At 65.6% G+C, this 226,515-nt stretch carries 199 protein-coding genes, 3 tRNA genes and 4 pseudogenes (2 of these 206 cut by a window edge); 127 read left to right on the forward strand and 79 right to left on the reverse strand.

Annotation, left to right across the window (positions count from 1 at the left end):
- Positions 1 to 1,032, reverse strand: partial view of a DNA mismatch repair protein MutS gene (gene mutS, locus ACZLIF_RS06055; protein WP_478462414.1) — the beginning only. The gene continues 1,524 nt to the left of window position 1, outside the view; only the first 1,032 of its 2,556 coding nucleotides appear in the window; its start codon is at positions 1,030 to 1,032; its stop codon lies beyond the left edge, outside the window.
- A 294-nt stretch (positions 1,033 to 1,326) separates the two neighbouring features.
- Between mutS and ACZLIF_RS06060 the strand changes: the two genes are divergently transcribed.
- The 25 genes from ACZLIF_RS06060 (at position 1,327) to ACZLIF_RS06180 (ending at position 23,563) form a co-directional block, all read left to right on the forward strand.
- Positions 1,327 to 3,183: an integrase arm-type DNA-binding domain-containing protein gene (locus ACZLIF_RS06060; protein ID WP_224119354.1), complete on the forward strand. Its 1,857-nt coding sequence runs from the start codon at positions 1,327 to 1,329 to the stop codon at positions 3,181 to 3,183.
- A 91-nt stretch (positions 3,184 to 3,274) separates the two neighbouring features.
- Positions 3,275 to 3,931, forward strand: a complete 657-nt coding sequence (locus ACZLIF_RS06065; protein ID WP_478462416.1) for a nucleotide-binding protein — start codon at positions 3,275 to 3,277, stop codon at positions 3,929 to 3,931.
- Positions 3,932 to 3,969: 38 nt separating this feature from the next.
- Positions 3,970 to 4,941, forward strand: a complete 972-nt coding sequence (locus ACZLIF_RS06070) for a hypothetical protein (RefSeq protein WP_478462418.1) — start codon at positions 3,970 to 3,972, stop codon at positions 4,939 to 4,941.
- A 210-nt stretch (positions 4,942 to 5,151) separates the two neighbouring features.
- Positions 5,152 to 5,400, forward strand: coding sequence for a hypothetical protein (locus ACZLIF_RS06075; RefSeq protein ID WP_464048679.1), 249 nt, complete (start codon positions 5,152 to 5,154; stop codon positions 5,398 to 5,400).
- Between the two features lie 114 nt (positions 5,401 to 5,514).
- Positions 5,515 to 6,051, forward strand: a complete 537-nt coding sequence (locus ACZLIF_RS06080; RefSeq protein WP_464048680.1) for a hypothetical protein — start codon at positions 5,515 to 5,517, stop codon at positions 6,049 to 6,051.
- 101 nt (positions 6,052 to 6,152) lie between these two features.
- Positions 6,153 to 6,842, forward strand: coding sequence for a DNA N-6-adenine-methyltransferase (locus tag ACZLIF_RS06085; protein ID WP_464048681.1), 690 nt, complete (start codon positions 6,153 to 6,155; stop codon positions 6,840 to 6,842).
- Entirely contained in the window at positions 6,835 to 7,497 is a 663-nt protein-coding gene (locus ACZLIF_RS06090; protein WP_464048682.1) for an N-6 DNA methylase, read from the forward strand. Before ACZLIF_RS06085 ends, ACZLIF_RS06090 begins: the two co-directional genes overlap by 8 nt.
- Before the next feature lie 499 nt (positions 7,498 to 7,996).
- Complete coding sequence (locus ACZLIF_RS06095; protein ID WP_140222693.1) at positions 7,997 to 8,167, forward strand: ribbon-helix-helix protein, CopG family; 171 nt, start codon at positions 7,997 to 7,999, stop codon at positions 8,165 to 8,167.
- A gap of 46 nt (positions 8,168 to 8,213) precedes the next feature.
- Positions 8,214 to 9,863, forward strand: coding sequence for a DNA primase family protein (locus ACZLIF_RS06100; protein ID WP_197581596.1), 1,650 nt, complete (start codon positions 8,214 to 8,216; stop codon positions 9,861 to 9,863).
- Between the two features lie 64 nt (positions 9,864 to 9,927).
- A complete protein-coding gene (locus tag ACZLIF_RS06105) occupies positions 9,928 to 10,173 on the forward strand; it encodes a hypothetical protein (RefSeq protein WP_032960353.1) in 246 nt (81 codons plus the stop codon).
- A gap of 66 nt (positions 10,174 to 10,239) precedes the next feature.
- Positions 10,240 to 11,253, forward strand: a complete 1,014-nt coding sequence (locus tag ACZLIF_RS06110) for an ArdC family protein (protein ID WP_464048683.1) — start codon at positions 10,240 to 10,242, stop codon at positions 11,251 to 11,253.
- 256 nt (positions 11,254 to 11,509) lie between these two features.
- Complete coding sequence (locus ACZLIF_RS06115) at positions 11,510 to 12,046, forward strand: NYN domain-containing protein (RefSeq protein ID WP_464048684.1); 537 nt, start codon at positions 11,510 to 11,512, stop codon at positions 12,044 to 12,046.
- 407 nt (positions 12,047 to 12,453) lie between these two features.
- Positions 12,454 to 13,980 (forward strand): ankyrin repeat domain-containing protein, encoded by a 1,527-nt coding sequence (locus tag ACZLIF_RS06120; RefSeq protein WP_464048685.1) that lies wholly within the window; start codon positions 12,454 to 12,456, stop codon positions 13,978 to 13,980.
- Between the two features lie 106 nt (positions 13,981 to 14,086).
- Positions 14,087 to 14,671, forward strand: coding sequence for a hypothetical protein (locus tag ACZLIF_RS06125; RefSeq protein ID WP_024957517.1), 585 nt, complete (start codon positions 14,087 to 14,089; stop codon positions 14,669 to 14,671).
- A complete protein-coding gene (locus ACZLIF_RS06130) occupies positions 14,671 to 14,880 on the forward strand; it encodes a hypothetical protein (RefSeq protein WP_008266166.1) in 210 nt (69 codons plus the stop codon). Before ACZLIF_RS06125 ends, ACZLIF_RS06130 begins: the two co-directional genes overlap by 1 nt.
- Positions 14,881 to 15,067: 187 nt before the next feature.
- Complete coding sequence (locus tag ACZLIF_RS06135) at positions 15,068 to 15,388, forward strand: hypothetical protein (RefSeq protein WP_040008455.1); 321 nt, start codon at positions 15,068 to 15,070, stop codon at positions 15,386 to 15,388.
- Positions 15,385 to 15,699: a hypothetical protein gene (locus tag ACZLIF_RS06140; protein ID WP_139042370.1), complete on the forward strand. Its 315-nt coding sequence runs from the start codon at positions 15,385 to 15,387 to the stop codon at positions 15,697 to 15,699. The genes ACZLIF_RS06135 and ACZLIF_RS06140 overlap by 4 nt, the downstream gene beginning before the upstream one ends.
- A 68-nt stretch (positions 15,700 to 15,767) precedes the next feature.
- Positions 15,768 to 16,811: a hypothetical protein gene (locus tag ACZLIF_RS06145; RefSeq protein ID WP_139042369.1), complete on the forward strand. Its 1,044-nt coding sequence runs from the start codon at positions 15,768 to 15,770 to the stop codon at positions 16,809 to 16,811.
- Positions 16,808 to 17,287, forward strand: a complete 480-nt coding sequence (locus ACZLIF_RS06150; protein ID WP_057502473.1) for a hypothetical protein — start codon at positions 16,808 to 16,810, stop codon at positions 17,285 to 17,287. The genes ACZLIF_RS06145 and ACZLIF_RS06150 overlap by 4 nt, the downstream gene beginning before the upstream one ends.
- 179 nt (positions 17,288 to 17,466) lie before the next feature.
- Positions 17,467 to 19,074 carry a site-specific DNA-methyltransferase gene (locus ACZLIF_RS06155; RefSeq protein WP_064239629.1) on the forward strand — a complete coding sequence of 536 codons (1,608 nt, stop codon included), beginning with the start codon at positions 17,467 to 17,469 and terminating at the stop codon, positions 19,072 to 19,074.
- A gap of 2 nt (positions 19,075 to 19,076) precedes the next feature.
- Positions 19,077 to 21,722, forward strand: coding sequence for a DEAD/DEAH box helicase (locus tag ACZLIF_RS06160; RefSeq protein WP_033833386.1), 2,646 nt, complete (start codon positions 19,077 to 19,079; stop codon positions 21,720 to 21,722).
- A gap of 75 nt (positions 21,723 to 21,797) precedes the next feature.
- Positions 21,798 to 22,055 carry a hypothetical protein gene (locus tag ACZLIF_RS06165; protein ID WP_032960334.1) on the forward strand — a complete coding sequence of 86 codons (258 nt, stop codon included), beginning with the start codon at positions 21,798 to 21,800 and terminating at the stop codon, positions 22,053 to 22,055.
- A gap of 211 nt (positions 22,056 to 22,266) precedes the next feature.
- A complete protein-coding gene (locus tag ACZLIF_RS06170; RefSeq protein WP_033833387.1) occupies positions 22,267 to 22,647 on the forward strand; it encodes a hypothetical protein in 381 nt (126 codons plus the stop codon).
- 2 nt (positions 22,648 to 22,649) lie between these two features.
- Complete coding sequence (locus ACZLIF_RS06175) at positions 22,650 to 23,108, forward strand: hypothetical protein (protein WP_032960331.1); 459 nt, start codon at positions 22,650 to 22,652, stop codon at positions 23,106 to 23,108.
- Entirely contained in the window at positions 23,105 to 23,563 is a 459-nt protein-coding gene (locus tag ACZLIF_RS06180; RefSeq protein WP_033833388.1) for a hypothetical protein, read from the forward strand. The genes ACZLIF_RS06175 and ACZLIF_RS06180 overlap by 4 nt, the downstream gene beginning before the upstream one ends.
- Before the next feature lie 129 nt (positions 23,564 to 23,692).
- On the opposite strand, the gene ACZLIF_RS06185 is transcribed toward ACZLIF_RS06180, so the two are convergent.
- On the reverse strand, positions 23,693 to 24,670 hold the full coding sequence (locus ACZLIF_RS06185) for a hypothetical protein (protein ID WP_033833389.1): 978 nt from the start codon (positions 24,668 to 24,670) through the stop codon (positions 23,693 to 23,695).
- Positions 24,671 to 25,330: 660 nt separating this feature from the next.
- On the opposite strand from ACZLIF_RS06185, the gene ACZLIF_RS06190 reads away from it, so the two are divergent.
- The 3 genes from ACZLIF_RS06190 to ACZLIF_RS06200 all read left to right on the forward strand — a co-directional run bounded on the left by ACZLIF_RS06190 (position 25,331) and on the right by ACZLIF_RS06200 (position 28,812).
- Complete coding sequence (locus ACZLIF_RS06190) at positions 25,331 to 25,828, forward strand: Csu type fimbrial protein (protein ID WP_197639576.1); 498 nt, start codon at positions 25,331 to 25,333, stop codon at positions 25,826 to 25,828.
- A 116-nt stretch (positions 25,829 to 25,944) separates the two neighbouring features.
- The gene (locus tag ACZLIF_RS06195) at positions 25,945 to 26,601 is read left to right on the forward strand and encodes a fimbrial biogenesis chaperone (protein ID WP_464048686.1); all 657 of its coding nucleotides are present in this window, start codon (positions 25,945 to 25,947) and stop codon (positions 26,599 to 26,601) included.
- A 27-nt stretch (positions 26,602 to 26,628) separates the two neighbouring features.
- On the forward strand, positions 26,629 to 28,812 hold the full coding sequence (locus ACZLIF_RS06200; RefSeq protein WP_464048687.1) for a fimbria/pilus outer membrane usher protein: 2,184 nt from the start codon (positions 26,629 to 26,631) through the stop codon (positions 28,810 to 28,812).
- Here ACZLIF_RS06200 and ACZLIF_RS06205 read toward each other — a convergent pair.
- A complete protein-coding gene (locus tag ACZLIF_RS06205) occupies positions 28,809 to 29,642 on the reverse strand; it encodes a hypothetical protein (protein ID WP_024957532.1) in 834 nt (277 codons plus the stop codon). The genes ACZLIF_RS06200 and ACZLIF_RS06205 overlap by 4 nt on opposite strands.
- Positions 29,643 to 29,786: 144 nt before the next feature.
- On the opposite strand from ACZLIF_RS06205, the gene ACZLIF_RS06210 reads away from it, so the two are divergent.
- Positions 29,787 to 30,239 carry a BLUF domain-containing protein gene (locus ACZLIF_RS06210; RefSeq protein WP_024957533.1) on the forward strand — a complete coding sequence of 151 codons (453 nt, stop codon included), beginning with the start codon at positions 29,787 to 29,789 and terminating at the stop codon, positions 30,237 to 30,239.
- Positions 30,240 to 30,279: 40 nt separating this feature from the next.
- Here the strand turns inward: ACZLIF_RS06210 and ACZLIF_RS06215 are convergent, their stop codons facing one another.
- Positions 30,280 to 30,642: a response regulator gene (locus ACZLIF_RS06215; RefSeq protein ID WP_024957534.1), complete on the reverse strand. Its 363-nt coding sequence runs from the start codon at positions 30,640 to 30,642 to the stop codon at positions 30,280 to 30,282.
- Between the two features lies 1 nt (position 30,643).
- Positions 30,644 to 31,786 (reverse strand): annotated as a pseudogene (locus ACZLIF_RS06220) (two-component system sensor histidine kinase NtrB).
- 161 nt (positions 31,787 to 31,947) lie between these two features.
- Here ACZLIF_RS06220 and ACZLIF_RS06225 point away from each other — a divergent pair.
- Positions 31,948 to 32,325 carry a response regulator gene (locus ACZLIF_RS06225; protein ID WP_464048688.1) on the forward strand — a complete coding sequence of 126 codons (378 nt, stop codon included), beginning with the start codon at positions 31,948 to 31,950 and terminating at the stop codon, positions 32,323 to 32,325.
- A gap of 45 nt (positions 32,326 to 32,370) precedes the next feature.
- Here ACZLIF_RS06225 and ACZLIF_RS06230 read toward each other — a convergent pair whose 3' ends face one another.
- Entirely contained in the window at positions 32,371 to 34,236 is a 1,866-nt protein-coding gene (locus ACZLIF_RS06230; RefSeq protein ID WP_197585899.1) for a YbhB/YbcL family Raf kinase inhibitor-like protein, read from the reverse strand.
- Between the two features lie 130 nt (positions 34,237 to 34,366).
- Between ACZLIF_RS06230 and ACZLIF_RS06235 the strand changes: the two genes are divergently transcribed.
- The 5 genes from ACZLIF_RS06235 (at position 34,367) to ACZLIF_RS06255 (ending at position 39,335) form a co-directional block, all read left to right on the forward strand.
- Positions 34,367 to 34,876 carry a ferritin-like domain-containing protein gene (locus ACZLIF_RS06235; protein WP_024957537.1) on the forward strand — a complete coding sequence of 170 codons (510 nt, stop codon included), beginning with the start codon at positions 34,367 to 34,369 and terminating at the stop codon, positions 34,874 to 34,876.
- Between the two features lie 84 nt (positions 34,877 to 34,960).
- Positions 34,961 to 35,905 carry a non-homologous end joining protein Ku gene (ku, locus tag ACZLIF_RS06240; protein ID WP_024957538.1) on the forward strand — a complete coding sequence of 315 codons (945 nt, stop codon included), beginning with the start codon at positions 34,961 to 34,963 and terminating at the stop codon, positions 35,903 to 35,905.
- A gap of 18 nt (positions 35,906 to 35,923) precedes the next feature.
- Positions 35,924 to 36,100 carry a DUF3606 domain-containing protein gene (locus tag ACZLIF_RS06245; protein ID WP_064485349.1) on the forward strand — a complete coding sequence of 59 codons (177 nt, stop codon included), beginning with the start codon at positions 35,924 to 35,926 and terminating at the stop codon, positions 36,098 to 36,100.
- Between the two features lie 12 nt (positions 36,101 to 36,112).
- Positions 36,113 to 38,659 (forward strand): DNA ligase D, encoded by a 2,547-nt coding sequence (gene ligD / locus ACZLIF_RS06250; RefSeq protein ID WP_024957539.1) that lies wholly within the window; start codon positions 36,113 to 36,115, stop codon positions 38,657 to 38,659.
- Between the two features lie 106 nt (positions 38,660 to 38,765).
- Positions 38,766 to 39,335 carry a DUF488 domain-containing protein gene (locus tag ACZLIF_RS06255; RefSeq protein WP_024957540.1) on the forward strand — a complete coding sequence of 190 codons (570 nt, stop codon included), beginning with the start codon at positions 38,766 to 38,768 and terminating at the stop codon, positions 39,333 to 39,335.
- Between the two features lie 654 nt (positions 39,336 to 39,989).
- Here the strand turns inward: ACZLIF_RS06255 and ACZLIF_RS06260 are convergent.
- Together ACZLIF_RS06260 and ACZLIF_RS06265 are read right to left on the reverse strand one after the other, a co-directional pair.
- Positions 39,990 to 40,268: a membrane protein gene (locus ACZLIF_RS06260; protein WP_024957542.1), complete on the reverse strand. Its 279-nt coding sequence runs from the start codon at positions 40,266 to 40,268 to the stop codon at positions 39,990 to 39,992.
- 6 nt (positions 40,269 to 40,274) lie between these two features.
- On the reverse strand, positions 40,275 to 40,529 hold the full coding sequence (locus tag ACZLIF_RS06265; RefSeq protein ID WP_024957543.1) for a hypothetical protein: 255 nt from the start codon (positions 40,527 to 40,529) through the stop codon (positions 40,275 to 40,277).
- Between the two features lie 313 nt (positions 40,530 to 40,842).
- Between ACZLIF_RS06265 and ACZLIF_RS06270 the strand changes: the two genes are divergently transcribed.
- The 7 genes from ACZLIF_RS06270 to ACZLIF_RS06300 all read left to right on the forward strand — a co-directional run bounded on the left by ACZLIF_RS06270 (position 40,843) and on the right by ACZLIF_RS06300 (position 44,768).
- A complete protein-coding gene (locus tag ACZLIF_RS06270; RefSeq protein ID WP_136191686.1) occupies positions 40,843 to 41,406 on the forward strand; it encodes a hypothetical protein in 564 nt (187 codons plus the stop codon).
- Between the two features lie 360 nt (positions 41,407 to 41,766).
- Positions 41,767 to 42,153 carry an H-NS family nucleoid-associated regulatory protein gene (locus ACZLIF_RS06275; RefSeq protein WP_024957545.1) on the forward strand — a complete coding sequence of 129 codons (387 nt, stop codon included), beginning with the start codon at positions 41,767 to 41,769 and terminating at the stop codon, positions 42,151 to 42,153.
- A 778-nt stretch (positions 42,154 to 42,931) separates the two neighbouring features.
- Positions 42,932 to 43,156 carry a hypothetical protein gene (locus ACZLIF_RS06280; protein WP_024957547.1) on the forward strand — a complete coding sequence of 75 codons (225 nt, stop codon included), beginning with the start codon at positions 42,932 to 42,934 and terminating at the stop codon, positions 43,154 to 43,156.
- Positions 43,153 to 43,521 carry a hypothetical protein gene (locus ACZLIF_RS06285; RefSeq protein ID WP_024957548.1) on the forward strand — a complete coding sequence of 123 codons (369 nt, stop codon included), beginning with the start codon at positions 43,153 to 43,155 and terminating at the stop codon, positions 43,519 to 43,521. Before ACZLIF_RS06280 ends, ACZLIF_RS06285 begins: the two co-directional genes overlap by 4 nt.
- 471 nt (positions 43,522 to 43,992) lie before the next feature.
- The gene (locus tag ACZLIF_RS06290) at positions 43,993 to 44,238 is read left to right on the forward strand and encodes a hypothetical protein (RefSeq protein WP_024958712.1); all 246 of its coding nucleotides are present in this window, start codon (positions 43,993 to 43,995) and stop codon (positions 44,236 to 44,238) included.
- 36 nt (positions 44,239 to 44,274) lie between these two features.
- Positions 44,275 to 44,460 carry a hypothetical protein gene (locus ACZLIF_RS06295; protein ID WP_008268538.1) on the forward strand — a complete coding sequence of 62 codons (186 nt, stop codon included), beginning with the start codon at positions 44,275 to 44,277 and terminating at the stop codon, positions 44,458 to 44,460.
- Positions 44,460 to 44,768: a hypothetical protein gene (locus ACZLIF_RS06300; protein WP_024958711.1), complete on the forward strand. Its 309-nt coding sequence runs from the start codon at positions 44,460 to 44,462 to the stop codon at positions 44,766 to 44,768. Before ACZLIF_RS06295 ends, ACZLIF_RS06300 begins: the two co-directional genes overlap by 1 nt.
- Positions 44,769 to 44,801: 33 nt before the next feature.
- Here the strand turns inward: ACZLIF_RS06300 and ACZLIF_RS06305 are convergent, their stop codons facing one another.
- The 3 genes from ACZLIF_RS06305 to ACZLIF_RS06315 form a co-directional block, all read right to left on the reverse strand.
- The gene (locus ACZLIF_RS06305; protein ID WP_478462428.1) at positions 44,802 to 47,408 is read right to left on the reverse strand and encodes an AAA family ATPase; all 2,607 of its coding nucleotides are present in this window, start codon (positions 47,406 to 47,408) and stop codon (positions 44,802 to 44,804) included.
- 135 nt (positions 47,409 to 47,543) lie between these two features.
- Positions 47,544 to 47,855: a hypothetical protein gene (locus ACZLIF_RS06310; protein ID WP_136191685.1), complete on the reverse strand. Its 312-nt coding sequence runs from the start codon at positions 47,853 to 47,855 to the stop codon at positions 47,544 to 47,546.
- Entirely contained in the window at positions 47,849 to 48,235 is a 387-nt protein-coding gene (locus ACZLIF_RS06315) for a helix-turn-helix domain-containing protein (RefSeq protein ID WP_024958708.1), read from the reverse strand. Before ACZLIF_RS06315 ends, ACZLIF_RS06310 begins: the two co-directional genes overlap by 7 nt.
- Positions 48,236 to 48,341: 106 nt before the next feature.
- Here ACZLIF_RS06315 and ACZLIF_RS06320 point away from each other — a divergent pair, with 106 nt between their 5' ends.
- From ACZLIF_RS06320 to ACZLIF_RS06330, 3 genes are all read left to right on the forward strand, one after another.
- Positions 48,342 to 49,160, forward strand: a complete 819-nt coding sequence (locus ACZLIF_RS06320; RefSeq protein ID WP_478462430.1) for a hypothetical protein — start codon at positions 48,342 to 48,344, stop codon at positions 49,158 to 49,160.
- A 1-nt stretch (position 49,161) separates the two neighbouring features.
- The gene (locus tag ACZLIF_RS06325; protein ID WP_478462431.1) at positions 49,162 to 49,545 is read left to right on the forward strand and encodes a hypothetical protein; all 384 of its coding nucleotides are present in this window, start codon (positions 49,162 to 49,164) and stop codon (positions 49,543 to 49,545) included.
- 74 nt (positions 49,546 to 49,619) lie between these two features.
- Positions 49,620 to 50,117: a hypothetical protein gene (locus ACZLIF_RS06330; protein WP_478462433.1), complete on the forward strand. Its 498-nt coding sequence runs from the start codon at positions 49,620 to 49,622 to the stop codon at positions 50,115 to 50,117.
- 2 nt (positions 50,118 to 50,119) lie between these two features.
- Here the strand turns inward: ACZLIF_RS06330 and ACZLIF_RS06335 are convergent, their stop codons facing one another.
- From ACZLIF_RS06335 to ACZLIF_RS06345, 3 genes are all read right to left on the reverse strand, one after another.
- Positions 50,120 to 50,476, reverse strand: a complete 357-nt coding sequence (locus ACZLIF_RS06335) for a hypothetical protein (protein ID WP_478462434.1) — start codon at positions 50,474 to 50,476, stop codon at positions 50,120 to 50,122.
- A gap of 392 nt (positions 50,477 to 50,868) precedes the next feature.
- Positions 50,869 to 51,486, reverse strand: a complete 618-nt coding sequence (locus ACZLIF_RS06340) for a hypothetical protein (RefSeq protein WP_478462436.1) — start codon at positions 51,484 to 51,486, stop codon at positions 50,869 to 50,871.
- A 92-nt stretch (positions 51,487 to 51,578) separates the two neighbouring features.
- The gene (locus tag ACZLIF_RS06345) at positions 51,579 to 53,507 is read right to left on the reverse strand and encodes a type 4 pilus major pilin (RefSeq protein ID WP_478462438.1); all 1,929 of its coding nucleotides are present in this window, start codon (positions 53,505 to 53,507) and stop codon (positions 51,579 to 51,581) included.
- Positions 53,508 to 53,666: 159 nt separating this feature from the next.
- Here ACZLIF_RS06345 and ACZLIF_RS06350 point away from each other — a divergent pair, with 159 nt between their 5' ends.
- The 12 genes from ACZLIF_RS06350 (at position 53,667) to ACZLIF_RS06405 (ending at position 59,830) form a co-directional block, all read left to right on the forward strand.
- Positions 53,667 to 53,855, forward strand: coding sequence for a hypothetical protein (locus ACZLIF_RS06350; protein ID WP_031421735.1), 189 nt, complete (start codon positions 53,667 to 53,669; stop codon positions 53,853 to 53,855).
- On the forward strand, positions 53,852 to 54,097 hold the full coding sequence (locus ACZLIF_RS06355) for a hypothetical protein (protein WP_478462440.1): 246 nt from the start codon (positions 53,852 to 53,854) through the stop codon (positions 54,095 to 54,097). The genes ACZLIF_RS06350 and ACZLIF_RS06355 overlap by 4 nt, the downstream gene beginning before the upstream one ends.
- Complete coding sequence (locus ACZLIF_RS06360; RefSeq protein ID WP_478462442.1) at positions 54,094 to 54,564, forward strand: hypothetical protein; 471 nt, start codon at positions 54,094 to 54,096, stop codon at positions 54,562 to 54,564. The genes ACZLIF_RS06355 and ACZLIF_RS06360 overlap by 4 nt, the downstream gene beginning before the upstream one ends.
- A 197-nt stretch (positions 54,565 to 54,761) precedes the next feature.
- Positions 54,762 to 55,349: a ParA family protein gene (locus ACZLIF_RS06365; RefSeq protein ID WP_139726875.1), complete on the forward strand. Its 588-nt coding sequence runs from the start codon at positions 54,762 to 54,764 to the stop codon at positions 55,347 to 55,349.
- Positions 55,350 to 55,360: 11 nt separating this feature from the next.
- Complete coding sequence (locus ACZLIF_RS06370; RefSeq protein ID WP_478462444.1) at positions 55,361 to 55,915, forward strand: hypothetical protein; 555 nt, start codon at positions 55,361 to 55,363, stop codon at positions 55,913 to 55,915.
- Between the two features lie 322 nt (positions 55,916 to 56,237).
- Positions 56,238 to 56,462 (forward strand): hypothetical protein, encoded by a 225-nt coding sequence (locus ACZLIF_RS06375; RefSeq protein WP_046433416.1) that lies wholly within the window; start codon positions 56,238 to 56,240, stop codon positions 56,460 to 56,462.
- Between the two features lie 337 nt (positions 56,463 to 56,799).
- Positions 56,800 to 57,018, forward strand: a complete 219-nt coding sequence (locus ACZLIF_RS06380; protein ID WP_478462446.1) for a hypothetical protein — start codon at positions 56,800 to 56,802, stop codon at positions 57,016 to 57,018.
- Positions 57,005 to 57,220, forward strand: a complete 216-nt coding sequence (locus ACZLIF_RS06385; protein WP_024957697.1) for a hypothetical protein — start codon at positions 57,005 to 57,007, stop codon at positions 57,218 to 57,220. Before ACZLIF_RS06380 ends, ACZLIF_RS06385 begins: the two co-directional genes overlap by 14 nt.
- Entirely contained in the window at positions 57,210 to 57,569 is a 360-nt protein-coding gene (locus ACZLIF_RS06390; RefSeq protein WP_478462447.1) for a hypothetical protein, read from the forward strand. Before ACZLIF_RS06385 ends, ACZLIF_RS06390 begins: the two co-directional genes overlap by 11 nt.
- A gap of 498 nt (positions 57,570 to 58,067) precedes the next feature.
- Entirely contained in the window at positions 58,068 to 58,487 is a 420-nt protein-coding gene (locus tag ACZLIF_RS06395; protein WP_049452734.1) for a hypothetical protein, read from the forward strand.
- Positions 58,488 to 58,649: 162 nt separating this feature from the next.
- Positions 58,650 to 58,991 (forward strand): hypothetical protein, encoded by a 342-nt coding sequence (locus ACZLIF_RS06400; protein WP_478462449.1) that lies wholly within the window; start codon positions 58,650 to 58,652, stop codon positions 58,989 to 58,991.
- Positions 58,992 to 59,041: 50 nt separating this feature from the next.
- Positions 59,042 to 59,830 (forward strand): hypothetical protein, encoded by a 789-nt coding sequence (locus tag ACZLIF_RS06405; protein WP_478462451.1) that lies wholly within the window; start codon positions 59,042 to 59,044, stop codon positions 59,828 to 59,830.
- A 22-nt stretch (positions 59,831 to 59,852) separates the two neighbouring features.
- Here ACZLIF_RS06405 and ACZLIF_RS06410 read toward each other — a convergent pair whose 3' ends face one another.
- Positions 59,853 to 60,881, reverse strand: a complete 1,029-nt coding sequence (locus ACZLIF_RS06410; RefSeq protein WP_478462452.1) for a hypothetical protein — start codon at positions 60,879 to 60,881, stop codon at positions 59,853 to 59,855.
- 1,014 nt (positions 60,882 to 61,895) lie between these two features.
- Here ACZLIF_RS06410 and ACZLIF_RS06415 point away from each other — a divergent pair.
- The 10 genes from ACZLIF_RS06415 (at position 61,896) to mobF (ending at position 74,934) form a co-directional block, all read left to right on the forward strand.
- Complete coding sequence (locus ACZLIF_RS06415) at positions 61,896 to 62,321, forward strand: hypothetical protein (RefSeq protein ID WP_464048708.1); 426 nt, start codon at positions 61,896 to 61,898, stop codon at positions 62,319 to 62,321.
- A 34-nt stretch (positions 62,322 to 62,355) separates the two neighbouring features.
- Positions 62,356 to 62,964, forward strand: coding sequence for a hypothetical protein (locus ACZLIF_RS06420; protein ID WP_180862707.1), 609 nt, complete (start codon positions 62,356 to 62,358; stop codon positions 62,962 to 62,964).
- A gap of 66 nt (positions 62,965 to 63,030) precedes the next feature.
- Positions 63,031 to 64,200, forward strand: coding sequence for a hypothetical protein (locus ACZLIF_RS06425; RefSeq protein ID WP_464048709.1), 1,170 nt, complete (start codon positions 63,031 to 63,033; stop codon positions 64,198 to 64,200).
- Between the two features lie 64 nt (positions 64,201 to 64,264).
- A complete protein-coding gene (locus tag ACZLIF_RS06430) occupies positions 64,265 to 64,756 on the forward strand; it encodes a hypothetical protein (protein ID WP_464048710.1) in 492 nt (163 codons plus the stop codon).
- A gap of 2 nt (positions 64,757 to 64,758) precedes the next feature.
- A complete protein-coding gene (locus tag ACZLIF_RS06435) occupies positions 64,759 to 67,773 on the forward strand; it encodes a TraM recognition domain-containing protein (protein WP_464048711.1) in 3,015 nt (1,004 codons plus the stop codon).
- Positions 67,774 to 67,858: 85 nt separating this feature from the next.
- The gene (locus ACZLIF_RS06440) at positions 67,859 to 68,389 is read left to right on the forward strand and encodes a hypothetical protein (RefSeq protein WP_024957452.1); all 531 of its coding nucleotides are present in this window, start codon (positions 67,859 to 67,861) and stop codon (positions 68,387 to 68,389) included.
- 260 nt (positions 68,390 to 68,649) lie between these two features.
- The gene (locus ACZLIF_RS06445) at positions 68,650 to 68,772 is read left to right on the forward strand and encodes a hypothetical protein (RefSeq protein WP_254918208.1); all 123 of its coding nucleotides are present in this window, start codon (positions 68,650 to 68,652) and stop codon (positions 68,770 to 68,772) included.
- 144 nt (positions 68,773 to 68,916) lie between these two features.
- Positions 68,917 to 69,993 carry an ankyrin repeat domain-containing protein gene (locus ACZLIF_RS06450; RefSeq protein WP_464048712.1) on the forward strand — a complete coding sequence of 359 codons (1,077 nt, stop codon included), beginning with the start codon at positions 68,917 to 68,919 and terminating at the stop codon, positions 69,991 to 69,993.
- Positions 69,971 to 71,881 carry a type IV secretion system DNA-binding domain-containing protein gene (locus ACZLIF_RS06455; protein ID WP_464048713.1) on the forward strand — a complete coding sequence of 637 codons (1,911 nt, stop codon included), beginning with the start codon at positions 69,971 to 69,973 and terminating at the stop codon, positions 71,879 to 71,881. The genes ACZLIF_RS06450 and ACZLIF_RS06455 overlap by 23 nt, the downstream gene beginning before the upstream one ends.
- A gap of 62 nt (positions 71,882 to 71,943) precedes the next feature.
- Positions 71,944 to 74,934, forward strand: coding sequence for a MobF family relaxase (gene mobF, locus ACZLIF_RS06460; protein WP_478462455.1), 2,991 nt, complete (start codon positions 71,944 to 71,946; stop codon positions 74,932 to 74,934).
- A 161-nt stretch (positions 74,935 to 75,095) separates the two neighbouring features.
- On the opposite strand, the gene ACZLIF_RS06465 is transcribed toward mobF, so the two are convergent.
- The 3 genes from ACZLIF_RS06465 to ACZLIF_RS06475 all read right to left on the reverse strand — a co-directional run bounded on the left by ACZLIF_RS06465 (position 75,096) and on the right by ACZLIF_RS06475 (position 78,228).
- Positions 75,096 to 75,578: a GIY-YIG nuclease family protein gene (locus ACZLIF_RS06465; protein ID WP_042773838.1), complete on the reverse strand. Its 483-nt coding sequence runs from the start codon at positions 75,576 to 75,578 to the stop codon at positions 75,096 to 75,098.
- A 131-nt stretch (positions 75,579 to 75,709) separates the two neighbouring features.
- Positions 75,710 to 77,401 (reverse strand): YadA-like family protein, encoded by a 1,692-nt coding sequence (locus ACZLIF_RS06470; RefSeq protein WP_464048715.1) that lies wholly within the window; start codon positions 77,399 to 77,401, stop codon positions 75,710 to 75,712.
- Between the two features lie 65 nt (positions 77,402 to 77,466).
- The gene (locus tag ACZLIF_RS06475; RefSeq protein WP_464048716.1) at positions 77,467 to 78,228 is read right to left on the reverse strand and encodes a M15 family metallopeptidase; all 762 of its coding nucleotides are present in this window, start codon (positions 78,226 to 78,228) and stop codon (positions 77,467 to 77,469) included.
- A gap of 627 nt (positions 78,229 to 78,855) precedes the next feature.
- Between ACZLIF_RS06475 and ACZLIF_RS06480 the strand changes: the two are divergent.
- The 4 genes and pseudogenes from ACZLIF_RS06480 (at position 78,856) to ACZLIF_RS06495 (ending at position 84,622) form a co-directional block, all read left to right on the forward strand.
- A pseudogene (locus ACZLIF_RS06480) lies at positions 78,856 to 79,224 on the forward strand (glycine zipper 2TM domain-containing protein).
- A gap of 429 nt (positions 79,225 to 79,653) precedes the next feature.
- The gene (locus ACZLIF_RS06485; protein WP_128990095.1) at positions 79,654 to 80,310 is read left to right on the forward strand and encodes a hypothetical protein; all 657 of its coding nucleotides are present in this window, start codon (positions 79,654 to 79,656) and stop codon (positions 80,308 to 80,310) included.
- Positions 80,311 to 80,319: 9 nt separating this feature from the next.
- The gene (locus ACZLIF_RS06490; protein ID WP_128990093.1) at positions 80,320 to 83,847 is read left to right on the forward strand and encodes a peptidoglycan DD-metalloendopeptidase family protein; all 3,528 of its coding nucleotides are present in this window, start codon (positions 80,320 to 80,322) and stop codon (positions 83,845 to 83,847) included.
- The gene (locus tag ACZLIF_RS06495) at positions 83,840 to 84,622 is read left to right on the forward strand and encodes an FG-GAP repeat protein (RefSeq protein ID WP_128990091.1); all 783 of its coding nucleotides are present in this window, start codon (positions 83,840 to 83,842) and stop codon (positions 84,620 to 84,622) included. Before ACZLIF_RS06490 ends, ACZLIF_RS06495 begins: the two co-directional genes overlap by 8 nt.
- Positions 84,623 to 84,639: 17 nt before the next feature.
- On the opposite strand, the gene ACZLIF_RS06500 is transcribed toward ACZLIF_RS06495, so the two are convergent.
- The 6 genes from ACZLIF_RS06500 to ACZLIF_RS06525 form a co-directional block, all read right to left on the reverse strand.
- Complete coding sequence (locus ACZLIF_RS06500) at positions 84,640 to 85,764, reverse strand: metallophosphoesterase (protein WP_128990089.1); 1,125 nt, start codon at positions 85,762 to 85,764, stop codon at positions 84,640 to 84,642.
- A 136-nt stretch (positions 85,765 to 85,900) separates the two neighbouring features.
- Positions 85,901 to 88,069, reverse strand: coding sequence for a TonB-dependent siderophore receptor (locus tag ACZLIF_RS06505; RefSeq protein ID WP_241686003.1), 2,169 nt, complete (start codon positions 88,067 to 88,069; stop codon positions 85,901 to 85,903).
- Positions 88,070 to 88,130: 61 nt separating this feature from the next.
- The gene (locus tag ACZLIF_RS06510) at positions 88,131 to 88,430 is read right to left on the reverse strand and encodes a DUF3325 domain-containing protein (protein WP_128990085.1); all 300 of its coding nucleotides are present in this window, start codon (positions 88,428 to 88,430) and stop codon (positions 88,131 to 88,133) included.
- Entirely contained in the window at positions 88,427 to 89,998 is a 1,572-nt protein-coding gene (locus ACZLIF_RS06515; protein ID WP_128990083.1) for a PepSY-associated TM helix domain-containing protein, read from the reverse strand. Before ACZLIF_RS06515 ends, ACZLIF_RS06510 begins: the two co-directional genes overlap by 4 nt.
- A complete protein-coding gene (locus ACZLIF_RS06520) occupies positions 89,995 to 90,330 on the reverse strand; it encodes a hypothetical protein (protein ID WP_206733992.1) in 336 nt (111 codons plus the stop codon). The genes ACZLIF_RS06515 and ACZLIF_RS06520 overlap by 4 nt, the downstream gene beginning before the upstream one ends.
- Before the next feature lie 101 nt (positions 90,331 to 90,431).
- Entirely contained in the window at positions 90,432 to 90,860 is a 429-nt protein-coding gene (locus tag ACZLIF_RS06525) for a winged helix-turn-helix transcriptional regulator (protein ID WP_128990081.1), read from the reverse strand.
- A gap of 81 nt (positions 90,861 to 90,941) precedes the next feature.
- On the opposite strand from ACZLIF_RS06525, the gene ACZLIF_RS06530 reads away from it, so the two are divergent.
- The 3 genes from ACZLIF_RS06530 to ACZLIF_RS06540 all read left to right on the forward strand — a co-directional run bounded on the left by ACZLIF_RS06530 (position 90,942) and on the right by ACZLIF_RS06540 (position 95,756).
- The gene (locus tag ACZLIF_RS06530; protein WP_128990079.1) at positions 90,942 to 92,150 is read left to right on the forward strand and encodes an MFS transporter; all 1,209 of its coding nucleotides are present in this window, start codon (positions 90,942 to 90,944) and stop codon (positions 92,148 to 92,150) included.
- Positions 92,151 to 92,368: 218 nt separating this feature from the next.
- Positions 92,369 to 94,618, forward strand: a complete 2,250-nt coding sequence (locus ACZLIF_RS06535) for a TonB-dependent siderophore receptor (RefSeq protein WP_128990077.1) — start codon at positions 92,369 to 92,371, stop codon at positions 94,616 to 94,618.
- Positions 94,619 to 94,775: 157 nt separating this feature from the next.
- The gene (locus ACZLIF_RS06540) at positions 94,776 to 95,756 is read left to right on the forward strand and encodes a cation diffusion facilitator family transporter (protein WP_053517376.1); all 981 of its coding nucleotides are present in this window, start codon (positions 94,776 to 94,778) and stop codon (positions 95,754 to 95,756) included.
- Positions 95,757 to 95,763: 7 nt separating this feature from the next.
- Here ACZLIF_RS06540 and nfi read toward each other — a convergent pair whose 3' ends face one another.
- Positions 95,764 to 96,438, reverse strand: coding sequence for a deoxyribonuclease V (gene nfi, locus ACZLIF_RS06545; RefSeq protein WP_065174657.1), 675 nt, complete (start codon positions 96,436 to 96,438; stop codon positions 95,764 to 95,766).
- A gap of 93 nt (positions 96,439 to 96,531) precedes the next feature.
- Between nfi and gpmA the strand changes: the two genes are divergently transcribed.
- Positions 96,532 to 97,281: a 2,3-diphosphoglycerate-dependent phosphoglycerate mutase gene (gene gpmA / locus ACZLIF_RS06550; protein WP_128990075.1), complete on the forward strand. Its 750-nt coding sequence runs from the start codon at positions 96,532 to 96,534 to the stop codon at positions 97,279 to 97,281.
- A 146-nt stretch (positions 97,282 to 97,427) separates the two neighbouring features.
- Positions 97,428 to 99,521, forward strand: coding sequence for a M13 family metallopeptidase (locus ACZLIF_RS06555; RefSeq protein WP_128990073.1), 2,094 nt, complete (start codon positions 97,428 to 97,430; stop codon positions 99,519 to 99,521).
- Positions 99,522 to 99,599: 78 nt separating this feature from the next.
- Here the strand turns inward: ACZLIF_RS06555 and ACZLIF_RS06560 are convergent, their stop codons facing one another.
- The 4 genes from ACZLIF_RS06560 to ACZLIF_RS06575 all read right to left on the reverse strand — a co-directional run bounded on the left by ACZLIF_RS06560 (position 99,600) and on the right by ACZLIF_RS06575 (position 105,352).
- Positions 99,600 to 100,211: an HD-GYP domain-containing protein gene (locus ACZLIF_RS06560; protein ID WP_128990071.1), complete on the reverse strand. Its 612-nt coding sequence runs from the start codon at positions 100,209 to 100,211 to the stop codon at positions 99,600 to 99,602.
- A 52-nt stretch (positions 100,212 to 100,263) separates the two neighbouring features.
- The gene (gene mfd, locus ACZLIF_RS06565) at positions 100,264 to 103,728 is read right to left on the reverse strand and encodes a transcription-repair coupling factor (protein WP_128990069.1); all 3,465 of its coding nucleotides are present in this window, start codon (positions 103,726 to 103,728) and stop codon (positions 100,264 to 100,266) included.
- 125 nt (positions 103,729 to 103,853) lie between these two features.
- Positions 103,854 to 104,399 carry a GNAT family N-acetyltransferase gene (locus ACZLIF_RS06570; RefSeq protein WP_053517384.1) on the reverse strand — a complete coding sequence of 182 codons (546 nt, stop codon included), beginning with the start codon at positions 104,397 to 104,399 and terminating at the stop codon, positions 103,854 to 103,856.
- A gap of 95 nt (positions 104,400 to 104,494) precedes the next feature.
- Positions 104,495 to 105,352 carry a 23S rRNA (adenine(2030)-N(6))-methyltransferase RlmJ gene (locus tag ACZLIF_RS06575; RefSeq protein WP_128990187.1) on the reverse strand — a complete coding sequence of 286 codons (858 nt, stop codon included), beginning with the start codon at positions 105,350 to 105,352 and terminating at the stop codon, positions 104,495 to 104,497.
- Between the two features lie 34 nt (positions 105,353 to 105,386).
- Here ACZLIF_RS06575 and creB point away from each other — a divergent pair, with 34 nt between their 5' ends.
- The 7 genes from creB (at position 105,387) to ACZLIF_RS06610 (ending at position 113,108) form a co-directional block, all read left to right on the forward strand.
- Entirely contained in the window at positions 105,387 to 106,106 is a 720-nt protein-coding gene (gene creB, locus ACZLIF_RS06580) for a two-component system response regulator CreB (RefSeq protein WP_111185841.1), read from the forward strand.
- 3 nt (positions 106,107 to 106,109) lie between these two features.
- Positions 106,110 to 107,570 carry a two-component system sensor histidine kinase CreC gene (gene creC / locus ACZLIF_RS06585; RefSeq protein WP_128990067.1) on the forward strand — a complete coding sequence of 487 codons (1,461 nt, stop codon included), beginning with the start codon at positions 106,110 to 106,112 and terminating at the stop codon, positions 107,568 to 107,570.
- An 81-nt stretch (positions 107,571 to 107,651) separates the two neighbouring features.
- A complete protein-coding gene (creD, locus tag ACZLIF_RS06590; RefSeq protein WP_128990065.1) occupies positions 107,652 to 108,971 on the forward strand; it encodes a cell envelope integrity protein CreD in 1,320 nt (439 codons plus the stop codon).
- Positions 108,972 to 108,981: 10 nt separating this feature from the next.
- Positions 108,982 to 109,392 carry a hypothetical protein gene (locus ACZLIF_RS06595; protein WP_128990063.1) on the forward strand — a complete coding sequence of 137 codons (411 nt, stop codon included), beginning with the start codon at positions 108,982 to 108,984 and terminating at the stop codon, positions 109,390 to 109,392.
- Positions 109,393 to 109,490: 98 nt separating this feature from the next.
- Positions 109,491 to 111,089 (forward strand): M20/M25/M40 family metallo-hydrolase, encoded by a 1,599-nt coding sequence (locus tag ACZLIF_RS06600; RefSeq protein ID WP_128990061.1) that lies wholly within the window; start codon positions 109,491 to 109,493, stop codon positions 111,087 to 111,089.
- A 90-nt stretch (positions 111,090 to 111,179) separates the two neighbouring features.
- A complete protein-coding gene (gltX, locus tag ACZLIF_RS06605; protein WP_128990059.1) occupies positions 111,180 to 112,583 on the forward strand; it encodes a glutamate--tRNA ligase in 1,404 nt (467 codons plus the stop codon).
- Positions 112,584 to 112,616: 33 nt separating this feature from the next.
- A complete protein-coding gene (locus ACZLIF_RS06610; RefSeq protein ID WP_053517393.1) occupies positions 112,617 to 113,108 on the forward strand; it encodes a Fur family transcriptional regulator in 492 nt (163 codons plus the stop codon).
- A gap of 74 nt (positions 113,109 to 113,182) precedes the next feature.
- Here ACZLIF_RS06610 and ACZLIF_RS06615 read toward each other — a convergent pair whose 3' ends face one another.
- From ACZLIF_RS06615 to ACZLIF_RS06630, 4 genes are all read right to left on the reverse strand, one after another.
- Positions 113,183 to 114,343, reverse strand: coding sequence for an HlyD family secretion protein (locus ACZLIF_RS06615; protein ID WP_074900901.1), 1,161 nt, complete (start codon positions 114,341 to 114,343; stop codon positions 113,183 to 113,185).
- Positions 114,344 to 114,353: 10 nt separating this feature from the next.
- Positions 114,354 to 116,027: an MFS transporter gene (locus tag ACZLIF_RS06620; RefSeq protein WP_128990057.1), complete on the reverse strand. Its 1,674-nt coding sequence runs from the start codon at positions 116,025 to 116,027 to the stop codon at positions 114,354 to 114,356.
- The gene (locus ACZLIF_RS06625; RefSeq protein WP_053518751.1) at positions 116,027 to 116,593 is read right to left on the reverse strand and encodes a TetR/AcrR family transcriptional regulator; all 567 of its coding nucleotides are present in this window, start codon (positions 116,591 to 116,593) and stop codon (positions 116,027 to 116,029) included. The genes ACZLIF_RS06620 and ACZLIF_RS06625 overlap by 1 nt, the downstream gene beginning before the upstream one ends.
- A 274-nt stretch (positions 116,594 to 116,867) precedes the next feature.
- Positions 116,868 to 119,075: a TonB-dependent receptor gene (locus ACZLIF_RS06630; RefSeq protein WP_128990055.1), complete on the reverse strand. Its 2,208-nt coding sequence runs from the start codon at positions 119,073 to 119,075 to the stop codon at positions 116,868 to 116,870.
- 134 nt (positions 119,076 to 119,209) lie between these two features.
- On the opposite strand from ACZLIF_RS06630, the gene ACZLIF_RS06635 reads away from it, so the two are divergent.
- Both ACZLIF_RS06635 and ACZLIF_RS06640 read left to right on the forward strand, forming a co-directional pair.
- Positions 119,210 to 119,623 carry a MerC domain-containing protein gene (locus tag ACZLIF_RS06635; protein WP_053518754.1) on the forward strand — a complete coding sequence of 138 codons (414 nt, stop codon included), beginning with the start codon at positions 119,210 to 119,212 and terminating at the stop codon, positions 119,621 to 119,623.
- A 110-nt stretch (positions 119,624 to 119,733) separates the two neighbouring features.
- A complete protein-coding gene (locus ACZLIF_RS06640; protein WP_004150462.1) occupies positions 119,734 to 119,913 on the forward strand; it encodes a 30S ribosomal protein THX in 180 nt (59 codons plus the stop codon).
- A 207-nt stretch (positions 119,914 to 120,120) separates the two neighbouring features.
- Here the strand turns inward: ACZLIF_RS06640 and ACZLIF_RS06645 are convergent, their stop codons facing one another.
- The 3 genes from ACZLIF_RS06645 to ACZLIF_RS06655 form a co-directional block, all read right to left on the reverse strand.
- Positions 120,121 to 121,371: an alkaline phosphatase family protein gene (locus ACZLIF_RS06645; RefSeq protein ID WP_128990053.1), complete on the reverse strand. Its 1,251-nt coding sequence runs from the start codon at positions 121,369 to 121,371 to the stop codon at positions 120,121 to 120,123.
- Positions 121,372 to 121,478: 107 nt separating this feature from the next.
- On the reverse strand, positions 121,479 to 121,970 hold the full coding sequence (locus ACZLIF_RS06650) for a methylated-DNA--[protein]-cysteine S-methyltransferase (RefSeq protein WP_065181155.1): 492 nt from the start codon (positions 121,968 to 121,970) through the stop codon (positions 121,479 to 121,481).
- The gene (locus ACZLIF_RS06655; protein WP_111185821.1) at positions 121,967 to 123,445 is read right to left on the reverse strand and encodes a DNA-3-methyladenine glycosylase 2 family protein; all 1,479 of its coding nucleotides are present in this window, start codon (positions 123,443 to 123,445) and stop codon (positions 121,967 to 121,969) included. Before ACZLIF_RS06655 ends, ACZLIF_RS06650 begins: the two co-directional genes overlap by 4 nt.
- A gap of 160 nt (positions 123,446 to 123,605) precedes the next feature.
- Between ACZLIF_RS06655 and ACZLIF_RS06660 the strand changes: the two genes are divergently transcribed.
- From ACZLIF_RS06660 to ubiM, 4 genes are all read left to right on the forward strand, one after another.
- Positions 123,606 to 124,769 (forward strand): COG3904 family protein, encoded by a 1,164-nt coding sequence (locus tag ACZLIF_RS06660; protein ID WP_128990051.1) that lies wholly within the window; start codon positions 123,606 to 123,608, stop codon positions 124,767 to 124,769.
- 58 nt (positions 124,770 to 124,827) lie between these two features.
- On the forward strand, positions 124,828 to 125,382 hold the full coding sequence (locus ACZLIF_RS06665) for a DUF4019 domain-containing protein (RefSeq protein ID WP_128990049.1): 555 nt from the start codon (positions 124,828 to 124,830) through the stop codon (positions 125,380 to 125,382).
- Between the two features lie 11 nt (positions 125,383 to 125,393).
- Positions 125,394 to 125,783 (forward strand): MAPEG family protein, encoded by a 390-nt coding sequence (locus tag ACZLIF_RS06670; RefSeq protein WP_128990047.1) that lies wholly within the window; start codon positions 125,394 to 125,396, stop codon positions 125,781 to 125,783.
- An 80-nt stretch (positions 125,784 to 125,863) separates the two neighbouring features.
- Positions 125,864 to 127,042 carry a 5-demethoxyubiquinol-8 5-hydroxylase UbiM gene (gene ubiM / locus ACZLIF_RS06675; RefSeq protein ID WP_128990045.1) on the forward strand — a complete coding sequence of 393 codons (1,179 nt, stop codon included), beginning with the start codon at positions 125,864 to 125,866 and terminating at the stop codon, positions 127,040 to 127,042.
- Positions 127,043 to 127,053: 11 nt separating this feature from the next.
- On the opposite strand, the gene ACZLIF_RS06680 is transcribed toward ubiM, so the two are convergent.
- On the reverse strand, positions 127,054 to 127,275 hold the full coding sequence (locus ACZLIF_RS06680; RefSeq protein WP_128990043.1) for an RNA-binding S4 domain-containing protein: 222 nt from the start codon (positions 127,273 to 127,275) through the stop codon (positions 127,054 to 127,056).
- Between the two features lie 267 nt (positions 127,276 to 127,542).
- On the opposite strand from ACZLIF_RS06680, the gene ACZLIF_RS06685 reads away from it, so the two are divergent.
- The 6 genes and pseudogenes from ACZLIF_RS06685 (at position 127,543) to ACZLIF_RS06710 (ending at position 136,980) form a co-directional block, all read left to right on the forward strand.
- The gene (locus tag ACZLIF_RS06685; protein ID WP_065174676.1) at positions 127,543 to 129,468 is read left to right on the forward strand and encodes a DEAD/DEAH box helicase; all 1,926 of its coding nucleotides are present in this window, start codon (positions 127,543 to 127,545) and stop codon (positions 129,466 to 129,468) included.
- 149 nt (positions 129,469 to 129,617) lie between these two features.
- Positions 129,618 to 132,041, forward strand: a complete 2,424-nt coding sequence (locus ACZLIF_RS06690; RefSeq protein WP_478462462.1) for a putative bifunctional diguanylate cyclase/phosphodiesterase — start codon at positions 129,618 to 129,620, stop codon at positions 132,039 to 132,041.
- A 174-nt stretch (positions 132,042 to 132,215) separates the two neighbouring features.
- Positions 132,216 to 133,812: pseudogene (locus ACZLIF_RS06695) on the forward strand (sensor domain-containing diguanylate cyclase).
- A gap of 34 nt (positions 133,813 to 133,846) precedes the next feature.
- Positions 133,847 to 134,569, forward strand: coding sequence for a pseudouridine synthase (locus tag ACZLIF_RS06700; protein ID WP_053518769.1), 723 nt, complete (start codon positions 133,847 to 133,849; stop codon positions 134,567 to 134,569).
- A gap of 74 nt (positions 134,570 to 134,643) precedes the next feature.
- On the forward strand, positions 134,644 to 135,714 hold the full coding sequence (locus ACZLIF_RS06705) for a sensor domain-containing diguanylate cyclase (protein WP_065174678.1): 1,071 nt from the start codon (positions 134,644 to 134,646) through the stop codon (positions 135,712 to 135,714).
- Between the two features lie 105 nt (positions 135,715 to 135,819).
- Positions 135,820 to 136,980 carry an AAA family ATPase gene (locus ACZLIF_RS06710; protein ID WP_128990185.1) on the forward strand — a complete coding sequence of 387 codons (1,161 nt, stop codon included), beginning with the start codon at positions 135,820 to 135,822 and terminating at the stop codon, positions 136,978 to 136,980.
- Between the two features lie 9 nt (positions 136,981 to 136,989).
- Here ACZLIF_RS06710 and ACZLIF_RS06715 read toward each other — a convergent pair whose 3' ends face one another.
- The 3 genes from ACZLIF_RS06715 to ACZLIF_RS06725 form a co-directional block, all read right to left on the reverse strand.
- A complete protein-coding gene (locus ACZLIF_RS06715) occupies positions 136,990 to 137,937 on the reverse strand; it encodes a DMT family transporter (RefSeq protein WP_128990041.1) in 948 nt (315 codons plus the stop codon).
- Positions 137,938 to 137,997: 60 nt separating this feature from the next.
- Positions 137,998 to 138,753: a DUF72 domain-containing protein gene (locus ACZLIF_RS06720; RefSeq protein WP_241686000.1), complete on the reverse strand. Its 756-nt coding sequence runs from the start codon at positions 138,751 to 138,753 to the stop codon at positions 137,998 to 138,000.
- A gap of 68 nt (positions 138,754 to 138,821) precedes the next feature.
- Positions 138,822 to 139,265 carry a VOC family protein gene (locus ACZLIF_RS06725; RefSeq protein ID WP_128990037.1) on the reverse strand — a complete coding sequence of 148 codons (444 nt, stop codon included), beginning with the start codon at positions 139,263 to 139,265 and terminating at the stop codon, positions 138,822 to 138,824.
- Between the two features lie 110 nt (positions 139,266 to 139,375).
- On the opposite strand from ACZLIF_RS06725, the gene ACZLIF_RS06730 reads away from it, so the two are divergent.
- A complete protein-coding gene (locus ACZLIF_RS06730) occupies positions 139,376 to 140,935 on the forward strand; it encodes a serine hydrolase (RefSeq protein WP_128990035.1) in 1,560 nt (519 codons plus the stop codon).
- Positions 140,936 to 141,065: 130 nt separating this feature from the next.
- A complete protein-coding gene (smrA, locus tag ACZLIF_RS06735; RefSeq protein WP_128990033.1) occupies positions 141,066 to 142,898 on the forward strand; it encodes a multidrug efflux ABC transporter SmrA in 1,833 nt (610 codons plus the stop codon).
- Positions 142,899 to 142,998: 100 nt separating this feature from the next.
- Here smrA and ACZLIF_RS06740 read toward each other — a convergent pair whose 3' ends face one another.
- Positions 142,999 to 144,807 (reverse strand): DUF885 domain-containing protein, encoded by a 1,809-nt coding sequence (locus tag ACZLIF_RS06740; protein ID WP_128990031.1) that lies wholly within the window; start codon positions 144,805 to 144,807, stop codon positions 142,999 to 143,001.
- A 112-nt stretch (positions 144,808 to 144,919) separates the two neighbouring features.
- On the opposite strand from ACZLIF_RS06740, the gene ACZLIF_RS06745 reads away from it, so the two are divergent.
- Positions 144,920 to 145,276 (forward strand): GFA family protein, encoded by a 357-nt coding sequence (locus ACZLIF_RS06745; RefSeq protein ID WP_053518787.1) that lies wholly within the window; start codon positions 144,920 to 144,922, stop codon positions 145,274 to 145,276.
- A gap of 17 nt (positions 145,277 to 145,293) precedes the next feature.
- Positions 145,294 to 146,070, forward strand: coding sequence for a DUF4349 domain-containing protein (locus tag ACZLIF_RS06750; protein WP_241685999.1), 777 nt, complete (start codon positions 145,294 to 145,296; stop codon positions 146,068 to 146,070).
- A gap of 33 nt (positions 146,071 to 146,103) precedes the next feature.
- Here ACZLIF_RS06750 and ACZLIF_RS06755 read toward each other — a convergent pair whose 3' ends face one another.
- Positions 146,104 to 146,397 carry a hypothetical protein gene (locus tag ACZLIF_RS06755; RefSeq protein WP_053518791.1) on the reverse strand — a complete coding sequence of 98 codons (294 nt, stop codon included), beginning with the start codon at positions 146,395 to 146,397 and terminating at the stop codon, positions 146,104 to 146,106.
- Between the two features lie 71 nt (positions 146,398 to 146,468).
- The gene (locus tag ACZLIF_RS06760; RefSeq protein WP_053518793.1) at positions 146,469 to 147,413 is read right to left on the reverse strand and encodes a LysR substrate-binding domain-containing protein; all 945 of its coding nucleotides are present in this window, start codon (positions 147,411 to 147,413) and stop codon (positions 146,469 to 146,471) included.
- A 115-nt stretch (positions 147,414 to 147,528) separates the two neighbouring features.
- Between ACZLIF_RS06760 and ACZLIF_RS06765 the strand changes: the two genes are divergently transcribed.
- A complete protein-coding gene (locus ACZLIF_RS06765; protein ID WP_065174688.1) occupies positions 147,529 to 148,401 on the forward strand; it encodes a DMT family transporter in 873 nt (290 codons plus the stop codon).
- A 574-nt stretch (positions 148,402 to 148,975) separates the two neighbouring features.
- On the opposite strand, the gene ACZLIF_RS06770 is transcribed toward ACZLIF_RS06765, so the two are convergent.
- Positions 148,976 to 149,878, reverse strand: a complete 903-nt coding sequence (locus ACZLIF_RS06770; protein WP_128990029.1) for a peptidylprolyl isomerase — start codon at positions 149,876 to 149,878, stop codon at positions 148,976 to 148,978.
- Between the two features lie 136 nt (positions 149,879 to 150,014).
- Here ACZLIF_RS06770 and ACZLIF_RS06775 point away from each other — a divergent pair, with 136 nt between their 5' ends.
- A complete protein-coding gene (locus ACZLIF_RS06775; RefSeq protein WP_053519902.1) occupies positions 150,015 to 150,380 on the forward strand; it encodes a PadR family transcriptional regulator in 366 nt (121 codons plus the stop codon).
- Positions 150,377 to 151,366, forward strand: a complete 990-nt coding sequence (locus ACZLIF_RS06780) for a sensor domain-containing protein (RefSeq protein ID WP_128990027.1) — start codon at positions 150,377 to 150,379, stop codon at positions 151,364 to 151,366. The genes ACZLIF_RS06775 and ACZLIF_RS06780 overlap by 4 nt, the downstream gene beginning before the upstream one ends.
- A gap of 56 nt (positions 151,367 to 151,422) precedes the next feature.
- On the opposite strand, the gene ACZLIF_RS06785 is transcribed toward ACZLIF_RS06780, so the two are convergent.
- Together ACZLIF_RS06785 and ACZLIF_RS06790 are read right to left on the reverse strand one after the other, a co-directional pair.
- Entirely contained in the window at positions 151,423 to 152,727 is a 1,305-nt protein-coding gene (locus ACZLIF_RS06785; protein WP_053519900.1) for a polyhydroxyalkanoate depolymerase, read from the reverse strand.
- Between the two features lie 93 nt (positions 152,728 to 152,820).
- Positions 152,821 to 153,357: a class I SAM-dependent DNA methyltransferase gene (locus tag ACZLIF_RS06790; RefSeq protein WP_241686007.1), complete on the reverse strand. Its 537-nt coding sequence runs from the start codon at positions 153,355 to 153,357 to the stop codon at positions 152,821 to 152,823.
- A 198-nt stretch (positions 153,358 to 153,555) separates the two neighbouring features.
- Between ACZLIF_RS06790 and ACZLIF_RS06795 the strand changes: the two genes are divergently transcribed.
- Both ACZLIF_RS06795 and ACZLIF_RS06800 read left to right on the forward strand, forming a co-directional pair.
- Positions 153,556 to 154,011 carry a CopD family protein gene (locus ACZLIF_RS06795; RefSeq protein ID WP_065181382.1) on the forward strand — a complete coding sequence of 152 codons (456 nt, stop codon included), beginning with the start codon at positions 153,556 to 153,558 and terminating at the stop codon, positions 154,009 to 154,011.
- A gap of 231 nt (positions 154,012 to 154,242) precedes the next feature.
- Complete coding sequence (locus ACZLIF_RS06800; protein ID WP_128990025.1) at positions 154,243 to 156,639, forward strand: autotransporter family protein; 2,397 nt, start codon at positions 154,243 to 154,245, stop codon at positions 156,637 to 156,639.
- A 121-nt stretch (positions 156,640 to 156,760) separates the two neighbouring features.
- On the opposite strand, the gene ACZLIF_RS06805 is transcribed toward ACZLIF_RS06800, so the two are convergent.
- The 23 genes from ACZLIF_RS06805 to ACZLIF_RS06915 form a co-directional block, all read right to left on the reverse strand.
- Positions 156,761 to 157,720, reverse strand: coding sequence for an acetyl-CoA carboxylase carboxyltransferase subunit alpha (locus tag ACZLIF_RS06805; RefSeq protein WP_053519898.1), 960 nt, complete (start codon positions 157,718 to 157,720; stop codon positions 156,761 to 156,763).
- A gap of 150 nt (positions 157,721 to 157,870) precedes the next feature.
- On the reverse strand, positions 157,871 to 161,464 hold the full coding sequence (dnaE, locus tag ACZLIF_RS06810) for a DNA polymerase III subunit alpha (RefSeq protein ID WP_128990023.1): 3,594 nt from the start codon (positions 161,462 to 161,464) through the stop codon (positions 157,871 to 157,873).
- A 359-nt stretch (positions 161,465 to 161,823) separates the two neighbouring features.
- The gene (locus tag ACZLIF_RS06815) at positions 161,824 to 162,483 is read right to left on the reverse strand and encodes a ribonuclease HII (protein ID WP_478462467.1); all 660 of its coding nucleotides are present in this window, start codon (positions 162,481 to 162,483) and stop codon (positions 161,824 to 161,826) included.
- Positions 162,480 to 163,739 carry a lipid-A-disaccharide synthase gene (gene lpxB, locus ACZLIF_RS06820; RefSeq protein WP_128989607.1) on the reverse strand — a complete coding sequence of 420 codons (1,260 nt, stop codon included), beginning with the start codon at positions 163,737 to 163,739 and terminating at the stop codon, positions 162,480 to 162,482. Before lpxB ends, ACZLIF_RS06815 begins: the two co-directional genes overlap by 4 nt.
- A complete protein-coding gene (gene lpxA, locus ACZLIF_RS06825) occupies positions 163,736 to 164,527 on the reverse strand; it encodes an acyl-ACP--UDP-N-acetylglucosamine O-acyltransferase (protein WP_053519894.1) in 792 nt (263 codons plus the stop codon). Before lpxA ends, lpxB begins: the two co-directional genes overlap by 4 nt.
- A gap of 18 nt (positions 164,528 to 164,545) precedes the next feature.
- Complete coding sequence (fabZ, locus tag ACZLIF_RS06830; RefSeq protein WP_053519893.1) at positions 164,546 to 165,004, reverse strand: 3-hydroxyacyl-ACP dehydratase FabZ; 459 nt, start codon at positions 165,002 to 165,004, stop codon at positions 164,546 to 164,548.
- Positions 165,001 to 166,023 (reverse strand): UDP-3-O-(3-hydroxymyristoyl)glucosamine N-acyltransferase, encoded by a 1,023-nt coding sequence (gene lpxD / locus ACZLIF_RS06835; RefSeq protein ID WP_053519892.1) that lies wholly within the window; start codon positions 166,021 to 166,023, stop codon positions 165,001 to 165,003. Before lpxD ends, fabZ begins: the two co-directional genes overlap by 4 nt.
- Before the next feature lie 440 nt (positions 166,024 to 166,463).
- Complete coding sequence (gene bamA, locus ACZLIF_RS06840) at positions 166,464 to 168,884, reverse strand: outer membrane protein assembly factor BamA (protein WP_065174695.1); 2,421 nt, start codon at positions 168,882 to 168,884, stop codon at positions 166,464 to 166,466.
- 74 nt (positions 168,885 to 168,958) lie between these two features.
- Entirely contained in the window at positions 168,959 to 170,317 is a 1,359-nt protein-coding gene (gene rseP / locus ACZLIF_RS06845) for an RIP metalloprotease RseP (RefSeq protein WP_128989605.1), read from the reverse strand.
- Positions 170,318 to 170,377: 60 nt separating this feature from the next.
- A complete protein-coding gene (gene dxr / locus ACZLIF_RS06850; RefSeq protein ID WP_128989603.1) occupies positions 170,378 to 171,568 on the reverse strand; it encodes a 1-deoxy-D-xylulose-5-phosphate reductoisomerase in 1,191 nt (396 codons plus the stop codon).
- 2 nt (positions 171,569 to 171,570) lie between these two features.
- Entirely contained in the window at positions 171,571 to 172,407 is an 837-nt protein-coding gene (locus ACZLIF_RS06855) for a phosphatidate cytidylyltransferase (RefSeq protein ID WP_053518308.1), read from the reverse strand.
- A complete protein-coding gene (gene uppS / locus ACZLIF_RS06860; RefSeq protein WP_128989601.1) occupies positions 172,404 to 173,171 on the reverse strand; it encodes a polyprenyl diphosphate synthase in 768 nt (255 codons plus the stop codon). The genes ACZLIF_RS06855 and uppS overlap by 4 nt, the downstream gene beginning before the upstream one ends.
- A gap of 5 nt (positions 173,172 to 173,176) precedes the next feature.
- Positions 173,177 to 173,731, reverse strand: a complete 555-nt coding sequence (gene frr / locus ACZLIF_RS06865) for a ribosome recycling factor (RefSeq protein ID WP_053518312.1) — start codon at positions 173,729 to 173,731, stop codon at positions 173,177 to 173,179.
- A 97-nt stretch (positions 173,732 to 173,828) separates the two neighbouring features.
- A complete protein-coding gene (gene pyrH / locus ACZLIF_RS06870; protein ID WP_053518314.1) occupies positions 173,829 to 174,557 on the reverse strand; it encodes a UMP kinase in 729 nt (242 codons plus the stop codon).
- A gap of 120 nt (positions 174,558 to 174,677) precedes the next feature.
- The gene (locus ACZLIF_RS06875) at positions 174,678 to 176,213 is read right to left on the reverse strand and encodes a sensor domain-containing diguanylate cyclase (RefSeq protein WP_074900966.1); all 1,536 of its coding nucleotides are present in this window, start codon (positions 176,211 to 176,213) and stop codon (positions 174,678 to 174,680) included.
- 202 nt (positions 176,214 to 176,415) lie between these two features.
- Entirely contained in the window at positions 176,416 to 177,294 is an 879-nt protein-coding gene (gene tsf / locus ACZLIF_RS06880; protein WP_053518318.1) for a translation elongation factor Ts, read from the reverse strand.
- A gap of 125 nt (positions 177,295 to 177,419) precedes the next feature.
- Positions 177,420 to 178,226, reverse strand: coding sequence for a 30S ribosomal protein S2 (rpsB, locus tag ACZLIF_RS06885; RefSeq protein ID WP_128989599.1), 807 nt, complete (start codon positions 178,224 to 178,226; stop codon positions 177,420 to 177,422).
- Positions 178,227 to 178,446: 220 nt separating this feature from the next.
- Positions 178,447 to 179,145 carry a fimbrial biogenesis chaperone gene (locus tag ACZLIF_RS06890; RefSeq protein ID WP_128989597.1) on the reverse strand — a complete coding sequence of 233 codons (699 nt, stop codon included), beginning with the start codon at positions 179,143 to 179,145 and terminating at the stop codon, positions 178,447 to 178,449.
- Between the two features lie 5 nt (positions 179,146 to 179,150).
- The gene (locus ACZLIF_RS06895; RefSeq protein ID WP_241685985.1) at positions 179,151 to 179,399 is read right to left on the reverse strand and encodes a hypothetical protein; all 249 of its coding nucleotides are present in this window, start codon (positions 179,397 to 179,399) and stop codon (positions 179,151 to 179,153) included.
- Positions 179,400 to 179,485: 86 nt separating this feature from the next.
- Positions 179,486 to 180,532, reverse strand: coding sequence for a Csu type fimbrial protein (locus ACZLIF_RS06900; RefSeq protein ID WP_128989595.1), 1,047 nt, complete (start codon positions 180,530 to 180,532; stop codon positions 179,486 to 179,488).
- Positions 180,529 to 182,883 (reverse strand): fimbria/pilus outer membrane usher protein, encoded by a 2,355-nt coding sequence (locus tag ACZLIF_RS06905; protein ID WP_128989611.1) that lies wholly within the window; start codon positions 182,881 to 182,883, stop codon positions 180,529 to 180,531. Before ACZLIF_RS06905 ends, ACZLIF_RS06900 begins: the two co-directional genes overlap by 4 nt.
- 7 nt (positions 182,884 to 182,890) lie before the next feature.
- Complete coding sequence (locus tag ACZLIF_RS06910) at positions 182,891 to 183,643, reverse strand: fimbrial biogenesis chaperone (RefSeq protein WP_128989593.1); 753 nt, start codon at positions 183,641 to 183,643, stop codon at positions 182,891 to 182,893.
- A complete protein-coding gene (locus tag ACZLIF_RS06915; RefSeq protein WP_478462471.1) occupies positions 183,643 to 184,173 on the reverse strand; it encodes a Csu type fimbrial protein in 531 nt (176 codons plus the stop codon). The genes ACZLIF_RS06910 and ACZLIF_RS06915 overlap by 1 nt, the downstream gene beginning before the upstream one ends.
- Before the next feature lie 240 nt (positions 184,174 to 184,413).
- Between ACZLIF_RS06915 and map the strand changes: the two genes are divergently transcribed.
- The 8 genes from map (at position 184,414) to ACZLIF_RS06955 (ending at position 194,796) form a co-directional block, all read left to right on the forward strand.
- Complete coding sequence (gene map / locus ACZLIF_RS06920) at positions 184,414 to 185,190, forward strand: type I methionyl aminopeptidase (protein ID WP_111185881.1); 777 nt, start codon at positions 184,414 to 184,416, stop codon at positions 185,188 to 185,190.
- A gap of 20 nt (positions 185,191 to 185,210) precedes the next feature.
- Complete coding sequence (locus ACZLIF_RS06925) at positions 185,211 to 187,823, forward strand: [protein-PII] uridylyltransferase (protein ID WP_478462619.1); 2,613 nt, start codon at positions 185,211 to 185,213, stop codon at positions 187,821 to 187,823.
- Positions 187,823 to 188,872 (forward strand): 2,3,4,5-tetrahydropyridine-2,6-dicarboxylate N-succinyltransferase, encoded by a 1,050-nt coding sequence (dapD, locus tag ACZLIF_RS06930; RefSeq protein ID WP_053518332.1) that lies wholly within the window; start codon positions 187,823 to 187,825, stop codon positions 188,870 to 188,872. The genes ACZLIF_RS06925 and dapD overlap by 1 nt, the downstream gene beginning before the upstream one ends.
- 2 nt (positions 188,873 to 188,874) lie before the next feature.
- On the forward strand, positions 188,875 to 189,741 hold the full coding sequence (locus ACZLIF_RS06935; protein WP_128989587.1) for a hypothetical protein: 867 nt from the start codon (positions 188,875 to 188,877) through the stop codon (positions 189,739 to 189,741).
- A gap of 31 nt (positions 189,742 to 189,772) precedes the next feature.
- The gene (locus ACZLIF_RS06940; protein WP_180875666.1) at positions 189,773 to 190,144 is read left to right on the forward strand and encodes an arsenate reductase; all 372 of its coding nucleotides are present in this window, start codon (positions 189,773 to 189,775) and stop codon (positions 190,142 to 190,144) included.
- The gene (gene dapE / locus ACZLIF_RS06945) at positions 190,141 to 191,268 is read left to right on the forward strand and encodes a succinyl-diaminopimelate desuccinylase (RefSeq protein WP_128989585.1); all 1,128 of its coding nucleotides are present in this window, start codon (positions 190,141 to 190,143) and stop codon (positions 191,266 to 191,268) included. Before ACZLIF_RS06940 ends, dapE begins: the two co-directional genes overlap by 4 nt.
- A gap of 366 nt (positions 191,269 to 191,634) precedes the next feature.
- Positions 191,635 to 193,326 carry an asparagine synthase B gene (asnB, locus tag ACZLIF_RS06950; protein WP_128989583.1) on the forward strand — a complete coding sequence of 564 codons (1,692 nt, stop codon included), beginning with the start codon at positions 191,635 to 191,637 and terminating at the stop codon, positions 193,324 to 193,326.
- A gap of 81 nt (positions 193,327 to 193,407) precedes the next feature.
- The gene (locus ACZLIF_RS06955) at positions 193,408 to 194,796 is read left to right on the forward strand and encodes a cation:proton antiporter domain-containing protein (protein ID WP_128989581.1); all 1,389 of its coding nucleotides are present in this window, start codon (positions 193,408 to 193,410) and stop codon (positions 194,794 to 194,796) included.
- Positions 194,797 to 194,878: 82 nt separating this feature from the next.
- Here ACZLIF_RS06955 and ACZLIF_RS06960 read toward each other — a convergent pair whose 3' ends face one another.
- Positions 194,879 to 197,206, reverse strand: coding sequence for a penicillin acylase family protein (locus ACZLIF_RS06960; RefSeq protein WP_128989579.1), 2,328 nt, complete (start codon positions 197,204 to 197,206; stop codon positions 194,879 to 194,881).
- 124 nt (positions 197,207 to 197,330) lie between these two features.
- Between ACZLIF_RS06960 and bfr the strand changes: the two genes are divergently transcribed.
- Positions 197,331 to 197,819, forward strand: a complete 489-nt coding sequence (bfr, locus tag ACZLIF_RS06965; RefSeq protein ID WP_053518345.1) for a bacterioferritin — start codon at positions 197,331 to 197,333, stop codon at positions 197,817 to 197,819.
- Between the two features lie 210 nt (positions 197,820 to 198,029).
- On the opposite strand, the gene parC is transcribed toward bfr, so the two are convergent.
- Both parC and ACZLIF_RS06975 read right to left on the reverse strand, forming a co-directional pair.
- Entirely contained in the window at positions 198,030 to 200,273 is a 2,244-nt protein-coding gene (parC, locus tag ACZLIF_RS06970) for a DNA topoisomerase IV subunit A (protein ID WP_053518348.1), read from the reverse strand.
- A gap of 59 nt (positions 200,274 to 200,332) precedes the next feature.
- On the reverse strand, positions 200,333 to 201,241 hold the full coding sequence (locus ACZLIF_RS06975) for a helix-turn-helix domain-containing protein (RefSeq protein WP_128989577.1): 909 nt from the start codon (positions 201,239 to 201,241) through the stop codon (positions 200,333 to 200,335).
- Between the two features lie 145 nt (positions 201,242 to 201,386).
- Between ACZLIF_RS06975 and emrR the strand changes: the two genes are divergently transcribed.
- The 4 genes from emrR to emrB are packed head-to-tail and all read left to right on the forward strand — an operon-like array spanning position 201,387 to position 206,104.
- Entirely contained in the window at positions 201,387 to 201,830 is a 444-nt protein-coding gene (emrR, locus tag ACZLIF_RS06980; protein ID WP_053518351.1) for a multidrug efflux system transcriptional regulator EmrR, read from the forward strand.
- A complete protein-coding gene (emrC, locus tag ACZLIF_RS06985) occupies positions 201,827 to 203,320 on the forward strand; it encodes a multidrug efflux transporter outer membrane subunit EmrC (RefSeq protein ID WP_065174708.1) in 1,494 nt (497 codons plus the stop codon). Before emrR ends, emrC begins: the two co-directional genes overlap by 4 nt.
- Before the next feature lie 11 nt (positions 203,321 to 203,331).
- Positions 203,332 to 204,510 (forward strand): multidrug efflux MFS transporter periplasmic adaptor subunit EmrA, encoded by a 1,179-nt coding sequence (emrA, locus tag ACZLIF_RS06990; RefSeq protein WP_053518354.1) that lies wholly within the window; start codon positions 203,332 to 203,334, stop codon positions 204,508 to 204,510.
- 7 nt (positions 204,511 to 204,517) lie between these two features.
- Positions 204,518 to 206,104, forward strand: coding sequence for a multidrug efflux MFS transporter permease subunit EmrB (gene emrB, locus ACZLIF_RS06995; RefSeq protein WP_053518356.1), 1,587 nt, complete (start codon positions 204,518 to 204,520; stop codon positions 206,102 to 206,104).
- A 176-nt stretch (positions 206,105 to 206,280) separates the two neighbouring features.
- On the opposite strand, the gene ACZLIF_RS07000 is transcribed toward emrB, so the two are convergent.
- Together ACZLIF_RS07000 and ACZLIF_RS07005 are read right to left on the reverse strand one after the other, a co-directional pair.
- A tRNA-Leu gene (locus ACZLIF_RS07000) sits at positions 206,281 to 206,365 on the reverse strand.
- 50 nt (positions 206,366 to 206,415) lie between these two features.
- The gene (locus tag ACZLIF_RS07005) at positions 206,416 to 207,315 is read right to left on the reverse strand and encodes a LysR family transcriptional regulator (protein WP_053520458.1); all 900 of its coding nucleotides are present in this window, start codon (positions 207,313 to 207,315) and stop codon (positions 206,416 to 206,418) included.
- Positions 207,316 to 207,415: 100 nt separating this feature from the next.
- On the opposite strand from ACZLIF_RS07005, the gene ACZLIF_RS07010 reads away from it, so the two are divergent.
- Entirely contained in the window at positions 207,416 to 208,162 is a 747-nt protein-coding gene (locus ACZLIF_RS07010) for a sulfite exporter TauE/SafE family protein (RefSeq protein WP_065174710.1), read from the forward strand.
- Positions 208,163 to 208,225: 63 nt separating this feature from the next.
- Here the strand turns inward: ACZLIF_RS07010 and ACZLIF_RS07015 are convergent.
- A tRNA-Leu gene (locus tag ACZLIF_RS07015) sits at positions 208,226 to 208,310 on the reverse strand.
- A gap of 130 nt (positions 208,311 to 208,440) precedes the next feature.
- Positions 208,441 to 208,525 (reverse strand) — tRNA-Leu (locus ACZLIF_RS07020).
- A gap of 359 nt (positions 208,526 to 208,884) precedes the next feature.
- On the opposite strand from ACZLIF_RS07020, the pseudogene rnr reads away from it, so the two are divergent.
- The 3 genes and pseudogenes from rnr to rlmB all read left to right on the forward strand — a co-directional run.
- A pseudogene (gene rnr / locus ACZLIF_RS07025) lies at positions 208,885 to 211,113 on the forward strand (ribonuclease R); the annotation flags it as partial.
- A 30-nt stretch (positions 211,114 to 211,143) separates the two neighbouring features.
- Positions 211,144 to 211,638, forward strand: a complete 495-nt coding sequence (locus ACZLIF_RS07030) for a GFA family protein (RefSeq protein WP_128987820.1) — start codon at positions 211,144 to 211,146, stop codon at positions 211,636 to 211,638.
- 93 nt (positions 211,639 to 211,731) lie between these two features.
- Entirely contained in the window at positions 211,732 to 212,475 is a 744-nt protein-coding gene (gene rlmB / locus ACZLIF_RS07035) for a 23S rRNA (guanosine(2251)-2'-O)-methyltransferase RlmB (protein ID WP_053518184.1), read from the forward strand.
- A gap of 93 nt (positions 212,476 to 212,568) precedes the next feature.
- On the opposite strand, the gene ACZLIF_RS07040 is transcribed toward rlmB, so the two are convergent.
- Genes ACZLIF_RS07040 through ACZLIF_RS07050 form a run of 3 tightly spaced genes read right to left on the reverse strand, consistent with a single transcriptional unit; the run spans position 212,569 to position 217,204 of the window.
- Positions 212,569 to 214,008 (reverse strand): efflux transporter outer membrane subunit, encoded by a 1,440-nt coding sequence (locus ACZLIF_RS07040; RefSeq protein ID WP_128987821.1) that lies wholly within the window; start codon positions 214,006 to 214,008, stop codon positions 212,569 to 212,571.
- Positions 214,005 to 215,963, reverse strand: a complete 1,959-nt coding sequence (locus ACZLIF_RS07045) for a MacB family efflux pump subunit (RefSeq protein ID WP_111185759.1) — start codon at positions 215,961 to 215,963, stop codon at positions 214,005 to 214,007. The genes ACZLIF_RS07040 and ACZLIF_RS07045 overlap by 4 nt, the downstream gene beginning before the upstream one ends.
- The gene (locus ACZLIF_RS07050; RefSeq protein ID WP_128987822.1) at positions 215,960 to 217,204 is read right to left on the reverse strand and encodes an efflux RND transporter periplasmic adaptor subunit; all 1,245 of its coding nucleotides are present in this window, start codon (positions 217,202 to 217,204) and stop codon (positions 215,960 to 215,962) included. The genes ACZLIF_RS07045 and ACZLIF_RS07050 overlap by 4 nt, the downstream gene beginning before the upstream one ends.
- A gap of 205 nt (positions 217,205 to 217,409) precedes the next feature.
- Here ACZLIF_RS07050 and ACZLIF_RS07055 point away from each other — a divergent pair, with 205 nt between their 5' ends.
- The 6 genes from ACZLIF_RS07055 to ACZLIF_RS07080 form a co-directional block, all read left to right on the forward strand.
- Positions 217,410 to 218,138 (forward strand): response regulator, encoded by a 729-nt coding sequence (locus ACZLIF_RS07055; RefSeq protein WP_053518224.1) that lies wholly within the window; start codon positions 217,410 to 217,412, stop codon positions 218,136 to 218,138.
- 6 nt (positions 218,139 to 218,144) lie between these two features.
- A complete protein-coding gene (locus tag ACZLIF_RS07060; protein ID WP_053518188.1) occupies positions 218,145 to 219,554 on the forward strand; it encodes an ATP-binding protein in 1,410 nt (469 codons plus the stop codon).
- A gap of 213 nt (positions 219,555 to 219,767) precedes the next feature.
- On the forward strand, positions 219,768 to 221,498 hold the full coding sequence (locus ACZLIF_RS07065) for a PAAR domain-containing protein (RefSeq protein WP_206733957.1): 1,731 nt from the start codon (positions 219,768 to 219,770) through the stop codon (positions 221,496 to 221,498).
- Between the two features lie 9 nt (positions 221,499 to 221,507).
- The gene (locus tag ACZLIF_RS07070) at positions 221,508 to 222,275 is read left to right on the forward strand and encodes a PoNe immunity protein domain-containing protein (protein WP_128987823.1); all 768 of its coding nucleotides are present in this window, start codon (positions 221,508 to 221,510) and stop codon (positions 222,273 to 222,275) included.
- Positions 222,276 to 222,454: 179 nt separating this feature from the next.
- The gene (locus ACZLIF_RS07075) at positions 222,455 to 223,225 is read left to right on the forward strand and encodes a PoNe immunity protein domain-containing protein (protein WP_128987824.1); all 771 of its coding nucleotides are present in this window, start codon (positions 222,455 to 222,457) and stop codon (positions 223,223 to 223,225) included.
- 329 nt (positions 223,226 to 223,554) lie between these two features.
- A protein-coding gene (locus ACZLIF_RS07080) for a ligand-binding sensor domain-containing diguanylate cyclase (protein ID WP_128987825.1) crosses the window boundary here: on the forward strand, positions 223,555 to 226,515 show its 5' portion. The gene runs 66 nt beyond the window's last position; only the first 2,961 of its 3,027 coding nucleotides appear in the window; the start codon lies at positions 223,555 to 223,557; its stop codon lies off the right edge, out of view.

Genomic DNA, 226,515 nt, shown 5'->3' on the forward strand with positions numbered 1-226,515 from the left:
GACGCGGGTGAGGATGCGCTCGAGGTCACCCAGGCGACGGAACTGTTCGCGGATGTCGCCATCGCTGCCGGGATCGATCAGCGTCGCTACCGCATGGTGGCGCTGTACCAGCACCTCGCGCAGGCGCAACGGGCGATGCAGCCAGCGACGCAGCAGGCGGCCGCCCATCGGCGTGACGGTGCTGTCGAGCACGCCCAGCAGGGTGTTGCGGGTATCGCCGTCGACCCGCGTATCCAGCTCCAGGTGGCGGCGGGTCGCAGCGTTCATGGCGATCGCCTCGCCGGCGGTTTCCATCGCGATCGAGGTCAGGTGCGGCAGGCGCTGCTTCTGGGTTTCTTCGACATAGCCGAGCAGGGCGCCTGCGGCGGCCGTGGCGCGTGGCTTGTCGTCGATGCCGAAGCCGCTCAGGTCATGCAGCTTGAAGAAGGCCAGCAGCTGCCGACGACCGCTGTCCGCATCGAACAGCCATGGCGCGCGGCGACGCACACCGCTGCGCTGGCGCAGGAAGTCCGGCCAGTTCTCCTCGTCCGGCACCAGCAGCTCGGCCGGCTCCAGGCGCGCCAGCTCGGCTTCCAGCGCGTCGTCGGTGTCGACTTCGTTGACCAGGAAGCGGCCACCGGCGAGGTCGGCCCAGGCCAGGCCGTAGCCCTGCCGGGTGCGCGACAGGGCCATCAGCAGGGTGTCGCGGCGTTCGTCGAGCAGTGCTTCGTCGGTGACCGTACCGGGGGTGACGATGCGGACCACCTTGCGCTCGACCAGCCCCTTGGCCAGGGCCGGGTCGCCGATCTGCTCGCAGATCGCCACGGATTCGCCCAGCGCCACCAGGCGTGCCAGGTAGCCCTCGTAGGCATGCACGGGCACACCGGCCATCGGAATCGGGGCGCCGCCGGAACTGCCGCGCTGGGTCAGGGTGATGTCGAGCAGGCGTGCAGCCTTGCGTGCATCGTCGTAGAACAGCTCGTAGAAGTCGCCCATGCGGAAGAACAGCAGCAGATCCGGGTACTCGGACTTCGCTGCGAAGAACTGCTTCATCGCAGGCGTGTGTTCCTTCGAGCCCTTGCTGGCGCTGTTGTTTTCTTTAATATCAATCACTTGAGTTGAAGGGCTTTGAGTGGAGTGACGGTGATTCGAGGCGAATGAGGGCGAGTGACGGTGTTTTCTGTAGTGACGATGTAGCGACGGGCGCGGGATGGGGTGGGGTGGGGTGTAGCAACGCCGTGTAGCAATGGCCGCGGGCGTGCGTTACTGTAGCAACACCGGCACCCGGAGGGGCATGCGATGAAGAGTCCAGCGTCAAGCAGTAGGGCGGGTTCGCTCAAGTTTAGTTTGACCTACGCCCAGGTGCTGGCGCTGTCGGTCCACAAAGGCCCGGCCTTGGATGCGCAAGGAAAGGTTCGGCTGGTCCCGCGCCCGGACGGGAAGGCTTACGTGGTGCTGGACGGCGGGCCGGGGGCTCCCACGGGGTTTGGCTTCCGGGTCGGCTCCACGATGACCACCTACGTTGGCCAGAAACGAGGGCCCACAGGCACGCCGATCCGCTTCACCTTGGGCAACGTGAGCGACATGGGGCTGGACGAGGCCAGGGAGGCGTGCAGGGAGCACCTGGCGCTGTTGAAGGAAACGGGGAAGAACCCCGTCCACGTCAAGCGCCAGCAGTTGCTGGAAACGCTGGAAAGGGAATCGGAAAAAGAGTTCGGGGATCTGACCCTGCGCGAGGCATTGGAGCGTTACATCGCCCACTTGGACGCCCGCGCAAAGAACAAGAAGATCAAGCCGGCCAGCGTGGACGCGGTGAGGGACAGTTTGGCCCGCCTTTCACGCCCCACGGTTGGGTTGGCGGACAAAACCTTGAACGAGCTCCATTTGGAGGTCATCCAGCAGGCCTTTGATGCTTGCCGGATCAGTTCCATGCAACTGTCCAATCGCATTCCGCGGGACATGAGCAGAAAGCTGGCGGAGGTGGCGGATTGGGCCAAGCTCACCGTTTCCCAGCTGGAAGCGTTGGGCATCACCGGCAAATACATCCAGCGGGTGCGAGCTGCAGGGTTGAGTTCAACGGAACACACGTTTTCGGACGCCAGGCGAGCGGTGGATTTCCTCATCGACGAGGAAAGAGCCCGCGATCATCGGTTTGGCCGTCCCCAGCGCCAGTTCTACAACCCGCTGGTGGTGATCCATACCCGCGACATGCTCCGGGAAGCGCACGAGCTGCGAAACCATTACAGCCGGGCAGAGGTTCGCAATCCCCTGGACGACAAAACGCTGCCCAAGGTCCTCAAAGCCATTGCAGCACGGCGGGACGAACAAGGCGGGCGCAATGCGGCCGGGGCGGACTACCTGCTGCTGACCTTGCTTTGGGGAACACGGCGCAGCGAGGCTGCTCCGTTGCGCTGGTATGACCGCTGCACGCCCGGAGAGTTGTCGCAGGAAATGGTGTCCTGGGTCTGGCTGGCGGGGCCAGAGGACATCAACCCGACCACCAAGCGGGCGGGCAGCCAGGTCTACCTTTTCGAGACCAAGAACAAGGAGCAGCGGTTCTTGCCCGTCACCTACTTCGCCGAGCGCGTCCTGCAGCGGCGCTTCAACGAGCGCGCAGACGATACAGGGGCCAAGCAGGGATTGGAGGCCGCCAAGGCCGCGCTGAGCGCCGCGAGCAAACGGGGTGGGCAACGGGGACTGATCGACGCCTTGGAGGCGGCGGTGGCCGACGCTGAGCACGCGTTGGATCGAACCCGGTTCGTCTTTCCGGCAAGGTCCGGGCGCAGCAAAACGGGTCATTACTCCGACAGCAAATCCATCATCGCCAACGTGCGTCGCGACGCTGGGCTGATCGATTTGCGCGAGGAGGTGGATATCGGCCTGACCCCCCACGATTTGCGTCGCACCCTGGGGCGCTATGCCGAACGGATTCACGGCACCAAGGCCCGGGTCGTGTCGCAGATGCTTCACCACCGGATCAAGGACAAGGATTCCGCGGCCACCGACGCGATCTACACCGAGCAGGAGTGGTCGGTCCTGCGTCAAGCGTTTGCCGTGGTGGAAGAGCACATGATGGCGAGCAGTCCCCGGGTCTGGAACCGCTGGAAAGGCACGGACAAACCACGGCTGGATGAGGTCAACGACCCGCCAGTGACGATTTTTGCAGCACGCAACCAGAAGGTGGCGCTCGATGACGAGGATTGAGCCCGTTCGCACAGAAGAGGCGTTCCAAGCCAAAGCGGAAGCCTCTTGGAACGCAGAGTTGGCCCGGGCGAAGAGCGTTGGAGGCGGGTTGGTGTCCGCCAAAGCCGCCGCGTGGTTCTTGGGCATCCACGCCGACACGCTGGGCGAGTGGCGCCGACGCACCCCGCCCACCGGGCCCCGCTTTCAGAAGGCCACCGGCAGCGCCGTCAATGGCCCCAACCAGCATGTGAAATACGACTACGGCGAACTGGTGGCTTGGAAGGATGGGCGTCAGGGCAGGTCAGCGAAAGAGCGTCGGCTGACCGCTGAGCTGGAGCGCTTGAGCCAACAGCAGCGAGAGCTGGAGCTGGAGCGGCAGATCCACGAGGCCAAGGTGGCATTGGAAAAGCTGCGCAAGAACGCCGGGCGCTTTGCTGCGTTGATCACGTCCCACGAAGGTTGGGCCATTCCCCACCCATGGGCGGTGGTGGGAGGGCTGATTGCCGGGCACGTGCTCACAGTGGACGAGGGCACCTTGGATCGCGCCTTAGCAGAGGGCGAAATCTGGGAGGCCCCCTTGGCCGAGGCGCTGCTGGAGCCTTGGACCAGCGTTGCGGCGCGCGAGCCATTCGATGACGCGATGGAGGCGGCACAGTCCGCGTTTCAGGCGGCGTGGAGCGAGGTCCGGAACCAAGCCCGTGCTCAAGGCTTGGATGACGGCCTGCCGCCCGCGGCGGACCCAATCACTCGCACGCCGTTCCGCTTCTAAGCTGCCACAGTCCCCTTTGACATCGGTGCATCCCAAGCATGTCGTTTGATTCAAAAGCAAAGACCGAAGCGGCGCTGATCCGTCGCTATGCCGACCGCTACGGGCACGCGGACGACATGTTCGCGGGCGGGTGGGGCGTGCCATGGGGGAAGCTGATGCGCGTGCTCGACAACGAACTGGCCGTTGAGAGAAAGCAGCGCCAGGAGCTGGCGGCCGGCAAGCGGAAGGTGGTGCGGACGGACACATGGACCGCCGCCGAGGCCGCGGGCCTGCTGAACATGACTTACGAAACCTTCAACGCCTGGGCTCGCAAGGTGGGCGTGGTGGTGGACAAACCGGGGCAGGCGCGCACCCATGCCGCCATATCGCTGGTGGATCTTATCGACGCCGCCGAGGACGAGAAAAGCCGTCCGGGCGGCCGTCCGTGGCGGGATGCGAGGGAGGCAGGCCACCTCTTGGGGGCCACGCGAACGCTGCCCGAGGGCTTGGCGACGTTTCGAGAGCAGCTCAATGGCGACCTCCTGCTCACGATTGGGGTCGATGAGCGAGGCGAGCGGGTGGTGGCGTCGGTAAGGCCAATCGAAACACGGGGCGCGAAGGACCATGTTCGTATGTTCTTCCGAAGCAAGAACATCGCTGAGGTTGATCAACACAACTACTTCAAACTCGAGGTCGAGGAACGCGGGCTTGCCGAAGCGTTCGGCATGCCTTGGGCGCAGCCCGCACTGAAAGGCGCGTTGCTCCAATGCCACAAGGACTGGCTGGGCGCCGTTGCCGACTTCATGGCGTGGGAGGAGTCCCTGGCCATCAAAGACGCATCGGAAGCACGGGCTGCATTCGATGCCGAAGAGGACCCGCAGGCCGCGCCAGCCATGGCGCTGAAAGCGCGCGAAGCAGAGCGAATGAAGGACGCGAAGATGGCGCTCACGGCTCGTAACGAAGCAAGAGCGGAACTGCTGGACGTCTCGCTTCCGGCCCCTGCCCCGAGCAGAAAGGGAACGCCCTTTTAGAGGGTCCTTCAGGGGCGCAACGCCCCTGTCTCGCCGGCTGCCCGCCGGCTCGGTCGTGGAGAGATAAAAGCGGGGAGGCAGCGGCTTCCGCCGCCGCCCCAGCGTGGCTGGATGAATGAGGATTCAGGTCCAAGAGGGGAGGCCCTCTTAGGGCATCGAAGCGCGCGGATCGTGACTGGAAAATGGAGCCACACCAGCACGGAGACAGTCATGCAACCGCTCATCCTCTCGCTCGACCCCTCGCTCTTGAACCATTTCTCTAACGTGACCCCGCAGGTCCTCGCCGACGCCTTGGCCGACCTTCTGCCCCACGCATTGGACCTGCTTGCCGCCGACACCAGCACGTCGGTCATCGTGCCCAACCGCGGCCTGCAGGGCGTGCACCCCGACCAGGTGCTCACCCTGCAGCTGGCAACGCTGAACAGCTTCCTGGACATCGAAGACGCCGCCAACGGCTAAGCCAGCAGCGCAGCAGTAAACCTGGTCAGTCTGGCCGAACCCCCAAAAAAAACGTTCGCGAAACGCGGCTGACCAGCCGTGCTGGCGGAGCTTTGTCCAAACCAAGGAATCGACATGACGCAGCAGATCTTTACCTTTCACATCACCGCGGCGCTTGACATCGTCGCTCGGTTGCCAATGCCTGGACGAAGCAACAAGGGCGCCGAGCGCGAGGTGTGTCGGAAGTCAGCAAAAAAGTTGGCAGAGGCGTTGGTGACGTTTTTCAGCATCAATCGCGTTGAAAAGGCCATTTCCTGCTCGGTTGATGAAGGGATTGCTGAAGTGCTGCCGCGAGTCAGTTTTCCTCGCCATCTTGCGGGCCTCATGGATTTCCCCGAGTCCTATCCGGCCGATACTAAAGAGGGTTTCGCCGAGCTTTGCGGCGATGGATTGGCGACAAGGAGCTATGCCATCCAGGCGGCCACGCAGGAGGAAGCCCTGTCGCGATTCCGTTCCTTCAGTGCCGAGCAGCTCAATGCGGTTCCTTGGCAGGTGTGGGGGGTGGCCTTCTACGACGCAATGGAGTTCACCGTGCAGGGGCAGTTGTTTGCCCTGAATGTGAGCGAAGAGAAGATCGAAAAGATCGCTGATCACATCGAGCTCGAGCTGTAGTAACTAGCGCCAAGCCTGGCCCAACCCTTACAACCCCGTTCGCGAAACACGGCCTTTAAGCCGTGCTGGCGGAGCTTTGCCCAAAAACCTGGAGATTCCCCATGAACACTGTTGCTCACCCACTCAATACCAGCGCGCTGTCCCTGCCGAAGCAGCGCAAGAGCACCTCCGCCCCTCGCGCCACCAAGCTCGCGTCCTCCACGGTCGGTTACGACCGTCTGCCTGCAGCACAAAGCACGGACACCTGGCTCACCCCGCCGGAGCTTATTTGGGGCAGCCCAAGGGAAGGCTTCACGGGACTGGGGCCGTTTGACCTCGACCCTTGCACGCCGGAGGAGGGCATGCCTTGGCCCACCGCGACTCGGATGCTCAAGCCGAGCAACGACGGCCTGACGACGGCCTGGCCCGAAGACGCCTTCGTGTTCATGAATCCTCCGTTTGGCCGCGGCCAAGAAATCTGGATGCAGAAGCTGGCCGAGCACCCGGCCGGTGGCATCGCCCTGGTGTTTGCGCGAACCGAGACCCGCTGGTTCCAGTGCTTCGTGCTGAACCACCCCAACGTCAGTGCGGTGGTGTTCCAGGAAGGCCGATTGAAGTTCCACCGGGCAAACGGAGACGTGGGGGATGCGCCTCCTGCTGGCCCGGCGTGGATCGCTTACGGGGACGAGGGTGCCCGTCGACTGAAGCGGGCGGTCAAGGAGGGGCAGATCCGCGGGTGCTTCCTGGAGCTGGACGTGGCCCGGGCGAGTTTTGGGGTAGGCGGGGGCGTGGGGGCGGCCAACGATGAATGAGGTCGCCAAGCTTGTGAAGGCCATCCGGGCCATTCCTTCCACGTCTGGCAAGCCGTGGAATCCGCAGAGTGCAGTCGAAACGTTTGTTCAGCACGCGCTGATGTCGATGGGGCATATCCACGCAGATACCAAGGGTTACCTCGATCCCAAAGTCCTTGCTTTTGGCCCCTTGAAAAAAAATGTCGAAGAGGCACCGGAAGTTGTAGCAGCCATCAACGCTTACATCAAAGCGGTCTTCGCAAGCAGGCCGTTTGACGATGTCCTGGGACAAGTCCATGCAGAGCTGCTGGGCAGGAAGGGTGGAGAAGGGCTGGGGCAGTCTTTCACTCCCGGCGATCTTCTCGATCTGGTTCAAGCCCTTGCCACCAGGCATCGGCCTGGTGAGGGCGGGGCCAAGGTCTACGACAGCTGTTGCGGCGCGGGTTCGCTGGCCCTTGCCGCGATCAGGAGTCAACTGAAACACCTTCCAAGCGAAAAAATCCTGGTGCTGGCGGGGGACATCGATCCGTTGTGCGCAGCGATGACGGCTTTGCAGATCCACGCGAATCAAACGTTTCATTTCTTGCCGCTTGGGGCGGTCAAAGTCACGGGGGGGAACGAACTGATCGGTCCCAGGCGCCCCGGGTTTTGGTCCCACTTCCACCTCTACGAGTAGAGGCCGGAGGCCCGCCTTTCCCTCTTCAAGACTCGGCGGCGAGCAGCCGCCGGCTCTTGCTTCAAGCCGCTTTTGCTCTTGTTTTTCCTAACAGGTAACAAGCACCTGTTACCCCCTTGTTACCCGTGAAAGCCTTGTCCCATAAGGAGGTAACAAGGGGTAACAGGGTAACGGGTGGATCGCGAGCTCCCGATGGATGTATGCATGGATGTTGTGAGCGGTGAGTGGATTTTTCTTGCGTGGATCTCTTAAACCACTTGTTACCTTGTTACCACCTGTTACCCCCAGTAAACATAAGGGTTTGAAGGGTAACAAGTGGGTAACAAGCACTTGTTACCTCCAAGGCTGATGCTTGAGGTATTTCACACTTTCAAGTGTTTCTGGAGCATCAAAAGCAGAAACGAACATCCGTTGGCGCGAGCCCTTGCCAGTTCCGTAAAGCCTGCTTAGATGGATTTGTGGCCACAACAGGACCACAAATCAAGAAACGGAGCAGGCAGTGAAGACGAAACGCGAAAAGACCGCACGGGATGAGTTGTTGAAGGCCCGGGTCAGCAAAAGTTTTAAGGCGTTGGTGGAGGAGACGGCGGTGGCCCGTGGGCAAACCCCTTCCGAGGCCATGCGTCAGGCGCTTCAAGAGTGGGTGCATCGCCCCAGTCAAGCGGCATAAAAAACCCCGGGTGCGAACCGGGGCGTTTACAACTAGGGATTACAACATGAAGAGTAAGTCGAAGACTGGCCCTGTCAAGGGCGGGGAGGCCAATGGCGACGCCGTTGATCAGGCTCCGAAGAAAAAGGGCAAGGCCTTTGGGGCCGAAGCCAATCCCAACGACGCCACGGATGACCTGGGTGTGATCGGGGAAGACCTCTCGTTTGAGCTGGCCTATGCCGACGATATGCGCCGCGGCAACCAGTTTCGCATCGGCGGCAAGATGGACAACGGCGAGATCGACGTTTCCCTGTATCAGTGGGATGAGTCCGAAGGCATCTGGGCCCTGCAAGCCACCCGGGAAGTAGAAGCCCACGCGTTGGACTGGATGCGCAAGCACGCCCCGGAGGACGCCAAGCAGAGCAGCGCAACCAGCTGCGTCAAGACGGCCATGCTCGAAATGATCCGCTTGCCTGGCATGAAGTTGCCTGAAAGCCAGCATCGGGCCATCGTGCCGCTGAAGGGCGGTTACCTGGAGATCCTCAAGGACGCTAACAAGAAGGCCTACATCGAATACCTGCCGGCCGACCCCAAACACGGGATCACATCTCTTGTTCCAGCGAAGCTCAACCTGGACCAGGTGAAGTCGGGTCGTTACACCCCCAAGCCGTTGGACCCCAAGTCGCGGTGGGCCAAATATCTGGATCGCTTCATGCCTGACATGGCCGTGCGAGGGTTGCTTCAAGAAGCCATGGCGTCGTCGGTCATGCCGATGTGCCTGGAAAAAGCCTTCCTGTTGCTGGGAAGCGGCAGCAACGGCAAGAGCACCTTGCTTCACGTCCTGCGAGCCATCCACCCCAAGAACACTGCGGTCCGCATCGACAAGCTGGATGGGCAGTTCGCCATGGCACCTCTCGCTTCCAAGACTCTTTATCTGGCGACAGAGGCGCCCAAGGTCCTCTCCGATCCTATCCAGCAGGTCTTGAAGGCGCTTATCTCGCGCGATCCCATGTCAGCGGAGAACAAGGGCAAAGATGCCTACACCACGGTGCCGCGCGGCACGCTCTTCCTGGCACTGAACGCCATGTTCTCGGTGACGAGTCACGAACACGGCTTCTGGCGAAAAATTTGCATGATCCCGTTCAATGTGCGCCTGGCCGAGAACGACAAGGACCGCGATCCGGACTTCCACAAGAAGCTGACCGAGGACCCGGCGGAAATGGCCGTGATCATCGACTGGCTGCTGGAGGGGGCCATGCGCCTCATTGAGCGTGGCGGCCTGCCCGAGGAAATGCCCGAGGCCGTCAAAGCGCTGGCCGAGCAGACCCGGCACGAGACGGACACCACGGCATCTTATTTCGCCGAGCGCATGGTCATCGAAGAAGAAGGCACGTGGACCGACAAGAACGACATCTATGCAGACTACCGAAACTACGTTCTGGATGAGCTGGGCCGCAAGCCGGTGGGTGCTGAAGAGCTTTGGAAGCGGGTGCGCGAACGGATGCCGGGGCTCCAGCAGAAGCAGAAGAAGGCGACGAAGGGATCGAAGGCCGAGCGCTGGGTCAACCTGCGCGTGGGGGGATTGAAGCCGCGCCTGGAGGGCGGGGCTCCCCAGTCCATCCCGGACGAGGAGGTTCCGTTGGGTGACCCTCTGAGCAAAGAGGCCATGGAAGCCATCGACCTCCTGTCGGGCGCACCGATGGCTGAAGCCGCGTAGGCCTTTACAACCGGCGACGTTGCGCTATTGCAAAGGGGTATCCAAACCAAAACGGAGCCCCCGCATGCCATCGCCCAACCACATCCCCGACGACGCGTTCCCCGAATCGGCCATCAGCCCGGCCGATCTAGAGAGCCCAGAGACGCCGGAAGCGGACCCGCAATACTTGCTCGTGCAGAGCGGGTTTGGTCTCCATGTCCGTCTTGGCAAAGACGGCGACCAGGGATTGCGCAGCGAGGATGAAATCGCCGAGCTGGTGCGGCGAGCTTTGTATCACCGGAAGACACTGACCCTTCATATCGAGTTCTGACCCCATCCACCCACAACCACCTGCTGAGAGGCGCAGGCGGTTGAAAAAGATTTGAGGCACCACGCCATGTCCAAGTATTCCGATCTAATCCAAGCCACTGCCGAGCGCATGCTCGATTTGATGAAGCAGGGCACCATCCCCTGGCGCCGGCCCTGGAACGACCCCGACGCCCCGCAGAACGGCTCGATCAACGGGCCGTGGAACCCAACCACTGGGAAGGCCTATCGGGGCTCCAACACGCTGATCCTGCGCGGCGCTCAACTGGTCCACGGCTACCAGGACAACCGATGGTTGACCTATCGCCAAGCAGAAAACATCGGAGCCCAGGTCAAGCGCGGCGAGAAGGGCCAGCAGATCGCCTACTGGGATTTCAGCAAGGCCGGCAAAGCCAAAGACGGTGCCGAGCCGTTGACCGAAGGCGAAGAGAAGAGCGGATACCAGGGACCATCGGTGTTCGTCGCCACGGTGTTCAATGCCAGCCAAATGGACGGCATGCCCGAGCCCCCGCCGCCCTTCATCATGCCCGAGTCGATCCGCAACTTGCGTCTGCGGGAGTTGTTGGACAAGCACCAACCAAAACTCCATCACGACGGTGGCAACCGAGCGTTCTACTCCGTTGCTACCGACAGCATCCACGTTCCGAAAGCCGGCAGCTTTCAAGACCCGATTAGTTATGCGTCAACCGTGCTCCACGAACTGGCCCATTGGACTGGGGCGAAGCACCGGCTCAACCGCGATCTAACCGGGCGATTTGGGACGGAGGGGTATGCCAAGGAGGAACTGGTGGCAGAGCTGTCCAGCCTTTTCATTTCCGAGCGCCTTGGAATCGGCCTGGGGAAAGAACACGAAGAACAGCACGCCGGCTACCTGCAGAGTTGGATGAAGGCCCTTGCCGACGACCCTAGGACCCTGTTCCGCGCAGCCAGCCAAGCGGAGAAGGTCATGACCTTCCTCGACATCCCGACGTTCGAGCGTGAGCCGCTGCCCCAGGTCAAGAATGAGCAGGACATGGAGCAGGGGCGAAAGGCGGAAGCCGGCCGAAAGTCCCCATCGCGACGCAAGGAACGCCAGGTGGCTTAACGCTGGTGGGGCTTGATCATTCGCATTTTTGAGATAGATATAGGTAAGTCAGGGCAGATCCTGGCTGGATGGAAAAGAGCGCCTAGTTAGGGATTTTCGATTTCGACTCACTGGGTGGTGGCTTTCTCTTAAGCTTTTTACGCTTGCTTCAAAGAGGAAACGGAGAAAGGGCGGCTTAGGCCGCCCTCATATTTGCTGGTCTTGCGGAAATCCATTGCTTTGCTATGCATGAAGTATCAAAGCATTTGGAGGGAGTATGGCAAGCCTGATCTACGTCGACGACAGCAACCTGCGCGCTACGGCGCACGATCTGCTGGGGTCTCCGCATTGGAAAACCGGTATCGCGGTGTGCAACTACCACGCCCTTCGTGAAATGCTTTCGTTCGGCGAGCAGTCCAAGGCGGCGCGAATCTACGGATCATTTAGAAGTGCTGCTGAAAGGCATGTGTTGATCGCAGAGACCTCAAAGGCAGGCTTCGTTCCTAGCTTCGTCAAGCGCCTGGAAGACAGGGAGAAGGGCGTTGACACTGCGTTGGTCGCTGACTTGATTTCAGATAGCTTCACCAGTTACGAGGCGGGCGACGAGGTCATCGTCGTCGCCGGGGATGCGGACTACTTGCCCGCGATCAACCGGTTGAAGGTAAGAGGGATCTCGGTGTCGGTTGCGTTCTGGGATCATGGTCTGGCGGAATCGCTTCGATGGTCAGGCTGCAATGTTGTGAGCTTGCAGTCCCACTTGAAAAGCCTGATGCGGCTCCAGCGTCCGAGGAACAAGTTCCTCAAGGCCGCGTAAATAAGCAGTCCGTCGCCCTTGCGCATCTCCCTTTCTTTGTTAAGACATGGGTATCACCATCGAGCGGAGGAACCATGGCTGGCAACGTCTTCTCAAATCTACTTCGACCCTTCATCCGTCAAAAGGATAAAGAACTTCCAAGTGCGGTTCCTTCTGAGCCGCCCGAAACCCCGGTCCGGGAACGCTTGGATGATTCAAGCCAGCGACCAGTGGCTTCAGCGGAGCCGGTAAACGTTTCACGCGGTGGACGTCCTCAGATGATCCCATCTTCCAATCGGACCCGGTCGGGTCAACAGAGCGCTCTGCAGGCCCAGGGTGCGATCCCATCTTTTAGTCGGACCCGGTTGGGCCCGCAGAGTGCGCCCCCATCGTTCAACGATGAGGCAACGGATCGGTTGGGGAGCACTTTGGCCTTCGCTGGTCTGAAGACGAAGGGTCGCTTCGAGGACGAGGTGAGGCAGGCCATCGAAGACGGCGCCGATGTGAAAGGGTATCGCGACTCGCGCGGCGATTCCGCCTTGCATAAATGTCAGGAGCCCTGGCAGATGGAGCTGCTTATCTCGGCTGGGGCGGATGTTCACGCGTTGGACAAACAAGGGCGTTCGCCTTTTGATCGCCTGTTGAGCACATACCAAAGGGAACCCGCGTGGCCTGAAAAACCTACTGCGGAAGGTTTGGCGTTGTTGGCGAAGGCCGGAGCGGATGTCAATGCCCTGAGCCAAGGGCAATCCGCTCTGCATGTCGCTGCGAAGCGAGGGCTTGAAGGCGATATCCACATGCTTGTCGATGCCGGCGCCGACGTGAATCTGCGGGCGGACGGGGGAGACACCCCGCTCCACCTGGCCAGCGACCCAGGCGTTGTGCTGCGCTTGCTGGATGCCAAGGCCGATCCCTCCCTGCTGAACTCCAATGGCGAGCCAGCGCTCAAACATGATCCGGTGCTTTATCGAGAAAACGCTCGGAACCACCGAGACGATTTTTCGCCGCGTGAGCGCGTCGATGCGGCGACCGACCCGATTTTCCTGGCCGAAACGCCCAGCGAGCTTGTCGCTGCGTTGGGGCAGGGCGGCAGTGTGAGGGACACCGATGCGCTGGGCCGAACCGCGCTTCATTACGTCAAAACGGGGGAGATGGTGCAGGCGTTGGTGCTGGCCGGCGCCCAGGTTGACGCAAAAGACATGGAGGGAAACATTCCTGCTCATACCGCGGACGAGCGCGCCATGGAAGAGTTGGTCAATGGGGTGGGGCGAGGCGTTCCCCAGCACTACGTAGAGAACGACAGGGGGGAAACCCCTTATGCGACCCGGGATTACTACCACGAGGATCGGTATTGGGATGCCGAAGCGGAAGAGCAGGCCGCGGAAAAGGCGGGGCAGACGAAGGAGGAGCAAGACCGCGTGCTCAACATTGTGGCCCTCGTTGAGGCCGGCGACGCCAAACGTCTGCTGGAGCAGGTGGATCCTAACGAAGAACTGGTCAGTCGGAACCGAACGTTCAACATCGACGGAGACGAGGGCTGGGCCTACAACAACTATGCCGGCTATAGCGTCCTCCATGAAGCGGCGAAGCAGGGGAAAACGGAACTCTGCCGAGAACTGGTGTTCGCAGGGGCGGACTGGGACAAGGGGTGTAAGCTCGTCGGCGAGCAAGGCTTTGACAACCATGTCAACGGCTTTCGAAACGAGCCTCGTATGAAGCCCATCGATTTTGCGAGCAACCGAGAGACCAAGGCGTTCTTGAACAACGCTGAGAACGAGCTGCGAGCCCACAACCGATCCAAGCTCTTGGACGAGCTTCTTCCCGCTGCCAATGCTTGGAAGCCACCGGAAGGCGGGTTTGGGGCCGACGCCCAACGGCAGGTCGGTGCGGCCATGAAGGCCCATGGGCAGGACGGCCAAACCCTGGAAGCCCCTCGCTTGCGAGCGCGCTTCTAGGGCCAAGGGAAAGGGCGGCGAAAGCCGCCTTTTCTTTTCCCGATCCCCTTGCGCAAACCAAACCGTTTGTTATGGGTAGTGCAACCCATTCAAAAAAGGAGGCCTCATGCGCGCGTTGATTCTTTCTCTGGCCCTTGCCAGCCTGCTCCCCCTTGCCGCCAGCGCCGCCGAGCCCCGTAGCGATTCGGTCGCCGTTGCCGTCGGGGTGAATGCCACCGTGATCACGCCGCACACCATCGCAGTAAGGGTCACACACGCCTGGGAGGCGTCCCCCACGGAAACCGCCACCGGGGTTCAGTCCTTCGAACCCATGGAAGCGCCGGGCCGTGGCCCATACGCGGCTTACAACTCAATCTTGAAGAAGAACCCCGCAACACGCGAAAGCGTCACGCTGTGGGTGATTGACGAGGCGCAGCGCTACTACACGCTCCGAGTGACGTATGAGCGCGTCCCATGCCGCGACACGCGAAACAACGGTGTGGATGACAGCGTATGTGCGCTGCGCATCGCTGGCCGCATTCTGCCGTTCTACATGCAGGGCGACGAGCAGGGGGCTTTTGAGGTGGGGGATCAAGTTTTTCTCCGCTCCGAAGGGACCGCGCAGCCAGTGATTACAGAGCTTGAGGCAGCTTCCGTATCCGTAGTCATCGGTGCGGGCAGAGAAAATGTAGCCGTTGGAGGGCAGCGCTGATGAAATGGCTCGCATTTTTCCGCAAGCGCCCCGATGCCGCGCTGAGCATCGAGGACTTCAAGCAATCTCCAGGCCACGTTTTGATGGACGAAAGCGGATACCTGGGCCTTTCTCACGAAGCAGCAGCCCAGATCGATCGGTTGCGCCAAGCCAAGGGCTGGGGCGTGCGCTCTGCCAACGCGGCAACGACCGGCAAAGGGCGGCGCTAATGGGAGCCACATTCAAAAGCATTGCCCACCATTACGGTCACCTCATTCTAGACGGCATGGACTGCTCCCCTGCGCAACCTCGCGAGCTGCACCACCTGCCAATGGCATGGAATCTCAAGCCCAGCCAGTGGGGCCAACCTCTCACTTTCCAGGCGCGCCCGCTGAGGAGTCGCGCGGGGGGCCGCCCATGGTGAGCGCGATTCTTTTGCTGACCCTGCTCGGCCTCATGGTCCTGGTCCCTCTCTGGACGCTGAAGCGCTTTGCCGACGCCAAGGCAGCCTGGCAACGGGTAAGAGGCGGTGAGCGAGACGCTCGCACGCACGGCCGCGTCGTGATCCATGGCGGGCTGTTTGGAGTTGGGATGGTGGTCATCGCCGCGTTCTTGGCCCAAGCCACCTTCAGCGTCTGGCACCAGCTCGCCACCGGGGGAGGCCTGTTTGTCCTCGGCACGGTCGCGGTGCTCTGTCTGCTGGCCTTTTTCTGGGGCAAGGGGAGGTCGCGCGGATGAGTGCGTTGACGATGCTAGTTATTTCCGTGCTGGTCCTTGCTGTGTTTCTCTGCTCGGCGGCGTTTCTCTCTTTTATGATCGCGTTGACTTACCCGACCGTAAAGCAATCGCTGGCCCTTTTCTGCGCCGGGAAGCGCGACGCATCGCTCTACGTGGATTTCGCGATTTTTGGGGGGATCTTCGCGGGTTGCGTCCTCACGCTCGCATTCGGGGCGGTGGTAATGGCCCTCAACATTTCCAGCGCTGAGGACGCCGCTCTATACGCGGCCACCTTGCTTAGCGCGGGGCTGGGCTACTGGGTGGGCCGATGACACGCGAGCCGTCCACCTTGTTTGCCCCAGGCGTTCTTCCCGGGCCGGATGGCATCGAGCTGTTGCCGATGCCCGCAGACATCCGGGCCATCTACGACGCAGCCCAACGCAACACGCCTTTCAGCAAGGACGTGGACGACGCCCTGGCCGCGCACCGCAACGCACACGGCGAAGCGGAGCAAATCGAGCACGCCCAGCGTGTGGATCCTGCGGATGCCATGCCCTCGGAGCGCTACCGGGCGTATGTGAGCCAACGCCGCTATGCGGTCCGCGCCTGCATTCAGGCCGGCATGGCACGAAAGGACATCGCAAGGTTCCTCGGGGTGGCTGTTTACACCTTGCAGAAAGATGCTCAAGCCCTTGGACTGCGGTTGCCGGTCTGCCAACGACAACCGAGGAGCATTGCAGGGCACTCGGTTGAGGAAGTGCTGAGCCTGCTCCACGAACTGGGCACCCGCACCCGTGTGGCGGCTCGGATCGGCGTCACGCAGCAAGCGGTTAGCCTGTTTTGCAAGAAATACGAACTGGACATACCGCAAAACGGAAAGAAGGCGGTTGTTCTGGCTCGGCGCAAAGAGGTGCGCCGGTTGAGCGAGGCCGGCCTATCGGTGTCTGAAATGGCGCAACAGTTGGCCGTGCCATACGCGTGCATAACGGCCGACCGCAAAGCGCTGAAGCTGCCGCGTGTGCGTCTGCCGGCAGAGAAAATGACCCTTTTGGGCTTGAGTCGAGCAGAGATCGAGGCCCTTCTTGCTCGATTCCAGACCATCAAGGCAGTGGCGTTGCATCTCGGAACCAGTGGGGCGCATGTGTCCTCTTACATGAAGAGAGCCGGCCTCAAAGCGCCACGGGACGGGCGATGCCGCCAGGCCAACACACCATCGACCGACCGCAAACCGCTGAAGCTTCCGGGCATGCGTAAACCGGCGGAGAAAATGACCCTCTCGGGCTTGAGTCGAGCAGAGGTCGAGATCCTGCTCGTCCGATTCCAGACGGCCAACGCTGTGGCTCTGCATCTTGGGGTCAGCGCGTCGTCTATATCTGTTTACATGAAAAGAGCAGGTCTCAAAGCGCCGCGCGATGGGCGACGTCGTCAGGCCGCTCCATCATGATTCCACGCAAAGGCTTCCTCGGCGGCCGCTCCCCGGCCCAGGTTCAATCCTTGCTGGACGAAGGGGGGACTCAGCGCGCCTTGGCCCAACGCCTGGGCGTCACCCACCAAGCCGTGAACCGCTTTGTCCGGCGGCACCGCCTGGCGGGCTCCGGACGGCAGGCGTTCCGGGACCGCCAAGCCCGCGAGCTCGCTGAGCGTCGCCAGCAGGTGCAGCGGCTGGTCCGAGCCGGGCTGACCTCGGTCGAGGTGGCCCAGCGCTTGGGCGTGTCGCCGGCCACCATCGGCCTGGACCGCCAAGCCCTTTGGTTGGGGCGCGTCCTGAAAGGGCCGGAGCACCGCACCTTGCGGGGGCTGGCCCTGGACCAGGTTCGGGCTCGCTTAAAGGAGGTCAGCCGGGCTCAGTTGGCGCGGGAGCTCGGGGTGAGCAGCTCGGCCGTGTATCGCTACTGCAGGAATGCGGGCCTCAGCACGTAGTAGCCGAGACATATCTCCAGGCCCAAGTGCCGATGCGTCGTCAGGCTCTAAAGCCCCGCCGGTTTCCTATTTCGCAAAGCTCATTTCGATCAATGATTTAGAGCCGGATGGTCCCTTAGGGATTGGCCCAAATGCACCCGTTGAAGGATACTTGGAGCCTGTTCGAGGGGATGTATTCGATGCCACTGCTCAACTGGTCCGACCGTGATGAGGACCTGACCCGCTCCGCCCTGACGCCCTATCGACTCTTGGAGCCGGTGGCAAGCTTGTCCTATGGGGAGGTGGACGCTCCCAACATGCTGATCGAGGGCGACAACCTGGATGCGTTGAAGGCGTTGCTGCCTTACTACGCCGGCCAGGTTGGTTGCGTCTACATAGACCCGCCGTTCAATACCGGAGCGATGTTCCCGAAATACGACGACAACTTCGAGCATTCGATTTGGTTGTCAATGATGTATGCCAGGCTCGAACTCATCCACGAGCTTGTTTCAGAGAAGGGATCTCTTTTTCTTCATCTGGACGATAACGAGGTTGACTATGCGAAGGTGATGCTGGATGAGATTTTTGGCCGGTCCAACTTCGTCAACAGGATAACTATCGCTGCCCGCTCTCCTTCTGCATTTAGCACTGTCAATCCTGGTGTATTCAAAGCATCGGAATACATTCTTTGGTATGCCAAGAACAAAGAGAAGTTTGAAGACGTAAGTGCCCGCATTCCACGCGGTGTTGACTATGCCTACAACCTTTGGCTGGAGAACCGGGATTTGCCTGAGAGTGAATGGAGGTTTTCGTCTCTTGCCGATAAATACGCTGAGGTGCCACGGAACGCAAGGATCAAACACCCTAAGTCTATTCTCCAGCACTTCGACAAGTGGGTTCTGAAGAACTCAAGCCAAGTCTGCCGCTTAGCATCCATTAGCGACTCCGGTGCGGGTCAGGCAATCGTTGATCTAAAGAAAGAGTCTCTCAGTCGACCTGGTGAGGTTCTAAAGCTGGAGCGGGGCGAATCGCTCGATACGGTCTACATCTTGGACGGTCAGCAAATCCTTTTCTACAGCAAGAACGTTGTTGAGATTGATGGAGAGCCTGTCGCCTCCTCAATGCTTACGAATATCTGGAGTGATATCTCGTGGGAGGGTATTGCTGGCGAGGGCGGCGTGACATTTAAGAAAGGTAAAAAGCCCGAGCGGCTCCTGCGTCGTTGCATTGAGTTAACGACTAAACCTGGGGACCTTGTTCTCGATAGTTTTCTTGGAAGCGGGACGACAGCAGCAGTTGCTTTGAAGCTCAATCGCAGGTTTGTTGGTATTGAGCGAGGTGACCAGGCGCGAAGCCATTGCCAAGCGAGGCTTGTATCCGTTGTGGAAGGAGAGCAATCAGGTATTTCGAAAGAAGTCGGTTGGAAAGGTGGCGGTGGCTTTCGCTTCTACAAGCTCGGCGTGCCCGTGTTCGATGACGAGGGTCACATCCGCGACGGCATCAAGTTCGAGCACCTGGCCGCCCACGTCTGGTTCGCCGAGACTGGTGCCGCACGCTCCACTCGAGCCCCGAAGCAGTCGTTCCTGGGTGAGCACCATGGGATCGGCTACTACCTGCTGTTCAACGGCATTTTGGGCGATGAGAGCAAGACCGGCGGCAACGTGCTGACCAAGCGGGTGTTGAAAGGCCTGCAGCCCTTTGACGGGCCCAAGGTGATCTACGGGGAGTCCTGCGACTTGCCAAAGGAGCGTCTGGAAGAACTCCAGATCACCTTCAAACAGACCCCCTACGACATCAAGGCACGCTAAGCATGGCTCTCTCCCTCAAGGTGTATCAGCAGCGGGCCCTGTCCAGCCTGGCCCAGTTCCTCGAAGACGCCCGGCTGACTGGCGCCGCATCCGCGTTTGAGAAGAACGTGGATGCCGGTCTGGTCACGCAATACAAACCCATGCCTCATCTGGAGGCCTCGCCCTACGTGTGCCTGCGCATTCCGACGGGCGGCGGCAAAACCGTCATGGGCGCACACATCATCCAGGCGGCAGGTGACGCCTACCTCGAGCGCGAGTTTCCGCTGGTCATGTGGATGGTCCCCACCACCCAGATCAAGACCCAGACGCTGGAAGCCTTCAAAAACCCCCGACACCCCTACCGGCAAGAACTGGACGAGGCGTTCGGGGGCAAGGTCGCCGTGTTCGATGTGGAGGACTTCACCCACATCCGCCCCGCTGATCTGGGAACCAAGGTCTGCGTGGTCATTTCGACGATGGCCGCGCTGCGCGTGGAGAACCAGGAGGGGCGCAAGGTCTATGAGCACCACGAGGACCTAGAGCCCCATTTCGCCGGCAGCGTGTCCGATTTGCCCTACTTGGAGCAGAACAAGGCGGGAAAGGCCATCGCGTCCTTTGCCAATCTGCTGAAACTTCACGGTCCGTTGGTCATCACCGACGAAGCCCACAATGCCAACACGCCCTTGTCCTACCAGGTCTACGAGCGGCTTGGTGCCAAGGTCGTGGTGGAGCTCACGGCCACGCCGGAAGCCAGTAAGAGCAACGTGCTGGTCAGCGTCAGTGCCTTTGAGCTCAAGGGCGCGGACATGATCAAGTTCCCAGTCGTGCTCAAGGAGCACGTGGGGCAATGGGAAGTCGCCGTGGGCAGCGCTGTGGCCCGCCGCAACGAGTTGGGCAAGACCGCGCTGGGCGAGCCGGACTACATCCGGCCGATCCTGCTCATCCAAGCCGAAAACGCCAAAGGCACCGCCACGGTCGAGGAGGTCAAGAAGCACCTCATCGACAACGAGAAGGTGCCCGAGAAGGCGATTGCCATCGCCACGGGCGATCAGCGGGAGATCGACGGGGTGGACCTGTTCGCCAAGGACTGCCCCATCGAGGTCATCATCACCAAGCAAGCGCTCAAGGAAGGGTGGGATTGCTCCTTTGCCTACGTCTTTTGCTCGGTGGCCCAGGTCAAGAGCGACAAGGACATCCAGCAGCTGCTGGGCCGCGTGCTGCGCATGCCGTATGCCACCCGCCGCAAGCAGGAGGCCATGAACAAGGCCTACGCGCACGTCACCACTGCGGCGTTCAATCTGGCTGCCGCAGAGCTCACCAAGTCGCTCATCGACATCGGGTTCAACCCGCTGGAGGCCGTGGGCGCGGTGCTGGCGGATCCCACACCTGGGCCCGGCTTGGACTTGCGAGGCGGCAAGGTCAATCCGGTTCCCGTGACGCCCAAGACCACCATTGCCGTGAGCAAACAACCGGATCTTACTGGTATCCCTGCTCGGGACCAGACCAGCGTTGTTTTCACTCCGAACGAGGAAGGCAAGGGCGGCTCGGTGGAGATCACGGGCGAGGTGGACGAGTCCACCGTGGAAGCGATCACCAAGGCTGTGCCAACCAAGGAGCGCGAGGAAGCGGCGGCTACAATCCAGCGGCACCAGATCGCCGCCAAGGCCGTCAAAGCCCCTAGCCAGAACGGCGCGGTGTTCAGCGTGCCGCGGCTGGGGGTCATGGAGCAGGGCGAGCTGGAGTTCGTGGAGAGCGGCGCCACGCCGCCGGGCTTCACCTGGGACTTGCTGGCCTATCCGCCGGACCTGTCCAGCCTCAAGTTCAACGTCGACAGCCAGACCTTTGAGGTGGACCTGGTCGATTCGAAAGTGAGCTACACCAAGATCGACGACGACGTGAATACCTACCTGCCGGGCTTTGCCAAGGACCGCACTCAAGCGGACTTGGTCGGCTGGCTGGACCAGAAGATCCGCGATCCGGCGGTCAAGCAGCCCGTGCTGCGGGAGTGGTTGCGCCGGTCCATCAGCGGGCTGTCCGAAGATCGGGGCTTCTCGCTATCGCAACTGCTCAATGGCCAGTTCGTGCTCCGACGGAAGCTCGGCGAGCAGCTTCAGATCGCCAAGGCGGAGGCGCTCAAGGAAGGCTTCCAGCAAGCGCTGTTCGGTGCCGACGCCGACATCGTGGTCAGCGACGAGCCCGGTGCGATGTTCACCTACCCGGCGGACATGACCCAGTATCCGGCGCATGCCTACTACCAAGGCGGCACGTATCGCTTCCGCAAGCACTACTACCCCCTCGTGGGCGATCTTCAATGGAAGACCGCTGGGGGCAAGGTGGGTGAGGAGTTCCTCTGCGCCCAGGCCATCGACCAGCTGGATGAGGTGGAGTTCTGGGTTCGCAACTTGGTGGACAAGAGCCAGTTCTGGATGCCGACGTCCAAGCAGCGCACCTACCCGGACTTCGTGGCGCGGCTTAAAGATGGTCGACTGCTCGTCGTTGAATACAAGGGTGGTGACCGTTACTCCGCGGACTCCGAGAAGGAGAAGCGCATGATCGGCGAGCTATGGGCCGCTAAGAGCAACGGCCGAGGTGTCTACCTCATGGCCCAGCTGCGGGACGAGAAGGGCAACAGCATCACCGAGCAACTTAAAGCAGCGATCTCTAAATGATCAGGTGTGAGTGGGGTTCACCCCCGTATTACGAACACCGGAAGGCCGCTTGACCATACAGTGCAAGGAGGGTGTGTGACCGAAGACGAGATCGAACAACGAAAGATTGAAGCCAGAGTGCGCTTGGCTAAAGGAAGCATGGATAAGGCTGGAAAAGAGCTTGAAGAAGCTGAAAGGGTCGCGAAGGAGAGTCCTACACCTTTCAAGCGGAAGCTGGTGAATCAGGCTAAGGGGCGCTACAGCAAGGCCGCGCAAGTTTTTGACAGAGCCGTGGGCGACAAGATGAAGAGAGAGCTTGGGGGCGGTAAGGATGGACCCGGGCGAAGGATGTAAACGGGATGCTTATCGCACGGGCTGATTCTCGGATCGTTGATCGCCCGCTATACGAGCCCGCGATGCCTTGGTTGAAATCCTAGATATGGATCGAAGGCTGAAGCGCATGGCGGATCACGTAGCCTCCCGTTGGCTGTTCTCCGCTAAGGTCTCAAGCTGCGATACGGCGAGCGTCTAGGTTGGCAATGCCCAGAATGTCGAGAGCAAGGAAATGGTCCGCACCACAAACTGGCCCAGCGCGAAGTTGTCCCCCCAGCAGAAGGCCATCGTCGCCGCGCACGCGGTGCTGAACCTGGCAGAAGGCAAGGCCGGCGAACGCGAGCTGCGCAGCCTGCTGGTCAACGAGATCGGCCTGGCCTGGGCACCGTTAAACTGCCTCCAATACCTGTCCGGCAAAGAAGCCCCGGCCGCGCTCACTGCGTTGCCAGACGAATGGCAGGCGCTGGAGCGCAACAAGAAAGACCCCCTGCGTGCCTCGGTCATTTCCTTGGTCATGGTCAAAGACGTCTGCGGCGCTGGGGGCTGCAAGCTCTCCGGCGCCAAGATAGCCGAGCGGCTGGAAGAGCTGCGAACCGCAATGGAGCCCAAATAGCGATGGATCACTTCGAAGGTGTGGTGCTGGACTATCTGCGCGCCGACCGAGCGCTGTTCGTCAACAGCCAGTGCTGCATCCAACTCAACGAAGGCGCGAACCCGGATACTAGCGGCCCGCACTGGTATTGCGACGCCGTCGCGGTCAGCTTCAAGGAGCAGGCGGCCTACCTCTGCGAAATCACCTACGCCGCACGCGCGCCGTCGCTGCTGGCCCGTCTGCGGGCGTGGGACGAGCATTGGCCTGGGGTCAGGGCAGCCCTGGCTCGGGACAGCGGTGTGCCGCTGGATTGGAGTGCCAGGCCCTGGCTCTTTGTCCCAGAGTCCAATGCCAAGGGCATTCAATCCGCCATCGGCGGGCTGAAGAACCTCCCCAGCCCCCGTGTCACCTTCTTGGAGGAAGTGTTGCCCTGGCGCTACCGCTCCTGGGATCGCGGTGCATACGTGGACGAGTCCCCATGACCGATCTCAATATCACGGCCACCAGCTACGCCCTGCTGCAGGGCAAGTTCACTTGTTGGAAGTGCTCGGAGTCGATCGTGGTGACCGCCATTTGGGTGCCTGGGTTCCTCGACAACGAGGACGAGGAGTATCCCGAGGAAGGCGGCCCATCGCTGCTGAAATACGTCAGCGAGCTGGACGTGGGCACGATGGCCCGGGTCAGGGCCGCGGCCCCCTGGCTCAAGCCCAACTGCTCGCAGACGGCCAACCAGACCTACGTGGCCAACCACTGTCAAATCTGCGGCACGCTGCAGGGAGACCATTTCATATTCAGCCCAGACGGCCCGTTCTTCCCCCAAGACCAGGCCGGCGTGGACCAGCTCAAGGTCATCCCAGGGCACGGGCCCCTGATGGCGAGCGCTTCCACGGCGCAGTCGGACTGGATGGGACTGGTCAAGCTTCCCACGCACGCCTGACATCGAGGCAGACGGGATTTCGGCCAAGGGTCTCTACCACTGCGAATGAGGCTGGGCATACTTCTGCCCATCCCTTGTTCCTCGGAATCCTTCTGCTGGCTCATCCCCGGCCTATTTTTTTGCCTGGTGTCAGGCCTCGCCTCGCTGGGCTTGGCGGTCCTTGGTGAGCGCAACCGCCTCCTCATACGTGGCTGCTTTGCCGCTAAGAAGCAGATCCAACGCGACCCGGTGCCGGGCGGTGTAGTAAATGTTCCCCAGTGGCAACACCGTCGCTGGACGCATCGCGGGGCCAAGGGTGTAGACGAAGTGCGGAGAATGGGTTTCCGGCCAATGCGGGTCTACGTCCTGAAGCCGATCAACCGTGTCTACGCGCTCGATGAAGTGGACACTTCGGAACTGCGATAGGTAGCGGAAGCCGATGTAGGCCGGCGGGACAGTGGGCCAGCCATTGCCACCGATGGGATGGAAATACTTGCCCTGCTTGGTGACGACATCGATCCAGGTCAGCTCTTGAGAGCTGGGCATCAAGTCTCGGCTTAGCGAAACCACATAGGCGAGCGAGTCAAACGCGTTGGAGGTCATTCCGTATTCCGATAGGTGCAAGGCGAGCTGGTCCAGCCACAAGCGTTCGATTTGGTTTCTGGTCGCAGCATGAGCCCGCTTCGCCATGGCACGGATTTCAGACCAGGAGAGGTGATCGACGGGGATGCCCTTGACGTCCGCGGGAAGGTGCCTAACGGCCCAATCCTTCCGAGCCGCGCTGACCGAGATGAGCCGCTTGTGCTGCACATTCGAGTCGGCCAAGCGATGGACATACCGGGCAAGTTGCGCATGCGTGGCCACCTGCCAGTGTCGCTTGGCTTCAAACACCAGATGAAAGGCCGTGCCTGAAAGAACCTCCAAATCAGTGAACCCGCGATCCTTCATGCCGAACTCTTGGCTGGAAAGCGCCACCTGTGCCAACGGATCAAGCCCCATGGCACCGAAGAGCTCCGCACGAAGCGCTGCGGACTGCTCCAGGCACCATCCCAGGGCATAGGTGCCCGCGTTCTCATCGCAGCCGGCTAGCCCAAAGCAACTGACGGGTTCTGCCCCCCGAATCAACATCAAAGCCTCCTTGCAGTGGGGCAAGGCATCGCCCCTACTGGGTCGACTGATGTTGCCAGAACTTCTGGTTTTGGGGCCACCACTTCCCCGCGTTGACGCGCCTCATCACGAGCGCGCGGAAAGCATCGGGGGAAGGGGCTGGCCCCTTCCGCTTATGCCTGCACTGGTTGCATCGGGCATGTGCGGCCACCACGTTCCCGGACACGTCTCGGCCCCCGTCTTGCTGGGCCAGCAGGTGTTCGGCGGTGCACTGAAAGGCTTGAGCCTTGCGGGACTTCAGTCCCAGTTCTGATGGAGCTTCGAGCCACATCGGCAGACCGCAATAGAAGCAGCGGCCAGACTGGGCATGGAAGGCGGATGTGCGGATGGATTTGAGGCGCTTGGTCGTCATGGATGGCTCCGGAATCGAAAAAAAGATTCCCGCGCCCCCATTGGGTGGACCTCGGGCACCCGGAGCCTACTGGCATGCGGGCACAACACCGACGCTTCTGCGACCGGCGGTTGCTTTTTAGCTTACTCGTGCCTTCGGTGCAAGCGCTTGGGTTGGCGCCTCCAAATCTTGTTGCCCGATCCTCTTGCGGAAATGGATTTATCGAGTATTGGTGAAGCAAGCCCAATCCGGGCCCTTTTCCCTTTCCCTAAATCCGAGGAGGATTTTTCATGCGCAAGACCCTTTCTTTTTCTCTGGCCTTGATGGCCGCGTTTTCTGCCGCTTCGGCGTCCGCCGCTGACGTCACCGAAGACCTGATGATTTCTGCGACCGTGAACAACGAGTGCAGCCTGCTCGTGACCCAGCTGGGCGGCGGTGAATACAACGGCTTGGCGTCCGGCACGCAGGGTTATTCCAACGGCGCGTTGCTGGTGCGTTGCAACCAGGGCACGGCCTTTAGCATCGTGCCCGGCGATGGATTGAACTACGGCGCCGCGATTGCTCGTCCCAATCACCGTGCCGTGTCGGATGGTGCTGGAAACTTCGTCGCTTACGGCCTCTTTAAGGATCCTGGTGCCAGCCAGATATGGGGCAGTGGGGCCGATGCTTGGGAGGGCGTGGGAACCGGTGAGCAGCAGATGATCGGCATCGGTTATGCCTTCTATGATCTGAACAAGGTGCCCGGCGGAACCTTTTCCGACACCATCGCCGTAACCCTGACTTATTGATCCTCAACCGTTTCCCTTAAAGCCCCCGGAAATCCCCGGGGGTTTTCTTTTGGGGGTGGGTTGACAACTTTAAATGTTTTGGTTGGATCAAAGGAGGTGATCGGTTTGGAGGAGTGATGTTGAAGCGTTTGTTGGCCGTTGCGTTGTGCTCATTGTTCGCCGTGCCTGCGTGGGCGGGAAATGTGTCGTTGTTTCCCACGAGCATCGTGGCGCCGGCTGGGGAAAAATCGGGCGCGTTGACCTTGGAAAACCATGGGAAAACCCCCGAGCGTTTCCAAGTAACGGTGCTGGACTGGTCCCAAGACGCCAGCGGGCAGGACGTGACCAGCCCCGCCAAGGCGGTGCTCGCGGCACCGTCCATTGTCGAAATCCCGCCTGGGTCCCGCCGGGCCGTGCGGTTGGTGCGCACCCAAGGCATCGGCACGCCGGGCTACTACCGCGTGCTGCTGCGCCAGTTGCCCCAGCCGTCCACGGCGGGCCAGGTGCAGTTGTTGATCCACCAGAACCTGCCGGTGGGGTTTGAAGACGCCAAGGCCGGTCCTCCCGTGCTCAGGGCGCGCTTCACCGCCAAAGGTCTCCTGCTGACCAACTTCGGGCCCACCGCCGCACGCGTGACCGCCGTCGGTCCTCAAGGCATGCCGGCGTGGCGCGAAGGGGCGCTGGGGTGGGTGCTCCCTGGTCAGAGCAAGCTGGTTGAGCTCAAGCCCGGCTTGAAAGCGTCCACGCTCTCAATCACGGCCAACGGGGCCCCCGTCGCCGTCCCCGTGAACTGAGGGCGACACGTGCGGCGGGGAAGCGTCTTGGGCCTTGCGCTGGCCCTGTCCATCGGCAGCGCGCACGCGGCCATTCCAGACGGGGTGGAACCCGTGCTTGCAGCGGCGATCCTGGCCAACGGCCAGCCCGCCAAAGACCCCGTGGTGCTCTGGCAGCAGAACGGGGCTTGGGTCGCGGAAGCCACGACGTGGCAGCAGCTCGGCGTGACCCTTCGCCCGGGCGAAGAGGGGCAGGACCTGACTGACCAAGCCTTGGGCGTCTCGGTGGCTTACAACCCCGAGAACGCCACGGTCCAACTCACCATCCCCGCCGACCGCAAGCCAGCCCAGCAGCTCACCCGACGAGGCACCCCGGTTTCCCAGGTGTCGCCCGCCATCGGGGGCGTGCTGGTCAACTACAACCTCGCCACCCAGATTGCAGGCGGCCGACAAGCCACGTCGTTGGCACTGGACGCGCGCACCGGAGGGCGTTGGGGCGTGGTCTCCACCACCGGGCAGCTCAACCAATCCCCCAACGGGTTTGGCATGCGCCGCGGCATGACGGCCTGGCAGAAAGACGACCTTCAGCGCCAACGGACCTGGCAAGCCGGCGATGTCTACGCCACGCCCCGCATCGGCCCCGTGGCGCTGGGCGGCATTCGCCTCGCGAAGGACCCGGCAGCGCTGGATCCGCTCACGCCGACGTGGCCCGTCCCGACCTTGGGGGGCATCGCGCTTGATCCGGGGCAGGTCAAGGTCCTGTCCAACCAGGCGGAAATCACGCGCCAAGACGTCAAGGCCGGCCCCTTCATCGTGGACGGCCGAAACGTGGCCCTAGGAGCCAGCCAAACGGCCGTGGTCGTGCGGGACGCCTACGGCCGGGAAATCGCCGTTTCCACTGCACGGCTCTACGTCGCCCCGACCCTGCTGCGTCGGGGCCTCTCCGCGTGGGAAATCGCCGCAGGCCAGGTCCGCGAAGACGAAAACCGCTACGGCACGGCCGGCGTCAGCGCTTCCTGGGCCAAGGGCGTCAACGACCGCTGGACCATCCGAGCCGGTGGCCAGCTGGACGAGAACGGCAAGGGCAACGTCACCGTGGGTTCCACCTGGGCCCCAGGCACCTGGGGCGTGCTCGACGGCGAGGTGGGGCGCTCAAGCGACGGCGGGACGCGCTGGGCTGTTGCCTACGGCTACAAAGGGCCCACGTTTGGCGTGCGATTGGAACACGAGGAAAACGACGGGTTCTGGCGACTGCAGAGCGAGACCGCGCTGCCCATCGCGTCGCGCACCCAAGCCAGCGTTTCCTACCGCCCGGATCGCCGCTTCACTGTGCGTGGCATCTACAGTGCCATCGACACGGGGCGCTCCAGCCTGGCCTTCGCTTCCTTGGGCGTGAGCGCGAACCTGGGCACTGCAGGCCAGGTGTCCGCCAACGTGCTCCGAGACCTCCAAGGCGACGATCTTCAAGTGTCCGCCAGCTACACCTACCGCTTCGGCAGCAAGGCCAGCGTGGGCGTTCGGGCCCGCCAGGCCCCAGGCCAGGATGCCCTGACCACCCGGGCCACCTACCGCACCGAGGGCGGTCTTCGCTTGGCTGCTGAGCACACCGACGGCGACCTGCGCAGCACCCGGGCCACGGCGGATGCCATGACCCGTTACGGCGACGCCCGGATCATGGTGGACCGCTACGACGGGCAAACCTCCGTGGCGGCCAACTTCTCCGGCACCGTGTTCCTGGACCACCGCGGCGTAGCCTTCGGAAGGCCTGCCTATGCCAGCTTCGCGGTCGTGGACGTGCCGGGTCAGGCGGGCTTGCCGGTGCGGGTCAACGGAGCGCCGGTCGGCCAGACCAACAAGCAAGGCCGCGTCTTGGTGACCGACGTTCCCTCCTTGCTGCCCACCACGGTGAGCCTCAAAGACAAAGACCTGCCCGTGGGCGTGGAGATCGGGGAGACGGAGAAACAAGCCGTGGCCCCCCGGCAAGGCGGTGTGCGGGTGACCTTCCCCGTGCTGACGCAGAACGCCCGGGCCTTCATCCTGACAGGTCCGATCATCGCGCCGGGCACCGTCGCGTCCACGCCGAACGAACAAGCCATGGTCGGCTACGACGGAGCCCTTTACCTAGAACACCCTGAGCCGGGGATGGCCGTCGAGGTTTCCGGCGTGTGCAAAGCCGTGTTGCCGTCGCCACTGCCGGGCGTGGACGAAGTGGCGAAGTTAAGGTGCAACTAGCCGCTCAGGTCTCCCTCGCGAGTAGGCGGCACCCCTAGCACCCTTGCCTTTGCAGCAATGACTGCGCAAACGGTCGACCCACAAGCTGGGCAAACCGCAGGCTTGAGAAGCCTCTCTGGCAAGATAGGAACGATGGCCTCGCATTCGCAGCGCAGCCCCAAGGCTTCGACCTTCTGCACCCGCCGCTCCGGGTCCCCCTTGATGGCCAAATAGCTCGAGTTGCACTTGGTATTCGGGCAGAAAACGGGCTTGTCCCCCGCTTGCTCGGCCGGGCCGAGAATGAGCACATGGCCGCAGTCGACGCATTTGCCCGTCGCGAGATCCTTGCTGGCAGCGATCAGCGTCGAGCTCGCAACCTCTTCCAGCTCAGCGATGAGAACACGGAGCCTTTCGATCTTCGGCCGTGCGTTCGTCAGATCTTTGCGCAGATGGAGAAAGCTCCCCAACGAGTTGTAGTAACTGCGAAACTTGCCCCAAGGAATGCGCTTGGCCTCGCCGATCGGCAAGAAATCCTTGTCCTTGAAAGCGGCCTTCAAGTCACTTGAGGCAAAATCGAGGTCTTTGGGCGGTGGCGTTACCGAGATGGAGAAGCTGGCCGTTTGATCAGAGTTCGGATCGAAGGCGGCCAGCATTTTGATGATCTGGTCCGGTCGCCACTCGCGAGCAAGCTCGGTGGAAACGTCTTCACCATATGCAGCCAAGTTCTGATACGCCACGGATTCCAGGCAGAATCGTAGTTCCAGCGCGGCGTAGATCAATGACGCGTCATCGCCCCTGCTGATTAGTTCTTTAGCCGTGCTTAAACGTTCCGCGATGTTGTAAAGGGCCATAATCAAAGGTTACTCGATTGGAACTCGGGATCAAGTTAACAGCCGCCTGTAGGCGCTATCTCACAACGCGATTGCCTAAATGCGTGGGCGGGACTAAAGTTCGTGGAGGGGGGGATGGCCAGACAAGTTGAGAAGGAGCGCCCAATGCCCATCAGGGCCGTGGTGTATGTCAGCGAGGCATCCGACGCGTTGCGCGGCGATCTGCTTGGCCTCCGGAGCGGCAAGCTCCAGGAGCTGGTCGACGACGCAACTCGATTTAACCGGGACGCAGGTGTCAGTGGGGTGCTCTTGTTCGACGGGACGCGCTTCGTCCAATACTTGGAGGGCCCCCCGGACGGGTTGGACGTGGTGTTCTCAAGGGTGCTCGGTGCTTCGAGCCATCACGACCTGATCGAGCTGCAAAGCGGGACGATCATGGATCGCCGCTTGCCTTATTGGCCTATGCGCTGGTTGCCTGTGGAAGTTAAAGAGCTGAGCGAGGTCGCAGTGGGCGACTGGACCGGTTTCAAGGTGCGGGGGGATGGAGAAGCGTTGAACGCAACGGCGATCGACCGGCTGCTGTTCCTAGTGAGCAGACGCGCACTGGTAGGAAGATGAACCAGTGGCGACCGCCTGGCCGCGCAAGGAATCCGCCCCCCTACGTGCAGCCCAAGTCTTCGTGGATCGCCGTAACAAGCTGTCGGAAGCGGTAAGGCTTCGGGAGAAATCGAACCGTCTCGGGCAGCGGGGGCAGCTGCGAGCGTTGAAGGCCAGACGCGAGCATGACGCGGGCCTGGGGTTGAGCAACCGCGGCTTCCGCCGCGACCTCCAGCCCGTCGGCGCTGTCTGGCATGTTGAAGTCGGTCACTACCACCGCGAACCTGGCGTCGCCGCGCAGGAGGACGAGGGCCTCATCCCCGTTGCTGGCGGGAGTGACTTGGAAGCCCTGAGAGGTCAGAGCCTCTACGACGACGCTGCGGAGATCGTCTTCGTCTTCAACAAACAACACGTGGATCGGCATCTCAATGCTCTGGTGCGGGGAAGCAAAGGCTAACGCGGGTTCCCTTCCCAAGCTCGCTCTGGAGCTCGGTGAACCCGCCGGACTGGGCCGTGAAGCCAAACACTTGGCTCAAGCCCAGCCCGCTGCCCCTTCCAATGGGTTTGGTGGTGAAAAACGGTTCAAATACCCTGGCCTGCTGGTCCGCCTCAATCCCTTCACCGTCGTCTCGGATGCTCAGGCAGATGTAAGGTCTTTCACTGGTGTTGGGCAACGTAGGATCACGGGTTTGCCGCGCAGAGGCCGTGATGAGGATCGTTCCGCCCTTCGGCATGGCGTCGCGGCTGTTGCACACAAGGTTAAGGATTGCGGCCTCCAGCTGTGCCTTGTCCACCGACAGGGTCGGAAGGCCCCGGGAAACTTCGACGGTCAATGCGATCGCGTCGCCGGCGGAGCGGCGCAGCATCGCTTCGCATTCGGCCATCAAGGCGGCCAAGTCGACTGCCTCTGGCACCAAGGTTTGTCCCTTGCCGAAGGTCAGCAACTGCCGAGTCAGAAGGGCCCCGCGCTCGGCGGCCCGCTGCGCGGTATCGATGAGCTTGGCCACGCCTCCGTCTTTCACCCGCAGGCTGATGAGCTCCAGACAGTTGGCCACGATCGTCAACAGGTTGTTGAAATCATGGGCCAAGCCGAGCGTGAACTTCCCGATGGCCTCCATCTTCTGCGCCTGCAGGAGATCGCGCTGGGCTTGGAGCAGCTGCTCCTGCGCTTCGTGGCGCTGGGTGATGTCGCGGGTGATTTTGGCAAACCCCACCAGTTCCCCGTCTTCCCAGATGGGATCGATCACGACGCTGGCACGAAAGCGGGTCCCGTCCTGCCGCAATCGCCAGCCCTCGGCGACGTAGCGCCCTTCTAAGGCCGCGGTCCGCAGGTTTCGCTCTGGTAGGCCGGCTTGGGCCTCCTCGGGCAGGTAGAAGCGGGAAAAGTTGGTGCCGACCACGTCGGCAGCCTGGTAGCCCTTGATTCGTTGCCCACCCGGGTTCCAGGTCTGGATCACCCCGCTGGGGTCGAGCATCTATAGGGCGTAGTCGGTGACGGAGTTCACCAGCAGGGCAAACTGCCGGCTCTCGTCCCTCAAATCGATTTTCGCTTTCGCAGGTTGGTTCATGGGTCATCCTCTCGGCAGGGCCACCGAAGGGCGACAGAGTGCGCAGTGTAGAAGAGCGACGGCCGTCATCCTTTTACGCCCTCTTCACAAATCGGGCGAGCCCTCGGGCCACACTGTTCAATCGTGGCACATCCACTCAGAGCGCTTGTAGGGAGAAAGTCATGGGATTGGACGGCAAAGCAGTAAGGGTTCTTCTTGTAGAGGACGAACCCACCCTCATGATGGTCTTGGAGCAGGCCATTGCCCAAGTCGGCTACGACGTCTCCAAGACGGCGGAAGACTTGCCCACAGCCTTGGCGTGCGCCAAGGAAGCCGCCTTCGATGTTGCGGTGCTGGACGTCAACTTAAACGGGGTCGAGTCTTACCCCGTGGCCGATCGCTTGGTCGAGTTGGGGGTGCCGTTCCTGTTTACGACCGGCCTTGGGGCCAGCCGGCTGCCCGAACGCTTCAAAGGCACGCCCTTCCTTGAAAAGCCGTTCCGCCTGAAAGAGATCGCCGCCGCCCTCCAGTCCCTTTGCCACCAACTGGAGGTTCACTGAGTTTCCGGGCCTTGGGCGCCGGTCGGGACCTTCGGGTCCCTTTTTTTATTTCAGCGGGGCCTCGACCTGCTGGTAGGTTCCCACAGTCTTGCTCATGCCCAGAATGTGGCCCTTCGCGGCCTTTAGCACTTCGTCCCGCGTCGCGCCGGCCTTCAGATCAAGCACGGTGTCCAAGGCCAACAGCTGGAAGTGGTAATGGTGCGGTGGATCGCCCACAGGCGGTTTGGGGCCGAAATAGCCCACCGATCCTCGGCTGTTCGCCCCCTGCAGCATTCCCTCCGGTTTCAGAAGCCGCGGATCGACCGGCAGGCCCTCGGGCAGCGATTGCTCGGTGGCTGGGATGTTGTAAGCGACCCAGTGAACGAAGGGTTTGACGTTGGCTGCATCCGGATCCTCCATGATCAGCGCATAGGACTTGGCACCAGGCATCGGGCTCCAAGAAAGAGCGGGCGATGCATCGTCGTGATACGCGCTGAAGCGGGGAGGCAATGCTTGGCCCGAGGAAAACGCCGGGGAGCGGAACTCGAACGTGGCGGCTTTGCCGATCCGATCCTTGGCCAACGGCACGCCCGAGCCTTGATTGACTTGGGCCATCAAGGGCCCGCTAGGCACTGCGGTCGCGGGGGAGGCGGACGCTTGGCCTGGGCCGTAAGTCACTCTGTAGATGACGCCGTTGGCATCGTCGCCGACCAAAAGTGCACCGCCCTTCGTCATCGCCAGACCGACGGGCCTTGCGATATGCGCCTGGCCGTTGTCGACCAGGAAGCCGGTCAAGAAGGGCTCAAACCCGACCGGCTTGCCGGCGTTGAAACGAACCCGCACCACCTCGTAGCCCGACGCAGGCTTGCGGTTCCAGGAACCGCGCATCGTCACGAAGGCGTCCCCCCGGTAAGCTGCCGGAAACTGCTGGCCGGTGTAGAACAGCATCTGCATGGGGGCCGCGTGGGCTGTGTAGCCGAGCACCATGGGCTCGCTTGTCGCCGCCCATTGCTGTTTGCTGATCTGCCCTGGCGGTGTGCTCTGGGGATTCACCCCGTCCTTGCCCCAGATGTGGGGCCAACCATACTTCTTTCCTTTCTGAATGCGGTTGAGCTCCTCGGGCTGCTCATCGTTGCCCAAGTAGTCGATGCCGTGATCCATCCCCCACAGCTCCCCCGTTTTGGAGTCCCAAGCAAAGCCGATGGTGTTCCGCAGGCCGCTGGCAAAGATGGACCGGCTCTTGCCATCCGGCGAGGACCTCAGCAGCGCCGCATGCTCGGGATTGGTCTCGTTGCACGCGTTACAGGACGAGCCCACGCTGATGTAGAGCATCTCATCAGGGCCAAAGGCCAGCGTGCGGTTGGGGTGCTGACCGCCATCGGGCAGGTCGTTGATGATCCGTTCCTCTGGACCCAACGTCCCGTCCGGGTGTATGGGGGCGCGATACACGTCGTTGGCCGTGGCGACATACAGCTGCCCGTTGGCGATGGCCAGCCCGTGCGCTCCTGGACGTGAGAAGACCACCTTCGGTTCGGCGTCCAAGGCTCCGTCTTCATTGGCATCCTCCAGCAACAGCACGTCGCCTTGATCTCGACGTGAGACATAAATCCGCCCATCTGGTCCCACGGCGATGATCCGGGGATTTTGAAGGCCTTGCGCCAAGGGACGCACTTGGAAGCCACTGGGCACCGTCAGGGCCTGAACGCGCTCGGGCGTCGCCTCCACCTTGGCGGGTTTGAACGTGTGGACGTTGGCTTGGACGTCGGTTCCGTCCCCCTGCTGAGCGAAGGCGAGGGAGGGGGCCAAGAAGACGAGCAAAAGCGCGGAACGGGTCATGAGGATGGCCTGGCGCTGAGGAGCGTTCAGCATGTGGCGGGAGCGGTCAATGGCCTGCGAATGCGTTGCATGCGCGCCGTTCACCACGAGGGCCATCGATCTCCAGGCCCACGCACCGCCGGTCTGAGATGCTCCGCCGTTCGCCAAGCCTTCACTCGGGGATCGCTTGATCCGCATCCCAGCCTCGATACGGTAAGGCTTCGCCCGACACGAGAGGAAGACATCCATGGCAGAGCTCAAAGAGAACCTGTTGGACTGGCTGCGCGACGCACACGCGATGGAACAGCAAGCCGAAACCATGCTGAAGGGGCAGGCTTCGCGGATCGAGCACTACCCAGTGCTGAAGGCGCGCATTGAAGAGCACATTCAGGAAACCATTGGCCAGCGCGAACGGCTGGAAGGGTGCATCAAGCGCTTGGGCGGCTCGCCGTCGACCCTCAAGGACGTGATGGGCAAGATGGCAGCCTTCGGTCAGGCCGTCGGCGGCATGACGGCCTCCGACGAGATCGTCAAAGGCGCGATGGCCGGTTACGTCTTCGAGCATTTCGAGATCGCCTCCTACACGGCCCTGATCGCCGCAGCGAAGACGGTGGGCGATGCAGAAACGGCCCGGATCTGCGAAGAAATCCTCGTGCAGGAAGAGGCGATGGCCGACTGGCTGGCGGCCCACCTGCCCGAGGTGACCGAAGAGTTCATGGTGCGCGACGCCACGCCGGGCGTCGAAGCCAAAAAGTAACCGCTGCGCCGCGCCGGCCGGGTTCACGCCCGGCCGACGCGGCCGGGCCTACAACGAAAGGCCCTAGGATTGGAGGCGGCTGGCATGCCCAGGCCCATCTGGAGTGGTTCGTTGTCCTTCGGGCTGCTCAACGTTCCGGTGTCCCTCATGTCCGGCGAGCGTCGCATGGATCTGAGCTTTCGCATGTTGGACGCACGAAACAAAAAGCCCATTCGCTACGAGCGGGTCAACGCCGAAACCGGCGAAGAAGTGCCTTGGAAGGACATCGTCAAAGCCTTTGAATACGACAAGGGCAGCTACGTCGTCATAGAGAAAGAAGACATCGCCGCGGCCGCCCCCGAGACGCACGAGTCCATCGACGTGGAGGCCTTTGTCGACGCCGAGAGCATCGGGCTGAGGTTCTTCGAAAAGCCCTACATCTTGGTGCCCGGCAAGAAGGCCGAAAAGGGCTATGTCCTGCTCCGAGAGACCCTGAAGGAAACCGGCAAGGTGGGCATCGCCAGGGTGGTCATCCGCACGCGCGAATACATTTGCGCGGTGATGCCCGAAGGCGATGCGTTGATCATGATCCTGCTTCGCTACCCGCAGGAGTTGGTGGCTCCGGACGAATACAAACTGCCGCAGGGGGGGGCGTCGGACTACCGGGTTGCGCCCAAAGAGCTCGAAATGGCCAAGCAGCTGATTGAGAGCATGACCTCTGAGTGGGAGCCGGACAGCTACCAGGACGAGTTCCGCGAGCGCCTGTCCGACATCATCAAGAAGCGGGTGAAGCAGGCCGGAGCCACGACCACCTTCGAGGAACCGGAACATCGCGAGGACTCGGCGACCAACGTGGTGGACTTCATGGCGCTGCTCCAGAAGAGCTTGGAAACCAACAAGCGCACCCCGGCGAAAGCAACGCCGGTGAAGACCGCCTCCAAGTCCTCCACCAAAGACAGCAAGCCTGCCAAGAAGGCCGCCATAAAGAAGGCCCCAGCAAAGAAAGCCGCAAAGAAAGCCCCCGCCAAGAAGGCTCTAAAGAGCGCCTGATCACCCAAGGAGAATCCCATGAGCGACGACAAGAAGAACACCGGCAGCCCGGACCGCGACCGCATCAACGTCAACGAAGACTACGAGCTGCAGTATTGGACCAAGGCGCTGGGCGTGTCGGTCGATCAGGTCCGGGCCGCTGTCAAAGCCGTTGGCCCCACCGCTGCGGCCGTTCGCAAGCACTTGGGCAAGTAACGTGGCGCCGTCATGTCCTTGGTCGAATACCGTCGCAAGCGCCGCTTTGACCAGACCAACGAGCCCGAGCCTGGCAAAGCGCTGCCGCAAGGGCAGCGCGCCATTTTCGTGGTCCAACTTCACCACGCCAGCCGCCGGCACTACGACTTCCGGCTGCAAATCGGCGACGCCCTGAAGAGTTGGGCCGTCCCCAAGGGCCCTAGCTACGACCCCAAGGTCAAACGGATGGCGGTCGAAGTGGAAGACCATCCCGTCGACTACGCTAGCTTCGAAGGCGAGATCCCCAAGGGGCAATACGGCGGTGGGCACGTGGCCCAGTTTGATCACGGCGTTTGGGCCACCCAAGGAGACCCAGAGGCACAACTTGCCAAGGGTCACCTGCGATTCGAGCTGTTCGGCACCAAGCTCAAAGGCGGGTGGCACTTGGTCCGGTCCGGCAAACCGGCCCGTCAGCCGCAGTGGCTGTTGTTCAAGGACGACGATGCGTATGCGAGCGATCTGGAAGCGGACGATCTGCTCGCCGATGTGTCGGCGGCCCCAACGGCAGACATCAGGAGGGCCGGCGGCGGTAAAGCCGACAAGAAGAAGCTCAAAGCCCTCCCTGCAAAGCGTGCGCGACGGAAGAACTGGGCCAAGAAGGCCTTGGCCCTGCCCAAAGCGAAAGAGGCGGCTCCGCCTTCCGGCCCCTTCGAGCCCCAGTTGGCCAAGCTGGGGGAGGCCCCGCCGCAGGGCGACCAATGGGTCCATGAGATCAAGTGGGACGGGTATCGGATCCTCGCAACGGTCGCCGATGGGGCCGTCCGGCTCTGGTCCCGCAACGCGTTGGAGTGGACCGACAAGATCCCCGAGATACGCGACGCCGTGGCGGAGTTGGGCCTTACCTCTGCTGCCTTGGATGGCGAACTCATCGCCGGATCGGGCACCAAGGAGGACTTCAACCTGCTCCAGGCGACATTGTCCGGGGAGCGGCAAGGCGCGCTGGCCTACGCGCTCTTCGACCTGCTCCACATCGATGGCGTGGACGTGGCCGCAGCACCTCTGTTGGAGCGCAAGGCGCTCCTGCAGGAGCTGCTGGCGGGCCAGGCCGGCCACTTGGCCTTCAGCTCTCACGTCCAAGGCGACGGCAACGAAGCCTACCGCCTGGCTGGCGAACAGCACTTTGAAGGCATCATTTCCAAGCGCGCCGATCGCGGCTACCACCCCGGCCGCAGCGACGACTGGCGCAAGACCAAGCAGCTGGCCAGCGACGAGTTCGCCGTGGTCGGTTACACGGCCCCCAAGGGCAGCCGCAGCGGCTTTGGCTCGCTTTTACTGGCCAAGCCCGACGCCAAACACGGTTGGCTCTACGTGGGCCGGGTGGGCACCGGGTTCTCCGACGCCTTGATCAAGGACGTGAGCAAGAGGATCCAAGGGGGAGGCAAGAAGCCGACGGCCTACGTGCCCACCGAGGACACCGATCTTCGCTCTGCCACGTGGTTCGAGCCGCGCTTCGTGGTGGAGGTGTTCTATCGCGGCATCGGGGGGCAGCAACTGCTGCGCCAAGCCTCCTTGAAAGCCGTGCGGGCCGACAAGGAAGTGAATGATTTGGCGGATTCGGATCGCGCCGCCCCGGCGAAACCGGCCCGTGGCAAACGGGCATCGGCGGCGTCTTCTGCCCGCAAGACCGCCGCAACGCCTCAAGTCGAACGCGTGCCCCCCAAACTGTCCTCCCCGAGCAAGGTCCTTTTCCCTGGCGACGGCTATACGAAGCAAGACGTTTGGGATTACTACTCGGCAGTGATGGATCACCTGCTGCCCGAGGTGATCAACCGGCCCTTGTCGATCATTCGCTGTCCCGCCGGCACTGGCAAGCCTTGCTTCTTCCAGAAGCACCACACCGCCGGGCTGGAGCTGGTGGACTCGGTCAAGCTGAAGGAGGACAGCGGCATCAACGCCCACTACCTCGTAGTGCGCGACGCGGCCAGCTTGCTGGAGCTGGTCCAGTTCAATGCCCTGGAGTTCCATCCGTGGGGAAGCCACGCGGAGGAGCCTGACCGTGCCGACCGGGTGGTATTCGATCTAGACCCCGGCCCAGATGTGCCTTTCGCGGAGGTAAAAAAGGCTGCCACTGATATCCGGAAGCTTCTGGCCCAACTAGAGCTGGAGTCCTTCCTGCGGGTATCCGGAGGCAAGGGCCTTCATGTCGTGGTGCCCTTGAATCCCGGGTGCGACTGGGACCTGACCAAGCGCTTCGCCAAAGGATTCGCCGACGCGTTGGCCCAGTCGGAACCTCAGCGGTTCTTGGCCACCGCCACCAAAGCCCTTCGAAACAAGCGGATCTTTGTCGACTACCTGCGTAACGGTCGAGGTGCCACCGCAGTGGCGTCGTATTCCCTGCGGGGTAGACCGGGCGCGCCTGTCGCGATGCCTCTGGCGTGGAGCGAGCTGCCAAACCTCAAACGGGCTGACGCGTTCACGATCAAGGACGTGCCGGGCAAGCTGAAACGTCGCCGCAAGGATCCCTGGGAGGGCATCGATGCGTTGAAGCAGAACTTGTCGAAATGGGCCCGAAACGACTAGCCGCTATCCCCGCGGTCGTGTCCGAGCGTAGACGGGAAGACGCGAGCGTCGTTGGCAGCTGCCGAGCACGTGATGAGCACGCGGGCTTGATGCCGGCTCCTGTCCAATGAGCCTCATGCAGTGCGATGCTCCCGCTCCGACCCCGGTGACCGTCTGGACCATCGGGCATTCCACTCGACCTTGGGACGAGTTCTTACACCTGCTGTTCGCACAAGGCATCTCGGCGATCGCGGACGTGCGTCGTTTCCCAGGATCGCGTCGTCACCCTTGGTTCGCATCCGAGCAGATGGCTAAAACGCTGCCAGCGCACGGCGTGGAGTATCTTTGGATTCCTGAACTGGGCGGGCGGCGCAAGGTGCAGCCGGATTCGCCCAATGGTGCGTGGGACAACGCCGCGTTTCAGGGCTACGCAGACCACATGGCGACCGCCGAGTTCGCCGGCGGGCTATCGAAGGTGCTTGCACTGGGGGGCGAACATCGGACCGCGCTGATGTGCGCGGAGGCACCGTGGTGGCGTTGCCACCGACGTCTCATCTCCGACCTGCTGACGCACCGGGGCCATGAGGTGCTGCACATCGTGTCCCACGCCGAACCCAAACCGCATCCGCTGAACCCGATGGCGCAGGCCGTCGGGCCAGCGCTTGTCTACCCACCGGCTCAGACGGAGCTGTTCTGAACCAACCAGTAGGGCGATCGCGTGTCGGGCCCGCCCGGCGCATTTTCTCCCTATCGAAGCTATGCGGACATGTCGGCTGCCTTGCAGTTGGCGCGCGCTTGCCGCACGGTGTTGTTGATAGACGACGGGCAGCCGCGCAACCCTGCCTGAATCGGCTTAGGCGGTCGTCCCTGGTCCCAGCTTCAGGTAATGGATCGGAGGCTGCCCCGTCAGAAAGTTGGCGTTCTCCTGAGGGATTCAGACTGGCTTTCGATCTTCATGTCTGCCATGAAGTAGTCTGGGATGGATGGTGAAGCGCAGGTTAGAAAACGATGCAAGGGGGAGGGGAGTGAGGAGTGCTCAGTATGATTCGCTTTGCAGCGCGCTCGATAGGATACATGGACGGCAAGCGCTGACGGATTTCGCCTCGGATTGGGGCCTCCACCGCAGTCCCAGCGAGGATGGCACAGTGGAGGTATGGAAAGGCGCGGCGATAGGGGCCGGCGTTGAGATCTTGTTGCTTCCGCCCGTGTCCGCTTCCAGCGACTGGGCCATCTCGACGCTGGTCACGGTCGGAGGCCGGGTCGAGCATGTCAGGCGACGTCCGTTTCGGATCTGACGAAGAGTGGCTGCTAAACGCCTACGACGGCCTTCCTTGGTGCAGCCAATACTGGGTCAGCAGGGAGGCGGCGCGCCGGTTCGCCGACGTCGACGCCAAGCCAGGACCTGTCCCACCACGGCCGTGAGCAGCAGCAGGGCATTGGTCACCACAAACACCGTTGACCCCAAAAGTGCACTGTAGGCGGTGAACAGGGTCGACGCGGTCATCTGACCGACAAACAGCCATTTGGAGACCGTTTCCGGATGGGGAGACTGCCACTGTTTGATCATTTGCCGGACCAACGTGGCTATCAACACGGCGGTTGCAGTCCAGCCAAGAACATCAGGATGCATGGCCGCTCACCCGTCCTTTGGGTCGTGGACAGTTGAACCGTCTTGGCCGTGCGCCGGGCGCTTATGAGGCTCCTCAATGATTTCCTTGTTGAGGATGCGAACCTCGCCCACCATCAGCAGGCGCATGTCGCGCACGATGTAGTCGGCCAACGCCTCATCGGTGATGTCATCACCGGCGATGTCCAGCCGGAAGCCTTGGCCCTGAATCCCGCCCCCGTTGCTGAAATCAATCTCGAAATCAAAGCACACCCGCTTCTCCATGTTGCCCTCTCCATCGGTGAGACTGGGCGGCACTGAAAGGCCGCTTACTACGCTTAGAAGGCGATCATCGGCGTAAGGAGGGCAGCCCACAACTGGCCCCATGCCCGGATCTGAGGGCAGGCTCACTGCCGTTCCCGCTTTCGGCGGTCGTAGAGTTTCATGTCCGCGCGATTGATGGTATCGGCCACCGATTCCGAGGGCCGACCAATGGCGCAACCGCCGGAAAAAGCGGATCGGTGCAGGTCAGCGTGGCCGAAATAGTGCGGCGGGCGTTGAACGATTTCTGACCGTGCCAGCACCCGTGGTGGTGCCCGTGTGCGACAAGATCCTGGCTTGCGGACACTACATCCACGGTCGCCAGTGGAAGCACCCGGAAACCCTCCGGGCCGTGTTTGAAAGTCGGCTCTACCTGCACCCGGCTGATCCGTCTGACGACACCGCAAGCGCTTGGAACTGGGTCAAGGCATGCTCGCCAGCGCAAGTGTGGACGCGCATGGGGGCTCCAACCCCAGCAGAGCTTGAGCGGGTCATACAGGCCGATACGAAGGCCCGAGATGCATTGCTTGCTCCGCGCTTGGAACTATCCGAGGAAGAAACGAGGCGATGCTTTGACGTTCGGTTGATCGCCGGACTGGCCATGACCGTCGCCCGGAAAGGATGGCCAGGGGCGCCATTGATGCATGGCGCGTATGGCCGCCACTGGATCATCGAATCGACCGCGAGAAAGAGGGAAGATATCCGTCTGCAGGACATCGGATTGCGTGTCTGGGCCGAGACGATGGCCATGAAGGCCAATCGCGCCACCCAGCAGGCTGCATCCGATAAGACACGGGGCTCCGAAGGGTTCTTGGTGACGCACGAGGTGGGGAGCTGCTGAAGCCGTTCCTGGGCGGGCGGTTTAAGAACGGCAACATCACGTCATCTTCCACAAGCACGCCTTGCACCTGGTTGACCGCCTGAACGCCCGGATCGCGGGACCGCTGCCCAAGGCTTTGCCGGCGCCCGGTTGCCCCTGGACATTGCGGCATTGCATGGTGGAACGTGGAGGTGGGCACGGCCGGTCCCCTGAACCGCCAAGGGCTTGCTCCAGTGGCCGGCGGAAGGCATGCCCTCAGTGACTTTTGAGGGTGAAGCCCCGTGGCAGTCGCCACTGGAGAGCCGGGGTTGGGCCGTTGAGGGTTTACAGTAATCTCGCAAAACGGCAGGATCGGGGTTTGACCAAATCCAAGGGAAAACCGTGGCACTGACGCTCGAAGAAATCCGCAAGAAAAAGGCTGAAGCGGAGGCCTTGGTGGCCGAAATGGAAAAGGCCGAAGGCGACGCGCTGGCGGCCGAAGCCGGGGCCAGCTTTGCAGGAGTCTACGAGACCTTGCAGCAGTTTGCGCAGCATTACACGACGAAGCAGAAGAACGATCTGAAGGCGCTGCTTGAGCCACGCAAGGCGGTTTCTGCAAGCGCCGGCATCAGTCGCGCCCCGAAGTTCCAGATCCCGGACGGGACCACGTGGGCTGGCACCGGGCGGCAGCCCAAGGCATTCCTTGCGTGGGCCGAAACTGCTGAAGGCAAGGCGTGGAAGAAGAATAACCCGGACCAAGAATGGCCGGCGCACCCGTATAAGGCCTGACCGGCATTACAGCGTTGCAGATAGAGCCCCGGGAAACCGGGGCTTTTTTTGTGGGCGTTGAACCAATGACAGCCACGCTCAGGCTGGGGCGCAAGCCCCGGCCCCGAGCCTTTCTTCCCCGAAGGGGGCTCTTCAGGCGCGGCCCAAGCCGCGTTCTTTTGAGCTCTTGAAGACAAAAAGCAACGTCAAAAGTAGCATGGAGCAAAAGCGCTTTGGGAAAAAAGGCAGGTGGGGCCTCGGCTTCCGCCGGGCCCGGCGCTTGGCGGGAAATGTGCTGCGTTTCAAGTTTTCCATCGATCTGCGGCCCGTTTGGCGGTTTTGATACTTAGTCAATAAAACGTAGACGCAAAGTATTGCGATTTTTTGGGGGTGGCTTAGTTTGCGTGGGTAGCGAGGGAGCGCCCCCTCTTCAAAGGTTTTCGCATGATTGCTTACGTTATTGGCCGGTCCGGCTTACTTGCCCATGGTTATCGGGGGTTCTTCTAATGGCCCACCACCACGCCAGCCCCATCCAACTCCAGACGGGCGAGTGGGGCGCCCGGGTGCCCGCCCCGAACGTTCGGAACGGCGACAGGCTCACTGTGGTTGCCGGGAGCGGCAGCTCCTGGGAAGCCGTCGTTGTCGGCGTGGTTTGGCAAGGCCCGGAGGCCGCGATTTGCCAAACGGCTCGGGGGCTCATGCAGTGTGGGTGCTGCGGGGAAGTGGGGCAGAAAGGGGCCTACCCCTTCTCAACGTATCCGGCAGAAATGCAGCGTTGCGACGATTGCGCGGGTTCGGCATGAAGACGCCAGCAACGAGTCGCCGCAAACGCTTCTACGCATACCAGCGCCGCTCGGGTGGCCAGTGCTACTTCGACAAAGCCATGCACGCCCACCTCCAGCGGTATCCGCACACCATCGGCCATTACCAGCTCACACGCTTCCTGGGCACTTCCGCGTTGCTGACCGCTGAAGAAGCGGCCGCCCAAGGATGGATGGCCAAGCCGCACGGGAGCCCTGCATGACCAAACGCTACATTCTCCGCCCCCCAGAACGCTTGGTCGAAACCATCCACGAGACGTGGATTGACGCGCCCAGCAAAGCCGCGTTTCAAGCCCTGGCCGCCGCGCAAGGCCTGAGCATGCGCGCTGCACTGGCTCAACTCATCGAGCAACACGCCCAGATTCGAGAACCGTTTTCCCCTCGACGCCCGACGCCGTGGACCGGGGAGGGGTCGAAGGGGCGAGAGCGCTACAGGGCCGCGCTCCCCAGTGTGCAGCTGGGACTCCATGCCGTGACGGCCCTGCAGATTGACGCTAACCGGGCTGGGATTCGTCTGACCGAGGCCGTCCGCCAGCTGGTCTGGCTATGCATCCAAGCCAACGCCTGATCCCTCGGACGCCTTTTGCGGGCATGGGGCCAAGGACAGCCACGCGGAGGCTGGGGGAAGCCCTGGCCCACGTCCTAACCTCCCCGGAGGGGGCTTTTCAGGCGCGGCCCAGGCCGCGTTCTTTTGAGCTCTTGAAGAGAAAAAGGCAACGTCAAAAGTGGCATGAAGCAAAAGCGCATTGGGGGAAGGGCGGGTGGGGCCTCGGCTTCCGCCGGGCCCGACGCTGGGCTGGAAATGTGAGGTGTTTTAGGGTTTTTGTGTTTTCTGCTTTTTTCCGTCAGTTTTGTGTTTTAGTCATAAAAATGTAGGGTCAATCTATTGCGAAAAGTTGGTTTTCTTTTACTTTGAGATCAGAGAAGAGCGCCGATGCTCTTTAACCAAAGGGAACCCCATGTTGACGTTCTTTGCTTTTTGCCTCTTGGCTGGATTGGTCGCCGGATTGGCCATTGCTGATCGACTGGATGCGCTCTGATGAATACCCGCAGCCAAACCCAAGCGCCCGCCCGGTCCTCCACCCCTGGAGCCCTCCTGCGATTCCTGTTCGACGCCATGTCGGGCATGGGAGCGGCCAAGCTGGGATGGGAGATGGTGACCGACCCCAAGGCCAAGCTGTCGGACATTGCCATCGGCGTGTCGCTCTGCCTGGCTCCTGCAGCGATTGCGGCCACTTGGGCGCTTTGCCTGTTCGGCATCGCCCAACACCACCAGCTTTTTTGAAACCCGAACCCCTGACAACCACGGAGGACCTCGCTCGTGCGAAAACTTTTCAACAAACTGCTCAACATCGCCCTTTTTGGCATGGTTCTGTTCGCCCTGGACCAAGTCCCGGAACGCCTGGATCGCATGTCGCAAACCGCCCAGAACCTGGTTCAGCAGGTGGGCTACTCGGGCCCCATGCAGGGCATCCCCTCGGGCGTGCCAGACGGTTACGAGTTCTGATGACCCCCGCACCCTGGCCATCGTCGGAGCTCGTTCGCCTCGCATGGGCGGCACGCCGGGATCCTCTTGCCCGGCAGCACCTGCTTCAGGCGTTCCAAGAGGGGGCCGATTTCCATACCCCTCTGTCCAGCAGCGATCTGAACGACGACCTGTTTGCCGTCCCTGGGGATTGCTTGGCCGGGGTGGTGATTCGGGAAATGACGGGCGTCAAGGACGCCGAAGAGTGGCTGCACGCGTTTCTTCGCGCGCACGAGTTGCATCAAGCGCTGCCACCTGCTGTGGGAAGCGCTGGCAAGCGGCGCTTCTGATGAACGTGAGCACGCAGTAACGGGTGGTCAGGGCTACGCCTTGGGTTTCGCCGCGGTTTCCGCTCGCTTACCGAACTCCTTGCACCATTCGAGCATGTCTTGAACGTCCTTTAGCAGTTCGTCCGGACCCGGAAGCCAACTGGGGGTGTCGGTGGGTTGGGAGTGCTCGAATGCCGAATACTTCGTCATCATCCCGTCGATCAGTGCGCAGTCTGCTGGGGTGATTGCACTGAGCCGCTGTAGCTTGTTGAGCGTGTTGATCTCGCGCCGGTAGCGGTTGATGACGCCAGAACAAAGCTCGTCCTCTACAGAGCGCTCAACCAAGATTCGGAAGTTGCTGCAGGCGGCCTTCAGGGCAAGTTCTTTTAGTGGCGGATCAAGCTTCTTAAGCTGTCCGATGCTGCTGATCATTTGGTTCAAGCCGGATTGTGGCTTCAGAGAGAACGTATTGATCTGCGCCGGCATGCCGGTCCTGCTTCCATCGCGGGCGATCGATTCAACCGCGACCTTGACCGTAGGCTGATCGAGGTTGGCCCGCTGCTTGGCGGCACTCTGCAGTAGGACCATCAGTGACAATCGATGTGTGAACACGATCACCTGGCGATGCTCGGCCAGATCTACGAGGCGTTTGGCGACCGCCTCCTCAAAGCGCTGATCCAGGGAGGAGATGGGGTCGTCGAAGATCACGGGCATGCCCCGTTCAAGGCCCGTCGCGTCGGCCAGGAAGGCTGCCAACGCCACAATGCGTTGCTCCCCTTCGCTCAGGATTTCCCGATTCTTCTGGGCGCCTTGCGCGTCCTTCAGCTCCACGTAGAAGGTAAACGCGCCCTTGCCTTGGGAACGATACGACATGCGGACGGGAAGGGAGTGGCCTCCCAACGCCTGCAACTCAGCATTGAAGCGGTTGCAATAGCCCTTGGCCAACTCCGACTCGCCAATGTCATTGCTTTTCGTCGTCAACTGGCTGGTTGACGTGGACCGAACAGCAGCCTCCACCGTTCCCACGCGTTTGAGGCGGATCACGTCGGCCCACACCCCGTCGCGCTGCTCCGACAGCCACTGTTGGGCCTTGAGCTCCGCCAAGCGGGTTTCCTTCTCCTTGCGCCCCATCGGGTCCAGCAAGCCCGCGAGCGCATCGCGATCAGCGCTGGTGGTCTTGACCTTCTGATCGTAGGCGTTGGTCCACACCGACCACTGCACTGCCGGAGCCGGCGTGGCCTCGGCCATGGCTTTCAATCTCGCATGGATGGCCTCAAGCAGCTCAGTGGCTTGGGCGGCTTCCAAGCCAATAGCAGCGCACTGGGCCTGCCAGGCGACATCGGTGAGACGACTGGGCAATGCCTTCTTCAGCGCCGTCAGCGCGTCCTCCGCGCTTTTGGCTTCTGTCTGCAGGGTGTCGCTGAGGTAGCTCTCAAAGCTGGCCAAGCGGGCCTTGCCCTCGTCTCCCAACGGTTGCTGGCAGAGCACACAACAAGCCTCGTCTCCAACGTGGGGGAACGGGAGATCACGGTAGGCAAGACCGGTCGAATACGCCTTTGCAGCGTCCCAAAGGGTTTGCCACACGGCATCTCCGACGCCTTTGAGCGGCAGCCCATTGAGGAAGGCCGTGGCATAGGCGGTGGCGGCCTGGCGCTTGACCTCTGCATTGCTGCGGGCATCCAGGAGCGCTTGCGCCTTCTCGTCGCTCAAGCCCTCCCTCAGCGCCGAGACGCTTGTGGCCATCTGGGACAGGCGTTCCAGCTCTCCGACGGCCTTGGCGTGGGCTACTTCGGGGTTCGCCTGGGCCAGCGCGGTCTCCAGAGCCAAACGCTCATCGTTCAGTGCCGCGGGGAAAGCGCAACGCTGGTTGATCTCCTCTTCGGTAAGTTTCGCCGTCAGTTTCCGAAGGAACGTTGCCGCACTGCTTTGGGCGTGATCTTCCGGGATGATGGGCAGTTTGCTGGTGAGCTTGGCGGCGCGGGCCTTCAATCGGGTGGCGAGATCGTCTGAGATGTGGATGAGCATCCCGACGAACCGCATAGCTCGGGGAAGATGGGTGGCGGTGGTGGCGCTGTCTCCGAACTCCAGCGCTGTGGCTGAGTCGAAGACCGGGACCGCTTTCAACGTCGAATGGGCACCGTCGGATGCTTGCCAAGTGAGATCAGCAGACGATGTCGTGCCGTCGGATCGGGTCGCCGTGACTTTGATCAAGGCAGAGGCAGCATCGGGATTCTGCTTGAACACGTTGCCGTGGATAGATCCCTTGGCCCGCGCGCCACAAACGTGCTTCATCAAACGGGCGTAGCCCGATTTCCCGGCCCCGTTGGGTCCGTAGACCACGGTCATCTGGCCTTGGCTGAGGTCCAATGCCGCGTCCTCGCCAAGGGCATTGACGCCGCAGATGGAGGAGACCGAGTCGATGCGAAGCTCAGCGGCGGTGGGTGTCCCCAAGATGGTTCCCGGTGCCAACGCCGGGTGGGGAGCATCCAGCTTCTTGGCTGCCTCGGCCAGGCAGTGATCCGCCAGCGCCTCCATCTCCTCTTCGTTCGGCATGCGGCGGTGCTGGATCACCGTGGAAGCGGCCATGCGCAGCCAGCTTGGGCGGCCATTCAACCACTCTTCCAGAGTCGTAGGCGCAGTGGCCCCATTCTTGTTCGCCATCGGTCACTTCCCCTGTGAATGGCCAGAGCCAGGAAGGCTCCGTTCCCCTTCCGCAATAGTGACGCGGGTCACATTTGGAGGCAAGTCGGTGATGGTCGTAGGGGATGGGGAAATGGTTTTCCCGAACGGTAGGGATCAGGCCTCTGAGGGGGCATCGATCTGGGCGGCAGCCAGGGCGGCTGCCAGATCACGGTTCAGTGCTCGCGCTTCAGCCCGCAGTTCGCTCCAGTTCGGCGTCCCGACCGGGCCTTGCCCACGCATCGACGCGAGCCAAGCATGGGATCGCAGCCTGGCCGCTTCCGCGGCTGGCGTCGAGGACTTGAGGGCGTCCAACGCGGCCAACTGGATTTCCAGAAGGTTGATGTCCATCAGCGCCTGCAACTGCTCCGGTGCCATCGGGCTTGGCGCATCCCGCTGCAGCCACCAGCGTCGAAGTCGTTTCAGCATGTCTTCTCTTCCCTGAGATCGTTGTCGCTACTCGGGAGGATGGCCACGCCACGGCTCTGGGCGTAATCCCTCACCTTCGTCAGCAGCTCTCGCTGCTGTTCGGGTTCAAGCCGCGACATCACCAGCAACGTCTCTGCCACTAGATCATTTGTGGCATGGAAATAGGCGACCGGCATGCCAAGTGCTTGGGCCAGCTTTTCCATCGTTGCAGGATCCGGCACGCGATCTCCTCTCTCGTAACGAGAAACCCTGGGAGCGGCGGAGTTTTCCTCGTCCAACCCAAGCACGGCCCCCAACTGTGCTTGCGTCAGGCCCTTGGCCAGCCGGGCCTCGCGCAAGCGGCGGCCAAACGTGTGAGCTGGGGCGAGAGGGGCAGGCATGGGCGATCACGAACCGGGAACAATCCCCAAGTCTGCCGCTTCCCATGCTGCACCGCATTTGCCAAAATGGCAAATAAGGCCATGGTGGCCGGGATCAGGGGGATGCATGAAGCAAGCGATTGCAGCCGTGGCCGTGTGCCTGGCGTTGGCCAGCGGGACGGCCACCGCCCAGGACGGCATTTTGGGAAGGATTGGCAAGGGGTTGATGCAGGCGGGCAAGGACGCCGCCTCGGCCCCGGCGACCAAGCGTTACCTGGAGCCGGCAGGCACTTACTGGGACGACGGCGACCCTCCAGTGCTCGACGGCTACACCCGGATCCGGTGGGGCTTGGCGGCCACCGCGTCGGGTGGTCACAAGATGTGCGAAGAAGGCCTCTTCGCCGAGGCCAAGGCAGGCAAGGCCATGACGCCCGCCATGCGAACCCATTGCATCGGATCATGGGGGCACCAGTTCAAACGCGTCGGCCTGCAGGGCGACCCGGCCTCTGCGTTTGAGGCCAAGGCGCGGCAGATCGCCTCCACCGACGCGTTCTACCTGCGGCCCTACATCGACGTGGAGATCGACCCCAGCACCAACATTCTCCACGCCTACGTGCTGGTCATGAACCACGACTGGTATCCCCGCTCGCCTGACTTTCTTCCGACGGCCGTTATCGGCCCTTCGCCGTTGGGCAAGGGCAGTGCGGTGGTTGGGGTCGAGCATGGCGGGCGCTACCACGCCGCGTTGCGATTGAAGCCGGAAGACGCGGCCGAGCTGCGACGGGTGGGGCGCGACGCCACGGGAGACCGAATCTTTTTCAAGGTCGTGGAGGGCAGGTTGAAGCCCAACGGCCTGCCCGACATCGTTCTCCAAATCGACCGGCTGGAGATCGGCTACAAGACCCAGAACATCGGCATCATCCCCTCCAAAGACAAGGACGCATGACATGAAGCACGCACTGATCGTGGCCGCAGCAGCGGCACTTTTGACCCTGACCGCCTGCTCTGGCGACAAGGGCCCCACCAAGGAGGACGGGGTGAAGGTCGTGGAAGGCTTTTTCACCGAGCAGGGAAAACAAGCCACGCTCCAGCGCACCTGGCGGATGGAAGTGACCGACGCGGGCGGCTTGGATCTCGACTGCGAAAAGAAGCCCAATGGGGATCAAGAGTGCTTGATCAGCGGGTCGGTAAAGGCCCTGGGTTATATCGGCGGCCAGCCCACCAAGGATGAGCCGAGCACCCTCAAGCCGAAGCTGCGGACCCTGTTCCGCCCAGATGGCGAGGGCTGGCAGATTGTGGAAGTGAAGGACGAAGGGACGTCTGCAGGCTAAACAGGCCGCAGTCCACCGCTTGACTGCACGCCGGTCTCGATCAAGCGTGCAGCCATTCAATAGGGGAGGACCACATGAACCGCTATCCGCCATACCAGCCGTTGCATCCGCCCACCGGGCCGGCCGCCATGATCCTGCCCAGTGTGATCCTGGGTCCGCTCGGGCTGCTCGCCCTGGGCGGGGGGCAGGAGGCCATGCGGTCCAGTGTGTTGCTGGGCTCGCTCTATTGCGCCGGGGGCATGGCGATCTTCGCGTTCCTGGCCTTCTGCCTGGCAATCCATATCCGCGCTCAGCGACTCTGGGACTGGCACGTCCGCACGGGCCGGATGCCGTATTTCCGGAAACATGGCTTCCTGAAAGGGGCGCTGCTCGGGGGAGGGCTGGGCCTGGTGACGGTGATTGCGGCCGTCGTTCTGGGGTTCAAGTATGCGGAGCACCCTCAGCTTGGGGACATTGCTACCGCAGCGTTTTACTTGGCTTGGCTCTGGGGCGTGTTTTTGATCGGCGTGCTGGCCGTGGTGTTCGGGTGGGTCAAGCGGGCGTGGGATCGGACGACCGTGCCGCCGAAGTGATCTCACTCGCTCAGCGGGACCCAAAAGCCCTTCCATTCGCGCACGGTCTTTCCTGAGAGGCTAGTGGCAATGGGCGTATAACGCTTCTGAAAGCGCTGACCTTCCCATTCCACGATCTGGCGGGTGAGCGCATTGGGGTAAGCCTTGTCCAGCGCCGCGTCTCGCTCCTCTTGGGCCGTTCGAGGCAATACGCCAGTGTCCTTAAGTGCGCGCTCCACCCGGGCCAGCGTGGTCTTGGCGGTTTCGATGTCTGCACGGAACTTGTTCGGATTGTTTCCCGAATAGTTCTCCCATTTCTCGTGCAGACGTGCCAGGTCTTGGACGGCCTTTGCGTGGTCGTTGAGCGTGTAATCGGTCATCTTTGCTTATTGGGCAGGCTGGGCGGCCAGGAGCATGCCGGAATCGAGCCTGTTGGGCCAGCCGGCGGGGGGGCTGGTCCGGATGCTTCGGTGGCAGGGCCAGGACTGTTGGCCGGGGGAGTGAGCGTGGCAAGAGCGGAGGAAGAGGCAAGCCGGTCGGGTGCGCACTTGGAGTAGATCTTGTTGCAATCACGGGCCATCACGGAGGCCAGGGGCAAGCAGCATGAGTTGTGGGAAAACTCTAACCGCAAGGATCCAATGCTGCACTACGACTCGAAACCTGGAGAGGGCGTGTCGATACTGACGATGTGCCCATATGGCATGCCGTCGCGATGCATGATCCAGAGAAGCCGAGAGGTCAACGAGTTGGAGGAAGAGTCGGCGGGGCCCAGTTAGGGGCGATCCACCTCAATGCGATGCCGTAGGTGGTCATGGTTGGGGGTTTGACCAAGCCTCAAGAAGAACTCGTCCAAGAACGCAGCCGCCGAGTTGATGGCCCATGCAGCGCAATCCGGGGATAGGAACCGTGGGATGTAGTGAACCGTCGTTGGCAGGAACGAGAAGGAGGCCTCAAGCCTCGCCTGTAGCGGACTGTCATATAGATTGTTCTCTCCCACCATGTCCGCTGTGCCCATATCCAACCAGTCGTGTTTGTAATGGACCAAGCGATTTCGCAGATCGATGAGCGTATGGGCTTCGATCCAGCGGACGTCGGTATGGTCGATCTGGGGAACATTTGCGTCCTCCAGCAACTCGTTCAGCCTCAACAACGATGCAGGAATGCCCGTGGCACGGCTTCGAGGCCGTGCATCGTTCTCAGCCACTTCATTAGCGGTGGCATCGAGGAAAGCCCCTGCGGAGATCACCGCGGCGGATACGTGAGCACCAAGGGCGATTGCTGCTTCCTCAGACCCGTCAAGTTCCAAACTTTGGGCCATCCTAGCGTGATAGGCCGCCATCTGCGCGTGATGTAATGAAAAGTAGGAGCGCAAGAGCATCCCGATGACCATCAGGGGGATTCCGGTTTTGTTGGTGAAGGCGTCATCCTCAGGCGAGCTAGGCAATCAGGCAAGCGTCTCGTGTGCGGCAGTGGGCGATCGCGTCAGGGCACCGGCCCTCGACAGGTCAGCGTCAGCGCTTGGTAGTCCACCCGCACGGGGTTGTAGAACTGCCGATACCAGTTGAAGACGACGGTCTGGCCCACGTTGTGCTCGTTGCACGCCGGCAGGCCTTGCTGGGTGCCAAAACCGCCGTTGGGCGTGCATCCGGGCTGGCCCGTGCAGGTGGTATAGGGCGTTGAAGCCACCGCCGACGACTCGGGCCACTCCCAGCGATAGGGGTTGTTGCTCTTGCCGACCAGATCGGACGCGCACGCTTGCCGGCACACGGCCAAGGACGTGCCGCCGCTAGTCCAGTTGTAGTCGCAGTAATGCATGCCCATGTTGGAGACGCACTCGAAATCGTAGGAATAGGCGTAGCGGATGTTCCCCGCGTCCGAAAGCGCGTTGCACTGCTCTTCGTAGAAAGCCGATTCACTCACGTTAGCGGGCCAGTTGCCAGGCATTGGTGCAGGCGTCTCTACCCGACGGATCGGCACGTGGTTGATGGCCCAGTCCAGCTTGGCTTTTTCCGCTGGCGTCAGGCGCACCACGGCGTCGGGATACCAGTAAGAAATGCCACTCGAACCCGAGGGCGGCGGCACGTCCTGCCCATCGGCCGAGTGCCACGCCACGACCTGCAAGCTCCCGTCGCTGCAGCGAGCGGCCGTGGGCTTGCACGTGTTGACCTCGTTGCGACGGCCCCCCGTATCTGCCCACGCCGACCAGCCGCCGTAAGTGGGGCCGGGCAAGGCGGCGGTGCCGAACGGGCAGTGGGTGAACACGTCCCGCGATCTGACCTGCTGCCGCTCCCAGGTATGCGTGCCGGTTTGGCCTGACGGGCAGGCTTGCGACGTGGGGAGCCATTGATCGCGTTCCTCACGGGTGGTCCCCGGGCAGGCTTGGCAATCCCTCGCCGTCACGGCCGCCACCGTCTGGGCTTGAACCCACGCCTCGGGATGCTCCCACGCGGCGTCTGAGTTTGGATACACGTCGCCGGGAGCGCAGACCTGGCGCGTGCGCACCGTCTCTGTGCCCCACGTGCCCGCCGGACAGCTCGCCCGGGCCGCCGAGCTTTCCGATTGCCGGCACGGCACCAAGGCCGGCGGAGCCGGGGTGGGGACCGGCGTTGGGAGCGGCTGAGGCACCGGAACGCTGGGCGCAACAGGAAGCGGTGGAAGAGCCGGGAAAGGAGCAACTGCAGGGCTTGGCGACACGTTCCCAGGAACGCCCGGCACCGCATCGCTCACGCTGGGCGCACCAGTGACGGGCCCCGCCGGGGTCGGCGTTGAAGGGCCAGGGACGGCGGGCGTGGAGGGCAGGGGAAGCGTGGGCACCACGGCGACCGACGACCCAGCCACCATGCCCGAGTAATAGACGATCTCGACCACGGCCCCATCGACCCCGCACGCCAATCCCAAGCCGGGGATGTCCAGGGTTCCGCCGTTGCCCAACAAAACACTGGTGTTGCCCACGATCACGTCCCGCACGTTCGCGTCGCCTGCGATGGCGGAGACGAACGGCACGCAGGCCCGCGCAGGAAGCCCGGACAGCCCCACGGTGAAGGCATCCCCCGCCAAGCGCACCGTGGCCGGGGACACGGTCACTGCGCCGCCCCACGCGTTGCTCATGGTCGCTGCGCTGCCTTGGCGGAAGTCGGTGGGGGCAAGCCCATCTTCAAGCACGTTCAACGTGCTGACGCCGCGGAACGAGCCAATGACGCCATGGGACCGATCAACGCGGCTGGCCAGGTCCCGAACGTTCTCGACGTCCGACGCCACATTGACCCGAGTAGTAACGCGGGGGTAGACCCAGAACGCGGCGGCGCCCATGGCCGTGGCAACACCCAATGCGAGCAGCAACTCGACCAGGCCAAAGCCTGGAGCGGAAGAACGGCGGCGAGGGCGGGCATGCGGTGTCATGCACTTCAGCATGCGACACAACCGCGTTTTGACAAGCCCCGACGGCAGTTCTTGATTTTAGTCAAAAATCTTTCAAATCAATGGGTTGACATCGGTTGGCGATGTGGTTGGATCGTGTGTAGGAGCGGTTTAATGGGTAAACCGACCTATCCATAAAAAGAGAGTGAAGACATGAAGATTCATCCCGTCGAGCCTGCCAGCACCGACCTGGCGCATTTCCAACTCCACACCGCCGCGCGGTTCCTGGACCGCACCAATGGCCTGAACCAACTGGCCGACAAACACCGCAGGATCCAGCGCTTGGCCACCCGCGCCCGCCATGAGCGGCGTTGGAAGAAGGAAGAGGAGCGCTTCGTATGAGCCTCTTGAACATGGCCCTGCTGTTTGTCGGTCTCCTGGGCACCGCGGTGTTCTACCAGGACCTGGTCGCCAACCCCATCACCGCCGGGCGCGCCCTCGTGCGCTTCTATCAACTGCCGGCGGAGCATCGCCAAGGCAGCGTTCTGCAAGAGGTTTCCACGGCATGGTGGAACATCGTGCTGGTGCCGTTCTACGTGCTGGTGGCCTTGGTGCTCATCGGGGTTCTGGGAGGTGGGCGATGAGTGCCGGGACCGAAAGCCTCATCCGAGCCATCCAAACCAACGACCCGCTGGCGTTTTATGGGTGGCTGCACACACTCAAAGGAACGCCCGACCTCGACGCTGGCGTGGCGGGCGATCCTGGCATCACTGCGTTGGCCGTCGCCTCCGTCATGTATGCCAAGGCCATCCAGTCGGACCGGCTCTTGGCTGCGCGCTTGGCTGGGATGATTGAGGCGCTTATGGACGCCGGGGCCAACCCGTTGGTCCGCGTCGGGGAGCGGTTCGTGGTGCGACGGGGACACAGTGGAAAGCTAGAACGTCGTCAGATCTCAGAAGGTCGGAGCGTCGCAGAGGTCTGTGGAGGCGTTCTGTGCCCGGCAATGCAGGCATGGTTCGCACGCCATACCGCGGATTTGATGAACACCCACCTTCACCGCTACCACCCAGCGTTCATCAAGACTCAGCAACCGGTCGCTGAAGAGGTTTGAAGCACGTGCCGGCGGCTACTCGCCGCCGAAAGGCGTCGTGGGAGAAGGGGCGGGGAGGGCCACGGCTCCCGCCGCGGCCTGGGTCGCTGAATCCCGGACGTCTGCACGGCGAAAACCCTCTGGATGCAGAGGCCCTTGCGGGAATAGGTTTGCATCGTAGTGTGTTGCACGACCTACCCATAAAAGGAGCCCATCTCATGCGTCTCGTTGTCTGTTGCTTCAAAGGGGGTGTGGGGCGCACCACGCTCTCGCTCAACCTCGCCGCCGCGTTTGCCGGCCAATCCCGCGTGCTCGTCAACGACCGCGACCCGCAATGCGGTTCCGTGGCGTGGTCAGCGATGAGCGACGGGGAAACGCCGTTCACCGTGAGCCGTGCCTCATCCCCAGGCTTCGACCTGGAGATTCAAGACCTGCCGCCCAGCGCCCCAGTGAAAGACCAGCTGCCGGACGCTGACCTCTACATCGTCCCAACGCTGCTTGACGGGGGCAGTTACGTCGTCTACCTGCGGACCATCGACACGCTGCGACGTCAGGGCAAGCCCTTCCTGCCGGTCGCCAATCGGGTCAACCTCAAGCGGGCGGAGCACCGCCGCCGGCTGGAAGATCCCAGCCTGGCAGGCGCCATCGTCATTCCCGAACGCGCAGCACTGGCCAGCTATTACGAACTGGGGGAAACCGTGTTCTCCATGCGAGGAGCTGGGGTGGACAAGGCCCGAGAAGACATTTTGCGGGTAGGTCAGGCTATCCAAAAAAGGTTGGCCAACCCGGGCCGGGGGCAGGCATGATGGAGCTCCCAATGCTGCCCCTGCCGGACCTCATGGCTGCCAAGAAGACCCCCGCCAAGAACGCCGTTGCCAAAGCCCGCAAAGACCTGTGCAAAGCCGCGAAAGTGGTCCACGCCAAGCCGCGACGCACGTATGCGCCGCTCATTGATCTGGACCAGTTTTCCGAGGAGCAGCTGGCAGAGCTGATGGTGGCTGCAGGGGACGCGCCTGGGCGCAAGACCTATTTCGACTACAGCGAAGAGCAGCCCTTTATCCGGTCGGGGAAGAAGGTGTATCTCGAAGTGGGGCGTGGTAGCCAGATGTTTGACTATCGAGACGCCCAGGGCGTCAGGACCGAGAGAACGATGGTGACCGTGCCGCCCAAGCTCCGCGATCAGCTCCAGGATTTGACGGGAGAAGAGAGACCGGTGATCACCACTGCGATCATCGCCTTGGCGTCCTGGGCCTGCCAGGAACTAAAAAGGAGCAAGCGGCGCTTGGTGGTGGCGACGGCGACCGACGACCTGGATCCGGTGCGGAAACAGGTCCGGAAGGCGATTGTGGGGCGGGCGAGGAAACAACGGTAGCCCTGGGTTGGTAGTGAACGACAGGCGGCCATGGGCCGCCTTTTTTATGGCTGGCGGCGGGTGGAAAGAGCAACGGCAAAAGCGGCTCAAAGCAAAAGCGGCATGGGGAAAAGGCGGGTGGGGCCTCGGCTTCCGCCGAGCCCGGTGCTTGGCTGGAAGTGTGAGGCGTTTCAGGGTTTTCGTGTCTTTTGCGGTTGCCCGTCACTTCTGCACTTTAGTCAAATAAATGTGTTGTTTTCGGGTTTACATTTTTACGCTCTGTCGTAGCCTGGATTTGTAGGGAGGCAATACCGCTGACCTGAAAACCAAACAAGGATTCATCATGAAAACCCCTCGCCGCCAAACCCTCGAAAACCGCGCCGCCCGTTTGGGGCTGCGACTCTCCGAAGCTGGGCTCCACGTCAAAATGGAAGCCGCCAACAACTGCGAAGCCATGCCGCGGTGGGAGCTTTCGGACGGGAAATACCAAGACAGTCTTTGCGGGTATGCCACCCTGGCCGAGGTTTCCGAGGCGTTGGATCACAAGGAAATCATGGCAGAGCTATGAGCAGGTCCTACGCCATCCCTGGGGTGGTAGTGAAAGACAGGCGGCCATCGGCCGCCTTTTTTATGGCTGGCGGCGGGTGGAAAGAGCGACGGCAAAAGCGGCTAGAGCAAAAGCGTGTTGGGGAAAGGCGGGTGGGGCCTCGGCTTCCGCCGGGCCCGGTGCTTGGCTGGAAACGTGAGGCGTTTCAGGGTTTTTGTGTTTTCTGCGGTTGCCCGTCAGTTCTACACTTTAGTCAAATAAATGTGTTGTTTTTGAGTTTACATTTTCAGGGCCTGTCGTAACCTGGATTTATAGGAAAGCAATACCGCTGACCGAAAAAGCCAAAAAGGTAACCGTCATGCAAAAAAACACTTTCACCATCGAAGCTGACTACTCCGCCAACAGCTGGGGCAGCAACTGGGAGCCCATCGACAACGCGGAATACTCGACACTCGCCGAAGCCGAAGCCGGCATGGAAGATCTGGAGCAGAAACTGGGCTGGCGCAACATGCGCATCGTGGATGAAACGCGTTTTGTTTGGGCCTACGGACAGGAGGGCGAGGATGAAGATGCCTAAGCTCTATGCCATCCAATCCAAGCAACCGGCCCCGCGCCGGTTGTCTGGACCGAAGAAAGAGCTGATCTACGTCGATGCATCCAACGTTCTGATTGAAAGCGATGCGCATGTCCTAGATATGCGAGAGCTTCTCAAGCTCCACAAAGAAGATTTAAAAAAGAGGAGCAATAGCGTTTTGCAGGAGATCGCTCGTGGTTCGTAACCCCTACGCCATCCGACCCAAGCAGCCGGCCCCGCGCCGGCTGCCCACGGTTCGCATTGCCCCGGCCAAGGCGGCCGCATTCCGGGCTCTCGCTCGCCAGCAGGGGCTCACGGCCAGCAGTGCATTGGCTGCCCTGGTGGCCGCCCATGTCGACATCCGCCAGCCGTTCGGGCCCCGGGTCCGTGCCCAGCATGGGCCTGATGGGATGCGCTACGGCGCGGTGCTGCCCGATCCCAAAGTTCCTGAAGAGGTGGCCAAGAGCCTGATCCAAGACGCACGAGCTGCTAGGATCTCGCTGGGCGAGGCGATGCGGCAGTTGGTTGACCGGTGCCTGGAGCAGAGCAGGTGAGGCGGGGAACAAACGGGGGAGGGGAAGCGGCGGCCTGAGGGTCGCCTTTTTTATGCCTGCAGTCTGGCGATGCTGGGAGAAAAGGGGGGGCGCCCCTTTGGGTGGTGGCTGGGTTTTTGGGATGTGGGAGAGTTGAGCGGTGGCTGGGGCGGAAGCCCCGGCCCATGTCCTAACCTCCCCGGAGGGGGCCTTTCAGGCGCGGCCCCGGGCCGCGTTCTTTTGAGCTCTAGGAGAGAGAAGGCAACGGCAAAAGCGGCTCAAAGCAAAAGCGGAAAAGCGCGGTGGGAAAAGGGCAGGTCGGGCCGCGGCTTCCGGCGGGCCCGGTGCTTGGCTGAAAACGTGAGGTGTTTCAGGGTTTTGTGTTTTCTGCGGTTGCCCGTCAGTTCTGCACTTTAGTCAAATAAATGTGTTGCTTTCGGGTTTACATTTTTATGCTCTGTCGTAACCTGGATTTGTAGGGAGGCAATACCGCTAACCTGAAAACAAACAAGGATATTTATGAAGATTCACACTCTTGCGACCGACGGAAGCCAAGTTATCGCTATCACCCAAGCTGCTTCCAGCGGTGGGAAGTATGGGCATCCTGTTATGCTTTCTGCGATTCGTTTTGACTTGACTTCATTCGATCAAGTGATGGAAGAGTTGAATAAGAACGGCCATCGCCACGAAAAGAGCTTCGAAGTGATCGAGCGCTGGAGGGTGGACGCCAGGAATCAGGGACCTCGCTCCCGCTTCGGCCAAACCTTGGCTGCTCTGCGTGAAGAGGTCGGTGACAATCTGAAGGGCAACGTGCTCTTCGCGACAGAGGACGAAGAAGAAGATCCGGTGGAATCGTTCAAGCCAATGACTCGCGCTATTGGCCTCGATATCGCTTTGCCTGCCGCCAGCTCCGCAGCCCGCCAGCCGGTGCGCTTTTGAGGGCACACTACGAAGCCAAGCCCACGAAGCTTAAGAAGAGCCCCGGTAAGCCGGGGCTTTTTATTGGGCGGGGGCTAGGGATGCATAGAAGCAAGAGCGGCCAGGGTGCCGCCTTTCTTTTGTCTGCTCCCCCGTCACCGCTGGCCCCATACACTCTTCCCCATGACTCCACTTACCACCCCAGACGGCCGTTACCTCATCGTCCGCGGGCGCCTCTGGCGAACCACCAACCCAGGTCTCAGTGAGCAGGAGAGGCAACGCCTGGTCCACGAGCTGATGGACGCCCGGCGTGCCGTCAAAGCAGCGAAGGCCAACGTGAACGAGAAGGCGCTGGCCGCCGCCCGGCGCGCCGTGGACAGCGCGAAGAGGGGCTTGGGCGAACGTGGCCCGGTGTGGTGGACCGATGGGGAGAGGGATTGGAACCGGTGCCTGGTGAAGAACTCCCCCTATGCGGGGTGGTTCTACCAACAAGCCAATGGTGAGGCGGAGACCGGCGAGATGTAGGATGTGGGCTTGCACCGACTTCCGCCTCATGCGTCAGGGATGCTGTAGCCATGGCAAGGAACAAGCCTATCGATTTCCCCGTGCTCCTGGTCGAGTGCGACACAACTGGCGTAACGCGAGACGACCCGATCATTCACATCATGTGCGTGCTGGTCGATAAGGGGCAGGACGGCAACGCGCATCCTGCTGCCACTTATACCGGCTACCAGGAGGTGGCCACGCCATCTTCGGAAGAGGCCTTCAGGGCACACGGTATCTCAAACGAGCGGCTGAAAGGGGAGAGCCTCGACTTGGAGCAGATCCGCGGTCTGATCGCCCAAGCCGGCTCCGTTGTTTCGAGGAGCCCACGGTTCAACGCTAAAAAACTTCACGCGCTAGTGCCCGAGTGCTTGGAGAAGCGTTGGTTCCCCTATCCCCACAGGATTCAGAACTGGCGCTGGGAGCATTTCCCGGCCGTGGCTCGCATGGCGATCATGTGTGGTGAGGTGGAGAACGACGGCTATGGAACCATCCATCACCTGTCCGAGCTCCTCAAAATCGAGGCAAGCTCATACGAGGTGGTGTTTGACGAGGACGGGCCGCCTACGCTGACCGTCAAGTTCGGGAGGCGCAAGGTGCTGGAATGCTTCCCCGAGGCCTTGCTGAAGTGTGTAGAAGGGGATCGGTTCCGCTTCCATGGGAAGGAGGGCTACGACTTCATCACCGCCTACTGCGACTCGGGCGATGCCTTCCGTGACCGCGCCTTCCGCTTGCAAACAACGCCTTCAAACCTGGCGCTGGCTGGCACACGGGCCTACTTGCAGAAGATCAAGGGCAACGAATACGTCATTGGTGCATAGGCCGCATTCCGCGCGCCGAGCGTCAGCCCAGTCTCTCGTTCACCAAACGCGCCCAGGCAAGCTGTAGGGATCTAACCTCATCGGCCCACGCCCGGTAATCGTCCAGCGGCATCGGGGCCTCCTGGCCGCGCTTCACCCTCTCCAGGTATTTGGCCTTCCGGGCCAGCGCTTCTCGATACCGCAACTCCGCTTCTTCCAGCCTGTCCGCCCGTTTCGCAGCCTGCAGCTGCGCCAGCCGGCGAACGGAATCCGGGTTGGTGGACAGCACGCGGGGAGCATGAGGCAGCGCCTGGCCTTCGGTCATCGGGACGCGCTTGTGGTTGCTGGCCGGGTCCATGACGCGGTGGCGCCAGCACTCTCTCCAGTCGTCTGCGTCCAGCGGGCCATCGCCTGGCACATCCAACGGCACGACGATCCCATGGGCCTCGATGAGCGCCCACACGGCCCGCAGGAACGCGTCCACCGGAAGCCGTAGAAGGGTGACCTGGCCCTCTGCTAGCACCTCGCCCCCGTCCCTCATTCGTAACGCCAGCAGGGTCTCGCTCAGTGCCAAGGCATCGCCTGACCGGGAGTTCCAGCCCACCATGCACACCCTCTCCCCATCCACCTCACCCGACCACGCATAGACCTGGAAGCGGGGCCTGGCGAAACGCGCCAACAGGTGGGAGAGCAGCCGCTCACGCTTGGAGTGACGCGATAGGGGCGTGAAGTGGTTTTCAGCGTAGAGCAACGCAGAGCGCCGACGCTCCAGCAGCAGGGCCACCCGGTCAGGGTCTGCCTTCGCTCGCCATTCGGACCAGCTCACCACATCGCGCAGGCCCTTGGCAGTAGCGCAGGGACGGCAGGACGGCACCCAGTTTTCGACAACGGAAGTCGGCCCTCCCAGTTGAGCGGGAACCAGCGGTGTAGCCGTCCAGGACTGGGGTGAGGACAGGTCCAGCGGAGCGGAGCAGAAGGCACAGGCGTTGCCGAACTCGACCAGCCCTGCTTTGCGTTGCCACCCGTTGGCCTTGCCTTCCAGCGGGGCATCGGCTCGGGCAATGGAATCCAAGAAGGGGGGCAGCTCAAGCACGGAACACCCCCCAGCCGTTCTGCGTAGGCCGAGCACTTGGATCGCAGAACGGGGGCAGTGGGGCGTTGCAGGAGCCTGAAAAAGATTTGACTAAAGCGCTTTGCCGAGCCTGTCGAACCTCCCCAGCAACCGCCGATCCAAAACCCAGAACCTGCTTGCCCGATCCATTCCCAGCCCAGCACTGGACCGCCAATCGCTGATCAAAGGCCGGGGGACAGCGAACGAGAGCAAGGTCAGCCCGCTTGACTAAAACGCATTGACTCAAGGCTTTCCAGGCACCCGAAACGGACGCAAGAACCCCAGCACTCCACCACCCGAACCCCCAAGCAGAGTTGACTAAAACGGATGGAGACAGGGCTTTCCGAACACCCGGGTAGCGTGACTGAACCCAACCACTCACGGGATCCCATGCTGGCCTCCGCTTGACTAAAGCGAACAGGAGCAGGGCGCGGGAGTGGGGAAAACGGCGGTCCCCGATTTCTGAGCCAGGGGGCGCGGAGTCGGTGGGGAGGTGGGGAGCTGGCTGGGTGGGGAGGAAGGCTGCGGGGGGTGGCAGAAACTTTTCCGAGGGGCTGAGCGTGGCGGGGGCGAGGGGCATTCGGGTCTCCGGGTCTGTTGAGGATTGGGGCTTTCCTAAACTTCTACCGTGGAAAATCGGAAGCGCAAGATCGGTGGAGCGAAAACTGGAGAGGGGCTGCGGGGAAAGAGGTTGGCTGCCCATTCACCGTTCAAGGTTTTCCGAAGGGTGAAGGGAGTAGGCCATACACAAGTCGCACTGAAGTGTTTTTCCAGCTTGGCTAGAAACGCTGCGCGTTTCCATCCTTGAACGCCTTGCCGCGCCTTGCTTTTAGCCTTGGCTAACAACTTGGCCAACCGTTCGGCTGAAAAATGGCCGGAACCCCAGCAAAACAGAAGAAAAACGGCTTAGCCCACTTGCGCAACTGAAAACTCCTGCTAATCCATTGAGTATGGATTTTTAATGCAGGGGGTTAAATGGGTCGTCCGTCGCTTCCAATCAAGTCTTTCAACATTGCCAGCGACGAGCTGGAGAGCGCGCGGTATTGCGCGAAAGAGCAGGGGGTTTCGCTCAATAAGTATTTGCGCCTAGCGGTCTTGGAAAAGAACCGGGGCGTGGTGCAGGGGTTGGAGACCCGCGACGCCCTGGACGACATCCGGGCCGTGGTGCGCGAATCCGAAACGCGGAATGCCCTTGCCCTAGAAAGCGCGCTGGCGGACTTGCGAGCAGAGCAGAGCGCGGCGCTTCAGGCCAATGAGGACCTGGTGGTGAAAACCCTTCAAGCGTTTTCCCAGTTCCTGGCGCAGCAAGAACCCGACGCCGAAACCCTCTCCAAGCAACCGGCTGCCGAACCCAGTCGAGCTTCTGCTGCTACCTCGGCGTTCCTGCCTCCAAAACTCTAACCCTTTCCCCACTACCTCATAAGGAGGCATACCCATGAAGCGTTTCATCCTCACTCTCACCATCGCCGCGTTGCTGGCTCCGGGGCTTTCGTTTGCCCAGGACAGCACCCAGCCCGAACCCCAAAAGACCAACAAGCTGCGCCTGTTCAAGGCCGGCGGGATTGGCTGCGCTGCCGGTGCTGGCCTGGCTCTGCTCACCGGCAAGAAGGACAAAGCCGCGGCCGCGTGCGCGGCTGGGGCGATTGTCGGAGGCATTGCTTCCTATCAAGCCCAGCTTAAGGAGTTCCGCCGACTGGAGGCCGAAGCCAAGGCCGCTGGCCTGGATGCCAAGGTCAGCACCAAGACCGTGGAAGCCAAGGACGGCCAGGTCGAAGCCCTGGACAAGCTGGTCATTCGTTATCCCGCGAGTGACATGCAGCCCGTGAGCCCGAAGACGGCCGCGACGCTGGACAAGCTGGCCGCGTTGCTGAAGGCCAGCAAAGAAAAGCTGACGGTCAGCTTCAGCGGTGCCGATGCCGCCGTGTGCCAGGTGCCGGTCGTTGAGCTGGCAAAGCGCGGCGCGCTTCAGAACGCCACGGTCGATGACCAGTGCGGCCGGGGCGATTACGCCATCACGGTTTCGCCGATCCCCGACGTTCGCTAAGCCAACCGAGAGCTGGGGGGCGAAAGCCCCCTGGCGCAAATCTTTTTCAAGCGCCTGGGAGGAACCATGACACCCGAAGAACTCATCAAACAACGCAAGCAGCGCGAGCTGCTCGCCAAAGCAGCACAAGCCAAGACCACCGCGCCCACGGACGCGGAGAAGCTCGTCAGCGATGCGACGAAAGAAAACTTGAAAACCGCAGGCCGACTGGCTGCAAGTTTTGGCAAAGCCTTGGCAGACAAAACCAAGCAAGCGGCCTCGGTGGCCGCTGAGAAGGGGCGAGAGGCGCAAGAAGCGTTGGCCCGGCGTGCGGAAGAGGCCAAGGCGCGCAAGGAAGCCGAAGCCGCCGAGAACGCACGCTTGGAGGCCGAGCGCGCCCAAGCGTTGGTCGAGCAAGAAGCGACTGCCCAGCCCGAGCCGCGGGTGGTTGAGCCCGAGCCCGTTCAAACCGATTCCGCTCCCGATGCGCCCGAGCCGGTTGTTGAGGAAGTGGTTCCCGAGGTCGAGCCCGAGCCGACGCCAGAACCTGAAGCCGTCCCCGCGCCGGTCGCCGTGGAGCCGGTCAGTGTTCCTGCGTCTGCCGTCAGTGAAGCCGTGGACGCAACGCCTGCCGCTCCAGCACCTGTCGAGCGGGTGGTCCCGTCTGTTCCGGCCTCTGCTCCGAGCAAGCCGGCTCAAGCCCCGGCAGCGGCCCCCAAGGCGACGGCGACCCGGGCCCCGGTGAAACCGGAAGCCCCCAAGGCCAGCCCCGCCAAGCCGTCCGGTGAGGCGGCTGCGAAGGACAGCAACAAGAAGGGTTGGCAACTTCTGGCTGGGTCGGGCGTGGCCGTCCTTGTGCTGGGTGGGGCGTTGGCGTGGTGGATCACTCACCGCTCCAGCGAAACCGTTCCGCTCCAAGACAAACCGGCTGCAGCAGTGACTGCCCCGGCCCCCGTCGCCGTGCCAGTTGCTCCGGTTGTATCCGCGCCGCCCCAGGTCGAGGAGCCCAAGCCCGTGACTGCCCCGGTGGAAGAGAAGGCCGCGGTCGCTGCCCCGGTTGTGGAAGCCCCGGTGCTGGCAGAGCCACCTAAGGCCCAGACCCCGGCAACTGCCCCGGCGTCAAAGCCGATGCCCGTTTCGAAACCGGCTGCAAAGCCCAAGCCGGCCCCCAAGCCTGTTGCTAAACCCGAGCCGAAAAACGATTGGCAGGACCAAGCCAACAGCGATATCGATGCGTGGGCAGAAAAGATCAGGTGAAGTGCTTGCGCTTATCGAAAGCCTTGCTAGAAAGAATGTGTATCCATGAAAGATGGGAGGAAAAATGTTTGGGTGGTTGTTTACGCAGTATCGAAAGCCCGGAAGGCTCCACTTCGGATCGAAGTGGCTCAACCTGCATGGGCGCTTCTTCATTGGTAACCCAGAAAGCTTTGGGCTCTCCGATTGCAGGGAAAACGTCCTGACCTCGTATTACTACCTGCGGGCGGACCGGAAGATGCCGGTGGCAAACGATGAAGACTTTGATGCCTGGAGGATGGACGCCCTGCGCGCCAGCCAGGTTCGGCACGCCAGCGAAAAACATGTGTCCAAAGCCGGCTTCCTTGTCACCTCCGCCGCGTGCGTGGCCCTTTGCTTTGGGGCATTGGTCGTCAACAAAGCGAAAGGGACACGCCCTTCGCCGGCGGCAATCCAACTTGCGCCCTCGTTGTCGTTGAACGAGTGCAAAAAGAAATGGACGAGCGGCACCATCACGCCTCAGGAAATCGTGGCGTGTGAGGCGCTATCTCAAACCAACAACAAAAACGGGAGGCACTGAGCATGTTGCTATCGCTGATGGATTGGACGGTCGGTATTGGCCGCAAGCTGTTCAAGAAGGACGATCAAGCGTCGAGCACGCTGGAGCAAATCATTCTGGACGGCAATGACCGCTACGAAAACTTGGTCGGGCGCTTTGACGTGAGCGACCGCGTGAAGAGCCGCGTGCTGGACGTTCCCCCAGAGGATGTAGATATGGCGGTCCAAGCGGGCGCGGTTTTCGACGAGAAAGAGATGGCACTGGTTGTGCCCGAAGAACTGGATCTGGACCAGTTCCATCCGTGGTGGCCGAAGGTTCCGGAGGATCTGCGCAACACCCAGGCCCGCATGATCATCACCAAGGAAGGACGTCGTGCCGAAGGCTTCGTGCTGGGGGACGACATGGCGCTGGGCGGCGACAGCACTGCAACCTCGCTGATGTATCTGGCCTTCCCGCTGATTGGTGCGGTTCAATACTTCTTGGGCTCGCTCATTGGCGCTTTTAGTTACGTGGTGCTGCTGGCTGCCATTCCTTACTTTGTTGCGTTGAAGCAAGCGGAAGGGATGAAGGAAGCCTTCAAGGGCCTGGCCCTGATGGTGCTGCCCGTGCTGATTGCAACCGCTTCGGCGGCGTTGTCGTCCGCGCTCCACGTGGACGCGGCCAGCATGGGGCAAGCAGCGGTTGACCCGATGAACACGGGAGCGGGGATGATGGCGGTCGCTGCGGGCTTTGCCAAAATGGCGGGCATCGTTCTTCTGATCTTGACCATTCCTGGCCTGCTGTTGTTTGCGGCCTTCCTGAGTGCGGCCTCGCATCCCCACCGGGGCGTGCTGGGGGGGACCGCCGAGCGCTTCATTCAGATGATGAAGTGGATGGTGGTGATCTTGGCCCTTGTTGGGGTTGGCTCCCTTCTCCCGGACGGAATGGGCGTGGCCGTGGCGTTTGTGATTGCGGCCATGTATGCCTTGCAGTTCACGGAAGGCAACTTCGTTCAAACGGCCGCTCGCCTCTACCTGCAGAACATGGATAACAACCTGGCGACCCAGGGTGCCCTGTCCAAGTCCCACGTGAAGGCCCGCGAGCAGCAGGCTGCCGAAGCGTTGCGCGACAAGACCCCGCTTTTGAAGGTGGGTCGAGCGTCTGGTCACCTGAACGACCGCGGCCATGGCTTTGCGCCGGACAAGGGCACGGTGATGATGCTGTCCTGGCGCGACCTGACCCAAGGCCTGATCGTCTACGGGCGCATCGGTTCGGGCAAGTCCTTCAGCGTGCTGCGGCCGTTGGCCCGTCGCTATCGCGAGTCCGCATTGGCCGTAGGACTGCGGAATGAAATGAAGGGGAGCGCCGCGGGCGAGACCGTTCTTGATGCGAAGCGCAGCGGGGGTGGAGCACTCATCCTCGACGCGAAGGACGGCGCGATCATCTCCGATTTGGGCAAGGACGCGTTTGATATCGTCGTGCGCGCAGGCATGTCGGTGGCCCCCTACGAGGGCCTGGAGCCCGACCAAATCACCAAGGCCCTTCGCGGCGCGACCGGTGGCAAGGTCGATGAGAAGTCCAAGCTCTGGAGCGACGGCGGCGACGCGTTCCTCTTCCACACCGGCATCATCCTGAAGGCCGCATGCGAGCACGAGCAGGCCTACCGAGACTTCTGCATCGCCAAGCTGGAAGGGTTGGAGCACGCCCGGTTGATGATGCTGCTGGAGCGGGAGGAGTTGGAGAAGCGTGGCTTGGGGTTGGAAGACCTGGAAGCGGCGCTGGCTCGCGTGGAAGAGCAAATGGGCACTTACGCGATTGTGGCGGAGGCTTCCCGGAACTGGTTCTACACCCCATTCCACCATGCCAAGCTGTTGGCGATGGTTGAGCAGGTGGTGCCGACGCCGCGTGGCGGGGAGATTGCCAGCGCTCGCGTGCTGGAGTTGGTGAACTGGTTGGGGTTGGAGCGCCCGGATACGTCTAGCACTGACGAAGAGCGGGAGGCCTATGCCGCCTACTCCCGGGACTACCACAACCGCTTGGCCACCCGGTCCGAGACCGTCCATCCCGACTTGCTGCGTCCCATGTCCCAGCTGCAAAGCTCGCTGGAATGGGCATTGCTGGGCGTTCCTGCGATGCATAAAGAGCAGCGCCAGTCCTTCACGTTGAACTCGCGGGGGCTCATCGAAAAACTGCTTCGGGGTGAAAAGCTCCGGACGGCAGATGACATCCCGTGGCATTCCGTCGAACGTGGGGAAGTGGACGTCTCTCAGGCGCTTTACGGGAAGTTCGTGGGCTTGTTCCTGCCCCCCACCCAGTTCGGCGAAGCGGGCGACATGATGCAGCGGTTGCTCAAGCAGCGTGTCATGAACGGCATTCGGGCACGCGGGGCGCACGGCGACAAGTGGCGCGAAATGCTGCCGGGCCAAACCGACGTGCTGTTGATGATGGACGAGGCGCATTTGCTGCTGACTTCGGACGATGTGCTGCTCTTCAGCACCTCCCGAAGCCTGGGGTTGATGCCGGTGATCGCGGTGCAGGGCCACGACAGCCTTATCAACACCTACGGGTCGGAGAACGAAGCCGATTTGCTGGCCAACACCATGCAATCGGTCGTCGCGCTCAACCACTCGTTTGTCACACGCAACTACTTGATGAAGCGGCTGGGCAAGGCTCAGTTGACCACCTTCAAGGAGCCGACGCGTGGCATCGATTTCTCGGGTGGCTTGACCAACTTCCGCCACAGCGTTCTCAACGACCCGAACCACCCCTACGCAGCGGCCTACGAGCAAATGCTGATGCAGGGCGCAGGCCGCTTGAGCGCGCTTCGCGTGGATCCGGCGACGGGGCGCAAATGGCGCGTCGGGGCTGAAGACACGGTGGGCCAAGAGGAGCTGGCGCGGGACATCGACATGCCCACAGGGGGCAAGCGGGAGGTCCTGCCGCTCTTCCTGGAAGAGGAATACCCGGCCCTGACCGCTGCACGCGGCAATGCGATTGTCTCGCTCTGCCGGGCAGGCGTGAGCCGCACGGACTTGGCCGAGATGATGCCCAACGACTGAGCCCAAAAAGGGCAAGGCAACCCTTGCCCTTTTCCAAAATCGATCAATGCTGACCTAACCATCCATTTCCTTGAAGGAGGACTTTATGAGCAATGCCCACTTCGACGTCTTCAACGACCTGCTGGGCGCTCGCGATAAACGGCGAGCCAAGCTGGCCGGAGAGCGTCCAAACGACCACCAACCGCAGAAGAAAGCAGTCTTCGACCAGTCGCTGGCGAAGGACCAGGCCGATATCCAGGAGAAGCAACAAGCCGTTTTGGACTGGGCCAAGCAAGCCAAGCCCGACGAGATCACCGACGCACGAGAGCGCTTGCACGCACAGGTGCAGCAGCGCGCTGAAGACGCTCCCAAAGACAAGCACGCCCAAGTGGTGTTCAGCACCGTGGACGAATGGCGACAGAAGCGCCAGCAGAAGGACGGGGGGCAATCCTTGGGGGAAAACATCCCCATGCTGACTGCGGCCCAGCGGCAGCAAACCATGGGGCCTGGTAAGTTGGGCTACGCGCACTACGCCGCCAGCGCGAAGAAGGAAGCGGACTTCATGAAGCGCTATGAGGCCAACTTCGACTGGGATAAGCACGAGGCCCAAGTCCAGAAGAACATCTACCGTCAATGACGGTCCATTCCCCGTGTCGCATCCAGGGCCCTTCGGGGCCCTTTTTGTTGGGCACGTTCCCTTGTTTGTGAGCGGATCGATCCACCCATAAAAGCAAACGTCAAACGCGGCTCAAAGCAAGAGGTGGGATGGGGGTTGGAAAAGAGAAGAAAGGTTTTGACTAAACATCAAAAGTGTCGATCAATCGAGATTTCTCGGGTTGCCAGTTTTATGAGATGTGGTTGACTGTAATCAGTTAAACACAACCGGGGGAGGTCCCTATGTATATTTTTGCCGATGCTTACGAGTATGCCGTGGACAATGTGGGGAACCTGTTGATCACTTTGGGCGCGTTTTCGGTGGTGAGCTACGTGGCCGCCAACGTGGCGGGGTTGCTGGCATGATGACGTGGTTGAAGGAGGATTTGGAGCAGATGGATCTGCACACCGTTTCGCTTTTCCTGCAAACCGGGGTTTTGATTGGCGCGGCTTTCATCATCAAGATCGCTTGCTGATTGCCAAAACCGAAAAAGACGGTATGCAAAGGGGATGGAACCCCAACACGACAACCCAGCAGGCAACCCCGGTGGGGGCGATTTCTTGAATCGTCCCCACGAGCCGTTGCTTCATCCCATTCTCCACCCCCTGACGCTGGCCCAGTTCTACGGGAAGCATCACGAGGCCGCCGCGGGCGCCGATGCGCGCGAAGTGTTGGACTTGGCCACGCGGTTTTGCCGAGAGGCCCAGGTTTTCGGGTTGGACACCCAGACCGACGCGGGTTTTGACTGGGTGATGACCCCCAGCCGTTTCTCCAACCGCATTTCCCTGGAGCTGGGGCAGGGCGGCCACGCCGCATTGCTTCAGGTCGATCCAGACCTGTCCGCTCACCCGCTCGACGCAGCCATCCATGCCGGCGTGCTGGGCCACAATCCCCTGGCTTCCGCTTACGCCTTGCTCCCGGCCGAGCAGCGGGAGGGGCTGTTGAGAGAGCTGAGGGAATCCATCGACCAGGTCCAGTCGAACCGTTCCGCAGCGAAGCAGCTCCAGGCCCTCCGAGCCCAGCCCGAGTTGCCGCAGGCAGCCCCAGCGCTTCCTCACCTGGACATCGCCAGGCTCCTGCAGCGCTACGAGGTCCCCGATGCCCAAGCCCGGTTGGCGGCGGACCACGTCAAGGCGACCTATCGAGAAGCGCTAACCACGATGCATGGTAGCCAGGTGCTGGCAGCAGCCCATGCGCACGCCCCGCACTTGGGGCTATACGGAGCCCCTTGGCAGACGTGGCTTTGCGAGAACGCAACGACCGGGAACCTGGAGGGGGTGGAGGCCTGTTTGCGCATGCAGGCCGAGCCCAATGTGCCCGACGCCAACGGCGAGACGCCGCTACACCTCGCCGCGCGCCACGGCCACCCCGGCATCGTTCGTCGGTTGATTGAGGCCGGCGCGGATCCAGCATTGGGCAACCCCCGCGGGGAAACTCCTCTACATGTGGCGGCCCAACACAAACGCGCGCAATGCTGCTTGGAGCTCATGGCCGCAGGCGCGGACCCTGGGCGGCTCGACAACGCCGGCCGCAAGCCGGGCGACGCTCACCGGGAGAAGGCACGTGAGCAAGTCCACGATTTATGACTGCTGGAGCTGGACGGTCCCGTCGAGCATCGAACCAAGTCGGGCCGTCCGCTATTGGCCCCAGGCCCTGCTGTCTGGGGCGTTTGTGGCTGGTCTGGTCTTCCCAGCAGCGCTTTGGTTGGGCTGGCAGGTGCCCAGCAGTCACACGCTCATGAACTTCAACCAGGCCCTCACTGGCAGCCTGGCAGCGCTGGGCAACCTTGCCACCGGCACGATCTCATTCCGAGAGCCTGCCGCCGCATTCTGGGAGGTGGCCAAGGAGCAGGCAACGTTTGGCACGTTGGCACGGGTCGGCGTTGCGGCGGGCTTGGCAGGGTGGGCGTCGATTTGGGCGACGCGGCGTGGGCTCATCCCGCGCTCAAATACCTGGCATGTGTCCGGCGCTCAACTGTTGCAGGGGAAAGAGGCCCTGACTGAAGCCCGGCGTCGTTCGCTTACAAAGAAGGAGCAGAGGGGCGAGCGGCATGCGTTGTCACTACATCCGGCTTGGGTGGTCAGCAAGAAGCTGCTGGCCCGTCACATGTTCATCTATGGAGCCGTGGGAATGGGCAAGTCAGTCATCCTGAAGCACCTGCTGGAACAGGTTGTTCGGCTCGACAAGAAGGCTTTCATCTACGACATCAAAGGAGACTTTACGTCGATCTTCGAGCGCCCAGTGATCGTCTGCCCCTTCGACAAGCGAAGCTGGATCTGGGACGTGGGACGGGACGTAGCGACGCAAGCCCAAGCCGCCGCGTTCTCCCAAAGCATCATCCCCCCGGAGGAGGGCAGCGGCGCATTCTGGGCGTCTGCGGCGCAAGCCTTGCTGGAAGGGTGCGTGCGCGAACTCCAGGCCACGAAGGGCAAGAACTGGGGGTGGGCAGAGTTGGCCGCGTTGGTTGCCCGTCCCGCTGAACCGATGGCTAAAGCACTGTCGCTCTACTACCCCCGAGCCGCCGCTCTCATTTCGAATCCCGATTCGAACACCACCAGCAGCTGTATCGCCGTGCTCGCCAACGGCACCGCGGTTATCGAGCGCCTGGCCTTGGCATGGCCCGAGCGCACGCCTGGGCAGATGTTCTCCATGCTGGACTGGATCAAGGACGACTACACGGGATGCAAGCAGGTCATTGTTCAATCAGGTCCTGATGAGGTGCTAACCAAGGCCTACATCTCCGCCATGATCAACTGCGCGGTGCCGGAGATCATCGGCCCCTCGCTGCCAGATGACGAAACCGGGCGATTCCTGGGCTTCTTCTTCGATGAGCTCACCTCCGCCGGCAAGCTCAACATCGAGCCGTTGCTGGCCTTGGGACGCTCAAAAGGCGTGGTGGCCTGCATGGCCGTGCAGGATTGGTCACAGGTCGAGAGGGTCTATGGGGACAAGACCGCGCAAGCCTTTTCAGGGTTGGTCGGCACACACATTATTTGCCATCTCCAAATCGGCGAGACCCGGGAAAAAGTCTCCCGGAACCTGGGCAAGCGCACCGTGGCTTGGCGGACCCACGACGAAAAAGCAACCGTCCACGAGGAGTCGAAAGCCGTTGTTCCGCCGGGGCGGCTCACTGACGACTTGGGCCCACGCAATGGCAGCGCCTATGGCTCCGAGGGTTGGGGCATCCGAGCCATCGTCCAGACCACCGGGGATCCGCTTCTGCTCAACTGGCCAGGCGTGAGCTATCCCAAGGTTCGAGATGGGCAGGAACGGGCGAGTTGGACAGAGGAGGGCGCTCGCCCGGTGGAGCAGAAACCCATGCCTGAGAGCGACGCGCAGAGCGCAGCCGAGGTCCAGCGCGTGCTGAAGATGACCGCCGACCAGGCCGCCGCGGAGCTGCGAAAACTTGGTGCCACGCCGCCGAAGCTCCGCGCCGTTTCAGACGACGAGCTGGAAGCCATCTTCCGCAAGTAGTGGGGTTGTGGAGTCGCTGGGTTTTGGTAGATCTGAAGGGATACCCAGAACCTGGAGAACTCATGATCAACGCCACACTGCTGAAGCGAAACGCCGGGGGGACCAAGGGTGGTTCCGCGTCGATTTACTACCTCTTGGCCCAGGAAAAGCTCTCTGAAGAAGCCGAGCAGGCAAGCATGGCCGTGGGTTACTACAGCCGCTCCGCGCCGAGCAAAGAGGCGCAATCGAAGTTCTATGGCGGCTTGGCCCAGCACCTGGGTCTGGCAGGCGTCCGCGCCACGGAAGAGCTGATGATTCCGCTGACGGATGGATTTGACCCCAAGACCGGGCGAGCGCTATGCCACGGAGCCGGGGATCGCGGCCAGGTCAAAGTCCGCTTTGATAAGACCGGCAAGGCCCCGTTGCGCGACAAAGACGGCAAGGTGGTCACGTATCTGGCCGGTGGCCATCGCATCGGCTACGACATGACGATCAGCGCGCCGCTGGATATCAGCGTGGCGTTTGCACTGGCGTCCGATCCGGCAGAGCAAGAAGCCATCCATGCCGCGCACCGCAACGCGGTCCAGCGGGCGATGGAAGCCTTTGAAGCCATGTCCGAAACCCGGCGCAACAAGGCCGGGAAAGACGTCATTGGGGTGGATGGGTTGATCTGGAGCAGCCATCACCACTACGCCTCCCGAGCCGATGAAGCGACCGGGGAGATGGGCCCGAACCTCCACACCCACAACCTGCTCTACAACCTCTCGCTGGGCAATGACGGCGAAGAGGCCAGCCTCTCTGCTGAAGAAATCTACCGCTACCGCAAAGCGATGGATGAGGTCTACAAGACCGAGCTCTACCAGGGCATGAAGGCGCTGGGCTATGGGGTGGACCGAATCCGTGAACTGGACGACGACGGCCAGGAAACCGGGCGCGTCTACGCGCGGATCGCGGGCCTGGACGAGGAGGTGACGGATCGCTACGGCAACCGCCGCAAGGAAATCCTGGCCTACGCAGCCAAGCACAACGTGTCTAATCAGCAGGCCACGTTGGCCACGCGCAAAGACAAGGACGAACCGCCTTACCAGGAGCTCATCGCGCACTGGCAGGACACGCTGAAAGGCTTCGACGTATCCACGGAAAGCCTGAAGCAGGCCAAGGGCAACGCGCACGAAATGGAGCAAAAATCTACGGCTGAACTGCTGGAACGGCTCCACGAGACCGACGCCATCTTCTGCGACCACAACCTCTTGGAGGTCCTGGGCCAGGAATACGCCGGCAGCGTCACCGTGCCAGAGCTCTACAGCTTGGTTGAAGCGTTCAAGAAGGAGCACGGCCTGGTGCTGGTCAACCCCATGCGCCTGCACGACGACGACAAGGGCGACTCGCTGGCAAGGCGGCATACCCAGGAGCGCTACTGCGCCCCGTGGATGCTCCAGGTCGAGCAGGAGGTGGTGGCCTTCGCGATTGACCGAGCCAAGGAAACCCATCACCACGTGCCTTCGGCCGATGTGGACCGGGTGGTGAAAGACTACGAAAAGGCCAAGGGCTTTCAGATCTCCCAGGAGCAGCGCCACGCGCTGGACCACATCACCCAGGGCAGCGGGGGCGTGGTCAACCTTTCCGGCCTGGCCGGCACAGGCAAGACCACTATTTCCGAGTGTTTCAAGGCAGCGTTCGAGACCCAAGGATTCGAGCTGCTGGGCGTCTGCGTTTCCAACGCCGCGGCCGAGAAGCTGGAGGCGGAAAGCGGCATGTCCAGCGTGAGCATGGCGCAGATGCTCCATGACCTGGACAAAGGAAAGATGCAGTTCCGCAAGACGGACGTCATCGTGGTGGATGAGGCAGGCATGGTCGATGCGCGCAACACCCACAAGCTTTTCAGCTACGCCGCTGCGGCCGGGGCGAAGGTCATCATGCAGGGCGACGTGGAACAGCTTCAGCCCATCGGGGCTGGTTCCGGCTTTCAGTTGACCAAGCAAGCGGTCGGCGATGCCAAGCTCACGGAAATCCGACGCCAGGGCAAACAGGAAGACCGAGACACCGCGCTGTCGTTCTACGCCACCGACGAGCACGGCCAGGTCATCGACTTGAAGAAGGCCAGCCGTTCCCGGGCCCAGACCCTCGACAAGGGCAACGAAATCAAGGCCCGGTTGCTCGACACCATCCGCGAAACGGCCACGGAGAAGGACGCCCGCGAGCGCTTGCTGCACGAATACTTCGAAGACCCAACCCCGATGCAGGAGAAGTTGGTCATCGCCCACACCCGTGCAGACGTGGCCGCGCTCAATGCGGGCATTCGGGCTGGGTTGAAAGAGCGTGGTGAGCTGGACCAGGACGAGGTGGCGATCGAAGCCCGGGACAAGGGGCGCAAGTTCGACTTGGCGTTGTCCAAAGGCGATCAGATCGTCTTCACCGCGAAGAACAAGGACCTGGGGGTCATCAATGGCACGCAGGCCGTGGTGGAGAACATCAAGCCCTCAAGGGCGGGCGGCTACGACATCAGCGTTTCCATTCGCTCGGAGACCAAGGCCGATGGCCGGCGATTGACGTTCAACAGTTTTGAGATGAAGAGTTTTCAGCATTCCTACGCAGGAACAGTGCATAAAAGCCAAGGCCAAGGCAAGCGGGAGATCTACCACCTGGCGAGCCTGGGCATGCTTGATGCCCATAGTGGGCTGGTGGCCTTCACACGTTTGACGAAGGGAAGTTACCGCATGTATGCAACGTCCGAAGACGTGGAGCGGTTGAACGAGCGCCTGGGGTTGGAACGGTTGAAAGAGACCGTGCTGGACGCGGGACTGAAAGACGATCCGCAACGGCCGGTTGTCCAGCGCCCTGGGGCAGTTGCACGCCCCACCACTCAATGCCCAGCCGCTCAGCGAACGCGCATCCAGGGCAAGCTCGACGCGCTGCTGAAGGAGCACGCGGAACGCCCAAAACCGCAGATGAGCGAGGGCGAGCGCAAGGCCCGTTGGCTGCTGGAGGTGCTGGAGCCGTTGCGGCGGGCGCGCAAGGCGTCTCCCAAGCTGCCGGCGCAATCCCCGAAACACAGGCAGGGCTTCTCGTTGTGAGCAGCAGGCTGGGCGGCCATGCCGCCCATGTGCTTTTCTCTCCACACCGCTTTTGCTTTGAGGCGCGGCCACTGGCCGCGTTCTTTTTGACACCAAAGCAACGTCAAAAGCGCATGGAGGGTGGGGCAGGGCAGCCCGCGGCTTCCGCCGGGGCCCTTGCTTTACAGGGCGGCCATGACCACGGCCTGCAGCACTATCACCGCCACGCCGAAAAGGAAGGGGTAGAGGAACAGCCATTTGAAGAACCCCCAAGCCAGGGACGACGGAGCCCCCGCCGAGCGGCGCGGAACCGCCTCGGGCCACGCATACCCCGCCGCCAAGGACTTCATGTAACCCGTGGTGCGCCTGCGGGGGTCGCGGATAAGAATGCCCGGCGGCTTGCTATAGATTCGCCAGCCATGCTGAAAGGCCTTGTAGCGCCACGCGTATTCATGAGCCTCGGCATCGGCCTGGGTGCCCGTCATGCTCGACAGCGGGACGAACGAGAATCGGCGTCCCTGCCAGCCCCCACGAGCACTGCGGTGCTGCTGCTCGCGTTGCTTTAAATCGACGGTCTGCCCCACGTAGCAGCACCCGTTGTCAAAGAACAACCCGTAGAAATGGCGTGGGCGAGGCAGGTATTTCTGATTGCGTTTCCAGTTCAAGGGCCCTCCATTGATGGGTATACCTACATACCCATAAAAGAAAGAACCGATTCGTCAAGCCCTGGCACGAACAAGGGCCCCGAAGGGCCCTTGCCGAGATACGATCACCTCCTTTTCCACCACGCAATCGTTTAGCGCCCCAAGTTGATGCTCAACCCGAAGCCGGCTACCGGCTTGTTGCCAGAGCCGAAGGACAGGCCCGCCGAGACGCTGACCTTTTCAGACACCCGAGCACCCCAGCCCACGGCCATTGCAGCACTGCCCCCCGAGAACCCCACGCCCACGTTCAGGTTCACCTGTCCAACGGCCGTGCCCCCGTTCTGGGCCGCAGCGGTGGCCATCTGGCTCATCGCGCCGAGTTGGGCGCTCAAACCGTTGATCCGGCGATCCTGGTGCCGCAAACGGCGGTCGGTGTCGGTCCAGCGGTCATCCCAGACCTGCTGCATTTCATAGACCTGCCCACCGTTCACGGCGTCCGTGGAGCCCTGTTCGATGCGCCCCGGAGCCACGCTGGTCACGCGCTGATTGCCCGCGTTGACGCCCGCGGTGGTCACCGAAGGGCCGCCTTGGACGGTCACGCCCTGGGCGTTGACCGTGGTCTGGCCGACCTGGACAGAGCCCTGCTCGGACAACTGCACGTTGTCGCTGACCGCCACGGTTTGGGTGCCGTCCGTGTTGTCGGTCACCTCGACGTTCTTGCCCGCCCTTACAGTCGGGCCCGAGCCGGTCCCGGCGGTTCCATCCACCCCATCGGTGCCGGCAGGCCCTTGGACCCCTGGCTCCCCTTTCAGGCTTGCCAGCCAATCTTGTTCATTCCCTTGGAAGCCGTTGGCCAAGGCCACCTCGTAAGCGCTCAACCCATCCGCGCCGCGCGGGCCTGGCGTGCCCGAGCCGCTGCCTGGGTTTTGCTCAAGCGAAGTCACGCGTCCGTCCAGATCGTCCAATGCGGCTCCCACGGTTTGATGCGTGGCACCGCTGCGGAACTGATAGATGGGCGCGACAAAGTTGCCGTTGACGAACGTGGCACCGCCGCCCAGCGCTTGGGCCGCCTGACGGACCTGGCCGAGGTTTGCGACGTCGTTGTCTGAGGTGCCGGCTCGAACGTTCGTGATTCGGCGGGTGCTCTGGCCCCCGTCCTCATACGTGGATCCCACGCTGACTTCGTCACTGGCCCAGCAGCGGCTATGTGAGCCCAGGGCAACGCAGTCTTGCCCGCGTGCTTCAGCCCCAACGCCCAGTGCGACAGACTGGCGCGCGTCGGCGACCGCTGAAGAGCCAATGCCGACTGCGTGATCGGCATTGGCTTGGGCCAAGTTGCCCTGCGCGATAGACGCGTTGCCTCGCGACCGACTGAAGTAGCCCATCGACATGGACAGGTCTCCACTGGCTTGTGACTGCACGCCAGCGGCCAACGAATGAACGCCGGTAGCCGCAGATTGCGCGCCCAAGGCGATCGCCGCTTCGCCCCCGGCGTAGCTCAGCGTGCCAACCGCAACGGCGTTCACCGCAGCGGCATTCGCGGCTTGGCCCGTCGCAATGGAGTTCGCACCGGACGCTTGGGCATTCGTTCCCGACGCCACCGCGTTGTCTGCGGAGGCATTGGCTTGAACGCCCGTGGCGACGGCCCCGTTCCCGGAGGCATTGGCATAGGCACCCGTTGCGGTGGCATTCGGGGCCGAGGCTTGGGCGTATTCCCCGGTCGCCGTCGAGTTGGGTTCCGAAGCCGTGGCCCCGGTTCCCGTGGCGGTTTGAGCAAACGATGGGGAGGCAAACAACGAGGCCCCCATCAAAGCCGTTAAGATCGAAATGCGAAGCGAAGACATGGAAACCCTCCCGAGTATGGACTGATACTTCATCCATAACAGGCGATTGCATTTCCGCAAGTCGATCAGGTGATCTTTTTCAAGGTGTTAGGGAAAGTTGCAAAACAAACCCGCGCCGGGAGCGTCCAGTTCCAGGCCATCCGGTTTTCATTGCCCCAGGCCAAGCACGCGGTTTCCATCCCTGCAGGGCACCAAGCCGGCGCCAGCGCACGGGCCAGCACTTCCGAAGAGGGCTCCCCGGTCACCGAAGGAAACGCGCCCGGCTTGCGCCCCTGCCGGTAGGCCCACTTGGCTTGGCCGCATTCGTCTTTCAGCTCGACGTGGGGATAGTCTTTCGGGCTGGTCCACCGGCCGCCCCAGTTCAGCCCCACGATCTCCGCCAGCTCTCCAAAGCGTTGATAGCCGGCCATTACATGGGCATCGCCCAGGTTCCAGCTTGGCTCCCCGTTGACGAACACGGCGGCATCCACGGCCAGTCCGAAGTTGTGGCAGCTGGAGAACGCCCCAACGCTGGTCACGCCAGACCCGGAGGCAAGCAGGGCCGCCTGGCGCTCGGGGGAGCGGTAGCCCTCAACGGGCCGCACATCAAACCCTTCCGCGGCCAGTTGGGCCTGGACGGCTTCCACCTTTTCCCGCAGCGCTGGGGAAACCCCTTTCCACGTCCTTTCGCTTTTAGGGTGGAAGAACCGGTAAATGGCGCCGTGCGGCTTCGGGGTTTGGAAAACCCAGGGGCTGCTGGGCTTGGGTTTGGATTTGGGTTGAACGGTCGAACACCCGGCCAAGGCTAGGCAGGCCAGAACGGCGGCGATGGTAAAGCGGGGCTGCATGCTTTCCTCCCAGAAAGATCAAGATGCTTTCAGGGGTAGTAGATTTTCGGGAAAGCGCAAGCGGGCTAAAACAAAAAGCCCCCGAACGACCGGGGGAGGAGACCTGCAGCTCGGGGGCTTAGTGGGGAAGAGAAAAGGAGTGAGAAACCCTGCCCCGTTGCAAGCCATAGCATGCAATCAAGGGTTGTCAATCGCCCACGTCATCCCGCTGGAGGCGCAGAGGGGTTGTGTAGCAATGCTGTAGAGACGAAGCTCCTCGCCAAGATTTTCTTGGGCAAAGCGCCCATTAAATCAATGAGTTGTAAGCACACGCCCACTATGCTTCATGAGGGGCGTGTGTTCGGCGGACTTGTCTTTGGACATGGGCTCGTGAATCAGAGAGCATCCGGCCGCGCCATCAGGCTGCGGCGGCGGAGCAGGCAGGGCCGTCCATGGTAACTGGAAGGGGCGGAGGACGCCTGGATGGAGCAGCACGATCGTCCGCGCAGCAGGCATGGCGGTGGGTCGTCGTCATGGGCCGCGGTTCTCTTCATGAACGACGCATGGCCGATGAAGTCCTGATGACACCGATTTCACTCGTAGTTGCCAGCGGCAGGCGGAGACTGGACCCATCCCGGAAGACAGGAGCTGGCCATGAAGACCTCGACCCGACTGCTCGTGCTGGGCACCCTGATGGCGGCATCGTCGATGGCGGGTGCGCAGACCTACGGGCCCCGCGATGAAGGCCGCAAGTTCAACGACGGCAGCCGTGTGGAATGCAGGAACGTTGAAGTCCAGCGCAACTCGCGCGATCCGAACCGCATTGCCGGTACGGCCACAGGTGCGGTGGTGGGCGGCCTGCTGGGCAACTAGGTGGGCGGCGGTAACGGCAAGAAGTTGGCCACCGTCGCCGGTGCAGTCGCCGGCGGCGCCGCCGGACGACAGATCCAGGGCAACCACCAGCAGAAGACCGGCGATCGGGTGGTGGAACGTCGCTGCGAGCGCGTCTACCGCTGATCGATCCCAGTATCGGATTCACCTCCATCCTCGGTGAATGCCTCGAACATCCGCCGCAGGGCCGACGTTCATCGTCGAGGCGAATGTAACCTGACAGATGCCATGAATGAATGGCGCCGGTGGGCGTTATGTGCCGCCACCACGACGGAGGCCGCCGTGACTTGCGAATTTCGTCACGACTTCTGGATGAAAGCGTGCGTTAGCGGCAGCCAGGCTGGTATCTTTAGGCCATTCACGTCCTTACGGGCGGATGGCGAAGGAACTGCTGGATATCGCTCAAGGAGGGCATGGCCGCTGGAGCGCCATGCTGGGTCGCCATGCTGCGACCGTCGGGCGCAGTGACCGTGGGTCGAATGCCCGCGCGGGCTGGAGGATCTGTGCAGAGGTATCGACCATCCGGCCAGGTCCCTGCCTGAGGAAGGTCTGCCGATGAGTCCTGACGTTGTTTCACGCATTTTCTGCAGCCGGAGGGGTATCCCCTCGCGCGGCCTGTCGCTGGCGTTGCTGCTGTCGGCCGGAGTGTTGACTGCCTGCGGTTCCCCTGCGCCGGCGACGGTTGCCCCCCATGCCGACGCAGAGACAGTGGCTCGAACGCCGACGACCGCGGTTGCACAGTCGCAGGCAGATGAGCCATCGCCAGGCGCCGGCACCCCATCGCGCACGGCGCCGGTCGCGGACGGCGATTCCGATTTTGGCCGGATGCTGGTGGGCTTCCATCAGTGCCGCTACGAAGGCCTGTTCGTCAATGATCTACCCGGGCAGCCAACCACGGCGCCGGACATCGGCTGGTTCCGTGCTCATCCGGCGGCCGCCTGCGGCCGTGATGATGACTTCCATTATTTCTGCATGAGCGAGCGCTATCAGGGGCTCGACGTGCGCCGCATGGCGCTGCCCCGAACTGGCGGCCTACCGAGCGTTGCCTTGTATCTGAAGCAGGATCTGGCGACCGCGCGTTCGATCCTGCAGCAGCAGCTGGGCAGCGACTTCCGGTCCTCGCCTGCATCGGAAGCCGGTATCGCCCCCGAGCTGGTAGCGGACCCCGCCGATGCCAGCGGTTCGATCCTCGTCTGCACTCGGGAATTCTAAGGAAAGAGCATGGCCACCTACCATCCCGGCCCCGAGTACCAGAAGTCGTCGTCCTTTGGTCGACGCGTGCATCCGATCACCAAGAAGGCGACCGGGCACGGTGGCGACGACTGGCGCGCACCGAACAACACGCCGATCCGCGCGGCCTACGACGGCGTCGTGAAGGACAACCGGTTCCAGTACAACGCCGCATCGGGCACGGGCTGGGGCAACTTCATCCTGCTCGAGCACGACATCGACGGAAAGACCGTGCTGACGCGGTACGCGCATATGATCGAGCGCTCGCCACTGGCGAAAGGCACCAAGGTTACCCGCGGCCAGCAGATCGGCAAGGTCGGATCGACCGGCGGCAGCACAGGCCCCCACCTGCACTTTGAAGTCATCGAGAATGGCCAGCCGATCAACCCGTCAGGGTTTGATTTTCCCGATGGCGAGGCGCCGGCAAAAAGCGGTGGATGGTCGTACCCGTTTGCCCTGGCCGATGGCAAGGAGGCACCGCATGTCTCGGCCTATGTGCAGGCGATGGCCGCCGCCGAAGACGGCTTTTTCCCTATTGGCGCCAACAGTCTCTGGCACGGTGGGATCCATTTCAGCGATGAAACCGGCAGGGCGCTCGCGCAGGGCCCGCTGCAGCTGGCCGAGCGCAGTGGGGTGCGCTGCATCGCTGATGGTGAAGTCGTGGCCTATCGCATCAACAAGACCTATCCCGCAGTGGAGTTCCGGAAGAACGCGTCAAAGGCGCTTTATTCCACCGGCTTCACACTGGTGCGGCATACGCTGGTGTTGCCGCAGAGCACGCGCCTGAAGGCAGAGCAGGCTGACCTCAGCCAGGCCTCGCTCGACGACCAGGCCACTGCCGCGCAGGTGGAAGCGGCGACGGCCAGACGCATCACCGAGGACGACAAGAAGGCCAAGAAGGACTCCGGTACGGCAGTTTCGGCCGCCGAAACGCTGGTGTATTACAGCCTTTACATGCACCTGCTGGACTGGCGCGGTTACCGGGCCGATACCAAAATCGCGCCGCCTTCGTTCTGGAAGGGCAAGCGCTACTACAAAGTGGGCAGCCGGGCGGCCACCGACAGTCAGACCGCGCCGCCCCATGAAGAGCAGGCCCACTCGGATGACGCTTCGCTCCAGGACGTTGACCCGTCAACGGCCGGACTGGACTCGCTGGACACCTTCCGCTACGGGCTTGAGCCGGCTCCCGGTACCGATCCGTTCGACCTGTCGCGATTGCAGGTGCCTGAGTTCCCCGGCGAGCCCGTGGGCTCCGGAGGCGAGGCCGGCGACACCACTCCGGCGGACGCGGCGGTACCGGTTCCCGCACCGCCGGCCGTGCTCGGCAAGGGCATCAACATCCGCCGAGGACCGCGGGGTGCCAAGCTGGGCATCCTGGCTGCCGGTACGCGATTCCGGGTGGCGGAGATCAAGACCGAGAAGGGCGCGCAGTGGGGTCGCATCGGTGAAATCATCGAGGGCAGCGTACTGCCGACGGTGGTCGAAGAGGCCGTCGATCCTGCCGCCACACAGGGATGGGTGTTCCTGCGGGACATGGAAACGGTATTCGATGAACCCGATCCGCTCGATCAGGTGGTTGTGCTGGAGCAGCCGGTGGCGGTGAAGGCGGGTGACGTCATTGGTCAGGTGGGAGAGTACCAGCCGTTTGGCCTTGCGCGTGCCTCACCCTCGCCGGGCATGCGGTCCATGTTGCACCTGGAAGTGTTCAGCGGTGGCGATGTGCCGGGCTTCATCGGCCGTTGCCGAGCGTATGCGGCTACGTTGCCCGAGGACGAGCGGACCCACCTGGTGCTTGAGCAGGGTGTCACCCTGGTTACCCCGACCCAGGCGGATCTGAAATTGGCCGTGGGTGAGGTGATAGGTCCGGCCAAGAGCAGCCCTGGCGGCGCGTGGATCAAGGTGTCGCGCTACCAGCTGAAGGTGGTGGACAAGAGCACGCTCACGGGCTACGACGCGAAGACCAACCGCTATAAGGATGGCTCGATCTTCACGGGTTGGTATGTGAATGCCGCCAACGAACGTACGCAGGATGCCGGCAAACGCAACGTCTACACGCGGCGGGAAGTGCACGCGCCAACCGGCCAGGAGTGCTGGGTGGAACCGGCGTCGGTGCCGGTGCAGGCCCCAGGGTCGCCGCTGACGGTGGAGGTGCCGGCATGGAGTGCGTTTCCGTTGCAACTGGCCAACGCGAAAAGTCCGCCCAGCACTCAGCAGCGGGTGATGGCACGTGCGGAACTGGATGCGCGGGTGGAAAAACTGACCGCGGTCGACGCCGAGGGCAAGCGCTGGTGGCGGGTGGAGGCCCACCGTGAAACGGTGGGCTGGGTCCGTGAAAAGGACCACCCGAAGACCCGCTGGGAATCGCCGTGGGCTTGGCCCGGGTTCGAATTCGTGGAGGAAGGTGGGCTGCGCCCCCTGGATCTGTTCGCCTGGCAGGTCTACCAGCGTGGGCGCTCGATGATGGGCGAACGCGCAGACCATAAGATGCGCGCGGACAAGGTTCGCAACAGTTCGCTGCATCGTAAGGTCTATGAGCTGCTGGACACCGATGGCGACGGCAACCTGACTCCCGCCGAACTGAAGGCGGCGCAGAAGTCACCGATGCTCGCACGCCATCTTCAGCATCTGATCGCACGCTATGAAAGCGAGTGGGGCGGCGGCATGGAGAAATGGACTGAGCTTGATCGGATGATGCTGCGCGCCCAAGGGGCCGAATGGTCTGGCGAGAAGGTGCGAATCGAGCAGCTCCAGTGGTGGGATGCTGCGAAGGGCGTCAAGGATTTCCCGGCGGGGCTGGAGGTCTATCATTTCCATCCGATCGGGCTGTTGTCCAACTTCATGGGGGCGCGCAAGCGCAGCTGCTGCCAGATCACCGTCGAGTTGCTGGACAAGGTGCTGGGCAAGTCCGGCCCCTATTTCGATGGTGGTCCGAAAGCGGTGCACCAGGCCGAGTTCGCCCGCATTGCCCCCAATGTGCATGAGATGGACAAGCAGAAGTTTGTTGACCTGCTCAACGCCGGCCTGGACAAGTTCGGCATCACCGGCTGCTACCACCGTGCGCATTTTCTCGCGCAGTGCTTCCACGAGAGCGACCACTTCCGCACCACCATCGAATACTCGTCGGGCGAGTACCTTGACCCGGGGCGTCATGCCGATGCGGAGAAGATGGGCAACACCCAGGTGGGAGATGGTCCCAAGTACAAGGGCAAGGGCCTGATCCAGCTCACTTGGAAGAACAACTACCAGCGCTTCTCCGACTACATCGGTCATGACTTCGTGTCCGATCCCATGGCGGTTGCTACCGACATGAAGAACTCTGTCGAGGCGTCCTGCTGGTACTGGCGCTTCAACGGGACCGTGCACAAGAAGCACGATGCAAAGGGTGACATCAACAAGCTGATCGACGCCGAGCCCAACAACGTCACCCTTGTCACCCTCGCGGTCAATGGTGGTGACAATGGCCTGGCAGGTCGGAAAACGTTGTTCAACGCAGTGAAGAAGGAGTGGGGCCTTGAATGACCTGATGCGATGCCTTGCCGCCCTGATCGGCCTGGCCATGGCCAGTGGCTGCCATGCAGCGCAGACGCCTGCACAGGGTTATCGATTTGCGGGCAGCCTGCCGAAAGAGAACGCAGTAGACGTCTGCAACGGTTCGAAATGCCGCCCGATGCCTGTGCCGGAAATGTTGCAGTTCCAGCTGGAAGAGGAGTACCAGGCGTCGTTCGTCGACCTGGACGGTGATGGCCGCACCGAGCTGGTGATGACGGGGCCGGCGGGAGTGAACCGATGCATCACCCTCTACAAGCCCTCGCCAGCAGATGGCCGGATCACCGTGTACAAGCCAGGGGACGCATCCATCTGCAATTACCAGCTGCGAGCTGGCTATCTCTACAGCCAGGCCCGCGATGGCGCGACCGTTGTGGAGGAACAGTATCTGGCCCGCGATGGCCATCTGGTACTGCAGGTGCGTGATAGCTGCGTCGGTTGTGGGCAGGTCACACGCGAGCGCTTCGCCGCCGGCAAGGAGGTGCAGCGCTACCTGGTGACCGATGCGCCGCGGATGGAGGACCGCAGGCCCATCGGCAACACTGTGGTGGTGGACAAGGCACCGCTGTTCAACAGCGCCGATGCCACGGATCGATCGCGCATGTACCTCGTGAAAGGCGACGCGGTGGAGGTGCTTGAGCGCGCTGGCGCAGGCCACTCTGCGATGTATCGCGTGCGCTACGCGCGCGCGGGGAAGCCTGCCATCGAAAAGTGGCTGCAGTGCAGCAGCCTGGGTAACTGCCGCTGAAGCCTTCGGCAGGTCGCTCAGCGCCCGGGTTCCCCCTGGACCAGCGGCACCCGTGAGCCGTCCAGCAGACCGCGGCTGAGCCGGCCATCCTCGATGAACAGCAGCTCGCCGTTCTCGCCGTTCTTGATGCTGCTGTCGATGGCGATCACGCGATCACCATGGAACGTGCTGACATGCGGCATCGACGTGTGGCCGACCACGATGCGCTTGAGCTGCAGCGTGTCGAGCACGTCCTGTACACCCCTTGCATCGAGACGCCCATCGAAGTAGCCGCGGTACCAGATGGGGCTGGTCTTGCCGTCGTACAGCGGCGCAGTTGCGGGGTCGGCCTTCACTTCGGCCTTGGGCAATCCCAGCGAGGCCTGGTAGGCGGCATTGGTGCGTGCCGGGTGCAGTGCCAGTTCCACCGCTTCGGGCGAGATGCCGCCATGCAGGAACAGGGTGTCGCCGATCTTCAGCAGGACCGGCCGCGTCCGCAGCCATTGCCCGATCACCGAATCGGCGCCGTACAGCTGCGGATAGCTGCGCCCGAGCAGCTGCGCACTGCGCAGGTACTTCGGATTGACATAGCGCAGGTCGTCGTACAGGACCATGGTCTCGTGGTTGCCGAGCACGAAGTGCACCGCACCGCCGGCGGCCGCCGCCTGCTGCTGCAGGCCATACAACAGCCAGAACGCTTCGGTGACCTGCGGGCCGCGATCGAACACGTCGCCAGCGACCACCAGGGTGTCCTGGCCGAGGGCCCAGCGGTCCTGCGCATCGATCACGTGGTGGGCGCGCAGCAGTCGTACCAGCAGGTCGTACTGGCCGTGGATGTCGGACAGGGCGACGATGCGCGGTACCGCAGGCAGCTCCGACACCGAAGGCGTGACCGGTGGCAGCACGTGCACGCTGTGGCCGTAGCCGCACTGCGGGACGAACTCCGTGCCGCTGGCATTGGCGGGCAGGGTGCGCCGCTGCACCTGGTCGCCGCAGATCCACGTGGCGCGCAGCCGGTCGCCCACACGGAACACGTAGGGACCATCGGCGTCCACGTGCTCGGCCGGTGCGGGCACCTTACGTGCCTGCAGCGAGGGGGCAGCCAGCAGCAGGGCCAGCGGCACCAGCAGCAGGGCAGATCGGGGCAGGGGGCGGCGCAGCATGGGCGGTTCCTCGGCGGGCGACGATAAGGCGGGCCCGCAGGCCCGCCTGTGATGCTACCCCGTGGCCTATCCTGGCAGCATGCGCCGAAGGTGGAACCACTGTGCAGAATCGGGTGGCCGACGCCGCACGGTGGAATCAGAACTTCGCGCGCAGGTTGAACAGCACGCGGCGCGGCTCGCCCCAGTAGCCCGAGTTGAAGAAGCCGACATTGCGGTAATACACCTTGTCGAACAGGTTGGTGACCGTCACGCCCACGCTCAGGTTGTCGTTGATGCGGTAGCGTCCCATCAGGTCGAACAGCACATACCCGCCCTGGCTCATCTTGCCGGTGGCGGTGACCGGGGTCCCGTTGGCGTTGAAACGGCCGGTGGGGATCGGCTGCATCTGGTAGATCTCGCTCTGCACGCTGAACCCACCGCCGACCGTCCACTGGCCGTGGCTGTAAGTGGTGTTGAAGCGCGCCAGATGCATCGGGCTGGTGCTGGCGAAGCGGCTTCCATCGGGGTTGCTGCTGTAACTGTAGGTGTAGCCGCCGGTCATGCTCCAGTGGTCGGTGATCGAGCCGGACACCTCGAACTCGCCACCCTGGGTGGTGATGCCCTTGCTGGCGATGTAGGGCGAGCTGCCATCGGGCAGCTTGATCTCGCCGCCGTTGGGGTCCAGCTCGGCCACGTTGTCCTGCTTCATGTAGAAGCCGTTCAACGAGGCGTAGAGGCGGCCGTCGAAAAATTCACTCTTCAGGCCGTACTCGTAGTTGCCGCCGGTGGTCGGGTCGAGCAGCTGGTTGTTGATGTCGCGGCGCGCGGTGGCCTGGAACACGTCCGAGTAGCTGGCGAAGGCGGTGATGCTGCTGCTCAGGTCATACAGCACGCCCACGTAGGGGGTCAGTTCGTGCGCGGTGGTGCGCGCGCTGCGGCTGGTGAACACCCCGTCGGTGTTGTAGTTGTCGGTGGTGGTGCGGTAATCGGAGTAGCGCGCGCCCGCGATGATCTTCAGCGGATCGATCGGGCTCAGGCGCACCGCGGTGTAGTAGCCGGTCTCGGTGGTGTTCACCGTGCTGGACGGAATGCCGTAGTCGTAGGTGGTCGGCTTGCCGATGTTGCCATCCCAGCTGAAGATGCTTGGGAAGGCGGCTACGTTGTACGGGCGCGAGGTGATGCCGGCGCGGATGGTGTCCAGGTCGCGGTCGTAGTGGTTGATGCCCACCACCAGTTCATGCGAACGGCCGAACAGCTGGAACGGGCCGGAAGCGTACAGGTCGAACGCATCCTCACGGGTTTCGGACACCGAATAGGTATCGGCAATGCGCAGGCCCAGGCCGGTGGTCGCGTCGGCCCAGTTGCCGGTGTTGGAACCGGCCAGCAGCAGCGAGTCGGTGTCGGTGGCGCGGTGGTTGTAGGCCAGGCGGCCGCTCCAGCCGGCACCGAACTGCTGTTCCAGGGTGGCGAAGTAGTTGGTGCTCTCGCGGTTCCATTCGTTCCAGCGTGTGGCAGCGCTGTAGGAACGCGGCATGTGCGCGCGCGTGCCGTCGCGGAAGTACAGCGGCGAGGCGCTCCAGGCGCCACCATCGGAGCCGGTCTCCAGGTAATCGATACCGGCGCGCAGACGGGTGCTGTCGGTCAGGTCGGCTTCGATCACGCCATACAGGCTGGGCGACGTGTCGTGCTGGAAGCGCACCCAGCTTTCCTTGTCGGTGTAGGCGCCGATGAAGCGTCCACGCACGCGGCCGCCCTTGCTGAGCGGGCCGGATACATCCACTTCGGCCCGCTTGTAGTCCCACGAACCGGCGCTGACGCTGGTGCTGGCCTGGAAGGTTTCGGTCGGGCGCTTGCGCACCATGTTCACCGTGGCCGACGGGTTGCCCGAGCCGGTGACCAGGCCACTGGCGCCGCGCACCACTTCGATGCGCTCGTAGATGGAGGTGTCACTGAGGATCGAGTTGCCGCCCGCACCGGTGGTGTAGTTGGTGGGGATGCCATCGAACATGAAGTTGTTGATGGCAAAGCCGCGTGCGTTGAACAGCGTGCGGTTGCTGTCATAGGACTGGATGGTCACGCCCGGGGTCTGCTGCAGCACCTCAGAAATGGTGATGAGGTTGAAATCCTCGATGCGCTGGCGAGTGAACACGGTGAGCGACTGCGGGGTTTCGCGCAGGGTCAGCGGCAGCTTGGTGGCGGTATTGGTGCCGTAGACCTGGTAGCCCTCGGTGCGCTGGGTGACCATCACCCGGTCCAGTTCGGTGGTGGACGGCGCGCTGTCCTGGGCGAAGGCCGGCGCGGCGGCGCAGGCGATCGACAAAGCCAAGGTATTCCGGCGCAGCGCGCCAGAGGACGTCATGTACATGGTGGAAACCTCTGTTTCTGTATCAGGAACGGGAAGACGGGCGTGGCGCCGGCTTGGCCGGGCTACGGAAACTGAGCCAGAGCACCATCGCACCGGCACCGGCGGCGAGCACGCCACACCAACCAACGAAACCTTGTGCCACGCCCCACGCCGCGATGCTGGTCAGCAGGCTGGCTGTCAGCCCGAGCACGCCCAGGACCTGCAGCAGGCGCCGGCGCGGCGCGGGGGGCGCATGGCCGGCGACATCGCGGTGGTGACGTTCCATCGCCATGGCCAGGCAGGCGAAAGCGGCAGCAGCCAGCAGCAGTGCGAGCACGCTCATGCGCCGGCCTCGGCGGTGCGCGCGGGGCGTGGCCGGCGCTGTGCCGGCACGAAGCGATGCACCTTGCGCGCGGCCCACAGCAGGCCAGTGCCGATCAGCAGCAGGCCGATATCGATGCCTGCCTTGGCGCCATCGCCGGCAGCAAGTGCAGATACCGCGCCACCGTGCCAGGCCACCAGGTTGTAGAGCGGCAGCCCCAGTGCCAGCACCCCGGCCAGCGCCAGCTGCTCGACCCAGCCACGACGTGGCGCGCGCAGCATCGCGTGCGCCACGCAGGCAGCCCAGGCGTAGAAGAACACCTTCACTTCGGCATCGCTGCGGTTGGCCACGTCCAGCGGCAGCAGTCGGTTGCCCCACAGGAAGGCGAGCATGGCCACGGGCAGGCCGGTGACGAAGCCGATGTTCAGCCGCTCGACGATGCGGAAGCCCAGGTGTGGCCGCTCAGGATCGGGCAGCTGTGCGCGCCGCTTCACTGTCCACAGCACCAGCCCGGTGGCTACCATCAGCGTGCCGGCCACACCAGAGAGGAAGAACAGCCAGCGCATCGTGACGGGGGCGAAGCGCGCCGCGTGCAGGCCGATCATGCCGTCGCGGGTGATGACGGCGGCCGAGCGCGGCGCGGCGGCGTCCAGCAGATTGCCGTGGGCATCGAAGCTGAGCGTATCGGCGGTACCGGCAATCTGGTCACCCTGTTGGCGGCGCACGCTGATGCGCATGGCCGCATCACCAGGGTGTTCGATCTGCAGTGATGCCGCATGGCCGCCGCCCCATTGCAGTTCAGCGCGGCGCAGTATTCCCGCCAGCGCGGGCGTCGTTGCGGCCACACCGCTGGCCTCGGCCTTCTCCGCGCGCGGGAACAGTTCGGCAAAGAACGCATCGCGGCCGCCGGGGTAGTTGGCATCCACCGCCCACGGCATGTACAGCGTCATCAGTGTGATCAGCCCGGTGTAGGTGATCATCAGGTGGAACGGCAGCGACAGAACGGCCAGCGCGTTGTGACCGTCCAGCCAGCTGCGCTGGCCTTTGCCACGGCGGAAGGTGAAGAAGTCGGTAAAGATCTTCTTGTGGGTAATGACCCCGCTGATGAGTGCGATCAGCATCAGCATCGAACACGCACTGATGAACCAGCGCGCCCACAGCACCGGCACGTAGTGCAGATCGAAGTGCAGGCGGTAGAAGAAGTTGCCGCCACGCGTCTCACGCACCTGTACCGGGTTGCCATCTGCATCCAGCGTCGCCTGGTTCGGATTGCGCTGGCCGCGGCGGCGTTCCTTCTCGCCCTGTGGCTGCCAGCTGACGGCCGTGGCGCTGCTGCGCGCATCGGGAAGTTCGATGCTCCAACGCTGTGCATCGGGTGCGGTGCGGGCGAGGAAGGCGTGTGCCTGGGTGACCGCTGCAGCGCTGTCGGCAGGCAGGCCGATTTCCGGCTGCATCCAGCGGGTCAGTTCTTCCTTCCAGTACGCGGCGGTACCGGCGATGAAGATCAGGAACAGGACCCAGCCGACCACCAGGCCGGACCAGGTGTGCAGCACCGATTGCGATTGGCGGATGCCCCCGAGGTTGCTCATGCGACGCCCCCGCGCAGCAGCCAGGCCAGCCATGCCCCCAGGCCGCCAGCAATCACCAGGCCCAGCGTGGCGCGCAGGGTGCTGCGTGCGGCGTACGCCCAGATCGCGGCCAGCACATACACCACGAAGGCGGACATGGTGGCCACCAGGGTGGCGTCGGCTTTGGCACCGGGCAGCAGGCGCGCCAGGGCGGCGGCCCAGCACGCGGCCACGGCATAGCCACCGAGCAGGCCAAGCAGGCCACGTGCCCACAACAGGGCATGGCCGTTACCGCGCGGCATGCGCTTGGCGACCGGGGCGGCGGCGGTGGGAGAAGAAGTGGGAGCGGCCATCGCCGATGTCAATAGGAATCGAGTGCAATTGCGAGCGAATGCTATTTGACACCGGTAGCGCTGTCGAGTCCCCCATTCGGGGGGGGGGGGCGTCCCATTTTTCAGCGCTTGCGGACCACCGTCTGCGCGGGCGCGATGGTGTGGCCGGCCGCGTCCTGGGGCTGCATGTAGGGCAGGACGCGGCCGCTGCCACGTTCAACCAGCGTGGAATGCACCTCGTCGGGAGCGAAACGATGGCGTTCGCCCCATTGGCGCAGGGCCACCAGCAGTGGGAACAGATCGCGTCCTGCCGCGGCCAGCACGTACTGCTGGTAGGCGCTGCCATCGCTGGCAGGTTGCTGCAGGAGCAGCCCGGCCTCGACCAGACGCCGCAGGCGGTCGCTGAGGATGTTGCGCGCTGCGCCGAGGCTGCGCTGGAAGTCACTGAAGCGGGTAACGCCATCAAAGGCATCGCGGATGATCAACAGGGCCCAGCGATCACCGAGCAGATCGGCGCTGCGGGCAACGGGGCAGGGGCTGTCGGCGTGCATGGGCAAGGCTTGTGATGATGTGGTTGCATTTTAAAACCATTGGCGATACGGTGCATCCAGTTTCAATATGCAACCACATTCATGGCCGCGTCCGTCCTTCCGCGCGCCCTGCTGGGCCTGCTGGCCATCGCGGCGGGTGCCAGCGTGGCCAATGTCTATTACGCACAGCCCCTGCTGGAACGCCTGGCGCAGGCTTTCGCCATGGAGCGCGCGACGGCCGGCGCTGTGGTTGCCGCCACCCAGGCCGGCAGCGTGCTGGCCCTGCTCGGCCTGCTGCCGCTGGCCGACCGCGGCGATCGTCGCCGCCTGCTGCGCATGCAGCTGCTGGCACTGGTGATGGCGCTGCTGGGACTGGCGGCAGCACGCAGTACCGCCTGGTTGCTGGGGGGCATGCTGCTGGCGGGCCTGCTCGGGACGGCGCTCACCCAGGGACTCATCGCCTATGCAGCCACGCTGGCACCGTCGGGGCAGCGGGGGCGCGTGGTTGGCATGGTGCAGGGCGGGGTGTTCATCGGCCTGCTGGCTGCGCGTGTGGTATCCGGCGCGGTGGCGGCCCTGGCCGGCTGGCGCGCGGTGTACCTGCTGTCAGCAGTGATGATGGCGGCGTTGGCGATGCTGCTGTGGCGACGCCTGCCTGCCGTGCCGGTTCCCTCGCAGCCGCCGGCCTGGCGCGCGCTGCTCGGCTCGATGATGACGATGCTGCGCAGTGATCGCACGCTGCGCGAGCGTGGCCCTCTGGCGCTGCTGCTGTTTGCCGGCCTCAACGTGTTCTGGGCGGCCGTACCGCTGCCCCTGTCGGCATCACCGATGAACTGGTCGACCGCGGCCATCGGCGCGCTCGGTCTGGCAGGCATGGTCGGTGCGCTGCTGGCTGCGCGGGTGGGGCACTGGATGGATCGGGGTTTCTGCCTGCGGGTGAGCCTGGGGGCGCTGCTGCTGATGCTGCTTGCGTGGTGGCCCCTGCTGGGTCTGCCGCACGCCCTGGCATGGCTGCTGCTGGGCGTGGTGGTGCTCGATCTGGGGGGGCAGGCCCTGCATGTCTCCAACCAGGCGTTGCTGCTGCGCGCGCCTGCCGAACAGCACGGTCGCCTGGTGGCGCTGTACATGCTGTTCTACGCGGTCGGCAGCGGCGCCGGTGCTGCGGCCGGTACGTGGATGCAGGCGCACCACGGCTGGACCAGGGTCTGTGCACTCGGTGCAGGCATCGCGGTGACAGCGCTGGCATGGTGGGCGCTGCATGCCGCTGCACCGGCAGCGCGTCACCCCGGCGGCCACCGGCCCCCTGCGTAGTTCCCATCAACAGAGGTAGGGCGAACGACCGCAGGTGGTCCCATGCACATTTCCGAAGCGGCTGCACTGCGTTGACGCATTTGAGAATCAATCGCATTGATGGGAGAATGCGCGCATGGATCGGCCTGCGGAAGATGTGCGGCGCCGCTCCCACTCCCCCCGTCGTCGCCTCAAGCCCTTTGCCAGAGGCCCCGTTGCCCTGCCAGAAGGTGTTGAAGATGTCTGCCGTCCTTGTTCCGCCGCCGCGCCCGTTGGCGCTTGCCGTTGCTGCCCTGCTTGCGGGCAGTGCCCTGGGTGCCCATGCGCAGACCGACGCGACCGATATCGATACGGTGCACGTCACCGCCTCGCAGATCGCGCGTCAGGCCCTGGGTACATCGACCATCACCGCCGAGGACATTGCGCGCCGTCCTCCTGCCAACGACATCGCCGAGCTGCTGCGGACCATGCCCGGTGTCAATCTCACCGGCAACAGTGCGTCTGGCCAGTATGGCAACAACCGCCAGATCGACCTGCGTGGCATGGGGCCGGAGAACACGCTGATCCTGGTGGACGGCAAACGCGTCGGTGCCCGCGACGCCGTGCGCATGGGCCGCAGCGGTGAGCGCAATACCCGTGGCGACACCAACTGGGTGCCGGCGGAGATGATCGAGCGCATCGAAGTGCTGCGCGGTCCGGCAGCGGCGCGTTATGGATCCGGCGCCTCCGGCGGCGTGGTCAACATCATCACCAAGCGCCCGACGGGCGATCTGACCGGAGCGGTCGACCTGTACGGACTGGTACCCGAGCACAGTGCCGAAGGTGGCAGTGAGCGCGTGGGTCTGCAGCTGAGCGGCCCGATGACCGATGCGTTGTCCTTCCGCCTGTATGGCAACCTCAACAGGACCGACGCGGATTCGCTCGAACTCAATCGCGCGTTCGCCACCGCGCCGGGCACCGTACCTCCCGCAGGCCGCGAGGGCGTCAAGAACCGCGATGTCAACGCGCTGCTGCGCTGGGACATCAACGCCGGCCAGGTGGTGGAATTCGAAGCCGGTACCAGCCGCCAGGGCAACATCTATGCGGGCGACCGTGCCGTGAGCAACACCGGTACCTCCACGCCGGTCGATCTGGCGGCGCTGGCCGAGAGCGAGGCAGAGACCAACCGCATGTACCGCACCACCGGGGCGATCACCCATCGTGGCCGCTGGGGCGATGTGACCTCGCGCGTTACTGCTGCGGTGGAAGCGGTCAACAATTCGCGCATCAACGAAGGCCTGGCCGGTGGCCCCGAGGGCAGCTTCAACGGCACCGACTGGTCCACCTCCCGCCTGCGCAATTACCAGCTCGACGGCGAGGTCAGTTTCCCGACCACGATCGGCGCGGCGGAGAATGTCTGGACGCTGGGCTTCGAGCATCTCGACAGCCGCCTGACCGATCCGTATTCGATGAGCCAGTCCGGCAGCAGTGGCGGTGGCCTGCCGGGCCTGTCGGCCGATCGCGCGCGCGGCAAGTCCGATGCGCAGACCACGGCAGTCTTCGTCGAAGACAACATCTACCTGGGTGAACGCTGGATCGTGACGCCGGGCCTGCGCTTCGACCACCACAGCCAGTTCGGCAACAACGCCAGCCCCAGCCTCAATGCGCAGTTCCGCATCAATGGCGACTGGGTGGTGAAGGGCGGCATCGCGCGCGCGTTCAAGGCTCCCAACCTCTACCAGTCCAATCCGGACTACCTGTACTACACCCGTGGCAACGGCTGTCCCAACGCACTGCCGAGCCTGGGCGCGGGCTGCTACCTGCAGGGCAACGCGGAGCTGGACGCCGAGACCAGCCTGAACAAGGAACTGGGCGTGGAATGGGCTCCGCAGAGTGGCTGGCAGGCCTCGTTGACCTACTTCCACAACGACTACAAGGACAAGATCGAGGCCGGATATACCCAGGTCGGCCTCACCGCCGACACCCGTGGCCGGATCTTCCGCTGGGAGAACGCACCGAAGGCCATCGTGCAGGGCCTGGAGGGCAACCTGGTGGTGCCGCTGCTGGGCGAGCAGGGCGACCGGCTGAAGTGGAGCAGCAACTTCACCTACATGGTGGAGAACGAGAACAAGAGCACCGGCCAGCCGCTGTCGGTGATACCGCGGTACACGGTCAACACGATGCTGGACTGGCAGGCCACCGAAAAGCTGTCGCTGCTGCTCACCGGCACCTTCTACGGCAGGCAGGAGCCGGCCACCACCAACATCAACAACGATCCTCGCTGCACCGGAAGCTGCGATTCGTCGGTGGTGCTGCAGGATCGGGGGGCATACAACATCTGGGGCGTGAGCGCGCGCTACAGGGTTACCGGGACGGTCAGCTTCGGTTTCGGCGTGAACAACCTGGCCGATAAGCGCCTGTTCCGCGAAGCCAACAGCAGCGACGCTGGCGCGGCGACCTACAACGAGCCGGGCCGCGCATACTGGGCCAGCCTGCGTTTCGGCTTCTGAGCGCGCGCGGTGCCTGACAGGCATGGCCCGGTGCAATCGGCGAGCGCCGGGCTACGCCCGGCGCGACCGGCGCCGCACAGCTGCAATGTTATAAACATCGTAATAGTCTCCCCCGCAGCCACGCCGTAGCCTGACCGCATCGCACAGGAGCTGTTGCATGGGCCACGACCACGATCACCTGCCGTCCCAGATCCGCCACGAGAAGCCGTTGTGGTGGGCGTTGGGGCTGACTTCCACCTTCCTTGTCGTCGAAGTCGTCGGCGCGTTCTGGACCAACAGCCTGGCGCTGCTGTCCGATGCGGCCCACATGGCCACCGACGCGCTCGCACTGATGATCGCGCTGGTCGCGGTGCGCTTGAGCCGGCGTCCGCCGGACGCGCGCCGCACCTATGGCTATGCGCGGCTGGAAGCCCTTGGCGCGATGATCAATGGCGCGATGCTGTTCGTGGTGGCCGGCTACATCCTGTGGGAAGCGGTCGGCCGCTTCCGCGAACCGCAGGAGATTGCCTCCACCGGCATGCTGGTGATCGCCGCCGCCGGCCTGGTCATCAATCTGATCTCGATGCGCCTGCTGCAGGCCGGCAGCGGTGAAAGCCTCAACGTCAAAGGTGCCTACCTGGAAGTGTGGGCCGACATGCTCGGCTCGGTGGCGGTGATCGTCGGCGCGCTGCTGATCCGCTGGACCGGCTGGCAGCCGATCGACCCGATCCTGGCGGTGCTGATCGGCCTGTGGGTGCTGCCACGCACCTATGTGCTGATGCGCGAGGCGATCAACGTGCTGCTGGAAGGCGTGCCCAAGGGCATGGATGTGGCGAAGGTCCGCGACAGCCTGTCCGGCCATGCCGCGGTGCTGGACGTGCATGACCTGCATGTGTGGGCACTGGCCTCGAGCACGCCGGCGCTGACCGCGCATGTCGTGATGCGCGACGGTACCGACGCCGACGTGCTGCGCCGCGAGCTGGGAGGTCGCCTGCACGATGACTTCGGCATCGAGCATGTGACCCTGCAGATTGAAGCGGATCACTGCGGAGAGGCATGCGGAGATCCCGCGCCGCCCAGTGCGGCCGCACCTGATGCGCGGCACGATCACGACCACGGCGAGGACGCGCAGGGCCATCGCGGCCACGTGCACCACTGATCTGCCGCTACGCGTCCCGTCGCGACGCCAGCCGATCCGCCAGGCGGGTCGGCTCCGGCAGGCGATAGCCACGCAGCGTCCGCTGCACCCACTGCAGTGCGGTATCGGCGCTGATGCGGTGCCCGCCAGCGACGAACAGCGGCCTGCAGCGGACCTTGCTGCGCAGCACCCAGCCGAGCTGTTCATCGCCATCGAGCAGGGGCGTATGCGCGCCAGCCTCGTCTGCGGGCTCGACGAAGCGACCGACCAGTTTCGACTTGGCCACGCCGATGCTCGGCAGATCGGTGACGACGCCCAGGTGCGCCGCCACGCCCAGCCGTCGCGGATGGCTGATGCCGTGCCCATCGACGAAGACCAGGTCCGGCGAACGCGGCAGCAGGGCCAGTGCAGCGAGCAGGGCGGGCAGCTCGCGGAAGCTGAGCAGGCCGGGGATGTAAGGCATCACCGTGGGAATGCGGGCGATCTCCCGGGCCACCGGTTGCAGGGTGGCGGCATCCAGCAGCACCGCTGCGGCGCGGGTGGTGCGGCCGTCGTCCTCGAAGCCGACGTCCAGCCCGGCCAGCCAGCGTACGGTACCCGGCAGCCGGTCGCTGCGCTCCACCCGCGCCGCAAGCCGCAGCTGTTGCTCGCGTGCGGCGGCGACGCTGCCCTGCCAGCGCCCGGGATCGATCACGGTATTCATCGATCACAGCATCGCATGGGCCGCGCCACGGCACGGTGAGCGGCCCCGGGGCTACAATGGCGTCCTGCCTTTCCTCGCGTTGGAGATCCTGCAGTGACCCGTAAACTCGTACTGTTGCGCCATGGCCAGAGCCAGTGGAACCTGGACAACCGCTTCACCGGCTGGGTCGATGTCGACCTGACGGAGCAGGGGCGCCGGGAAGCGGCTGCCGCTGGCCGCCTGATGCGCGAGGAAGGCCTGCAGTTCGACGTCGCCCACACCTCGGTGTTGAAGCGCGCCATCCACACTCTGCAGGGTGCGCTGGCCGAGCTGGAGCAGGACTGGTTGCCGGTGAACAAATCCTGGCGTCTCAACGAGCGCCATTACGGCGGCCTGCAGGGCCTGGACAAGGCCGAGACCGCTGCAAAGCACGGCGAGGAGCAGGTCAAGGTGTGGCGTCGTTCCTATGACATCCCGCCGCCGCCGATGGATCTGGAAGACCCGGGCCACCCGATCCACGACCGTCGCTACGCCCGGCTGGACCGCAATGCGTTGCCGGGTACCGAATCGCTGGCCACCACCCTCGACCGCGTGCTGCCGTACTGGCACGACGCCATCGCGCCGCAGCTGAAGGACGGCAAGACGGTGCTGGTCACCGCCCACGGCAACTCGCTGCGCGCGCTGTACAAGTACCTCAACAATGTTTCGCGCGAGGAGATCCTCGAGCTGAACATTCCGACCGGCATTCCGCTGCTGTTCGAACTGAACGATGACCTGACCGTGCAGTCGTTCCGCTACCTGGGCGACCCGGAAGCGGCGCGCAAGGCCGCTGAGGCCGTGGCCAACCAGGGCAAGGCCAAGTAACCATCGGAAGGCCGGCGCACGCCGGCCTTCGCTTTTGTGGCGCAGCGCAGGGCCCGGCGCCACATGACGAGCGCTCTGTGACCTTTGGCCGGTCCCTGCCGCGGGCGTCCCCGTCTACCCTGTGGAATTACCCGCAGGAGAGCCTCATGAACGTCCGCAACCTGGCCCCGCTGGGCCTGACCATCGCCATTGCCGCCTCCCTGGCTGCGTGTGGCAAGAACGAAACTGCACCGGCGACCAGTGCCGACGCTACGCCGGCCTTCGACCTGTCACAGATCAAGACGCCGCTGATCTCGCTCAACAGCGCCGATCTCGATCCGGCCATCGCGGCCTGTACCGACCTCAATGGCTTCGTCAACAGCAAGTGGCTGAAGGCCAATCCGGTACCGGGCGACCAGACCACCTGGGGCAGCTTCGAGATCCTGCGCGAGCGCTCGCTGGAAGTGCAGCATGCGCTGGTGCAGCAGGCTGCCGCCAGCCAGGCCAAGGCCGGTTCGGTGGAAGCCAAGATCGGCGACATCTGGAAGACCGGCAACGACGAAGCGAAGATCGAGGCTGCGGGCCTGGCGCCGCTGCAGCCGCAGCTCGACAAGATCGCCGCGCTGAAGGACACCGCCACCCTCACCCAGTACCTGCGCGACAGCCAGGCCGAGGGCAAGGGCGTGCTGTTCTCGCTGTTCGCCAATGCCGACTACAAGGATTCGGCCAACGTCATCGCCTACATCGGCCAGGGCGGCCTCGGCCTGCCGGAGAAGGGCTACTACTTCGATGATGCGCAGGCCAGGATCCGCGACGCCTACGTGGCCTACATCGCGCAGGTGCTGACCCTGTCCGGCGTGGATGCCGCGCAGGCCGCCGAGCAGGCCAAGGCCGTGATGGCCTTCGAAACCCGCCTGGCCAAGGCGTCCATGTCGCGCATCGAAATGCGTGACCCGGCCAAGCGCTACAACCCGCTCAGCGCTGCCGATGCCGACAGGCTGACCCCGAACTTCAGCTGGACCGCGCTGTTCGACACCCTGAAAGTGCCGGCCGCGCAGAAGTTCTCGCTGGCCCAGCCGGGCTTCTTCTCCGAGATGGACAAGATGCTGGCCGATGTGCCGGCCAGCACCTGGCAGGCCTACCTGCGCTTCCACACCATCGACGACGCCTCGCCGTACCTGAGCAGCCAGTTCGAGAAGGCCAACTTCGATTTCTATGGCACCACCCTGCGTGGCCAGAAGGACATGCAGCCGCGCTGGAAGCGCGTGCTGGAGTCGGTCAACGGCGGCATGGGTGAGGCGCTGGGCCAGCTGTACGTCGACGCCGTATTCCCGGCCGAGTCGAAGGTGGCCATGCAGCACCTGGTGGAAAACCTGTCGCAGGCGTTGAAGGTGCGCCTGGAGCAGCTGCCGTGGATGGGCGAGGAAACCAAGAAGAAGGCACTGGAGAAGTGGGCCAGCTTCACCCCGAAGATCGGTTACCCGGACAAGTGGCGTGACTGGGCAGGCCTGCAGACCAACGGCGACAGCTACCTCGGCAACATGCAGGCGGCGCGCGCGTTCAACTACCGCTACATGCTGGACAAGATCGGCAAGCCGGTGGACAGGACCGAGTGGGGCATGACGCCGCAGACCGTCAACGCCTACTACAACGCCACCAAGAACGAGATCGTGTTCCCGGCAGCGATCCTGCAGGCGCCGTTCTTCGACGCCAAGGCCGATCCGGCACTGAACTACGGCGGCATCGGCGCGGTGATCGGCCACGAGATGATGCACGGCTACGACGATTCGGGCAGCCAGTTCGCCGCCAACGGCAACTTCGACAACTGGTGGACCGATGCCGACCGCAAGGCGTTCACCGAACGTACCGACCAGCTGGTCGCGCAGTTCGATGGCTACGAAGCGGTGCCCGGCGTGAATGTGAAGGGCAAGCTGACCCTGGGCGAGAACATCGGCGACCTGGGCGGCCTGACCGTGGCCTATGACGCGCTGCAGATGGCGCTGAAGGAAGATCCGAAGGCGAACGTCGAGGTCGATGGCTACAGCCAGGACCAGCGCTTCTTCATGAACTGGGCCACCGTGTGGCGTCGCAACTTCACCGATGGCGAACTGCGCGTGCGCCTGAACACCGATCCGCACGCGCCGGCCAACTTCCGCGCCAACGGTGCGCCCTCGAACATGCCGTCGTTCGCGGCTGCGTTCCAGTGCAAGGCCGGTGACGCGATGGTGCGTGCCGACGACAAGCGCGTGGTGATCTGGTAACCGATCACACGTGAAGCGTGATGCGAAAGGCCCGGCGCAAGCCGGGCCTTTCGTCTGTTCGCCCGGTGGCGCCGGATCTCAGGCCAGCGCAGGTTCCTGCGCCAGCAGGCGATGGAAGCGCTGCAGCACGTAGGGGTCGATCAGGCCGCCGGCCTGGTCATCGAGGATGCGCAGTGCCGTTCCGTGCGCCATCGCCGCCCGGTACGGACGATCACTGGTCATCGCATCGTAGGCGTCGGCGAGCGTGACAATGCGCGCGCCCAGCGGGATGTGCTCGCCGTGCAGGCCGTCGGGATAGCCGCTGCCGTCGAATGCCTCGTGATGGGCCCGGATCAGCCTGGCCACCGCGGCGGCATCGCTGCGGCCGGTGGTCAGGAAGATGTGCTCGCCACGCACGGGATGCTCACGCATGATCGCGCGCTCCTGTTCGGTGTGCCGGCGAGGGCTCAGCAGCACGTCGTCGGGAATGCCGATCTTGCCGATGTCATGGAATCGCGCGGCCAGCGCGACCCGCGTGCCGGCCTCCTGGTCCAGGTCGCAGTGCATGGCCAGGCGCTGGGCCAGCCGGCCGACCCGGTCACAGTGATGGCGGGTGTAGGCGTCGCGCATCTGCAGCGACATGGCCAGGGCATCGATCAGGCAGGCCTGTGCGTGCAGCAGGTCGGGGGCGGTTACGGCGTCAGGCAGCATGGTTGTCCGCCCGCACCGGGTGGGGCCGGTGCGGGGTGGTGGCAGTGGGAAATCAACCCGGGGCGAGGGTCGTCAGCAGGGCGCGGGCCGCATTGAAGCGGTCTTCCGGCAAGGGTAGCGGGTGCTTGATGCGGAGTTTGTCCGGGCCTTCCATCGCATACAGGTTCGGCTGCTTCTGGATCAGCTGGATCACGGCCATCGGGTCGATGTCCGGCTTCGATTCGAACACGATGCGACCGCCGTTCTCGCCCAGGTCCAGCTTGCGGATGCCCAGCGCGTTGGCCCGCAGCTTCAGCTCGGCAACCGCGAACAGGTGCTTGGCCGGGTCCGGCAGCAGGCCGAAGCGATCGATCATCTCGACCTGCAGCTCGCGCAGCGCATCGTTGTCGCGCGCGCTGGAAATGCGCTTGTACAGCGTCAGGCGGGTATGCACGTCCGGCAGGTAGTCTTCCGGAATCAGGGCCGGCACATGCAGCTCGACGTCGGCACCGCGCACTTCCTCGCCGGCATCCAGGTCCGGCAGCTTGCCCTGCTTGATGCTGCGTACCGCACGCTCCAGGAGCTCGGTATACAGGCTGAAGCCGACTTCGGCCATCTGCCCGCTCTGGTCCTCGCCGAGCAGTTCACCGGCACCGCGGATTTCCAGATCGTGCGTGGCCAGGGTGAAGCCGGCGCCCAGCTCGTCCATGGAGGCGATGGCTTCCAGGCGCTTCTCGGCATCCGGGGTGATCGCACGGCGGTCAGGCGTGATCAGGTAGGCGTAGGCGCGGTGGTGCGAACGCCCCACGCGGCCGCGCAGCTGGTGCAGCTGGGCCAGGCCGAAGCGGTCAGCGCGGTTGATGATGATGGTGTTGGCGTTGGGGATGTCGATGCCCGACTCGATGATCGTGGTCGACAGCAGCACGTTGAAGCGCTGCTTCTGGAAATCCAGCATCACCTTTTCCAGTTCGCGCTCCGGCATCTGGCCATGGGCGATGCCGATGCGCGCTTCCGGCACGAGTTCGGACAGCTCGCGCTGCATGCGGCCGATGCTCTCCACGTCGTTGTGCAGGAAGTACAGCTGGCCACCACGCGCCAGTTCGCGCTGGAAGGCCTCGCGCAGCAGCGCGTTGTCCCATTGCGTGATGAAGGTCTGTACCGCCAGCCGGTTCGGCGGCGGCGTGGCGATGATCGACAGGTCGCGAAGGCCGGCCATGGCCATGTTCAGCGTGCGCGGGATCGGCGTGGCGGTCAGGGTCAGCAGGTGCACGTTGGCACGCAACGCCTTCAGCGCCTCCTTCTGGCGTACGCCGAACCGTTGTTCCTCGTCGACGATGACCATGCCCAGATCCTTGAATTTCACGTCCGGCTGCAGCAGGCGGTGGGTGCCCACGATGACATCGATGGTGCCGGCAGCGACCTTCTCCAGTTCGGCCTTGATCTCCTTGGTGCTCTTGAAGCGCGACAGCACTTCCACCTTGAGCGGGTAATCGGCGAAGCGGTCGCGGAAGTTGCGGTAGTGCTGTTCGGCCAGCAGCGTGGTCGGCACCAGCACCGCCACCTGCTTGCCGGCACTGGCAGCGGCGAACGCGGCGCGCACGGCGACCTCGGTCTTGCCGAAGCCCACATCGCCGCAGACCACGCGGTCCATCGGCTGACTGCTGGCGAGGTCGCGCAGGGTCGCGTCGATGGCGGCCAGCTGGTCGGGCGTCTCCTCGAACGGGAAGCCGGCGGCGAATGGTTCGTACATCGCGCGGTCGACCTGCAGGGCCAGTCCGGCACGTGCCTGCCGGCGCGCCTGGATTTCCAGCAGTTCGGCGGCGACGTCGCGCACTTTCTCGGCGGCCTTGCGCTTGGCCTTGGTCCACTGCTCGCCCCCGAGCGAATGCAGGGGCGCGGTCTCCGCGGATGCGCCGGAGTAGCGGCTGATGAGGTGCAGCTGTGCGACCGGCACGTACAGGCGGTCGCCCTTGGCATACTCGATTTCCAGGAACTCGCCCGGCATGCCACCGACGTCCATCGCGATCAGGCCGCGATAACGGCCCACGCCATGATCCTCATGCACGATCGGCGCGCCTTCGGTCAGCTCGCCCAGGTCACGGATGATCGCTTCCGGTTCGCGGCCGGCGCGGCGCGTGCGGCGGGTGCTGCCGGCGCGCTCGGGGAACAGCTGGCGTTCGGTCAGGACCGCCAGGCGCGGATCGTCCAGGGCGAAGCCATCTTCCAGCGGCGCCACGGTGATGGCAAAGCGCACATCGCTGGCGAGGAAGGCGGGCAGGTCGGCCACCACCGGCGGCTTCAGTTCGGCCGCCTGCAGCACTTCCAGCAGGGCTTCGCGGCGGCCCGGTGAATCTGCGGCGATCAATACCCGGCCGGGGTAGTGGCCGAGGAAGGATTTCAGCGCGTCGCCAGCGGGCGCTTCGCGGGCCGCTACCGGCAGCGCCGGCAGGGGCTGGTCGCCCAGCGCATGTGCATCGGCGATGCGTGCATGGTCGGCGGCCCATACTTCGATGCGTGGCGCGTCGTTCAGCCGCTCGCGCAGCTGCTCAGGCGAAAGGTACAGCGCCGAGGGCGGCAGCAGCGGGCGCTCGACATCGTGGCGGCGCTGCTCGTAGCGTTCGCCGGTCTGTGCCCAGAACGCGTCGGCGGCTTCGCCGGCGCCGGCACACACCACCGGCAGGCTGCCGGCAGGCAGATAGTCGAACAGGCTGGCGGTGCGATCGAAGAACAGCGGCAGGTAGTACTCGATGCCGGCCGGGGCCAATCCGGACTTGAGGTCCTGGTACAGCGCACTGCGGCGCGTGTCGACATCGAAGCGTTCACGCAGGGCGGCCAGCACGCGGCCGATGCTGGCCTCATCCATCGGTACTTCGCGACCGGGCAGCATGTGCACCGACTCGACCCTGTCCAGCGAGCGCTGGCTTTCCGGGTCGAAGGCGCGGATCGAGTCGATGTCCTCGTCCAGCAGCTCCACCCGCAAGGGCTCGTCGGCGCCCATCGGGAACACATCGAGCAGGCCACCGCGCACGGCGAAGTCACCGGGGTCCATCACCTGCGGCACGTTGCGGTAGCCGGCGCTTTCCAGGCGGCGTTTTTCGGCCTCCAGGTCCAGGCGCTGGCCGACCTTCAGGTCGAAGCTGCCGCCGATCACGTAACTGCGCGGGGCCAGCTGCTGCAGCAGGGTCTGGACCGGCACCACCACCAGGCCGCGCTTGAGCGCAGGCAGGCGGTGCAGGGCCGCCAGGCGCTGCGAGATGATGTCCGGATGCGGGCTGAAGCGGTCGTAGGGCAGGGTTTCCCAGTCCGGGAAGGCGATCACCGGCAGCGCGGGATCGTTGCCCAGCAGGGTCTGCAGATCGGCTTCGAGCTGGTTGGCGCCGTGGTTGTCACGGGCAACCACCAGCAACGGCGCGTCATGCGCGCGCGCCGCCTGGGCCAGGTACCAGGCCAGGGCGGTCGGTGAAGCGGGGGCGCGCCACCAGGCGCGGAGCTGGCCGGCGCGCGGCAGCGGCGGGGCGGGGTATGAAGTACGCGACATGGACCGCGGATTTTAGCAGAAGCCTCCACCCGCCCCATGATTGCTGCGTGAGCGGGCAGCGCCGGGCCATGCCCGGCGGGCGCAGTGGCTGCAACGGCATCGCCGGGCGGCGCCCGGCGTCACCGTCAGTTGTCCAGTTCCAGCACCATGCGTACCAGCCCTTCGGTGCCGTTCGGGTGCGGAACGGGCTTGAAGCCCAGCGAGGCGGCCAGCTGCTTCATCGGCTCGTTCTCGGCCGCCACATCGCCGTACAGGCGATCCAGGTACTTGCCCCGGCCCCACTTCACCAGCTTGCGCATCAGCTGCCGGCCCAGGCCCTGGCCGATGAGGAAGCGGCTGATCAGGATCGCGTACTCGGCTTCGCGGGTACCGGGGATGATCGAGGCCCGGGCGACCGCACCGACCACGGCCTCACCGGCGGGCAGGGACTCGGCCGCGACCAGGGTGATCTCGGTCTTGGGATTGGGATGGGTCAGGCGCTGGGTGGTTTCCGGTGACAGCTCGGTCACCGCCTGCAGGAAACGGTCGCGGATTTCTTCCGGCCCGAACAGGCTGAAGGCCGCTTGCAGCGGCGCGCTGTCTTCCGGGCGGATGGGACGGATCAGCAGCTCGTGGCCGCTGGGAGCCTTGAAGATCTCATGCCAGGGCGGCATGCGGTTGCGAGTGGCCATACCGGGTGATTCCTTGGTGGTCCATCGATTGTGGCATCACCGGGGCCGTCTTCCGTGAACAAAAGGCTCACGGGCGTACAGCCTCGTGAAGGCCATTATTCAGGTGCCTTGAGCCAATCCAGGCGGGTGCTGGCGCCGGGCTCACCCAGGTGCTGGCGCAGCGCCGGCAGGGCCGGACCGACCGCCCGGTCGAACTGCCAGGGGGCGTTGAGCACCAGCATGCCGCTGCCGTTGAGGCGCAGCGGTGAGTCGTCGGGGCGTACCAGGAACTCGATGGTCACTGCCGACTTGACCGGCAGGGCAGTGGCCTTGCGCAGGAAATGCAGGATCGTGCGGCGCTGCTTGATCGGGAACCACACCGCGCAGGTGGCCTGCGGCCAGCGCGCCAGCGTCTCGGCCAGTGCTGCCAGGATGCGCTGGTACTCGGCGTCCTGGGCCTCGTAGGGCGGGTCGATCAGCACCAGGCCGCGGCCGATCTTGCTGCCGTTGACCTTCGGCGGCAGCAGCGAGCGCAGCAGTGCATAGCCGTCGCCCGGGTGCACGCCAACCCGGCTGTCATGGGCGAACAGGGCCTTGAGCGTGCCCACTTCGTCTTCCTGCAGCTCGCATACCGCCATCCGGTCCTGCGCACGCATGGCTTGGGCGGTGAGCAGGGGCGAGCCGGGGTAGTTGGTCAGCGCGCCGACCGGATTGTCGGCCTGCACGGCCTTCAGGTAGCGCTCGACCACGTCCGGCAGCTTCGGCTGCGCCATCAGGCGCATGACCCCGGATTCGGCCTCCAGCGTCTTGCGGCTCTCTTCGCTGGCCAGCAGATAGCGGCCAGCGCCGCCGTGGGTGTCCAGCACGAAGAACGGGCTGTCCTTGCGCTTGAAGCTGTCGATCAGGGCCAGCTGCACGATGTGCTTGAGGACATCGGCATGGTTGCCGGCGTGGAAGGCATGGCGGTAATTCATGCGGGCAGTGTACGGGGCGGCGGCCGCAGCGGCTATGCTGCGCGCCATGACAGCTCCCGTTGCCCATGTCCTGGTGGTCGAGGACGAAGCCGCCATCGCCGAAACCGTGCTCTACGCGCTGCGCAGCGAGGGCTACCTGGCCAGTCACTGCCTGCTCGGCAGCGATGCCCTGCAGCGGCTGCGGGACGGTGGCATCGATGTGGTGGTGCTGGACGTGGGCCTGCCGGACCTGAGCGGCTTCGAGGTCTGTCGTCGGCTGCGTGCGCTGCCCGGTCCGCAGGCGCAGCTGCCGGTGATCTTCCTGACCGCCCGCAACGACGAACTGGACCGGGTGCTGGGCCTGGAACTGGGCGCCGACGACTACATGGCCAAGCCGTTCTCGCCGCGCGAGCTGGTGGCGCGGGTACGCGCGCGACTGCGGCGGGCGGCGCCTGCTGCCAGTGACACCGATGCGGGCTGGCAGACGCATGGCGCCTTCGCCATCGACCGCGAGGGCCGGCGTGTCCGCTTCCACGGCCAGGCGCTGGACCTGACCCGCTACGAGTACGCACTGCTGGAAGCCCTGCTGCAACGCCCCGGGGCCATCCTCAGCCGCGCCCAGCTGATGGACCGCGGCTGGGACAGCAGTGCCGACAGCGCCGACCGCACGGTCGATACGCACGTCAAGACCCTGCGTGCCAAGCTGCGCGCGGCCGGCGCCAGCACCGACCCGATCCGGACCCACCGTGGCCTGGGCTACGCCCTGGAGGTGTGAGCGATGCGTCTGGTGATGAAGCTGTTCCTGGGCTTCTTCCTGATCGTGGGCATCGCCGCGTTCTTCGTCATGCGCGTGTTCGTCAACGAAGTGAAGCCGGGCGTGCGCCAGGCGATGGAATCGACCCTGGTCGATGCAGCCAACGTGCTGGCCGAGATGGCGGCGGCGGACGTCAAGGCAGGCACCATCAACAGCGGGACTTTCACCCGCAATTTGGCCAAGGCGCGGCAGCGTGACCTGAAAGCGATGGTGTGGCGCTTTCCCAAGCGCGCCCTCGATTACCGGGTGACGATCACCGATGCGAAAGGCATCGTGATCTACGATTCGCTGGGCCGCGACGTCGGTCGTGACAACTCGCGCTGGAACGATGTCTACCGCACCCTGCGCGGCGAGTACGGCGCCCGCTCCAGCCCGGAGACGCCGGGCGAGGAGGGCAACACCGTGATGCATGTGGCCGCGCCGGTGTACGACCCGGGCGATGGCCGCACTCTCATCGGCGTGCTCACCCTGGCCCAGCCCAACCGCAGCATCGATCCGTTCATTGCGGCCAGCCAGCGCGCCATCATCGAACGCGGCGCGTGGCTGATAGGACTCTCGGCGCTGGTCGGGGTGCTGGTGACGATGTGGTTGACCACCGGCCTGGGCCAGCTCAGCCGTTATGCGCGCGCGGTCACCGCCGGTGAGCCGGTGCCGCCGCCACGCCGCCGCCGTGATGAGATCGGTGATCTCGGCCAGGCGCTGGAGACCATGCGGCGCAAACTCGAAGGCAAGGCCTACGTCGAGCAGTACGTGCAGTCGCTGACGCACGAAATGAAGAGTCCACTGGCCGCGATACGCGGTGCCGCCGAGCTGCTGCAGGAACCGATGGCCGATGCCGACCGTGCGCACTTCGCGCGCAGCATCCTCGAGCAGCAGGAGCGGTTGACCGAAACCATCGACAAGCTGCTGGCGCTGGCCGAAGTGGAGCAGCATGGCTGGCTGCAGACGCGTGCGCCGATCGCACTGCCGGACCTGCTGCAGCAGACCGTCGCAGCCGCGCAGGTGCGCGCGCAGGCGGCCGGCGTCGAGGTACGCACTGATGCCGTGGCGGATCTGAGCGTGCAGGGTGATGCCTATCTGCTGCGGCAGGCGCTGAACAACCTGGTCGACAACGCGGTTGCCTTCTCTCCATCGGGGACGGAGGTGGTGCTGCGGGCTCAGGTTGAGGACGGCGGCGTGCGCCTGCAGGTGGCCGACCGGGGGGCCGGCATTCCCGACTATGCCCGTGACCGCGTGTTCGAGCGTTTCTATTCGTTGGCCCGTCCCGGCAGTGGCCGCCGCAGCTCCGGCCTCGGGCTGCCGTTCGTGCAGGAAGTGGCGCGTCTGCACGATGGCCGTGTCCAGCTGCAGGCCCGCGACGGCGGCGGGACCGTGGCCAGCCTGTGGTTGCCGCTGGGCATGCCCGGCCCGCGCACGCGGAGCTGACTTCACATCCGCTTCAAATTCGCCACAAACCCTGCTCACCGCGACGGTCCATCCTGCAGCCCTCTCCAACGAGGATGGACCATGAAATCCCTGAACATGCTGCTGCGGTTCGCCATTGTCGGCGGACTGATCCTGCTGCTGCTGATTCCGCTGATGATGATCCGCAGCGTGATCAACGAGCGCAGCCAATACCGCGACGAAGCCTTCGCGCGGGTCGCTGACAGCCGCGCCGGCGCGCAGCGGCTGGTGGGGCCGGTGCGGGTGGTGCCGTGGGTGGAGCGCCAGCAGGTGGAAGTCGTCGACGCCAAGGGCAACAAGAAGACCGAGGTGCAGGTCAGCGAAGGGCACTGGCTGCAGATGCCCGCCTCGCTCGACGTTGGCGGCGAGATGCTGCCCAGCCAGCGTGAGGTCGGGCTGTTCAAGGTGCCGGTGTACAGCTGGAATGGCCAGTTGAAGGCCTCTTTCGCGGCTGACGACTATCCGGTCAAGCCAGGCCGTACCTATGGCCAGCCCTATGTGGCGTTGGGCGTATCTGACGCGCGCGGCCTGGTCGGGACGCCCAACCTGCGCGTGGATGGCCGCCAGGTGCGCCTGCTGCCGGGTGTCGGCGCCGCTGCGGAGCTGGGGCGTGGCCTGCATGCCCCCGTGGCGGGCTTTGCCGGGGGGCAGGGCGGACTGCTGGCAGCAAGCACGGTGGAACTTGAGCTGCGGCTGGACGGCAGCCGCACGTTGTCGGTCGTGCCGGTAGGCGATGACAACCGCATCGCACTGCGGTCGCGCTGGCCGCATCCGTCCTTCGCCGGCGCCTTCCTGCCGAACGAACGCCGCGTCGATGCGCAGGGCTTCGACGCACGCTGGGCGGTGTCCTCGCTGGCCTCCGATGCCCAGCGCCAGCTGCGCAGCGATGGCGCGGGGGCGTCGCAGTCGGTGAGCGTGTCGCTGGTCGATCCGGTCGATGCCTACACGCAGGCCGATCGCGCCTCCAAGTATGGCGTGCTGTTCGTGCTGCTCACCTTCGTCGGCTTCATTCTGTTCGAGCTGATCAGATCGCTGCGCATCCACCCGTTGCAGTACCTGATGGTGGGCCTGGCGCTGGCGATCTTCTTCCTGCTGCTGATCAGCCTGTCCGAGCACATCGCCTTCTGGAAGGCGTATCTGGTCTCGGCGGCGGCCTGCATCGGCCTGCAGGCGGTGTATCTGGCCAACGTGCTCGGTCACTGGAAGCGCGGCCTGGGCTTCGCCGCGCTGCTGACCGTGCTGTATGGCGCGCTTTACGGGCTGCTGGTCTCGGAGAACAACGCGCTGCTGATGGGCTCGCTGCTGCTGTTCGTCATTCTGGCGCTGGCGATGTGGGTGACCCGCCGCGTGGACTGGTATGCGCTGGGCGCGGAAGCAAAGTGAGGAGAACGCGATGGGGTGGCGTCAGGGATTGCGGCTGAGAGCCCAGCAGGGCATTCCGGCTCTGCTCGAAGTGGATGCACTGCTGCAGGCGCATGGCGTGCTGGCGGCCCTGCCGGGGGCACGGATCGCCCCCGGCCTGGTCCGCTTCCAGCTGGCGCCGGCCACCTGCGAAGGGTTGCTGGGGCAGGGGCTGGAGTGGCTGGACGGTGCACGGCAGGGACGTGGCGTGCTGGGTGGAAAGGTGCCGCGCTACCGGCCCTGGAAGGCCGGGCCGGGGGCATTGGCCGAGATCGGCATCGCCGGCCTGCCCGGCGACTGGCCTGCGCATGCTGTGGTTTACGGCTGCAGCAGCATCGACCGGCGGCACTGGTTGCTGCTGCTGCCCATGCGCGCCCAGTTGTGGCTGGGCTGGAGCGGATGAGGCGCCTGCACCGCCCATGACCGATGGGACGGGGGCCAAGCGCCCCCGCTGGCTAGACTCGAGGGGTTGATGATCGAGCCGAAGGGCAGGGGTGGGATGTGCTGAAGTGGGGCGTGCTGGCGGTTGCGCTGGCGATGAGCGGCAATGCGATGGCGCAGCAGCGCGAGCCGGTGGACCTGGACATGGTCAGCCGCATCCGCCAGGAGGCGTTCCATCGCTCGCAGGTGATGGACACCTTCAGCTATGTCACCGAGCGCATCGGGCCGCGCCTGACCAACTCCCCGGCGATGGGGCGCGCAAACGCGTGGACCCGCAGCAAGTTCACCGAATGGAAGCTGGACAATGTCCACGACGAAGCGTTCGATGACTTCGGCCGTGGCTGGGAGTTCACCTCGGCCAGCGTGGAGATGCTCGGCGACCGCGTGATGCCGCTGCACGCACTGCCCAAGGCCTGGACGCCGGGCACCCGCGGACCGGTCGAGGGCGAGCTGGTACAGGTGGACATCAAGAAGCCGGAAGACATCGAGAAGTACCGCGGCAAGCTGCGCGGGAAGATCCTGCTGCTCGGCGAGGCGCGCGAGTACAAGCGGGGTACCGAGCCGGACTCGCATCGTCACGACGCCACCTCGCTGGAGGGACTGCAGGAATTCACCCTGCCCAAGGACAAGGACGCCACCGCCGAGCGCGCCAAGCGGGTGAAGGAGTACCAGGAGCGGCAGGCGCTGGCGGCCAAGGTCAACGCCTTCTTCGTCGAGGAAGGCGCATTGGCCTCGATCAGCATCAGCAGCTGGGACAACGGCATCATCCGCGTGGCCGGTGGTGGCTCGCGCAAGGCCGGGGAATCGGTCGGCATTCCGGAGCTGGCGATGATCGCCGAGCACTTCAATCCGCTGGTGCGTGCACTGGAGGCCAAGCAGCCCGTGCGCCTGCGGGTGGACGTGAGCGCGCGTTTCACCGACGACAGCGATCAGCCCGGCTACAACACGCTGGCGGAGATCCGGGGCAGCAGCAGGCCGGATGAGGTGGTGATGATCGGCGCGCACCTCGATTCCTGGCACAGCGGCACCGGCGCGGCCGACAACGCGGCCGGCGTGGCGGTGATGATGGAAGCCATGCGCATCCTCAAGGCCACCGGTGCCAAGCCCCGGCGCACCATCCGGGTGGCGCTGTGGAGCGGCGAGGAGCAGGGCCTGATCGGCTCGCAGGCCTACGTCGCCAAGCACTTCGGCCAGTTCCCGGAACCGGTGGACGCTGCGCAGAAGGCGTTGCCGGCCTCGCTGCGCGACCCCACCGGACCGCTGCGCAAGACCCGCGACTACAGCAAGTTCCAGGTCTACTTCAACATGGACAACGGCTCCGGCCGCTTCCGTGGCATCTACGCGCAGGAAAACCTGGCGGCGATGCCGATCTTCGAGGCCTGGCTCGCCCCGTTCCATGATGTCGGCGCCACCACGGTGGCGACCCGCAACACCGGCAGCACCGACCACATCAGCTTCGACCGCATCGGCCTGCCCGGCTTCCAGTTCATCCAGGACCGGCTGGATTACTTCACCAATGTCCACCACAGCCACCTGGACACCTGGGACCACGCCGAGCCCGAAGATCTCAAGCAGGCAGCGGCCATCGTGGCCTCCTTTGCCTACAACGCGGCGATGCGCGAGCAGTCGTTCCCGCGCAAGGCCGAGCCGCAGCCGTGACGTGAGCCGGAGGGGCGGACTCCGTCCGTCCCTCCGTGCCGGCGCGGGGCTGGTGGTAAAATCGGGGAATTCCCGTTCCTCGAGCCCCACATGACCTGCCGCACCCGCTTCGCCCCCAGTCCTACCGGTTATCTGCATATCGGTGGCGCCCGCACCGCGCTGTACTGCTGGCTGGAGGCCCGCCACCGCGGCGGCGAGTTCGTGCTGCGCATCGAGGATACCGACCGTGAACGCAGCACCCAGGGGGCGATCGACGCCATCCTGGAGGCGATGGAGTGGCTGGGCCTGGACTACGACGAAGGTCCGATCTACCAGACCGACCGGGTGGCCCGTTACCGGGAAGTCGCCGAGCAGCTGATTGCCGACGGCAAGGCCTACTACGCCTATGAAACCCGGGAAGAGCTGGACGCGATGCGCGAAGCCGCCATGGCCAGGCAGGAAAAGCCGCGCTACAACGGTGCCGCGCGCGAGCTGGGCCTGCCGTACCGGGACGACCCGAACCGCGTCATCCGCTTCAAGAATCCGCTGCAGGGTACGGTGGTGTTCGATGACCTGATCAAGGGCCGGATCGAGATCGCCAACAGCGAACTGGATGACATGGTCATCTTCCGTCCGGACGGCTATCCCACCTACAACTTCGCGGTGGTGGTGGATGACTGGGACATGGGCATCACCGAGGTCATCCGCGGTGACGACCACATCAACAACACGCCGCGCCAGATCAACCTGTACGAAGGCATCGGTGCACCGGTGCCGAAGTTCGGCCACATGCCGATGATCCTGGACGAGCAGGGCGCCAAGCTGTCCAAGCGCACCGGTGCCGCCGACGTGATGCAGTACCGGGATGCCGGCTACCTGCCGGACGCACTGCTGAGCTACCTGGCCCGCCTGGGCTGGTCGCATGGTGACCAGGAACTGTTTACCCGCCAGGAACTGATCGACCTGTTCGATGTGAAGGACTGCAACTCCAAGGCGTCGCGCCTGGACATGGCCAAGCTGGGCTGGGTCAACCAGCACTTCCTGAAGACCGCGGAGCCGGCCGACATCGTGCCGCACCTGGTCTACCAGCTGCAGAAGCTGGGCCTGGACGTGGCGGCGGGCCCGGCACCGGTAGACGTGGTGATCGCCCTGCGTGAACGCGTGCAGACCCTGAAGGAAATGGCCGAGAAGGCCGTGGTCTGGTACCAGCCGCTGAACGACTACGACGAAGCCGCAGTGGCCAAGCACTTCAAGGCCGGGGCCGAGGTCGCCCTGGGCAAGGCCCGTGAACTGCTGGCGGCGCTGCCGGAATGGACGGCCGAAGCGGTCGGCACGGCCCTGCACGACACGGCCGCCGCGCTGGAGATCGGCATGGGCAAGGTCGCCCAGCCGCTGCGCGTGGCCATCACCGGTACCCAGGTCAGCCCTGACATTTCCCACACCGTGTACCTGGCCGGCCGTGAGCAGGCCTTGAAACGCATCGACGCGGCCATTACCAAGGTAGCAACGGTCTGAGGCATCCTTGCCAGGCCGAACCGGAGAACGCGCATGCCCGCCAAGACTGCCACTGCCTGTACCGCCCCCCACCACCACGTCCATGACGCATCGGATTTCGTGGCGGTGGTCGAGCGTGTCTCGCGCGAACGCGGGCTGCGCCTGACCCCCATCCGCGCCAACGTACTGAAGCTGATCGCCGAAGCCGGCAAGCCGGTCAAGGCCTACGAGCTGCTGGAATGGGTGCGCAACGGCAAGGGCGTGGGCGCCGATGCCCCGCCCACCGTGTACCGCGCGCTGGACTTCCTGATGGCCAATGGTTTCGTGCACAAGCTGGAATCGGTGAATGCCTTCGTGGCCTGCCACCACCCCAGCAGTGCGGCGCATTCGGTGCCGTTCCTGATCTGCAATAGCTGCCACAGCGCGGTGGAACTGGAAGACCGCGAGATTGTCGGCCAGCTGGAGAAGCGGGCCAAGGAGCTCGGCTTCCAGCCGCAGGCGCAGACGCTGGAAGTGCACGGACTCTGCGCCCGCTGCGCAGGCTGAGCGACCGGTGGGAGTGGGGCCAGATCCCTTTTGCCCTGGCAAAAGGAATCTGACCCCGTTTCACGAGCTCGACCCTACCGGGCCGGCGCAGGCTCGGCCGCCGTATCCACCCGTGCGATCACCGACATGCCGGGACGCAGTCGCGCGGCCAGCTCCTGCCCCGGATCGATCGAGATCCGGATCGGCAGCCGCTGCACCACCTTGGTGAAGTTGCCGCTGGCATTGTCCGGGCGCAGGACGCTGAATTCCGAGCCGGTGGCGGGGGCGATCTGTTCCACATGGCCGCGCAGCACCTGGCCCTGGAACGCGTCCACGGCGAACGTCGCAGGTTGGCCGATGCGCATCTGCCAGGTCTGGCCCTCCTTGTAGTTGGCGACCACCCACAGCGCGTCGGGCACCAGGAACAGCAGCTGCGAGCCGGCGGCCACGTACTGGCCGGTCCGCACGCTGGCCTCGCTGATCTGCCCGTCGCGCGGCGCATGGATCACGGTATTGGCCAGGTCGATGCGTGCCAGTTCCAGTTGCGCCTGTGCGCTTTCCACCTGTGCCTCCAGGCTCTTGCGTGCCACCTGGGTGGAGACCAGCGTTTCCTCGGCGATGCGGATCTGCGCCTGCGACTGCTGCACGCTGGCCTGCGCCGACGCCTGGGTCGTGCGGAACCGGTCGCGGTCATTGATCGACACCAGGCGTTGTGCGGCGAGCTGCTCGTACCGCTTCAGCTCGTTGCGGGAGCGCTCAAGCTCGGCCTTGCCGGCGGACAGGGTGGCCTGGGCCGCAGCGATCTGCGCGCGGTTCTGCGCCTGCGACTGATCGGAGTTGGCCAACGCCGCGCGCGCGCTGTCCAGCGTGGCCTGCGCCTGCGCCACGCGCTGCGCATAGATGCGGTCATCGATGCGCAGCAGGGGTTCGCCCTTCTTCACGTGCTGGAAGTCCTTCACCAGCACCTCGGTCACATAGCCATTGACCTGGGGTGCCATCACCGTGATCTGCCCGCGCACGTAGGCGTTGTCGGTGACCATCACGCTGCTGGCAAACGGCCACAGGTGCCACGCGCGCAGGATCAGTGCGATGCCCAGCAGGGCCACCACGACCATCACTGCCACGCTGCGCGCGCTGGGTTTGAGGTACTTCGGCGCGACCGCCGGCTCAGCCGGCGTGGGCGCAGGTGCCGCGTCGGTCGGCGGCGGTGGGGTCACGTTGTCGGCATCGTCGGGACGGGGCGGGACGGGAGGCATGGCGAAGGACTCAGCGGAGCGCTGCGGGGGAGGCCGCAGCGGAGGAGGGCGGATGGCGCTTGCGCCACTGCTTGAGCACGGCGGTACGCAGCGACAGCAGCAGCAACCAGCACAGGAAGCCGATCGCCAGCCAGCCGCTCAGGGTGAACACATCATTGAACCCACGGACATTGGCCTCGCGGCGCGTCGTCTGTGCCAGCTGCGCGGTGCCCTGCGCGCTGCGCAGCACCGGATCGGTGATCTGCGCGGCGTACAGCTGCTGCTGGATGCGCAGGCGCAGCGCCACCACCGGGTCGGCGGGATCAAACTGGCTGGTCAGCGCGCTGGAATACAGCTGTTCGCGATGCAGCTGGAAGGTTCCCAGCAGCGCCGAGCCGGCCAGCCCGCCCAGCGTCTGGGTGATCGACAGCGTTACCAGGAAGGTGATCATGTGGTCCACACCCTGTTTCAGGGCAGCGGAGATGCCCAGCATGATCAGCGGGCCCATGAACATCCCGGCACCGACCGAGGCCAGGAACTGGCTGAGGTAGAAATCGTGGGGACGGTCCATGCTGGTGCGGTTCTGGTCGAAGAACGCCGCCGAACCCAGCAGCAGGATCGCCATCAGCAGCTGCGGGATCAGCCGCTTCGGGCCGAAGGTCACGGCGGTACCGATGATGCCGGTGACAACCCCTGCCAGAATCACCACGAACAAGGGGCGCAGCTGGTCCGGGCCCATGCCCAGCGTGCGCATCAGGCTGACCACGCCGTAGGACTGCTCGGTGGTCAGGAAGCGGATGAGGAACGCACCCACGATGAAGTGCAGTACCGGCAGGCTGGCCAGCCAGCGCGTCTGCAGCAGTGGATTGCGCCGGTAGTGCTCGATGATGAAGGCGGTGGTCGACAATGCGATCGAGGCGACCAGCGCCCAGCCCAGCCACGGTGTGTCCAGCCACCAGCGCGTGTAGCCCTGGGCCAGCACCACCACCAGCAGCGCAACCGCCGGGGCAAGCAGGCTGAAGGTGAGGAAATCCATGGGCTCGAAGGCCTTGATCTGCACGCCTGGCGGCAGCTTCAGCACCACCACCGCCGCGAACGCACACAGCGCCAGCCCTGCTTCGAAGGAATACAGCTGGTGCCATTGCCCGGTATCGACCAGGCCGGGCGACACGATCCAGGCCAGCGGAACTGCCAGCTGCGACAGACCGACGCCGATCACCAGCAGGTTGCCGGTGAAGCGCCGCGGCAACGCCTGCAGCATGTACAGCGTACCCAGCGTCGAACACGCCGCACCGGCGAAACCGCTGGCCGCGCGCGTCAGCATCGTGGTTTCGAAGCTGCCCACGAACAGGTGCAGCACGGCCAGCGCGGCATACAGCCCCAGGCCGATCTCGGCGAACAAGCGGATGCCGTACTGCTGGCGGAACTTGAAGGCCAGCAGGTTGGCGGTGACGTTGACCATCGCGTAAGCGGCCACCAGCCAGCTGCCCTGGGTCGGGGTGAGCTGCAGTTGCCCCTGCAGGAACGGCAGGTTGGCGGTGACCAGCGCATTGCCGAGGCCGCCGGTGATGGCCACCAGCAGCGACACCAGGGCATAGGCTGCACGCCGGTAGGGTGGGTGCCACGGCATCGAAGCCGATCCGGGCATGGTCGGCTTCTCATGCTCCTCCCAGTCCGGCACCGGCTTCAGATACGGCTGCACCATCAGCGTGCTCCGCTGGCTGCTCCCTGGAGTCCTCCGCGCAGCAGTTGCAGGGCACGCCCGGCCAGACGGGCGCGCTCGTCACGGGTCTTGCCGCGAAGGGCCGCTCCCAGCATGCCGGAGATCAGTGAAATATCCGTTTTTTCCAGATCGGGACGGCACAGGCCTGCGGCGATGGCCCGCTGGATCGGTGCTTCCAGCAGGTCACGTACGGTCTCGCGCGCGGCGCGCATGGAAGGCACGTCCGAATCAACGGCGCGCCAGTAATCGGCCAGCGCAGGTGAATCGATGATGCGCTGGGCCATCCCCTCGAACACCTCGAACAGGGCGTCGTCACGGTCGCCCAGCTGCTCCACCTGGCGGCGGATGCGGTCGACCGCACGCTGCAGCAGGGCCTGGATCAGCGCGGTGCGGTCGGGAAAATTGCGGTACAGCGTGGCCCGGCCCACCTGGGCGCGTTCGACCACCAGGTCCAGCGGAGCGGTGACGCCGTGTTGCCCGAACACATGGTCGGCGGCGTCGAGAATGAGGGCACGGCGGGCAGCGGCATCAGCGCGTTGAGCGGTCATGGGTTCATTTTCGGACAAAAGTGTCCGATGTGCGAGACATTGAGTGACGGGATTGTCCGGTTGTTGTCCTACGCACATCTTTGTGATCGGTGTGTGAATTCGTATCCATGGCAGGTGGGAGGTGCCACCAGGCCGTGTTGATCACGTCACGATGCGGCTCACGACTGAAGCCTTACCGTGTCCAAAAAAAACGGGGGGCCAGCAGGCCCCCCGGGAGAGAACGACAACGAGCGTCGTCAGGGATCAGTGGAACGGCGTCCTGCTGCTGGAGGGGTCAGAAGTACGCGCGGATGCCGAATGCGACACCGCGGCCCGGCAGCGGCGAGTAATCGCGCAGCAGCGAGGTGTGCGGGCGCACTTCACGGTTGGTCAGGTTGCTGCCATCCAGGAACACCTCATAGCTGTTGCTGTCGTTGCGATCCCAGCGGTAGGCCAGGTGCGCATCGACCAGGGTGTAGCCGTCGCTCGGCTCTTCGTTCTGCGCCACGTCCTTCTGCCGGCTGTAACGCACGGCGCCCACCGACGCGCGCCAGCCGTCCTTCGCCCAGCGCAGGTCGGCACCGACGCGGGCCGGGGCGATGCGCGGCAGGTAGCCGGTGTTGGCCAGCTCCACGGTGTAGTTGTGGTTGTGGTCACCGTGCGGCACCGCGATGTCGAGGTTGCGGTTGCCGTTGCCGTCCAGCTTGGCCTGCACGTAATCGCCGAACAGGCGCAGATCCCAGTCGCCTGCGACGCCTTCGAACAGATGCACCAGGGCTTCCGCCTCGGCACCCTTGAACACCGCATCCTGCTGCGTCCATGCACGCACCGGCAGGCCTTCGGTGACGCCGGTGTCGGCCAGGTAGATGAAGTCCTTGAACTTCGTCTGGTAGATCGAGGCGGAGAAGTCCAGGCGATCGCTGTGGGTGTGGATGCCCAGCTCGACACGCTGGCCGCGCTCGGTCTTCAGGTTGGCGTCGCCGATTTCCAGCGAGCGGGTGGCAATGTGCGCGCCAGCGGCATACAGCTCTTCATTGGTGGGGGCACGTTCGGAGCTGTCCACGCCGATGCGCAGGTCGACCGCGTCGTTGAGCTTCCAGATGCCGGCCGCGGACAGATTGGTGGCATCGAACTGCCGGCGGCGGTAATCGCCGGTCGGGTCCAGCTTGACCTGGTCGTGGCGGCCGCCGAGTTCGAGCTTGAACGGGCCGAACTGCTTCTCCTGCAGCACGAACAGGCCGATGTTTTTCGTTCCGGTGTCCGGCACGAATGCTTCTTCGCCCTTGGCGCCGAAATCGCTGTTGCCGAACTGCACGCCGAAGGCGCCGTCCCAGCCACCGACCTGCTGCTGTACGGCTTCCAGGCGGGTTTCGATGCCGCGGTTGGTGAAGCGTGTGGAGGGCGTGCCGGCCTCCAGCTCGACATGCTCGTAGTCGGTGTAGGCCACGCGGGCATTGATGTTCTTCAGGAACGAGACCGGGTTGTAGATGCCGGCCTTGGTCTCGAAGCGGTTCTGCACCATGTCGATGCGTACGTCATGCTCGTCGCCGCCTTCCTCCTCCTCGCCGTGATCATGATCATGGTCGTGGTCATGATCGTCGCCGTCCGCGTGGACGTGGGCGCCATTGGGGATGCCATAGTTGGTGCGATAGGTGCTGGCCGACACGCCGAAGTAGCCGCCCTCGCCCAGCCAGGTGGCACCTACGCCACCGGCCCGGGTGCGGATGGAGCTGTTGTCCAGGCGGCCACGGCGCGGCTCGTCGCCTTCCTCGCCCGCGTGGTCGTGGTCATGGTCTTCGTGGTGGTCTTCCAGGCTGTCGATCACCGCGTAGCCGGGAATGCGGTAGTCGTCGCCGTTGCGCACCAGGCCGTCGACATGCAGCACGACGTTGCCGCTGACGCCGTCGAGGCGGAACATGCCACTGCGTTCGTCATTGACGGAGTTGCCGCGCAGTTCAGCGCGGCCGCTGAGCGGACGGTCGGGCAGCTCGCGGGCGATGCGGCCATCGACGACGTTGACCGCGCCGCCGATCGCACCGCTGCCGAACAGCAGTGTCGCCGGGCCCTTCAGCACTTCGATCTGATCAGCCAGGAACGGTTCGATGCTGGTGGCATGGTCGGCGCTGACGGTGGAGGCATCCATGTTGCCCATGCCGTTGGACAGCACGGCCACCCGCGGGCCTTCCTGGCCGCGGATGATCGGACGACCGACACCGGGGCCGAAGAAGGTGCTCTGCACGCCCGGCAGCTTGGCCACCGTATCGCCGAGGGTGCCTGCCTTCTGTTCGTCCAGGCGCTCGCCGGCGAGCACTTCGACCGGCCGCGCCAGCGACTCGGCATCGCCCTGCAGCGGCGAGGCGGTGACCTGCACCGACGACAGCTCGGTCAGGTGGCGGTCACGGTGCGCATCGTCGTCGCCTGCGGCGAATGCGGCGGACGGCAGCAGCGCGGCGAGCGCCAGGGCGAGGGTGTGCGGCTTGAACCGCAGGGAAGGGGCGGGCATCGAGAAATCCTTGTTACTGTGTATCAATTGTGAAGCGCACGTATCCCGTCGCGGGACAGGGGGAGAGGAGATCGTGCGGACCAGGAAGGGATGTTATATTATTCCATAACGATTCGCCGACCCTGCTGGAAGTCATGTCCCTCTCCTCCCACCTGCGCCATCTGCTCGACCGTTTCGGTGCCACCGGATCGATGCTGTGCGCAGTGCACTGTGCGGTGATTCCGGTGCTGCTGGCCGCAGCGCCTTCGCTGGGCCTGTCGTTCTGGCTCAGCGATGGCGTCGAACAGGCGCTGGTCGTGTTCGTGACCCTGCTGGGTCTGTTCAGCCTTGTCTGGGGCTACCGCCGGCATGGCGCCCTGCGCGCGCTGGCGTTCCTGATTCCCGGACTGGTCGCGCTGTGGGCCGGGGTGCTGTACGACCCGCTGCATCACAACGCCGTGCCGCACGCGGTGGTGATGACCATTGGCGGTCTGCTGGTCGGCGTTGCCCATCTGGTCAATCTGCGGCTCAACCACAGCCACGTACACGACGCCAGCTGCGCGCACTAGGCGCTCCGTGATAGGCTTTCCGATCGTGCGCGGGGGCGTCCAGCAAGGCGGCCCCGCCGAACCCGTGTCAGCACGGGGTAACCAGATTTCACATTTGAGGAGTTGAAGACATGGGTAAGGGTGACCGCAAGACCGCCAAGGGCAAGCGCTACAACGCCAGCTACGGCAACGCCCGTTCGCACACCGCGAGCAAGGTCGCCGTAGGCGCCGCCGCCCCGGTCGCCAAGAAGACCGTGGCCAAGGCTCCGGCGAAGAAGGCCGTGGCGAAGAAGGCCGTCGCCAAGGCCTGATCGGCCGGCCGATGGGTCAACGAAGAGCGCGGCGCCTGGCGCCGCGTTTTTTTATGCGTGTCGTTGCGGCCGCCGCGTTCGCCGGGCCATGCCCGGCGGAGACGTCCGCCCCCCCAGTGCCGTGGTAGCGCCGGGCCATGCCCGGCGGAGACGTCGCCCCCCCCATTGCCGTGGTAGCGCCGGGCCATGCCCGGCGGAGACGCCCGATCAACGCAGCGTCTGCTTCAGTGTCTCGGCATTGCCGTCGTTCGGCGCGGCTGGAACCTGCAGCAGGTGCGCCAGCAGCGGATAGACATCGACGTTGTCGAAGCCGTCGATCAGCAGTCCCTGGCGGAACGACGGGCCGCTCGCCACGAACACCGCACGCATCGACGGCAGCGCCGGATCGTAGCCGTGCGAGCCGCCGTCGCGACGATCGCGCCTGGCGATCCAGTCCCGGGTCAGCGCGTCCCAGCCTTCATCCATCTGGCAGACGATGGCGGGTATGCGTGGATGCGTGCCGTAATGCCAGCGCGCAGGCAGGTTCTCCTTCTTCCAGCATTCGTAGTGGGCATGGCGGCCGAGCAGGGCACGTTCGGCCTCGGCTTCACGCCCCGCGACCGGCGCGAAGCCGACCGACTGGCCCTGGCTGACGTTGCGTGCGATGGCCGGGTCCACCATCGACTCGGTGGCGATCACCTGGCCGTCGCCCACCGCGGCCATGCCGTGATCGGAAACCACGATCACATTGGTGGTGGCTGCCAGGCCACGCTGCTGCAGTCCGTCGAGCACCTGGCCGACAACCTGGTCGGCCCGCACGATGGCTGCCGTGTACTGCTGCGACTGCGGCCCATGGTGATGCCCGGCCTTGTCGACGTGTTCCATGTACAGCGTGGCCAGGCGCGGCGCATCGGCATCGCTGCGTGCCAGCCAGCCCAGTACGGTCTGCACACGTTGCTCGAACGGTTCCTTGTCGTTGTACGCCAGCCACTGGCTGGGGCGCACGCCCTTGATCTCCGCTTCGCTGCCCGGCCAGGACCAGGTCGCGGCACGCACGCCGGCTTTCTCCGCGCTGACCCAGATCGGCTCGCCGCCCCACCAGTCGCTGCGGGTGACCGCCTCGCGGTTGCTCAGCGCGAAACTGCCCAGCGATGCGTCGTCCATCGCATTGTGGATGATGCCGTGATGGTCAGGGCGCAGACCGGTCACGATGGTGTAGTGGTTGGGGAAGGTCAGCGAGGGATAGGAGGGCGTCATCCAGCGTGCGCGCACGCCGCTGTCGATCATCCGCTGCAGGTTCGGAGTCAGCCCGCGGTCCAGCGCGTCGGCACGCAGGCCATCGATGGAGATCAGCAGCAGCTTCGGCGGTGCGGCCGTTGCCGCAGGCGTGGAGACGGTGGCGGTCGGGGCGGGTGCGGTGGTGCAGGCGGCCAACGGCAGCAGCAGCGCCAGCGCGCAGGTCAGGCGTACGGAAGTCATCCGCCCATCATAGTGCGAGGTAATGACGCGCCCAAGACACGTCGCGCCAGGACCGTCCGCGGTCAGATCCCTTTCCCAGGGGAAAGGGATATGACCCCGATCTCCCATCAGGCGAACAGCGGTACCTGGCGTTGCTCAAGCCGCAGCAGTGCTGCCTTGGTCTCCAGCCCGCCGCCGAAACCGGTCAGCGCGCCGTTGCTGCCGATCACGCGATGGCAGGGCAGGATGATCGGCAGCGGATTTCGGCCGTTGGCGGCGCCGACCGCGCGCGTCGCACTGGGCTGGCCCAGGTGCTGCGCCAGCTGCAGGTAGCTCCAGGTCTGGCCGAACGGTATCAACGCCAGGGCATGCCACACGCGCAGCTGGAACGGGGTGCCGCGGGGTGCCAGCAGCAGATCGAATGTGCTGCGTTCGCCATGCAGGTACTGCAGCAGCTGTTCGCGGGCCTCGGGCAACGCGCCGGGCGCATTGTGCCAGTCGCTGCGTCCGCGCGCGGGGTGGCGGTTTTCAGGAAACAGCACGTGGGCCAGGCCACGTTCGTCGCCGGCGATGGTGAGCTCGCCGATCGGGCTGTCAAAACGGTCGAACAACAGCGTCATGTCGGTTCTCCAACGAACGTGCCGGACAGATGCCACAGATGCAGCACCGCATACGAGCGCCAGGGGCGCCAGGGCTGGGATCGTGCTTCGGTGGCGCGCTCGCTCAGGCGCTGCCCTTGGGCATGGCCGAGCACCTGCTGCAGTACCAGGTCACCTGCAGGAAAGGCGTCGGGCTGGCCCAGTCCGCGCAGGGCGATGTACTGCGCCGTCCACGGGCCGATGCCGGGCAGTGCCACGCAGCGGGCGACGAATTCCTCCAGTGCCTGGCCGGGTCCGAAGTCGAGCTGGCCACTGACGCAGGCTGCGGCCAGTGCGCGCACGGTGGCGGCGCGGCTGCGTGGCAGACCGATCGATTCCAGAGGGGCGTCCGCCAATACCGAGGGAGAGGGGAACTGGCGGTCGAACTCCGTCGGCATGCCCGGCAGATGGGCGCCATGCGCATCGACCAGCCGGCGCGCGAAGGTGGTCGCCGCCGCGACGCTGACCTGCTGGCCGAGCACGGCACGCACCGCCACTTCGAAGCCATCCCAGCCGCCCGGCACGCGCAGGCCAGGGCGTTCGGCGATGCCGCGCGCCAGCAGCGGCTCTTCACCGAGCGCGGCATGCACCTGCTGCAGGTCGGCATCGAGATCGAATACCCGCCGCACGCGTCGCACGATGTCCGGTATCAGCCGCGGATCGACCGCACCCAACTGCAGGCGCAGTTCCGGCCGCTTCGGATCAGCCGTCACCCGCAGCAGGGTGGGTCGTTCAGGCGTGCCGAGCACGCGCTGGTAGCTGTCGTCGCCGATCAGTTCGATGCCCGGCAGGCTGCGCTTGCGCAGGAACGCCAGCATGCGCGGAAAATCCAGCGGAGGCCGGTAGCCCAGGCGCAGCACCAGGCCACCGTCATCGGCGGCCAGCGGGACGTGTTGGCGGCGCAGCGTGGTCGGCGCCATCCCGCAGCCCTGCAGGAAGGCGGTGTTGAAGCGGCGCAGGCTGTTGTAGCCCGCCGCGAGCGCAACGTCGGTGACCGGTAGGGTGGTTTCGGTCAGCAGCTGCTTGGCCAGCAGCAGGCGGTGGGTGGCGTGGATCTGGCCGGGCGTGGCGCCCAGGTGCTCCACGAACAGGCGCTGCAGCTGGCGTGCGCTGAGGCCGATCTTCGCAGCCAGTCCGGCAACCGGCTGCTCCTGCAGGAAGCCGCCGTGGATCAACGCCAGCGCCCGCTGTACGGCCTGGCCGGCCAGCGCCTGCTGTGCCTGCGGTGCCAGTTCGGGACGGCAGCGCAGGCAGGGCCGGTAACCGGCGGCAGTGGCTGCGGCCGCACTCGGGAAATAGGTGATGTTGCGCGGCTTCGGCGGCGGCGCCGGGCAGACCGGCCGGCAGTAGATGCCGGTGCTGCGCACGGCGGTGAAGAACACGCCGTCAAAGCGCGCGTCACGGGCGAGGCGGGCACGGTCGCAGGCAGCGGTGTCGAGGACGAGGGCGGTGTTCATGCGCCCAGTCTAGGCCGCTCATGTGGCGGATACTCGCCGGATTCGGACATGGATGCAGCGGGTCGCGATCCGGGGTCAGAACCGGTTCAGTGCCACGTGCTGAATGCGCGCGCCGGGCAGGTAGACTGTGATCCTTGTTCCTGCGAAATCCGGTTGCCCGATGTCCGCCTTGATCCGCTGGTTGCCCCTGTTGTGCCTGGCCCTTGCGGGCTGCAGCCAGTTGGAGAACCCGGGCAACGTGACCGCGGCTGACAAGGCGGCACGGGCACCGGCCAGTGATGGCGACAACATGGTGTCGATCAATGCCGCCGACGCCCCACCACCGCCGTCCCCGCCGCGCAGCCGCGCTGATCGGCCGTGGCCGCAGGCGCAGCTGGAGAACGGCCGGGCCTGGGTCAGCTGCAGCACCGATTACGCAGCCGAAGGCGGCGACGGCGTGGAGCTGGACGGGCTGCAGCGCGAGCAGATCAGCCAGGCGCTGCAGCCGTGTGCCGAGCGGGGCCTGCTGCGGGTGCGCTACAACGGCAAGATCAATCCCGGGTTCGCCGAAATGATGTGGCGCCTGGCCGTGGTGGCCGACGCGCTGGAGATCCACAAGCGCATCCTCGATCTCGACTCCAGTGGTGGCCAGGTCGAGTCGGCGATCATTGCCGGCGACAGCATCGGCGAATCGGGCTGGACCATCTGGGTGCGCGAAGGATCGATCTGCCACAGCGCCTGCGTGTTCGTGCTCGCGGCCGGCGACAACCGCCTGCTGACCGGCAAGGTCGGCATCCACCGCATGATGCGCATCAGCTCCAAGGCAACCTCGCGCGCCGAGCTCAACCGCGAGCTGCACGAGGTCTACGACAACGTGAAGGATTATTTGCAGCGCAACGGCGTGGCGGTGGGCGTTGCCGATCTGATGATGACCGTGCCCAACCGCAGCCTGCGCCTGCTGACCCCGGAGGAACTGCGGCAGTTCGGCCTGGATGGCACCAATGCGGTGCAGGACGACCTGGAACGGATCAAGCAGATGCGCGCGTGTGGCGACGATTTCGTGCAGCGCAAGGACGCGTTCCTGATCGCCTTCGACCAGCAGTGCAAGCGCGACGGTGCGGACATGGAATCGATCAACAGCTGCGGCCAGTCGCTCAAGCAGCGGTTCGGTTTCCCCGATCCGGTCTGCCCCGAGGAGAGCCCGCTGTCGGAGATCGACGTGGCCACGCTGCCACCGTCTCCTCCGCCGCAGGTTCCGGTGGCGGAACAGCCGGCAGTGGAGACGGAGACCCAGGCCTCACAGGCCGATGCCGAAGCAACCCAGGGCAGCGTGCCGCTGCGCTGACAAACGCCTCACCCGGCTGGCGTAGACTGCGGTTCCTTCCGATGAACCGGTGGTGTCCATGAAGCGCGTGCTCCTGCTGCTGTCCCTGTTGCCGCTTGCTGCATTCGCCCAGGTGCCCGCGCCCGCCACGCCGGCGCCGGCTCCGGCACGCCCGGCACCGAGCGCGCCGGCCGCCGCGCCACCGGCGACAGCGGCACGGCCGTCCGCACCGGCCCTCAGCCCGGCACAGCAGGCGCAGGTGCAGAAGCAGGACGCGGAGATGGGGGCGGCCGCACTGAGGGCCGCGCAGATGGTCGACGCCAACCGCGCGGGCGAGTTGTGGGATGGCGCATCAGCCGTAGCGCGGCGCGCGGTGACCAAGCCGGCCTTCATCAGCCAGCTGACCGCCGACCGCACCCGTCTGGGGGCCTTGAGTGGTCGCGGCCAACCGTCCATTACCCGGGTGAAGTACGCGGCCGGCGCCGCCGTGCCCGAAGGCCTGTACATCAATGTCAGCTTCCCGACCCGCTTCGCCAACAGTGCGCAGCCCGTGCGCGAACTGGTCTCGTTCCGCTTCGATGAGGACCAGGTCTGGCGCCTGGCCGGTTACAGCCTGCGCGCGCCCGGGCCCTGAAGGAGAACGGCATGGCGACCGAACTGACACTGCTGGCGTGGTCGACGCTGCTGGGGTTTGTCTACATCTTCGCCACCTCCACGGTGGTGACCCGCGAGCGGGGCATGAAGTGGAACGCGTCGGCGCGCGATGAACAGGGCCGGCCACTCAGCCCGCTGGCAGGGCGGCTGCAACGGGCCCAGTCCAACTTCCTTGAAACGTTCCCGTTCTTCGCCGCCGCCGCGATCGCGGTGGTGGTGGCCGGTCGCAGCAGCGACACCACGGTACTGGCCGCGCAGGCGTACTTCTGGGCACGGGTGGTCTACCTGCCGCTGTACGCCGCAGGTGTGCCCTACGTGCGCAGCCTGGTGTGGCTGGTGTCGCTGCTGTCGATCCTGGCGCTGGTGTTCGCACTGCTGTGAGCCGGGTCTGATCCAGATCAAGGCCGGTCAGCTTTGCGGCGCTATGCTGGCTGCGACTGGATCGATGGTGGGAGGCGCGCATGCGCAGGATGGACGTGGTGGTGGTTGGCGCGGGGCCGGCAGGACTGTGCTTCGCACGTGCGCTGGCCGGCAGCGGGCTGCAGATCGGGCTGATCGAAGCGCAGCCACGCCAGGCGCTCGCCGAAGCGGCGTTCGACGGCCGCGAGATCGCGCTGACCCACGCGTCGCGGCAGAGCCTGGAGCAGCTGGGGCTGTGGGCACGCCTGCCGGAGGCCGAGATCTCCGAACTGCGCGATGCCAAGGTGATGAATGGCGGCTCGCCATTCGCACTGACCTTCGCCAGCAGCCAGGTCGATGGCCAGCCGTTGGGTTGGCTGGTGCCCAATCATCTGATCCGCCGTGCGGCGTGGGACACGGTGCAGCGCCAGGACGGCCTGGAACTGTTCGACGGGCGCAAGGTGCAGGGCGTGCAGGCCGATACGCAGGGCCATGTGGTCACGCTGGATGATGGCAGCAGGCTGCACGCGCGGTTGCTGGTGGCCGCGGACAGCCGCTTCTCCGCAACCCGGCGCATGCTCGGCATCGGTGCGCAGATGCGCGACTTCGGCAAGTCGATGCTGGTGTGCCGCATGCGCGTCGAACGCGACCATCACCACACCGCGTGGGAGTGGTTCGGCTATGGTCGTACGATGGCGCTGCTGCCGCTCAACGAAGGCCAGGCATCTGCGGTGATCACGCTGCCCCCGCGGCGGATCGAGGATCTGCTGGCGATGGATGAGGTGGCCTTCGGTGAGGCCATCAGCGGCTTCTTCGAGCATCGGCTCGGGGGCATGCAGCCGGTCGCCACGCCGCAGGCCTATCCGTTGGTGGGTGTGTATGCGCACCATTTCGCAGGCGAGCGCTCGGCGCTGATCGGCGATGCCGCGGTGGGCATGCACCCGGTCACCGCCCATGGCTTCAACCTGGGCCTGGCCAGTGCCCAGCGCCTGGCGCGGGGCATCGCCGGCCAGCAGCGCCGCGGTGCGGACATCGCCGCGGCCGGAATGCTGGCCAGCTACCAGCGTGGTCATCGGATGGCGGCGCGACCGCTGTACGAGGCGACCAATGCGATCGCCAGCCTGTACACCGATGATCGGCGCCCGGCGCGGCTGCTGCGGGCAGCGGGCCTGCGTGTCGCCCAGGGCGTGGCGCCGTTCAGGCAGCTGATCGCCTCGCACCTGACCCAGCGCGTGGCCTGAACAGGGTCAGATCAGCCGGCCGCCAGTACCCGGATCTGGCTGTCGGCGAATTCGACCACCTGGCCTGCGCGGATCTTGCAGGCCTTGCGCAGTTCAACTTCGCCATCGACCCGTACCTGGCCCTCGCTGATGGCCATCTTGGCCTCGCCGCCGCTGGTGACCAGGTCGGCCAGCTTGAGCAACTGCTTGAGTTCGACGTAGTCACCGTCGAGGTCGAATTCGAGAATCTGCATGGAGCGGGGGTTCCTGGGAAGGGGCGCAGGCCAGCGGCCGGGCCGGGAAGAGGGCGCGTATTGTGCGCCAGCACGGGGCCTGACGGCACGCGAAGGGAAAACTGTACGCCTCGTTCAGGATCAATGCGGTATCATTCCGCTCTGAGCGAGTGAAATCTCCTCCGACCGAGCAGCGCCAGGGCACGCGATAAGAAGGGCGCCCAAAGCGCGGACCATCACCTTTTTTATCGCACTGCCAGGAAGACGGCAGTGTCTTCGGAGTTCCCCATGTCCCAAGATTCCCAAGCGCCGCTGCAGTTCGCGCAGCTCGGCCTGTCCGAGCCCGTGATGCAGGCGGTCACCGCCATCGGCTACGAAACCCCGTCGCCGATCCAGGCCGCCACCATCCCGGCGATGCTGGAAGGCCGCGACGTGCTGGGCCAGGCGCAGACCGGTACCGGCAAGACCGCCGCTTTCGCACTGCCCGTACTGTCCAACATCGACCTGCAGCAGATCAAGCCCCAGGCGCTGGTCCTTGCGCCGACCCGCGAACTGGCCATCCAGGTCGCTGAAGCGTTCCAGTCCTATTCGTCGAAGATCCCGGGCTTCCGCGTGCTGCCGGTGTACGGCGGCCAGCCGTATGGCCAGCAGCTGTCGGCCCTGCGCCGCGGCGTGCACATCGTGGTCGGTACCCCCGGCCGCGTGATCGACCATCTGGACCGCAGCACCCTGGACCTGTCCGAGCTGAAGACCCTGGTGCTGGACGAAGCCGATGAAATGCTGCGCATGGGCTTCATCGACGACGTCGAAGCCGTGCTGAAGAAGCTGCCGGAGCAGCGCCAGGTGGCCCTGTTCTCGGCCACCATGCCGCCGCAGATCCGCCGCATCGCGCAGACCTACCTGCAGGACCCGGTCGAGGTCACCATCGCGGCCAAGACCACCACCTCGGCCAACATCCGCCAGCGCTACTGGTGGGTGAGCGGCATGCACAAGCTGGACGCGCTGACCCGCATCCTGGAAGTCGAGCCGTTCGACGCGATGATCATCTTCGCGCGTACCAAGGCCGGTACCGAAGAACTGGCCAGCAAGCTGCAGGCCCGGGGCCTGGCCGCTGCCGCCATCAATGGCGACATGCAGCAGGCCCAGCGTGAGCGCACCATCGCCATGCTGAAGGAAGGCAAGCTGGACATCCTGGTGGCCACCGACGTTGCCGCCCGCGGCCTGGACGTCGAGCGCATCAGCCACGTGCTGAACTACGACATTCCGTACGACACCGAAAGCTACGTGCACCGCATCGGCCGTACCGGTCGTGCCGGCCGCAGCGGCGAGGCGATCCTGTTCGCGACCCCGCGCGAGAAGGGCATGCTGCGCCAGATCGAGCGCGCCACCCGCCAGCCGATCGAAGAGATGCAGCTGCCGAGCGTGGAAGCGGTCAACGATACCCGCATCAACAAGTTCACCTCGCGCATCAGCGAAACGCTCGGCGCCGGCGGCCTGGACTTCTACCGCCAGCTGCTGGAGCGCTTCGAGAACGAGCAGAACGTGCCGGCCATCGAAATTGCTGCCGCGCTGGCGAAGATGCTGCAGGGCGACACCCCGTTCCTGCTGCAGCCGCCGGTGCGTGCCCCGCGGGAAGAGCGTGCGCCGCGCGAGCGCTTCGACCGGGGCGACCGTCCGGAGCGTGGCGATCGCTTCGACCGCAACGAACGTGGCCCGCGCTTCGAGCGTGGTCCCCGCCGTGACGACGCCGAAGGGGGTTTCGAGCAGCGTCCGCGCCGTGAAGTTCCGCCGCGCGGTGCGCCGGAGCAGGGCATGGAGACCTACCGCATTTCGGTCGGTCACCAGCATGGCGTGAAGCCGGCGAACATCGTCGGCGCCATCGCCAACGAAGCCGGCCTGGAAAGCCGTTACATCGGCCGCATCGACATCCACGACGACTTCTCGCTGCTGGACCTGCCGGCGCAGATGCCGCAGGACGTGCTGACCCACCTGCAGAAGGTGTGGGTGTCCGGCCAGCAGCTGCAGATGCGTCCGCTGGCCGCCGGTGAAGAGATCAATCCGGCACCGCGTCCGTTCAAGCCGCGCTTCGACAAGCGGGGTCCGGGTGGCCCGGGTGGCCCGCGTCGTGGTGGCCCGGGTGGTCCGGGCGGCGACCGTGACGGCCGTCCGCCGCGTCGTGATGGCTTCAAGCCGCGCGGCCCGCGCAGCTACTGAGCCAGACCTGCCGTGATCGACAACGCCAGCCCTCGGGCTGGCGTTGCTCGTTTGTGGACCCCGGTTTCGCACCGCCCACACATTCAGGGTCATAGGCTGGGCCGGTTCGAAGGGAGGTTGTCACCGCAGCACATTCGGGGGGATCCGGGATGGGTAGGAGTGGCACGGACATTCACAGCCGCCGGGTACCCATGTCCCGTGGGCTGGGGCTGAGGTTTGCGCTGTTGACGGGCATGGCGATCGGGCTGGTCGCATTGTCGGCGCTGATCCAGGAACTGCAGGCGGCTTCGACGGCGTGGATCGCCGGCCAGGGCTACTGGTCGCGTGGCCAGCAGGACGCCACGGCCGCTCTCAGCCGCTACCTGGCGCGGGGGGATGCCCGCGATCTGGAAGACGCCCGCCAGGCCCTGCGCGTGCCGATGGGGGACCTGCAGGGACGCCTGGCGCTGGAGCAGCCGAGACCGGATATCGAGCGTGCCCGACAGGGCTTCCTGCAGGGCGGCAACGCGCGTGCCGATGTGCCGCGGCTGATCTTTTCATTCCGTCACGCCCGTGACCTCGGCGCCTTCCGTGAAGCGACCGCCCTCTGGCGGGCGACCGACGGCGACCTGATGGCCGTGCACCGGCTGGTCGATGAACTGCAGCATCGTCATGCCGGCGGTCCACTGCCGGTCGCCGCGCGCGACCGGTACCTGCAGCAGCTCCGTGATCTCGACCGGCGGCTGCAGGTGCAGGCGCAGGCGTTTTCGCAGGCGCTGCTGCGGATGGCTGCCGCTGTAAGGATGGCGACCCTGGTTGTCGGCGGCCTGTCGGTGCTGGCGATCAGCCTGATGGCCGTCGCCCTGGCGCGACGGGTCGGCAAGGATCTGACGGAGCATGAAAGCCGCTTCCGCGCAGCCTTCTACCAGGCCAATGTCGGCATGCTGAAGCTTGATGCCGGCGGCCGGGTGCTGGAAGCCAACCAGGCGATGGCGGACATCCTCGACCATCGCCGTGACGCACTGTTGCAGATGTCGCTGGGTGACCTGCTGATGGAAGGAGAGCTGGTCATCGACGGTGTTGGCCGGATCGACTGGGAGCGGCAGCTGCGGCCGAGCGAGCTGCGCTTCCGCCGTCGCGACGGCAGCCTGGTATGGGGGCGCTGGAGCGGTACCGGCGTGCGCAACACCGGTGGCGGGCTGTCGGTGTTCGCGATTGTCGAGGATGTCAGCCAGAACCATGCGCTGGCCCGCGAGATCGAACACCACGCCAGCCACGATCCGCTGACGGGCCTTATCAACCGGCGCGAGATCGAGCGCCTGCTCGAGCGTGCACTGCTGCAGGTGCGCAGCGAGGGGGGCACGCATGCGTTGTGCTACATCAACCTGGACCATTTCAAGCTGGTCAATGACAGCTTCGGCCATGCCGCTGGCGACCAGATGCTGCGCCGTTTCGCCGACTATCTGGTCGCCGCCGTGCGCGAGGGCGACTGGGTTGGCCGGTTGGGCGCCGACGAATTCGCGGTGTTCCTCGCCCATGCGGGCCAGGATGAGGCCAAGCGCGTGCTGCAGCGGGTGATCCGCAATCTTGGCCAGGCCACGTTCCCGATCAGCGAAGGCAGCCTGCAGCTGAGTTGCAGCATCGGCGTGGTCGAGGTCAGCCAGGAGGCACCCGATGTCAACTGGCTGATGAGCGCAGCCGACAGTGCCTGTTACGCAGCCAAGCAGGCCGGTCGCAACCGCGTGCACTGTTTCAACGAGGACCGCATGGCGCTGGACGAACGGCGGCTGGAGGCCGAGCGCCTGCAGGGCGTGAGCCGGGCGATGGCCGAAAATCGCATGCTGCTGTACGCGCAGCGCATCGCCCGGGTGGGTGACCCGGGCTATCTGCACTACGAGGTGCTGGTACGCATGCGCGACAGCGACGGCACGCTGCATCTGCCCGGCCAGTTCATGCCGGCCGTGGAGCGCTACGGCATGGCGGTGACATTGGGCCGGCATGTGCTCGGCCTGCTGTTCCGGCACCTGCAGGTATGCCCGGCGCATGTGCGCCAGCTCGGCCTGTGCAACGTCAACGTGTCCGCACAGTCGATCGCCGAACCCAGCTTCCTGGCCTTCGTCTGCGACCTGCTGGAGCGCAACCGCGTACTGGCGTCCAAGCTCTGCTTCGAGATCACCGAGACGGCCGCGATCAGCAATCTGAGCCAGGCGCGGGCGTTCATCGATGCGGTGAAGGCGCGTGGCTGCCGGCTGGCGCTGGACGATTTCGGCTCGGGTCTGTCCTCGTTCGGGTACCTGCGCCAGCTGCCGGCCGACATGCTGAAGATCGACGGCGCATTCGTGCGCGACATGGATGTCGATCCGGTCAGCCATGCGACCGTGCGCGCGATCACCGAACTGGGCCGCGAACTGCAGATGGAGGTCGTGGCCGAGTGGGTGGAGAGCAGCGAAGTGGCAGGGGCACTGACCCGGCTGGGCGTGCAGGGGCTGCAGGGCTATGCGATCGAGCGGCCGCAGCCGCTGGAGCGGATGACCCTGACCGACCTGCGGCCGGTCAGGCTGAAGGCGGTGAAAGGCCCGCCGGCCGCAGGCTGAACGCTGGTCCGCGACGATTGTCTACACCTGCATGCCACGGACGGCTGCGATAATGCACGCCAGGGGCGACGCGCAGTGGGCGCGGGCGTAAGCAGAACAGGATGTGGCGTGGTCGTCAGGCAGTGGCAGTACGGAACTGGGGTGGTGCTGGTCGTGCTGCTGGTGTGGTTGGCAATGCCGTGGCCTGCGCAGGCCGGTGCGGCGATGCACGGTCCCGACTACCTGCTGGTGGGCGTTGCCACCGCCGAGCCTACGCCCCATCGCGCCTGTACTGCGCAGATGCTGGCCGGGCCACGCCAGCAGGTGCGGGTGCCGGCGCCGCCGGCGGGCTGGTCGGGCGAACCCCAGGCGCTGGATGTGTTCAATGTGTTCGCGGGCGAGGTCCAGGTACGGCACGGCGACCGGGAGATCTGCGGCGACATGCATGATGCGCGTACCCGCGACTCGCGTTTCCGTGCCGGCGTGGGCCTGGTTGCGGTGCCGCCGGCCGGCAGTCACGAGCCATTCCTGGTCTCGTGGCAGACGCCGCTGAAGGATCGTTGGGTACCGACGCTACGGCTCGGCGCACCCAGCCCGGTGCAGCAGAACGACACTGCGCGGCTGCTGGTCCGCGCGGCCTGCATCGCGGTGGCGCTGGCCTTGGCGCTGTCGGCGCTGATGGCCTATCTGACCACCCGTGATCGCAGCTTCCTGGTGTACATCGCGGGTACCGGCGTGCTGGTGCTGTGGCAGGCCATCCTCGGAGGCCTCAGCGGCTATCCGGAGCCGTGGCTGCCGGTCGGCACGCGTGGCGCCTGGTGGCTGCTGGCGCTGACGGCAGCGAGCCAGGCACTGGTGCTGCCTGCCCTGTGGTGGCTGAACGGTGGCGACCGGTTGTGGCCGAAGTCACGCCTGCTCCAGCAGATGGTCCTGTGCGCCCTGCTGGGCGTAGCCGCGCTGGTGCCGTGGCTGCGCTGGGATCAGCTCGCATGGGTCGCGCAGGGGCTGCAGGTGACCTACCTGGCCGGCTGCGGCGTCTCCCTGCTGATGGGGATAGGGGCGCGGTGGCGTGGCGACCGCTGGGCCCTGGCTGGATTGGCGGCGCTGGCGCCGATGCTGGTGCTGATCGGCGCCGACGCCTGCGCTGCGGAGTGGCTGCTGGAGTACCGGGTGGAGGCGCTGCAGCTGGCGATCACCTGGCTGCTGATGATGGCGGCCTACGCCCTGAACCTGCGGCTGGGACGCCTGCGCCAGCAGCGTGACGAGATGCGCCAGCTGGCCGAGACCGACGGCCTGACCGGGCTGCCCAACCGCCGCGCCGGTCTGCGGGAGCTCGGCCATCATCTGGAACGGGTGGATCGTGAGCGTGGCCCGATGGTGATCGGCTTCCTCGACATTGATCTGTTCAAGGACATCAACGACCGCCACGGGCATGAGGTGGGTGACCAGGTACTGGTCGCCGTGGCCCGTGCGCTGCGGGCCGCCGTGCGCAGCCAGGACCAGGTGGTGCGGATGGGCGGCGAGGAGTTCCTGCTGCTGATGCCGGGCATGCCGCGCGAGGCGGCGGCGGCGCGGCTGGATCGCCTGCGCCAGCGCATCACCGAGGCCTGCCAGGCCCTGCAGGTGCCGGGGCTGGAGGTGACCGCCAGCATCGGCCTGGCCCAGTGGCGGCCGGGCGAGGACGACCTGGCCGCGCTGCTGCGCCGGGCCGACCATGCCATGTACGTGGCCTAGCGCGCGCCGTAACCGGGTGTTCGACGGCGAAGAACTGGATCCACCCGCACCAGCATGAACCTGACAGGGCGGCGATGCCGGATAATAGGGCGATGACCACCCGACTCAACAAACATATCGCCGATACCGGCTTCTGCTCCCGTCGCGAGGCCGACCGCCTGATCGCCGCCCGCCGGGTCACCGTCAACGGCCATCCGGCCGGCACCGGTGCCGTGGTCGGCGAGGGCGACCAGGTGCTGGTCGACGGCCAGCCGCTGCGTGCCCGTACCGCACGCAAGCCGGGGGCGCGCCGCCACGTCTACATCGCGCTGAACAAGCCGGTCGGCGTCACCTGCACCACCGAAAGCTCGGTGAAGGGCAACATCGTCGACTTCGTCGGCCACGAGCAGCGCATCTTCCCGATCGGCCGCCTGGACAAGGAGTCGGAAGGACTGATCCTGATGACCAGCAATGGCGACATCGTCAACCAGATCCTGCGTGCCGAGAATGGCCACCAGAAGGAGTATCTGGTGGCGGTGAACAAGCCGGTCACCGACGAGTTCCTGCGCGGCATGGCCCGTGGTGTGCGCATCCACAACCAGATGACCCTGCCTTGCCGCACCTCGCGCATCGCCAAATTCGGGTTCCGCATCACCCTGGAGCAGGGCCTGAACCGGCAGATCCGCCTGATGGCGGCGGAGTTCGGTTACCGCGTCACCCAGCTGCGCCGCGTCCGCATCGACAACATCAAGATCGGTGCGCTGAAGCCGGGCCAGTGGCGCAACCTGACCGAGCAGGAGCTGCACGGCCTGCTGCCGCAGCAGCAGGACTGGTAAACGACAGCGGTCGGACGTCGGCCCGGCCGCGCATCGGATAGACTCCGCCGAGACCTGCCGGAACATGACGCTGCATGATCAAGCCCGACAAGCCCGCCAATGAAGCGCTTCGCCTGGAAGCGCTGTACCGCTACCGCATCCTTGATTCGGAACGCGAGAGATCGTTCGACGATCTGGTGGTGATCGCCAAGGCGGTCTGCGGCACGTCGATGGCGGCCGTCACGCTGATCGACGTTGAACGGCAATGGTTCAAGTCGATCCAGGGCATCGATGCCACCGAGACCCTGCGCAGCGAATCGATGTGCGGCCATGCGATCCTGCAGCCGCAGGAGGTGATGGTGGTCGAGGACGCACTGCAGGACGTGCGCTTCCATGACAATCCGGTGGTGGTGGGCGATCCGCACATCCGCTTCTACGCCGGCGCACCGCTGATCAGTTCCGACGGACTGCCGCTCGGGACGCTGTGCGTGTTCGATGCGCGCCCACAGCATCTGGAACGGGCCAAGGCCGAGGCACTCAGTGCGCTGTCACGGCAGGTGATGCTGGTGATGGAGCTGCGCCGCTTTGCACTGGACATCCAGAAGCACATGCTGGAACGCGATGACTACGAACGCCTGTTGTCCGAGTATCACGATGTGCTGCTGGCACAGAACGCGGATCTGGCCGAACAGAGCCGTACCGATGCACTGACCGGGCTTCCGAACCGGCGGGCGATGGCGGTCGCGCTGGAAGAGTCCCTCGCCGATGCCGATGGCCAGCCACGACAGGTTTGCGTGGCATTGCTGGACATCGACCACTTCAAGAGCATCAATGATTTCCACGGGCATGCGACCGGTGACCGTGTGCTGGCCGAACTGGGGGCATTGCTGCGTGCGCATTTCGCCGGCGGCGGAACGGCGGCGCGATATGGCGGCGAGGAATTCGTGGCGGTGATGCCGGACACGGATCTCCACGCGGCAGGCGTGCAGTGTGAGTTCCTGCGTATGGCCGTGGGCAACCTGCCGCTCGGCTTTCCGGTTACGGTCAGCATCGGCGTGGCCATGCATCGCGCCGGCGACAGTGTCGACCAGACCCTGGCCCGTGCCGACGCGGCGCTGTACCGGGCCAAGGGCAACGGACGCAACCGCGTGGAGTTCGCGGACTGAGCCGGCCGTCCGCAACCGGCGGCCCCATCGCTGCATGGCGCCGGGTCGCAGCGGGTGCGAACGCCCCGGGTCACCATGGTTGCCTTGTTTCCAAGGATGACCACCGTGCTGCAGACCCTGGCCGTCGCCAATTATCGCTCGCTGCATACGCTGGTGCTGCCGTTGCAGCAGCTGAACGTGGTCACCGGCGACAACGGCAGCGGCAAGTCCAGCCTGTATCGGGCGCTGCGCCTGCTGGCTGAAACCGCCCAGGGCGGGGTGGCCTCAGCGCTGGCGCGCGAGGGTGGGCTGGGCTCGGCGCTGTGGGCAGGGCCCGGCAGGATCGACCGCCGGGTAGCTGCAGGCGAGATTCCGCTGCAGGGAGGGCCGCGACAGGAGCCGGTAGGCCTCAGACTGGGTTTCACCACCGATGACTACGGCTACGCCATCGACCTCGGTTACCCGCCGCCCAGCCTGTCGGCATTCGCCCTGGACCCGCAGATCAAGGCCGAAGCAATCTGGGCCGGTTCCTTCCTGCGCACAGCCAGTCAGCTGGTGGATCGCCGGGGCGGGATGGTGCGGCAGCGCCATGCACGTGGCTGGGATGTGCTGGACGACCGGTTGTCGCTGTTCGACAGCCTGTTCACCCAGGCAGCTGATCCGCAGCGCATGCCGGAGACCTTCGCCCTGCGCGAGTACATCCGGCGCTGGCGCTTCTACGATCACTTCCGCAGCGATGCCGATGCCCCGGCACGGCAGCCGGCGATGGCCACGCGTACCCCGGTGCTGCACCACGATGGCCGCGATCTGGCCGCAGCGTGGGTGACCATCCTGGAAAACGGTGACCCGGTCGCGCTGGCTCGCACGGTGGACGATGCCTTTCCCGGGGCTTCGGTGGGATTCGAGGTGCTGGATGGACGGATGGTGCTGCGGTTCCACCAGCCCGGCCTGCTGCGGCCGCTGTCGATGGCCGAACTGTCCGACGGCACGCTGCGTTTCCTGCTGCTGGCTGCTGCCCTGCATACGCCGCGGCCGCCGCCGCTGATGGTGCTCAACGAACCGGAAACCAGCCTGCATCCTGACCTGCTGCCTGCGTTGGCGCGGCTGATCGTGGCGGCCAGTTCACGCAGCCAGGTGTGGGTGGTGTCGCACGCCAGCCGCCTGATCGCCGCTCTGGAGCAGGCGCCCGCATGCCATTCCGTGCATCTGCACAAGGAACACGGCCGCACGCTGCTGAGCGGGCAGGGCCTGCTGGACGCGCCGGCATGGCACTGGCCGCGGCGGTGACGTGCCCGCTCAATCGGCGACGTTGCGGGCCTCCGCGGTGCCGAGGATTTCCGGATGCTGCAATGGCTTGCGGCGGTTCAGCAGCGGATGCAGGAAGACCGCACCGACGATGATCGCCACGCCCAGGTAGAACCAGGGAGTGACTTCGTGCTGCTCGCGCAGCAGCAGTACCGCCAGCAGCACCGCATACACCGGTTCCAGGTTGGTCACCAGCTGCACGGTGTAGGCGCTGAGGTGGCGCAGCGCGACCAGGGCGAGGGCGAACGGCAGCAGGGTGCAGATAGCCGCCAGTACCAGCAGCAGGATGCCGTCGTGCAGGTCCGGCACCACCCACAGCGGGCTGGCCAGGGCCGGCAGCAGGTAGGGCATCAGCGGCGCAAGCAGGGTCAGGGTCAGGGTGCCGGCCCCCAGTTCAAGCGCAGTCACCGTCAACGGATCGGCGTGGCTGACCATGCGCTTGTTGAGCGAGCCGAACACCGCCACCAGCAGTGCAGACAGCGCGCCAACCAGAACCCCCAGCCGCATGCCATCCGGCACGCCCCCCACCACCAGCGCCACGCCCGGCAGAACTGCCAATCCGAAGGCCAGTTCGCGCAGCTGGAACGGACGCTTGGCCACCCACGGCTCGATGATCGAGGTGAACACCGGTGCCAGCGCGATGCAGGTCGCCGCCACCGAGGCATTGGCCAGTTTCACCGCACCGTAGAACGTCAGCCAGTGCAGGGCGACCAGCGCACCGATGCCGGCGTATCCGGCCACCACCCGCAACGGCAGCGTGCGCAGGCCGCGCCACACCCGTGGCAGCAGTGCCAGCATCGCCGTCACCAGCAGCATGCGCCACCACACCAGCGGCAGCGCCGGCAAGGTGATCAGCTTGCCCAGGATGGCCGTGACGCCCCACAACAGGACACAGAAGTGGATCTGCCAAAGTGCTTTGCGGGTGTCGGGCGTGCTCATCCGCCTATTGTGCGGCAAGGCGGTGACCGCTGGGCGTCGGCAGCTCGATCCTGGCCGCGTTTACCGCCCCTGAGACCCGAGCAGGTCGTCCAGCCGCCGCTGCAGGGCCATCGCCGCGGCCGGATTGCGTGCCTTGCCGGCACCGATGCAGAGCAGGTACACCTCTCGTGGCGTCGATGGGGCGGATCCGGCAAGGCATGGCAGGTCGTCGACCGGCTCGCCGATGGCCCAGCGCCGGGCGCGTTCGGCCCAGCGCTGCTGCGTGGCGGCAGGCAGCCCCTGCAGCAGACGGGCCTGGCTGCGCTTGATGCGCGCGTAGACGAAGCTGGCGGTGACGTCGCCGTGCAGCGGGGCTTCGTCGCTGTCTTCGATGACCAACGCCACCCCGTGCCTGCGCGCGGCAGTGACCAGGGATGCGCTGTGCACCTGCGGATTGCGGATTTCAACAGCGTGCTGCAGCGCCACGCCATCGAGCTGCTTCGGCAGCTGGGCCATCAGCGCGTCCAGTGCCCCGGCATCGGCAGGATGGCGGGGATCGAACTGCCACAGCAGCGGCCCGAGGCGGTCGCCCAGGGCGATCGCTGCCTGCAGGAACGGCGCGGCGGCCTCGACGGTGCCGGACAGGTCGCGACGCTGCACCAGATAGCGGGGTGCCTTCAGGGAGAAGCGGAAGCCGGCAGGAGTCTGCGACGCCCACTGCGCGCACTGGGCCGGGGTCGGGGTGCGATAGAAGGTGCCGTTGATCTCGATGCAGCGCAGGGCACGGCTGGCGTGCGCCAGTTCCTCCCGCTGCGGCAGGCCGGGCGGATAGAACATGCCGCCGCGCCATTCCGGGAACACCCAGCCGCCGATGCCGCAGCGGATGGGGGCGGGTGCCGGCGCGGTCACTGGCGGTGGTCCGCGCGCCAGGGATCGTAGCTGCCGAACCACCACACGTAGCCTTCCGGATCGGCACAGGCGTAGCCACGGCCGCCATACGCCTGGTCGGCAATGTCGATCACGATGCGCGCGCCGGCCGCCTTGGCCCGCGCATAGTGCGCGTCGGCGTCGCTGACGATCACGCAGGCGCTCTGGGTCTGGCGGCCCCCTGTTTCGTCAGGCATCACCGCCAGCTTCGACCACGCGCTGTCGTTGCTGGTCGAACCCAGCATGATCATGCCGTGCCCGAACACCAACTGCGCGTGGAACACCACGTCGCCATCGGCGTACACCGCCTGCGCCTGGAAGCCGAACGCGCGCTGCAGCCAGTCGATCGCCGCCAGCGCGTCGCGGTAGCGCAGGCATGGAATGATGGTGGATCCACTGCTTGATCGGCCGTTCTCGTCCATGGCACCCCTCCTATGGCACAGGGCACGATGCGCCGGCGACCGTTACCATCCCGCGAAACCCCGGTGATGGCCTGCACATGGCCGCGACCCCTGCTCGGAGATGGTTCTGGATGAATACCTGGATTGGAGGAGCCGTGCTGCTGGCCTGCACGACCATGGCGAATGCTGCAACGCCCCCGCAGCTGCAGGATCTGGATGCGACCGTCGAGCGCGTGCGTGCGCAGTTCGACGTGCCGGGCATCGCCGTTGCCGTGGTCAAGGACGGCAAGGTGGTGCTGGAACGCGGCTGGGGCGTGCGTGAGCAGGGCAGGCCGGATCCTGTGCAGGCTGATACCCTGTTCGCGATCGCCTCCAATACCAAAGCGTTCACCGCCACCTCGCTGAACCTGCTGGCCGAGGACGGCAAGCTGAAGATGGACGACAAGGTGATTGACCACCTGCCGTCGTTCCGCATGTCCGATCCGTTCGTGACCGGGCAGATGACGATCCGTGACCTGCTCTCGCATCGCAGCGGCCTCAGCCTGGGCGCGGGCGACCTGCTGTTCTGGCCGGCCACCGCCTACAGCAATGCCGAAGTGGTGGAGCGGCTGGGCAAGGTGCCGTTGAAAGGGGGATTCCGCGAGAGCTATGCCTACGACAACATCCTGTACGCCGTCGCCCAGCAGGTGATCGAGCACGTTTCCGGCATGAGCTACCAGCAGTTCCTGCAGACCCGCATCTTCGACAAGGTGGGCATGGCGGGCACGCGCTACAACGCCGACCACCTGCGGCCCGGCGACAAGGCGGCCGTCGGACACGCCAAGTACGATTTCAAGGATCTGCGCACCGTCGCACCGCTGACCTGGTCGAACAATGCCGGGGCCGGCGGCATCTATTCCAGCGCGCACGACATGGCGCGCTGGATGCAGGTGCAGCTGGCCGAGGGCGCGCTGGCCGATGGCAGCCCGCTGTTCACCGCGAAGAGCCAGCAGCAGATGTGGCGCATGATCACGCCGCAGTCGATTCCGGCGCCGAGCGTGCCGGAGCTGGCACCGGCGCGGCCGAACTTCGCCGGTTACGGCGAAGGCTGGAGCCTGAGCGATTACCGCGGGCAGAAGCTGGTCTGGCATACCGGTGGCTGGCCGGGCATGGTCTCGCGGCTGACGCTGGTGCCGGGCGAGAAGCTGGGGGTCGTGGTGCTGACCAACCAGGAAGTGGGCGCTGCGTTCAACGCGATCACGCTGAGCGTGCTCGATGCCTATCTGAGTGCGGAGAAGCACGACTGGGTGGACGCCTATGCCAAGGCCGTGGCCAAGGGCCAGGACAAGGCCGATGAGGCCTGGGCCAAGCACCAGGCAGCGCGTGTCAGGGGCAGCACTCCCTCGCTGCCGCTGGCCGGTTACACCGGCACCTTCCGCGACCGCTGGTATGGCGACATGCAGATCAGCACGGAAGGCAAGGGGCTGCGCCTGCGCTTCATGAAGACCGCGCAGCTGAGCGGCCGGCTGGAGCACTGGCAGCACGACACCTTCATCGTGCGCTGGGACGACCGTTCGCTCAATGCCGATGCCTTCGTGAACATCAGTCTCGACCCGGATGGCAAGGTGCGCGAGGTGCGCATGCAGCCGATCTCCGACCTGACCGATTTCAGCTTCGACTTCCAGGACCTGCTGTTCACCCCGGTCAACTGACGCCGCATGATCGGTAGCGCCGGGCCATGCCCGGCGAACACGGCCCGGCGCTACCGGCACCGGGCATCGTCGGTTGGCGTACACATCCGGCATGGGATACTCCGTCGGTTGCAAGAGGCGAGGGAATGCGATGTTCCGTTGGTTTGAATCCCTGATTCCGGTGTTCCCGCCCGTGGACGGGCGGATGCCGCCGCGGAGGGTGCTGCCGTTCTACCTGCACTACCTCCGGCCGGTGTGGCCGGTGCTCTTGGCCACGCTGATCGCTGGCCTGCTGCTGGCGCTGGTGGAAGTGGCGATGTTCGATTACCTGGGCCGCATCGTCGACATGGTCGCCGAGCAGCCCGGCGCCGGCTTTTTCAAACGTCACGCCAATGAGCTGGGCTGGATGCTGTTCATCACCGTGATCGCGCGCCCGGTGCTGGTCGGCCTGCACAACCTGCTGGTCAACCAGGCCATCGTGCCAGGCCTGAGCAATCGTTCGCGCTGGTTGATGCACAACTACGTGGTACGGCAGAGCCTGAGCTTCTTCCAGAACGACTTTGCAGGCAGCGTCGCCAACCGGGTGATGCAGACCGGCACGTCGCTGCGCGAATCGGCCGTGCAGATGGTCGACTCGCTCTGGTACATCGTGGTCTATACCGGCACCGCGCTGTATCTGTTCGCACAGGCCGACTGGCGATTGATGATGCCGTTGCTGCTGTGGCTGATTGCCTATGCAGTGATCATGGTCTACTTCGTGCCGCGCGCGAAGGAGCGGGCATGGATCGCCTCGGAAGCACGCTCCAAGGCGATGGGTCGCATCGTCGATGGCTACACCAACATTCCTACGCTGAAGCTGTTCGCCCATGGCGGCCGCGAGCAGGCCTACGTGGCCGAGTCGATCCAGGAGCTGGCGGTCAAGCACCGCGCGCAGACCCGGGTGACGACCGGCATGGACCTGGCCATCGCCATCGTCAACGGCTTCCTGATCGCCGGGACCTGTGGCCTGGCACTGTGGCTGTGGAACGGTGGCCACATCACCGTCGGCGCGATCACCTTGGCGACGGGCCTGGTCATCCGCATCCACAACATGTCGGGCTGGATCATGTGGACCATCAACGGCATCTTCGAGGACATCGGTACGGTGCAGGACGGCATCACCACCATCGCCCAGCCGCTGACCGTGCAGGACCGTGAGGACGCCGTGCCGCTGCAGGTCACCCAGGGCGGAGTGCACTTCCAGGATGTCCATTTCCACTACGGCAAGAAGGGCGGCGTGATCGCCGGCCTGGACCTGGTGGTGAAGCCGGGCGAGAAGATCGGCCTGGTCGGGCCCTCCGGTGCCGGCAAGTCGACCCTGGTCAATGTGCTGCTGCGGCTGTATGACCTGGAAAGCGGCCGCATCCTGATCGACGGCCAGGACATCGCGCATGTCACACAGGAGAGCCTGCGCCAACAGATCGGCGTGGTGACCCAGGACACCTCGCTGCTGCACCGCTCGATCCGCGACAACCTGCTGTACGGGCGCCCGGATGCCACCGATGATCAGTTGCGTGCTGCGGTCGCCAAGGCGCGTGCGGAAGCGTTCATCGACACGCTGGTGGACGGGCAGGGGCGCCGTGGCTACGACGCACATGTCGGCGAGCGTGGGGTGAAGCTGTCCGGCGGCCAGCGCCAGCGAATCGCCATTGCCCGCGTGCTGCTGAAGGACGCGCCGATCCTGGTGCTGGACGAGGCGACGTCGGCGCTGGATTCGGAAGTGGAAGCCGCGATCCAGGACAGCCTGGACGAACTGATGGGAGGCAAGACGGTGATCGCGATCGCGCATCGGCTGTCGACCATCGCGCGCATGGACCGGCTGGTGGTCATGGACCAGGGCCGGATCGTGGAAACCGGCAGCCATGCCGAGCTGATCGCGGCCGGTGGTCTGTATGCGCGGCTGTGGGCACGGCAGACCGGCGGGTTCGTGGCGGCCGACCAGTAGCCGTTTCGGCTGCGGCCGTTCCGCGCAGGGCGTGGATGCGGCGCAAAGAAGAACGGCCCGGTTGCCCGGGCCGTTCATCATCCACATCCAGCGCAGCCGCTTACTCGATCGGCTGGTCCAGCATCAGCTGGCGGGCGAAGCGCACCGGCGGTGCGCCGTAGGACAGCATCTGGTCGTGGTAGGCCTTCAGGTTGAACTTGTCGCCCAGCTTGTCCTGCATCGCCTTGCGGGTGTCGAAGTGCTCCTGCGCGCCCACGAAGTAGGTCGGCAGCTGCGCCGAGGTCAGCTGCGCGCGCACCCACTTGCCGGCCGCTTCGCTCTCCTGCTGGAACGCGTCGTGGGTCATCAGGTGCATCGCCCTCTCGCGATCCCAGTTGTCCACGTGCACGCCCTGGTCGAGGATGGCGTTGGAGATCGTGCGCAGGTAGAACTTCAGCTGCACCAGGTGGAACAGCGGATCGTTGTCGAGGTAACCCTGCTCCTGCATCATGCGCTCGGTGTAGACCGCCCAGCCTTCGGCGAACAGGCCCGAACGCAGTACCGCGCGCAGGGTCGAGGGGAACTTGGCCGAATGCCAGCCTTCCAGGTAATGGCCCGGCGTGCCCTCATGGATGCTCAGCAGGTGGATCATGCGCGAGTTGTACTCACGCAGGAAGGAATCGACCTGCTTGTCGTTCCAGTCGTCGGGAATCGGCGACACCGCGTAGAAGGTCTTCAGGTTCTTGTCCAGCGGGCCCGGCGAATCGCAGTAGGCCACGGCCACGCCACGCTGGAATTCCGGCATCAGGATGATGTCCACCGGCGCATCCGGCAGCGTCATCAGGTCGTGCTCGCGCACGAACGCGGTGGACTGGTCCAGCGCGGCCTTGGCGTCGTCGACCACCTTGTCACGTGCCGGCTTGTCGGCGTAGGCCAGTTCCAGCGCGGCCTCGATGGCCTTCTGCTGCTGCTCGTCGGTCGGCTGCGCCGGCATCTCCGGCGCGCCCGGCTTGTCCTTCAGCACCGTCTGCGCGATGCCGTACATGTCTTCGCGCACGCGCTTGAGCTCGGCACGCGCGCGCTCACCGATCTCCTGCCGCGACAGCGAAGAACTGAGGGCGAACTTGAGCTTCTGGTCGTACTTCTCCGCACCGATGCGGAAATCACCCTTCGCGTTCGGCACGAGGGTGTTGTCCAGCCAGGTCTGCTGCTCGTCCACGGCCTTCTTCAGGCCATCGATGGCGGCCTGCAGGCGCTGCTGGTCGGCCTGGGGAAGTTCGCCGATATGCGGGGTGATGAAGGTATCGACGATGCTGAGAATGCCCTTGTTCTGCTTGGCCACCGTCTCGGCATGGATCTTCGGCACGCGCGCCGGGTCGAGGTTCTCGCGGGCCTGGGCGAAGATCGCCGGCAGCTTTTCCATACGCGCGGTGGCCGACTTCAGCCGTTCCGGCAGCGGCGCGAACTCGCGTGCCATCAGGCCGTAGATCGCGCTGCCGGCGATGCCGTTGTACAGCTGCGGATCCCACTTGCCGGACTGCAGCACTTCGGCGTTCCAGATTTCCGACTGCAGCTGGTTGCGCAGGATGGCGGCATCGACCTGGTTCTCCCGGCCCAGCTTGGCCACGTCGATCCTGTCCAGCTCGCCCAGCAATGCCTTGTAGGCGGCGACAGTCTTCTGCTGGCCGGCCGCACTCAGGTCGTCGATCTCGCTGTCGTAGCGGTGGTCGCCGATCTGGGTGGCGCTGACCGGGGACAACTGCATCCAGGTGTCCAGGGCGCGCTTGGACAGATCGGCAAAGGCCGCATCGGCTGCCGCGTCACCGGCCTGCTGGCTGGCGGCGGAGGTGGAACCGGCGGTCGGGGCGTCGGCCTGCTGGCAGCCGGCGAGGGCGGCGACCAGGGCGAGGGCAAGAAGATGCGGGCGCATCGGCATTCCTGTACGGGGTCAAACCCCGAGCATAGGCCGCCAGGGCTGCTTTGTCCCCGTGCCATAGGATTACCATTGGCACCTACACGGACCCGCCAGCGGAGAAAAGGACATGGAATACCAGGGAAGCTGCCATTGCGGCAGGATCGCATTCACGGTGCAGGCCGAGGCCCCGATCAGCGACGTCATCGACTGCAACTGCTCGATGTGCCGCCGCCGCGGCAGCCTGCTGTGGTTTGCGCCACGCGAGGCATTCCAGCTGCAGACCGATCCAGCCGATGTGGCCACCTACCAGTTCAACAGGCACCACATCGACCACCACCATTGCCGCGAGTGCGGCACTGCACCGTACAGCGAGGCCGTGGATCCGCGCAGCGGTGCGGCCATGGTGGCGGTCAACGTGCGCTGCCTGCCGCAGGTCGACCTGGCCGGCCTGTCGGTGACCTCCTACGACGGAGCCGCAGCGTGACGGTCCGGTATGGATGGGTGGGCGCTTTGACCGTGCCGGCACTCGTGCTGGCCCTGGCGGCCTGCGCGAAGGTGGAGCACGCGGCCGGCGCCGGTGGTGCCGCAGCCGAAGCCGTGGCGTCGCCCGAAGGCGCCTTCCTGGCCTATGAACACGACGTACAGGTACAGCTGGACGCGGAAACGATCGCGCCGCGCATCCAGCAGGTCGCGCAGGCATGCCAGAGTGCGAAGTTCGGCGACTGTGCGGTGCTGCAGGTGGACCAGCGCAGTGGCGATTCGCCCAGCGGCGAGGTCCGGGTGCGCATCGCGCCGAAGGGCGTGGAGCCCCTGATCGGCCTGGCGGGCGAGGGCGGCACACTGCAGTCGCGCACCACCCGCGCCGAGGATCTTGCACAGCAGGTGGCCGATACCGCGTTGACCAAGGCACGGCTGGAGAAGGAACACGCACGCCTGCTCGCCTACCAGGACCGTGGCGGTCTGAAGATCGAGGATCTGCTGGCGATCAGCACGCGCCTGTCGGAGATCGAGGCGGGGGTGGAGCAGGCCAGCAAGGACGCCGCGCAGCAGCGTCGCCGCATCGATACGCAGCTGCTGACGCTGCACTTCGGTACCACCTCCGGCGAGCGCGGCCGCAGCGAGATCGGCGATGCGCTGAGCGAGTCGGGCAGCATCCTCAGTACCAGTATCGCCTTCCTGATCCGTGCGGCGGCTGCATTGCTGCCGGTCGCGGTACTGGCATTGATCGCAGGATGGGGTGTGAGGGCGGGGTTGCGTCGCCGCCGTCGCACGCCGTAACGCGCGGGTTCGCCGGGCCACGCCCGGCGATCCTCAGCCTTCGTCGGTCTCGTATTCGACGAACACGTCCAGCTCCAGCGCAAGCTCCTGCACCGCGTCACGAACCTTCTGCGCGGTGCTTTCGTTGCCCACTTCCACTTCCAGTTCGTGGATGCCCGGACCGATGTCATCGGACAGTCCTGCCGAACTGGAGTCATCGTCGTCCATGTGCGGCATCAGATCGTCGGTTTCCTCGACATGTTCGATGCCTTCCAGGCCCAGCAGCAGGTCGCTGATCGCACGGGCGTCGTCTTCGGTTCCAGTAATGCGCATTCGCAGCAGGGCCATGGCAGATGCAGGTCGTTGTGGAGGTATCCGCAGCGTAGCCAGCGATGGGCAAAGACCGGGTGAGGGCCTGGTCAGCCGGGCGTGGGCGCGCGGCCGAGCAGACTGTCGGGCAGTGCCGGGATCGGTGTGCGGTCGTCCTGTGCCTGGGCCAGCAGCCAATCGATGAACAGGCGTGCGGCAGGGCTGGGCGGCTGGCCTTCGGCATGCACCACGTAATACGCATAGCGGGCCTTCAGCGCGGGCCCAGGCAGCCGCACCACCTCGTAGCGCTGCAGGTAGGGTTGGGCGATGTGGGTGCGCGCCAGCACCGCGCCCATGCCATACACCGCGGCCCGCATCGCATCGGTGCTGTCGGCGAAGGTGTGCATCGGCGGCAGCGGCGAGGGCGGACGTACGCCCGCATGGCGGAACCAGTCGCGCCAGCCCTGCGGCGAGAGATCGGTCAGCAGCGGCAGCTCGGCGATGCGCGCAGGATCGTGCAGGGCTTCCACGCCCGGCAGCGCCGGCGAGGCGACCGGGAACAGGCTGTCGTCCATCAGGTGTTGCGCGTGCAGCCCCGGCCACTGGCCCAGGCCATAGCGGATGCCCACCTCCGGTCCGTTGTCGTCGTAGCGGTCCAGGCCGCTGCCGGTGTGCAGTTCCACCCGGATGTGCGGATGCGCCTGGGTGAAGCGCGGCAGGCGTGGCAGCAGCCAGCAGTACGACAGCGAGCGCAGGGTGGTGATGCGCAGCGGCACGCTGTCCGCATCCGGATGCAGGTTGTGGGCGACGGCGGCGACATCGGTGAACGCCGCACTGGCGGCGTCGGCCAGCTGCCGGCCTTCGGCGGTCAGCCGCACGCCGCGGGCATGGCGCAGGAACAGGCGGGTTTCCAGCACCTCTTCCAGGCGGCGGACATGGTGGCTGACCGCGCTGGCGGTCAGGTGCAGTTCCTGCGCGGCCTGGGCGAAGTTCTGGTGGCGCGCGGCGACCGCGAACACGGCCAGGGCAGGGAGCAGGGAAGGGCGTAGCTGCATGTCCAGCCTCAAACCATATTTGTGGCTGGCAGCGATACTACGCGCTTGTGCGGCGGGCGTCTGCGTCTGATCCTGTTGTACCAACCGAGGAGTGGATGATGGACGGAGGCAGGGCATGAATGCGGTCCCACAGGCGGCCGAGCGCGACTGGCGCACGCCGCTGGAGTTGACCCTGCTGGGCGCCATCTGGGGGTGCTCGTTCCTGTTCATGCGGGTGGCGGTGCCATCGTTCGGCCCGTTCGCCCTGGTCGAGGTGCGTCTGCTGCTGGGGGCACTGGTACTGCTGCCGTTCCTGTGGCGCGCGCGGGCGCAGTTCCCGCCGCGGCGCTGGCTGTGGCTGGCGCCGATCGGCCTGGTCAACTCGGCGTTGCCGTTCGTGCTGTTCGCCTACGCCGCCGAGCACGCACCGGCGGCGATCGGTGCGATCTGCAATGCGATGACGGTCCTGTTCGCCGCGCTCATCGCCTTCCTGTTCTTCGGCGAGAAGATCGGTGTGCGTCGCGCGGGTGCGTTGCTGGTCGGCTTTGCCGGCGTGGTGGTGCTGGCGACGGCCAAGGTCTCGGGCCTGGGCATCGGCACGGCCGTGCTGGCCGGCGCCGCGGCATCGCTGCTGTACGGACTGGGGGTGAACCTGGTGAAGCGGCACATGGCGGGCCTGCCGTCTGCTGCCGCGGCGGCGGCGACGCTGTCCTGCGCCTCGCTGTGGATGCTGCCGATGGCGGTGAGCCATTGGCCGCAGGCCGCGATTCCGCTCAAGGCGTGGGGCGCGGCGATTGCCTTGGGCGTGGCCTGCACCGGGCTGGCGTTCCTGATGTTCTACCGTCTGATCGGCCGCATCGGCCCGTCGCGTGCATCCACGGTGACCTACCTGATTCCGCTGTTCGGTGCGGCGTTCGCGTGGTTGTTCCTGGGTGAGCCGGTGACGCTGCAGATGCTGATTGCGGGTGCGTTGATTCTGGGAAGCGTGGCGGTGAGTCAGAAGGGCTGAGCGGTTTCGCGCGTGACGCTTGCTGAAGGTGCTTCACTGTTCATGGGCGTCACTTTTCTTTTCGCGCGAAAAGAAAAGTAACCAAAAGAAACGCGCCGCCAGGTCGCGAGCCGCCGTGCTTCGCACGTCGGTCCCCTGCGCTTCTCGGTGAATCAGGGGACGGTGCCGAACTCGCTGCGCTCAGACATCGGCACCTCTTCGCCCCTGATTCCCCTGCGATGCTCGGCTCGCTCAAGGCGGATCCAAGGTCAAGAGCCACAGCTGCACGACGATGCTTGGTAGTGCCGGGCCGGGCCCGGCGAGCGAAGCGACCGCTTCTGCCTTTGACCTTGGATCCGCCCTGAGCGAGCCGAGCACCACAGGTCCGGCGAGGGCGAAGAGGCGCGGGTGTTTGAGCGCAGCGAGTTCCCGCGCCGTCCCTCGACGGGCCGAGGAGCGCAGGGTACCGATGCGCAACGCGCATCGGCTCGCGGTCGGCGGAACGTTTCTTTTGGTTACTTTTCTTTGCGTACAAAGAAAAGTGACGCCCATGAACAGTGAAGCACCTTCAGCACGCGTCACGTGCAGGAACCCATCACCGCACCGGCACCGGAACATTGCACAGATCGATATGCCCGGCCGGACGCTTGTAGAAATCATCCACGCGATTGCGCCGCGCCTCCACCGTATCGGCGAAAGTCTTCGAATCAGTACGCAACACCTGGATCGGCGTGCGTTCGGCGGCCGTCACGTCGCTGGCACGGCGGATCGAAATGATCGGCGTGCGCAGTTTCGGGTCTTCATAGAAGCCCATCGGCGCCGGGCCGCGCGGGATCGCGCTAAGCAGTTCCATGCCCTTCAGGACGCGACCGACCAGGGTGATGTTGCGGTCCAGCTGACGTGGCGACTGCCCGGTCACCACGTACAGTTCGGCACCGATGCTGCTGTCCTCGTCGTTGTTGCGACCGGCCCCCAGCATGCCGTAGCAGTGCGCCAGCCAGGCCTTGCCGGCCTGCGGATCCTGTCCGACCGGGAAGCCATCGACGAAACCGGTCTGCGCCGCCCAGCCATCGCGGTCCGGCAGCACGCTCACCTTCAGGCCGGCGCTGGCACGCTCGAACTCGGCCGGCAGCTTGCGCGCGGCACTGCCGAACGGCCTGGCCTTGGCCGGGTCATCGGCGTCGGCATCGCCGAACTGCACGACGAAGTTGTCCTGGGAACGGTAGATGCTGGTGCCGTCCCAGAAGTGCTCGTGGGCGAACGTCTGGATGTTGGCGACATGGCGTGGTGCGAACTGGGGCGCCAGTTCGATGATCACCCGGCCGGCAGGCAGATCCATGTACAGCAGGTTGGCTGGGTCGGGGGTGCGCCAATCGCCGGCGACCGAGGCGTCAAGGATCTGCTGCGGGCTGCGGTAGGGCGTCGCTGCGCTGGCCAGCGAGGGCAACAGGCAGGCCAGGGCGAGGGCGGTCAGGGCAAGGCGACGACGGTGCGGCATGGAAACCCCGGAACATGAACGAGCCCTCGATTCTGCGCGAGCCGCAGGGCCACGCCAACCGGCAGGATGACTAACGACACATTCGCTATACCGAACTTCGCACTACTGTGGACTTCAACGTAGTGGAGGGCCGGGCATGTCGGAAGACGACATCCACCTGAAGAAGTTCCAGAAGGAGCTCAGCGCCGGAACCGTGTCGCTGGCCCTGCTGGCGGTGCTGGCCCGTACCGGCGAGCCGCTGTACGGGTACCTCATCGCCAAGGAGCTGGAGCGCGTGGGCGAGGGCGTGCTGAGTGGCAAGCAGAGCGCGCTGTACCCGGTGCTGCGCAACCTGGAGAACGGCGGCCTGCTGGAGAGCCATGTCGAGCCCTCCAGCAGCGGGCCGCCCCGGCGCTACTACCGCATCAATGACCGTGGCCGCGAAGTGCTGGCGCAGTGGCGCCAGGCCTGGCAGGCCACCCGTGATTCCGTCGATTCCGTGTTGGAGGGGGTACCGCAATGAACGACCCGAGCCTGGCAGGCCGCGCCCTGCCGACCACCATCCCGCAGTACCTGGCGCAACTGCGCGAGGCGCTGCAGGGCGCCGATCCGGCGATGGTGCAGGACGCGCTGTATGACGCCGAGGAATACCTGCGTTCCGAGCTGGCCGCCCAGCCCGGTCGCAGCGAGGCGGAGGTGATTGCCGATGTGGCCGGCAGCTACGGTGCGCCGGATGAAGTGGCGGAGATCTACCGCGAAACGGAAGTCACCGTGAACCGCGCATTGCGCACGCCGCGCGCCGACACCGCGCCGGTGCTGCGTGTGGCAGCCGAGGCCAGTGGTGTGGAACCGGCCGCGGCACCGCCGGTGCCGGTGCCGCGCTCGCTGCTGTCGCGCTTCTTTGGCGTGGTGGCCGATCCGCACACCTATGGCGCGCTGTTCTACATGCTGCTGTCGCTGGCCACCGGCATCTTCTTCTTCACCTGGGTGGTGACCGGCCTGTCGCTGTCGCTCGGCCTGCTGATCCTGATCATCGGCGTGCCGTTGACCGTGCTGTTCTTCGGTTCGGTGCGCGGGCTGGCACTGCTGGAGGGGCGCCTGGTCGAGGCGCTGCTGGGCGAGCGCATGCCGCGGCGGCCGCGCTATACCGACCGCAGCCGCAGTTGGCTGCAGCGTATCGGCGACATGTTCACGGACGGCCGCACCTGGCTGACCCTGTTGTACTTCGTGCTGATGCTGCCCTTGGGCATCGTCTACTTCACCATCGCGGTGACGCTGCTGTCGCTGTCGCTGGGACTGATCTGGGCGCCGGTGGCAGCGATCTTCAGCGGGGACATCCCGGGCGTGTACGTTGATGGCGTGAACGTGCTGCCGATGGCTGCCTCGCCGCTGGTCGGGATCGTGGTCGCCGCGGCGGGTGCCCTGCTGCTGCTGCTGACGCTGCACCTGGCACGGGGCATCGGCAAGTTGCATGGCCTGATCGCGAAGAACCTGCTGGTGCGCCTGTAAGCGACGAGGGGTCGGATCCCTTTCCGTTGGAAAGGGAACCGACCCCCGGCGCAGGGTCAGCCCGCCTTGCGGCGCAGCGGGGTGACGTTGCTCTTCTTCTTCGCTTTTGCCGCTGGCGCTTCTGCGTGCGCCGCGAAGAAGTCGCGTACCTTCGGGTACACCACCTCGCGCCAGCGGCGACCGCTGAAGATGCCGTAATGGCCGGCGCCTTCGACGATGAAATGCTCGCGGCGCTCGGCCGGGATGCCCGTACACAGCGCCTGCGCAGCTTCGGTCTGGCCGAGGCCCGCGATATCGTCCAGTTCGCCTTCGATGCTCAGCAGCGCGGTATCGCGGATCGCCGAAGGGTCGACCTTTTCGCCGTTGACCACCCACTCTCCGCGCGGCAGCAGGAAGTCCTGGAAGACCACGCGGATGGTATCCAGGTAGTACCTGGCAGGCATGTCCAGCACCGCGTTGTACTCATCATAGAAGCGGCGGTGCGCATCGGCGTCTTCCAGATCGCCCTTGACCAGGTCGGCGTAGAAGTCCCAGTGCGAGCTGAAATGGCGGCTGGGATTCATCGACAGGAAGCCGGCGTGCTGCAGGAAGCCCGGGTACACGCGACGGCCTGCGCCGGGGTAGCCGGCCGGCACGCTGTGGATGACGTTGTTCTCGAACCAGGACAGCGGGTTCTGGGTCGCCAGATTGTTCACCGCGGTGGGGCTGCAGCGTGCGTCGATCGGACCGCCCATCATCACCAGCGTGCGCGGGGTGGGCTCGCCACGGCTGGCCATCAGTGACACCGCGGCCAGCACCGGTACGGTCGGCTGGCACACGCTGACCACGTGCAGGCGCTCGACGCCAAGGTGGCGGATGAACTCCTGGATGTAGGCGATGTAGTCGTCCAGGCCGAAATCACCTTCGCTGGCCGCAACCATGCGCGCATCGACCCAGTCGGTAACGTAGACACGATGGTCGCGCAGCAGCGTGCGCACGGTATCGCGCAGCAGCGTGGCGTGATGGCCGGACAGCGGCGCCACCACCAGCACGAAGGGCTGGTTGAGCATGGTGTGCAGCTGGTCGGCTTCGTTGCTGTGACGCTTGAAGCGCAGCAGCTTGCAGAACGGCTTGCTCACTTCCTCGTGCACGACGATCGGCACGCGCTCGCCTTCGACCTCGATTTCGTTGATGCCCCACTCGGGCTTCTCGTAATCCTTGCCGATGCGATGGAACAGTTCGTTGACCGCCGCCAGGCGTTCGGCACCCGGCATCTGCGACCACCAGTGGCCGGGATTGGCGAAGAACTTGGCGTTGGCCTGGGCCTGGTGCACCCAGGGGGCGAGCAGGTTGCGGGTCAGTTCGTGCAGTTGATAGAGCATGACGACCGAATATGTATGGTCATATGTTGCCGCGCAGCATATCCCATCCGGGTGTCCCGCAGGTTAAGTTGGCTGAAAATAATGAATCCGGATTCACATCCGTTCCAGCGCGGCCGCATCGCCTGCCAGGGCGGGGCCGAGCCAGCAGTGCGACCCTGCCGGCTGCAGGCCGTGCCGGGCCAGCGTCCGGCGATACCAGCCTGCCGGGCGGGCCTGGAAGCCCTCATGGTCGCCCTCGAACGCGTCCTCGGCGGCGAAGCTCTCCAGGAACGCGATGCCGCCGGTCAGCTCGGCCACGCCGGCCAGGCCGGCGCGCAGTTCGCGGTCGGGCACGTAGTGCACCACGTCCGAGCAGACCAGCAGGTCCACCGGCGCGCACGGCCGCAGCCAGGCAAAGTCGCCGAAGCGGGCCAGATGCAGGTTGCGGGTCCGGCCATAGCGACGCACAGCGTACTCGCTGCTGTCGAAGCCCAGATACTCGACCTTCGGACGCAGTTTCCGCAGCGGCGCGCGCCAGGCCCCCTCGCCGCAGCCGATGTCCAGCACGCTGCGGATCGGCCGCTCCAGGTAGTACTCGGCAGTGGCCACCGCCAATGCCACCTTGCGGGCGAGGCGGGCGCTGCCGCCGATGTCGGCCCGGCGCTACCAGCGCTGGAAGTAGGCGGCGTCGTAGGTCTTGTCCACGCAGAAGGAGGTTTCGTTGAAAACGGTGCCTATCGTACGGCGTTGCCGCTCGCCGTGCGTCGATCGGTCGCGCCGACCGCAGCCGGTACACCGGCTCGCCATGCGAGAATGGCCGCCACCTACGCCAGCCGCTGGAGCGAGCGCATGCAGAGCTACTACTGGGTCAAGACCTTCCACATCGTGTTCGTGGTGGCGTGGATGGCGACGGTGTTCTATCTGCCGCGCATCCTGGTGAACCTGGCCGAAGCGGCGGGACAATCCGCGGTGGTCGAGCGCCTGCAGCTGATGGGCCTGCGTCTGTACCGTTTCGGCCACTCGATGTTCGGCCTGGCCTTCGTCCTGGGACTGGTGTTGTGGTTGGGCTACCGGGTCATTCCGGACTTCCCGACGATGGTCGCGCCGGGCGGTGCCGGCTGGCTGCATGCCAAGCTCGGCCTGGTGGTGCTGCTGCTGGTCTACTTCGGCTGGACCGGCCGCCTGCTCAAGGGCGTCGCCAAGGGCCGGCCTCTGCCGTCCTCGCGCGCGCTGCGCTGGATCAACGAAATCCCGCTGCTGGCCTTCATTCCGATCGTCTGGCTGGTGCTGGCCAAACCCTTCTGAGCCGGCGCACATCGCGCACATCCAGATGAATCGCCGCGTAACCTGACAAGCGGCGCGGCGCGCCTTGCAACAAATTGCATGGGCCCCGCCCGTGCGTCTCCAGATACTGCGCGCCTTCGACACAGCGGCTGCCTGCAGCAGTCCCGCCATCGCTCCACGTGGGCACAGGCTGGATTGCGAGGTACTGCACGCACGCTGTGCCGCCTACGTGCCCCCCTCTGGAGATCCGTCATGAAATACACCCATCGTTCCGCTGCACGCGGGCGTTCTCTTGCGTTGCGTCCGCTCTCGCAGTGCCTGCTGCTGGCGCTCGCCCTGCCGTTGGCCCAGCCCGCTTCTGCCGGCTATCTCAACGACGAGGATCACGACGTCGTGCAGGGGGACCCGACCGAGGCATGGCAGGTGACCAATGGGGCCAACCTGACGGTGACCGACGCGTCCACTTACGGCATCAATGCGACCTACGGCTCCAATGTCGTGCTCACGCGTGCGGATGTGCTGGTCCGCAATGCCAATCAGAACATTCACGTGCAATCGGGTTCCAGCCTGATCGCGCGGGACAGCCGTTTCGATCTGGGCATGACCCAGTTCAACATCTCGGTCGATTCGTCGGCACGCCTCTACAACACGCGGATCGATTCCATCGGTGGTGCCATCGCCTTGTTCCCGGAATTCCGCGGTGGACAGGGCGACGTGTACCTTCTGATGGACAACTCCCACCTGGCGGTGGCGCACCGCGACAGCACTGCCTGGTACCACAACATCGGTCTGAGTATGGGCGCGGGCAGGGCTGACATCGTCAACGGTTCGACGATCCGGGCCAGCCGCAACGGCGCCGTCATGTACTTCGAATATCGGGGTGCGGACAACCTGGTATTGAACGTCGACAATTCCACCCTGGAGTCGCAGACCGGCCCGGCGATCTGGGTCAATCCCGATGTCGACTGGGGCAGTCCCGATGCCGACGTCGACGGCGAATCAGCCGAGATCAACATCCGCAACGGTGCGCGCCTGATCGCCGGCGATGGCACGCTGCTGCTGGTCAAGCATGGCGAGGAGGGGCAGGTCGGCAACGTTGCTGTGCGCTTCAACGTGGAGAACGCGGCGCTGACCGGCGACATCATTGCCGATCGCGCCTCCTACACGGGCCAGCTGGATGTCTCGCTGCGCAACCGCGCCACGCTGATCGGCCGCATCGTCGATGCGAGCTCGGTGGCGGTGGGTGAGCAGAGCACCTGGCAGCTGACCGGCGACAGCAGTGTCGGCCGTCTGCAGCTGGATGCGGGCAGCATGGTCAAGCTGGGCGATGGTGCGGGCGGTTTCAATACGCTGTCCCTGGACGAGTTCGTTGGTAACGGCGGCACGCTGGTGTTCAACACGGTGCTTGGCGAGGACGACTCGCAGACCGACCGCCTGGTGATCGCCGGTGATGCGACCGGGCAGGCCAATGTGCGCGTGCTCAATGCCGGCGGCCAGGGCGCGCAGACCGACAAGGGCATCGAGCTGATCGAGATCAACGGCGCGTCCGACGCCCAGTTCGACCTGGTCGGCCGTGCGGTCGGCGGGCAGTACGAGTACTTCCTGTTCAAGGATGAGGCCGACGGCAACTGGTACCTGCGTTCGGAACTGCCGGTGACGCCGCCGGATCCCTGTGACCTGGATCCGTCGCTGCCCGACTGCGACCCGACCGGTCCGATCAATCCGGATCCGAAGCCGGTGCTGCGCCCGGAGACCGGCGCGTACCTGGCCAACCAGTACGCCGCAGGGCAGTTGTTCCGCCTGCAGCGCAGTGATCGCGACGGCAATGCGGCCGTTGCCGAGGGTGTGCACGGCTGGGCACGCGTGGACAGCCAGCAGGCGCGCCTGGGGGCCATGCAGGAGCAGCTGGATCTGCGCACGCAGCGCCATGTGGTGCAGGTGGGCGCAGACGTGGGGCTGTTCGATGAAGGGCGTGGCCGCCTGGGCGTGATGCTCGGTAGTGGGCGTGCCGACAGCACCAGCACCTCGGCGCTGACCGGCTTTGCGGCACGCGGCAAGGTCGCCGGCGTGGCCGCAGGGGTGTACGGCAGCTGGAACAATGGTCGTGCCTATGTGGACAGCTGGGTGCAGCACGGCCGCTTCAACAACCGGGTGGAAGGCGATGGCCTGGCTGCCGAGCGCTACGACAGCGACCTGTGGCAGGGTTCGCTGGAGGCGGGTTACCGCTTCGGCGTCGGCACGCTGGGCGACAGCAGGGTCAGCCTGCAGCCGGAGCTGCAGCTGGTCTACACCAACGTCAGCACGGATCGACATACCGAGCAGAACGGCACCGTGGTGCGTGGCCTGGGCGAAAGTGGCCTGTCCGGCCGCCTCGGCCTGCGCCTGGAAGCGGAATCGACCAGCACGCATGGCGCCGTGGTGACCCCGTACCTGACCGCCAACTGGTATCGCGACGCCCGCACGGGTGGCATGGCGTTCGATGACGTGGCCATGGACAGCGACGCGCCACGCAACCGCTACGCGCTGGGTGCAGGCGCGCGGGTGGAGTTCGCCAAGGGCTGGACGGGCTGGGGCGGTCTGGACGTGAGCCGCGGTGACTCCGGCTACCGCGAAGTCAGCGCCACGCTGGGCATGTCCTACAACTGGTAAGCAGATCGGCGTACGGCGGGTCCGTACGCACAGGAACAGGGACGTATCGCCACACGGATGTGGCACCTCTGGAGCCGGGCATTGCCCGGCTTCAGGCGTTACCGTGCAGCGGAAGCAGCGATTACGCGGCCTCGTAGGTGCCGTAGCTGCGCAGGCGCTTGTAGCGCTGTTCCAGCAGTTCCCCGGTGGACAGCTTGTCCAGCGCGTCCAGCTCGTTCAGCAGCACGGCCTTCAGGCGCCGGGCCATCTGCGTCGGGTTGCGGTGGGCGCCGCCGGTCGGCTCGCGCACGACCTTGTCGACCAGGCCCAGGCTCTTCAGGCGCGGGGCGGTCAGGCCCAGCTGTTCGGCCGCGTCCTTGGCCTTGCCGGCGTCCTTCCACAGGATCGAGGCGCAGCCTTCCGGGGTAATGGTCGAATACACCGCGTACTCCAGCATCACGGTGCGGTCGCCCACGCCCAGTGCCAGCGCGCCGCCCGAGCCGCCTTCGCCGATCACGGTGCAGATCACCGGCACCTTCAGTTCGGCCATTTCCATCAGGTTGCGCGCGATCGCTTCGGACTGGCCGCGCGATTCGGCGTCGATGCCCGGCCAGGCGCCGGCGGTGTCGATCAGGGTCAGCACCGGCAGGCCGAAACGCTCGGCCATCTTCATCAGGCGCAGCGCCTTGCGGTAGCCCTCGGGCTTGGGCATGCCGAAGTTGCGCTTGATCTTCTCCTTGGTGTCGCGGCCCTTCTGGTGGCCGATGACCATCACCGCGCGGCCATTGATGCGGGCCAGGCCGCCCATGATGGCCTTGTCGTCGGCAAAGGCGCGATCACCGGCCAGTTCCTGGAACTCATCGAAGATGATGCGGATGTAATCGGCGGTGTAGGGCCGCGACGGGTGGCGGGCCAGCTGCAGCACCTGCCAGGAGGTCAGGTTGCGGAAGATCTGTGCGGTACGCATGCGCAGCTTGTCCTGCAGCGCGTGCACTTCGGCCTCGACATTGACCGCCGGACCGGCACTGGCGTTGCGCAGCTCCTGGATCTTCGCTTCCAGGTCGGCGATGGGTTGCTCGAAGTCGAGGTAGTTCGGATTCATCGGAAGCCGTCGTGTAAAGAAGGAGGAAAGTGTAGCCGAACCCGGTGAAATTCCCCGTACGCCCCTGTCTGGAGCGTACGGAGGGGCTGGCCGGCAGGCAGCGCGCTGCCTTGGCCGCGCCGGCTGGACGCGGGACCTGGCGGGGCGGGATCAGCTGGCCCAGGGCGGGCTGTAGCGCACCTTCAGGGTGCGCACGGCCGGGTCGGCGCGCAGCGCTTCCATCAGCTTCGAGTCGATGCGCACGGCGCTCTGTCCGGACACGTCGAGCATGCCGGCGATGCCACCGTGCGGGCCCTTCAGCAGCAGGTCCAGGCGCAGGGGCGTGCGGCCGGGGCGATGGCGGTCGAGCAGGGCATCGATGCGCTCCCACACCGGCCGTTGCTGGCGAAGGTCCAGCCGCAGCGACAGGCGCGTAGCGTAGTTGGCGCAGACCTCATCGAAATCCCAGCACTGGCGGATGCGCAGGGCGTAGCCACCGTTGAATTCGTCTTCACGCAGGCCGCCCTTGACCACCAGGATGCGGTCCTTGGTCATCAGGTGGCCGAACTCGGCCAGGGTGTCGGAGAACGCGCTGCACTCCACGCGTCCACGCCCGTCCTCGAGCTGGATGAAGATCTGGCTTTCGCCCTTGCGGCGCACGCCGACCACCTGGCCGGCCAGCACGGTCTGCACTTCCGGGCGCCAGCGCTTCTCACCGCCACCACCACCACCGCCGCTGTTGGCGCTCCAGATCTTTTCCACCGCGCCCAGATCGTTGCCGACCAGATCGCGCACGTCGTCGCGCCACGGATCGAATGGATGGCCGCTGAGGTAGAAGCCCAGCGTGTCGCGCTCGCCGTTCAGGCGCTGCAGCAGGGGCCACTCTTCGGCCTCCGGCAGGTCCAGCTGGATCGTCGTCGCGCTCGGGTCCGGCCCACCGAACAGCGAGTTCTGCCCGGAGGCGCGCTCGCGTGCCATCTGCTCGGTGGCCTTGATCACTTCCGGCAGCTGCAGCATCAGCGAGGCGCGGTTGCGGCCCAGCTCATCCAGTGCGCCGCAGTTGATCATCGCTTCCAGGGTGCGCCGGTTGAGCTTGGCCGAGCCGACGCGGGTACAGAAATCGAGCAGGTCGGTGTAGTTTCCACCCCGCAGCCGCTCGTCCACCACCGCTTCGCAGGCACCCTGGCCGACACCCTTGATCGCACCCAGGCCGTACTGGATGGTGTCCGGCGTGGCTGCCTCGAACATGAAGGCGGACTGGTTCACCTTCGGCGGCAGCACGGTCAGGCCGAGGTTGCGCACCTCGTCGAGGAAGCCGACCACCTTGTCGGTGTTGTCCATGTCCGAAGACAGCGTGGCCGCCATGAACTCGGCCGGGTAATGGCGCTTGAGCCACGCGGTCTGGTAACTGACCAGCGCGTAGGCAGCGGCGTGCGACTTGTTGAAGCCGTAGCCGGCGAACTTCTCCATCAGGTCGAAGATCTCGTCGGCCTTGGGGCCGTCGACGCCGCCCTTGGCCGCACCCTCACGGAAGATCTCGCGATGCTTGGCCATTTCGGCCGGCACCTTCTTGCCCATCGCACGACGCAGCAGGTCGGCGCCGCCCAGCGAGTAGCCGCCGACGATCTGCGCCATCTGCATCACCTGCTCCTGGTACACCATGATGCCGTAGGTGTCCTTGAGGATGGCTTCGGTGCGCGGATCGGGATAGATGATTTCTTCCTGCCCGTGCTTGCGCGCGTTGAAGGACGGAATCAGGTCCATCGGGCCGGGGCGGTACAGCGACACCAGCGCGATCAGGTCTTCGAAACGGTCGGGGCGTGCGTCCTTCAGCAGGCGGCGCATGCCGGAGGATTCGAACTGGAAGACCGCACCGGTGTTGCCGTTGGCGAAGATGTCCTTGTAGGTCGGCGCGTCGTCCAGCGGGATCGCCGCGATGTCCACCGGCGGGATGCCGGCGCGCGCGTGGCGCTTGTTGATCGCCTTCACCGCCCAGTCGATGATGGTCAGCGTGCGCAGGCCAAGGAAGTCGAACTTCACCAGGCCCACTTCTTCGACGTCGTTCTTGTCGAACTGGGTGACCGGGTTCTTGCCGATGCCGTTCTCGTCGTGTTCGGCGTACAGCGGGCAGAACTCGCTCAGCGGCTCGGGGCCGATCACCACGCCACCGGCGTGCTTGCCGGCGTTGCGGGTGAGGTCTTCAAGCTGCAGCGCCAGATCGATCAGGTCACGGACATCGTCTTCGGTCTCGTAACGCTGGATCAGCTCGGCCGATGCCATCTCCGAGCCCGGGCCTTCCTTGCCCTTGCCGAGCGCATCCTTCAGGTGGATGCCGAGGATGTTCGGGATCAGCTTGGAGACACCGTCAACCAGGCCATAGGGGAAACCGAGCACACGGCCGGAATCGCGCACCACGGCCTTAGCGGCCATGGTGCCGTAGGTGATGATCTGGCTGACGCGTTCGCGCCCGTATTTGCGCGCGACGTAGTCGATCACTTCGTCGCGGCGGTCCATGCAGAAATCGATGTCGAAGTCGGGCATCGACACGCGTTCCGGATTCAGGAACCGCTCGAACAGCAGGTTGTAGGGCAGCGGATCCAGGTCGGTGATCTTCAGCGCCCACGCCACCAGCGAACCGGCACCAGAACCACGGCCCGGGCCGATCGGGATGCCCTGGTTCTTGCCCCACTGGATGAAGTCGGCCACGATCAGGAAGTAGCCGGGGAAACCCATCTTGATGATGGTGTCGAGCTCGAATTCGAGGCGCTCGAAGTACTCCTCGCGGGTCTTGCCCGGCGCCAGCGGATTCTTCTGCAGGCGTTCTTCCAGGCCGTCGCGCGACATCTTCTGGATCCAGGTATCCAGGGTCTCGTCGTCCGGCACCGGGTAGTTGGGCAGGAAGTAGGTGCCCAGCCGCATCTCGATGTTGCAGCGCTCGGCCAGCGCCAGCGTGTTGTCGATCGCATCGGGGATGTCGGCGAACAGCGCGCACATCTCCTCGGCCGACTTCAGGTACTGCTGGTCACTGTACTCGCGCGGCCGCTTGGGATCGTCCAGCACGCGGCCGGTCGAGATGCACACACGTGCCTCATGCGCGCTGAAGTCCGACGGTGCAAGGAAGCGCACATCGTTGCTGGCCACCACCGGCAGGCCGCGCTGGCCGGCGGCCATCAGCGCGAAGCGGTTGAAGGCCTCCTCGCCATCGCGGCCGGTGCGGGTCAGCTCCAGGTGCAGGCCATCGCCGAACACCCGCTGCCAGTCGGCCAGATGCTGCTCGGCAAGGTCGTGCTTGCCGTCCAGCGCCAGGCGCCCGGCCAGGCTCTCGCGCCCGGCCAGCGCGAACAGGTTGGCGTTGCCCGCCTTCAACCAGTCCGGATGCACGGCGACGCCGCCTTCCGGACGATGGCCCTCCATCCAGGCACGGGTCAGCAGCCGTGACAGGCTCAGGTAGCCTTCGCGGTCGCGGCACAGCAGGGTCATCCGCCACGGGTCCTGGCCCTCCTCGGCGATCATCACGTCGGCGCCGGCGATCGGCTTGATGCCCACGCCTTCGGCTGCCTTGTAGAACTTGATCAGGGCGAACAGATTGTTGAGGTCGGTCACCGCCAGCGCGGGCAGGCCCAGCTCGACCGAGCGTGACAGCAGGTTGGCCTGCTTGGCCTTCTTCGGGTCGGCCTGGTCCGGCTTGGCCGGCACACGGATGGTCGAGTCCGCCAGCGAGAACTCGGTGTGGACGTGGAGATGTACGAAACGGGAGTTGGACATGCCGGACCAGGTTGGAGCGCGGGGGCCCCGGGTGCCGACGGGAGTTCGTCGCCGGGGTCGGGAAGCGCTGGAATGCCCGGTCAGGGTAGCGAGGGCAGGGGGAGGCGACAAGCTCTTGACGGCACGTCGATTGCGCGAACATGCCGCCGGGCATGGCCCGGCGCTACCGCGACAATGTGGGCGCACGGTGCCGCCGGGCATGGCCCGGCGCTACCACGGCAATGTGGGCGCACGATGCCGCCGGGCATGGCCCGGCGCTACCACGGCACTGTGGGCGCACGATGCCGCCGGGCATGGCCCGGCGCTACCACGGCAATGTGAGCGCACGGTGCCGCCGGGCCATGCCCGGCGGCGGTTGTTCAGGCGATGGCCGCGGCCGCCGGGTTTTCCAGGCATTCACGCACCGGGGCGAAACTGCGCCGGTGCTCGCCACAGGGGCCGTGTTCACGCAGTGCCGCCAGATGGGCCGGAGTGCCGTAGCCCTTGTGCTGGTCGAAACCGTAGTGCGGATGCCGCACGTGCAGGTCCTGCATGTACCGGTCGCGCGACACCTTGGCCAGGATCGACGCCGCCATGATCGCGCGGTCGATGCCATCGCCACCAACCAGCGCCTGCGCCGGCAGTACCAGCCCCTTCGGAACCACGTTGCCGTCGATGCGGGCGAAGCCGGCCACATGGGCCACGGCCGCCACCACGTCGCGCATGCCCTGCAGGGTGGCCTGGTAGATGTTCAGGCGGTCGATCGCTGCCACGTCCACCAGCACCACATGCCAGGCCAGGGCGCGATCGATGATTCGATCGTACAGCTGCTCGCGGCGCGCGGCGGTGAGCTGCTTGGAGTCATCCAGGCCGTTGATGCGCGGGCGGGCAGGATCGAATACCACCGCCGCGACGGCGACCGGCCCGGCCAGCGGGCCACGGCCGGCCTCATCGACACCGGCGACCAGGCGGTCCGGTTCAACCCGCAGTGAACCGTCGAACAGGGCCAGGCTGGCTGCGGCGGCGTGGCGGCGGCTCATGCCTTGTCCAGCTCGCGTACCAGCAGCTCGCCGACAGCGTCGGCGGCGCGTGCCGAGGCATTGCGGCGCAGGCGTTCATGCAGGCGCGAATAGGTTCCCTGCAGGTCGGCGGCCCGTTGCGGATGGTCGAACCACTGCTGGATGGCGGCGGCCAGCTTGTCCGGCGTGCAGTCGTGCTGCATCAGCTCCGGTGCCAGGTCCTGGCCGGCCAGGATGTTGGGCAGGGCGAAGCGGTCGACCTTGATCAGGCCCAGCGCCTTGACCAGGCGGTAGGTCAGTTCGTTGACGCGATAGCCGACCACCATCGGCCGCTTCACCAGCATGGCTTCCAGGGTCGCGGTGCCGGAGGCGAGCACCACCACGTCGGCGGCGATCATGGCGTCGCGGGCCTGGCCATCAAGCACATGCGAGTAGGCGACCGGCAGCGCCGAACGCGACAGCTGTTCCTCGATCAGGCGACGGCAGGCGGCATTGGCGGCAGGCACCACGACGTGCAGCCCCGGAATCCGCTCGGAAACCTGCCACGCGGCCTCGAAGAACGGCTCGCCCAGGCGCGAGATCTCGCCCAGGCGGCTGCCCGGCAGCACCGCCAGCACCTTGGCCGTGGCCGGCAGGCCCAGCGCGGCACGGGCTTCGTCGCGGTTGCCCTGCAGCGGAATGTCATCGGCCATCGGATGACCGACAAAGCGCGCGTCGATTCCGTGCCGGGCGTAGATGGGGGGTTCCATCGGGAACAGGCACAGCACGAGGTCGGCACTGTTGCCGATCTTCTCGGCGCGCTTCTCGCGCCACGCCCAGACCGAAGGGCTGACGTAATGCACGGTGCGCACGCCACGCTGCTTCAGCCAGCGCTCGATGCCCAGGTTGAAGTCCGGCGCATCGATGCCGATGAACACGTCCGGCTGCCACTCGAGCGCGCGCTGGCGGACGGCCGAGCGCAGCTTCAACAGGCGCGGCAGGTGGCGCAGGACTTCGGTCAGCCCCATCACCGCCAGTTCGCTGGCGTCGTGCCAGGTCTGGCAACCGGCATTGCGCATGGCATCGCCGCCGATGCCGGCGAACTCGGCGTTCGGGAAGCGGGCCTTCAACTCGCGCACCAGGCCGGCACCGAGCAGGTCGCCGGAGGCCTCACCGGCCACCAGTGCGATCCGCAGCGGCCGCTCGCTGAGCACCCGCTGTGCAGGCACGCTGCCGGCCAGGGAGGCCAGCGGAATGACAGCGGCGCCGGCCGGCGCCTGGCCGGACGTGCTGCTCATCGCAGCAGGGGCCTCTCTGCGTGTTCGATGAACTCCAGCATGGACTTCACGTCCTCGCTGTCGCGCGCCTGTTCAACCAGCTGCTGCTTGGCTTCGGCCAGCGGCAGGCCGGCCACGTACAGGGTCCGGTAGGCACGCTTGATGGCGGAGATGCGTTCGGCATCGAAACCGCGGCGCTTCAGGCCTTCACTGTTGATGCCGCGCGGGCGGCCCAGCGAATCGGAGCCCACCATGGTGAACGGCGGAACATCGCCGTTGGTCAGCGCACCCATGCCGAGGAAGGCGTGGGCGCCGATGCGGCAGAACTGGTGGGCACCGGCGAAGCCGCTGATGATCACGTAGTCGCCGACAGTGACGTGGCCGGCCAGCGTGGTGTTGTTGGAGAACACGCAGGCGTTGCCGACGTGGCAGTCGTGTGCCACATGCGTATAGGCCAGCATCCAGTTGTCGTCACCGATCGTGGTGATGCCACCGCCGCCGCCGGTACCGCGGTTGACGGTGACGAACTCGCGGAACACGTTGCGGTCGCCGATCACCAGTTCGGTGCGTTCACCGGCGAACTTCTTGTCCTGCGGCTCGCCGCCGATGGCTGCGTGGCCGATGAAGCGGTTGTCGCGGCCGATCCGGGTCGGTCCGAGAATGCTGCAGTGTGGGCCGACGACCGTTCCTGCGCCGATGTCCACATCGGCACCGATCAGGGTGAAGGCACCGACCTGCACATCGTCGGCCAGCCGGGCGGACGGGTCGATGACGGCGGTGGGGTGGATCCGTGGGGCGTTGTCAGTCATTCCTGGCTCCGTTATGGCTCAGCCCTTGGCACCGGCGCACATGACCTCGGCAGAGGCCACCACTTCGCCGTTGACCTTGGCTTCGCCGTAGTACCAGCCCATGTTGCGGATCAGCCGCTTCATCTGCACGTCCAGCAGCAGCACATCGCCCGGCACCACCTGCTTGTTGAAGCGGGCGTTCTCCACCTTGACCATGTAGAACAGCTTGGACTGCGCATCGCGGCCGAGCGAGAGCTGGGTCATCACACCGCCGGCCTGCGCCAGTGCCTCGATGATCAGCACGCCGGGCATGATCGGGCGGCCCGGGAAATGGCCCTGGAAGAACGGCTCGTTGATGCTCACGTTCTTCTGGGCAAGGATGCGCTTGGCGTCCACATCCAGCTCGAGGACCTTGTCCACCAGCAGGAACGGGTAGCGGTGCGGGATCAGCTCCTGGATCTGGAGGACATCGATCGGAAGCTGCAGCGTGTCGTTCATTCTTTCTCCTTGCTCACAGCCAGGATGCGCCGGGCCAGCGTATCGAGCTGCTTGAAGCGCGCGGCGTTCTTGCGCCACGTGCGGTTGTCGGTCAACGGGGTGCCGGACGAATACTCGCCCGGCTCATGGATGGAGTTGCGCACCACTGATTTGCCGGTGATCACGACCTTGTCGCAGATCTCCAGGTGGCCGACCACGCCTACGTGGCCGCCGAGCAGGCAGTAACGTCCGATCTTGGCGCTGCCGGCAATGCCGGTGCAGCCAGCGATGGCCGAGTGCGCGCCGATCTGCACGTTGTGTGCGATCTGCACCAGGTTGTCCAGGCGCACGTCTTCGTCCAGCACGGTGTCTTCCAGCGCGCCTCGGTCCACGCAGGTGTTGGCGCCGATTTCGCAGTCGTCGCCGATGCGCACGCCGCCAAGCTGCGGCACCTTGATCCACCTGCCCGCGTCCATCGCCAGGCCGAAGCCATCGGCGCCGAGCACGGCGCCGGGGTGGACGCGCACACGCTTGCCCAGCCGGACGCGGGTGACCAGGGTGACCCGGGCGATCAGTTCGCAGCCGTTGTCCAGGCTGCAATCCTCGCCGATCACGCTGCCGGTGCCGATGATGCAGTTCTCGCCGACCACGCTGCGGGCGCCGATGGACACGAACGGACCGATATGGGCGCTGGCTGCGACCTGGGCGGTGGGATCGATGACGGCGCTGGGATGGATGCCCGGCGGGCGCGTCGGTGCGATGTCGAACAGCGCGGCGATCTTGGCGAAGGTGGTGTACGGGTCCTTGGCCACGAGCGCGGCGCCGGGAGCCGCCTCGGCATCGTCGGCACGCAGCACCACCAGCGAGGCCTGGCTGTCGGCCAGCTGGGTGCGGTAGCGCGGATTGGCGAGGAAGGTCAGCTGGCCAGGGCCGGCATGGGCGAGGGTGGCCACGCCATGGATGGCGGTGGCGGGGTCGCCATGGACCTGCAGGCCGAACTGCTCGGCGAGTTGCTGGGCGGTGTAGGAGGGAGTATTCACGGCGGGAGTTTAACGTGTGACGCCATTGCGGTCATGCGGGGGGCAGTTGTGCAGCCAACGGCGGGGCCCCTCGCGGCCGACAGAGCCAGGCTCATGGGCTGGGTCGGACGGGTCGGGGCTGCGGGGGACGGCGCAAGTACGTCCCTGTAGCCTTGATCGCCGCATCCATGCGGCTCACACCCCCGCAGCCCCGATCCGCCCGACCTCTGACAGCGTGGCGCGAGTGCCAGCCGCGGAAAACAGAAAAGATCAAAAGCGGATCGTGCGCTTCAGCCATCCGGGTTAAACGAAAACGCCGGGCAGAGCCCGGCGCTTCGTACCCCGTCTGGTGGAGAGCCCCCCTTCTGTTAAGGGGGGCGCGCCAGCGGCGCGGGGGATAGGGGTAGGTCGGGACCCGCTGCTTGCGCAGCAAGCCGCGGCGCACCTTCGGTGGTCAGTTCTTAGAACTGCCCACCGAAGGTGAATTGCAGACGCTCGATCTTGTCGTCGTCTTCTTTCTTCAGCGGGAACGCATAGCTGATCGAGATCGGGCCGACCGGGGCGCGCCACAGCAGGGCCACACCGGTGGACACGCGCAGCTCGTTGGCCTTGAAGTTCTTGGTGCCGTTGTAGACGTTGCCGAAGTCGACGAAGGCCGACACGCGCGCCGAGGGGCTGTCGAACAGGCGCGGGAAGTAGGCTTCCACCGAGCCGACCGTCTTCACCGAGCCGCCCAGCGGCTGGCCGTCCGGGTACCCCGGGGTGATTTCGCGCGGGCCCAGCGTATTGTCCTCGAAGCCGCGCACCGAGTTGGTACCGCCGGCGTAGAAGTTCTCGTAGAACGGCAGGCCGCTGGCGGTCACCGTCTTCACGTAGTCCGGCGAGTTCGGGTTGCAGTTCACGGTCTGCACCGGGTTCGGGTTGGCCGCGGTCGGCTCGGTGTAGCAGAGATCACGCGAGGTGTCCTTGCCGTAGCTGTCGCCGTAGCCGATTTCCGCGCGCGTGTTGATCACCAGCGACGGCATGATCGGCCAGTACTTGGAGATCTGGTAGTTCAGCTTGTAGTACTCGACGGTCGAACCCGGCAGCGTGGTCTCCAGGCCGATGCGCTGGTAGGTACCGCGGGTCGGCATGAAGTAGTCGTTGCGCGAGTCGCGTGCCCAGCCGAGTTCGGTGCGCCAGGCATGGAAGGTGCGGCGGCCGACGGCGTTGATGTAGTCGATGATTGATTGCGGCGTTGCGTTCTGGTACGTCGAGATCTGGTTGCTGTCGATGCCGAACATCAGCGAGACCGAGTCGGTTTCGGTCAGCGGCACGCCGAACACCACCTGCGCGGCACCGTTGGTGCTGTTGTACTGCGCGGTGTTGAAGTCGGAGTAGTCCAGTTCGCGCCAGGACAGGTTGTAGCCCAGCGACACGCCGTCATCGGTGAAGTACGGGTTGGTGTAGCTGAAGCCATAGCGCTGCAGGTAGCTGCTGCGCGAGGCTTCCACCGACACGCGGTTGCCGCCGCCGAGGAAGTTGTTCTGCGACAGCTGCACGGAGGTGGTCATGCCGTAGGACTGCGAGTAGCCCAGGCCGAACACGAAGCTGCCGGAGGTGGTTTCCTTGACGTTGTAGACGACGTCGACCTGGTCGTTGCTGCCGCTGACGGCCGGGGTTTCCACATCCACCGATTCGAAATAGCCCAGGCGCTGCAGGCGAATCTTGGAGCGGTCGATCGCGGCCTGCGAGTACCAGCTGTTCTCGAACTGGCGCATTTCGCGACGCATCACCTCGTCGGAGGTGCGGGTATTGCCGCGGAAGACGATACGACGCACCGACACGCGTGGGCCCGGCACCACCTGCATGTTGATGGCAACGGTCTGGTCCGCACGGTTGGTGGTCGGGATCGGGTTCACCTTGGCGAACGCGTAGCCGATGTTGGACAGCGAGTTGGTGATCGTGTCCGAGCTGAATTCCAGCAGCGCCCGCGAGAAGGTGTCGCCGGACTTCTGGATCACCATGCGCTCCACGTCCTCCTGCGGGAGGATGGTGTCGCCGCTGACCTTGATCTCGGAGATCTTGTACTGCTCACCCTCGGTCACGCCGGCGGTGAGGAACATGTCGCGCTTGTCGGGGCTGATCGACACCTGGGTGGAGTCGATGCTGAAGTCGACGTAGCCCCGGTCGAGGTACCACGAGTTCAGCTTTTCCAGGTCGCCGGACAGCTTTTCCTTGGAGTACTGGTCATCGCGGCGGTACCACGAGGCCCAGTTGTGCTCCTTGGATTCCCAGGTTTCCAGGATGTCCTTGCTGTCGTACTTCTCGGTGCCGACCAGGTTGACATGGCGGATCTTGGCCGCCTTGCCTTCCTTGATCGCGATGGCGATGTCCACACGGTTGCGGTCCAGCGGGCTCACCGTCGGGGTGATCTCGACGTTGTACTTGCCGCGGTCGTTGTACTGGCGGCGCAGTTCCTGGGTCACGCGGTCCAGACTCAGGCGATCGAACGTGCCGCCTTCAGTCAGGCCGATGTCGGACAGGCCCTTGAGCAGCTGGTCGGACTTGATGTCCTTGTTGCCGGTCACGGTCAGCTTGTTGATCGCCGGGCGTTCCTTGACCGTCACCACAAGGATGTTGCCCTGGCGGTCCAGCTGCACGTCCTCAAAGAAGCCGGTCTTGTACAGGGCGCGGATGGTTTCGCCGACCTTGCTGTCGGTGACCGTCTCGCCACGCTCCACCGGCAGGTAGGTGAATACCGTACCCGAGCTGATGCGCTGCAGGCCGTCGACGCGGATATCGCTGACAGTGAAGGGCTCGGCTGCCTGGGCCAGGGCGGGAGCGCCGGTGACGGCGGCGAGGGCGAGGGCCAGCAGGCGGCGATTGGGGAGTCGCGTCATGTCACGTCCGGTAGGAAGGTCGATTTCATTGGTGCGGGATGCCGACGCTGTAGACGGCAACAACGTGGAAAAGTTCATCGCGGGACCAGGCCGAGGATGTCGTTGTAGAACGCCAACCCCATCAGCCCGGCCAGCAACGCCAGGCCGATGTATTGGCCGGCGGCGATGGCACGCTCGCTCAGCGGGCTGCCCTTGACCAACTCGATAAGGTAATACAGCAGGTGGCCGCCGTCCAAGATCGGGATCGGCAGCAGATTGATGATGCACAGGCTCAGCGACAGCAGCGCGAGGAACTGCAGGAACCAGTCGAGCCCACGTTTGGCCGATACATTGGCCACACGGGCGATGGTGACCGGGCCGGAAACGTTCTGCAGCGAGGCCTTGCCGGTCACGATGCGGGCCATCATGCCCAGCGAGTCGGCGGCCAGCCGGCCGGTTTCACGCACCGCCACGGTGACCGCGTCCAGTGGCCCGTAACGCAGCAGGGTGTCGTAGGCCGGGCTGTAGGTGGTGGGGAAACCGACGCCGATCTGCCAGACCGGCTCGCCCTTGCCGTCCTTGCCCTGGCGCGGAGTCACTTCCAGTGCCAGCCGCTCGCCGCCACGCAGGACTTCGATCATGCCGGGGCCGCCGGTGCGGCCCAGGGCCTGGATTTCGCCGATCACCTGGTCAACGCTGTCAATGCGCTGCCCGTCGATGGCCACGATGAGGTCGCCCGGCTGCAGCTGGCCCGCAACAACGGAATCCGGTGTGAGCCTGTCGACCAGGGCGGGCTGCAGCCATGACTGCCAGTACAGACCCGCCAGGATCGGCACCCGCCGTTCATCGAAGCCTGCCGGCAGCTGCGACAGCGGCAGGGTACGGACATGCAGCTGGTCGCTGCGGTCGATCACGTCCAACGTGACATCACGACGGTCCATCGCTGCCGCGGTCAGCGCCATGCTGGCCTCGCCCAGGGTGCTGACCGGGCGGTCGTCCACGCGCAGCACGCGGTCACCGCTGTTCAGCCCCGCCGTCGCGGCGATGCCGCTGGTGCGGCCGAGGGTGGGCGAATAGTCCTGCTTGCCGATCACGAACATCGCCCACAGCAGCAGGATGCACAGCAGCAGGTTGGCGACGGGGCCGGCGGCGACGATGGCGATGCGCTGCCAGACGGTCTTGTGGTTGAACGCCTGGCCGCGTTCCTGCGGATGCACCTCGACTTCGCGCTCGTCGAGGAATTTCACATAGCCGCCCAGCGGAATCGCAGCAATGGCGAATTCGGTTCCATGCCGGTCGCGCCGCGACCACAGCGGCCGGCCGAAGCCGACAGAGAAGCGCAGCACCTTGACGCCGCACAGGCGGCCGACCCAGTAATGCCCGAACTCGTGGAAGGTGACCAGCAGCCCCAGGCTGACAATCATCCACCAGACCGATCCGATGAAGTCAGTCATGCAGGCTCACGTTGGCGGGCAGGGGCGGCGTCGTCATGCAGGGCTGGGCAGGCGGGCGGTTCAGGCGGCGTCGATGGCGTTCAGGGTCAGCAGGCGTGCGCGCTGGTCGGCGGACAACAGGACCTCCAGTGTATCGGCTGGCTCGGTCGGCAGTGTTGAAAGAGCGTTAGCGACCAGTGCCGGGATGGTCAGGAAACCGATCCGGCCCTGAAGAAACGCTGAAACGGCCTCTTCGTTGGCGGCGTTCAGTATCGCCGGGGCGGTGCCGCCGGCGCGCATCGCCTGCCAGGCCAACGCCAGGCAGGGGAAGGCCTCGGTATCGGGCGCCTCGAAATCCAGCCGGCCCTGCGCCAGCAGATCCAGCCCGGCCACGCCCGAGGCGATGCGCTGCGGCCAGCCCAGGCCAACGGCCAGGGTGGTGCGCATGTCCGGCAGGCCCATCTGCGCCAGGGTCGAGCCGTCGACGAATTCGACCAGCGAATGGACCAGGCTCTGCGGATGGACCAGCACGTCGATGCGTTCGCCCGGCACGGCGAACAGGTGGTGGGCCTCGATCACTTCCAGGCCCTTGTTCATCAGGGTGGCGGAATCGACCGAGATCTTCGGCCCCATCGACCACTTCGGGTGGGCCACGGCCTGGGCCGGGGTGACCTGCGCCAGTTCGGCGCGGCTGCGGCCACGGAACGGTCCACCGGAAGCGGTGAGCAGGATCCGGCGCACCCCGGCGCCTTCGAGGCTGGCGTCGCGCGAGCGCAGGCACTGGAAGATGGCGCTGTGCTCGCTGTCGATCGGAATGATCTCGGCCCCGGCACGTTCGGCGGTACGGGTCAGCAGTTCGCCCGCCAGCACCAGCGATTCCTTGTTTGCCAGCAGGATGCGCTTGCCCGCGGCGGCGGCGGCCAGGGTCGAGGACAGCCCTGCTGCGCCGACGATGGCAGCCACCACAGTGTCGCAGGCGTCACTGGCAGCAAGCTGGTCCAGCGCTGCCTGGCCGGCGTGGGCCTGGGTCGCCAGGCCGGCCTCGCGCAGGCCGTCGCGCAGCGCAGGGTACAGGGCCTCGTCGGCGATCACCGCGTGCAGGGGCTGATGCTGGCGGCACAGGGCAAGCAGCGCCTGCACCTGGCGGCCGGCGGCCAGCACGGTGGCCCGGTAGCGCTGCGGATGGCGCGTGATCACATCCAGGGTGGAGGCACCGATCGATCCGGTGGCGCCGAACACGGCGACCCGGCGCAGGTCTGCTGCTGCATGCATGGTCAGAATCCGAAGATTTCCTTGCCCAGCGCGAACACCGGCACGGCTGCCAGGACGCCGTCGACACGGTCGAGCACGCCACCATGGCCCGGGATCAGGTTGCCCGAGTCCTTGGCACCGGCATGGCGCTTGATCAGGCTCTCGAACAGATCGCCCAGCACCGAGGCCAGCACGGCGACCACGGACGTGATCAGCAGGCCCGGCAGGTGGGCCAGGTCGATACCGGCCAGCCATCCCAGGCCGACGGCCACGGCCACGCCGGCCAGCAGGCCGCCGACCAGGCCTTCCCAGGTCTTGTTCGGGCTGATGCGCGGGGCCAGCTTGTGCCTGCCGAAGCGGCGGCCGGCAAAGTAGGCGCCCGAATCGGCGGCCCAGACCAGCGCCAGCGCGGCCAGCAGCCACAGATGCCCCTGCCGGCCGGGCGGGTCGCCGCCGGCGTGGATCAGCACCAGTGCGGCCCAGGCCGGCACGATGGCCAGTGTGCCGGCCAGCAGCTTGAGGATGCGCGCGGGGCTGCCCGGCTGTGCACCGAAGTTGAAGAAGCGCAGCCAGACCAGCGCCGCCAGCCACCAGGCGACGCCGACCAGCGTGGTGATCTGGAACAGCACCAGGGTACTGCCGTCGGCCCACACCAGCAGCACCATCAGCAGCAGGTTCAATACCAGCAGCACGGTGCGCGCCAGGGTGTCTTCAACGTCGGCCAGCTTCAGCCATTCCCACAGGCCGATCAGCAGGACGGCGGCGGCCGCGGCGGCCAGCCATTGCGTCGGCAGCAGCAGGATCGCGGCAATGGCGACCGGCGCCATGATCAGCGCGGCGAGGACTCGGGTCTTGGTCATGGGCTGGACGTCTCGGTGGCCAGGGCGGCGATCTGGGCGCTGGTCAGGCCGAAGCGGCGCTCACGGCCCGCATAGGCATCCAGCGCCTGTTGCAGCATCGCGGCGTCGAAGTCCGGCCACAGTGCCTCGGTGAACCACAGCTCGGTGTAGGCCAGCTGCCACAGCAGGAAATTGCTGATGCGGGTGTCGCCACCGGTGCGGATGAACAGGTCCGGTGCCGGCAGGTCGGCCAGGGCCATCTGCCGGCCCAGCAGCGTCTCGTCGATCTGTTCGGGCAGCAGCCGTCCGGCCGCCACTTCGGCAGCCAGTGCGCGCGCCGCGCGGGCGATGTCCTGGCGGCCGCCATAGCTGGCGGCGATCGACAGGGTCAGCGTGGTGTTGCCGGCGGTGCGCTGTTCGGCCAGCTGCATGCGGCTGACCAGCGAGGCGCCGAAGCGCTCGCGCTCGCCGATGAAGCGCACGCGCACGCCCCGGCGGTGCAGCTCGTCCACTTCGCGGTCGAGCGCACCCAGGAACAGCTTCATCAACGCATCGACTTCGTCCTGCGGCCGGCCCCAGTTCTCGCTGGAGAAGGCGAACAGGGTCAGCGCCGGGATGCCCAGTTCAAGGCAGCGCTCGATGGTGCGGTTGACCGCGCGCGCGCCGGCACGGTGGCCGATCACGCGCGGGCGGCGGCGCTGCTGTGCCCAGCGTCCGTTGCCATCCATGATGATGGCGACGTGGCGGGGCAGGGCGGCCGGCAGGGGAGGCGGGACTGAAGGCATCGACTTCAGACCGACAACAGTTCCTTTTCCTTGTCCGCGACGACTTTGTCGACATCCTTGATGTTGCTGTCGGTCAGCTTCTGGATATCGTCTTCGCCGCGCTTCTTCTCGTCTTCGCTGATCGCCTTGTCCTTGACCAGCTTGGCGATTTCCTTGTTCGCGTCCTGACGGATGTTGCGGATCGCGATCTTGGCGCCTTCACCTTCCTTCTGCACCTGCTTGACCAGTTCCTTGCGGCGCTCTTCGGTCGGCGGCGGCATGTTGATGCGGATCGCGGTGCCCAGCGTATTCGGGGTGAACTCGGCGTTGTACAGCCCCTTCTCGATCTCCTTGATCATGCTCTTGTCGAACGGCGTGACCAGCAGCGAGTGGGCGTCGGCGTTGGAGATCGAGGCGACCTGGTTCAGCGGGGTGCTGGCATTGCCGTAGGCATTGACGGTGACGCGGTCCAGCAGGGCCGGAGTAGCACGCCCGGTGCGGATCGAGGTGAGGGTGTGCTTCAGAGCGTCGATGCTCTTGGCCATGCGCGTCTGCGCGTTGTTCTTGATGTCGTTGAGCATCGCCCGGGTCCTGGATGTAACTGGAATCGGGCGATTATAGGCGAATACGGGACGCTGCCGGGCCTGGATCGGCCCGGGCGTCGCCTTGCGCTCAGGCTCAGGCCGGGTCGCGGCCCTGGACCAGGGTGCCGATGTTCTCGCCGCTGAGGATCTTCAGCAGCTCGCCCGGCTGGCCCATGTCGAACACCCGCATCGGCAGATCGCTGTCGCGGGCCAGTGCGAAGGCGGCGGTGTCCATCACTTCCAGCCCGCGGCGGATCACTTCGTCGTAGCTCAGGCTGTCGAAGCGGACCGCGTCGCTGTGCTTGTTCGGATCCTTGTCGTACACGCCATCGACCTTGGTGGCCTTGAGCAGCAGGTCCGCACCGATCTCGATGGCACGCAGGGCTGCGCCGGAATCGGTGGTGAAGAAGGGGCTGCCGACGCCGGCGGCGAAGATCACCAGCCGGCCTTTTTCCAGGTGGCGGATGGCGCGGCGGCGGATGTAGTCCTCGCACACGTCGTTGATCTTGATCGCGCTCATCACGCGGGCCTTGGCGCCCAGCTTCTCCAGGGCGTCCTGCATGGCCAGCGCGTTGATGACGGTGGCCAGCATGCCCATCTGGTCGCCGGTGACCCGGTCCATGCCGCCGGCAGCCAGGCCGGCGCCGCGGAAGATGTTGCCGCCGCCGATCACCAGTGCCACTTCGGCCCCTGCCTGCTGGGCCTCGATCACTTCACGGGCCAGGCGGTTGATGACCTTCGGGTCGATGCCGTAGTCCTCGTCTCCCATCAGCGCCTCCCCGGAGAGTTTCAGCAGGATGCGGCGATAGGCGAGCTTGGACATGGGGACCTCGGGTGCGTGGAAATCGCGGGCGATTCTACGCGCATGCGGCGCCCGGCCAAAGTGTTTTGTGCACTGCGGCGCAAAATCGGCTGGATCGCCCCGCTCATCGGGGCGTCCCGTTCAGCCCGCTTCGAGGCCGGCAGTGGCGGACAGTTCGTCGTGGCCCAGCGCGCCGGGGGAGCGGGCGATCACCCGGTTGCGGCCCAGGTTCTTGGATCGATACAGCACGTCATCGGCGGCGCGCAGCAGGTCCTGCACGTCAGCGAAGCGTTCGTAGCCCCCTTGCGTGGCCACGCCGGCGGAGAAGGTGACGAACAGCGGCCCTCCCTCGAGTTCGGCCATCGGCGTGGCGACAATGTTCGCCAGTACGCGCCGGATCACCTCCAGCGCCACCGATTCGCTGGTATTGGGCAGCAGCGCCACGAACTCCTCGCCACCGAAGCGGGCGACGGTGTCGCTGTTGCGCAGCTGGCCCTGCAGTTTGCCGGCGAAGGCGCGCAGCACCTCGTCGCCGGTCAGATGACCGTGGGCGTCGTTGATCTTCTTGAAGTCGTCCAGGTCGATGAAGGCCACCGAAAGCGGCCAGCCATGCCGGCCGGCGCGCAGGAATTCCTGCTCCAGCACCGCTTCCAGCTGGCGCCGGTTGAGTACGCCGGTCAGCGCGTCGCGGTGGGCCTGGTCGGCCAGCCGCTTGGCGCGCGCCTCGAATTCATCGGCGCGTCGCCGTGCCTGGTCGGCATCCTGCATTTCGCGCAGGTTGCGCAGGGTGGCCAGCTCCTGTGCGTGATCGATCAGTTCGTGCACCCGCGCCGGAGAATTCAGGCCGGCTTCGAACAGGCTGGCGATATCGGGCAGGGCATCGCTGATGCGGGCCAGGACCTGGTCGAAGCGGGCGCTGTCCAGATCCAGGCGGTCATGCACCTGCTGCAGCGCCCGTTCGCGGGCCGCGTCGGCGTCGCCGTCCAGCCAGATGTCGGCGACCGCGCCGGACAGCTGCACGCACGCCTGGAAGGGCGAATCGGCGGCGTCCTCGTCTTCGCTGTGGCTGATGCTCTCCACCAGGTAGCGCGGCAGGCCCCACTGCTCGGCCACCCAGGCGCCGACATCGGCGTGGCTGCAGCCCAGCACGTCGCGTTCGCGGGCAACCAGGTCGAGGTTGTCGCGTGCTTCACGCAGCAGGGGCAGGTAGCGCTCGGCTTCGGCCTGCGCCAGGCACAGCACGCCCATGTCCTGCAGCAGTCCGGCCAGCATCAGCTCTTCCAGGCGGCGCAGCCCGCGCGCCTGGCCGAGCTGGCTGGCGGCCAGTGCACTGAGGATGCTGCGCTTCCAGGCCCGCTGGCGCAGGTCGTGATCGGCACCGCTGCCGGTCAGTCCCTGGGTGACCGTGAAACCCAGCGCAAGGCTGATGGTGGCGTTGAGGCCCAGCATGGTCAGTGCCTGGCCGAGATTCTCGATGCGCCGCCGGCTGGCGTACAGCGGCGAGTTGGCGATGCGCAGCATGCGGGCGCTGAGCGCCATGTCGATGGCGATGATGTCGGCGGCGGTGGCGATGTCCGCTTCCGGATCCTGGGCCAGTTCGATGATGCGCAGGGCAATACCGGGTGGCGAGGGGAGGTTGCGGCAGAGCGCCAGGGCAGCTGTCAGCTCGGGAGGCATGGCGGATCGTTCAATTCCATTAGGGCAAGAATACCTAGGAATTCATCACAGTCTGCGACTTTCTATCCTGCTATGTGACTGAGGATTCCCTGCGCCGAGTATCGGCCTGATTCGCGCGCAACGCAAAGTTCACTGACGCATAAAAAAAGAGCCGCGGTTCCCCGCGGCTCCTTCTGGTCGCTTCACAGCCGGAAGGCTGGACTCAGACCTGCATCGCCTTGGCAACTTCGGCGGCGTAGTCTTCCACCACCTTCTCGATGCCTTCGCCGACGACCAGCAGCTGGAAACCAGCGACGTCGGCGCCGGCGGCCTTGACCACCTGCTCGACGGTCTTGTCGCCGTCCAGCACATAGGCCTGGCCGTACAGGGTCACTTCGCTGACGATCTTGTTGATCTTGCCGCTGATGATCTTTTCCAGGATGTCGGCCGGCTTCGACTTGTCCTTCTCGGACATCTTGGCCAGTTCGATTTCCTTTTCCTTCTCGACGAAGTCGGCCGGAACGTCGGCGGCCTTGTTGTGCGGCGGCTTCAGCGCAGCCACGTGCATGGCCAGGCCGCGGGCCAGTTCGGCGTCGCCACCGACCAGGTCCACCAGCACGCCGACCTTGCCATTGGTGTGCACGTAGGCACCCACGGTGTTGTTGCCGTCGACCTTGGCGATGCGGCGGATCTGGATGTTCTCACCCAGCTTCTGCACGGCCAGGGCGCGGGCTTCTTCGACGGTCTCGCCGGAGGCCAGCTTGGCGGTCTTCAGCGCTTCGACGTCGGCAGCGCCCGATGCCAGGGCGGCAGCGGCAACGGCGTCGACGAAGGTCTTGAAGTTGACGTCGTTGGCGACGAAGTCGGTTTCCGAGTTGACTTCGACCAGCACGGCCTTGCCGCCGTCCTGTGCCAGGCCCAGACGGCCTTCGGCGGCCACGCGGTCAGCCTTCTTGTCGGCCTTGGCAGCGCCGGACTTGCGCAGCAGTTCCGCCGCAGCGTCGATGTCGCCGGCGGCTTCGGTCAGCGCCTTCTTGCATTCCATCATGCCGGCGCCGGTGCGCTCGCGCAGTTCCTTGACCAGGGAAGCAGTGATTTCCACGGGATTACCTCACGAAAGAAAGGGGTTGGGCCGGCATGGTGGCCGGCCCGTATGACATGGTCCTGTCACGCGCCGAGGGCGGCATGCAGGAGGGGTGGGCGCTGGGGCCCACCCCGGGGCCTGGATCAGGCCTGGGCTTCGTCGCCCTTCTTGGCGGTCTTCTTGGCCGGAGCGCGACGGGCCGGCTTCTCTTCGCCTTCAGCGGCGGCTTCAGCGAACTCTTCCTCGCGCACCGAGGCGGCGTGCGGAGCAGCGGCCTTGCCTTCCAGCACGGCGTCGGCGGCGGCACGGGCGTACAGCTGCACGGCGCGGATGGCGTCGTCGTTGCCCGGGATGGCGTAATCGACCAGCTCCGGGTTGTAGTTGGTATCAACCACGGCGATCACCGGGATGCCGAGCTTCTTGGCTTCCTTGATGGCGATGTCTTCGTGGCCGATGTCGATGACGAAGATGGCGTCCGGCAGACGGTTCATGTCCTTGATGCCGCCCAGCGAGGCTTCCAGCTTGTCGCGCTCGCGACGCAGGCCCAGCACTTCGTGCTTGACCAGCTTCTCGAAGGTGCCGTCGGTTTCACCGGCTTCCAGTTCCTTCAGGCGGGCAACCGACTGCTTGACGGTACGGAAGTTGGTCAGGGTGCCGCCCAGCCAACGCTGGTTCATGAACGGCATGCCGCAACGCTCGGCTTCTTCCCTGATGGTTTCGCGGGCGCTGCGCTTGGTGCCCAGGAACAGGACGGTGCCGCGCTTCTGGGCAACCGACGAGATGAAGTTCATCGCGTCGTTGAACAGCGGGACGGTCTTTTCCAGGTTGATGATGTGGATCTTGCCGCGGGCGCCGAAGATGTACGGAGCCATCTTTGGGTTCCAGTAACGGGTCTGGTGGCCGAAGTGGACGCCGGCTTCCAGCATCTGACGCATGGTGACCTGGGGCATTGCAGTACTCCTGATATGGAACCAGCGATTCCGCCCGCGGGACAGGTATGCGGGACGCGTGGAAGCGCGATCGGTTCCGGGGTTGGGCTTCCCTGTTGCCTCCGTGGCCGAACTCCTTGCGGAGCACCCCGGCACGGATGGGGGCAGCAGGTGTGGATTCACCGGTGACGTCCGGTGTGGACGATGGTCCCGCGCACTGGGCGGCAGGGCATCCCGGCGATTATAGCCCGGCCGGAGGGTTCGCCGCAATTGACGGGTCCCATGCGTCCAGAACGACCTCCCGGCCGTCCTGCAGGCGGGCCCGGAAGCGGCCGCCGAGATAGCCGTCGCGGCGTGCCGGCAACGTCCAGCGCCTTTCCCGTCCTGCCAGCACATAGCCGGCCAGGCCCGGCAGCAGCACGCTGCGATGGCCGCCGGCGGACTCGAATGAAAGCCCGTCCAGGCGCGCATGCAGGCGGCCCGGGTTGTCCAGTCGCAGATGAGTCTGCGACCCGTTGGATTCGACGCGTGCACGCACGGCCGGGCGCGCTGACGACGCAACCGCGCCCTGGAACAGCGGCAGCGAGTAGCGTGGCAGGCTGCTTCTGCCGGGGGCGAGCACGATACGGTAGGCCTGCTCGGCAGCGACCGGGACGGCGCTGCGGGGCAGCAGCCAGACCCGCTGGCGGGCGCCGGGCGCCAGATCCAGTCGGGTCGGACTGGCCAGGATGCGGTCGCTCGGCTGCAGCCGTTCGGCGTCCAGCTGCTGCTCCCAGGCCAGGATCTGCACCTCGCCCTGCCAGCGCTCAGGGCCGGGGTTGTGCAGCCAGAGTTCGGTGCGGCCTCCTTCGGCGGGCAGCTGCAGGGTCGTGGGCAGCAGGTCCAGTGCGGCGGCAGGCAGCCCCGGCAGCAGCAGGAACAGGGCAAGGAGCGCGCGCATCGGCATCAGTAGATGAATGTCGGCGCGGCAGGAGCGTCGTCGGTGGGCGCGGCTGGCGCGGGGGCGAGTTCACGCAGCTGTGCCGGCAGCTGCGGGGCATCGCTGCGCTGGTGCGGAACGGCACACGCGCGGCCGCCGGCATCGCCCTGGCAGGCTTCCACTACGACCAGACGCACCTGCACCGGGGCTGCCGGCTCGGCCCAGGCCAGGGGGGCGGCGAGCATCATCGCCAGGATCGGAACTGCGCGAACCACCTGTCATCCACCGTGCCGGGATACCTGCTGGACGCTATCGACCGGGCGCGCCGAATCTGTAGGGCGGCAGGTGCTGCCGGCACCGGTCAGTAGGTGATCGTCACCTGCACCACATCGTTGTAGGTACCTGCCGGCGGCTGGCCGGTGACCGGCGGCACCCGGCCGTAGATCGTCAGCTGCTGCGCACTGCCGGTACCGGTTCCGCTGGCGGTATCGACGGTGAGCGTGCTGCCCCAGCGCTGGCTGCGTGCGCTGTCGCGGTACAGCTCATAGGCCAGGTAGTAGCTGCTGCCCCCGATGGTGGTGCGCATGCGCCGGGTCGGGGTGGCCGGTGGATTGTTCTGGCCGTTGTCCAGGCCGATCTGGAACGCCGTGTTCTTCAGGCAGGTCAGGGTCAGGGTGGCGGTCCGGTCGATGTTGCTGGTGATGCCGCCGGTGACGTTGCCGAAGTCCAGCGGGGTGGTGAGGTAGCTGCCGCACTGTGGCAGCACGGTCGCGGTCGCGGTGAAGCTGAAGGCCGCGCTGGCGCTGTTGGTACCGGTGGCGCCGCCGTTGCAGGTGGCCGGTACGGTCGCGTTGCCCAGCAGCACTTCGTTCCAGGCCCAGGTCAGCACCACGTCGGCGCCGCTGAAGGTGCTGCTGTAGTTGCCCGCGGCCAGCACCTGGTTGGCCGGGATCTGCGCGAACAGCTGGGTGGACTGCGCGCCGCTGCCGCCGACCACCAGCGGCACGTTGTAGGTCATGGTCAGCTCCTGCGCTGGCGGCGTACCGCGGGGAACCAGGCCGGTGACCTGGCTGTAGCCGGCATTGTTGTAGAGCTGGAAGTTCAGGGTGTCGGGAGGGGTGCCGGTACTGGTGCGCAGGGTCCGCCAGGTGCTGCTGCTGCCACCGCCGCTGCCGGCACCGATGCCCACGCACACGCGCACGCCGGTGGTGGCCAGCAGGCTCAGCGCCGCCGTCGTGCAGGTGACGGTGATGTTCAGCGTGGCCGGGGTGGGGCCGGGGGCATTGCTGTTGACGTTGCCGAACGGCAGGGTGGGGTTGGCGGTGGCCGTGCACACCGCCGCCGCGTGCGCCGGTGTGGCGGCCAGCAGGCCCAGCACGAGCAGCAGGACGAGCACGGGCACCTTCATGGCGCCACCTCGGGAATGCACGGCACCGGTGCCGGGCAGGGCCGGGCGCCGCTGGCAGCCACTTCCGGTGTGGCCGGCACCTTCACCCGGCACTGGCTGTGGCTGGTGGTGATGTACAGCACGCTGCCTGGCGCCACGTCCTCCAGGTAAAGCAGGCCATCGTAGCCGACGGTGGCCTGGCGACCCTGCGGCAGCTGCACTTCGCTGCCCACCTCCAGCGGTTGTCCGGCCATGTCCTGCAGGACCAGGGTCAGCGACGGCCGCGAGCGCAGATGGAACGTCACGCCGGTACCGGCGCGCTGGCGGGGCGTCACCCAGTCCTCGACGCGGTCGGCGCGCATGTCCGCCGGCAGGTCGAGCGTGTCGATGGAGACCCGGTTGCGCTGCCACGACAGCAGGGGGCTGACCAGCAGCAGGCCCCGGTCGTCGGTGACGCCGATCAGGCGGTTTTCCAGCCGTACCGGCACACCGGCGACGCCGCTGGTGCTGACCACCGCGAAGGCGTCGGAGACCTCGCGGGTGGCAAAGGTGTGCCCGTCCATCCACACCAGGCTGCCGCTGGCGCTGGCATAGGCGTAGTCAATGCCGGCCTGGCGCGATGCGCCGAGCGCGTAACGCCCCACGTCGTTGAGGATGCCGACCTCGGCCAGGCCGCCTGTGCCCTCGTCGCCCCCGCGCACCTGCGCGCGCCAGCCGATGCCGCCGGCACTGCCATCGCCGGGGACCGGCTGGGTGATATCGGCCACCCAGGCCTGGCTGTCGCCGTTGCGCTGGCTGGAGAGGCTGGCCTGGCGGTTGTTGCCGAGGCTCGCGCTCACTGACAGGTAGATGTTGCGGTCGTCGCTGCTGTCCAGATTCTGGTTGACCGAGAGGTAGGCCGACCAGCGCTGGCTCCAGGTGCGCGACCAGAACAGGCTGGCATAGCGGTTGTCGTCGCCATCGGGGTAGCGCAGCCGCAGGTAGCTTGCGCTCAGCGTTCCCAGCCCCAGCAGATCGAGACCGGCAGTGGCCTGTTCGCTGATGCGCGGGGGCAGGTTGTCCTGCAGCGCGCCCAGATCGCGGTAGTCGCCGTGGGTGCGTACGCTGCGCACATTGAAATTGAAGCGGCGGTTGTTCCAGCTGTAGCCCAGCGCCCATTGGCCACCCTGCAGGCCCTGCAGGCGGCTGTGCGCGTAGGCGGCATTGAACACGCCGGCCTCGCCCGCCAGCCACCAGCCACCGACGCCGGCCTGCAGCAGGCCGCCACCGCCTTCGGCGTGCGCTTCGCCGGTGAAGGTGTCGCTGATGCCGCCACGCCAGCTGGCGCTGGCCACCGTGCGGCTGTCGTACTCGAAAGAGCGTTCGCCGAACGCTTCGCGCAGTTGTCCGGCACCGACCGACCAGTCCGACAGGCCCTTGGCCAGCAGCTGCTGGGTGCCATAGAAGCTGAAATCCAGCGTCTGCATGCGGCCGAAGGCATCGGTCACCACAACCTGCGCGGTGCCGGTGCCGCTGATGCCCGGCTGTGCCGCCAGCTGGAACGGTCCGACCGGCACCTGGCCGCTGTACTGGCGCAACCCGTCGACGTACAGCTCCACCGTTGACGGCACCACCGCCTCGCCCAGGAAGCCGGGCGTCGGTGTCAGCACGCGGTAGGGCTGCAGCCCGTAGTTGCGTCCGACCTGCACGCCGCCCAGGCGCACCGGCCGGGTCCAGTCGACAAAGCCGCTGTAGAAATCACCGATCTCCAGCGTGGTCGCCGACTCGGGAAAATCCAGTGTCCAGTGCGTATCCAGGCGCACGCTTTCGCTGCGCCAGTGACGGTCGTCCGGCTGCTGGTAGCGACGGGTGACCGCCGTGTTCTCGAAGGTGCCGCTGCCGATGCCGAACAGGCGCAGTTCCGAGCTCAGGGTAAGGTTACCGAGTGCTTCGATGCGGCTGCCGTACACGTCGTAGTTGAGCAGCAGGCCCGGCGAGGCGCTGCCGGCCGGCGTACGCACCTGCGGGCGGCCGAGCAGGGTGGTGGGCAGGGTCAGCTGGTCCAGCGGCACATCCAGCGCCAGTGTCTGCAGTTGGGCGTCGTAGCGCGCGACCACGCCGCTGATCTGATCCAGAAACACCGGTGCATCGCCGGTGGCACTGAAGCCGAGCTGGCGCAGCACCTCCGGACTGGCCTGCAGGCGACCACGTGCTTCAGTGAAGGGCAGCAGGCCGCGCGGCGTGCTGTTCAGTGAGACGTCCAGGTACAGCGTCTGGCTGGCCGTCAGCGGTGTCGGGGGAGGCAGCAGGGCATCGGCGGAGACGCCGGAGATGCCGGACACGTCGGCGGCCGGAGCCGCGGGAACCCACGCGGCAGCGAGCACCGTGCCCACCACCGCCTCAGCGAGCCGGTGGCGGCGATAGCGGTGTCTGCGTCGACTCGCCATTGATCTTGGCCGTGATCTGGTCGTTGTCCCGGTCGACCGCCGTGCGCTCCACGGGCCAGCGCATCACCTGGCCGGGCAGCACATAGCCCAGCAGGCCGGGGTGGACGATACGCGGGCGTTCGACACTGCCCAGCGCCAGGTCGGCGATCTGCGCGTAGCTGTCGCCGGAATTGTCGATCTCGACGCCACTGCGACCATCGTCCAGCCGCAGCAGGCGTGCCTGCAGGCGCGGTGCCGGCGTGCCCCCAGCCGGCTGGATGAATACCGGGATCGAATAGCGCAGCACGAACTGCATGCCGCTGGCGCGGGTGGCCAGGTCCGGCACTTCGTCGACGATCAGGCGGTAATGCTGCTGGGAGGCCGGTGCCTCGCTGTCCGTGCGCATCACCCGCACCAGCTGCTGCTGGCCTGCGGCCAGTTCCTGCATCGGTGGGGTGGCCAGCAGTCCATCGGCAGGCAGCAGCTGCTCATTGCCATCCTGCTGGACCCAGCGGAACACCCGCACCTGCAGCTTCACCGGCGCGGTCCCGCTGTTGGTCAGCCACAGCTCGGCGGCACGCTGGCGGGGCTCCAGCTGCAGGGTGGTGGGCGCGACCTGCAGACTGGTGGCGGCGGAGGTGGCCATGGCGCTGGCCAGCAGGCAGGCGAGCAACGCCACGCCGGCGGCGCGCCACAGGCGGGGTCGGGACATGGAGGCGTGCTCCATCAATAAGTGATCGTGGCGGTGATCGTGTCCAGGTAGTTGCCGGCGGCCGCGTTGTTGGTGCTCAGGTTCAGGATCTGGCCGTAGACGATGTAGGGGACCGCCAGGCCCGTGCCGATGCCGGCCTGGGTATTGGTGCCGGTCGTCGACCCCCAGACCAGGCTGTGTGCCGCGTCGCGGTACAGCTGGTAACCGACGTAGTTGTTGGCGGTCACCGCCGCGTCGGTGTTCTTCATGCGCCGGGTGGTGACGTCGCCGGCCGTACCGGCGTTCGCACCCGCGTTCAGCGCGATCGTATACGGGGTCAGCGCAGAGCACTGGGCGGTCACCGAGCCCTGGCCCAGGGTAGGTATCGCGGTGGTCGATGCGGCGGTACCGAAGTCGACGTTGGTGGCGGCCGCGGCCGTGATGGTGCAGGCCTTGGTAACCACGAGGGTGACGTTGAAGGTGGTGGTATCGGCCGCCAGCGCCGGGCCGGCCAGCAGCAGCGCGGTCATGGCCCCGGCAAGGGAGGAGCGCAGTGGGATTCGCATGGACAACCTCCTTGACCCGAAGGTCCGTTGAACAAGGCGAAGGCGGCACGTTCGGGGCCGCTTCGGCGACGCTGGCGCCAGCTTAGGACCGCCAAGTGTCTGTAATCCGTGATAAACAGGGGCTGCGGAATGTGGGCGCGATCACGCTTTCGCTCGCCTTGCCGGAACTGTGCATGGCCGGGAACGTCCAGTTGGGTGGCGTTCGTTCAGATTGCGGCCGGATCGGCGATAATGGGCGCCATGAGCGTGAATCTGAAAACCCCGCAGGAAATCGAGATGATGCGCATCGCCGGCCGCCTGGCCAGCGAAGTGCTGGACATCGTCACCCCCCACGTCAAGCCCGGTGTCACCACCGAGGAACTGGACCGCATCTGCCATGACCATATCGTCAACGTGCAGGGCGCCATTCCGGCCAACGTCGGCTACCGCGGCTTCCCCAAGACCGTGTGCACCTCGGTCAACAACGTCATCTGCCACGGCATTCCGAGCGAAGGCAAGGTGCTCAAGGACGGCGACATCGTCAACATCGACGTGACCGTCATCAAGGATGGCTGGCACGGCGACACCAGTCGCATGTACTTCGTCGGCACACCGTCGGTGATGGCGCGCCGCCTGGTGGAGACCACCTACGAAGCGATGTGGCGCGGCATCCGCGCGGTACGTCCGGGGGCGACCCTGGGCGACATCGGCCACGCGATCCAGAGCTATGCCGAAGGCGAGCGCTTCAGCGTGGTGCGCGAGTACTGCGGCCACGGCATCGGCAAGGTCTATCACGACGAGCCGCAGGTGGTGCATTACGGTCGCCCGGGGCAGGGCCTGGTGCTGCAGCCGGGCATGACCTTCACCATCGAGCCGATGATCAACGAGGGCACCCGTTACAACAAGGTGCTGCCGGATGGCTGGACCGTGGTGACCAAGGACCGCAAGCTGTCGGCGCAATGGGAGCACATGATCGCGGTCACCGAGACCGGCGTTGACGTGCTGACCCTGTCGCCGGGCGAATCGCAGGTCTCCTGAGGATGCTGCCGGCGAGTTCGCTGCTGGACACGCCGGCCGCGTCGCTCAACGACCCGGACTGGGCTTCCGCTGCACGGCAGGCGCTGCAGCAGGCCGATGCGCGGCTGTACCGCCGTTTCGACCAGGGCGACAACATCGAGCGCCTGCTGGCACTGCGCGCGCGCGCGGCCGATCACCTGATCCGGCTGGCGTGGCAGCGCTGCCTGCCGTCCGACAGCGGGCTGTCCCTGTTCGCAGTGGGCGGCTACGGCCGTGGGGAGCTGTTCCCACGGTCTGACATCGATCTGCTGGTGTTCGGCGCGCCGCCAGCGCAGCTCGCCCACGAAGCGGGCCTGGCGCGGTTGTTCGCCCTGCTGTGGGATTGCGGATTGGCGGTCAGCCATGCCGTGCGCTCGGCGGCGCAGTGCCGCGAGGCGGCCGCCGACCAGACCGTGCTGACCGCGCTGATCGAAGCGCGCCCGATCCTGGCCGACGATGCGGCGCGCCGGGCGCTGCGCGAAGCAACCGACGACGACAGCGGACTGTGGCCGGCGCGCACCTTCTTCCTGGCCAAGCTGGAGGAACTGCGCAACCGCCACCAGCGTTTCGGCGATACCGCCGACAACCTCGAGCCCGATCTGAAGGATGGCCCCGGCGGGCTGCGTGATCTCAATACGCTGGGGTGGATGGCGCTGCGCGCGTTCGGCGTTCGCGACCTTGAGGCGCTGGTCGGGCTGGGCCATCTGGGTGCCGACGAAGCCGCGGCGCTCCAGCGGGAGCGCGCGGTGCTGGCGCGCCTGCGCTTCGGCCTGCACCTGGTAGCACGGCGGCCGGAGGAGCGCCTCCGCTTCGATTACCAGAAGACACTGGCCGCGCGGCTGGGTTTTGAGGACGACGCCGAGAACCTGGGCGTCGAGAAGATGATGCAGGGGTTCTATCGCGCCGCTTCGGTGGTGCGCCGGATCAGCGACCGCCTGCTGCAACGCTTCGAGGAGCAGTTCGACGGCGAAGCGCTGCCGGAACCGCTGACCGTGGGTTTCTCGCTGCGCCGCGGCTATCTGGCGGCGAACGAGGCGGCGTGGCCGCGCGGCGACATCGGCCAGGTGTTCGCCCTGTTCGCCGGCTGGGCCAACAACCCGCAGGTGCGTGGCCTGCATTCGCTGACCGCGCGCGCACTGGCCGAGTCGCTGCCGCTGTTGCCCGGCTATGACCAGGCCGATGCCGATGCGCGTGAGCAGTTCATGGCGCTGCTGCGTGGCCAGCGCCCGGTCGACACGCTCTCGCGGATGGCCCGGCTGGGTGTGCTGGGCCAGTGGATTCCCGCGTTCGCCCAGGTCAGCGGGCGCATGCAGTTCGACCTGTTCCACGTCTACACCGTCGATCAGCACACGCTGATGGTTCTGCGCAATATCGGCCAGTTCGCCAGCAGCCGTGCCGACGAGCGCTTCTCGATCGCGCATGAAGTGTGGCCGCGGCTGCGCAAGCCGGAGCTGCTGCTGCTGGCCGGGCTGTTCCATGACATTGCCAAGGGCCGCGGCGGCGATCATTCCGAGCTGGGAGCGGTGGATGCGCGCGCGTTCTGCCAGGCGCATGCGCTCAGTGCCTCGGATACCGAACTGGTGGCGTGGCTGGTCGAACAGCACCTGCGCATGTCGGTGACAGCGCAGAAGCAGGACATCGCCGATCCGGCCGTGATCCATCGTTTCGCAACCCTGGTCGGCAGCCGCGACCGCCTCGACTACCTGTACCTGCTGACCTGCGCCGACATCGCCGGCACCAGCCCCAAGCTGTGGAACGCCTGGAAGGACCGGCTGCTGGCCGATCTGTACTTCGCCACGCGGCGCGCACTGCGCGAGGGCCTGGAGCATCCGGTGCCGGCCGCCGAGCGCGTTGCCGAGGCGCGTGACAGCGTGCGCGCGCTGGTACGCGAACAGGGCTATGACGATGCCACGATCGACCGCCAGTTCGCCGTCATGCCTGATGAAGGCTTCATCCGCCTGCGTCCGGAGCAGCTGGCCTGGCAGGCCGCTGCGCTGGTGCCGGTGAAGCAGGGCCAGGCGCTGGTGAAGGTGCGCCGCATCAGCGTCGACGACCCCGCGCTGGAAGTGTTCGTGCATTCGCCGGATCGCGACGGCCTGTTTGCTGCCATCGTGATGACGCTGGACCGCAAGGGCTACGGCATCCATCGCGCACGGGTACTGGACGGTCCGGCAGGAACCATCTTCGATACCTTTGAGGTCAGCCCCGCCGATACCTTCGCCGATGGCAGCAGCGCCAACCTGGAAGCTGCGCTGCGCGAGGCGCTGGCCGGTGACCTGGGCCGCCTGCGCCCGTCGCGGCGGGTGGTGCCGCGGCAGCTGCGTCACTTCCGCTTCGTGCCGCGCATCGAGTTCCGCGATGAACCCGGCGCAACCCGATTCGCCCTGGTTGCACCCGACCGCCCCGGCCTGCTGGCCGACGTGGCGTTCGTGCTGCGCAACCAGGGCCTGCGCGTGCATGACGCGCGCATTGCCACGTTCGGCGAACGCGCCGAAGACACCTTCGTGATCAGTGACGAACACGACCTCCCCCTGACCGAACCCGCCCGGCAGCAGCTGCATGACGCGATGCTGGCCTGCCTGGACCCTGATCGAAACGCCGGAGACCCCACCTGATGGCCACCAAGCCTGCAAAGAAGACCGCCGCGACCGCCAAGAGCGCAGCGGCCCGAAAGACCACTGCCGCGACGGCCGCAAAGAAGACCGTTGCCCCGGTGAAGAAGGTGGCTGCGGCGAAGAAGCCGGCGCCGAAGAAGGCCCCGGCCAAGAGCGCGGAAGCCGCGCGCGCCGAGACCATCGCCCGCAAGTCGCTGCGCAGGCCGGCCGCGCCGGGCGTGGAAGAACTGAAGTTCGGCATCGAAAGCGCCTTCGAGCGCCGCGCGACGCTGACCCTGCATGAACTGGAGGGCTCGACCCGGGTGCTGGTCAACCGCGTGATCGACGGCCTGGAAAGCGGCGAGTTCCGTGTCGCCGAGCCGGACGGGCAGGGGGGCTGGAAGGTCAACGAATGGCTGAAGAAGGCGGTGCTGCTGTACTTCCGTGTCAATGACATGGCAGTGGTCGACGCCCGTCCGGCCCCGTTCTGGGACAAGGTCGAATCGCGCTTTGCCGGGTACGACGAAGCGAAGTTCCGTCGTGCCGGGGTACGCGTGGTGCCGGGCGCGATCGCGCGCCGGGGTACCTACTTCGGCAAGGATGTGGTGCTGATGCCGAGCTTCACCAACATCGGCGCCCATGTCGGCGAGGGCACGATGGTCGATACCTGGGCCACCGTCGGTTCCTGTGCGCAGATCGGCCAGCATTGCCACCTGTCCGGTGGCGCCGGCATCGGCGGCGTGCTCGAACCGCTGCAGGCCAGCCCGACCATCATCGAAGACCATTGCTTCATCGGCGCGCGTTCGGAAGTGGTGGAGGGCGTAGTGGTCGGCCACCACAGCGTGATCGGCATGGGCGTGTTCCTCAGCCAGAGCACCCGCATCTACAACCGCGCCACCGGCGAGATCACCTACGGCTACATCCCGCCGTACAGCGTGGTGGTGTCGGGCTCGCTGCCGAGCAAGGACGGCACGCACTCGCTGTACTGCGCGGTGATCGTCAAGCAGGTCGATGCCCGCACCCGCAGCAAGACCAGCGTCAACGATCTTCTGCGCGGCCTGGCGGACTGACGATGGCTGCGCCGGACGACCTGGCGCAGTCCGCGATCTACCGGCATCCGTTCGACAACGTGTTCGCGCGGATGCTGCCGCGCCTGCTGCACGCACCGCGCTGGACCCGGCTGCGCCGCGCGCTGTCGCGGCGCTGGCCGATGCCGGCGCTGGCCAGCGATGTGCGCGACGTGGTCTACGCCAGCTGGTGGGTCGATGTGCGTCATGCGCCGTCACCGCCGCCTGGCCATCACTACGTGGTCCATGCCGGTCGTACGCCTTACACCATCCTCAGCTATCGGCACGGTCACTTCGGGCCGGCCCTGGCCGGCCCTCTGCGGGCGCTGATGCCATCGCCGCAGCAGAGCAACTGGCGCTGGTACCTGCGCCGCGACGACGATCCGGACGGCACCCCGGTCGTGCTGTTCGACCGCAACGTGATGGATCAGCTGGCCTTCGTCGCCGGTGCGCGTGCCTTCAGCGATGCCATGCAACCTCATCTCTCCGTGCGCTTCGCGCATGTGCTCGATGCCGATGGCGGCGGCCATACCCTGATCGAAGGTGGGCACGGCAGCGCGCCGGCGCTTCGACTGCAGTGGCAGGTTGCCGCAGGCTGGGACGACACCACCTGGTCGGCGGCCTTTGGCGGCCATCACGCCCTGCTGCGTTTCCTGACCTGCCAGGACGAGGCCATCGCCCGTACCTGTGACGGGCACTGGGCCAGCACCCGCATCGACCTGCCGGTGGAGCTGACCCATCTGCGGCCGCTGCACCTGCAGGGCACGCTGCAGTGTCCACGCCTGCAGGCGATGGGCGTTGCGCTGCCCGACGGGCTGGCCTTCCACCTGCCACGCGTGCCGTTCCGGGTCGTGTCCGAGCGTCTGTTGTGAGATTCTGCCCCTCTGTTTTCCAGCATTGCCGATGGCCATGAGCACCACTGTCTACGGATTGAAGAACTGCGATACCTGCAAGAAGGCGACCAAGTGGCTGGACCGCTTCGGCGTGCCATACACCTTCGTCGACTACCGCGAGACCAAGCCCGGCCCGGAAACGCTGGTCGAGTGGGCCGCGCAGCTGGGCGGCCTGTCCGCGATGGTCAACCGGTCATCGACCACCTGGCGGCAGCTGCCGGACAATCGCAAGGCGGCCGCCTCCGATGCCGAGTGGAAGCTGCTGCTGCGCGAGTACCCGCAGCTGATCAAGCGCCCGCTGGTGGTGACGTCCGACGGCAAGGTCAGCCAGGGATTCAGCGACAACGGGTTCAAGGCGCGCTTCGGCGTGGGCGGCGCGTGAGCGCGGTGCTGGACCTGGCCAGCGAGCTGATCGCACGGCCATCGGTCACGCCGGACGATGCCGGCTGCCAGGCGCTGCTTGCGGCGCGGCTGCAGCGTGCGGGGTTCGACTGCGAGCACCTGCGCCTGGGCGACGTCGACAACCTGTGGGCGACCCATGGCAGCGGTGCGCCGGTGCTGGTCCTGCTGGGCCACACCGACGTGGTGCCACCGGGACCGCGCGAGGCCTGGCAGAGCGATCCGTTCGTCCCGCAGATCCGCGATGGCGTGCTGTACGGCCGTGGCGCGGCCGACATGAAGGGCAGCGTGGCCGCGTTCGTGATCGCGGCCGAGCAGTTCGCCGCAGCCCACCCGCATCATGCGGGAACGCTGGCGGTGCTGCTGACCAGTGACGAGGAGGGCGATGCGATCGACGGCGTGCGCCATGTCGCGCGCCTGTTCGCAGAGCGTGGCCAGCGCATCGACTGGTGCATCACCGGCGAACCCTCGTCGACCGCAACGCTGGGCGATCTGCTCCGCGTCGGCCGCCGCGGCAGCCTGTCGGCGAAGCTGCGCGTGCAGGGCGTGCAGGGCCATGTGGCCTACCCGGAGAAGGCGCGCAATCCGATCCACCAGGCGGCGCCGGCGTTGGCCGAACTGAGTGCGCGGCGCTGGGACGAGGGTTACGAGAGCTTTCCGCCGACCAGCCTGCAGATCTCCAACATCCATGCCGGCACCGGTGCCAACAACGTGATTCCGGGCGAGCTGGAAGTGGATTTCAACGTCCGCTACAACCCGCATTGGGATGCGCCGAAGCTGGAAGCGGAGATCACCGCGCTGCTGGACCGCCACGGCCTGCAGTACACGCTGAAGTGGCACCGCAGCGGCGAGCCGTTCTACACGCCCGAAGGTACCCTGCGTGCCGCCGCGCGCGCGGTGCTGGCCGACCACATCGGCGGTGCGCCGGAAGAAAGCACCGGTGGCGGAACGTCCGACGCCCGCTTCATCGCGCCCTTGGGCGCGCAGTGCATCGAAGTGGGACCGGTCAACGCCAGCATTCACCAGGTGGACGAGAACGTGCGCGTGGACGAGCTTGAGGCCCTGCCGGGCCTGTACCGGCGGCTGGTCGAGCGCCTGCTGGTGTGAGGCACGACGCCGGGCATGGCCCGGCGCCGCCCTTGGCCGACGGTAGCGCCGGGCCATGCCCGGCGTACGACGCACCTGGTTGCCAACGCAACTGTTGCGCGGCCCCGGAAACCGGGTTAGGGTCGGGTCATGTCGATCCGCCTGGCCACCGCCGTCAACAACAACCGCAATAATCTGCGCGCGAATAATCGTGCGCGGCCGATGCGGGACTGCGCCCTGGGTAGATAGACAGCAACACACGCCCGGACACCAGAAAACCCGCATCGGCCGATGCGGGTTTTTTTGTGCCCGGGCGCAGCGCTACCCGGGCCTGGATGGCCGGTCGAACACCTTGCCCCTCGTAGAACCGACAACAGGAGTTCCCCCATGTGTTCGATCTTCGCAATCTTCGGCCTGCAGGCCGGTGATGATCTTCCCGCCCTGCGCCGGCATGCGTTGGAGCTGTCGCAGCGGCAGCGTCATCGTGGCCCGGACTGGAGCGGCGTCTACCTTGATGAAGGTGCACTGCTGGTGCACGAGCGGCTGGCCATCGTCGATCCGGCGGGTGGCTCGCAGCCGCTGTTGTCGGCGGACGGTCAGCTGGCGCTGGCGGTCAACGGCGAAATCTACAACCATCAGCTGCTCAAGGCCGCGCTGGCCCACCCCTACGACTTCCAGACCGGCTCGGACTGCGAGGTGATCAACGCGCTGTACCGGCAGGGAGGCTCGCCGTCCCGCTGGCTGGAGCAGCTCAACGGCATCTTCGCCTTCGCGCTGTGGGACCGCGATGCCGGTCGCGTACTGGTGGCGCGCGATCCGGTCGGCGTGGTGCCGCTGTACTGGGGGCACGACGCGCAGGGGCGCCTGCGTGTGGCCTCGGAGATGAAAGCGCTGGTGGATACCTGTGCCGACGTTGCCCAGTTCCCGCCGGGTCATTACTACGACAGTGCCAGTGGCGAACTGGTGCGCTACTACCAGCAGCCCTGGCGCGAGTATGCGGACGTTGAAGGGCGCCAGGCCGATCTGGCCGAGCTGCGCGAAGCGTTCGAGCATGCCGTGGAGCGTCAGCTGATGAGCGACGTGCCCTACGGCGTACTGCTTTCGGGCGGTCTGGATTCGTCGCTGGTGGCCGCCGTGGCCGCACGCTATGCCCGCCGCCGCATCGAGGATGGCGGCCAGAGCGAAGCCTGGTGGCCGCGCCTGCATTCGTTCGCGATCGGGCTGAAGGGATCGCCCGACCTGGCTGCTGCAGCGGTGGCGGCGGAGGCACTGGATACCGTCCACCACGGCTTCGAATACACCTTCGAGGAAGGCCTGGATGCACTGCCGGAAGTGATCCGTCACATCGAGACCTACGATGTCACCACCATCCGCGCGTCCACGCCGATGTTCCTGCTGGCCCGGCGGATCAAGGCGATGGGGGTGAAGATGGTGTTGTCCGGCGAAGGCAGCGACGAGATCTTCGGCGGCTACCTGTACTTCCACAAGGCACCGGACGCGCGCGAATTCCACCAGGAGCTGGTGCGCAAGCTCGATGCCCTGCACAACTACGATTGCCTGCGTGCCAACAAGTCGATGATGGCCTGGGGCGTGGAGCCTCGCGTGCCGTTCCTGGACCGCGACTTCCTCGATGTGGCGATGCGCATCGACGCCGCGCACAAGATGGTCGGCAGCGGCTTCGGCGGTCGCCGTATCGAGAAGGCGGTGTTGCGTGAAGCGTTCGATGGCTATCTGCCGGACAGCATCCTGTGGCGCCAGAAGGAGCAGTTCAGCGATGGCGTCGGCTACGGCTGGATCGATGGATTGAAGGCGCACGCCGAGGCGCAGGTCAGCGACCGGGTACTGGCCGCCGCCGACAAGCGCTTCCCGCACAACCCGCCGCAGACCAAGGAGGCGTACTACTATCGCCACCTGTTCGAACAGTTCTTCCCGAGCCGGGCCGCGGCCGAAACGGTCCCGGGTGGAAAATCGATCGCCTGTTCCTCACCGGCCGCGATTGCCTGGGACGCGAGTTTCGCCGCAGCGGCCGATCCGTCCGGCCGGGCGATTGCCGGGGTACACGAGCAGGCCCTGGCGTGACCGGCAGCGCCCGGCCACGCCCGGCGGGCGCGCAGCGTCGGCGCAGGCAAGGACGTATCATCGCCCCCTGCACATTGGGGAATGTTCATGGACGTACAGAGCGAGGGCCGGGCGCCGCCGATGAAGTGGGGGTGGCGCTACGTGGCCTGGGCCGGGCTGCCGTTGCTGGCCGGCCTGCTGCTGGCGCGGTATGCCGGGCCGGCGGCGCCTGAAGCGGTCGCACGCGCCACGGTTGCCGACGGAGGCAGCTGGGCCCGGCATCTGTCATCGCCGCTGGGCCTGTTCCTGCTGCAGCTGCTGGTCCTGCTGCTGGTGGCCAAGGGCGCGGGAGCGCTGCTCAAGCGCGTCGGCCAGCCGGCGGTGATCGGCGAAATGGCGGCAGGCCTGATGATGGGCCCGCTGGTGCTGGGCAGCCTGTTGCCGCAGTTGCATGGCGCGCTGTTCCCAGCGCTGTCGCTGGGGCCGTTGGGCCTGCTCAGCCAGCTGGGTGTGCTGATGTTCCTGCTGGTGGCCGGTGCCGAACTCGATCTGGCCGCACTGCGCGGACGACGGCGGTTCGCGTTCACCGTCAGCCACGCCGGTATCGCCGTGCCGTTCGTGCTGGGCGTGGCCCTGGCCATCTGGCTGTACCCGCAGCACGGTCCGCAGGGCGTGGGCTTCACGTCCTTCGCGCTGTTCGTCGGGATATCGATGAGCATCACGGCATTCCCGGTGCTGCTGCGGATCCTCGCCGATCGCGGCATCACCCATACGCCGCTGGGACAGACCGCCATTGCCTGCGCGGCACTCGGCGACGCCACGGCCTGGTGCCTGCTGGCGCTGATCGTGGCGGCTGCACAGGCCGGTGGCTGGCTGCCGGCAAGCCTCAACCTGCTGGGCGTGGTGGCCTTCGTGGTGCTGATGCTTGGCCTGGTGAGACCGTGGTTTGCCCGCCAGCAGGTCGTGGCAGGACGCGAAGGACGGTGGTTGCTGGGCATCCTGCTGTTGTCGCTGGCCAGTGCGTTGGTGACCGAGATGCTGGGCATCCATGCGTTGTTCGGTGCATTCGCTGCGGGCGTGGCGGTGTCATCCAATGCGCCGCTGCGCGCACTGCTGATGGCCCGCGTCGAGCCGTTCGCGGTGACCCTGCTGCTGCCCCTGTTCTTCGCCATGACCGGCCTGCGCATGCGCGCCGACGCACTGCACGCCGGCGACATCGTGCTGTGCCTGGTGGTGATCGCGGTGGCCACGGCCGGCAAGCTGCTGGGCACATTCAGTGCCGCCCGCAGCACCGGCCTGCCGGCCCGCGAGGCATGGCGGCTGGGAGCGCTGATGAACACGCGCGGCCTGATGGAACTGATCGTGCTCAACCTGGGCTATGAGCTGGGCCTGCTCGGGGATCGCCTGTTTGCGGTGCTGGTGATCATGGCACTGGTGACCACTGCGATGACTGGGCCGTTGTTGAACCTGATCGAGCGCCGCCGCACCTGAGCCGGTAGCGCCGGGCCATGCCCGGCGGCTTTGCTGTCCGTCCACGCTGCGCGCTCGCCGGGCATGGCCCGGCGCTACCCCTCTATCTCGCCGGCACCAGCGTCATCACGTGCTGGGCCTTGCCCGGCAGGAACGGCGAGGGGCGGCCATGCACCCAGTCTTCGTGGCCCGCGCCCCAGTAGGGGGACAGCGGGTGGCCACTCTGGCCACCGGGCATGTGCACGATGCCGTCGGCTTCGTGACCGGGGGAGACCACCATCCGCTGCGAAGCACCGAAATCCGGGGCCTGCACCCGTGGCATGTCGCGGTCGCCGGGCAACGGCTCGGCCGGCATGCACAACGCGCGGCGTGCGAAGGCGGGCAGGGCGCGACTGACCGGGTGGCAGATCGACGCGGTGTTGCGCTCTCCCCAGCGGCGCTGGGCCAGCGGTCCCTGGCCGGCAAGATCTGCTTCCAGCTCACGTGCGGCCTTCGCCAGCAACGCATCCCAGCTGTCGATACCGGGTGGCAGCAGATGTGCCGGGCGCTGTTCCAGCATCGGCCAGACCACGCCTTCCAGCTCGGGCAGCCGCGGCGGCAGGTAATCGGCGCCCAGCTGTGCGCGGGCAGGCGCGAGCAGCGCGCCTTCCACCGCATCGAGCACCTTGCCACGGAAGCCGCGGGTGATGCGATAGCTCACCGAGTCTACCGATGCCCGTCCTTCCCAGTGCGCATTGGCTGCATGCAGGCGCTGCAGTGCAGGGTCGCTGCTGTGTGCGGTGATCTGCTGCAGCAGCGCCCACCAGCGTTGCAGCATTACCGCGCGGTCATCGAGCTGGATCGCCAGCAGGTCGTGCTCATCGAAACGGTCCTGGACCGCCAGCAGGTCGCGGATCTGCCGCGCGCGGGCGCCAAGGTCGTAGCCGCCATTGCCGGCCACTGCCAGTGAGGCGCCGTCCAGCACGCGGCCGTTGGCGGTCCACAGACGGTGGTTGGCGGGATCGATCAGTGCGGGAGCAGCGTCGCTGCGCAGCGACCAGGGTGCGCAGGCGTCATTGCGCGCTGGCGCGTAGCCGGCCGCCGCACATCCGGGGCCACGGTCCGGACGGGCGCCGATCAGACGCCAGGCGATGCGCCCGCTGCGGTCGCCGATCACCAGGTTCTGTGCAGGAATGCCGGCGCGGTCGGCCACGCGCAGGGCCTGGTCCAGGTCGCCCGCGCGGGCCATGTCGGCGAAATCCAGGCGCACCGCGCCGGGCAGATGTGCGACCCAGCGCAGTGCGTCGCCGCTGCCATCGGCGTGGGTGTGCAGGATCGGCCCCCAGGCGGTCTCGCGCACCGGGAACACCACGTCATCCTGGCCGGCCACGGCGATGCGCTCTTCATGCACCGTCACCGGGGCCGTGGCCGGTTCGTTGCGGAAATCGGCGGTGTCGATGTAGCTGTTGGTGAACCCCCAGGCGACATGCCCGTTGCTGCCGACGATGACGGCTGGCAGACCGGGCAGCGAGAAGCCGCTGATGTCGACCTGGCCACCGGCCGCCTGCGGATCGGGATAGCGCAGGCGCACGCGGAACCAGAGGCCGGGTGCACGCAGGCCCAGGTGCATGTCGTCGGCAACGATCGCACGGCCATCGGCAGTGAGGGCGCCGGCCACGGCGAAGTTGTTGCTGCCCACTGCGCCGGTTTCCACCGGCACGGAGGCGGGCGAGGCGGCCAGCGTGCGCAGATCCAGTTGCCCTGCATCGGGCAGCAGGGCATTGCCGCGCGGCTCGCCGAACAGGGGCGCATCCCATTCGCTGCCCTGGTGCGCGATCAGCGCATGCAGCGCCGGTGGCACCACCGCCTGGATGCGGCTGAGCGCCAGTTCAGTCCGGTTGCCCGGATCCTGCAGATCGGCGTACATGGCCAGCCCGGCCAGCACGCTGTCGCTGGCGGTCCACGGCTGCGGCGCCTGCCGCAGCAGCAGGTAGGCCCACGGGCGCACGGAGAGATCGGCCAGGCCCTGGTTGACCCCTTCGACATACGCGTTTACCGCCGCGGCGTTGCTGCCCAGGGCGGCCTCCAGATGGGCGTCGGTCCGCGCGCGCAGGCGATGAACCCGCATGCGCTTGTCCACCTCGATGGCCTTCGGGCCGAACAGCGCAGCCAGTTCGCCGGCTGCGCTGCGCCGCATCAGGTCCATCTCGAAGTAGCGCTCCTGCGCGTGGACACGGCCGAGCGCACGCATGGCGTCGGCCTGGCTGCCCGCGGTAATGGTGACCACGCCCAGCGCGTCGCGCTCGACAGTGACTGCTGCGCTTAGGCCGGGCAGGGCATGTTCACCTTCCAGATCGGCCAGGCTGCCGCGCAGCAGCAGCCACGCTGCCAGGGCCACCACCGGCAGGGTGGCGATCAGCACGCCGAGCAGCCAACGCCATGTACGTCGCATTGCAGGTCCTTTCCGAACGCCGGGGCCGATTGTAGCCGCAGGCGCAACTGCGACTGATTCCGATTAGATCACCGTATCCCGAAATGGGGCACCCTATGCCGCATCGATTCACAGGAGCCCCCCCATGAAAGGCAACCCGGACGTCATCGCCTGCCTGAAGGAACTGCTGCGCGGCGAGCTTGCCGCGCGCGACCAGTACTTCATCCACTCCCGCCGCTACGAGGACCAGGGCCTGTTCGCGCTGTACGAGCGCCTGAACCACGAGATGGAGGAAGAGACCCAGCATGCCGACGCGCTGCTGCGCCGCATCCTGTTCCTTGGCGGTGATCCTGACATGCGCCCGCACCTGACCGAGCCGGGTACGACGGTGGAGGAGATGCTGCAGAAGGATCTGGACACCGAGTACGCCGTGCGCAACAACCTCGCCGCCGGCATGAAGCTGTGCGAAGAGAAGGGCGACTACGTGAGCCGCGACATCCTGCTGGCGCAGCTGAAGGACACCGAAGAGGACCACGCCTGGTGGCTGGAGCAGCAACTGGGCCTGATCAAGCGCATCGGCCTGGAGCTGTACCAGCTGAGCAAGATCGACGGCAGCGGCGCCCCGGCGCACTAAACCGGTACCGTCGCCCGCCAGCACCGGAGCATCGCTCGCCAGCCTTCGCCCGCCAGCCGCTCCACCGCCCGCCAGCCGACAACGAAAAAGCCGGGGAATGCCCCGGCTTTTTCGTGTCTGGTGCTGCGTTCCGGTAGCGCCGGGCCATGCCCGGCGGGCAGAGCTGGGGTCAGAGCCCTTTCCGTTGGAAAGGGATCCGACCCCGCTGCGTCATTCCACTGACAGGCCTTCGACCTTCTGCCAGCCACGCGGCAGCAGGTGGCCGCGGGTCGCCCGCGCGCCGAGGTAGGCATCGAGCTCGTTGAACTTCAGGCCCATCGTGCGCTGGCCGGCGCGCACCTGCAGGGTCTGCCCCGGCCCGATCGCCACGATGGCGACCACGCGTTCCGTGGCCAGCTTGGCCTTGGGGATCTCGATGATCTTGTTGCCCTTGCCCTTGTCCAGTTCGGGCAGATCGCTGGCCGGAATCGCCAGCAGGTTGCCCGAGCTGGTCACCGCCACGATGCGGTCGCTCTCGACATTGGCGACCACCGCCGGCGGCAGCACCGACGAGCCGGCGGACAGGTTCAGCATCGCCTTGCCGGCCTTGTTGCGGCCGATCAGGTTCTCGAAGCGGGTGACGAAGCCGTAGCCATGGCTGGACGCGAGCACGAAGCGTGCGTCCGGCTCGGCGCTGGCCAGGGTGACGAAGCTGGTGCCGGGCGCCGGCGAGAAACGGCCGGTCAGCGGCTCGCCGTTGCCCCGCGCAGAAGGCAGGGTGTGCACCGCCGTTGAATAGGCCCGGCCTTCGCTGTCCAGGAATGCGACCTGCTGGGTGCTGCGCGCGCGCACGGCGCCCTGCAGCGCATCGCCATCGCGATAGGACAGGGCCGACGCGTCCACGTCATGACCCTTGGCGGCGCGGATCCAGCCCTTCTGCGACAGCACCACCGTCATCGGCTCGCTCGGCACCAGTTCGGTCTCGTCGATGGCCTGCGCCGCCTGGCGCTGGACCAGCGGCGAGCGGCGCTCGTCGCCGAACTTCTTCGCATCGGCCTGCAGCTCGTCGCGGATCAGCTTCTTCAGCTTGGCCTTGCTGTCGAGGATGCCGATGATCTTCTCGCGTTCCTTGGCCAGCTCGTCCTGCTCGCCGCGGATCTTCATTTCCTCCAGGCGGGCCAGCTGCTTCAGCTTGGTCTCCAGGATGTACTCGGCCTGTTCTTCGGACAGGCCGAAGCGCGCGATCAGTGCGGCCTTCGGTTCGTCCTCGGTACGGATGATATGGATCACCTCGTCCAGGTTGAGGAAGGCCACCAGCAGGCCTTCCAGCAGGTGCAGGCGGCGTTCGACCTTCTGCAGGCGATGCTGCAGGCGGCGGGTGACGGTGTTGCTGCGGAACGTCAGCCATTCGCTGAGCAGCATCTTCAGGTTCTTCACCTGCGGACGGCCGTCCAGCCCGATCACGTTGAGGTTGACGCGGTAGCTGCGCTCCAGGTCGGTGGTGGCGAACAGGTGGCCCATCAGCTGCTCGGCATCGACGCGGTTCGAGCGCGGCACCAGCACCACCCGCACCGGATTGGCGTGGTCGGATTCATCGCGGATGTCTTCCAGCCAGGGCAGCTTCTTGGCGCGCATCTGCGCGGCGATCTGCTCGATCACCTTCGAAGGCGATACCTGGAACGGCAGTGCGGTGACCACGATGTTGCCGGCTTCACGGCTGAACGTCGCGCGCGCACGCACGCTGCCGTTGCCGGTCTCGTACAGGGTGCGCAGATCGTTGGCGGCCGTGATGATCTCGGCGCTGGAGGGATAGTCCGGGCCTTTCACGTGCTCGCACAGGTCGCGCACGGTGGCGTCCGGATCGTCCAGCAGGTGCAGCAGCGCGCTGACGATCTCGTTGAGGTTGTGCGGCGGCACATCGGTGGCCATGCCCACGGCGATGCCGGTGGTGCCGTTGAGCAGCAGGTGCGGCAGGCGGGCCGGCATCCACGTCGGCTCCTGCAGCGTGCCATCGAAGTTGGGCGCCCAGTCGGTGGTGCCCTGGCCCAGCTCGCCCAGCAGCACTTCGGCGATGGGGGTCAGCTTGGATTCGGTGTAGCGCATCGCCGCGAACGACTTCGGGTCGTCGCTGGAGCCGAAGTTGCCCTGGCCCTCGATCAGCGGATAGCGGTAGGAGAACGGCTGGGCCATCAGCACCAGCGCCTCGTAGCACGCGCTGTCGCCGTGCGGGTGGTATTTACCGATGACGTCACCGACGGTACGTGCGGACTTCTTCGGCTTGGACGCGGCATTCAGGCCCAGCTCGCTCATCGAATAGATGATGCGGCGCTGCACCGGCTTCAGGCCGTCGCCGACGAACGGCAGGGCGCGGTCCAGGACCACGTACATCGAGTAGTCGAGGTAGGCGCGTTCGGCGTACTCGCGCAACGGCAGTTGTTCGAATCCGTGGAACACGGGGCGGGCAAGTTCGGTCATGCGGCGTTGTTACCTATGTCGGGAGGCGGCGACGGCGGTCGCCGCTCGCAATCCTGTGATTATCCGGATGCGGCCGGGGATGCCAAGCCGCGCGCAGGGTCCAGGCCGGTTTCCAGTCCATTCCCGGCCCGCGCCAGGTAGCGCCCGGGCGGCAGGCCGAAATGGCGGCGGAACACGGTGACGAAGGCACTGGCGCTGCTGAAGCCCAGCGCATGGGCGATATCGGCCACGCTGCGGCCATCGGTCAGCTGCCGCAGGGCTTCGGACAGACGGGCCTGCTGTCGCCACTGTGCGAAGCTCAGCGTGGTTTCGTCGCGGAAGTGGCGGGTCAGGCTGCGCGGCGAAAGCCCGGCCCAATGCGCCCATTCGGCCAGGCTGCGCTCGTCGGAGGGATCGGCCAGCAGCTGCGAGGCGATCTTCAGCAGCCGCCGATCGTGCGGCATCGGCAGGTGCATGCGCTGGCGCGGTGCGGTGCGGATCTCATCCAGCAGAACCTCGATGATGTGCTGGTGCTCGGGCGTGACGACCTGGTCGAGCGACCAGCCGCAGATCCGGTCCGCCAGCGCCTGCGCCAGCCTGGACAGGCCCAGCACGCAGGGGGCGGCGGGAAGGGTGGTGCAGGCCGGCCCGGCCAGCGCCATGCCCCAACCGCGCAGCGGACCGTCCAGAGCGACCGTGTGCGGTTCCAGGGGCGGCATCCAGCCGGCCGAACCGGGTGCCAGCGACCACGTGCCGTGCGAGGTGCGGGTGGTCAGCAGGCCGCGCTCGACACAGATCAGCTGCGCGCGCTGATGATGGTGCCAGTCGACTTCGCGGGCGAGCCCCTGTGGGCTGTCGAAGCGGAAGCCGACGACCGGCGGGCCATCGTTGCGCTCGAACCAGTCCAGCGCCTCGTTGCGCAGCAGCTGCCGGGCCGGGGCGATGTCCTCCTTGTTCATCCTGTCCGCTGGCTGGAATGTGTCATTCATTGGCTTGATTGTACTACCGGGCCATCCTGGGGCGCCATTAAGGTAGGCGCCTTCACTGATCCAGCCCGCTGCTGCAACACAGCATTCGATGCCAGATCGAATATTTCCATTGAGAAATATTTTTTTTGGAAGAGAATGCACTCCCATGATCTGTCCTGCAACCACTCCCCCCAGCTTCGGCCTGCTGCTGCGCCAGGTGCGCGACGGCCTGGTCCGCCAGCTTGACGCGTCCATGGCCGAAGAAGACCTGGGCATCGGCTTCACCCACTACATCGGGTTGAAGGTGCTCTCGAACATGGCCCCCTGCACCGCCAACGAACTGGCCCAGGCCATCGACCAGGTACCCAGTGCTGTCACCCGCCTGCTGGACAAGCTCGAAGCCCTGGGCTGCGTTCGCCGTGAGGCACATGCGCAGGACCGCCGTGCGCTGCAGATCGTGCTGACCGACGAAGGCCGCGCACTGTGGGCGCGCTTGAAACTGCGCGGCGACGCGGTGATGGATTACGCCCTGCGCGATCTGTCCGCCGATGAGCGCACGCTGCTGTTGTCCCTCCTGACCCGAATCCGCGATTCCCTGACGACCCCATGAACCCGATCCCGCATTCCTCATTCCGCCGGTCCGGGCGCGCGCTGCTGCTGTCGGCGCTGGCGCTGGCGCTGGCCGCCTGTGCCAGCAGCCGCGGCCTCGAACCGCAGGCCCGCCTGCTCGATGTGGACAGCCTGCACAGCGAGCGCACCCTGGCCGACACCGATCTCAGTGCCACCGGCTTCCCCGCACAGGACTGGTGGAAGGCATTGGGCGATGCGCAGCTGGACGCGCTGATCGCCGAAGGCCTGGCCGGTCATCCGAGCCTGGACGCCGCCGACGCACGTCTGCGCCAGGCGCAGGCCAAGGTCGGTACCGCACGCGCTGACCGCCTGCCCAGTCTCTCCGTTTCCGGCGGCTATACCGGGCTTCGCCTGCCCGAGTCGATGGCCGGCGACGAGATCGGTGGCCACTACGCAGGCAGCAGCCAGGTCGCTTTCGACTTCAGCTACGGCATCGACCTGTGGGGCGGCAAGCGCGCCGCCTGGGAAGCGGCCGTGGATGGCGCGCATGCCGCCACCGTGGAGGCCCAGGCCGCACGCCTGAATCTGTCCACCGGCATCGCCCAGGCCTATGCGGACCTTGCTTACGCGTGGCAGCTCGACGATGTCGCCGAGGAAGAACTGACGCGGTCGCAGAAGTCGCTGGAACTGACCCGGCAGCGTCGCCGCGCTGGCATCGACAGCGATCTGCAGGTGCGCCAGGCCGAAGCCCGCGTGCCCGCCGCGCAACAGCAGGTGCAGGCCGCGCAGCAACGCATCGACGCCGCCCGCACCGCATTGGCCGCCCTGGTCGGCAAGGGCCCCGACCGTGGGCTGACGATCGAGCGTCCGCAGCCGTTGAATCCGACGGCCCTGCAGCTGCCAGGCGTGCTGCCCAGCGAGCTGCTCGGCCGTCGTCCTGACATCGTCGCCGCACGCTGGCGCGTGGAAGCGGCCAACAAGCAGATCAAGGTCGCCAGGACGAAGTTCTACCCGAGCCTCAACCTGACCGCGCTGGCCGGCGTGGTGGCGCCGAATGTCGGCGATCTGCTGCAGAGCAGTTCCACCTTCGCCTACATCGGCCCGGCGCTGAGCCTGCCGATCTTCGAAGGCGGCAAGCTGCGCGCCAACCTGGCCGACACCGATGCGCAGTACGACCTGGCGGTGGCCAATTACAACCAGGCGGTGCTTGACGCACTGCGCGACGTGGCCGACCAGGTCAATGCGGTGCGCTCGCTGGCGCAGCAGGCGCAGTCGCAGCAGCAGGCCGTGGACACTGCGCGTGCAGCGTTCGACCTGGCCGGGCAGCGTTACCGCGCCGGCATCGGCAGCTACCTGGATGTGCTGTCCGCACAGTCCACCCTGCTGCAGTCACAACAGCAGCTGGCCAGCCTGCAGTCGCAGCAGGTGCAGACCTCGGTGCGCCTGAGCAAAGCGCTGGGCGGGGGCTTCCAGCCCAGTGATGCCGATCGCGCGCCGCTTGCCTCCCATTCCGATTCCTCGCATTCCTGAAGATCCCCGCCATGAGCCAGACCCAAGACACTGCGGCCCCGGCCGCCTCCAACCGCCGCAGCAACCTGCTGCGGGGCCTGTTCGTCATCGTCGTGCTGCTGCTTGCCGCACTGGCGCTGTGGTATTTCATGTTCGGCCGTTGGTTCGAAGAAACCGACGATGCCTACGTGCAGGGCAACCTCGTACAGATCACCCCGCTGGTGGCAGGCACCGTGGTCGCCATCAATGCCGATGACGGCATGCGCGTGGAGCGTGGCCAGCTGCTGGTGCAGCTGGACCCGGCCGATACGTCCGTGGCCCTGCAGCAGGCTGAAGCCAACCTGGCCAAGACCGTTCGCCAGACCCGTGGCCTGTATCGCAGCGTGGAAGGCGCGCAGGCAGACCTGAATGCCCGTCAGGTGACCCTGAAGCGCGTGCGCGAGGACTTCGCACGCCGCAGGGATCTGGCCGCCACCGGTGCCATCTCCAACGAAGAACTCGCCCATGCCCGCGATGAGCTGGCGGCGGCGGAAGCAGCGGTGGCCGGTTCGCGCGAGACCGTCGAGCGCAACCGTGCGCTGGTCGACGATACGGTGATCGCCACCCAGCCCGACGTGCAGGCGGCCGCCGCGCAGCTGCGCCAGGCCTACCTCAACAATGCCCGCGCCGGCATCGTCGCGCCGGTCACCGGTTATGTGGCCCGTCGCTCGGTGCAGGTGGGCCAGCGTGTGCAGCCGGGTGCCGCACTGATGGCCGTGGTGCCGACCGAGCAGATGTGGGTCGAGGCCAACTTCAAGGAAACCCAGCTGCGCCACATGCGCCTGGGCCAGGAAGTGGAGCTGAAGTCTGACCTGTACGCCGGCGATGTGAAGTACAAGGGCCGCGTGCAGAGCCTGGGTCTGGGGACCGGCTCGGCGTTCTCGCTGCTGCCGGCGCAGAACGCCAGCGGCAACTGGATCAAGATCGTGCAGCGCGTTCCGGTGCGCATCGCCATCGATGCCAAGCAGCTTGCCGAACATCCGTTGCGTATCGGCCTGTCGATGAAGGCCGAGGTGAGCCTGCGCGACCAGAAGGGCGAGGTGCTGCCGAGCGCCCCGGCCAAGGGCACGGTGTTCGACACCGACGTCTATGCCAAGCAGCTGCATGATGCCGACGAGGTGATCCACTCGATCATCCAGGGCAACGTGCCGCAGCAGTCGAAGGTGGGCTGAGGTCGCCATGTCCGCCCAAGCTCCAGCCGCGCCCGGAAGCCCGGGCGCACCGGCGGCGCCGGGTGCGGCCGCCGGGTTCCTGCCGCCGAGCGTGGCCCTGTGCACCGTGGGCCTGGCGATGGCCTCCTTCATGCAGGTGCTCGACACCACCATCGCCAACGTCTCGCTGCCGACCATCGCCGGCAATCTCGGCGCCAGTTCGCAGCAGGCGACGTGGGTCATCACTTCGTTCGCGGTCAGCACGGCCATCGCACTGCCGCTGACCGGCTGGCTCAGCCGCCGTTTCGGCGAGCGCAAGCTGTTCGTCTGGGCCACGCTGGCCTTCGTCATCACCTCGCTGTTGTGTGGCCTGGCGCAGAGCATGGGCATGCTGGTGGTGTCGCGCGCCCTGCAGGGCTTCGTGGCCGGCCCGATGTATCCGATCACGCAGTCGTTGCTGGTCTCGATCTATCCACGCGAGAAACGCGGGCAGGCGTTGGCGCTGCTGGCGATGATCACCGTGGTCGCGCCGATCTGCGGGCCGATCCTCGGGGGCTGGATCACGGACAACTACAGCTGGGAATGGATCTTCCTGATCAACGTGCCCCTGGGCATCTTCGCCGCGCTGGTGGTGGGCAACCAGCTGAAGGGCCGTCCGGAACACGTGGAGAAGCCGAAGATGGACTACGTCGGCCTGATCACGCTGGTGATCGGCGTCGGCGCACTGCAGCTGGTGCTCGACCTGGGCAACGACGAGGACTGGTTCTCCTCCACCCGGATCGTGGTGCTGGCCTGCGTGGCGGTCGTGGCGCTGACGGTGTTCCTGATCTGGGAACTGACCGACAAGGACCCGATCGTCGACCTGAAACTGTTCCGCCACCGCAACTTCCGCGCCGGCACGCTGGCGATGGTGGTGGCCTATGCCGCGTTCTTCAGCGTGGCCCTGCTGATTCCGCAGTGGCTGCAGCGTGACATGGGCTACACGGCGATCTGGGCAGGCCTGGCGACGGCTCCGATCGGCGTGCTGCCGGTGATCATGACGCCGTTCGTGGGCAAGTATGCCTCGCGCTTCGACATGCGCATGCTGGCGACCATCGCCTTCGTGTTCCTGTCGATGACCAGCTTCCTGCGCTCGGGCTTCAATCTGCAGGTGGACTTCCAGCACGTGGCCGGCGTGCAGCTGATCATGGGCATCGGCGTGGCGCTGTTCTTCATGCCGGTGCTGCAGATCCTGCTGTCGGATCTGGATGGTCGCGAAATTGCCGCGGGTTCGGGCCTGGCCACGTTCCTGCGCACGCTGGGCGGCAGCTTTGCAGCATCGCTGACCACCTGGCTGTGGGCACGTCGCACGCAGGTGCACCACGCCGATCTGACCGAACACATTTCGGCCTATCAGCCGGGCATGCAGGACCAGGTTGCGGCGATGGGGCAGGGTGACCTGCAGCATGGTGCAGCGGTGCTCAACACCATGATCAACCACCAGGCATCGCAGATGGGCTTCAACGACATCTTCTTCCTGCTGGGCTGGATCTTCCTGGCCATCATCACCTTCCTGTGGCTGGCCAAGCCGCCGTTCGGTGCCGGTGCCGGTGCAGCGGCCGGTGGCGGGCACTGAAACTGCCCGCAAACACGGCGCTGTATGTCGACCCCGCCGCAAGGCGGGGTTTTTGTCTGTGGTGAGTTCTGCCAGGCGGCGTTCGCGCAACGCGCGGAAGGCGTCGCCATTGCGTTGACGCTGCGGATTCCGGAAACGAAAAAACCCGCTTTCGCGGGTTTCATCATCATGAGTCGTGGTGCCCAGGAGAGGACTCGAACCTCCACGGTTTTACCCGCTAGTACCTGAAACTAGTGCGTCTACCAATTCCGCCACCTGGGCGACTCAGGAGGGGAATTCTGCGGTACGGCATCGGATGTGTCAACACCATTTCATGCTTTTTTCTCCGCTTCCACGCCGAGGTGCAGCAGCAGGCTGCGCATCGCTGTCGACAGCCGTGTCCAGTCGGCGAAGCAGGCACACAGGCGGCGCTGTGCCCACGCATCCGCGAGGGGCACCGCCAGCGCCTGTGTCGCGCGGCGGTGCTGGCGGGCGATGGTGCGCGGCACGATACCCACGCCGATGCCGTGACCCACCATGATGCACACGCCTTCGAAGGTCTTCATGCGGATGCGCACGTCCAACCGACGGCCGATGTCGCGTGCCTGCGCTTCGATGTAGGTCTGCAGCGCATTGCCATCGGCCAGCGCGACGAAGGTTTCGCTGGCCACATCGGCGAAGGCCAGCGTGCGGCGGGCCGCGAAACGATGGCCTGCGGGCAGCAGCATCACAAGGGGATCCTCGGCAACGACATGGCGTTGCAGGCCGGTTGCCTCGACCGCATCACTGATGATTCCCGCTTCGGCCTGGCCAGCGGTCAGGGCGCGGACCACTTCAGGGCTGGTGCGTTCGTGCAGTTCGACGTGCAGGCGTGGGCGTTCGGCCAGCCAGGGAGCCAACCGGGAAGGCAGGTAGCTGGTCAGTGCGGCGGTGTTGGCATACAGGTGCAGGGTGCCGCGCGCGCCCTTCGCGAAGGCCTGCAGTTCGCCACGCAGCTGTGCCTGTTGATGCAGGATCTGGCGCGCGTGGTGGGCGAGGGCGGCACCGGCTTCGGTCAGGCTCACGCCGCGCGGGTGACGCACCAGCAGCGCGGTGCCCGCGTCGTTCTCGATCGCCCGCAGGCGTTCGCTGGCAGAGCCCAGCGCCAGGTTTGCCTGCGCGGCGCCTGCGGTGATGCTGCCGGCGTCGGCCACGGCCAGGAACAGGCGCAGGTCGGCGATGTCCATCCGCATGTCACGGCCCTCGTTGCGTGCCGCCTGCCTTCGGGTCAGCCGAAGGGTGAGGCGCATAAGCCGCATTGTGCGCGGAAGGCGCGCCGGTTCCAATGACGGCATGAGCGAGACGACATTCTTCTATGGTCTGCTGGTTGCCGTGTTCATGCTGGCGGGGGTGGTCAAGGGCGTGACCGGCATGGGCCTGCCGACCGTGGCGATGGGCCTGCTGGGAGGGGCGCTGTCGCCGGTGGCGGCGGCGTCGATGCTGTTCATTCCGACCTTCGTCACCAACGCCTGGCAACTGCTGGCCGGGCCATCACTGGGGCCGATCGTGCGACGCCTGTGGCCGATGATGCTGGCCGTGGTGGTGGTGACCCTGGGCGCGGCGACGTTGCTGGTGCGGGTCGACCGCACGTGGTCGCGCGTGGCGCTGGGCGTGGCGCTGGTGGTGTATGCGCTGTACGCCTTGGTTGCGCCGGTATTCCGTGTGCCGCAGCGGCGTGAGCGCTGGCTGGGCCCGCTGGTCGGGGCGATGTCTGGCGTGGTGACCGGGGCGACCGGAGTGTTCGTGATGCCGGCGGTGCCGTACCTGCAGTCGCTGGGGCTGCAACGCGAAGAGCTGGTGCAGGCGCTGGGCCTGGCGTTCACGGTGTCGACCCTCTCGTTGACGGGTGGGCTGGTGCTGCACGGCGCATTCGGTGTGCAGCAGCTGGGACTGAGCGCGCTGGCGGTGTTGCCGGCGCTGGCGGGCATGTGGCTGGGGCAGGTGATCCGGCAGCGGATCAGTGCGCGGGTGTTCCGCGTGTGCTTCCTGGGCTTCCTGCTGCTGCTGGGCCTGGAGCTGGTGCTGCGACCGCTGTTCTGATCCGGTTGGCTGGCGCCCGGACATGAAAAAACCCGCTTTCGCGGGTTTTTCTCAGTCTCGACATGGTGCCCAGGAGAGGACTCGAACCTCCACGGTTTTACCCGCTAGTACCTGAAACTAGTGCGTCTACCAATTCCGCCACCTGGGCGTCGAGGAGCGAGATTATGGGGTGCCGTGACGGGGGTGTCAACACCCTTGTGAACGCCCGGCCACGCTGCGGAACGACGGCAGGAAACGCGGGTAAAAAAAATCCCCGCCGAGGCGAGGAGATTTTTCGTTGGTGCCCAGGAGAGGACTCGAACCTCCACGGTTTTACCCGCTAGTACCTGAAACTAGTGCGTCTACCAATTCCGCCACCTGGGCGTTCCAGAGGCGCAATTGTGAAGATGAATCCGCAGGCTGTCAACGACTTCGCGGAGTTTTTTCACGTGGCGCCTGCAAGCGGGTCGCTGACCGGTTCTGCACGCCGTCAGCGGCTACCATGGAGGGCGATGACTACCAAAAAACCAAGCAAGGGCGGGAGCAAGTCCCGCAGCCAGGCCCCGAAGAAGGGCGCCAAGACGGGTGCAGCCCGTACCTCCCAGCCGGGCAAGCCACTGCCGGGCTGGTTCCCGGAACTGGGGGGGGGCGGCGCACCGCCGCGCGGTCGCCCGGGCCGTGGTGGCGACGCCCCGGGACCGGCGCCGGGCCGCAAGCTGCCGCCGGCCGGCAAGGTGATCGAGGATCCCTACGCGTCCCGCGAAGCCGAGAAATACGAACAGCCCATCGCCAGCCGCGAGGCCATTCTGGCCCTGCTGGAGCGCTGCGAAGGGCCGCAGACTGCCGAGGAGCTGGGTGCCCGCCTGGGCCTGACCGCGCCGGACCGGGCCGAAGCGCTGTCGCGCCGGCTGGGTGCGATGGTCCGTGATGGCCAGCTGGTGCAGAACCGCCGTGGAGGTTTCGCGCCGGTGCAGGCGCTGAGCCTGGTCACCGGTGTGGTGATCGCCAATCCGGAAGGATTCGGGTTCCTGCGCCCGGTCGAGGGCGGCGACGACCTGTTCCTGCCGCCCTATGAAATGCGCAAGGTGATGCACGGCGACAAGGTGCTGGCGCGTGTCACCGGCATCGATCATCGCGGCCGCCGCGAAGGCAGCATCGCCCGCGTGCTCGAGCGCGGCATGACCCGTCTGATCGGTCGCTTCAGCATCGAGATGGGCATCAATTACGTGGTGCCTGATGACAAGCGCGTGCAGCGCAACGTGCAGGTGCCGCCTGATCAGACCGGAGGTGCGCGTGATGGCCAGCTGGTGGTCTGCGAGCTGACGCAGGCGCCGGACAGCCGCCGTCCGCCGATCGGCCGCATCATCGCGGTACTGGGTGACAAGCTGACCGCCTCGCTGGTGGTGGAGACCGCCATCCACGGCCACGAGCTGCCGTTCGAGTTTCCGCAGGAGGTGCTGGACGAGGCCGCCGCGGTGCCGCTGGTGGTCGAGCCGGCGATGATCGGCGACCGCGTCGACCTGCGTCGCACGCCGCTGGTGACCATCGATGGCGAGGATGCCAAGGACTTCGACGATGCGGTGTATTGCGAGCCGAACGCGGAGGGATTCCGTCTGGTGGTGGCCATCGCCGATGTCTCCAACTATGTGCGTCCGGGCACGCCGCTGGATGAGGAGGCGCAGAAGCGCGCTACCTCGGTGTACTTCCCGGGCTTCGTCGTACCGATGCTGCCGGAGACCCTGTCCAACGGTATCTGCTCGCTGATGCCCAAGGTCGACCGCATGTGCTTCGTCTGCGACATGCAGATCGACCGCGATGGCCAGGTCGTCCACTCGCGCTTCTACGAAGCGGTGATGAATTCGCACGCACGCCTGACCTACACCCAGGTGTGGCAGGCCGTGGGCGAGGACGATGCCGGCGCGAAGGCCGTCATCGGCGATCTGCTGCCCCAGGTGCAGCGCCTGCACCAGCTGTACAAGGTGCTGGCCAAGGCACGTGCCAAGCGGGGGGCCATCGAGTTCGAGAGCAGCGAAGTGCGCTTCGTGCTGGACAACCGTGGCGAAGTCACCCAGGCCGGCATGCTGGTGCGCAACGACGCGCACAAGCTGATCGAGGAATGCATGATCGCCGCCAACGTGGAGGCGGCGAAGTACCTGCTGTCGCACCATGTGCCGGCGCCGTACCGCGTCCACGAGAAGCCGCCGGAGACCAAGTACGCCGACCTGCTGGAATTCCTCAAGGAGTTCAAGCTGAGTCTGCCGCCGTGGTCGAAGGTGCGCCCCGGTGACTACACCAAGCTGTTGAAGAAGATCCGCGACCGTCCCGATGCCACCCTGCTGGAGTCGGTGCTGCTGCGCAGCCAGAGCCTGGCCGTCTACAGTCCGGACAACCACGGTCACTTCGGGCTCGCGCTGGAGGCGTACGCGCACTTCACTTCGCCGATCCGCCGCTATCCCGATCTGCTGGTGCATCGCGCGATCAAGCATGCGTTGTCGGGCAAGCCGCTGGACAAGTTCACCTACACCGCACGCGAGATGGCAGCGCTGGCGCTGCAGTGCTCCGAACGCGAGCGCCGCGCTGACGAGGCCGAACGCGAGGTCGACGAGCGTTACCGGGCCGCGTGGATGGAGAAGCATGTCGGCGGCCAGTTCGATGGCGTGATCAGTGGCGTGACCAGCTTCGGTCTGTTCGTGGAACTGGACGATTCCAAGGTGCAGGGCCTGGTCCATGTCACCCAGCTGCCGCAGGACTATTACAAGTTCGATGCGACCCGCAAGACACTGACCGGTGAACGTCGTGGCAGCAGCTACCGGCTGGGTGACCGCGTGCGCATCCTCGTACTGAAGGCCAGCATGGAAGAGCGCAAGATCGACTTCCGGCTGGTCGAACACAAGGGCGAGGAAGAAGAGGCAGGACTGTCGCCGCTGCCCGAACGCGGCAACCCGACCAAGCGCAGGAAAGAGAAGTACTGATCCGTAGAGCCCGTTCCGGAGGAAAGCAGCATGCAGGGCCAACCCGAGTACAGCGGCGGCTGCCAGTGCGGTGCCATCCGCTTCCAGGTGCGCGGTGAGCTGTCCGACAGTTCGATCTGCCACTGCCGGATGTGCCAGAAGGCCTTTGGCGCGTATTACGCGCCTTTGGTCTCTGTGCGCGGCGTGCAGTTCAGCTGGACCCGCGGCCAGCCGCGCCATTTCCAGTCCTCCAATGTGGTCCGGCGCGGTTTCTGCGGCGACTGCGGCACGCCGCTGACCTATGAAGCCCCCGACGGCATGGCCGTGGCGGCGGGGGCGTTTGATCAGCCGGAACGGTTGCCGCCGACGATCCAGTACGGTGTCGAGCGCAAGCTGCCCTTCGTCGACGCCCTGGGCAGCCTGCCGGCACGGCGGACGGAGGAGGACGTGGCGGCGCTGGACTTCCTGGCTGCGATCGTTTCCCACCAGCATCCCGACCACGACACGCCACACTGGCCGCCGCGCAGCCGTTCAGCCGAAGGGTGAACGGCGGGGGAGCGCCGGGCCCTGCCCGGCGAGCGCGAAGCGCGGCCGTCGCCGATGCTCTACCATAGCCACCCCCTTTCCGGTCCCGCCCGCATGAGCAAGAACAGCCAGTGGATCGTCGGCGTCAACGCCGTCGCCTCCTCCATCGAGAACGACGCCGAGAACGTCCGCGAAGTGCTGGTCGAGGCCGGTGCGAAGAATCCGCGCCTGACCGAAATCGAAGAGAACGCGCGCCGCAAGGGCATCGATGTCCGCCGGGTCACCGCGCAGGCGCTGGACGGCGTTGGCGGTGCGGTCCGCCACCAGGGCGTGGCCGCGCGCTATGCCGCTGCGCGCACCTACAGCGAGAATGAACTGGAAGGCCTGGTCACTGCCGCTGAAGGCAGGGCGCTGCTGCTGGTGCTGGATGAGGTGCAGGACCCGCACAACCTGGGCGCCTGCCTGCGTTCGGCCGCGGCGGCCGGTGCCACTGCGGTGATCATTCCCAAGGACAAGTCGGCGACGGTGAATGCCACCGTGCGCAAGACCTCGGCCGGCGCCGCCGACCGTATCCCGGTGGTGGCCGTGACCAACCTGTCGCGCTGCCTGAAGGATCTGCAGAAGCAGGGCGTGTGGATCTACGGCCTGGCCGGTGAAGCGACCGCGTCGCTGTACGATCTGGACCTGAAGGGCAACATCGCCCTGGTGCTGGGCGGTGAAGCCGACGGCCTGCGCCGCCTGACCCGCGAGAACTGCGATGGACTGGTCAAGATCCCGATGCCGGGCGAGATCGAGAGCCTGAACGTATCGGTCGCCGCGGGCGTCAGCCTGTTCGAGGCCGTGCGCCAGCGCGGCTGATCGTCCCGTGGCAGCGCCGGGCCATGCCCGGCGGATCCAGTCCGACCACGCTCATGGCAAGCCGCGTTCCACGCCGCCGGGCATGGCCCGGCGCTACCCCGCGCTGCCGCCCAGCGCCTTGAACAGCGTCACGTCGTTGGTCAACTGGCTCTGCCGGACGCGGGCCAGTGACAACTCCGCATCGCGCCGGGTCTGCTGGGCTTCCAGCCAGGTCCGCAGGTCGGTGGCACCGACGCGGTAGCGCACTTCCTGCATGCGTTCCACTTCCACCGCCTCGTCATACGAGGCCTGCGACGCCGCCACCTGGCGCGCCAGCTGCTCGCGTGCCGACAGCGCGTTGTCCACTTCCGACAGGGCGGTGTACAGCGTCTTGCGGAACCCGGTCGCGGCGATCTGGTAGTCGGTACCGGCCACGTCGGTATCCAGCTGTGCGCGCTGCAGGTTGAGGAAGGGCAGGGACAGGCCGGCACCGAGCGTGGCCACCGGATTGCGCAGGACATCGCCCAGCGAGGTCGCGCTGGAACCGAGGCTGCCGGTCAGGCTCAACGCCGGGTAGTACTGGGTGGCGGTGACCTTGATCGTCTTCAGGCTGTTGCGCAGCCGCAGCTCGGCCGCGCGCAGGTCGGGACGGCGAGCGAGCAGGTCCGCCGGCAGGCCTTCAGCGATGGCAGGGCTGCGTGCCTGCTGCAGGTTCTGCGGCTCGTCCTGTAGCGGCCACGGGGTGCCGTCGAGCAGCACGGTCAGCGCATTGCGCACTTCCACGCGCTGCTGTTCCAGCGCACTCTGCGCAGCGCGCTGCGACTGCAGGTTCTGCAGGGCCTGGCGTACTTCCAGGCGCGAAACCGCACCGGCATCGAAACGGGCCTGGACCAGTTCGCGGGTGCGTTCCAGTCGCTCCAGGTTGGCCTGGCCGGTGCTGATCGACTGGTTGAGGTACGCCAACGCCCAGTACTGGCTGATGGCATCGCCGATCACCAGCAGGGCGGTGTTCTGTCGATCTTCCTCGGTGGCTTCAGCCTCCCAGCGTGCGATGTCGCGCTGGGTCCTCAGCCGGCCCCACAGATCGACTTCCCAGGCCAGCGAAACGCCGGTGGAATAGCTGCGGCGCCAGTCGTCGGCCTGGTCGGTGGCACGGCTGCCGCTGCCACTGACGCCCGACGAGGACGGCTGTGGCCAAAGCGCGTTGCTGGCGAGCCCGGCCTGCAGGCGGGAACGCTGCACGGCCAGGCCGGCGGCGGCAAGGTCACTGTTGGCGGCCAGCGCCCGGGCTACCAGCCGGTCCAGACGTTCATCGCCGAAACCGCTCCACCAGACATCCTCTCGGATGTCGCGGGCAGGCGTATCCAGGCTGCTGCGCGGAGCGTCCACCGGTGCGTTGAGTGCGGCATTGCCACGCCCATAAGCAGCAGCCACGTCGGGATCGGCAACCGGATAACGGCCGACCGAGGCACAGCCGGACAGGGCCATCAGTACGGCGCCGGCCAGCAGCAGGCGCGAGGGAGCAGGAAAGGGGAGCATGGGCATCGTCTTCATTCGCGGGCCAGGGCCTCCACCGGGTCGAGCTGCGCGGCATTGCGCGCGGGAAGGAAGCCGAAGCCCACGCCGATCAGGGTGGAACAGGCAAATGCGGCGATGATCGAAGCGGTGGAGAACAGCACCTGGAAGTCGCTGGCGAAACGTCCGATCATCGAGCCCAGCAGCAGCGCCAGGCCGACGCCGAGCAGGCCTCCGAGCAGGCACACCAGCACCGCCTCGATCAGGAACTGCTGGCGGATGTCACTCTGCCGGGCACCCACGGCCATACGCACACCGATCTCGCGGGTCCGCTCGGTGACCGAGACCAGCATGATGTTCATCACGCCGATGCCACCGACCAGCAGTGCGATGGCGGCGATCGCGCCGATCAGCAGGGTCATCGTGCGCGTGGTCTGCTCGATGGTCTCGCGGATTTCGGCGCTGTTGCTGAGGAAGAAATCCTCGGTACCATGGCGCATCGTCAGCAGGCGGGTGATCGCCTCCTGCGCGGCGTCCATCGGTGTGGCGTCATCCACGCGCACGGTGATGCTGGAGACGTGACTCTGGCCCAGCATGCGTGACATCACGGTCGTGTACGGCACCCAGACGCTGAGACTGGTGCTGCCACCAAAACCGAAGCTCTGCCGCTTGGCGACACCGACCACCCGCACCGGCACGTTGCCGAGCAGGATGACCTGGCCGACAGGATCGACGCCGGGGAAGAACTGGGTCTGGGTGTTCTCGTCGATGATCGCGACCTGGGCCAGCCCTCGCACCGCATCGGCATCGAAGAAGCTGCCACTGAGCAGGGTCACGCCCTTCACCCGGAAGAACTGCTCGCCAACGCCGCTGACCTGGGCGGTGGAGGACTGGTTGCGGTAACGCGCGGTGACCGAGGTCGACACGCTGGGCGTGGCGCTGTCCACGTAGCTCTGCCGTGAGAGCGCATCGGCATCGCTGGCCTTGAGCGTCTGCACACGTGCAGAGCGCATGTCGCCAAAACCGCGGCCGGGATACACATCGATGGTGTTGGTTCCCAGCGCGCTGATGTTCTGCAGGATCTGCTGCTGCGAGCCGTTGCCGAGCGCGACCACCGAGACCACCGAAGCAATGCCGATGATGATGCCGAGCATGGTCAGGAACGTGCGCAGGCGATGCGCGTTCATCGCCAGCAAGGCCATGCGGAACGCTTCGGTGAAGCGGTCGCGCGCTGCGCGCCAGCTGTTGCCGTGGGCAACACCGGTGCTGGCCTCGCGTCGCGCGCGATAGGACGGCGCATCAGGATTGGCGCGGTCGGCGATGATCTCGCCATCGCGGATCTCGATGATGCGCTGGGCATGCTCGGCCACGCTCATGTCGTGGGTGACGATGATGATGGTATGTCCCTCGGCATGCAGCTCGCCCAGGATTGCCATCACCTCTTCGCCGGATTTCGTATCCAGGGCGCCGGTGGGTTCATCGGCCAGGATCACCTCCCCGCCGTTCATCAATGCACGCGCGATCGACACACGCTGCTGCTGGCCACCGGACAGCTGGCCCGGCTTGTGATGCATGCGGTCGCCCAGGCCGAGCCGTTGCAGCAGCTGCTCGGCCCGCGCGTTGCGTACCGGGCCGGGGCTGCCCGCGTATACCGCCGGCACTTCCACGTTGCCGCGTGCATCCAGGTCACCGAGCAGGTGGTAGCGCTGGAAGATGAAGCCGAAATGCCCGCGCCGCAGTTCGGCCAGCTCGTCCGGCTGCATCCGGCCGGTTTCGCGGCCGGCCACCTGGTAGCTGCCCCGGGTCGGGCGATCCAGGCAGCCGAGGATGTTCATCAGGGTGGACTTGCCCGAACCGGACTGGCCGACGATGGCGACCATTTCGCCGGCGTGGATGTCCAGGTTGACGTCGCGCAGCACGGCAATGACGTCGTCGCCGGCCGGGAACTCGCGTCGCAGGTCACGCAGGCGCAGCAACGGCGCCGTCGTGCTCATCGGCGCGGGCCCATGCCCGGGCCGCCGACGCGCATCTGCATGCCTCCCCGGTTGCCGCCGCCCGCAGACGCTGCTGCGGCGCTGGCCTCGCCGACCACCACGCGTTCGCCCTCCTGCAGGCCTGAGAGGATTTCAGCCGATGCACCGTTGTTGATGCCGACCTTGACCTTGCGCGGTTGTGGCTGGCCCCGATCATCCACCACCCGTACCACGCGCTCGCCGTCGCGGGTCTTCGGCCCCAGTGCCACCGCCGGTACCATCAGCACGCCCTTGGCCTGCTTGAGCAGGACCGACACCTGCGCGGTCATGTCGATGCGCAGGGTGCCGTCCGGGTTCTCCACGTCGAACAGGGCGTTGTAGTACACCGCGCTGCTGGAGCTGGAACTGGAAGAGCTGCTGGAGCTGGACGAGCTTTCATTGGCGATCGATGCCGGTGCCGGATTGATCTGCCGCAGCGTGGCGTGATACTTCCGGTCCGGGTCGCCCAGCGTGGTGAAGTACACCGGCATGCCGGCCTTGATCTTCACAACGTCCGCCTCGGACACCTCGGCATTGACCGTCACCACGTCCAGGCGCGCCAGCATGACGATGGTCGGCGCGGTCTGGTTGGCGTTCACCGTGCGGCCTTCCTCGGCCACCACGGCGACCACGGTGCCGTCCATCGGCGCGGTGATCCGGGTGTAGGCCAGGTTGGCCCGGGCGGTACCCAGCTCGGTTTCGCGACCCTTGATCTGTGCCTCGTAGGACTGCAGCTGGGCGCGCGCGGTTTTCAGCTGTGCTTCGGCGGCATCGTACTCCTGGCGGGAGGTGGCCTCGGCGGCCAGCATCTGCTGCTGGCGTGCGAATTCCAGCTCGGCCTGGCGCAGTGTCGCCTGCTGCACCGCCCGCTGCGCGATCACCTGGTCCAGCGAGGCCTGTGCGTTGAGCACCTGGTTCTGCTGGGTGGTGGCGTCGATCTCGGCGATCAGGTCGCCTTCCTTCACCGTATCGCCCAGCTGCACCTTCAGCGATTTGATCTGGCCGGAGGCCTGCGCACCCACGCTGACCAGCTTGTAGGCGTCGATCACGCCGGTCGCCTCGACGGTCTGTTCGATGTCGCCACGGCCTACGGGGGTGGTGGCCAGGGCCGGAGCGGCCGGCTTGCGCAGCAGCCACCAGGTGGCCACGGCAGCGATCAGGACGAGCAGGGCGGCCAGCATCAGGCGGCCCCGGCGGGTTGCGGGCAACAGGCGGCGGATCACGTGGTGGCTTCACTCTCGGTGCCGCGATGGCGGCGATGGTGGGCATTGTGAAGACCGGGCGATCAACCGCTCAATCCTCAGGGTGTGTCTGTGTGTAACACTGTCGGCGAAAGCGCGTATCGACAGGTATCCGGCCCGCGGGTGGATACAGTGGTACGCATTGGCCAGGATGCGGTTCAGCTCCCGACACGGGATGATCCGCGACATGGAGACTGAAAACCCGATGCATCGACTGCTGATCGTCGACGACGACAACGACATCCGCACCCTGCTGGCCGAGCAGCTCGGCCGCGCCGGCTACCAGGTCAGCACGGCGGCCGACGGCACCAGCATGCGCCAGCTGCTGGAGCGCGAACACGTGGACCTGATCGTGCTCGACCTCAACCTGCCGCGCGAGGATGGCCTGACCCTGTGCCGTGACCTGCGGGCACGCTCGAACACGCCGGTGATCATGCTGACCGCCCGCGCGGAACCGATCGATCGCGTGCTGGGCCTGGAAATGGGCGCCGATGACTATCTGGCCAAGCCATTCGAGCCGCGCGAGCTGCTGGCGCGCATCCGCAACGTGCTGCGCCGTACCGAAGCCCTGCCGGCCAATCTGGAGCCACTGGCGGTGCGCCGTGCACGATTCTCGCGCTGGGTGTTCGATCTGGAGCACCGCCACCTGGTCGATCCGGACGGGCGCGTGGTGGTGCTGTCCGGCGCGGAGTTCCGCCTGCTGCGGGTGTTCATCGCACATGCCAACAAGGTCCTGTCGCGCGAGCAGCTGGTCGCGCTCAGCAGCGGCCGTAACTATGAGGCGCAGGATCGCGCGATCGACCTGCAGGTCAGCCGCCTGCGCAACAAGCTGGGTGACGATGGCGGTCCCGATGGGCTGATCAAGACCGTGCGCAACGAAGGCTATGTCCTCGCCTCGGCCGTCAACCTGGAATAAGCCGCGATGAATCGCCTGCGCCACTTTCTGTCCTCGATGGTCGGGCGGCTGTTCGTGATCCTGCTGCTGGGCATGTCGGTGGCGGCGATCGGCGCGACCATGCTGGCCACCTCCAAGCGGCAGCAGGAGTTCGAGCGGCAGAACCTCAACCGCATCGCCGATCGCCTGCAGGGCTACGTCAATCTGCTCGACGGCAATCCCGAGCTGCGCGAGCGCCTGCTGGAAGTGGGCGGGCCGAGCGTGCGCGCGCTGCAGTCCGGTGCGCGCGTGGGACGTGCTGATGCTGCGCTGATGGAAGTGCTGGAGGACCGCCCGGGCCCGGTCGCGCGGGCGCAGGTGCACTTCACTTCGTTCCGCTCCTGCATTCCCAGGCTGCAGGAACTGCTGCCACCGCCGCCGCCCGGCTACCGCAAGCATCCTCGCGAGCGCGATCCGGCGTTCATCCCGCCCAAATGCCGCGCGGTGGACGTCACCCTCAACGACGGTACGTTGCTGAAGCTGGCACTGGATTCCCCGGCGGTGGCCCACAACGGCATCCTGGCCGTGGACCCGCTGTTCCTGACCCTGCTCGTGCTGGCCATCGCGGTACTGGCCTACATCGTGGCCCGCATGGCCAGCGCACCGCTGCAGGAGCTGGCCGCCGCCGCCGAGGATCTTGGCGACGACCTGCAGCGCGATCCGCTGCCGCTGCGCGGTCCGCGTGAAGTACAGCGCGCCGCCGAAGCCTTCAATGCCATGCAGCACCGCCTGCAGCGACACCTGGCCGAGCGTACGCAGATGCTGGCGGCGATCACCCACGATCTGCAGACACCGCTGACCCGCCTGCGCCTGCGGCTGGAGAACGTGACCGATGAGGCGCTGCGCGAGCGCCTGATCGGCGATCTGGCTGCGATGCAGGCACTGGTCCGCGAAGGCCTGGAACTGGCCCGAAGTGCCGAGAGCGCCGAGCAGCGCGCTGCACTGGACCTGGATTCGCTGCTGGAGAGCATCGTCGAGGACACCGCAGAAGGTGGTGCCGATGTCGTCTTCGAGGGCAGGAGCGATGCGGTGCTGATGCTGCGGCCACTGGCGATGCACCGCCTGTTCTCGAACCTGGTGGACAACGCGGTGATGTACGGCCAGCGCGTGCGGGTGCGCATCGAGCGGGGCGGCGGCAGCATCACCGTGGTGGTGGCCGATGATGGCCCCGGCCTGGCCGACGACCAGCTGGAAGCCGTGTTCGACCCGTTCGTGCGGGTGGAGACCTCGCGTTCGCGCGAAACCGGCGGGGCCGGGCTGGGCCTGACCATCGCGCGCGCGCTGGCCGAGAAGGACGGCGCGCGGCTGTGGCTGCGCAACCGTGCCGAGGGCGGACTGGAAGCCGTGGTGCAATGGCCGGCCAGTGCACAGGTGGTGGCGCCGGGTCGGGCAGGCTGAGCAGACGCGGTGGGGGCTGCGTTCCGGCAGGCCCCACGCAAAACTGACGCGATAGCCCTGCCTGCAGCACGATAGGGCGAATGCGTCACCCACGGTAATTGCCTGCGCTGCAAGGCGTTTTACAGGCAGTCGAGGCAATTGCGTCAGCGTTGAATTGCCTGCGCTGCGTGCGGCCGGTCACCTGAAGCCATCGAAGTTCCTTGCGGATGGCAGATGGCACGGATGTGGATCGTGGTGGGCGACGCCACCACGGGCGGCGGGCGGGTGCTGACCGGATCGTCGAATACGGATATCGAAGGCAAGGCCGTCGCCTGCGTGGGCGACAAGGCAACGTGCCCGAAGCATGGCGGCGCGTTCGAGATCGTCACCGGTGACCCGACGCTGATCCTCGACGGCAAGCCGATCGCGCGCGAAGGCGATTCGCTGGCCTGTGGCTGCAGGTTGCTCGGAGGTGCTCAGTCGCTGGTGTATGTGGTTGACGGCGGAGGCGGAGGCGGTGGCGGTGGCGGTGGCGGTGCGTCGGTCTCCGCGGCGCCTGCCGCGCCGGCAGCAGTGGACCTGTGGAACGCCACGCCGCCGCCCAGCGGTTTCGTTGCCCGCGATGCGGTCGCTACGCGCGAGGTCGTGCTGCATTGCCACTACGGCGACCTGGACTGCACGCCCGCGCGCGGTGTCAGTTACCGGGCGACCCTGTCCGATGGCCGCGTGCTCAGCGGCCATCTCGATGACGAAGGTCGTGCACGCCTGCCGCAGGTAAGCGTGGGGCCGGTGCAGGTGATCTACCAGCACGAGGCCGACAGCACCGACTCGGCTGAGATCGAGGCCTGCCGCGAACGCCTTCGCGCGGCCCTGCAGCGCATCGTGCAGCAGACCCGGCAGGATTTTGCTGCGGACTGGCGGCAATGGAACAGTGCCAGCGCTGCGCATCAGGCCTTCCTGATGGAACTGAATCGCATCGAAGGCCAGGCAAGAGGCACATGGGACTGGGCCAGCGGCAGCGTGGAAGCGGTGTGGCAGCTGGCGGTGCTGCGCTTCAAGGCCGATGCGGAACTGCGCGAACTGAGCGGACTGCTGCTGACGGGCGACTGGGACGGGCTGGATGCACGCATCGCGGGGCATCGTGCAGCAGGCGAGCAGGTGCTGGACAAGGCCAGTGCGATCAAGGAGCAGCTGATCCTGCTGTTCGACGACGGCCCGACCTGGCAGCTGTTGGCGGCGTTCCCCGCGGACTGGGCGAAGGCGGTGCCGCCAGACGAGCTGCAGGAGCTGACCCAGCGCTACGGCAGCCAGTTTGCGCTCGATGTCGTGATCAGCGTGCTGCTGGGCGCGTTCAGCGCAGGCACGGCCGGAACCGCCTATGGCGGCGCAACCTGGGCGGCCCGGATCGGGCGGTTGGGGCAGCGTCTGGCAGCGCTGCTGGACGAGCTGGGCGAGGCGTTCACCGCATTGGCGCGGGCATTGCGCTTGCGCAAGCGTCGGCACACGGAAAGCCGGGCGCCGGACGCCGATGGGGTGGTGGAAACCCGGCTGCCGCGCACGCGCGCCGCAGGTGCCGCGTTCGGTGAGGCGAGGGCGCATCAAGCGATGCTGGACAAGGGCCTGACGCCAGTGGGAAAGACCGATGGCGTGTATCGTCCGGGAGAGAATGGCATCGATGGGGTCTACAGCCACCCGGATCCGCCGCCCGACTATGTGATCACCGAAGCGAAGTACAACACGGGCCGGTTGGGTGGACCGTACAGGGACGGTACGCGGCAGATGGACAGCGAATGGATAAACGAGCGTCTTGATTCCAAGGTGGGGGTCGTAGAGGCAAGAAGGATGAGGGATGCGATGAATCAGGGGCGGGTTGAGTCGATTCTGATCAGGGTGGCCGAAGATGGCACGACGCAGTCCTACAAGCTTGGCGTGGACGGAAGGGTGATTGGCCCTTCATCATTTTGAACTGGACCGATGATGCGCGATAGCAGGAAATCCAAGGCATATTTCTCTGGAATCATCGAGTTCCGGCTGGATGAGGTTGCAGAGGTCGTTGATCGTATTGATTCACACAGGTACACCGACGTCGGACGCGCCAATGCATCGAGTTCCGTGTTTTCCCTGCTCCTTCAGATAATGGTGATGCGCTACTCGCGTGGCGACGATCTGGTTGAAGTACTGGGGGGGCTGGAAGAATTGCTGCTTGCAAGGCGGCGCGTTGATCTGTGCGCCGATGCCTTGGGCGCACAGGATCAGATGATTCGTGCAGTGTGGGAGGATCTTCGGCCGGACAGGTACACAAAGTACCTCTGGTGGTTGGCATTCTCGGTTGCCGCGGGTATGGAGGGCTCTTATGTGCGAAGTGCACTTGGCTTGATGAAGCACGCCGGGGAAGACGAGCTTTTCGACAGAGTTGCGATTGCATTGGGAGACACAGGCCGACCCGCTGCCAATCACGTGCTGTATCGCCAGTACCTTCCGCTAGCAAAGGCCGTCGCATCGATCCAGGACCGACCGGGGCTCGTAAAGAAGTTCCTGGATGGCTGGTATGCGGGCAGCCGCAACCTCTATTGGCACGGGAATCACCGTGACGACGACAGCGGCTACATGGGCTACTGGGCCTTTGAGGCCGCGCTGGTCGTGATGCTGTTCGATATCGACGATTCGAGCTTCCGCGACCACGAGTACTACCCGGCCGATCTGGTGGCCTATTACAGGCGTCGTGCTGGCGCAGGAATCTGATGTTCAGGCGGCTCAAGCACGAGATGGTCCGGTGTGGTCAGCAGGCGCCGTCGGCAAGGTGCATCGGGGCACGCCGGCTGAGCGCGGCATTCCCCGGGGTGTAGCAGAACATGGAGCGGTAGGGGCTGTCAGAATCGACTGATGCCAGTTTCAGAATCAAGTGAGGGTTTGATTCAATAATGAAAATGCGCGATTCGCGCAAGACCAGAAGCTACTTTGACCGCTGGATCGAGCATGCGGGAGCCTCCATTCATCGAAAGGAATCGAGAATCGTGGGGGATGAATTGCCGCGCAAAGGGCGTGTTCTTGCTGCCTCAAGGCTTTTCGATTCAGTGTTGGGGGTGGTGGTAATGCGATACTCCCGCGGTGATGACATCGAATCAATCAAGGGTGAGGTGAGGTCGCTCCTTGCAGTGCGCGAGAAGATGAGTGAACTCTGCGATCTGCTGGAAACAGGTGAGAGAAGCTACCGCTTCCAGTTCGAGGACATCCGGCAAGATCACTTCGTGCAATGGTTGTGGTGGCTGGCCTTCGCGCTCTCGCTGGACATGGGACGAGAGTACATTGAACGAAGTTTGACGCTGCTGCAGAACGCCGGAAAAGACGAACTCTTCGACGCGATCGCAGTTGCAATGGGGGATGCGGGCCGACCCGTTTCGACTCAGGTGCTGTATCGCCAGTACAGCCCGCTCATGGAAGCAATCGCCTCACCCTCGGACCGGCCCGGGCTCGTAAAGAAGTTCCTGGACGGCTGGTATGCAGGCAGCCGCAACGTGTACTGGCACGGGAATCACCGTGACGACGACAGCGGCTACATGGGCTACTGGGCCTTTGAGGCCGCGCTGGTTGTGATGCTGTTCGACATCGACGATGCGAGCTTCCGCGACCACGAGTACTATCCGGCGGATCTGGTGGCTTATTACAGGCGTCGTGCTGGCGACAGGACGTAGCTGTCCCTCCGCAGAGGCGCCAGGCGAGGGGTCTTCTGGTCCTGCCTGTGGTCACCGCCTGGGCTCGGGAAGGTGTACTGGACCACGCCCTTCCGCCAGAAATCCGTACCGCCTGCACGGCTGGATCAGAACGCCCGCCGTTGCTGCCCGGGGAGGGGGGCACGGCTGGGCAGGCGCGGCGGGCTGGCGTTTGCCCTATCATTCGCGCATCTCCCCAGACGCCCCCCGATGAGCCAGCCTGTTCCCGTCGGCACGCCGCCCCGCGCTGCCAGGGCATATCCACCTGCCGCCCTGCTTGGCCGCAGTACCCGGCCGCCACTGCTGCGGTGATGAGCGGGCAGGGGGACGACGGGCGCTGGGTGGAGCGTCACGCGTGGGACTGGAGGGCGGTGCTGCGACACAGCCTTCTGTGGCTGCTGCTGGCTGCTGCATTGCCGTTGCAGGCACAGAGCGGTGCACCGCCGCTGCGCGACTACGCCATCGATGTGTGGACCTCGCGCAACGGCCTGCCGCACAACTCGCTGCGCGACATCGCGCAGACGCCGGAAGGCCATCTCTGGTTTGCCACCTGGGAAGGCCTGGTGCGCTACAACGGCCTGGATTTCACCGTGTACGACCGCAGCACGCGGCCCGGGCTGCGCGACAACGGCATCGGCGCGTTGTTCGTCGACCGTCAGGGCGGGCTGTGGATCAGCGACTCGCGCGGCAATGTCAGCCGACGTGGCAGTGATGGCCAGTGGCGTGTGTGGGAGCACCAGCCGGATACCCCGCAGGTACTGATCCAGTCGATGCAGATGGACAGCCAGGGGCGCCTGTGGCTGCTCTACGAAGGCAAGGGCCTGGGCTATCTCGCGCCGGACAAAGGCCTTGTCTATCAGGCGCCGGCTGCCGATCTGCCGATGGCGATGAGCTTCACCAAACTGGTGGTGGATGCGCAGGATCGGGTCTGGGTCGGCACGCTCGATGGCCTGGTACTGCGTGACAACGATGGCGTGCTGAAGCGCGCGCCCGCCGCCTGGGGGCTGGGCGCGGGCAGTGGCCTGTCCTGGCCGTACCGGGCGCCGGACGGTGCGCTGTGGATCGTGGCGGGCGAGCGCCTGTACCGGCTCGAGGATGACCGGCTGGTGCTGGTGCACCGGCTGCCGGGCCAGCTGCACCTGACCTCGATGCTGCAGGACCGCCACGGTGATCTCTGGCTGGGCACCGAGAACCAGGGGCTGCTGCGGATTTCCTCGCATGGACTGGAGCGGCTGCCTGCGGGCCTGAGCCTGCCGGGCGGGCGCGTGGTGAGCCTGCGCGAGGATGACGAGGGCAGCATCTGGGTGGGGGCCAACGGCGGCCTCTACCGCCTGCGCGAGACCCTGTTCAGCAGCTACACCGAGCGCGATGGGCTCAGCGGCGATTACGTGCGCACCGTGCTGGAAGATCGTGACCGCCAGCTGTGGGTGGGCAGTGCCAGTGGCCTGGATCGACAGAATGCCGATGGCCGTTTCCAGGTCATGCCGCTGCACAACCGCGGTGGCAAGGCGCCGTCGGTGCTGAGCCTGGCGCAGGGGCCGGACGGCGATCTCTGGGTGGGAACCTTCGGTGACGGCGTCTACCGCCTGTCCCGGGACGGCCGCCTGCGCCACAACTACGCCGCCGACGATGGCATGCCGGGTGGCAACATCCGCGCGATCAGCGTGGATTCGAGCGGGGCGGTCTGGGCCGGAACGCAGAAGGGAGTGGTGCGCATCGACGGCGACCGGGTGCAGGTGTCGCCGGTGGCGGGCATGCCGACCGGGCTGATCACAGCGCTGGAACACGATCACCAGGGCAACCTGTGGATCGGCACGATCGAGGGCATCCGCGTGCTGCGCGGCAACCGTGTGCAGGCGATCGATCTGGCGCCGCTGGGGGGCGGACGCAGTGTGTTCGGCTTCCACCAGCTGGGTGACGCGATGTGGATCAGCAGTGATCGTGGCCTGTACCGCTGGCAGGGCGGGCGGCTGGCCCGCGTCGGCCTGGAGCAGGGCATGCCGGTCGACGCGGTGTTCCAGCTGGTGCCCGACCGGCTGGGCAACGTATGGATCAGCAGCAACCGTGGCGTGCTGCGCACCGACATGGCGACCCTCAATGCCGTGGCCGACGGCCGCGCGCCGCGGGTGAGCGTGGAGCGCTACAACGAGATCGACGGCATGGCCAATGCACAGGCCAACGGCAGCTCCGGCCCCTCGGCGATCCTGCGCCAGGATGGCACCTTCTGGGTGGTCACCGCGGGGGGCCTGAGTACGGTCGATCCGCAGCGCCTGCAGCGCTTCCGCGAACGGCGGGCACCGCCAGCGGCGATCGAGAACGTGCAGGTGGACGGCGCGCCGGTGCACTGGGAGGGCGCCGAACGCAATCTGATTCCCGGTGGTCGTCGCCTCGCGGTGAGCTATGTCGGCCTGAGCTACCTGATGTCGGACCGGATCCGCTACCGCACGCGCCTGGATGGGCTGGACAGCGGCTGGGTCGAGCGCGGTCCACAGCGCAGCGTGGAGTTCGTTGGCCTGCCACCGGGCGACTACACGCTGCACGTGGCCGCCGCGCACCCGAGTGGCGCCTGGGGCCAGCAGGAAGCGGTATGGAGCTTCAGCGTGGAGCCGTTCTGGTGGCAACGGCGCAGCGTGCAGGCGCTGGGCGGCATCCTGCTGCTGGCCGGGCTGGTGGCGCTGTACCGCTTCCTGCTGCAGCAGCTGAAGGCCAGCAACCTGCGTCTGGCTCGCCGCGTGGACGAGGCCACCTTCGACCTGCAGGCCCAGACCGTCCATCTGCAGGCGGTGAACCAGGAGAAGACCGAGCTGGCCGAACGCCTCGCACGGCAGGCCGAAGCGTTCGAGCGCCAGGCGCGGGAGGATGCGCTGACCGGATTGGCCAACCGCCGCGGCTTTGATGAAACCCTGGCGCGTGACTTCGCACGATCGCAGCGCAGCGGCCACCCGCTATGCCTGGTGGTGCTGGATATCGATCACTTCAAGGCTGTCAACGATCGCTACAGCCACAGTACCGGTGATGCGGTACTGGTCGAGGTGGCGCGGGTGATCGCCACGGCCTGTCGTGACTCGGACCTGCCTGCGCGCACGGGCGGCGAAGAATTCGCGCTGCTGCTCAACGACACCCGGCTGGAGGAAGCCGCGCAGCTGTGCGCGCGGTTGCGGGGGCTGTTCCATGACCACCCGGACTGGGCGGGCGTGGACGGGCTGAGGGTGACCTTCAGTGCGGGACTGGTCGAACTGGAGGCCGAAGACCGCACCCCGGCCCTGCTGTAC

The sequence above is a fragment of the Stenotrophomonas sp. 2201_Sma genome, from assembly GCF_056486685.1.

Excerpts from the sequence above, each read along its gene's own strand:
- ACZLIF_RS06070 (WP_478462418.1), top strand. The coding sequence starts at position 3,970 with ATGTCGTTTGATTCAAAAGCAAAGACCGAAGCGGCGCTGATCCGTCGC.
- ACZLIF_RS06075 (WP_464048679.1), top strand. The coding sequence starts at position 5,152 with ATGCAACCGCTCATCCTCTCGCTCGACCCCTCGCTCTTGAACCATTTC.
- ACZLIF_RS06080 (WP_464048680.1), top strand. The coding sequence starts at position 5,515 with ATGACGCAGCAGATCTTTACCTTTCACATCACCGCGGCGCTTGACATC.
- ACZLIF_RS06085 (WP_464048681.1), top strand. The coding sequence starts at position 6,153 with ATGAACACTGTTGCTCACCCACTCAATACCAGCGCGCTGTCCCTGCCG.
- ACZLIF_RS06090 (WP_464048682.1), top strand. The coding sequence starts at position 6,835 with ATGAATGAGGTCGCCAAGCTTGTGAAGGCCATCCGGGCCATTCCTTCC.
- ACZLIF_RS06100 (WP_197581596.1), top strand. The coding sequence starts at position 8,214 with ATGAAGAGTAAGTCGAAGACTGGCCCTGTCAAGGGCGGGGAGGCCAAT.
- ACZLIF_RS06105 (WP_032960353.1), top strand. The coding sequence starts at position 9,928 with ATGCCATCGCCCAACCACATCCCCGACGACGCGTTCCCCGAATCGGCC.
- ACZLIF_RS06110 (WP_464048683.1), top strand. The coding sequence starts at position 10,240 with ATGTCCAAGTATTCCGATCTAATCCAAGCCACTGCCGAGCGCATGCTC.
- ACZLIF_RS06115 (WP_464048684.1), top strand. The coding sequence starts at position 11,510 with ATGGCAAGCCTGATCTACGTCGACGACAGCAACCTGCGCGCTACGGCG.
- ACZLIF_RS06125 (WP_024957517.1), top strand. The coding sequence starts at position 14,087 with ATGCGCGCGTTGATTCTTTCTCTGGCCCTTGCCAGCCTGCTCCCCCTT.
- ACZLIF_RS06130 (WP_008266166.1), top strand. The coding sequence starts at position 14,671 with ATGAAATGGCTCGCATTTTTCCGCAAGCGCCCCGATGCCGCGCTGAGC.
- ACZLIF_RS06135 (WP_040008455.1), top strand. The coding sequence starts at position 15,068 with ATGGTGAGCGCGATTCTTTTGCTGACCCTGCTCGGCCTCATGGTCCTG.
- ACZLIF_RS06140 (WP_139042370.1), top strand. The coding sequence starts at position 15,385 with ATGAGTGCGTTGACGATGCTAGTTATTTCCGTGCTGGTCCTTGCTGTG.
- ACZLIF_RS06145 (WP_139042369.1), top strand. The coding sequence starts at position 15,768 with ATGCCCGCAGACATCCGGGCCATCTACGACGCAGCCCAACGCAACACG.
- ACZLIF_RS06150 (WP_057502473.1), top strand. The coding sequence starts at position 16,808 with ATGATTCCACGCAAAGGCTTCCTCGGCGGCCGCTCCCCGGCCCAGGTT.
- ACZLIF_RS06155 (WP_064239629.1), top strand. The coding sequence starts at position 17,467 with ATGCCACTGCTCAACTGGTCCGACCGTGATGAGGACCTGACCCGCTCC.
- ACZLIF_RS06160 (WP_033833386.1), top strand. The coding sequence starts at position 19,077 with ATGGCTCTCTCCCTCAAGGTGTATCAGCAGCGGGCCCTGTCCAGCCTG.
- ACZLIF_RS06170 (WP_033833387.1), top strand. The coding sequence starts at position 22,267 with ATGGTCCGCACCACAAACTGGCCCAGCGCGAAGTTGTCCCCCCAGCAG.
- ACZLIF_RS06175 (WP_032960331.1), top strand. The coding sequence starts at position 22,650 with ATGGATCACTTCGAAGGTGTGGTGCTGGACTATCTGCGCGCCGACCGA.
- ACZLIF_RS06180 (WP_033833388.1), top strand. The coding sequence starts at position 23,105 with ATGACCGATCTCAATATCACGGCCACCAGCTACGCCCTGCTGCAGGGC.
- ACZLIF_RS06185 (WP_033833389.1), bottom strand. The coding sequence starts at position 24,670 with ATGTTGATTCGGGGGGCAGAACCCGTCAGTTGCTTTGGGCTAGCCGGC.
- ACZLIF_RS06190 (WP_197639576.1), top strand. The coding sequence starts at position 25,331 with ATGCGCAAGACCCTTTCTTTTTCTCTGGCCTTGATGGCCGCGTTTTCT.
- ACZLIF_RS06195 (WP_464048686.1), top strand. The coding sequence starts at position 25,945 with ATGTTGAAGCGTTTGTTGGCCGTTGCGTTGTGCTCATTGTTCGCCGTG.
- ACZLIF_RS06205 (WP_024957532.1), bottom strand. The coding sequence starts at position 29,642 with ATGGCCCTTTACAACATCGCGGAACGTTTAAGCACGGCTAAAGAACTA.
- ACZLIF_RS06210 (WP_024957533.1), top strand. The coding sequence starts at position 29,787 with ATGCCCATCAGGGCCGTGGTGTATGTCAGCGAGGCATCCGACGCGTTG.
- ACZLIF_RS06215 (WP_024957534.1), bottom strand. The coding sequence starts at position 30,642 with ATGCCGATCCACGTGTTGTTTGTTGAAGACGAAGACGATCTCCGCAGC.
- ACZLIF_RS06225 (WP_464048688.1), top strand. The coding sequence starts at position 31,948 with ATGGGATTGGACGGCAAAGCAGTAAGGGTTCTTCTTGTAGAGGACGAA.
- ACZLIF_RS06230 (WP_197585899.1), bottom strand. The coding sequence starts at position 34,236 with ATGGCCCTCGTGGTGAACGGCGCGCATGCAACGCATTCGCAGGCCATT.
- ACZLIF_RS06235 (WP_024957537.1), top strand. The coding sequence starts at position 34,367 with ATGGCAGAGCTCAAAGAGAACCTGTTGGACTGGCTGCGCGACGCACAC.
- ku (WP_024957538.1), top strand. The coding sequence starts at position 34,961 with ATGCCCAGGCCCATCTGGAGTGGTTCGTTGTCCTTCGGGCTGCTCAAC.
- ACZLIF_RS06245 (WP_064485349.1), top strand. The coding sequence starts at position 35,924 with ATGAGCGACGACAAGAAGAACACCGGCAGCCCGGACCGCGACCGCATC.
- ligD (WP_024957539.1), top strand. The coding sequence starts at position 36,113 with ATGTCCTTGGTCGAATACCGTCGCAAGCGCCGCTTTGACCAGACCAAC.
- ACZLIF_RS06255 (WP_024957540.1), top strand. The coding sequence starts at position 38,766 with ATGAGCCTCATGCAGTGCGATGCTCCCGCTCCGACCCCGGTGACCGTC.
- ACZLIF_RS06260 (WP_024957542.1), bottom strand. The coding sequence starts at position 40,268 with ATGCATCCTGATGTTCTTGGCTGGACTGCAACCGCCGTGTTGATAGCC.
- ACZLIF_RS06265 (WP_024957543.1), bottom strand. The coding sequence starts at position 40,529 with ATGGAGAAGCGGGTGTGCTTTGATTTCGAGATTGATTTCAGCAACGGG.
- ACZLIF_RS06280 (WP_024957547.1), top strand. The coding sequence starts at position 42,932 with ATGAAGACGCCAGCAACGAGTCGCCGCAAACGCTTCTACGCATACCAG.
- ACZLIF_RS06285 (WP_024957548.1), top strand. The coding sequence starts at position 43,153 with ATGACCAAACGCTACATTCTCCGCCCCCCAGAACGCTTGGTCGAAACC.
- ACZLIF_RS06290 (WP_024958712.1), top strand. The coding sequence starts at position 43,993 with ATGAATACCCGCAGCCAAACCCAAGCGCCCGCCCGGTCCTCCACCCCT.
- ACZLIF_RS06300 (WP_024958711.1), top strand. The coding sequence starts at position 44,460 with ATGACCCCCGCACCCTGGCCATCGTCGGAGCTCGTTCGCCTCGCATGG.
- ACZLIF_RS06305 (WP_478462428.1), bottom strand. The coding sequence starts at position 47,408 with ATGGCGAACAAGAATGGGGCCACTGCGCCTACGACTCTGGAAGAGTGG.
- ACZLIF_RS06310 (WP_136191685.1), bottom strand. The coding sequence starts at position 47,855 with ATGCTGAAACGACTTCGACGCTGGTGGCTGCAGCGGGATGCGCCAAGC.
- ACZLIF_RS06315 (WP_024958708.1), bottom strand. The coding sequence starts at position 48,235 with ATGCCTGCCCCTCTCGCCCCAGCTCACACGTTTGGCCGCCGCTTGCGC.
- ACZLIF_RS06320 (WP_478462430.1), top strand. The coding sequence starts at position 48,342 with ATGAAGCAAGCGATTGCAGCCGTGGCCGTGTGCCTGGCGTTGGCCAGC.
- ACZLIF_RS06325 (WP_478462431.1), top strand. The coding sequence starts at position 49,162 with ATGAAGCACGCACTGATCGTGGCCGCAGCAGCGGCACTTTTGACCCTG.
- ACZLIF_RS06330 (WP_478462433.1), top strand. The coding sequence starts at position 49,620 with ATGAACCGCTATCCGCCATACCAGCCGTTGCATCCGCCCACCGGGCCG.
- ACZLIF_RS06335 (WP_478462434.1), bottom strand. The coding sequence starts at position 50,476 with ATGACCGATTACACGCTCAACGACCACGCAAAGGCCGTCCAAGACCTG.
- ACZLIF_RS06340 (WP_478462436.1), bottom strand. The coding sequence starts at position 51,486 with ATGGTCATCGGGATGCTCTTGCGCTCCTACTTTTCATTACATCACGCG.
- ACZLIF_RS06345 (WP_478462438.1), bottom strand. The coding sequence starts at position 53,507 with ATGCTGAAGTGCATGACACCGCATGCCCGCCCTCGCCGCCGTTCTTCC.
- ACZLIF_RS06350 (WP_031421735.1), top strand. The coding sequence starts at position 53,667 with ATGAAGATTCATCCCGTCGAGCCTGCCAGCACCGACCTGGCGCATTTC.
- ACZLIF_RS06355 (WP_478462440.1), top strand. The coding sequence starts at position 53,852 with ATGAGCCTCTTGAACATGGCCCTGCTGTTTGTCGGTCTCCTGGGCACC.
- ACZLIF_RS06360 (WP_478462442.1), top strand. The coding sequence starts at position 54,094 with ATGAGTGCCGGGACCGAAAGCCTCATCCGAGCCATCCAAACCAACGAC.
- ACZLIF_RS06365 (WP_139726875.1), top strand. The coding sequence starts at position 54,762 with ATGCGTCTCGTTGTCTGTTGCTTCAAAGGGGGTGTGGGGCGCACCACG.
- ACZLIF_RS06370 (WP_478462444.1), top strand. The coding sequence starts at position 55,361 with ATGCTGCCCCTGCCGGACCTCATGGCTGCCAAGAAGACCCCCGCCAAG.
- ACZLIF_RS06375 (WP_046433416.1), top strand. The coding sequence starts at position 56,238 with ATGAAAACCCCTCGCCGCCAAACCCTCGAAAACCGCGCCGCCCGTTTG.
- ACZLIF_RS06380 (WP_478462446.1), top strand. The coding sequence starts at position 56,800 with ATGCAAAAAAACACTTTCACCATCGAAGCTGACTACTCCGCCAACAGC.
- ACZLIF_RS06385 (WP_024957697.1), top strand. The coding sequence starts at position 57,005 with ATGAAGATGCCTAAGCTCTATGCCATCCAATCCAAGCAACCGGCCCCG.
- ACZLIF_RS06395 (WP_049452734.1), top strand. The coding sequence starts at position 58,068 with ATGAAGATTCACACTCTTGCGACCGACGGAAGCCAAGTTATCGCTATC.
- ACZLIF_RS06400 (WP_478462449.1), top strand. The coding sequence starts at position 58,650 with ATGACTCCACTTACCACCCCAGACGGCCGTTACCTCATCGTCCGCGGG.
- ACZLIF_RS06405 (WP_478462451.1), top strand. The coding sequence starts at position 59,042 with ATGGCAAGGAACAAGCCTATCGATTTCCCCGTGCTCCTGGTCGAGTGC.
- ACZLIF_RS06415 (WP_464048708.1), top strand. The coding sequence starts at position 61,896 with ATGGGTCGTCCGTCGCTTCCAATCAAGTCTTTCAACATTGCCAGCGAC.
- ACZLIF_RS06420 (WP_180862707.1), top strand. The coding sequence starts at position 62,356 with ATGAAGCGTTTCATCCTCACTCTCACCATCGCCGCGTTGCTGGCTCCG.
- ACZLIF_RS06425 (WP_464048709.1), top strand. The coding sequence starts at position 63,031 with ATGACACCCGAAGAACTCATCAAACAACGCAAGCAGCGCGAGCTGCTC.
- ACZLIF_RS06430 (WP_464048710.1), top strand. The coding sequence starts at position 64,265 with ATGTTTGGGTGGTTGTTTACGCAGTATCGAAAGCCCGGAAGGCTCCAC.
- ACZLIF_RS06435 (WP_464048711.1), top strand. The coding sequence starts at position 64,759 with ATGTTGCTATCGCTGATGGATTGGACGGTCGGTATTGGCCGCAAGCTG.
- ACZLIF_RS06440 (WP_024957452.1), top strand. The coding sequence starts at position 67,859 with ATGAGCAATGCCCACTTCGACGTCTTCAACGACCTGCTGGGCGCTCGC.
- ACZLIF_RS06445 (WP_254918208.1), top strand. The coding sequence starts at position 68,650 with ATGTATATTTTTGCCGATGCTTACGAGTATGCCGTGGACAATGTGGGG.
- ACZLIF_RS06450 (WP_464048712.1), top strand. The coding sequence starts at position 68,917 with ATGGAACCCCAACACGACAACCCAGCAGGCAACCCCGGTGGGGGCGAT.
- mobF (WP_478462455.1), top strand. The coding sequence starts at position 71,944 with ATGATCAACGCCACACTGCTGAAGCGAAACGCCGGGGGGACCAAGGGT.
- ACZLIF_RS06470 (WP_464048715.1), bottom strand. The coding sequence starts at position 77,401 with ATGTCTTCGCTTCGCATTTCGATCTTAACGGCTTTGATGGGGGCCTCG.
- ACZLIF_RS06475 (WP_464048716.1), bottom strand. The coding sequence starts at position 78,228 with ATGCAGCCCCGCTTTACCATCGCCGCCGTTCTGGCCTGCCTAGCCTTG.
- ACZLIF_RS06485 (WP_128990095.1), top strand. The coding sequence starts at position 79,654 with ATGAGTCCTGACGTTGTTTCACGCATTTTCTGCAGCCGGAGGGGTATC.
- ACZLIF_RS06490 (WP_128990093.1), top strand. The coding sequence starts at position 80,320 with ATGGCCACCTACCATCCCGGCCCCGAGTACCAGAAGTCGTCGTCCTTT.
- ACZLIF_RS06500 (WP_128990089.1), bottom strand. The coding sequence starts at position 85,764 with ATGCTGCGCCGCCCCCTGCCCCGATCTGCCCTGCTGCTGGTGCCGCTG.
- ACZLIF_RS06510 (WP_128990085.1), bottom strand. The coding sequence starts at position 88,430 with ATGAGCGTGCTCGCACTGCTGCTGGCTGCTGCCGCTTTCGCCTGCCTG.
- ACZLIF_RS06515 (WP_128990083.1), bottom strand. The coding sequence starts at position 89,998 with ATGAGCAACCTCGGGGGCATCCGCCAATCGCAATCGGTGCTGCACACC.
- ACZLIF_RS06520 (WP_206733992.1), bottom strand. The coding sequence starts at position 90,330 with ATGGCCGCTCCCACTTCTTCTCCCACCGCCGCCGCCCCGGTCGCCAAG.
- ACZLIF_RS06525 (WP_128990081.1), bottom strand. The coding sequence starts at position 90,860 with ATGCACGCCGACAGCCCCTGCCCCGTTGCCCGCAGCGCCGATCTGCTC.
- ACZLIF_RS06530 (WP_128990079.1), top strand. The coding sequence starts at position 90,942 with ATGGCCGCGTCCGTCCTTCCGCGCGCCCTGCTGGGCCTGCTGGCCATC.
- ACZLIF_RS06535 (WP_128990077.1), top strand. The coding sequence starts at position 92,369 with ATGTCTGCCGTCCTTGTTCCGCCGCCGCGCCCGTTGGCGCTTGCCGTT.
- ACZLIF_RS06540 (WP_053517376.1), top strand. The coding sequence starts at position 94,776 with ATGGGCCACGACCACGATCACCTGCCGTCCCAGATCCGCCACGAGAAG.
- nfi (WP_065174657.1), bottom strand. The coding sequence starts at position 96,438 with ATGAATACCGTGATCGATCCCGGGCGCTGGCAGGGCAGCGTCGCCGCC.
- ACZLIF_RS06555 (WP_128990073.1), top strand. The coding sequence starts at position 97,428 with ATGAACGTCCGCAACCTGGCCCCGCTGGGCCTGACCATCGCCATTGCC.
- ACZLIF_RS06560 (WP_128990071.1), bottom strand. The coding sequence starts at position 100,211 with ATGCTGCCTGACGCCGTAACCGCCCCCGACCTGCTGCACGCACAGGCC.
- mfd (WP_128990069.1), bottom strand. The coding sequence starts at position 103,728 with ATGTCGCGTACTTCATACCCCGCCCCGCCGCTGCCGCGCGCCGGCCAG.
- ACZLIF_RS06570 (WP_053517384.1), bottom strand. The coding sequence starts at position 104,399 with ATGGCCACTCGCAACCGCATGCCGCCCTGGCATGAGATCTTCAAGGCT.
- ACZLIF_RS06575 (WP_128990187.1), bottom strand. The coding sequence starts at position 105,352 with ATGAATTACCGCCATGCCTTCCACGCCGGCAACCATGCCGATGTCCTC.
- creB (WP_111185841.1), top strand. The coding sequence starts at position 105,387 with ATGCTGCGCGCCATGACAGCTCCCGTTGCCCATGTCCTGGTGGTCGAG.
- creC (WP_128990067.1), top strand. The coding sequence starts at position 106,110 with ATGCGTCTGGTGATGAAGCTGTTCCTGGGCTTCTTCCTGATCGTGGGC.
- creD (WP_128990065.1), top strand. The coding sequence starts at position 107,652 with ATGAAATCCCTGAACATGCTGCTGCGGTTCGCCATTGTCGGCGGACTG.
- ACZLIF_RS06595 (WP_128990063.1), top strand. The coding sequence starts at position 108,982 with ATGGGGTGGCGTCAGGGATTGCGGCTGAGAGCCCAGCAGGGCATTCCG.
- gltX (WP_128990059.1), top strand. The coding sequence starts at position 111,180 with ATGACCTGCCGCACCCGCTTCGCCCCCAGTCCTACCGGTTATCTGCAT.
- ACZLIF_RS06610 (WP_053517393.1), top strand. The coding sequence starts at position 112,617 with ATGCCCGCCAAGACTGCCACTGCCTGTACCGCCCCCCACCACCACGTC.
- ACZLIF_RS06615 (WP_074900901.1), bottom strand. The coding sequence starts at position 114,343 with ATGCCTCCCGTCCCGCCCCGTCCCGACGATGCCGACAACGTGACCCCA.
- ACZLIF_RS06620 (WP_128990057.1), bottom strand. The coding sequence starts at position 116,027 with ATGGTGCAGCCGTATCTGAAGCCGGTGCCGGACTGGGAGGAGCATGAG.
- ACZLIF_RS06625 (WP_053518751.1), bottom strand. The coding sequence starts at position 116,593 with ATGACCGCTCAACGCGCTGATGCCGCTGCCCGCCGTGCCCTCATTCTC.
- ACZLIF_RS06630 (WP_128990055.1), bottom strand. The coding sequence starts at position 119,075 with ATGCCCGCCCCTTCCCTGCGGTTCAAGCCGCACACCCTCGCCCTGGCG.
- ACZLIF_RS06635 (WP_053518754.1), top strand. The coding sequence starts at position 119,210 with ATGTCCCTCTCCTCCCACCTGCGCCATCTGCTCGACCGTTTCGGTGCC.
- ACZLIF_RS06640 (WP_004150462.1), top strand. The coding sequence starts at position 119,734 with ATGGGTAAGGGTGACCGCAAGACCGCCAAGGGCAAGCGCTACAACGCC.
- ACZLIF_RS06645 (WP_128990053.1), bottom strand. The coding sequence starts at position 121,371 with ATGACTTCCGTACGCCTGACCTGCGCGCTGGCGCTGCTGCTGCCGTTG.
- ACZLIF_RS06650 (WP_065181155.1), bottom strand. The coding sequence starts at position 121,970 with ATGACGCTGTTGTTCGACCGTTTTGACAGCCCGATCGGCGAGCTCACC.
- ACZLIF_RS06655 (WP_111185821.1), bottom strand. The coding sequence starts at position 123,445 with ATGAACACCGCCCTCGTCCTCGACACCGCTGCCTGCGACCGTGCCCGC.
- ACZLIF_RS06660 (WP_128990051.1), top strand. The coding sequence starts at position 123,606 with ATGTCCGCCTTGATCCGCTGGTTGCCCCTGTTGTGCCTGGCCCTTGCG.
- ACZLIF_RS06665 (WP_128990049.1), top strand. The coding sequence starts at position 124,828 with ATGAAGCGCGTGCTCCTGCTGCTGTCCCTGTTGCCGCTTGCTGCATTC.
- ACZLIF_RS06670 (WP_128990047.1), top strand. The coding sequence starts at position 125,394 with ATGGCGACCGAACTGACACTGCTGGCGTGGTCGACGCTGCTGGGGTTT.
- ubiM (WP_128990045.1), top strand. The coding sequence starts at position 125,864 with ATGCGCAGGATGGACGTGGTGGTGGTTGGCGCGGGGCCGGCAGGACTG.
- ACZLIF_RS06680 (WP_128990043.1), bottom strand. The coding sequence starts at position 127,275 with ATGCAGATTCTCGAATTCGACCTCGACGGTGACTACGTCGAACTCAAG.
- ACZLIF_RS06685 (WP_065174676.1), top strand. The coding sequence starts at position 127,543 with ATGTCCCAAGATTCCCAAGCGCCGCTGCAGTTCGCGCAGCTCGGCCTG.
- ACZLIF_RS06690 (WP_478462462.1), top strand. The coding sequence starts at position 129,618 with ATGGGTAGGAGTGGCACGGACATTCACAGCCGCCGGGTACCCATGTCC.
- ACZLIF_RS06700 (WP_053518769.1), top strand. The coding sequence starts at position 133,847 with ATGACCACCCGACTCAACAAACATATCGCCGATACCGGCTTCTGCTCC.
- ACZLIF_RS06705 (WP_065174678.1), top strand. The coding sequence starts at position 134,644 with ATGATCAAGCCCGACAAGCCCGCCAATGAAGCGCTTCGCCTGGAAGCG.
- ACZLIF_RS06715 (WP_128990041.1), bottom strand. The coding sequence starts at position 137,937 with ATGAGCACGCCCGACACCCGCAAAGCACTTTGGCAGATCCACTTCTGT.
- ACZLIF_RS06720 (WP_241686000.1), bottom strand. The coding sequence starts at position 138,753 with ATGTTCTATCCGCCCGGCCTGCCGCAGCGGGAGGAACTGGCGCACGCC.
- ACZLIF_RS06725 (WP_128990037.1), bottom strand. The coding sequence starts at position 139,265 with ATGGACGAGAACGGCCGATCAAGCAGTGGATCCACCATCATTCCATGC.
- ACZLIF_RS06730 (WP_128990035.1), top strand. The coding sequence starts at position 139,376 with ATGAATACCTGGATTGGAGGAGCCGTGCTGCTGGCCTGCACGACCATG.
- smrA (WP_128990033.1), top strand. The coding sequence starts at position 141,066 with ATGTTCCGTTGGTTTGAATCCCTGATTCCGGTGTTCCCGCCCGTGGAC.
- ACZLIF_RS06740 (WP_128990031.1), bottom strand. The coding sequence starts at position 144,807 with ATGCGCCCGCATCTTCTTGCCCTCGCCCTGGTCGCCGCCCTCGCCGGC.
- ACZLIF_RS06745 (WP_053518787.1), top strand. The coding sequence starts at position 144,920 with ATGGAATACCAGGGAAGCTGCCATTGCGGCAGGATCGCATTCACGGTG.
- ACZLIF_RS06755 (WP_053518791.1), bottom strand. The coding sequence starts at position 146,397 with ATGGCCCTGCTGCGAATGCGCATTACTGGAACCGAAGACGACGCCCGT.
- ACZLIF_RS06760 (WP_053518793.1), bottom strand. The coding sequence starts at position 147,413 with ATGCAGCTACGCCCTTCCCTGCTCCCTGCCCTGGCCGTGTTCGCGGTC.
- ACZLIF_RS06765 (WP_065174688.1), top strand. The coding sequence starts at position 147,529 with ATGAATGCGGTCCCACAGGCGGCCGAGCGCGACTGGCGCACGCCGCTG.
- ACZLIF_RS06770 (WP_128990029.1), bottom strand. The coding sequence starts at position 149,878 with ATGCCGCACCGTCGTCGCCTTGCCCTGACCGCCCTCGCCCTGGCCTGC.
- ACZLIF_RS06775 (WP_053519902.1), top strand. The coding sequence starts at position 150,015 with ATGTCGGAAGACGACATCCACCTGAAGAAGTTCCAGAAGGAGCTCAGC.
- ACZLIF_RS06780 (WP_128990027.1), top strand. The coding sequence starts at position 150,377 with ATGAACGACCCGAGCCTGGCAGGCCGCGCCCTGCCGACCACCATCCCG.
- ACZLIF_RS06785 (WP_053519900.1), bottom strand. The coding sequence starts at position 152,727 with ATGCTCTATCAACTGCACGAACTGACCCGCAACCTGCTCGCCCCCTGG.
- ACZLIF_RS06795 (WP_065181382.1), top strand. The coding sequence starts at position 153,556 with ATGCAGAGCTACTACTGGGTCAAGACCTTCCACATCGTGTTCGTGGTG.
- ACZLIF_RS06800 (WP_128990025.1), top strand. The coding sequence starts at position 154,243 with ATGAAATACACCCATCGTTCCGCTGCACGCGGGCGTTCTCTTGCGTTG.
- ACZLIF_RS06805 (WP_053519898.1), bottom strand. The coding sequence starts at position 157,720 with ATGAATCCGAACTACCTCGACTTCGAGCAACCCATCGCCGACCTGGAA.
- dnaE (WP_128990023.1), bottom strand. The coding sequence starts at position 161,464 with ATGTCCAACTCCCGTTTCGTACATCTCCACGTCCACACCGAGTTCTCG.
- ACZLIF_RS06815 (WP_478462467.1), bottom strand. The coding sequence starts at position 162,483 with ATGAGCCGCCGCCACGCCGCCGCAGCCAGCCTGGCCCTGTTCGACGGT.
- lpxB (WP_128989607.1), bottom strand. The coding sequence starts at position 163,739 with ATGAGCAGCACGTCCGGCCAGGCGCCGGCCGGCGCCGCTGTCATTCCG.
- lpxA (WP_053519894.1), bottom strand. The coding sequence starts at position 164,527 with ATGACTGACAACGCCCCACGGATCCACCCCACCGCCGTCATCGACCCG.
- fabZ (WP_053519893.1), bottom strand. The coding sequence starts at position 165,004 with ATGAACGACACGCTGCAGCTTCCGATCGATGTCCTCCAGATCCAGGAG.
- bamA (WP_065174695.1), bottom strand. The coding sequence starts at position 168,884 with ATGACGCGACTCCCCAATCGCCGCCTGCTGGCCCTCGCCCTCGCCGCC.
- rseP (WP_128989605.1), bottom strand. The coding sequence starts at position 170,317 with ATGACTGACTTCATCGGATCGGTCTGGTGGATGATTGTCAGCCTGGGG.
- dxr (WP_128989603.1), bottom strand. The coding sequence starts at position 171,568 with ATGCATGCAGCAGCAGACCTGCGCCGGGTCGCCGTGTTCGGCGCCACC.
- ACZLIF_RS06855 (WP_053518308.1), bottom strand. The coding sequence starts at position 172,407 with ATGACCAAGACCCGAGTCCTCGCCGCGCTGATCATGGCGCCGGTCGCC.
- uppS (WP_128989601.1), bottom strand. The coding sequence starts at position 173,171 with ATGCCTTCAGTCCCGCCTCCCCTGCCGGCCGCCCTGCCCCGCCACGTC.
- frr (WP_053518312.1), bottom strand. The coding sequence starts at position 173,731 with ATGCTCAACGACATCAAGAACAACGCGCAGACGCGCATGGCCAAGAGC.
- pyrH (WP_053518314.1), bottom strand. The coding sequence starts at position 174,557 with ATGTCCAAGCTCGCCTATCGCCGCATCCTGCTGAAACTCTCCGGGGAG.
- ACZLIF_RS06875 (WP_074900966.1), bottom strand. The coding sequence starts at position 176,213 with ATGCCTCCCGAGCTGACAGCTGCCCTGGCGCTCTGCCGCAACCTCCCC.
- rpsB (WP_128989599.1), bottom strand. The coding sequence starts at position 178,226 with ATGCCCCAGGTCACCATGCGTCAGATGCTGGAAGCCGGCGTCCACTTC.
- ACZLIF_RS06890 (WP_128989597.1), bottom strand. The coding sequence starts at position 179,145 with ATGCGCGCGCTCCTTGCCCTGTTCCTGCTGCTGCCGGGGCTGCCTGCC.
- ACZLIF_RS06900 (WP_128989595.1), bottom strand. The coding sequence starts at position 180,532 with ATGAAGGTGCCCGTGCTCGTCCTGCTGCTCGTGCTGGGCCTGCTGGCC.
- ACZLIF_RS06910 (WP_128989593.1), bottom strand. The coding sequence starts at position 183,643 with ATGGAGCACGCCTCCATGTCCCGACCCCGCCTGTGGCGCGCCGCCGGC.
- ACZLIF_RS06915 (WP_478462471.1), bottom strand. The coding sequence starts at position 184,173 with ATGCGAATCCCACTGCGCTCCTCCCTTGCCGGGGCCATGACCGCGCTG.
- map (WP_111185881.1), top strand. The coding sequence starts at position 184,414 with ATGAGCGTGAATCTGAAAACCCCGCAGGAAATCGAGATGATGCGCATC.
- dapD (WP_053518332.1), top strand. The coding sequence starts at position 187,823 with ATGGCCACCAAGCCTGCAAAGAAGACCGCCGCGACCGCCAAGAGCGCA.
- ACZLIF_RS06935 (WP_128989587.1), top strand. The coding sequence starts at position 188,875 with ATGGCTGCGCCGGACGACCTGGCGCAGTCCGCGATCTACCGGCATCCG.
- ACZLIF_RS06940 (WP_180875666.1), top strand. The coding sequence starts at position 189,773 with ATGGCCATGAGCACCACTGTCTACGGATTGAAGAACTGCGATACCTGC.
- asnB (WP_128989583.1), top strand. The coding sequence starts at position 191,635 with ATGTGTTCGATCTTCGCAATCTTCGGCCTGCAGGCCGGTGATGATCTT.
- ACZLIF_RS06955 (WP_128989581.1), top strand. The coding sequence starts at position 193,408 with ATGTTCATGGACGTACAGAGCGAGGGCCGGGCGCCGCCGATGAAGTGG.
- ACZLIF_RS06960 (WP_128989579.1), bottom strand. The coding sequence starts at position 197,206 with ATGCGACGTACATGGCGTTGGCTGCTCGGCGTGCTGATCGCCACCCTG.
- bfr (WP_053518345.1), top strand. The coding sequence starts at position 197,331 with ATGAAAGGCAACCCGGACGTCATCGCCTGCCTGAAGGAACTGCTGCGC.
- parC (WP_053518348.1), bottom strand. The coding sequence starts at position 200,273 with ATGACCGAACTTGCCCGCCCCGTGTTCCACGGATTCGAACAACTGCCG.
- ACZLIF_RS06975 (WP_128989577.1), bottom strand. The coding sequence starts at position 201,241 with ATGAATGACACATTCCAGCCAGCGGACAGGATGAACAAGGAGGACATC.
- emrR (WP_053518351.1), top strand. The coding sequence starts at position 201,387 with ATGATCTGTCCTGCAACCACTCCCCCCAGCTTCGGCCTGCTGCTGCGC.
- emrC (WP_065174708.1), top strand. The coding sequence starts at position 201,827 with ATGAACCCGATCCCGCATTCCTCATTCCGCCGGTCCGGGCGCGCGCTG.
- emrA (WP_053518354.1), top strand. The coding sequence starts at position 203,332 with ATGAGCCAGACCCAAGACACTGCGGCCCCGGCCGCCTCCAACCGCCGC.
- emrB (WP_053518356.1), top strand. The coding sequence starts at position 204,518 with ATGTCCGCCCAAGCTCCAGCCGCGCCCGGAAGCCCGGGCGCACCGGCG.
- ACZLIF_RS07005 (WP_053520458.1), bottom strand. The coding sequence starts at position 207,315 with ATGCGGATGGACATCGCCGACCTGCGCCTGTTCCTGGCCGTGGCCGAC.
- ACZLIF_RS07010 (WP_065174710.1), top strand. The coding sequence starts at position 207,416 with ATGAGCGAGACGACATTCTTCTATGGTCTGCTGGTTGCCGTGTTCATG.
- ACZLIF_RS07030 (WP_128987820.1), top strand. The coding sequence starts at position 211,144 with ATGCAGGGCCAACCCGAGTACAGCGGCGGCTGCCAGTGCGGTGCCATC.
- rlmB (WP_053518184.1), top strand. The coding sequence starts at position 211,732 with ATGAGCAAGAACAGCCAGTGGATCGTCGGCGTCAACGCCGTCGCCTCC.
- ACZLIF_RS07040 (WP_128987821.1), bottom strand. The coding sequence starts at position 214,008 with ATGAAGACGATGCCCATGCTCCCCTTTCCTGCTCCCTCGCGCCTGCTG.
- ACZLIF_RS07045 (WP_111185759.1), bottom strand. The coding sequence starts at position 215,963 with ATGAGCACGACGGCGCCGTTGCTGCGCCTGCGTGACCTGCGACGCGAG.
- ACZLIF_RS07055 (WP_053518224.1), top strand. The coding sequence starts at position 217,410 with ATGGAGACTGAAAACCCGATGCATCGACTGCTGATCGTCGACGACGAC.
- ACZLIF_RS07060 (WP_053518188.1), top strand. The coding sequence starts at position 218,145 with ATGAATCGCCTGCGCCACTTTCTGTCCTCGATGGTCGGGCGGCTGTTC.
- ACZLIF_RS07065 (WP_206733957.1), top strand. The coding sequence starts at position 219,768 with ATGGCACGGATGTGGATCGTGGTGGGCGACGCCACCACGGGCGGCGGG.
- ACZLIF_RS07070 (WP_128987823.1), top strand. The coding sequence starts at position 221,508 with ATGATGCGCGATAGCAGGAAATCCAAGGCATATTTCTCTGGAATCATC.
- ACZLIF_RS07075 (WP_128987824.1), top strand. The coding sequence starts at position 222,455 with ATGAAAATGCGCGATTCGCGCAAGACCAGAAGCTACTTTGACCGCTGG.